Annotated in this window: 200 protein-coding genes, 2 tRNA genes, 1 pseudogene and 1 riboswitch (2 of these 204 running past the window's edge); of the genes and pseudogenes, 100 read left to right on the plus strand and 103 right to left on the minus strand. The window is 63.9% G+C overall.

The window, feature by feature from the left end:
* From rnr to PSAL_RS12465, 6 genes and pseudogenes are all read left to right on the plus strand, one after another.
* Window positions 1-522 carry the 3' portion of a ribonuclease R gene (gene rnr, locus PSAL_RS12440; RefSeq protein ID WP_119840956.1) on the plus strand. 1,809 nt of this gene lie to the left of the window's left edge, so only the last 522 of its 2,331 coding nucleotides appear in the window; its start codon lies beyond the left edge, outside the window; it ends in the stop codon at window positions 520-522.
* Between the two features lie 171 nt (window positions 523-693).
* Entirely contained in the window at window positions 694-2,097 is a 1,404-nt protein-coding gene (locus PSAL_RS12445) for a lytic murein transglycosylase (RefSeq protein WP_119840957.1), read from the plus strand.
* A gap of 294 nt (window positions 2,098-2,391) precedes the next feature.
* The gene (locus tag PSAL_RS12450) at window positions 2,392-3,180 is read left to right on the plus strand and encodes a paraquat-inducible protein A (RefSeq protein ID WP_231388510.1); all 789 of its coding nucleotides are present in this window, start codon (window positions 2,392-2,394) and stop codon (window positions 3,178-3,180) included.
* A gap of 14 nt (window positions 3,181-3,194) precedes the next feature.
* Window positions 3,195-3,770: pseudogene (locus tag PSAL_RS12455) on the plus strand (paraquat-inducible protein A); the annotation flags it as partial.
* Window positions 3,771-3,940: 170 nt separating this feature from the next.
* A complete protein-coding gene (locus tag PSAL_RS12460; RefSeq protein WP_119840958.1) occupies window positions 3,941-6,211 on the plus strand; it encodes an MlaD family protein in 2,271 nt (756 codons plus the stop codon).
* A 1-nt stretch (window position 6,212) separates the two neighbouring features.
* Window positions 6,213-6,800, plus strand: a complete 588-nt coding sequence (locus tag PSAL_RS12465) for a PqiC family protein (protein WP_231388511.1) — start codon at window positions 6,213-6,215, stop codon at window positions 6,798-6,800.
* A gap of 78 nt (window positions 6,801-6,878) precedes the next feature.
* Here PSAL_RS12465 and PSAL_RS12470 read toward each other — a convergent pair whose 3' ends face one another.
* The 4 genes from PSAL_RS12470 to PSAL_RS12485 all read right to left on the minus strand — a co-directional run bounded on the left by PSAL_RS12470 (window position 6,879) and on the right by PSAL_RS12485 (window position 13,436).
* A complete protein-coding gene (locus tag PSAL_RS12470) occupies window positions 6,879-7,607 on the minus strand; it encodes a bestrophin-like domain (protein ID WP_119840959.1) in 729 nt (242 codons plus the stop codon).
* Window positions 7,608-7,893: 286 nt separating this feature from the next.
* Window positions 7,894-10,794 (minus strand): error-prone DNA polymerase, encoded by a 2,901-nt coding sequence (locus PSAL_RS12475; protein ID WP_119840960.1) that lies wholly within the window; start codon window positions 10,792-10,794, stop codon window positions 7,894-7,896.
* 200 nt (window positions 10,795-10,994) lie between these two features.
* Window positions 10,995-11,750, minus strand: coding sequence for an HNH endonuclease (locus PSAL_RS12480; RefSeq protein ID WP_231388512.1), 756 nt, complete (start codon window positions 11,748-11,750; stop codon window positions 10,995-10,997).
* 279 nt (window positions 11,751-12,029) lie between these two features.
* Window positions 12,030-13,436 (minus strand): FAD-binding oxidoreductase, encoded by a 1,407-nt coding sequence (locus tag PSAL_RS12485; protein WP_119840961.1) that lies wholly within the window; start codon window positions 13,434-13,436, stop codon window positions 12,030-12,032.
* A gap of 169 nt (window positions 13,437-13,605) precedes the next feature.
* Between PSAL_RS12485 and PSAL_RS12490 the strand changes: the two genes are divergently transcribed.
* A tRNA-Met gene (locus PSAL_RS12490) sits at window positions 13,606-13,682 on the plus strand.
* Between the two features lie 161 nt (window positions 13,683-13,843).
* On the opposite strand, the gene PSAL_RS12495 is transcribed toward PSAL_RS12490, so the two are convergent.
* From PSAL_RS12495 to PSAL_RS12515, 5 genes are all read right to left on the minus strand, one after another.
* Window positions 13,844-14,890, minus strand: coding sequence for an ABC transporter ATP-binding protein (locus tag PSAL_RS12495; RefSeq protein WP_119840962.1), 1,047 nt, complete (start codon window positions 14,888-14,890; stop codon window positions 13,844-13,846).
* Between the two features lie 7 nt (window positions 14,891-14,897).
* Window positions 14,898-16,106 carry a carbohydrate ABC transporter permease gene (locus tag PSAL_RS12500; RefSeq protein WP_119840963.1) on the minus strand — a complete coding sequence of 403 codons (1,209 nt, stop codon included), beginning with the start codon at window positions 16,104-16,106 and terminating at the stop codon, window positions 14,898-14,900.
* 34 nt (window positions 16,107-16,140) lie between these two features.
* On the minus strand, window positions 16,141-17,421 hold the full coding sequence (locus PSAL_RS12505; protein ID WP_119840964.1) for a carbohydrate ABC transporter permease: 1,281 nt from the start codon (window positions 17,419-17,421) through the stop codon (window positions 16,141-16,143).
* A gap of 28 nt (window positions 17,422-17,449) precedes the next feature.
* Entirely contained in the window at window positions 17,450-18,811 is a 1,362-nt protein-coding gene (locus PSAL_RS12510) for an ABC transporter substrate-binding protein (RefSeq protein WP_119840965.1), read from the minus strand.
* A gap of 871 nt (window positions 18,812-19,682) precedes the next feature.
* A tRNA-Lys gene (locus PSAL_RS12515) sits at window positions 19,683-19,758 on the minus strand.
* Window positions 19,759-19,896: 138 nt separating this feature from the next.
* On the opposite strand from PSAL_RS12515, the gene dapF reads away from it, so the two are divergent.
* The 3 genes from dapF to PSAL_RS12530 all read left to right on the plus strand — a co-directional run bounded on the left by dapF (window position 19,897) and on the right by PSAL_RS12530 (window position 22,780).
* Window positions 19,897-20,730 carry a diaminopimelate epimerase gene (gene dapF, locus PSAL_RS12520; protein ID WP_119840966.1) on the plus strand — a complete coding sequence of 278 codons (834 nt, stop codon included), beginning with the start codon at window positions 19,897-19,899 and terminating at the stop codon, window positions 20,728-20,730.
* A gap of 1 nt (window position 20,731) precedes the next feature.
* The gene (gene mtaB / locus PSAL_RS12525; protein ID WP_119840967.1) at window positions 20,732-21,985 is read left to right on the plus strand and encodes a tRNA (N(6)-L-threonylcarbamoyladenosine(37)-C(2))-methylthiotransferase MtaB; all 1,254 of its coding nucleotides are present in this window, start codon (window positions 20,732-20,734) and stop codon (window positions 21,983-21,985) included.
* 171 nt (window positions 21,986-22,156) lie between these two features.
* A complete protein-coding gene (locus PSAL_RS12530) occupies window positions 22,157-22,780 on the plus strand; it encodes a glutathione S-transferase family protein (RefSeq protein WP_119840968.1) in 624 nt (207 codons plus the stop codon).
* Window positions 22,781-22,841: 61 nt separating this feature from the next.
* On the opposite strand, the gene PSAL_RS12535 is transcribed toward PSAL_RS12530, so the two are convergent.
* Window positions 22,842-23,516, minus strand: coding sequence for an outer membrane protein (locus PSAL_RS12535; RefSeq protein ID WP_119840969.1), 675 nt, complete (start codon window positions 23,514-23,516; stop codon window positions 22,842-22,844).
* A 228-nt stretch (window positions 23,517-23,744) separates the two neighbouring features.
* On the opposite strand from PSAL_RS12535, the gene petA reads away from it, so the two are divergent.
* The 3 genes from petA to PSAL_RS12550 are packed head-to-tail and all read left to right on the plus strand — an operon-like array spanning window position 23,745 to window position 26,460.
* A complete protein-coding gene (gene petA, locus PSAL_RS12540) occupies window positions 23,745-24,326 on the plus strand; it encodes a ubiquinol-cytochrome c reductase iron-sulfur subunit (RefSeq protein ID WP_119840970.1) in 582 nt (193 codons plus the stop codon).
* Window positions 24,327-24,337: 11 nt separating this feature from the next.
* The gene (gene petB / locus PSAL_RS12545) at window positions 24,338-25,657 is read left to right on the plus strand and encodes a cytochrome b (protein WP_119840971.1); all 1,320 of its coding nucleotides are present in this window, start codon (window positions 24,338-24,340) and stop codon (window positions 25,655-25,657) included.
* Window positions 25,658-25,674: 17 nt separating this feature from the next.
* Window positions 25,675-26,460, plus strand: a complete 786-nt coding sequence (locus tag PSAL_RS12550) for a cytochrome c1 (protein WP_119840972.1) — start codon at window positions 25,675-25,677, stop codon at window positions 26,458-26,460.
* Between the two features lie 99 nt (window positions 26,461-26,559).
* Here PSAL_RS12550 and pbpC read toward each other — a convergent pair whose 3' ends face one another.
* Together pbpC and PSAL_RS12560 are read right to left on the minus strand one after the other, a co-directional pair.
* Entirely contained in the window at window positions 26,560-28,599 is a 2,040-nt protein-coding gene (pbpC, locus tag PSAL_RS12555) for a penicillin-binding protein 1C (RefSeq protein ID WP_119840973.1), read from the minus strand.
* On the minus strand, window positions 28,596-34,052 hold the full coding sequence (locus tag PSAL_RS12560) for an alpha-2-macroglobulin family protein (protein ID WP_119840974.1): 5,457 nt from the start codon (window positions 34,050-34,052) through the stop codon (window positions 28,596-28,598). The genes pbpC and PSAL_RS12560 overlap by 4 nt, the downstream gene beginning before the upstream one ends.
* A 153-nt stretch (window positions 34,053-34,205) precedes the next feature.
* Here PSAL_RS12560 and PSAL_RS12565 point away from each other — a divergent pair, with 153 nt between their 5' ends.
* On the plus strand, window positions 34,206-36,695 hold the full coding sequence (locus tag PSAL_RS12565; protein ID WP_119840975.1) for a response regulator: 2,490 nt from the start codon (window positions 34,206-34,208) through the stop codon (window positions 36,693-36,695).
* Here the strand turns inward: PSAL_RS12565 and yaaA are convergent.
* The 3 genes from yaaA to PSAL_RS12580 form a co-directional block, all read right to left on the minus strand.
* Window positions 36,692-37,465 carry a peroxide stress protein YaaA gene (gene yaaA / locus PSAL_RS12570; RefSeq protein ID WP_119840976.1) on the minus strand — a complete coding sequence of 258 codons (774 nt, stop codon included), beginning with the start codon at window positions 37,463-37,465 and terminating at the stop codon, window positions 36,692-36,694. The genes PSAL_RS12565 and yaaA overlap by 4 nt on opposite strands.
* Window positions 37,466-37,546: 81 nt before the next feature.
* Window positions 37,547-39,589, minus strand: coding sequence for a DNA helicase RecQ (gene recQ, locus PSAL_RS12575; protein ID WP_119841194.1), 2,043 nt, complete (start codon window positions 39,587-39,589; stop codon window positions 37,547-37,549).
* A 121-nt stretch (window positions 39,590-39,710) separates the two neighbouring features.
* Entirely contained in the window at window positions 39,711-39,998 is a 288-nt protein-coding gene (locus PSAL_RS12580) for a YggT family protein (RefSeq protein WP_119840977.1), read from the minus strand.
* 125 nt (window positions 39,999-40,123) lie between these two features.
* Between PSAL_RS12580 and PSAL_RS12585 the strand changes: the two genes are divergently transcribed.
* The 6 genes from PSAL_RS12585 (at window position 40,124) to arfB (ending at window position 45,465) form a co-directional block, all read left to right on the plus strand.
* The gene (locus PSAL_RS12585; RefSeq protein ID WP_119840978.1) at window positions 40,124-40,672 is read left to right on the plus strand and encodes an acyl-CoA thioesterase; all 549 of its coding nucleotides are present in this window, start codon (window positions 40,124-40,126) and stop codon (window positions 40,670-40,672) included.
* A gap of 152 nt (window positions 40,673-40,824) precedes the next feature.
* Complete coding sequence (locus PSAL_RS12590) at window positions 40,825-42,153, plus strand: MFS transporter (protein ID WP_119840979.1); 1,329 nt, start codon at window positions 40,825-40,827, stop codon at window positions 42,151-42,153.
* Window positions 42,153-43,067: a penicillin-insensitive murein endopeptidase gene (gene mepA / locus PSAL_RS12595; protein ID WP_119840980.1), complete on the plus strand. Its 915-nt coding sequence runs from the start codon at window positions 42,153-42,155 to the stop codon at window positions 43,065-43,067. The genes PSAL_RS12590 and mepA overlap by 1 nt, the downstream gene beginning before the upstream one ends.
* A complete protein-coding gene (locus PSAL_RS12600) occupies window positions 43,040-43,945 on the plus strand; it encodes an esterase-like activity of phytase family protein (RefSeq protein ID WP_119840981.1) in 906 nt (301 codons plus the stop codon). Before mepA ends, PSAL_RS12600 begins: the two co-directional genes overlap by 28 nt.
* Before the next feature lie 108 nt (window positions 43,946-44,053).
* On the plus strand, window positions 44,054-44,698 hold the full coding sequence (locus PSAL_RS12605; RefSeq protein ID WP_119840982.1) for a queuosine precursor transporter: 645 nt from the start codon (window positions 44,054-44,056) through the stop codon (window positions 44,696-44,698).
* A gap of 353 nt (window positions 44,699-45,051) precedes the next feature.
* A complete protein-coding gene (gene arfB, locus PSAL_RS12610) occupies window positions 45,052-45,465 on the plus strand; it encodes an alternative ribosome rescue aminoacyl-tRNA hydrolase ArfB (RefSeq protein ID WP_119840983.1) in 414 nt (137 codons plus the stop codon).
* A 90-nt stretch (window positions 45,466-45,555) separates the two neighbouring features.
* Here arfB and pncB read toward each other — a convergent pair whose 3' ends face one another.
* Window positions 45,556-46,848: a nicotinate phosphoribosyltransferase gene (pncB, locus tag PSAL_RS12615; protein ID WP_119840984.1), complete on the minus strand. Its 1,293-nt coding sequence runs from the start codon at window positions 46,846-46,848 to the stop codon at window positions 45,556-45,558.
* A 351-nt stretch (window positions 46,849-47,199) separates the two neighbouring features.
* Window positions 47,200-47,799: a bifunctional nicotinamidase/pyrazinamidase gene (gene pncA, locus PSAL_RS12620; RefSeq protein WP_119840985.1), complete on the minus strand. Its 600-nt coding sequence runs from the start codon at window positions 47,797-47,799 to the stop codon at window positions 47,200-47,202.
* Between the two features lie 168 nt (window positions 47,800-47,967).
* Between pncA and PSAL_RS12625 the strand changes: the two genes are divergently transcribed.
* Together PSAL_RS12625 and trhO are read left to right on the plus strand one after the other, a co-directional pair.
* Window positions 47,968-48,522, plus strand: a complete 555-nt coding sequence (locus tag PSAL_RS12625) for an NADPH-dependent FMN reductase (protein WP_119840986.1) — start codon at window positions 47,968-47,970, stop codon at window positions 48,520-48,522.
* 44 nt (window positions 48,523-48,566) lie between these two features.
* Window positions 48,567-49,478 (plus strand): oxygen-dependent tRNA uridine(34) hydroxylase TrhO, encoded by a 912-nt coding sequence (trhO, locus tag PSAL_RS12630; protein WP_119840987.1) that lies wholly within the window; start codon window positions 48,567-48,569, stop codon window positions 49,476-49,478.
* A 57-nt stretch (window positions 49,479-49,535) separates the two neighbouring features.
* On the opposite strand, the gene fliP is transcribed toward trhO, so the two are convergent.
* From fliP to fliF, 4 genes are all read right to left on the minus strand, one after another.
* On the minus strand, window positions 49,536-50,216 hold the full coding sequence (gene fliP / locus PSAL_RS12635) for a flagellar type III secretion system pore protein FliP (protein WP_408004212.1): 681 nt from the start codon (window positions 50,214-50,216) through the stop codon (window positions 49,536-49,538).
* Window positions 50,217-50,305: 89 nt separating this feature from the next.
* Window positions 50,306-50,590, minus strand: a complete 285-nt coding sequence (locus tag PSAL_RS12640) for a FliM/FliN family flagellar motor switch protein (protein WP_119840989.1) — start codon at window positions 50,588-50,590, stop codon at window positions 50,306-50,308.
* Window positions 50,583-51,182 (minus strand): FliH/SctL family protein, encoded by a 600-nt coding sequence (locus tag PSAL_RS12645; protein WP_119840990.1) that lies wholly within the window; start codon window positions 51,180-51,182, stop codon window positions 50,583-50,585. The genes PSAL_RS12640 and PSAL_RS12645 overlap by 8 nt, the downstream gene beginning before the upstream one ends.
* Entirely contained in the window at window positions 51,179-52,768 is a 1,590-nt protein-coding gene (gene fliF, locus PSAL_RS12650) for a flagellar basal-body MS-ring/collar protein FliF (RefSeq protein WP_231388513.1), read from the minus strand. Before fliF ends, PSAL_RS12645 begins: the two co-directional genes overlap by 4 nt.
* A gap of 133 nt (window positions 52,769-52,901) precedes the next feature.
* Here fliF and PSAL_RS12655 point away from each other — a divergent pair, with 133 nt between their 5' ends.
* The 9 genes from PSAL_RS12655 to PSAL_RS12695 all read left to right on the plus strand — a co-directional run bounded on the left by PSAL_RS12655 (window position 52,902) and on the right by PSAL_RS12695 (window position 62,251).
* Window positions 52,902-53,399, plus strand: coding sequence for a flagellar basal body-associated FliL family protein (locus PSAL_RS12655; RefSeq protein ID WP_119840992.1), 498 nt, complete (start codon window positions 52,902-52,904; stop codon window positions 53,397-53,399).
* Window positions 53,400-53,411: 12 nt separating this feature from the next.
* A complete protein-coding gene (locus PSAL_RS12660; RefSeq protein WP_119840993.1) occupies window positions 53,412-53,762 on the plus strand; it encodes a hypothetical protein in 351 nt (116 codons plus the stop codon).
* A 9-nt stretch (window positions 53,763-53,771) separates the two neighbouring features.
* The gene (locus PSAL_RS12665; RefSeq protein WP_119840994.1) at window positions 53,772-54,431 is read left to right on the plus strand and encodes a MotE family protein; all 660 of its coding nucleotides are present in this window, start codon (window positions 53,772-53,774) and stop codon (window positions 54,429-54,431) included.
* Between the two features lie 48 nt (window positions 54,432-54,479).
* A complete protein-coding gene (motA, locus tag PSAL_RS12670) occupies window positions 54,480-55,349 on the plus strand; it encodes a flagellar motor stator protein MotA (protein WP_119840995.1) in 870 nt (289 codons plus the stop codon).
* Window positions 55,346-57,715 carry a hypothetical protein gene (locus PSAL_RS12675; protein WP_119840996.1) on the plus strand — a complete coding sequence of 790 codons (2,370 nt, stop codon included), beginning with the start codon at window positions 55,346-55,348 and terminating at the stop codon, window positions 57,713-57,715. The genes motA and PSAL_RS12675 overlap by 4 nt, the downstream gene beginning before the upstream one ends.
* A 119-nt stretch (window positions 57,716-57,834) precedes the next feature.
* On the plus strand, window positions 57,835-59,922 hold the full coding sequence (gene flhA / locus PSAL_RS12680) for a flagellar biosynthesis protein FlhA (protein ID WP_119840997.1): 2,088 nt from the start codon (window positions 57,835-57,837) through the stop codon (window positions 59,920-59,922).
* A complete protein-coding gene (locus PSAL_RS12685) occupies window positions 59,915-60,679 on the plus strand; it encodes a flagellar biosynthetic protein FliR (protein WP_119840998.1) in 765 nt (254 codons plus the stop codon). Before flhA ends, PSAL_RS12685 begins: the two co-directional genes overlap by 8 nt.
* A gap of 7 nt (window positions 60,680-60,686) precedes the next feature.
* Entirely contained in the window at window positions 60,687-61,772 is a 1,086-nt protein-coding gene (locus PSAL_RS12690; protein ID WP_119840999.1) for an EscU/YscU/HrcU family type III secretion system export apparatus switch protein, read from the plus strand.
* Entirely contained in the window at window positions 61,772-62,251 is a 480-nt protein-coding gene (locus tag PSAL_RS12695; protein WP_147407679.1) for a hypothetical protein, read from the plus strand. The genes PSAL_RS12690 and PSAL_RS12695 overlap by 1 nt, the downstream gene beginning before the upstream one ends.
* Window positions 62,252-62,327: 76 nt before the next feature.
* On the opposite strand, the gene PSAL_RS12700 is transcribed toward PSAL_RS12695, so the two are convergent.
* From PSAL_RS12700 to PSAL_RS12740, 9 genes are read right to left on the minus strand one after another with little or no spacing between them, the layout of a single operon-like run.
* Window positions 62,328-62,843 (minus strand): flagellar basal body-associated FliL family protein, encoded by a 516-nt coding sequence (locus PSAL_RS12700; protein ID WP_119841001.1) that lies wholly within the window; start codon window positions 62,841-62,843, stop codon window positions 62,328-62,330.
* Window positions 62,844-62,852: 9 nt separating this feature from the next.
* Complete coding sequence (gene flgH / locus PSAL_RS12705) at window positions 62,853-63,572, minus strand: flagellar basal body L-ring protein FlgH (protein WP_119841002.1); 720 nt, start codon at window positions 63,570-63,572, stop codon at window positions 62,853-62,855.
* Window positions 63,569-63,982: a flagellar basal body P-ring formation chaperone FlgA gene (gene flgA / locus PSAL_RS12710; protein WP_119841003.1), complete on the minus strand. Its 414-nt coding sequence runs from the start codon at window positions 63,980-63,982 to the stop codon at window positions 63,569-63,571. Before flgA ends, flgH begins: the two co-directional genes overlap by 4 nt.
* Window positions 63,982-64,767: a flagellar basal-body rod protein FlgG gene (gene flgG / locus PSAL_RS12715; RefSeq protein ID WP_119841004.1), complete on the minus strand. Its 786-nt coding sequence runs from the start codon at window positions 64,765-64,767 to the stop codon at window positions 63,982-63,984. Before flgG ends, flgA begins: the two co-directional genes overlap by 1 nt.
* Before the next feature lie 24 nt (window positions 64,768-64,791).
* Window positions 64,792-65,505 (minus strand): flagellar hook-basal body complex protein, encoded by a 714-nt coding sequence (locus tag PSAL_RS12720; RefSeq protein WP_119841005.1) that lies wholly within the window; start codon window positions 65,503-65,505, stop codon window positions 64,792-64,794.
* 2 nt (window positions 65,506-65,507) lie between these two features.
* On the minus strand, window positions 65,508-65,774 hold the full coding sequence (locus PSAL_RS12725; protein WP_119841006.1) for a flagellar biosynthetic protein FliQ: 267 nt from the start codon (window positions 65,772-65,774) through the stop codon (window positions 65,508-65,510).
* Window positions 65,775-65,789: 15 nt separating this feature from the next.
* On the minus strand, window positions 65,790-66,083 hold the full coding sequence (fliE, locus tag PSAL_RS12730; protein WP_119841007.1) for a flagellar hook-basal body complex protein FliE: 294 nt from the start codon (window positions 66,081-66,083) through the stop codon (window positions 65,790-65,792).
* Between the two features lie 11 nt (window positions 66,084-66,094).
* Window positions 66,095-66,487, minus strand: coding sequence for a flagellar basal body rod protein FlgC (flgC, locus tag PSAL_RS12735; RefSeq protein WP_119841008.1), 393 nt, complete (start codon window positions 66,485-66,487; stop codon window positions 66,095-66,097).
* A gap of 11 nt (window positions 66,488-66,498) precedes the next feature.
* The gene (locus PSAL_RS12740) at window positions 66,499-66,891 is read right to left on the minus strand and encodes a FlgB family protein (RefSeq protein ID WP_119841009.1); all 393 of its coding nucleotides are present in this window, start codon (window positions 66,889-66,891) and stop codon (window positions 66,499-66,501) included.
* Window positions 66,892-67,049: 158 nt separating this feature from the next.
* Between PSAL_RS12740 and PSAL_RS12745 the strand changes: the two genes are divergently transcribed.
* Window positions 67,050-68,396 carry a FliI/YscN family ATPase gene (locus PSAL_RS12745; RefSeq protein WP_231388693.1) on the plus strand — a complete coding sequence of 449 codons (1,347 nt, stop codon included), beginning with the start codon at window positions 67,050-67,052 and terminating at the stop codon, window positions 68,394-68,396.
* Window positions 68,397-68,459: 63 nt separating this feature from the next.
* On the opposite strand, the gene PSAL_RS12750 is transcribed toward PSAL_RS12745, so the two are convergent.
* The 6 genes from PSAL_RS12750 to PSAL_RS19270 all read right to left on the minus strand — a co-directional run bounded on the left by PSAL_RS12750 (window position 68,460) and on the right by PSAL_RS19270 (window position 72,317).
* Complete coding sequence (locus PSAL_RS12750) at window positions 68,460-69,278, minus strand: DUF1217 domain-containing protein (protein ID WP_119841011.1); 819 nt, start codon at window positions 69,276-69,278, stop codon at window positions 68,460-68,462.
* Entirely contained in the window at window positions 69,275-69,679 is a 405-nt protein-coding gene (flbT, locus tag PSAL_RS12755) for a flagellar biosynthesis repressor FlbT (protein WP_119841012.1), read from the minus strand. The genes PSAL_RS12750 and flbT overlap by 4 nt, the downstream gene beginning before the upstream one ends.
* Window positions 69,676-70,065 (minus strand): flagellar biosynthesis regulator FlaF, encoded by a 390-nt coding sequence (flaF, locus tag PSAL_RS12760; RefSeq protein WP_231388514.1) that lies wholly within the window; start codon window positions 70,063-70,065, stop codon window positions 69,676-69,678. The genes flbT and flaF overlap by 4 nt, the downstream gene beginning before the upstream one ends.
* A 101-nt stretch (window positions 70,066-70,166) precedes the next feature.
* Window positions 70,167-71,477, minus strand: a complete 1,311-nt coding sequence (locus tag PSAL_RS12765; protein WP_119841014.1) for a flagellin — start codon at window positions 71,475-71,477, stop codon at window positions 70,167-70,169.
* A 214-nt stretch (window positions 71,478-71,691) separates the two neighbouring features.
* A complete protein-coding gene (locus tag PSAL_RS12770; protein ID WP_119841015.1) occupies window positions 71,692-72,051 on the minus strand; it encodes a hypothetical protein in 360 nt (119 codons plus the stop codon).
* Window positions 72,048-72,317 carry a rod-binding protein gene (locus PSAL_RS19270; RefSeq protein WP_231388515.1) on the minus strand — a complete coding sequence of 90 codons (270 nt, stop codon included), beginning with the start codon at window positions 72,315-72,317 and terminating at the stop codon, window positions 72,048-72,050. Before PSAL_RS19270 ends, PSAL_RS12770 begins: the two co-directional genes overlap by 4 nt.
* Before the next feature lie 114 nt (window positions 72,318-72,431).
* On the opposite strand from PSAL_RS19270, the gene PSAL_RS12780 reads away from it, so the two are divergent.
* From PSAL_RS12780 to PSAL_RS12790, 3 genes are all read left to right on the plus strand, one after another.
* Window positions 72,432-74,507 carry a flagellar hook-length control protein FliK gene (locus tag PSAL_RS12780; RefSeq protein ID WP_196941856.1) on the plus strand — a complete coding sequence of 692 codons (2,076 nt, stop codon included), beginning with the start codon at window positions 72,432-72,434 and terminating at the stop codon, window positions 74,505-74,507.
* Window positions 74,508-74,552: 45 nt separating this feature from the next.
* Window positions 74,553-75,245: a flagellar hook capping FlgD N-terminal domain-containing protein gene (locus PSAL_RS12785; protein ID WP_119841017.1), complete on the plus strand. Its 693-nt coding sequence runs from the start codon at window positions 74,553-74,555 to the stop codon at window positions 75,243-75,245.
* 255 nt (window positions 75,246-75,500) lie between these two features.
* The gene (locus tag PSAL_RS12790; RefSeq protein ID WP_196222908.1) at window positions 75,501-76,328 is read left to right on the plus strand and encodes a phosphotransferase family protein; all 828 of its coding nucleotides are present in this window, start codon (window positions 75,501-75,503) and stop codon (window positions 76,326-76,328) included.
* Window positions 76,329-76,357: 29 nt separating this feature from the next.
* On the opposite strand, the gene ubiB is transcribed toward PSAL_RS12790, so the two are convergent.
* On the minus strand, window positions 76,358-77,887 hold the full coding sequence (gene ubiB, locus PSAL_RS12795; protein WP_119841019.1) for a 2-polyprenylphenol 6-hydroxylase: 1,530 nt from the start codon (window positions 77,885-77,887) through the stop codon (window positions 76,358-76,360).
* A gap of 3 nt (window positions 77,888-77,890) precedes the next feature.
* Entirely contained in the window at window positions 77,891-78,634 is a 744-nt protein-coding gene (gene ubiE / locus PSAL_RS12800; RefSeq protein WP_119841020.1) for a bifunctional demethylmenaquinone methyltransferase/2-methoxy-6-polyprenyl-1,4-benzoquinol methylase UbiE, read from the minus strand.
* Window positions 78,635-78,819: 185 nt separating this feature from the next.
* Here ubiE and mutM point away from each other — a divergent pair, with 185 nt between their 5' ends.
* Both mutM and PSAL_RS12810 read left to right on the plus strand, forming a co-directional pair.
* Window positions 78,820-79,671 (plus strand): bifunctional DNA-formamidopyrimidine glycosylase/DNA-(apurinic or apyrimidinic site) lyase, encoded by an 852-nt coding sequence (mutM, locus tag PSAL_RS12805; RefSeq protein WP_119841021.1) that lies wholly within the window; start codon window positions 78,820-78,822, stop codon window positions 79,669-79,671.
* A gap of 84 nt (window positions 79,672-79,755) precedes the next feature.
* On the plus strand, window positions 79,756-80,532 hold the full coding sequence (locus tag PSAL_RS12810) for an enoyl-CoA hydratase (protein WP_119841022.1): 777 nt from the start codon (window positions 79,756-79,758) through the stop codon (window positions 80,530-80,532).
* Window positions 80,533-80,568: 36 nt separating this feature from the next.
* Here PSAL_RS12810 and PSAL_RS12815 read toward each other — a convergent pair whose 3' ends face one another.
* Window positions 80,569-81,756: an NAD(P)/FAD-dependent oxidoreductase gene (locus PSAL_RS12815; protein ID WP_196222909.1), complete on the minus strand. Its 1,188-nt coding sequence runs from the start codon at window positions 81,754-81,756 to the stop codon at window positions 80,569-80,571.
* A 361-nt stretch (window positions 81,757-82,117) separates the two neighbouring features.
* Between PSAL_RS12815 and rpsT the strand changes: the two genes are divergently transcribed.
* The 7 genes from rpsT to gyrB all read left to right on the plus strand — a co-directional run bounded on the left by rpsT (window position 82,118) and on the right by gyrB (window position 90,564).
* The gene (gene rpsT / locus PSAL_RS12820; RefSeq protein WP_119841024.1) at window positions 82,118-82,381 is read left to right on the plus strand and encodes a 30S ribosomal protein S20; all 264 of its coding nucleotides are present in this window, start codon (window positions 82,118-82,120) and stop codon (window positions 82,379-82,381) included.
* A gap of 480 nt (window positions 82,382-82,861) precedes the next feature.
* A complete protein-coding gene (dnaA, locus tag PSAL_RS12825; RefSeq protein WP_119841196.1) occupies window positions 82,862-84,304 on the plus strand; it encodes a chromosomal replication initiator protein DnaA in 1,443 nt (480 codons plus the stop codon).
* Between the two features lie 331 nt (window positions 84,305-84,635).
* Window positions 84,636-85,754: a DNA polymerase III subunit beta gene (gene dnaN / locus PSAL_RS12830; RefSeq protein WP_119841025.1), complete on the plus strand. Its 1,119-nt coding sequence runs from the start codon at window positions 84,636-84,638 to the stop codon at window positions 85,752-85,754.
* A gap of 64 nt (window positions 85,755-85,818) precedes the next feature.
* The gene (gene recF, locus PSAL_RS12835) at window positions 85,819-86,925 is read left to right on the plus strand and encodes a DNA replication/repair protein RecF (protein WP_408004184.1); all 1,107 of its coding nucleotides are present in this window, start codon (window positions 85,819-85,821) and stop codon (window positions 86,923-86,925) included.
* Window positions 86,922-87,350 carry a VOC family protein gene (locus PSAL_RS12840; protein WP_119841027.1) on the plus strand — a complete coding sequence of 143 codons (429 nt, stop codon included), beginning with the start codon at window positions 86,922-86,924 and terminating at the stop codon, window positions 87,348-87,350. The genes recF and PSAL_RS12840 overlap by 4 nt, the downstream gene beginning before the upstream one ends.
* Before the next feature lie 27 nt (window positions 87,351-87,377).
* Window positions 87,378-87,998 (plus strand): LysE family translocator, encoded by a 621-nt coding sequence (locus PSAL_RS12845; RefSeq protein ID WP_119841028.1) that lies wholly within the window; start codon window positions 87,378-87,380, stop codon window positions 87,996-87,998.
* 148 nt (window positions 87,999-88,146) lie between these two features.
* A complete protein-coding gene (gene gyrB / locus PSAL_RS12850) occupies window positions 88,147-90,564 on the plus strand; it encodes a DNA topoisomerase (ATP-hydrolyzing) subunit B (RefSeq protein WP_119841029.1) in 2,418 nt (805 codons plus the stop codon).
* A gap of 30 nt (window positions 90,565-90,594) precedes the next feature.
* Here gyrB and PSAL_RS12855 read toward each other — a convergent pair whose 3' ends face one another.
* Together PSAL_RS12855 and PSAL_RS12860 are read right to left on the minus strand one after the other, a co-directional pair.
* On the minus strand, window positions 90,595-91,251 hold the full coding sequence (locus PSAL_RS12855; protein ID WP_231388516.1) for a flavin reductase family protein: 657 nt from the start codon (window positions 91,249-91,251) through the stop codon (window positions 90,595-90,597).
* Entirely contained in the window at window positions 91,248-91,937 is a 690-nt protein-coding gene (locus PSAL_RS12860) for a GntR family transcriptional regulator (protein ID WP_119841030.1), read from the minus strand. The genes PSAL_RS12855 and PSAL_RS12860 overlap by 4 nt, the downstream gene beginning before the upstream one ends.
* 165 nt (window positions 91,938-92,102) lie before the next feature.
* Between PSAL_RS12860 and PSAL_RS12865 the strand changes: the two genes are divergently transcribed.
* The 8 genes from PSAL_RS12865 (at window position 92,103) to PSAL_RS12900 (ending at window position 100,847) form a co-directional block, all read left to right on the plus strand.
* Window positions 92,103-93,680 carry an ABC transporter substrate-binding protein gene (locus PSAL_RS12865; RefSeq protein WP_119841031.1) on the plus strand — a complete coding sequence of 526 codons (1,578 nt, stop codon included), beginning with the start codon at window positions 92,103-92,105 and terminating at the stop codon, window positions 93,678-93,680.
* Window positions 93,681-93,823: 143 nt separating this feature from the next.
* On the plus strand, window positions 93,824-94,816 hold the full coding sequence (locus tag PSAL_RS12870; RefSeq protein ID WP_119841032.1) for an ABC transporter permease: 993 nt from the start codon (window positions 93,824-93,826) through the stop codon (window positions 94,814-94,816).
* Between the two features lie 13 nt (window positions 94,817-94,829).
* Window positions 94,830-95,798 (plus strand): ABC transporter permease, encoded by a 969-nt coding sequence (locus tag PSAL_RS12875; RefSeq protein ID WP_119841033.1) that lies wholly within the window; start codon window positions 94,830-94,832, stop codon window positions 95,796-95,798.
* Between the two features lie 5 nt (window positions 95,799-95,803).
* On the plus strand, window positions 95,804-96,985 hold the full coding sequence (locus PSAL_RS12880; protein ID WP_119841198.1) for an amidohydrolase family protein: 1,182 nt from the start codon (window positions 95,804-95,806) through the stop codon (window positions 96,983-96,985).
* Window positions 96,985-98,421 carry a chlorohydrolase family protein gene (locus tag PSAL_RS12885; protein ID WP_119841034.1) on the plus strand — a complete coding sequence of 479 codons (1,437 nt, stop codon included), beginning with the start codon at window positions 96,985-96,987 and terminating at the stop codon, window positions 98,419-98,421. Before PSAL_RS12880 ends, PSAL_RS12885 begins: the two co-directional genes overlap by 1 nt.
* Entirely contained in the window at window positions 98,418-99,395 is a 978-nt protein-coding gene (locus PSAL_RS12890; protein WP_119841035.1) for an ABC transporter ATP-binding protein, read from the plus strand. Before PSAL_RS12885 ends, PSAL_RS12890 begins: the two co-directional genes overlap by 4 nt.
* Entirely contained in the window at window positions 99,392-100,366 is a 975-nt protein-coding gene (locus PSAL_RS12895) for an ABC transporter ATP-binding protein (RefSeq protein ID WP_119841036.1), read from the plus strand. The genes PSAL_RS12890 and PSAL_RS12895 overlap by 4 nt, the downstream gene beginning before the upstream one ends.
* Complete coding sequence (locus PSAL_RS12900; RefSeq protein ID WP_119841037.1) at window positions 100,359-100,847, plus strand: nucleoside deaminase; 489 nt, start codon at window positions 100,359-100,361, stop codon at window positions 100,845-100,847. Before PSAL_RS12895 ends, PSAL_RS12900 begins: the two co-directional genes overlap by 8 nt.
* Window positions 100,848-100,868: 21 nt before the next feature.
* Here PSAL_RS12900 and PSAL_RS12905 read toward each other — a convergent pair whose 3' ends face one another.
* The 5 genes from PSAL_RS12905 to PSAL_RS12925 all read right to left on the minus strand — a co-directional run bounded on the left by PSAL_RS12905 (window position 100,869) and on the right by PSAL_RS12925 (window position 105,252).
* Entirely contained in the window at window positions 100,869-101,828 is a 960-nt protein-coding gene (locus tag PSAL_RS12905; RefSeq protein WP_119841038.1) for an ABC transporter substrate-binding protein, read from the minus strand.
* Between the two features lie 66 nt (window positions 101,829-101,894).
* Entirely contained in the window at window positions 101,895-102,860 is a 966-nt protein-coding gene (locus tag PSAL_RS12910) for a Bug family tripartite tricarboxylate transporter substrate binding protein (RefSeq protein ID WP_196222910.1), read from the minus strand.
* Window positions 102,861-102,880: 20 nt separating this feature from the next.
* Complete coding sequence (locus PSAL_RS12915; RefSeq protein WP_119841040.1) at window positions 102,881-104,407, minus strand: tripartite tricarboxylate transporter permease; 1,527 nt, start codon at window positions 104,405-104,407, stop codon at window positions 102,881-102,883.
* 3 nt (window positions 104,408-104,410) lie between these two features.
* Window positions 104,411-104,881 carry a tripartite tricarboxylate transporter TctB family protein gene (locus PSAL_RS12920; RefSeq protein ID WP_119841041.1) on the minus strand — a complete coding sequence of 157 codons (471 nt, stop codon included), beginning with the start codon at window positions 104,879-104,881 and terminating at the stop codon, window positions 104,411-104,413.
* Window positions 104,882-104,883: 2 nt separating this feature from the next.
* Window positions 104,884-105,252 carry a hydroxyisourate hydrolase gene (locus PSAL_RS12925; RefSeq protein WP_119841042.1) on the minus strand — a complete coding sequence of 123 codons (369 nt, stop codon included), beginning with the start codon at window positions 105,250-105,252 and terminating at the stop codon, window positions 104,884-104,886.
* Between the two features lie 189 nt (window positions 105,253-105,441).
* Here PSAL_RS12925 and PSAL_RS12930 point away from each other — a divergent pair, with 189 nt between their 5' ends.
* Window positions 105,442-106,395, plus strand: coding sequence for a LysR family transcriptional regulator (locus PSAL_RS12930; RefSeq protein ID WP_119841043.1), 954 nt, complete (start codon window positions 105,442-105,444; stop codon window positions 106,393-106,395).
* 134 nt (window positions 106,396-106,529) lie between these two features.
* Window positions 106,530-107,363 carry a M48 family metalloprotease gene (locus PSAL_RS12935; protein WP_196222911.1) on the plus strand — a complete coding sequence of 278 codons (834 nt, stop codon included), beginning with the start codon at window positions 106,530-106,532 and terminating at the stop codon, window positions 107,361-107,363.
* A gap of 7 nt (window positions 107,364-107,370) precedes the next feature.
* On the opposite strand, the gene PSAL_RS12940 is transcribed toward PSAL_RS12935, so the two are convergent.
* The gene (locus tag PSAL_RS12940) at window positions 107,371-108,465 is read right to left on the minus strand and encodes a bifunctional transcriptional activator/DNA repair enzyme AdaA (protein WP_119841045.1); all 1,095 of its coding nucleotides are present in this window, start codon (window positions 108,463-108,465) and stop codon (window positions 107,371-107,373) included.
* A gap of 82 nt (window positions 108,466-108,547) precedes the next feature.
* On the minus strand, window positions 108,548-109,528 hold the full coding sequence (locus PSAL_RS12945; RefSeq protein WP_119841046.1) for a pirin family protein: 981 nt from the start codon (window positions 109,526-109,528) through the stop codon (window positions 108,548-108,550).
* 299 nt (window positions 109,529-109,827) lie between these two features.
* On the opposite strand from PSAL_RS12945, the gene PSAL_RS12950 reads away from it, so the two are divergent.
* From PSAL_RS12950 to PSAL_RS12995, 10 genes are all read left to right on the plus strand, one after another.
* Window positions 109,828-110,412 (plus strand): ANTAR domain-containing response regulator, encoded by a 585-nt coding sequence (locus PSAL_RS12950; protein WP_119841199.1) that lies wholly within the window; start codon window positions 109,828-109,830, stop codon window positions 110,410-110,412.
* Window positions 110,409-111,590, plus strand: a complete 1,182-nt coding sequence (locus PSAL_RS12955) for an ABC transporter substrate-binding protein (RefSeq protein WP_119841047.1) — start codon at window positions 110,409-110,411, stop codon at window positions 111,588-111,590. The genes PSAL_RS12950 and PSAL_RS12955 overlap by 4 nt, the downstream gene beginning before the upstream one ends.
* A 275-nt stretch (window positions 111,591-111,865) precedes the next feature.
* A complete protein-coding gene (locus PSAL_RS12960; RefSeq protein WP_119841048.1) occupies window positions 111,866-113,233 on the plus strand; it encodes a CmpA/NrtA family ABC transporter substrate-binding protein in 1,368 nt (455 codons plus the stop codon).
* 123 nt (window positions 113,234-113,356) lie between these two features.
* Window positions 113,357-114,439, plus strand: a complete 1,083-nt coding sequence (locus PSAL_RS12965) for an ABC transporter permease (protein WP_119841200.1) — start codon at window positions 113,357-113,359, stop codon at window positions 114,437-114,439.
* A 5-nt stretch (window positions 114,440-114,444) separates the two neighbouring features.
* A complete protein-coding gene (locus PSAL_RS12970; RefSeq protein WP_196222912.1) occupies window positions 114,445-116,142 on the plus strand; it encodes an ABC transporter ATP-binding protein in 1,698 nt (565 codons plus the stop codon).
* Entirely contained in the window at window positions 116,139-117,083 is a 945-nt protein-coding gene (locus PSAL_RS12975; protein ID WP_231388517.1) for a GAF domain-containing protein, read from the plus strand. Before PSAL_RS12970 ends, PSAL_RS12975 begins: the two co-directional genes overlap by 4 nt.
* Window positions 117,084-117,098: 15 nt before the next feature.
* Window positions 117,099-119,531, plus strand: coding sequence for a nitrite reductase large subunit NirB (nirB, locus tag PSAL_RS12980; RefSeq protein ID WP_119841051.1), 2,433 nt, complete (start codon window positions 117,099-117,101; stop codon window positions 119,529-119,531).
* Window positions 119,528-119,860 carry a nitrite reductase small subunit NirD gene (gene nirD, locus PSAL_RS12985; protein ID WP_119841052.1) on the plus strand — a complete coding sequence of 111 codons (333 nt, stop codon included), beginning with the start codon at window positions 119,528-119,530 and terminating at the stop codon, window positions 119,858-119,860. The genes nirB and nirD overlap by 4 nt, the downstream gene beginning before the upstream one ends.
* Entirely contained in the window at window positions 119,860-122,508 is a 2,649-nt protein-coding gene (locus tag PSAL_RS12990) for a nitrate reductase (RefSeq protein WP_119841053.1), read from the plus strand. Before nirD ends, PSAL_RS12990 begins: the two co-directional genes overlap by 1 nt.
* Window positions 122,505-123,479, plus strand: coding sequence for a glycosyl transferase family protein (locus tag PSAL_RS12995; protein ID WP_119841054.1), 975 nt, complete (start codon window positions 122,505-122,507; stop codon window positions 123,477-123,479). Before PSAL_RS12990 ends, PSAL_RS12995 begins: the two co-directional genes overlap by 4 nt.
* Before the next feature lie 18 nt (window positions 123,480-123,497).
* Here the strand turns inward: PSAL_RS12995 and glmM are convergent, their stop codons facing one another.
* Window positions 123,498-124,838: a phosphoglucosamine mutase gene (gene glmM / locus PSAL_RS13000; protein WP_119841055.1), complete on the minus strand. Its 1,341-nt coding sequence runs from the start codon at window positions 124,836-124,838 to the stop codon at window positions 123,498-123,500.
* A 259-nt stretch (window positions 124,839-125,097) separates the two neighbouring features.
* Between glmM and PSAL_RS13005 the strand changes: the two genes are divergently transcribed.
* On the plus strand, window positions 125,098-126,594 hold the full coding sequence (locus tag PSAL_RS13005; RefSeq protein WP_119841056.1) for a phosphomannomutase/phosphoglucomutase: 1,497 nt from the start codon (window positions 125,098-125,100) through the stop codon (window positions 126,592-126,594).
* A gap of 98 nt (window positions 126,595-126,692) precedes the next feature.
* Here PSAL_RS13005 and PSAL_RS13010 read toward each other — a convergent pair whose 3' ends face one another.
* The 5 genes from PSAL_RS13010 to PSAL_RS13030 all read right to left on the minus strand — a co-directional run bounded on the left by PSAL_RS13010 (window position 126,693) and on the right by PSAL_RS13030 (window position 132,574).
* The gene (locus PSAL_RS13010; protein WP_119841057.1) at window positions 126,693-127,793 is read right to left on the minus strand and encodes a flagellar basal body P-ring protein FlgI; all 1,101 of its coding nucleotides are present in this window, start codon (window positions 127,791-127,793) and stop codon (window positions 126,693-126,695) included.
* Complete coding sequence (locus tag PSAL_RS13015) at window positions 127,793-128,800, minus strand: flagellin (RefSeq protein ID WP_119841058.1); 1,008 nt, start codon at window positions 128,798-128,800, stop codon at window positions 127,793-127,795. Before PSAL_RS13015 ends, PSAL_RS13010 begins: the two co-directional genes overlap by 1 nt.
* 3 nt (window positions 128,801-128,803) lie before the next feature.
* On the minus strand, window positions 128,804-130,258 hold the full coding sequence (gene flgK, locus PSAL_RS13020) for a flagellar hook-associated protein FlgK (protein WP_119841059.1): 1,455 nt from the start codon (window positions 130,256-130,258) through the stop codon (window positions 128,804-128,806).
* A 58-nt stretch (window positions 130,259-130,316) separates the two neighbouring features.
* Window positions 130,317-131,618, minus strand: coding sequence for a flagellar hook protein FlgE (locus PSAL_RS13025; protein WP_119841060.1), 1,302 nt, complete (start codon window positions 131,616-131,618; stop codon window positions 130,317-130,319).
* A gap of 125 nt (window positions 131,619-131,743) precedes the next feature.
* Entirely contained in the window at window positions 131,744-132,574 is an 831-nt protein-coding gene (locus tag PSAL_RS13030) for a flagellar motor protein MotB (RefSeq protein ID WP_119841061.1), read from the minus strand.
* Window positions 132,575-132,727: 153 nt separating this feature from the next.
* Here PSAL_RS13030 and PSAL_RS13035 point away from each other — a divergent pair, with 153 nt between their 5' ends.
* From PSAL_RS13035 to PSAL_RS13045, 3 genes are all read left to right on the plus strand, one after another.
* Window positions 132,728-133,597, plus strand: coding sequence for an NAD-dependent epimerase/dehydratase family protein (locus PSAL_RS13035; protein WP_119841062.1), 870 nt, complete (start codon window positions 132,728-132,730; stop codon window positions 133,595-133,597).
* Window positions 133,594-134,211, plus strand: coding sequence for a sugar transferase (locus PSAL_RS13040; protein ID WP_119841063.1), 618 nt, complete (start codon window positions 133,594-133,596; stop codon window positions 134,209-134,211). Before PSAL_RS13035 ends, PSAL_RS13040 begins: the two co-directional genes overlap by 4 nt.
* Before the next feature lie 108 nt (window positions 134,212-134,319).
* A complete protein-coding gene (locus tag PSAL_RS13045) occupies window positions 134,320-136,209 on the plus strand; it encodes a polysaccharide biosynthesis protein (protein ID WP_119841201.1) in 1,890 nt (629 codons plus the stop codon).
* Here the strand turns inward: PSAL_RS13045 and PSAL_RS19385 are convergent.
* Complete coding sequence (locus tag PSAL_RS19385; protein WP_408004213.1) at window positions 136,199-136,663, minus strand: SIP domain-containing protein; 465 nt, start codon at window positions 136,661-136,663, stop codon at window positions 136,199-136,201. The genes PSAL_RS13045 and PSAL_RS19385 overlap by 11 nt on opposite strands.
* 340 nt (window positions 136,664-137,003) lie before the next feature.
* Here PSAL_RS19385 and PSAL_RS13055 point away from each other — a divergent pair, with 340 nt between their 5' ends.
* Together PSAL_RS13055 and fghA are read left to right on the plus strand one after the other, a co-directional pair.
* Window positions 137,004-138,113, plus strand: a complete 1,110-nt coding sequence (locus tag PSAL_RS13055) for an S-(hydroxymethyl)glutathione dehydrogenase/class III alcohol dehydrogenase (RefSeq protein ID WP_119841065.1) — start codon at window positions 137,004-137,006, stop codon at window positions 138,111-138,113.
* A complete protein-coding gene (gene fghA / locus PSAL_RS13060) occupies window positions 138,113-138,952 on the plus strand; it encodes an S-formylglutathione hydrolase (protein ID WP_119841066.1) in 840 nt (279 codons plus the stop codon). The genes PSAL_RS13055 and fghA overlap by 1 nt, the downstream gene beginning before the upstream one ends.
* Before the next feature lie 131 nt (window positions 138,953-139,083).
* Here the strand turns inward: fghA and purU are convergent, their stop codons facing one another.
* From purU to PSAL_RS13080, 4 genes are all read right to left on the minus strand, one after another.
* A complete protein-coding gene (gene purU / locus PSAL_RS13065) occupies window positions 139,084-139,968 on the minus strand; it encodes a formyltetrahydrofolate deformylase (RefSeq protein WP_119841067.1) in 885 nt (294 codons plus the stop codon).
* 32 nt (window positions 139,969-140,000) lie between these two features.
* Window positions 140,001-140,903 carry a bifunctional methylenetetrahydrofolate dehydrogenase/methenyltetrahydrofolate cyclohydrolase FolD gene (gene folD / locus PSAL_RS13070; protein WP_119841202.1) on the minus strand — a complete coding sequence of 301 codons (903 nt, stop codon included), beginning with the start codon at window positions 140,901-140,903 and terminating at the stop codon, window positions 140,001-140,003.
* Between the two features lie 191 nt (window positions 140,904-141,094).
* The gene (locus PSAL_RS13075) at window positions 141,095-142,243 is read right to left on the minus strand and encodes a CaiB/BaiF CoA transferase family protein (RefSeq protein ID WP_119841068.1); all 1,149 of its coding nucleotides are present in this window, start codon (window positions 142,241-142,243) and stop codon (window positions 141,095-141,097) included.
* Window positions 142,244-142,452: 209 nt separating this feature from the next.
* The gene (locus PSAL_RS13080) at window positions 142,453-142,758 is read right to left on the minus strand and encodes an antibiotic biosynthesis monooxygenase family protein (protein ID WP_119841069.1); all 306 of its coding nucleotides are present in this window, start codon (window positions 142,756-142,758) and stop codon (window positions 142,453-142,455) included.
* Window positions 142,759-143,281: 523 nt separating this feature from the next.
* Between PSAL_RS13080 and lhgO the strand changes: the two genes are divergently transcribed.
* The 4 genes from lhgO to PSAL_RS13100 all read left to right on the plus strand — a co-directional run bounded on the left by lhgO (window position 143,282) and on the right by PSAL_RS13100 (window position 145,717).
* Window positions 143,282-144,484, plus strand: a complete 1,203-nt coding sequence (gene lhgO / locus PSAL_RS13085; protein WP_119841070.1) for an L-2-hydroxyglutarate oxidase — start codon at window positions 143,282-143,284, stop codon at window positions 144,482-144,484.
* Between the two features lie 75 nt (window positions 144,485-144,559).
* Window positions 144,560-144,892 (plus strand): ArsR/SmtB family transcription factor, encoded by a 333-nt coding sequence (locus tag PSAL_RS13090; protein WP_119841203.1) that lies wholly within the window; start codon window positions 144,560-144,562, stop codon window positions 144,890-144,892.
* Window positions 144,889-145,368: an SRPBCC family protein gene (locus tag PSAL_RS13095; protein ID WP_119841071.1), complete on the plus strand. Its 480-nt coding sequence runs from the start codon at window positions 144,889-144,891 to the stop codon at window positions 145,366-145,368. Before PSAL_RS13090 ends, PSAL_RS13095 begins: the two co-directional genes overlap by 4 nt.
* Before the next feature lie 22 nt (window positions 145,369-145,390).
* Window positions 145,391-145,717, plus strand: coding sequence for a hypothetical protein (locus PSAL_RS13100; RefSeq protein ID WP_119841072.1), 327 nt, complete (start codon window positions 145,391-145,393; stop codon window positions 145,715-145,717).
* A 109-nt stretch (window positions 145,718-145,826) separates the two neighbouring features.
* On the opposite strand, the gene PSAL_RS13105 is transcribed toward PSAL_RS13100, so the two are convergent.
* From PSAL_RS13105 to thiB, 6 genes are all read right to left on the minus strand, one after another.
* Window positions 145,827-148,163: an aldehyde dehydrogenase family protein gene (locus PSAL_RS13105; protein ID WP_119841073.1), complete on the minus strand. Its 2,337-nt coding sequence runs from the start codon at window positions 148,161-148,163 to the stop codon at window positions 145,827-145,829.
* An 83-nt stretch (window positions 148,164-148,246) separates the two neighbouring features.
* The gene (deoC, locus tag PSAL_RS13110) at window positions 148,247-149,245 is read right to left on the minus strand and encodes a deoxyribose-phosphate aldolase (RefSeq protein WP_119841074.1); all 999 of its coding nucleotides are present in this window, start codon (window positions 149,243-149,245) and stop codon (window positions 148,247-148,249) included.
* A gap of 159 nt (window positions 149,246-149,404) precedes the next feature.
* Window positions 149,405-150,115: a hypothetical protein gene (locus PSAL_RS13115; protein WP_119841075.1), complete on the minus strand. Its 711-nt coding sequence runs from the start codon at window positions 150,113-150,115 to the stop codon at window positions 149,405-149,407.
* A 25-nt stretch (window positions 150,116-150,140) separates the two neighbouring features.
* Window positions 150,141-150,833 (minus strand): thiamine ABC transporter ATP-binding protein, encoded by a 693-nt coding sequence (locus PSAL_RS13120; RefSeq protein ID WP_119841076.1) that lies wholly within the window; start codon window positions 150,831-150,833, stop codon window positions 150,141-150,143.
* The gene (locus PSAL_RS13125; RefSeq protein WP_119841077.1) at window positions 150,826-152,373 is read right to left on the minus strand and encodes an ABC transporter permease family protein; all 1,548 of its coding nucleotides are present in this window, start codon (window positions 152,371-152,373) and stop codon (window positions 150,826-150,828) included. The genes PSAL_RS13120 and PSAL_RS13125 overlap by 8 nt, the downstream gene beginning before the upstream one ends.
* Window positions 152,349-153,350, minus strand: a complete 1,002-nt coding sequence (gene thiB, locus PSAL_RS13130; protein WP_119841204.1) for a thiamine ABC transporter substrate binding subunit — start codon at window positions 153,348-153,350, stop codon at window positions 152,349-152,351. The genes PSAL_RS13125 and thiB overlap by 25 nt, the downstream gene beginning before the upstream one ends.
* Window positions 153,351-153,387: 37 nt before the next feature.
* Window positions 153,388-153,487: riboswitch (TPP riboswitch) on the minus strand.
* A gap of 177 nt (window positions 153,488-153,664) precedes the next feature.
* On the opposite strand from thiB, the gene aroC reads away from it, so the two are divergent.
* Both aroC and PSAL_RS13140 read left to right on the plus strand, forming a co-directional pair.
* The gene (gene aroC, locus PSAL_RS13135) at window positions 153,665-154,768 is read left to right on the plus strand and encodes a chorismate synthase (protein WP_119841078.1); all 1,104 of its coding nucleotides are present in this window, start codon (window positions 153,665-153,667) and stop codon (window positions 154,766-154,768) included.
* Window positions 154,769-155,713 carry an AEC family transporter gene (locus tag PSAL_RS13140; protein WP_119841079.1) on the plus strand — a complete coding sequence of 315 codons (945 nt, stop codon included), beginning with the start codon at window positions 154,769-154,771 and terminating at the stop codon, window positions 155,711-155,713. It begins immediately after the preceding gene.
* Between the two features lie 790 nt (window positions 155,714-156,503).
* On the opposite strand, the gene PSAL_RS13145 is transcribed toward PSAL_RS13140, so the two are convergent.
* The 3 genes from PSAL_RS13145 to PSAL_RS13155 all read right to left on the minus strand — a co-directional run bounded on the left by PSAL_RS13145 (window position 156,504) and on the right by PSAL_RS13155 (window position 159,613).
* Window positions 156,504-157,376 carry a DMT family transporter gene (locus PSAL_RS13145; RefSeq protein WP_119841080.1) on the minus strand — a complete coding sequence of 291 codons (873 nt, stop codon included), beginning with the start codon at window positions 157,374-157,376 and terminating at the stop codon, window positions 156,504-156,506.
* A 273-nt stretch (window positions 157,377-157,649) separates the two neighbouring features.
* Entirely contained in the window at window positions 157,650-157,940 is a 291-nt protein-coding gene (locus PSAL_RS13150; RefSeq protein WP_119841081.1) for an HU family DNA-binding protein, read from the minus strand.
* Between the two features lie 200 nt (window positions 157,941-158,140).
* Window positions 158,141-159,613 carry an AMP nucleosidase gene (locus tag PSAL_RS13155; protein WP_119841205.1) on the minus strand — a complete coding sequence of 491 codons (1,473 nt, stop codon included), beginning with the start codon at window positions 159,611-159,613 and terminating at the stop codon, window positions 158,141-158,143.
* A 133-nt stretch (window positions 159,614-159,746) separates the two neighbouring features.
* On the opposite strand from PSAL_RS13155, the gene PSAL_RS13160 reads away from it, so the two are divergent.
* Both PSAL_RS13160 and PSAL_RS13165 read left to right on the plus strand, forming a co-directional pair.
* A complete protein-coding gene (locus PSAL_RS13160; protein ID WP_119841082.1) occupies window positions 159,747-160,622 on the plus strand; it encodes an SDR family oxidoreductase in 876 nt (291 codons plus the stop codon).
* A 30-nt stretch (window positions 160,623-160,652) separates the two neighbouring features.
* Window positions 160,653-161,294 (plus strand): exopolysaccharide biosynthesis protein, encoded by a 642-nt coding sequence (locus PSAL_RS13165; protein ID WP_119841083.1) that lies wholly within the window; start codon window positions 160,653-160,655, stop codon window positions 161,292-161,294.
* Here the strand turns inward: PSAL_RS13165 and PSAL_RS13170 are convergent.
* The 4 genes from PSAL_RS13170 to PSAL_RS13185 all read right to left on the minus strand — a co-directional run bounded on the left by PSAL_RS13170 (window position 161,291) and on the right by PSAL_RS13185 (window position 165,343).
* Window positions 161,291-162,067 (minus strand): transglutaminase-like domain-containing protein, encoded by a 777-nt coding sequence (locus PSAL_RS13170; RefSeq protein ID WP_119841084.1) that lies wholly within the window; start codon window positions 162,065-162,067, stop codon window positions 161,291-161,293. The two genes, PSAL_RS13165 and PSAL_RS13170, sit on opposite strands and share 4 nt — an antisense overlap.
* Window positions 162,068-162,223: 156 nt before the next feature.
* The gene (gene dxs / locus PSAL_RS13175; protein ID WP_119841085.1) at window positions 162,224-164,149 is read right to left on the minus strand and encodes a 1-deoxy-D-xylulose-5-phosphate synthase; all 1,926 of its coding nucleotides are present in this window, start codon (window positions 164,147-164,149) and stop codon (window positions 162,224-162,226) included.
* Window positions 164,150-164,219: 70 nt separating this feature from the next.
* Entirely contained in the window at window positions 164,220-165,098 is an 879-nt protein-coding gene (locus PSAL_RS13180; protein ID WP_408004185.1) for a polyprenyl synthetase family protein, read from the minus strand.
* A gap of 2 nt (window positions 165,099-165,100) precedes the next feature.
* Window positions 165,101-165,343, minus strand: a complete 243-nt coding sequence (locus PSAL_RS13185; protein WP_119841086.1) for an exodeoxyribonuclease VII small subunit — start codon at window positions 165,341-165,343, stop codon at window positions 165,101-165,103.
* A 152-nt stretch (window positions 165,344-165,495) separates the two neighbouring features.
* On the opposite strand from PSAL_RS13185, the gene PSAL_RS13190 reads away from it, so the two are divergent.
* The gene (locus tag PSAL_RS13190) at window positions 165,496-166,458 is read left to right on the plus strand and encodes a phosphotransferase (protein WP_119841087.1); all 963 of its coding nucleotides are present in this window, start codon (window positions 165,496-165,498) and stop codon (window positions 166,456-166,458) included.
* Here PSAL_RS13190 and PSAL_RS13195 read toward each other — a convergent pair.
* On the minus strand, window positions 166,455-167,168 hold the full coding sequence (locus PSAL_RS13195) for a response regulator (RefSeq protein ID WP_119841088.1): 714 nt from the start codon (window positions 167,166-167,168) through the stop codon (window positions 166,455-166,457). The two genes, PSAL_RS13190 and PSAL_RS13195, sit on opposite strands and share 4 nt — an antisense overlap.
* Entirely contained in the window at window positions 167,165-167,662 is a 498-nt protein-coding gene (locus PSAL_RS13200) for a MarR family winged helix-turn-helix transcriptional regulator (RefSeq protein ID WP_119841089.1), read from the minus strand. Before PSAL_RS13200 ends, PSAL_RS13195 begins: the two co-directional genes overlap by 4 nt.
* Window positions 167,663-167,928: 266 nt before the next feature.
* Here PSAL_RS13200 and PSAL_RS13205 point away from each other — a divergent pair, with 266 nt between their 5' ends.
* Complete coding sequence (locus PSAL_RS13205; RefSeq protein WP_119841090.1) at window positions 167,929-168,795, plus strand: branched-chain amino acid aminotransferase; 867 nt, start codon at window positions 167,929-167,931, stop codon at window positions 168,793-168,795.
* Between the two features lie 62 nt (window positions 168,796-168,857).
* Here the strand turns inward: PSAL_RS13205 and PSAL_RS13210 are convergent, their stop codons facing one another.
* The 3 genes from PSAL_RS13210 to PSAL_RS13220 all read right to left on the minus strand — a co-directional run bounded on the left by PSAL_RS13210 (window position 168,858) and on the right by PSAL_RS13220 (window position 172,240).
* Complete coding sequence (locus PSAL_RS13210; protein ID WP_119841091.1) at window positions 168,858-169,772, minus strand: alpha/beta hydrolase; 915 nt, start codon at window positions 169,770-169,772, stop codon at window positions 168,858-168,860.
* A gap of 194 nt (window positions 169,773-169,966) precedes the next feature.
* Window positions 169,967-171,355 (minus strand): aspartate aminotransferase family protein, encoded by a 1,389-nt coding sequence (locus tag PSAL_RS13215; protein ID WP_119841092.1) that lies wholly within the window; start codon window positions 171,353-171,355, stop codon window positions 169,967-169,969.
* Window positions 171,356-171,559: 204 nt separating this feature from the next.
* Window positions 171,560-172,240 carry a GntR family transcriptional regulator gene (locus tag PSAL_RS13220; RefSeq protein ID WP_119841093.1) on the minus strand — a complete coding sequence of 227 codons (681 nt, stop codon included), beginning with the start codon at window positions 172,238-172,240 and terminating at the stop codon, window positions 171,560-171,562.
* Window positions 172,241-172,384: 144 nt separating this feature from the next.
* Here PSAL_RS13220 and PSAL_RS13225 point away from each other — a divergent pair, with 144 nt between their 5' ends.
* The 5 genes from PSAL_RS13225 to PSAL_RS13245 all read left to right on the plus strand — a co-directional run bounded on the left by PSAL_RS13225 (window position 172,385) and on the right by PSAL_RS13245 (window position 177,846).
* Entirely contained in the window at window positions 172,385-173,470 is a 1,086-nt protein-coding gene (locus tag PSAL_RS13225) for a polyamine ABC transporter substrate-binding protein (protein ID WP_119841094.1), read from the plus strand.
* Between the two features lie 63 nt (window positions 173,471-173,533).
* Window positions 173,534-174,655, plus strand: coding sequence for an ABC transporter ATP-binding protein (locus PSAL_RS13230; RefSeq protein WP_119841095.1), 1,122 nt, complete (start codon window positions 173,534-173,536; stop codon window positions 174,653-174,655).
* 103 nt (window positions 174,656-174,758) lie between these two features.
* Window positions 174,759-175,649 carry an ABC transporter permease subunit gene (locus tag PSAL_RS13235; RefSeq protein ID WP_119841096.1) on the plus strand — a complete coding sequence of 297 codons (891 nt, stop codon included), beginning with the start codon at window positions 174,759-174,761 and terminating at the stop codon, window positions 175,647-175,649.
* Window positions 175,649-176,464, plus strand: a complete 816-nt coding sequence (locus PSAL_RS13240; RefSeq protein WP_119841097.1) for an ABC transporter permease — start codon at window positions 175,649-175,651, stop codon at window positions 176,462-176,464. The genes PSAL_RS13235 and PSAL_RS13240 overlap by 1 nt, the downstream gene beginning before the upstream one ends.
* Window positions 176,465-176,490: 26 nt before the next feature.
* Window positions 176,491-177,846 carry an NAD(P)/FAD-dependent oxidoreductase gene (locus PSAL_RS13245; protein ID WP_119841098.1) on the plus strand — a complete coding sequence of 452 codons (1,356 nt, stop codon included), beginning with the start codon at window positions 176,491-176,493 and terminating at the stop codon, window positions 177,844-177,846.
* Here PSAL_RS13245 and PSAL_RS13250 read toward each other — a convergent pair whose 3' ends face one another.
* The gene (locus PSAL_RS13250) at window positions 177,847-178,764 is read right to left on the minus strand and encodes a DMT family transporter (protein ID WP_119841099.1); all 918 of its coding nucleotides are present in this window, start codon (window positions 178,762-178,764) and stop codon (window positions 177,847-177,849) included.
* Window positions 178,765-179,049: 285 nt separating this feature from the next.
* Here PSAL_RS13250 and PSAL_RS13255 point away from each other — a divergent pair, with 285 nt between their 5' ends.
* The 6 genes from PSAL_RS13255 to PSAL_RS13280 all read left to right on the plus strand — a co-directional run bounded on the left by PSAL_RS13255 (window position 179,050) and on the right by PSAL_RS13280 (window position 183,068).
* A complete protein-coding gene (locus tag PSAL_RS13255; RefSeq protein ID WP_119841100.1) occupies window positions 179,050-179,664 on the plus strand; it encodes a ribonuclease D in 615 nt (204 codons plus the stop codon).
* Window positions 179,665-179,672: 8 nt separating this feature from the next.
* Window positions 179,673-180,341 carry a hypothetical protein gene (locus PSAL_RS13260; RefSeq protein WP_119841101.1) on the plus strand — a complete coding sequence of 223 codons (669 nt, stop codon included), beginning with the start codon at window positions 179,673-179,675 and terminating at the stop codon, window positions 180,339-180,341.
* Window positions 180,338-180,862: an LptA/OstA family protein gene (locus PSAL_RS13265; RefSeq protein ID WP_231388518.1), complete on the plus strand. Its 525-nt coding sequence runs from the start codon at window positions 180,338-180,340 to the stop codon at window positions 180,860-180,862. Before PSAL_RS13260 ends, PSAL_RS13265 begins: the two co-directional genes overlap by 4 nt.
* Before the next feature lie 19 nt (window positions 180,863-180,881).
* Window positions 180,882-181,643 carry an LPS export ABC transporter ATP-binding protein gene (lptB, locus tag PSAL_RS13270; RefSeq protein WP_119841208.1) on the plus strand — a complete coding sequence of 254 codons (762 nt, stop codon included), beginning with the start codon at window positions 180,882-180,884 and terminating at the stop codon, window positions 181,641-181,643.
* A 358-nt stretch (window positions 181,644-182,001) separates the two neighbouring features.
* Entirely contained in the window at window positions 182,002-182,571 is a 570-nt protein-coding gene (gene hpf, locus PSAL_RS13275) for a ribosome hibernation-promoting factor, HPF/YfiA family (protein ID WP_119841102.1), read from the plus strand.
* A gap of 32 nt (window positions 182,572-182,603) precedes the next feature.
* On the plus strand, window positions 182,604-183,068 hold the full coding sequence (locus PSAL_RS13280; RefSeq protein WP_119841103.1) for a PTS sugar transporter subunit IIA: 465 nt from the start codon (window positions 182,604-182,606) through the stop codon (window positions 183,066-183,068).
* A 52-nt stretch (window positions 183,069-183,120) separates the two neighbouring features.
* On the opposite strand, the gene PSAL_RS13285 is transcribed toward PSAL_RS13280, so the two are convergent.
* From PSAL_RS13285 to PSAL_RS13315, 7 genes are all read right to left on the minus strand, one after another.
* Window positions 183,121-184,554: a nodulation protein NodH gene (locus PSAL_RS13285; protein WP_119841104.1), complete on the minus strand. Its 1,434-nt coding sequence runs from the start codon at window positions 184,552-184,554 to the stop codon at window positions 183,121-183,123.
* Window positions 184,555-184,560: 6 nt separating this feature from the next.
* A complete protein-coding gene (locus tag PSAL_RS13290; RefSeq protein ID WP_119841105.1) occupies window positions 184,561-186,261 on the minus strand; it encodes a DUF5927 domain-containing protein in 1,701 nt (566 codons plus the stop codon).
* A 19-nt stretch (window positions 186,262-186,280) separates the two neighbouring features.
* The gene (locus tag PSAL_RS13295) at window positions 186,281-187,291 is read right to left on the minus strand and encodes a glycosyltransferase family 2 protein (protein WP_119841106.1); all 1,011 of its coding nucleotides are present in this window, start codon (window positions 187,289-187,291) and stop codon (window positions 186,281-186,283) included.
* Between the two features lie 46 nt (window positions 187,292-187,337).
* Window positions 187,338-188,627 (minus strand): glycosyltransferase family 4 protein, encoded by a 1,290-nt coding sequence (locus PSAL_RS13300; RefSeq protein WP_119841107.1) that lies wholly within the window; start codon window positions 188,625-188,627, stop codon window positions 187,338-187,340.
* Window positions 188,587-189,570 carry a UDP-glucose 4-epimerase GalE gene (gene galE, locus PSAL_RS13305; RefSeq protein WP_119841108.1) on the minus strand — a complete coding sequence of 328 codons (984 nt, stop codon included), beginning with the start codon at window positions 189,568-189,570 and terminating at the stop codon, window positions 188,587-188,589. The genes PSAL_RS13300 and galE overlap by 41 nt, the downstream gene beginning before the upstream one ends.
* A 25-nt stretch (window positions 189,571-189,595) precedes the next feature.
* A complete protein-coding gene (galU, locus tag PSAL_RS13310; protein ID WP_119841109.1) occupies window positions 189,596-190,489 on the minus strand; it encodes a UTP--glucose-1-phosphate uridylyltransferase GalU in 894 nt (297 codons plus the stop codon).
* A 129-nt stretch (window positions 190,490-190,618) separates the two neighbouring features.
* The gene (locus tag PSAL_RS13315) at window positions 190,619-191,884 is read right to left on the minus strand and encodes a glycosyltransferase family 2 protein (protein WP_196941858.1); all 1,266 of its coding nucleotides are present in this window, start codon (window positions 191,882-191,884) and stop codon (window positions 190,619-190,621) included.
* 259 nt (window positions 191,885-192,143) lie between these two features.
* Here PSAL_RS13315 and PSAL_RS13320 point away from each other — a divergent pair, with 259 nt between their 5' ends.
* The gene (locus PSAL_RS13320; RefSeq protein WP_119841111.1) at window positions 192,144-192,965 is read left to right on the plus strand and encodes an ABC transporter permease; all 822 of its coding nucleotides are present in this window, start codon (window positions 192,144-192,146) and stop codon (window positions 192,963-192,965) included.
* Window positions 192,966-192,968: 3 nt separating this feature from the next.
* Here the strand turns inward: PSAL_RS13320 and PSAL_RS13325 are convergent, their stop codons facing one another.
* Complete coding sequence (locus PSAL_RS13325) at window positions 192,969-193,592, minus strand: alpha-ketoglutarate-dependent dioxygenase AlkB family protein (protein WP_408004186.1); 624 nt, start codon at window positions 193,590-193,592, stop codon at window positions 192,969-192,971.
* Window positions 193,593-194,042: 450 nt separating this feature from the next.
* Between PSAL_RS13325 and dnaK the strand changes: the two genes are divergently transcribed.
* The 3 genes from dnaK to radC all read left to right on the plus strand — a co-directional run bounded on the left by dnaK (window position 194,043) and on the right by radC (window position 198,076).
* Entirely contained in the window at window positions 194,043-195,962 is a 1,920-nt protein-coding gene (dnaK, locus tag PSAL_RS13330) for a molecular chaperone DnaK (RefSeq protein ID WP_119841112.1), read from the plus strand.
* A gap of 83 nt (window positions 195,963-196,045) precedes the next feature.
* Window positions 196,046-197,194 carry a molecular chaperone DnaJ gene (gene dnaJ / locus PSAL_RS13335; RefSeq protein WP_119841113.1) on the plus strand — a complete coding sequence of 383 codons (1,149 nt, stop codon included), beginning with the start codon at window positions 196,046-196,048 and terminating at the stop codon, window positions 197,192-197,194.
* Window positions 197,195-197,320: 126 nt separating this feature from the next.
* On the plus strand, window positions 197,321-198,076 hold the full coding sequence (gene radC / locus PSAL_RS13340; RefSeq protein ID WP_119841114.1) for a RadC family protein: 756 nt from the start codon (window positions 197,321-197,323) through the stop codon (window positions 198,074-198,076).
* Between the two features lie 57 nt (window positions 198,077-198,133).
* On the opposite strand, the gene PSAL_RS13345 is transcribed toward radC, so the two are convergent.
* Window positions 198,134-200,284: a malate synthase G gene (locus PSAL_RS13345; protein ID WP_119841115.1), complete on the minus strand. Its 2,151-nt coding sequence runs from the start codon at window positions 200,282-200,284 to the stop codon at window positions 198,134-198,136.
* Window positions 200,285-200,435: 151 nt separating this feature from the next.
* On the opposite strand from PSAL_RS13345, the gene PSAL_RS13350 reads away from it, so the two are divergent.
* The gene (locus tag PSAL_RS13350; protein WP_119841116.1) at window positions 200,436-201,218 is read left to right on the plus strand and encodes an IclR family transcriptional regulator; all 783 of its coding nucleotides are present in this window, start codon (window positions 200,436-200,438) and stop codon (window positions 201,216-201,218) included.
* On the opposite strand, the gene PSAL_RS13355 is transcribed toward PSAL_RS13350, so the two are convergent.
* The 13 genes from PSAL_RS13355 to secA form a co-directional block, all read right to left on the minus strand.
* The gene (locus PSAL_RS13355) at window positions 201,215-202,765 is read right to left on the minus strand and encodes a phosphate ABC transporter substrate-binding/OmpA family protein (RefSeq protein ID WP_119841117.1); all 1,551 of its coding nucleotides are present in this window, start codon (window positions 202,763-202,765) and stop codon (window positions 201,215-201,217) included. The two genes, PSAL_RS13350 and PSAL_RS13355, sit on opposite strands and share 4 nt — an antisense overlap.
* A 365-nt stretch (window positions 202,766-203,130) precedes the next feature.
* A complete protein-coding gene (locus PSAL_RS13360) occupies window positions 203,131-204,594 on the minus strand; it encodes a TniQ family protein (RefSeq protein WP_119841118.1) in 1,464 nt (487 codons plus the stop codon).
* On the minus strand, window positions 204,594-205,568 hold the full coding sequence (locus PSAL_RS13365) for a TniB family NTP-binding protein (RefSeq protein ID WP_196222914.1): 975 nt from the start codon (window positions 205,566-205,568) through the stop codon (window positions 204,594-204,596). The genes PSAL_RS13360 and PSAL_RS13365 overlap by 1 nt, the downstream gene beginning before the upstream one ends.
* 264 nt (window positions 205,569-205,832) lie before the next feature.
* Complete coding sequence (locus tag PSAL_RS13370; protein ID WP_119841120.1) at window positions 205,833-208,028, minus strand: DDE-type integrase/transposase/recombinase; 2,196 nt, start codon at window positions 208,026-208,028, stop codon at window positions 205,833-205,835.
* Window positions 208,028-208,696, minus strand: coding sequence for a hypothetical protein (locus PSAL_RS13375; RefSeq protein ID WP_119841121.1), 669 nt, complete (start codon window positions 208,694-208,696; stop codon window positions 208,028-208,030). Before PSAL_RS13375 ends, PSAL_RS13370 begins: the two co-directional genes overlap by 1 nt.
* Before the next feature lie 190 nt (window positions 208,697-208,886).
* Complete coding sequence (locus tag PSAL_RS13380) at window positions 208,887-209,399, minus strand: DUF6634 family protein (protein WP_331274426.1); 513 nt, start codon at window positions 209,397-209,399, stop codon at window positions 208,887-208,889.
* Between the two features lie 597 nt (window positions 209,400-209,996).
* Window positions 209,997-211,994 carry a 3'-5' exonuclease gene (locus PSAL_RS13385; RefSeq protein ID WP_119841123.1) on the minus strand — a complete coding sequence of 666 codons (1,998 nt, stop codon included), beginning with the start codon at window positions 211,992-211,994 and terminating at the stop codon, window positions 209,997-209,999.
* Window positions 211,991-212,206: an HTH-like domain-containing protein gene (locus tag PSAL_RS13390; RefSeq protein WP_119841124.1), complete on the minus strand. Its 216-nt coding sequence runs from the start codon at window positions 212,204-212,206 to the stop codon at window positions 211,991-211,993. Before PSAL_RS13390 ends, PSAL_RS13385 begins: the two co-directional genes overlap by 4 nt.
* A 2-nt stretch (window positions 212,207-212,208) precedes the next feature.
* Window positions 212,209-215,094, minus strand: coding sequence for a site-specific DNA-methyltransferase (locus PSAL_RS13395; protein ID WP_119841125.1), 2,886 nt, complete (start codon window positions 215,092-215,094; stop codon window positions 212,209-212,211).
* The gene (locus PSAL_RS13400; RefSeq protein WP_119841126.1) at window positions 215,091-216,020 is read right to left on the minus strand and encodes a hypothetical protein; all 930 of its coding nucleotides are present in this window, start codon (window positions 216,018-216,020) and stop codon (window positions 215,091-215,093) included. The genes PSAL_RS13395 and PSAL_RS13400 overlap by 4 nt, the downstream gene beginning before the upstream one ends.
* Window positions 216,017-216,445, minus strand: coding sequence for a hypothetical protein (locus tag PSAL_RS13405; RefSeq protein ID WP_119841127.1), 429 nt, complete (start codon window positions 216,443-216,445; stop codon window positions 216,017-216,019). The genes PSAL_RS13400 and PSAL_RS13405 overlap by 4 nt, the downstream gene beginning before the upstream one ends.
* Window positions 216,442-219,459, minus strand: a complete 3,018-nt coding sequence (locus tag PSAL_RS13410) for a BPTD_3080 family restriction endonuclease (RefSeq protein ID WP_408004214.1) — start codon at window positions 219,457-219,459, stop codon at window positions 216,442-216,444. Before PSAL_RS13410 ends, PSAL_RS13405 begins: the two co-directional genes overlap by 4 nt.
* A 542-nt stretch (window positions 219,460-220,001) precedes the next feature.
* Window positions 220,002-222,722: a preprotein translocase subunit SecA gene (gene secA, locus PSAL_RS13415; RefSeq protein ID WP_119841128.1), complete on the minus strand. Its 2,721-nt coding sequence runs from the start codon at window positions 222,720-222,722 to the stop codon at window positions 220,002-220,004.
* Between the two features lie 174 nt (window positions 222,723-222,896).
* Between secA and PSAL_RS13420 the strand changes: the two genes are divergently transcribed.
* The 4 genes from PSAL_RS13420 (at window position 222,897) to PSAL_RS13435 (ending at window position 225,872) form a co-directional block, all read left to right on the plus strand.
* Complete coding sequence (locus PSAL_RS13420; protein ID WP_119841129.1) at window positions 222,897-223,778, plus strand: peptidylprolyl isomerase; 882 nt, start codon at window positions 222,897-222,899, stop codon at window positions 223,776-223,778.
* Between the two features lie 6 nt (window positions 223,779-223,784).
* Window positions 223,785-225,014: a bifunctional glutamate N-acetyltransferase/amino-acid acetyltransferase ArgJ gene (gene argJ / locus PSAL_RS13425; protein WP_119841130.1), complete on the plus strand. Its 1,230-nt coding sequence runs from the start codon at window positions 223,785-223,787 to the stop codon at window positions 225,012-225,014.
* Window positions 225,011-225,412 carry a (deoxy)nucleoside triphosphate pyrophosphohydrolase gene (locus PSAL_RS13430; protein ID WP_119841131.1) on the plus strand — a complete coding sequence of 134 codons (402 nt, stop codon included), beginning with the start codon at window positions 225,011-225,013 and terminating at the stop codon, window positions 225,410-225,412. Before argJ ends, PSAL_RS13430 begins: the two co-directional genes overlap by 4 nt.
* A gap of 319 nt (window positions 225,413-225,731) precedes the next feature.
* Window positions 225,732-225,872, plus strand: a complete 141-nt coding sequence (locus tag PSAL_RS13435) for a hypothetical protein (protein WP_196222915.1) — start codon at window positions 225,732-225,734, stop codon at window positions 225,870-225,872.
* A gap of 167 nt (window positions 225,873-226,039) precedes the next feature.
* Here PSAL_RS13435 and infB read toward each other — a convergent pair whose 3' ends face one another.
* The 3 genes in view from infB to nusA are tightly spaced (at most 46 nt apart) and all read right to left on the minus strand, a layout consistent with a single transcriptional unit that may run on beyond the window.
* Entirely contained in the window at window positions 226,040-228,538 is a 2,499-nt protein-coding gene (gene infB, locus PSAL_RS13440) for a translation initiation factor IF-2 (protein WP_119841132.1), read from the minus strand.
* Between the two features lie 46 nt (window positions 228,539-228,584).
* On the minus strand, window positions 228,585-229,175 hold the full coding sequence (locus PSAL_RS13445; protein WP_119841133.1) for an RNA-binding protein: 591 nt from the start codon (window positions 229,173-229,175) through the stop codon (window positions 228,585-228,587).
* A gap of 25 nt (window positions 229,176-229,200) precedes the next feature.
* Window positions 229,201-230,686 carry the 3' portion of a transcription termination factor NusA gene (gene nusA / locus PSAL_RS13450; protein WP_119841134.1) on the minus strand. Its footprint extends 137 nt past the window's final position, so the window shows 1,486 of its 1,623 coding nt (coding positions 138-1,623); its start codon lies off the right edge, out of view; its stop codon occupies window positions 229,201-229,203.

A 230,686-nucleotide genomic window follows, 5' to 3' on the forward strand; every position in this document is an offset into this window, starting at 1 on the left:
CGGCGCTCGATGATGGCGGAACGCGACACGACGGATCGCTATCTGGCCGCCTATCTGAGCGAACGGGTGGGCAGCGAGATGACCGGGCGCATCAGCGGCGTGGCGCGGTTCGGTGCCTTCGTGCGGCTGGATGAAACCGGGGCCGACGGGCTGGTGCCGATCCGGTCGCTTGGGCGCGAATTCTTCCACCATGACCGCGAGGCCAATACCCTGATGGGGTCCGAAAGCGGCATGATGGTGCAACCGGGCCAGCGCGTGAAGGTCAAGCTGGCCGAAGCGATCCCGGTCACCGGCGGCATCGCGCTGGAACTGCTGGAACTGGAAGGCAAGGCCGTCGAACAGGGCGCGGCGGCCACAGGCGGGCGGCGCCCCGGACGCGGCGGCCCCGGCAAATCACGCAAGGGCGGCTTCAAGGGTGGACCCAAAGGCCCGGCGGCCAAGCCCGGCCCCAAACGCAAGCTGGTGCGCGCCAAGCGCAAGGATGCCAAGACCGCGACCAAGGTGCGCCGCACCCGCAGCTAGGCCTGCGGGGCGGGATGGTCACCGCCCCCCGCCACATCCCCCAAACCTTTCCGGATTTCCGCCCGGCAAGACCCGCCGGGTGGGGAAATGCGGCCCGAGGCTTTGGAAATCCGCGTTTTCGCGGTAAGGTGGGCGCAATCATAAAAAACGAGCAGCCCCGGAACCCATATCATGCGCCTTCTTTCCAAGGTCCTTCCCCCGACTCTGTCGCTGATGCTGATCGGCCTGTCGCCATCTGCACAGGCCGGGTCACCCGATGAATCGGTGCGGCCGATGGCCCGTCCGGGCGCCAGTCTGGCCTTTGCAGGGCCCACCGCAGATGCCGGGGCGACCCTGACGGCCGGCACGCAACGCAGCCTGACAGTCACCCGCAGCCTGCGTCCCCGGAACCGGCCCGAGGCGATGGTGCGCACATCGACCGCCAGCAGCGCGGAACCCGCCCGGCCACAGGCCAATGACCCCGGTTTTGATCGCTGGGTGCGCAGTTTCCGCGCCCGCGCCCTGGCCCGCGGGATCACCCCGACGACTTTCGACAAGGCATTTCGCAGCGCGACCTTCCTGCCTGACGTGATCCGGCGCGACCGCAATCAGGCGGAATTCACACTGGGCGTGGGCGATTACATGGACCGCGTGGTCTCCGACAGCCGCATCGCCAATGGCCGCACCCAATTCGCCGGTCAGGCCCGCACCCTGCAGGCGCTGCAATCGCATTACGGCGTGCAGGCGCAGTATGTCACCGCGATCTGGGGCCTGGAAAGCAACTATGGCACCAACCGGGGGGAAACCCCGCTGATCTCCGCCATGGCGACACTGGCCTACGAAGGGCGGCGGGCGAATTTCTATGAACAGCAGCTGATGGCGCTGCTGCGGGTCGTGCAGCACGGCGACACCACCCCCGACCGCATGGTCGGAAGCTGGGCCGGCGCCATGGGCCATACCCAGTTCATGCCGACCTCCTATGAAAGCTATGCGGTCGATTTCACCGGCGACGGGCGGCGCGACATCTGGGCCGAGGATCCGACCGATGCGCTTGCCTCGACGGCGGCCTATCTGGATAACTTCGGCTGGATCGAAGGCCAGCCCTGGGGGATGGAGGTCATCCTGCCGCGCGGCTTCGATTACAACCTTGCCGGCGGCAGCGTGAAGATGCCCTCGCAATGGGCCGAACTTGGCATGCGCGCCGCCCACGGCACGATGCGGGATTACGGATCGGCCCGGCTGCTGATCGTGGCGGGCGCCGGGGGGCCGGCCTTTCTGGTGTTCAAGAACTTCGACGTGATCAAGCGCTACAACAATTCCGACAGCTATGCGCTGGCGGTTGGGCTTCTGGGCGACCGAATCGCCGGCGCCGGGCCGCTGGCCACCAGTTGGCCGCTTGGCGAACGCGGTCTGAAACGCGATGAACGCAAGGAAATGCAGACCCTGCTGACCCGGCGCGGCTTTGACACCGGCGGCGTCGACGGCATCCTTGGTTCGCAAAGCATCAGCGCCATCCGGTCCTATCAGCGCGCCGTGGGCGTGGTGCCGGACGGATACCCCTCTGTCGACCTGCTCGCCCGGCTGCGTCAGGGCTGAACCGCCTCCGGGCCGGCCCGCGCTGCGCCCCCGTCGCCGCACCGGGCAGCGCACCAGGCGGCGTCAGCAGGCCCCGATGCCCACCCATTTGCGTCGCTTGCGCCCGAAAATCGCGCGCGACCTAGAAAAGTGGTGCGCTTGCCATTACCCATTCTACGTGCGCAGGTTAAGGTAACATGTCGCAGCAGCGGCACCCCGATGTCATTGCCCGGCCCTGCATTCATCTGCCGCACCCTGGCCCCGAAAAACCCGGTCCCGAAACCGGGATCAACCGCGCAGGAGATCGCAGACCCGATGACCATGGCACCCGCAGACGGCAGCAGCACCCGCCCGCCCCTGCGCGCGCCGGGTGGTCCTGCGGCCGGGGCAGAGGGCGAATGGGGCGACCTGGCCGATCTGGCCGCCTGCCCGCGCTGCGATGCGGTCTATCGCGTGGCCCTGCCCCGACCCGGCGAACGGGCCGTCTGCGGGCGCTGCCACCATGTTCTGATGACGCCGCGCAAAGGCGCGGGCAAGCAGATCATCGGCCTGTCGATTTCGGTGCTGATCCTGATCTCGGCGGCGGCCTGCTTCCCCTTTCTCAGCATTTCGGCGGCAGGGTTGAGCAGTTCGACCTCTGTCCTGGGCGCGGCACTGGCGTTCCGGGGCGACGGCATCCTGGCGCTGCTGTCGCTGGCGCTGGCGGCGCTGATCGTGTTCATCCCGGCACTGCGTGCGGCTTTGACGATCTACGTGCTGGCGCCGATCGTACGTGACCGCCCGGCCGCACCCCATGCCAATCTGGCGTTCCGGCTGTCGGAATCCCTGCGCCCCTGGTCGATGGCCGAGATTTTTGCCATCGGCTGCGCCGTGGCGCTGGTCAAGGTCGCCGGCCTGGCCCATGTCGGCTTTGGGCCCGCATTCTGGATCTTTGCCATCCTCGTGGTGCTGGTGATCCTGCAGGATACGCTGATGTGCCCCTATTCGGTCTGGCGCGCGCTGGATTCCGAGACCGCCGTAGATCGTCCGCCACGACCGAAAGAACGGCGCAAAGATCGCGCTGACCAACTGCGCCGCACACCGGAAACGGAGCAAGGGACATGAGGACCGCGCGTCAGATGGGCCTGGTAGCCTGCCAGCGCTGCACACGCGTCTGGCCCGGCGGCACGGCGCGTTGCGCCCGCTGTGGACATGGGATGCAATCCCGCGACCCCCTGTCCCTGCAAAAGGTCTGGGCGCTGTGGCTGGTCGGCATGATCTGCTACATCCCGGCCAATATCTACCCGATGCTGAGCACCCATACCCTTGTTTCGGACTATCAAAGCACGGTCGTCGGCGGCGCGCTGGAGCTGGGCCAGCATGGCGAGTGGCCCGTGGCGCTGGTGATCCTTGTCGCCTCGGTGGCGATACCGATCACCAAGTTCATCGTCATCGCCGCCCTGGCCTTCGGGGTGCGCAACAAGTCGCGCCTGTCGCCCGAGCGCCGCCAACTGCTGCATGAGCTGGTCGAATATATCGGCCGCTGGTCCATGATCGACGTCTTCGTGGTGGCGATCCTGTCGTCTCTGGTGCATCTGGGCTCGATCGCCTCGATCGCGCCGGGCATCGCCAGCCTGTTCTTTGCCCTTTCGGTGGTCTTCACCATGTTGTCGGCCCAGGCCTTCGACAGTCGGCTGATCTGGGATGCCCGCAGCGGCACCCTGCCGCCCGAAATGGCGCCCCATGTGCGCATCACCCCGAAGATCGCGCCGCGGATCCCACCGCAGCTGGCCCGCGCTGGCCGTGCCCTGCCGACATCGGCCAATATCGGCAGGCGGCCCAGCCGGCGCCGCAGGCCCCCAGACCTACCCGGAGACCCCAGTTCATGAGCGACCCTACCGGACCCGATACCCCTGGCCCCGATGACCAACGCCCGGGCGCGGACCACCCCGAACTGATGGTGAAGGAAAGCCGTCGCGCCACGGCCGAGCGGATCTCGATCATCTGGATCGTGCCGCTGCTGGCACTTGCCATCGCGATCGGCGTCGCCTGGCAGAACTTTTCCTCGCGCGGGCAGACCATCGACATCACCTTTGCCAATGCCGAAGGGATCTCGGTCAGTGAAACGGAGTTGCGGTACCGCGACGTGACCGTCGGGGCAGTGGAAAAGCTGGCCTTCACCGACGGGCTGGAAAAGGTTGTCGTCACGGTCCGCGTCGAACCCGAGGTCGAGGATTACGTGGACAGCAGCGCCTCTTTCTGGGTGGTCCGCCCCGAGGTCACCGCCCAGGGGGTCACCGGTCTGGGGACCGTGTTGTCGGGGGTCTATATCCAGGGCAGCTGGGACAATGATCCCGGCGGGCTGCAACGGGAATTCACCGGCGCATCCCAGGCACCGTTGAACGCCATCGGCAGGCCCGGTCTCAAGATCCGCCTGCGCGCCGCTGCCGAAAGCGGGCTGACCGGCAATACGCCGATCGAGTTTCGCGGCATCCAGGTCGGGGACCTCGGCGAGGCCCAGATCAGCGACGACGGCACCACGGTAGAAGCCAATGCGATCATCTACGAACCTCATGACAAGATGATTTCCAGCGCGACACGGTTCTGGGACAGCTCGGGCATCAGCTTTTCGATCGGGGCCAGCGGGGCCGAAGTCAACTTTACCTCGCTGTCCTCGCTGCTGCGGGGCGGCATCACCTTCAGCTCTGTCGTCTCGGGCGGGCAACCGGTCGAGCAGGGCAGTACCTTTACCGTCTACTCCGATGAATCGACCGCCCGCGCGACCGCTTTCCGCGAGGAAGAAGGCGACACGCTGAGCTTCTCGGCGATCTTCGACGACAACGTGCCCGGTCTCGCCCCCGGCAGCGCCGTGACCTATGGCGGGCTGCGCATCGGGTCCGTGAAGGCGGTGAACGGCACTGTCGAGCCGGCCCGCTTTGGCGATGACAAGGTGCGACTGCTTGCGACCTTCGAAGTCGATTCCGGCCTTCTCGGCCTGCCCGCGGGCGGTATCGGGAGTGATACGGGCAGTGATGCGACCAGCGATGCCGGAGTCAGCACCAGCGGGACCGGAACCAGCGGGACTGGCACCAGCGGGGCTGGCACTGCCGGGACCAGCGACAGCACCACGCCGCAACCAGCGAATTCGGGACAGCAGGCAATCGCGTTCTTCCAGGAGAAGGTCAAGACCGGCGGCATTCGCGCGCGTCTGGCCACGGCGTCGATCCTGACCGGCGGGCTGAAGATCGAGATGGTCCGGATGCCCGACGCCCCTGCGGCCGAAATCGACATGACCGGCAGTCCCAACCCGCTGTTCCCGACCACGGCCAGCGCGATCACGGATGTCTCGGCCACCGCTCAGGGGGTCTTTGAACGGATCAACGATCTGCCGGTCGAACAGGTCATGCAAAGCGCGATCAACATCATGAACAACGTCAGCCGCCTGGTCGGCGGCGACGACATGCAGGCAGTGCCGGGAGAGGTCCGCGGCCTGTTGGGCGACGCCCGCGGCTTTGTCGCCTCGCCGCAATTGCAGGCGCTGCCAGGACGGCTTGACGGGGTCACCGAACAGATCGAGACGCTGGTTCAGGCGCTCAACACCCGCGATCTGGCCGGGCGCCTTACCGAAGCGATGGCGGGCGTGACAGAGGTCGCCCGCAGTGCCGATACGGCGATCGCCGGGTTGCCGCAACTGCTCGACAGCCTGAACACCATCGCGGCAAAGGCCGAGACCGTCCCGCTCGCCGACCTGGCCCAGACGCTGGATCAGCTGATGACCAGCGCAGATACCCTGCTGGCCGAGCCCGGGACCCAGCAATTGCCGCAAAGCCTGTCCGAGGCGCTGGACGAATTGCGCGGGGTGCTGACCGATCTGCGCAACGGTGGCGCGGTGTCGAACCTGAACCAGACCCTCGCCTCGGCGCGCAGCGCGGCGGACAGTATCTCCGATGCCGCCCAGGATCTGCCGGCCCTGCTGAACCGCACCGAAACGGTGCTGACTCAGGCCGGGACCACCCTGCAAGGCTATGACGCCAACAGCGGCCTCGGCCGTCAGGCAGGCCAGACCATGCGCGAAATCGACCGTGCCGCCGCCGCCATCGCCGCCCTGGCCCGCGAGCTTGAGCGCAACCCCAATGCCCTGTTCTTCGGGAGATGACATGATGAGACCCCTGCCAAGATCCGCCACTATCCTGCTTTGCGGCCTCGTGCTGGCGGGCTGCGCCAGCGAAAAACTCTATACCGCGCCGGTCTTTCCCGGCACCGGCACCAGCGCCGCGCCGGCGCGCATCCCCAGCCGCTTTACCTCGGTCGAGGTGCAGGATGTCTCGCTGCCCGATTACGCGGCTTCCGGTCAGATCCCCGAACGTCAGGCGGATGGCAGCATCAGTTCCTCGCGCTCGGTCCTCTGGGCGGACGAACCGACCCGTGCCGTGACCATGGAACTGTCGCGCCTGCTGCGCCAGATCACCGGGGCCGAAATCGCGGCCGAACCCTGGCCCTTCTACGACAACGCCCAGGCGCAGCTTCTGGTGCGGGTCGAGTCCATGCTGGCCGAGGGCGACGGGTCCTTCCGCCTGACCGGCCAGTTCTTCGTGGCCCCCAGGGATGGCCGCAGCGGGCGGTCTTCGGACTTCATGATCTCGGTCCCGGTCGCGGCCCCCGGCGGCCCCGGCGCCATCGCCGATGCCCGCAGCGCCGCCGTTCTGGCGCTGGCGCAGCGTATCGCCCGCGACGGGCTGCGCTGAGGCATCCCGGACTGCGTGAAGGCATGAAAGGGGCGGCGCATCACGCGACCGCCCCGGTCCTGTGGCGCGCGGCAGTGACTAGTCTTCGATCACCACCGGGACGGGGATGCTAAGCGCGCGATCCATGTCCGCAACCGCCGTCCGCAGCGCATCCTGCGGCACGATGGTGAAGCCGTCGGTTGCCCGGTCCAGATCCTCGATCGTCACCAGCACGCTGGTCAGCACCACTGAAAAGACCAATGTCCGCCAACTGAGCGGCCGCCCCAACAGGGCCGAGCGGTTGCCGACGATGAACACTCCCGACGAGGCCGCGAAGATCAGCAAGGTCCAGATCCCGGTGGAAATCGATTTCGACGCGACCGCCACGCGCCGTGTATGGGCATCCAGCACATCGGTGACGCCCCCGGCCACGAAGCTCTGGATCGGGGGTGGGACCGAAGGGCCGAGCGTCCGGTGAAGCGCGGGCCAGAGCGCGGCCTGGGTGGCGAGGGTCTGGCGCACGAGGGCCTCGGCATTGGCCTCGGTGGCGCGGAACCCGGTCGGAACGACGCGGGTGCGCCCATAGGCCAGCAGGGCCTCCTGCAGGGCGCGCCCGCTGTCCTCGGGCAGCAGGTCGGCCCGCAGGAAGGCGGTGGACAGGGCGGCGGCTTCTTCGACCGCTGCGGCGGCACGGGCCTCGCGCCAGTTCAGCGCCGCGCTGAAGGTAAAGCCCAGCAGCAGCCCCAGCAGGGCCAACAGCGCCCCAAGGGACACTTCGCCCGGCATGCCGATGTCGCGATTGCCGCGCAGGAACCAGCCCCGTTCCACCCGACCAAAGTAGAAGCCGGCAAAGGCCGCACCCTGCAGGCAGAGGATGACGAGAAGGATGGCAAGCCAGAACGGTAGCGTCTGGGAAGCGATGGTTTCGGTAATCGGCTCAACTCCTTGAAATCCGCCTTGCCGCCGGGGCAGGCAGGGACCCTGTGGATCATCACGTCATAGTTGCGTCGATTGTCAATATTCCCGTCTTGGCGAAGCGCGCCTTGGCGGCCCCCTGTCGCAGGAAAGAAACGCTGCCGAATGGGTCGGTGCGCCCGGTTACGCGATGCCCCCCTTACACCTTCCACCCCGGCGTCAGCCTTGCACGCAACAGGCCCACGGGGTGGGCGCGCAGCGACAGGCGCAGGGCCAGGAAATCCTCGACCATCTCCTCGGTTTCCGAAGCTTGCGGCAGCAGCACCTGCGCCTCGGTCAGGCCTTCGCCCTCAAGGTCCCCGGCAAACAGCGGCAGCTCCCCACCCCGGCGCAGCGCCCGGGCCTCCCACAAGGCCGTGCGGCGGCTGAGGCCGAGCCCGGCAAAGGCATCGGCCTCGGCCAGCCGTGTGACCAGCGCCGGATCGGTGCCGGCGCGGCGCCAGACGTCTTCGACCGACCGGTAGCCATTGCCGCGCGCGCCGGTCAGCCAAAGCGCCTCTTCCTCGGCCAGGCCCTTGATCTGGCGGAACCCGAGGCGCAGGGCCAGCGCCCCGGTGGCGCGGCGTTCCATGGTGTTGTCCCAGTAGGAGGCATTGATGTCCACCGGCAACACCTCGACCCCGTGTTCGCGGGCATCCCGGACGATCTGGGCCGGGGCATAGAACCCCATGGGCTGGGAATTCAGCAGCGCACAGGCAAAAATCCCCGCGTGGTGGCGCTTGATCCAGGCGCTGGCATAGACCAGCAGGGCAAAGCTGGCCGCGTGGCTTTCGGGAAAACCGTAGGAGCCGAAGCCCTCGATCTGCGAAAAACAGCGTTCGGCGAAATCGGCGGCATAGCCGTTCCGCGCCATGCCACGCAGGAACCGCCCCCGGAAATCCGAGATATTGCCGTGCTTCTTGAAGGTCGCAAGGGACCGGCGCAGGCGGTCGGCCTCTTCGGGGGTGAAATCGGCGCCGATCATGGCAATCTGCATCGCCTGCTCCTGAAACAGCGGCACCCCGAGGGTCTTGCCCAGCACCCTGCCAAGCGCGTCCGAGGGGAATTGCACCGCCTCTTCGCCATTACGGCGGCGGATATAGGGATGGACCATGTCGCCCTGGATCGGGCCCGGACGGATGATGGCGACCTCGATCACCAGATCGTAGAAACAGCGCGGCTTCATCCGGGGAAGAAAATTCATCTGGGCGCGGGATTCGACCTGAAAGACGCCGATACTGTCGGCCCGGCACAGCATGTCGTAGGTCGCCGGATCCTCGGGCGGCAGGCTGGCGAGGTCGAAGGACTGCTTTTCATGCTCGGCCATCAGGGCGAAGGCCCGGCGCAGGCAGGACAGCATGCCAAGCGCCAGGATATCGACCTTGAGGATCCCCAGCGTGTCGATGTCGTCCTTGTCCCAACAGATGACGGTGCGGTCCTCCATCGTGGCGTTCTCGACCGGCACCAGTTCGTCCAGGCGGTCCTCGGTGATGATGAAACCGCCGACATGCTGGGACAGGTGGCGGGGAAAGCCTTCGATCTCGGCGACAAGGGATTCCAGCAGGCGCAGGCGGTGGTCGCTCGGATCCAGCCCGACCTCGCGCAGGCGGTCCGGGGCGAAACTGGCCGCGCCGCCATGGCCCCAAAGCTGGGATGCCAGGGCCGCCAGTGTGTCACGGGACAGGCCGAGGGCCGCGCCGACCTCGCGGATGGCCCGCTTGCCGCGGTAATGGATCACCGTGGCGCACAGGCCCGCGCGATGGCGGCCATAGCGCTGGTAGATCCACTGGATGATCTCTTCGCGGCGCTCATGTTCGAAATCGACATCGATATCGGGCGGCTCGTCGCGGGCCTCGGACACGAAGCGTTCAAAGACCATGGTGCCGATCTCGGGCGAGACCGAGGTAACCCCGAGGCAGTAGCAGACCACCGAATTCGCCGCCGATCCCCGTCCCTGACACAGGATCCCCTGCGAGCGGGCAAACTCCACGATGTCATTGACCGTCAGGAAGTAGGGCTCGTAGCCCAGCCGCCCGATCAGGTCGAGCTCATGGGTCAGCATGGCGCGCACCTTTTCGGGCGCGCCATGAGGATAGCGCCAGCGCAGCCCCTCGCCCGCCAACCGGGCCAGACGTCCGGCGGGGGTTTCCCCCGGCGCGACTTCCGATGGGTATTCGTAGCGCAACTCGTCGAGAGAAAAGCGCAGGTTGTCGGCCAGAGCAGCGGTGGCCTCGACCGCGCCGGGGTGATCGCGGAAGATCGCCCGCAACTCCGCACCCGAGCGCAGGCGGTTCTCGGCGTTCACCTGCGCCTCGGTGCCAAGCTCGGCCACGGTGGTGCCAAGACGGATGGCGGCCAGCACATCCGCCATGCGGCGCCGGCGACTGTCGTGCATCAGGGGGGCGGCGGTGGCGATGACCGGCAGACCAAGCTGGCGCGCCAGCCCGGCCTGGGCGGCCAGGCGCACCCGGTCGTCACCGTCATAGCCGGGGGTCAGCACCAGGTGCATCTGCCCGCCAAGGCGGCGCGTCAGGGCGCGCGCGCGTGGCAACCAGGCACCCGCGCCGCGCTGCCCCGCCCGAACCCGTGGCGGATGCAGCACCAGCCGCAGCCCGGCGACCGCATCCGGCGCGAGCAGATCCTCCAGCCCCAGGTGACATTCCCCCTTGGGCGCGCGCTGACGCCCAAGCGACAACAGCCGGCAAAGCCGCGCCCAGCCCGCCCGATGTTCCGGCAGGGCCGTGACCTCGGTCCCGCAGGTCAGCACCAGCCGTGCCGCCGGCAGCAACCGGGGCAGCGACAATCCCGGCGGATCCGGCAGTTCCGGCGGCTTTGGCGGGCCCGTAAACCCGTCCCGCGCCTCGTCCCGCGCCCGCTCGGCCGCCCGGCGCGCCATCTCGCGTGCGGCCGCATGGGCCCGCACGATCCCCGCCACCGAATTCACATCGCCAATCGCCACCGCCGTCATCTCTATCTCTGCGGCACGGGTAAGGTACTCCTCCGGGTGCGAGGCCCCGGTGAGAAAGGTGAAGTTGGAAGTGATGCAAAGCTCGGCAATCATGGTGAGTCCCGAGTATATTCACCTTTTGTTCCATTTGGGAGTCACCCATCACCTCCTCGCCCCGCCGGTGGATAGCTCAGGAGCCTCCGGCGGGAGTATTTCCGGCCAGATGACGCAGAGCAGGCTCCCCTGTCATCTGGCCAGAAATACTCCTGCCTCAACACAGACGAAGACATGCGCTGACCGGCAAAGATGCCAGGCTACCCCCAGGGCATCGGCTCGGCGGCAATGAACTGGCCGAAGACATTCTCGCGGTGCCAGCGCAAGTTTTCCGGATGCGGCCACTCGCGCTTGTCCTGCGGCAGGCACAGCTTCAGGTCCGGCATGATTAGGCGATCAACCACCTCTCCCGGAACCTTGTTGCGCGACACAAGGATCGTCTGGTCTTCAGCGACCGAGATCAGGCCCCGATCGAACATCCAGTGCAAGGTGCCCGAAAGCGCAAGACCATTGGAAACGGAATCACTTCCCTTGTGCGCCACCGGACGGATATGCGCCGCCTGGACTTCCGGCCGTCCCCCGCCATTCCGCAACTGCAACCCCGAAATGGCACATCGATAGCCATAGGCTTCGCGGACTTTCCGCCGAAAGGCGACATCCCGGTAAGGACGGTTGGTCAGCCGTTCGATGACCGGGCGTTCGAATATCGCCGCGTCTTCCGCCACTTCATAAGCGTCTGGATTGTATCGCGCGGCTTCGATCCTTTCCAGGTTCTGCGGCAGCCCAATATTGACGATCCGCGCAAAATCCTCGTCCGGCAGTCGCCGCATAGCCAATTGCTGCGCGCCACCCGATTTCGGTGTGCCATCAGCATGGCGCAAAGCCGCTTCAAGCGGCCGGCCCTGCAGAAGTCTCGGCACTTCGACATCAAAGCGCAGATAACTCCCCGGCTCGATCAGGGCGATAAAACGATCCTGAACGCCCGGCTTCGGAATGATCTCCTGAATGCGCGCCACGGCAAAGTAACCGCGCGGCCCGGCCTTGACCGGTTCATAATAGATCGCCCAATCACCGACTGCCTCGCGGGCGGCTTTCAGATAGGTCTTCGGAAAATCATATCGCACATCCGGCACATCTTCGTAGATGGAATCTGCGCGGTGCATCAGCACAAGCTTGGCCATGAAGCCAGGAAAGCGGTCGTGGCAGAATTGGCAAGCAGAATTTTCGGAATTGGCCGCCTGCAAACGGCATCACATCACCTTCACCCCAATGAAAATACTCCGGGGCGCTGCCCCCTATTGCGGCGGCAGCAGCTTGCCGGGGTTCATGATCCCCTTGGGATCGAGGGCCGCCTTGATCGCCCGCATCGCTGTCAGGGCGCCCGGATCCTTGCGCCGTGCCATGGTGTTCAACTTGTGCGTTCCGACGCCATGTTCCGCCGAAAAGGCGCCACGCAGATCGGCGACGACATCCTCGATCGCCTCCACAAGGCGGTCCTTTTCCATCGGATCCTTGCTGGAAGGGAAGATCGTGTAGTGCACGTTGCCATCGCCCAGATGCGCCACGACCGAGGTCCCGGCCCCGGGGTCCAGCGATGCCAGCACATCATCGGCGCGGGTCAGGAAATCCCCGACCCGATCCAGCGGAACGGCCACGTCCAGGATCGACATCGGGTGGCGCTGCGCCGCGATCTCGCTGGCCGCTTCCCGGATCGCCCAGAGCGCCGCGCGTTGTGCCCCGGTTCCGGCGATCACCGCATCGGTGATCTCGCCGGCTTCCAGCATCTCGCCCAGGACTTCCTCGAGGTAGCCGGCAATCGGAACCACGCCATCCGGGCCGGGCGTGCAATCGCGCGGCGCAAGGGCCCCGATCTCGATCAGTATGTTCACCGGGTGGCTTTGTTCGAAAGGCGCGCGCCCCTCGGGGTGCAGGGCCAGATAATCGGCGATGTAGCTGCCGGGCATGTACTCAAAGGCCTCGACCGCGCCCCCCGTGGCCTGTTGCACCCGGTTCAGCAGGCCGAGCGCCGGGGCCAGGCTGTCCATACCCAGCATCGCGGTGGCGTAGGCGCCGGGCTGCGGGCGCAGCCGCACCACCGCCGCGGTGATGATCCCCAGCGTCCCTTCGGATCCGATCAGCAGGTGGCGCAGGTCGTAGCCCGAGTTGTTCTTGTGCAGGTCCTGCAACAGGTCGACCACCTCGCCGTTCGGCAGCACCGCCTCGATCCCCAGCACCAGGTCGCGGGTATTGCCGTAGCGCAGCACGTTGGAGCCCCCGGCATTGGTCGCCAGGCACCCCCCGATCATAGCCGAGCCGCGCGCGCCGAACATCAGCGGGAAGATCAGGTCGTGTTCCCCGACCGCCTCGTGCAGCCGGGCAAGCACCACACCGGCCTCGACCACCGCCGAACGCGCACCGGGGCGGATTTCACGGATCCGGTTCATCCGCTCCAGAGAGATCACCAGAGCGCCTTCGCCCTGCCCGCCCCCGGCCAGACCCGTGCGCCCCGACAGGGGAATCACCGGGGTGCCGGTTTCATCGGCCAGCCGCACTACCGCCGACACCTCGGCCGTGGAGGCCGGGCGCACCACCGCGAGGGGTTGCGCGAAGTACCCGTGACCCCAGTCCCAGCCATAGGCTTCCGCATCTTTCCCGGTCAGCACATGGGCCGGACCAAGCAGGGCAGAAAGACGGTCGATCATGGTATTTCCCTTCCTATGCGGGCGCAGAGCGGCATGGCGCCGGAGCCTGTCTAGAGCCTGCCGCAAGCGGTGAAAAGGCAATCCCCGTTTCACCCCCGGAATTGCAGCCGATGGGGCGGTTTTTCTGCTTGACCTCACATTCCTGCTGCCCTACCTAGCGCCACGGTTTGGCGGAGTAGCTCAGTTGGTTAGAGCAGCGGAATCATAATCCGCGTGTCGGGGGTTCAAGTCCCTCCTCCGCTACCAAATTCCCCCTCGAGACTTTTGAATGCGGCCCGGCAAGCGACCGGGGCCTTGCGCGTGGCCGTCTGCGCCGAGGGCCCAGCACGGGGCCCAGCAAGGCCCCCGGAAACGAAAAAACGCGCGAGGCAAGGCCCCGCGCGCTGTTGTCCGTTGCTCGCCCCGGCTTAGCGCAGAGCCTGACCGTCGCTGTCAAAGAAGGACAGCCATTCGGTATCAAAGCCCAGCCCGCAGGTGTCGCCGGGGTTGATATCCGTATCCCCGATCACCCGCACGGTCAGCCGCCCGAGGGGGCCGCAATCGACCACCAGGAAGGTATCCGCGCCAAGGTATTCGGTGACATCCACCACGCCGTCACAGGCCCCCTGCCCGGCGGGCAGGATCGAGATATGCTCGGGCCGGATGCCAAGATGCACGGCCCCCGCCGGGGCGCCCGGCGCACCGCGCCCGCCTTCCACCTGCCAGGACCCGCCCGCCACGGAACATTCCATGACATTCATCTTGGGCGAGCCGATGAACTGCGCCACGAAGAGGTTCGCGGGCCGTTCGTACAATTCGCGCGGCGTGCCGACCTGGGCGATGCGGCCTGCGTCCAGCACGACGATGCGATCCGCCAGGGTCATGGCTTCGATCTGGTCATGGGTGACGTAGATCATCGCCTTTTGCAGCCGCTGGTGCAGCTTGGCGATCTCGTAGCGCATCTCGACCCGCAGGGCAGCGTCGAGATTCGACAGCGGTTCGTCGAACAGGAAGGCCGTGGGGTCCCGCACGATGGACCGGCCGATGGCCACCCGCTGACGCTGTCCGCCGGACAGGTCCTTGGGGCGGCGTTCCAGCAGCGGGTCGAGCTTCAGCACCTCGGCGGCGGCACCGACCTTGGCGTCGATCTCGGATTTCGGGGCACCGGCGGTCTTCAGGGAAAAGCCCATGTTCTCGGCCACCGACATATGCGGGTAAAGCGCATAGCTTTGGAACACCATCGACAAGCCACGCTGGCTGGGCGCTTCGGAGGTGGCGTTGCGGCCATCGATCAGCAACTCTCCGCGGCTGATTTCCTCAAGCCCGCCGATCATCCGAAGCAGGGTCGACTTGCCACAGCCCGAGGGGCCGACAAAGACCACGAATTCGCCCGGCGCGACCTCGAGGTCGATGCCCTTGATGACCTGCACCGGGCCATACCATTTTTCGACATTCTTCAGGGTAATCGCACTCATTGCGTCGTCATCCTTTAACAGAGCCCGCGGTAAGCCCGCGTGTCATGAATCTTTCCAGCCCAAGGAACAGCGCCATGATCGGCACGGTCGCGATCACGGCCCCGGCCATCAGGTGCTGGCGCGGGATTTCCGAGGAATTCAGGCTGGCGATCCCCCGTGTCAGGGTGAATTTCGACGGGTCGTCCAGCAGCATGAAGGCCAGCAGGAATTCGTTCCAGGCGATCATGAAGACATAGAGCGACACGCTGGCCAGTGCCGGAAGCGACAGCGGCAGGGTGATCTTCCAGATCACCGCAAGGCGCGACAGGCCATCCATCAGGCCGGCTTCCTCGACCTCGGCCGGCAGGCCGCGGAAATACCCCTGCAGCATGTAGAGCGCCACGGGGATCGTTGTCACCGGATAGATCAGCACGATGCCGAACAGGGTGTTGCGCAGGCCCAGCATCGAGAACCCGATGTAGATCGGCAGCGCCAGGACGATCATCGGCACCATGTAGATCAGCAGCACGGAGCGCGAGAACGTGGACCGCCCCCGGAAGCGCAGCCGTGCCACCGCGTAGGCGCCGGGGATCGAGAAGGCCAGGGTTATGAACACGGTCAGCACCGAGACATAGAAGCTGGTCCAGAGGTAGCTGCCGAAATTGTACTGGGTCATCAGCTCGTAATAGCTGCGGAACAGGTCCCAGCCCCGCGACAGGTCCAGACTGAAGTCCAGCGGGTTCTGCAACAGCGCCTGTTGGCTTTTCAGGCTGGTCATCACCATCACGTAGAAGGGGATGATGACAATCGCGGTAAAGAAGACATAGCCGAAGCCGGTGAGGAAACGGATGATCGCGGCCTCGAACTGATGCCGGGTCAGCGCACCGGAGGGCATGCCGCCCATGATCTTGGCCATCCCCAGCCCCAGCGACAGCCCGGCCAACAGGATCATCACGACCAGTGGCAGCATCGTCGTTTCACTGACGATGACGGGCAGGCCGATTGCTGTCAGCACCGCTACCAGCACGACGGCAAGCGCCACGGTCATCCAGCCGGACCCGAGCCGGGTCGCCGTGCCACCGCAGACAAGCCCGGCGATCAGCAAGCCGATCAGGCCGGGGCGAAAGCCATCGCCGGTGGCAAAGCTCATCGCGACGGCAACGGTGATGGCGACGATCAGCGACCAGAGCATGCCAAGCAGGGCACCGGTCACGTCGCCGGTTTTCACGCTTTGCATGAGCAGGCTCCTTTCGGGGTATTGGACAGGCAGTTCACAACCCCTCCTCGCGGCTCATGACGCGGAAGAAGAAGACGCTGAACATCACGAGGCAGGCAAAGATCACCACGGCCACGGCGGCACCGGCACCGATGTTGGACACCGCAAAGGCCTGTTCATAGACATTCACCGTCAGCACGCGGGTCCCGGCATTGCCACCGGTCAGCAGGAAGATGTCGTCGAACTTGTTGAAGGTCCAGATGAAGCGCAGCAGGAACAGGACCGACAGGATCCCCAGAAGCTGCGGCATCGACAGGTAGCGGAATTTCTGGAACGGCGAGGCGCCATCCATGTCCGCGGCTTCGTACATGTCGGTGTCGATGCTTTGCATTCGGGCCAGGATGAACAGGAAGGACAGCGGGAAATATCGCCAGACCTCGAACAGGGTGACCATGACGAGGGCCAGCGGCTTTTCCCCGAAGAAGTTGATCGCCTGATGGGTGACCCCCATGCGGAGCAGCAGCGCATTGGCCGAGCCCGAGAAGGGATCGAACAATGTCACCCAGGTGAAGGCCACCGCGATGACCGGCGCCACGTAGGGGAAAAGGTAAAGACCCCGCAGGATGCCCTGCCCCTTGAAGCTGCGATCCAGCAGCATGGCGGCGAACAGCCCGACGATCAGCGCGCCGGCGGTGCCGAAGAAGGTATAGAACAGCGTCACGCCCAGGACGCCCCAGAACTCAGAGCCATTGAAGATGCGAGCAAAGTTTTCCAGCGTGAAATCGAAGTTGGTCAGGATGTTGGGCGCCGATCCGGTGATGCCGGGTTCGGAGCCTTCGGCGTCCTCTTCCAGCACGTCCGGGTCGCCCGAGCCGGTCACGGGGATCGCGACCGTGCTGCGGAACCCGCCCTCGATATCCCCGAATTCGCAGGTAATGTCGCGGCCCTCGACAACGCAGGGGGCCTCGGGCTCACCGCGCAGGGACAGGGAGTCGGGCAGTGTATCCGTCAGGGTCACGCCGGTGATCAGCTGGTCACGAGAAGAATTGCGCAGCCGGTATTCGACCCGCATCTCGTCGCCTTCGCCACGCAGGCTTTCGCGCAGCACCGGTGCGGGCGGACGCAGGTCCGCAAGGGTCACCGGCTTGAAGGAGATCCAGAAGATCGCCAGCAGCGGCAGGATCACCACAAGCGACACCGCCATGAGCGTCGGCAGCAGCAATTGCCAGGCCAGACGTGCCTCGCGCCGGGCCAGCGGGCCACGGCCCCTTGGCGGGACCGCTTGTGCCTGGCCTGCGTCGGTCGGGCGAGAGGGGACAGAGGGGGCGGAGCTCATGCCCCGCCCCCGGAAGTGAAGTGCGTCATTATTGGACCTTGGACAATTCGTCGTTCATTTTGGCAACGGCGTCTTCTGCAGAGATCGCGCCATCGATATATTCACGCACGTAGCGGTTCACGACCTGGGTGTTGACCATCTTGGAGGCCAGACCCAGCTGGCCGTCCTCGACGCCCCATCGCTGTGCCACATCAAGACCACCGACGATCTCGTCGATCATGTCGGCAGAGTAGAGATCCCCCAGCGGCGCCTTGCGATCCACACCCACGTCAAGCTGTGCCCAGCCATCGGCGTATTTCGTCGGCTCTTCTTCGGTGCCCGCGCGGATCGGGAACTTGCCTTCGGGCGCGATGGCCAGGGTGTTCATGTAGCCCTCGCTCATCGAGAACTTCACGAAGTCGATGGCGTTGTCGATATCCGCGTCTGCGGTGATCCCGAACATGTTCATCTCGGCCCAGGCAGCACCATCAGGGTTCGACGGGCCGGCAAAGTTGGTCACGATACCGGTTTTCGACGCCAGATCCGAAGAGGTCGGATCGTCGTTGATGGTGGGCGGGGCGCTGTCACGCAGGCCGGCCAGCTCGTCCAGGATGAACGGCGACCAGATGATCATCGCCGCATCGCCGGCAAAGTAGACTTCGCGCGACTGCTTCCAGAACAGGTCTCCCGGTGGGGAGGCATCCGCGATGGTCTTGTAGAATTCCAGCACTTCGGTCGTCTTTTCGACGTCCAGTTCCTGGAACCCATCGGGGCCGACCGGGCTGACGCCGTTGGCCAGGAAGACATGTTCCAGAACCTGGCTCATGAAGTTGTCGTCGACCTTGGTGGCGGCGACGAAACCGTACATCTCGGGCGGATTGTTCAGCGCCTCGACGGCCGCGGTGACGGCAGCATAAGTCGTGGGCGGCTCAAGATCGTGTTCCTCGAACAGGTCCTTGCGGTACAGGATCATCTGCGTCCAGCCATCGACCGGGACCGAGGCGATACCGCCTTCGTAGGCCGCCATGTCGAGCGCGCCGGGCGCGAAGGTATCCATCCCCAGATCCTCGACCACCTCGGTGGCGGCATCGGAATCCAGCAGACCGGCTTCGGCCCAGGGCAGGGCATATTGCAGGGTGTGATAGATCACGTCGGGCAGGTCGCCGGCGGCATAGGCCGCAGTGGCGCGGGTACCCAGCTCGCTTTCGGTCACGGGAATGACCTCGACGGCGATGCCGGTGGCCTCTTCGAAATCGGCGGCAAGCTGCTCCTGGCGGGCCAGCCGCTCGGGCTGTTCCTCGGTGGTCCAGAAGCGCATGTCCTGCGCCATGGCCGCCGGTGCAAGGCACAGCGCCAGGGCCGTCCCGAGGAATGCGGACGCGCGAGCGCCGCGTGGTCTGAATGCAATCATGTGATCCTCCCGATCGTCTGAACTTTATTGGCAGCGTCCCGATAAAAATGGCACGGCCAGCCCCGCGAAACGGGCGGCTGGCCCCGGAATGCTATGCAAAACGTCTCTCGGGGCGGGCAGTTCCCTGCTTCTTATCCCGACCGCTGGCCTGATGGCCTTAACCGGATCTTGGCTGGCGGCTTCGGGAATGATGCCCCCGAAGACCGACAAGTCAACCCATTGATGAAAAAGGCCGCTCCGGGAATCGGGTCCCGGAATGCTCGCCCCACGGTGGATCCGGGGGCAACTTTTTAAGGGAAATGGCATGTATCCGCCGCGTTTCGGCCGGCCCGCCCCCGTCGCAGTGCGCGCGGTCGATGGTGCGCCATTCGCGACCAATGCCCGCATTTACGCCGTTTGCGTAGCGACCGTGCACGGATGCCGTTAGGGGAACTTTCGATCAGAGCATTGGAATCCCTGACAGAAGCGCCCGCAGCGATGCCGGGTAAGGGGTGGCCCTGACCGTGTGGGGATACAATGTCAGGGCCAATCGTCCGCAGACAAACCGATGGGACAGAAACCGGGACGAACAGGAGTAAACCTATGGTTGAATCGGCCCGCAGAACAAGAAGTTTTTGTGAAATGTCACAATACTGATGGGCCGCAATCGAAAGGCAGGCTGACTCGGCAGGCATCCCCCAGGGGCAGGCCCGATCTGCGGGACAAACCCGGTCCACACCGTAAAACGGATCGCGCAGCGGCCTCTTGCCACAAACGGACGGCCAGGGCGCCCGACGGGCGGCTTTACCGATAATCGTTCTGGGTGGGATTGCGGGATTACTTCACCACATCCAACGTCAAATCCTTGCCACCAAGGCGATTTGTCGTTGTGTGGTGAGCCGTGATGGGTTCGAACCATCGACCTACTGATTAAAAGTCAGTTGCTCTACCAGCTGAGCTAACGGCCCACTCGATGCGCCGTCTAAGGGGGGGCAGCGGCATGGTCAAGACGAAATCCGAAAAAGAATGACAGAAAAGTTGCATGACCCGGCGACGCAAGCCCGGCCCACCTTTTCAACGCAGTCGGGAATCGCTATATCCCCGCAATGCAGATCAAGGATATCCCCCAAGGCCTGCCGTTCATGAAGATGCACGGGTTGGGCAATGACTTCGTGGTGATCGACTCGCGCGCCCGGCGCGCGGCGGTGACCACGCCCGCGCTGGCGCGCACCCTGGGGGACCGCAATCGCGGTGTCGGCTTCGATCAGCTGGCCGAGATTCGCGCTGGCCGGGATACGGATATCGAGCTCGACTTCTGGAACAGCGACGGCAGCCGCGCCGGGGCCTGCGGCAATGCCACACGCTGTGTCGCGGCCTTCGTGATGGGCGAAACCGGGGCGAAGGCCCTGTCGATCCGAACCGCAAGGGGCCTGCTGCAGGCCCGCGTCGAGGCCGGCGAAGTCAGCGTGAACATGGGCCAGCCGCAACTCGACTGGGCCGAGATCCCACTGGCCGTCCCGACAGACACCCTGCACCTTCCGCTGGCGGGCGACCCGGTCGCCGTCGGCATGGGCAATCCCCATTGCGTCTTCTTCGCCGAAGATGCCGATGCCGCCCCGGTCACGACCAAAGGCCCGATGGTCGAAACCGACCCGCTGTTCCCGGAACAGGTCAATGTCGAGTTTGCCGAGGTCCGCGCCCGTGACGAGATCCGCATGCGGGTCTGGGAACGCGGCACCGGTGTGACGCTGGCCTGTGGCTCGGGCGCCTGCGCGACGCTGGTCGCCGCCGTGCGTCGCGATCTGACCGACCGCCGCGTGCGGATGGAACTGGATGGCGGCTGGCTGGTGCTCGACTGGCGCGATGACGGCGTCTGGATGACCGGCCCGACGGCCCATGTCTTCGACGCGATCCTGTCGCCCGCGCTGCTGGAGGCCTGAGATGGGCGAAGCCCCGCGTTTCACCACCCTCGGCTGCCGCCTGAACGCCTATGAGACCGAGGCGATGAAGGCCATGGCCGATGCCGCCGGCCTGTCGGACGCCCATATCGTCAACACCTGCGCGGTCACCTCCGAAGCGGTCCGCAAGGCGCGCCAGGAAATCCGCCGCCTGCGCCGCGACAACCCCGAGGCGCGCATCATCGTCACCGGCTGTGCCGCCCAGACCGAACCCGAGACCTTCGCCGCCATGGAAGAAGTCGACCTGATCCTCGGCAATTCCGAAAAGATGAAGCCGGAAACCTGGACGACCCTCGGGCCCGACTTCGTCGGCCAGACCGAACGCGTCATGGTCGACGACATCATGTCCGTCACGGAAACCGCCGGCCACCTGATCGACGGCTTCGGCACCCGGTCGCGCGCCTATGTCCAGGTTCAGAACGGCTGCGACCACCGCTGCACCTTCTGCATCATCCCCTATGGCCGCGGCAACTCCCGCTCGGTCCCCGCCGGAGTCGTCGTCGACCAGATCAAGCGCCTCGTGCAGCAGGGCTACAACGAAGTCGTGCTGACCGGCGTCGACCTCACCTCCTGGGGCGCCGACCTTCCGGCCACACCGCGCCTCGGCGACCTGGTGCTGCGAATCCTCAAGCTGACGGATGTGCCCCGCCTGAGGATCTCCTCGATCGATTCGATCGAAGCCGATGACGCGCTGATGCAGGCCATCGCGACCGAACCCCGCCTGATGCCGCACCTGCACCTCAGCCTGCAGGCGGGCGACGACATGATCCTGAAACGGATGAAACGCCGCCACCTGCGCGACGACGCCATCCGCTTCTGCGAAGAGGCCCGCCGCCTGCGCCCCGACATGACCTTCGGCGCCGACATCATCGCCGGCTTCCCCACGGAAACCGAAGCGATGTTCACCAACTCCCTGCGCCTCGTGGAAGACTGCGACCTCACCTGGCTGCACGTCTTCCCCTACTCGGCCCGCCCCGGCACCCCCGCCGCCCGGATGCCCGCGGTCAACGGCAAGGCCGTCAAGTCCCGCGCCGCCCGCCTGCGCGCCGCCGGAGACGCCCAGGTCGCCCGCCACCTCGCCGACCAGCAGGGCCGCGACCACGCGATCCTCATGGAAAGCCCCCGCATGGGCCGGACCGAGCAATTCACCGAGGTCCACTTCACCCGCGACCTCCCCGAAGGCCAGATCGTCCAGGCCCGGATCACCGGCCGGCAGGACACCCACCTCATCGCCTGACCCCGCCATGTTTCCCTGTCGGAAATATCCCGGGGGAGTCGCGCCAGCGACGGGGGCAGAGCCCCCCGACCCCATTGCCATTCCCGCACCTCGCCGGCATGCTCTGCCCCAACCGGTGCGGACGGTGCCATGCCCTTGCAATCACCCCGGAACGCAGAGTGAAGGACCCCCATGCCCGACAGCGCCAAGCCCCTTACCGCCATCGTCTCGCCCCCCTCGCCCTTCGCGCGCAAGGTGCGGGTGACGATCCTGGAATGCGGCCTCACGGATCAGGTCGGCCTGCAGCACGCCTCGAACACCGCGCTGAAACCCGACCCGATGCTGATCGCCGCCAACCCGCTTGGCAAGCTGCCCGCCCTGCTGCGGCCCGACGGTCCCGTGATCTGCGACAGCCGGGTCATAACCCGCTACCTCGCGGACCTGTCGGGGACAGACCTTTACCCGCAGGACCGGATCTGGGACGTGCTGACCCTGGAAGCCATGGCCGACGGCGTCATGGAGGCCGCGCTGACCATGGCCTACGAGCACCGCTTCCGCCCGCCCGAGATGATCTTCCACGATTGGGTCGAAGCCCAGTGGCGCAAGGTGATCCGCACGCTGGTGCGCATCGACCAGGACTGGCAGGCCGCACTGGCGGCACCGCTCGACGCCGCCCAGATCGCGCTTGGCTGCGGACTCGGGTACCTCGATATGCGCCATGGCGCGCGTGGCTGGCGGGACGAGGCTCCGACCCTTGCCCGCTGGTACGCCACCTTTGCCGAACGCGACGCGATGGTCGCCACCCGACCCGAGTAACCCCCGGAAACGCGAAAGGCCCGCCATTGGCGGGCCCTGTCCTTACCGGGATTGCTGCGCTTCAGAAGCGGAAGCCAAGCCCCACGTTCAGCGCGTTGGTGTAGATCGTGGTGTCGAGGCTGCCGCCGCCATCCAGTTCCGCCGAATTGTCGGACCAGGTGAACTGGTATTCCCCGAAAACCGACCAGCGCTCGTTCAGCGCATAAGAGGCGCCGGCCGTGAACCGCGCCGCGGGACCGGTCATCTGGTAGCCGAAGGTCGACGGCCCACCGACGGCCGTCACCTCGACATGGGGAATCGCCACGCCGACACCGCCGCCGACATAGGGGGTGAACCCGCCCCAGGCATCCTGCCAGCGCCGCGTCGCGTTCACGGTCAGGATGTTCAGCCCGTCGGTGAATTCCAGACGTTCGAACCCGGCCGCAGCCATGTCGTCTGCGTTGGCATAGATCTTGTTGTGGCTGAACTCGGCCCCGAATCCCCAATCCCCATCACGCCACCAGGTGGCACGCAGACCGTAATAGGGCGGCGCGGAAAAGCTTTTGCCTTCCCAGCCGATCAGCTCGGAGAACCCGCCCGTCGAAGGCGAGGTCCCGTTGATCCGGCTATGCGGGGCCGTTTGATAACCACTGTAAAAGTTCAGTTCCACCTCGGCCAGGGCCGGGGCGGCAGCAAGTCCCGCCGCAAGGGTGACGGCCGCTGCGGAAACACGGGAAAGGGTCTTGATGGTTGCCATTGGACAACTCCGGAAGGACTTGGAAACAGAAAGCGTTACCAGCAGGCATACACCTGTGTCGCCCGAGCCTCAAGCGCGACAGATTCGCACCCCTGTGCTCGTTCTGTGATTGTATGCTGGACCTGATTGATCCCGCCCGCTAAACACCGGTTCTGAAAGGCTGCTACCTCGACGCGGCCCCGAACCGTTACGCGGCCGCACCGGCGGCCTGAAAATGGAGCAAAGTTCGTGTCCCACGCAGACGATCACGAAGGCACCCGAAGAGACTTCCTCTTTTACGCGACCGCTGGCGCAGGTGCCGTGGCAACCGGGGCGGCCGTCTGGCCGCTGGTCAACCAGATGAACCCCTCGGCCGATGTCCAGGCGATGTCGTCGATCCGCGTCGATGTCGCGGGCGTCGAAGAAGGCACCCAGCTGACCGTCAAGTGGCGCGGCAAGCCGGTCTTCATCCGCTACCGCACCGCAGAAGAGATCGAAGAGGCCAAGGCCGTGCCGATCACCGATCTGCCCGATGTCGACGCCCGCAACGAGAACCTCTCGATCGGGGCCGAGGCCACGGACGAGAACCGCGGTCTCATCACCCCCGACATGGAAGAAGGCGCCGACAGCCCCTGGCTGGTGATGCTGGGCGTCTGTACGCACCTCGGCTGCGTGCCGCTTGGCGAAGCCGGCGACTTTGGCGGCTGGTTCTGCCCCTGCCACGGGTCGCATTACGATACGGCCGGACGGATCCGGAAGGGCCCGGCGCCCGAGAACCTGCACATTCCGCTGGCGGCCTTTGACGGCCCCACGGAAATCATCTTGGGCTGAGGGAGCAAGACATGGCCGGAATTCCGCACGACCATTACGAACCGAAGACCAAGGCCGAGACCTGGGTAGAAAGCCGTCTGCCCATCCTCGGTCTGCTCCACGGCACGATCATGATCCCCACACCCAAGAACCTGAACTGGATGTGGATCTGGGGCATCGTCCTGGCCTTCTGCCTGGTGTTGCAGATCGTCACCGGCATCGTGCTGGTGATGCATTACACCCCCCACGTGGACCTGGCCTTTGCCTCGGTCGAGCATATCATGCGCGACGTGAACGGCGGCCACTTCCTGCGTTACATGCACGCCAACGGCGCGTCGCTGTTCTTCTTCGCCGTGTACCTGCACATTTTCCGCGGTCTCTACTACGGGTCCTACAAGGCCCCGCGCGAGATCACCTGGATCATCGGGATGATCATCTACCTGCTGATGATGGCCACCGGCTTCATGGGTTACGTTCTGCCCTGGGGTCAGATGTCCTTCTGGGGTGCGACCGTGATCACCGGCCTGTTCGGCGCAATTCCCTTCGTGGGCGAGGCGCTGCAGACCTGGCTGCTTGGCGGACCGGCGGTCGATAACGCGACGCTCAACCGCTTCTTCTCGCTGCACTACCTGCTGCCCTTCGTCATTGCCGGGCTGGTGATCGTCCACATCTGGGCCTTCCACACCACCGGCAACAACAACCCCACGGGTGTCGAAGTGCGCCGCGGCTCGAAGGCCGAGGCCAAGAAGGACACGCTGCCCTTCTGGCCTTACTTCGTGATCAAGGACTTCTTCGCCCTTGTGGTCGTGCTGGCCATCTTCTTTGCCATCGTCGGCTTCATGCCGAACTACCTCGGCCACCCCGACAACTACATCGAAGCCAACCCGCTGGCGACGCCTGCGCATATTGTTCCGGAATGGTACTACCTGCCGTTCTACGCGATCCTGCGGGCCTTCACGGCGGATGTTTGGGTCGTGATGTTCTTCAACTGGATCACAGGCGGCATCGTGGACGCCAAGTTCTTCGGTGTCCTGGCGATGTTCGGCGCGATCCTGGCCATGGCCCTGGTGCCCTGGCTGGACACCAGCCGGGTCCGTTCGGGCCGCTACCGGCCGATGTTCAAGTGGTGGTTCGCCCTGTTGGCCATCGACTTCGTCGTGCTGATGTGGGCCGGCGCCATGCCTGCGGAACCGCCCTACTCGACGATCTCGCTGATCGGGGCCACCTATTGGTTCGCCTATTTCTTCGTGATCCTGCCGCTGCTCGGCGTGCTTGAAAAACCCGATACCCCCCCCGCGACAATCGAAGAAGACTTCGACTCGCACTACGGCCCCAAGACGCCGGCCGAATGAGGAAAGGACAGAGACCCATGTTCAAGAAACTCTCTCTCTCTGCCCTCCTGGCCCTGGGCCTGGGCGCCGGTGCGGCTCAGGCCGCCGGGGACGAGGTGCATATCCACGACACGGACTTCTCGTTCGAAGGGCCTTTCGGGTCCTACGATCAGAACCAGCTGCAACGTGGCCTGAAGGTCTATACCGAGGTCTGCGCGGCCTGCCATGGCCTGCGCTATGTGCCGATCCGGACGCTGGGGGACGAAGGCGGGCCGCATCTGCCCGAGGACCAGGTTCGCGCCTTCGCGAGCCAGTACGAGGTCTTCGATGCAGAGCTGGACGATTACCGTCCGGCAACGCCCAACGACCACTTCCCCGTCTCGGCGCTGGACAATGCACCGGACCTCAGCCTGATGGCCAAGGGGCGTGCTGCCTTCCACGGTCCTGCGGGCACCGGTATCAACCAGTTCCTGAAGGGCATCGGCGGTGCGGAATACATCGCCGCGCTGATGACCTCCTACACGGGCGAGACCCGTGAACAGGCCGGCGTCACCTATTACGAGAACACCGCCTTCTCGACCGGGTGGATCGCCATGCCGCCGCCCCTGGTCGGTGAGGATCTCGAATTCGACGACGGCCATTCCAACGAGCTTCATCACGAATCCGAAGACGTGGCCGCCTTCCTGATGTGGGCTGCCGAACCCAAGATGATGGCGCGTAAACATGCGGGCTTCGTCGCGGTATCCTTCCTGATCCTGCTGTCGGTTCTGCTGTACCTGACGAACAAGCGGATCTGGAAGCCGATCAAGCACAAGGAAGCCTGACCCGGTTCAGCCGTCAGGTCACACAAAATAGAATGCCCCCGTCAGAGCGATCTGGCGGGGGCTTTCGTTTGCGAGGGCGCATTCACTGCTGGGGGCTCCCTAATTCAGCCGGATCGAGGCGCGAGCAGAGCGCCCTTCGGCATCGATCACCGTCACATCGGCAAAGCCCGGCTCCATCCCCGGCAACAGCGCCTCGGGACGACGTTGCGCGGTGCTGACCGGGGCTCCGTTGACCAGCCATGTGAAGGGCGGCGTTCCGCGCCGCACCCGCACCGGCAGCGCGCCTTGCGTCAGTTCCACCAGCGCCCCATCGGGCGGAAAGGCCAGTTCGGGTGCCGAGGCATCGGCCACCAGCCCGCCCCCGCGCCGGTGAAAGACCCGCATCGGGGCCGGCAACAGGGTATTGGCCGCGATCAGCGTCTCGGGTGGCGGCGGTGGCAAGGGCGTGGGCCGCGCCCCCAGATGCTGGAAGGCATCGAACAGGATCGGTGCCGCCGTCTCGCCACCGAAGGCACCGGGCACGGCGGACCCATCGGGCCGCCCGACCCAGACCCCCACCACATGGGCCCCGTCGAAACCGATCGCCCAGGCGTCCAGGTGGCCATAGCTGGTGCCGGTCTTGTAGGCGATCCGGTCGCGTGGCGCGCCCGGCGGCGGGGCAAGTTGCGACAGGATCTGCCCCACCTGCCAGGCCGACGCGCGCGAGGTGATGCGCGGCAGGTCCCCGGCGCGCGCCTCAGGCAGGGCCGAGATCGGGCGCGCCTGCCCGCCCTCGGCAAGTCCGGCGTATAGTTGCACCAGATCCGTCAGGGTGACCCCCAGACCGCCAAGGGCGATGGCAAGCCCTGGCGCACCGCCGGGCAAGACGGGCTCGGTCCCGGCGCGGCGCAGGGCGGCCATCAGGCGGGCGGGGCCAAGCGCCTCTGTCAGCAGGACAGCGGGCAGGTTCAGCGACAGGCGCAGCGCCTCTGCTGCGCTGACCATGCCATGGAACTGACCGTCGAAATTGCCCGGCCGATAGCCGGCGAAATCCGTGGGCCGGTCGTCGATCAGCGTTTCGGGCTGGGCAAGCCCACGGTCAAAGGCCAGCGCAAAGATCAGCGGCTTCAACGTTGATCCGGGCGAACGCAGCGCATGGGTCATGTCGACAAAGCCCTGCCCTTGCGGCCCGAACCCGCGCGAGCCGACGGAGGCAAGTATCGCGCCGCTTCGGTGATCCGCCACGAGGATCGCCATGGAAAGCGCCCGGGTTTCTCCCCGCAGCGCCTCTGCCGCCAGGGTTTCAAGCCGGGCCTGCAATTCTGCATCCAGCGTCAGGTGATAGGGTCCCTGACCGGGGTTCTCGCGCCTTATCCGGTCGGTCAGATGCGGGGCGAGCGCCGGGAAAGGGCGGCGGAGTCGCGGAACCGGTTCGCTGCGGGCGGCGCGGGCAGCCTCCCCGGTCAGGACACCGGCATTGGCCATGCGCTGCAGGACCCGGTCACGGGCGGCTTTTGCGGCCTCTGGCGCGCGGTCGGGGCGGCGGGCCTCGGGTGATTGCGGCAGGGCGACCAGCAGCGCGGCCTCGGCCGGGGTCAGCCGGGCGGGTTCCTTGCCGAAATAGGCCAGCGTCGCGGCGCGCAGCCCCTCAAGATTGCCGCCCACTGGTGCAAGCGCCAGGTAAAGGTCAAGGATCTCGGCTTTGCTCAACCTTTGTTCCAAGGCCAGGGCCACCCGCAGCTGGCGCAGCTTGCCCGCCCATTGGCCAGTGCCGCTGTCTTCCAGAAGGCGGGCCACCTGCATCGTCAGGGTCGAGGCGCCCGAGACCACGCCCCCTGCCCGCGCTGCCTGCCAGAGCGCCCGGCCCGCGGCCCATGGATCGACCCCGTGGTGGTCGGCAAACCGGCGGTCCTCGTAAGCGGTCAGCATCCGCAGATACAGCGGATCGACGGCACCGGGGGCCAGCCGCCAGCGCCCGTCTTCGACCGGGTAGACGCGCAGCAGATCGCCCTCCGCGCCGCGCATTTCGACCGAAAGCGCCGGGGACAGGGGCGGCAGCTGCGTCTGTGCGACCCAATTCCGCCCCGCCTCCCCGGCGACAGCCGCGCCAAGCGCCAGCGCAAGGCCCAGCCCCAGGGCGCTGGCAGCGCGACGGGTCATTCGGTCACCGTGATCCGGCCGCTTTGCCCATGGGCGCGGAAGGCCGGGCGGTACATGTCCTCGACCGAGGCCGCCGGATGGGCATAGCTGCCCGGCGTCACCGCGCGGATCACATAGGCCAGGCGGAAGGGGTCCTCCGAGCGCCAGTCGACAGCGGCGCGGAAGCCCTCGCTCAGGAACTCCGAATGCTCGGGCCAGGTGGTTTCAAGCCAGTCCAAGGCTGCGACCTCTCCCGAGGCCAGAAGGCGGGGGTTGTCGATCTCGAACCCGGCGGGCAGGCGGTCCTGCACCATCAGGCGCCCCCCGCCCGGCCCCTGGGGGACCACCGTCAGCACCGTGACCAGCCGGTCGCCCGAGGCCAGCCCATCGGGATCGCTGCGCTGCCCGTCCGGGGTGTAGTAGTCACGCCGGATGGAATAGCCATTGCCCCCCGGCCCCTTGTCGGTCTGCGCTTTCCCAATGGCCGTGACGGTCAGCGCCACGGGCCCGGCGCCCGCATTGCTGAAGGCGACGGGCCGGGCGGCGGCATCCTGAAGGCTGCGCACGACCTGCCCTTGTTGCGCCACGCCATCAACGGTGATCTGGCCCATCTGCGCGTCCTGCGCCTCGGCTGCCATCAGGGTAAAGGCGCTTTCCTGCGTCGACAGGGGCCCCTTCGATTCCGCCAGCCGCGCCGATAGCGCCGCCCTGTCAACCACGGTGCTGCCCGCTTCGCCGGCAAGCGCCAGGACCCCCGCCGCATCACGCAGATCGGTGCCGAAATCGGCGCGGAACACCTGTGCCTCACCGCCCAGAAGGCCCGGAACTACCGCTTGTGACAATCGCGCATTGGCCGCCGCGAACAGGCGGTCCGCCCGGATCTGGTCGCCATACGACGCCAGCGCGGCGCCAATCTGAGCCTGGGCCAGCGGCGTGCCGAAATCGCCTGCCTTCACATCGGCATAGTAGCGCAGATCGCCGATCGCCGCCTCGCCTTCGCGGGCCAGCACCAGCAGCTGATAGGCCAGCGCCGCACCGCCGCCGTTTTCGGTCGGGGTAAAATCGGCGGCATAATTGACCTTGTTGCGCAGGTTGTTCAGCGCCCGCGCGAAGGCCAGGTCCGGCACCTCATATCCGGCGGTGCGGGCTCGCGACAGGAAATCGGTGACATAGGCATCCAGCCAGCCGCCACCTTCGGCCCCCGGCCACAGCGCGAAGCTGCCGTTGGCGGCCTGCCGGGCAAGGATCGCGGTGATCGAATCGCCAACCTGCGCCCGTAGTTCAGCTTCGCTGCCCTGCCCGATCTCGGTTGCGACCGAGGACAGGTACAGCAGCGGAAGGCTGCGCGATGTCAGCTGTTCGGTACAGCCGAAGGGATAGCTGCCAAGGTAGGACAGCAACCCCGGCACGTCATAGCGCGCCAATGTCCCGGTCGAGACGAGCCCCCGCGCGCTGTCGGGGTAAAGGCCGTCGAAGGCATCCGCATTCAGGGTGAAGGTTTCCCCCGGCGCCAGATCAAGGCGACTGGTGATCGCGATTTCCGGCGCAAGACGGCGCACCGGCAGGGTGACCTCACGGCTTAGCACCCGGCCATCCGGCGTGGTCAGGTCCAGATGCAGCCGGTAATCCCCCGCCGCGCTGGCGCTGACCGGCAGGCGGAAGCTGGCCTTGCCCTTTTCCGCCAGGTCGATGCTGACGGGCAGGCCCGTGGTGTCGATCTGCAAGCCACCCGCATCCAGCGCCAGCGATACCGCGCCCGCAGGGCCGGTCACATGCTGCAACTCGATCAACACGCGGGAGACATCCCCCGGCGACAGGAAGCGCGGCAACGAGGCCGTCAGAACCACCGGATCGCGCACCAGCACATCCGCCTCGGCCGAGGCAACGCCCGTCTCGCTCCAGACCAGGGCGGCAAGGCGGACCGTGCCGTTGAAATCGGGAATGTCGAAATCCAGCCGCGCCGTGCCATCCGGGCCGATGGTGACCGGGCCACTGAAATAGGCCAACAGGTCTTCGGTCGGGGGGGGAGCCTGCGTTGACATCGCCATGGCGTCTCCGCCCGATCTCAGGCGGCCCATCTCGCCCTCCAGCCCGTCGATCAGGCGACCGTAAAGGTCGCGCATCTCGACCCCGAGGCGACGTTGACCAAAGTAGTGATCCTGCGGATCCGGAGTTTGGAACCCGGTCAGGTTCAGGATGCCCAGATCAACCGCCGCGACGGTGGCATGGGCCGTGTCCCCCGCGCTCAGCCCGTCGACATGCAGCACCGCCGCCAGCGGGCCACGCGGATCAGAGGCCTCGGGCGTCTCGAACCTTGCTTCCAGGGCCTTTGCGCCGGGATCGACCGCTGCATAGGCCAGCCCGAGCGCACGGGCCGGGTTATGCCCCGCCGCGACATCCATCGGGCGCAGCAGGGTGGCGCTGACGTAGGCGCCGGCGCCCCAATCCTCGGTCACCTCCAGCGTGATCTCGTTGCTGCCTTCGGTCAGTTCGACGATCTTCATGTCGATCAGTCGGTTCGACAGCACCGACACCAGCGCCGTCCCGCCGTGGCGCGGCACGACGCGCAAGGTCGCGCTGTCCCCGACCCGGAAGCTTTCGGCATCCAGCGAGACATCCAGCATGTCGGGCGTGGTGGTCACATCCGCAGGTACGTACCATCCGGCGTTGAAATCCGTGCTCGACGACGTGCGATCATTGTCGAGCGCCTCGACCACGATTTCATAGCGCCCCCAGTCCACGGGCGCCGAGACCTGAACGGGCGTTTCGCCCAGCATCACGTCGCCTTCCATAACCGGGGTGCGGGTGGTGAAGGCCTCCCACTGCCATTCGCCCCATTGGCGATACCATTGGTAGCGGGTGGTGACGCGGTTGATCCGGTAGTGCGCTTCCATGGCCTGCGGGGTCAGGTCGGGACCAAGGGCGATCAGGTCAAAGACCGCCTCGCCGCCCTGCGGGATGTCGTCCTGCCGGGGGCGGATGCCAATCACCGGGGCATCCGGGGCCACGATGCGCCGGATCTGACGTTCCACCGCGCGCCCCGATCCTTCGCGGACCGCAATGGTGAAGGTCGCCTCGCTGACAGTGGCAAGGTCGGGTTCATACCCGGCAAGGCTGATCCCGGTTTCGGACCGCCCCCCGGCCCCGGTGGCGGGCATGTCGAAATACTGCCGGTCACCACGGGTTTCCGCGTCATGCAGACCAAAGCGGTAACCGGGGAAATCCGGCAGGGCCGACAGCGGGCGCAGGCGGTAGTCGCCCTCGACCACCAGATCCGCCGCCGGTGCACCGAAAAGGTAACGTGCCTCGATCGACAGGGGGTGCGTCTGCATCCCCGACAGCGGGCCATCGGGCAGGGCAACGTCGAATTCCAGCCGCTCTGGCAGGAAATCCTCGATCAGAACCGATTGCGTGGCCAGCGCCGGCGCGTCGAGGTCGGATTTCACCTCGATCCGCCAGGTGCCGCGCGTCACGCCGGGCCCGGTGGGGAAGTCGAAGGCATAGCCCCCCGCCAGCCCCGACGCACGGCTGAGCCGGGCATATTCCACCCCGTCGGGGCGCTTGAGGATCGCGGTAACGGGCAGGCCGTCGATGGCGCGGGCGGTGCCGTCGCGGGCCAGCGCGGTCAGGTGAATGACCTCTCCGGCGCGATAGGCGCCCCGGTCGGTCGCCAGGAACATGTCGATGGCAGCGGCAGGCGCGCGCCCCTCGACGCCCCGGTCGCTCAGATCGAAGGCCGGACCGGTCAGCGACAGGAAAGCGAGATCATCCCCGGACCGCGCGATCAGCGCCGCCGGAGCCGCCCCGCCGGTGCCGCGCGTCAGCCCGGCGGCAAAGCTGGCAAGGCCCTGCGGATCGGTTTGCGCCTCGGCCAACACGTCATTGGCGCGGGACAGCAGGGTCAGCATCACGTCTTCGCGCCCGCCGGCATCCGACAGGCCCCGCACCACGGCGTGCAAACCGTCGGTGCCGGTCATCACCGACAGGCCGAGATCGGTCAGCACGAACCATTGCAGCGGGTGCATGTAATCGTCGCCCCCCGGCACCTCGGCGCGCAGGGCATAGATGCCGGCGGGCTGCCCCGAAAGGGCCTCGGCCATCGGCAGGCGGGTGGTCACGCTTTGATTGCGCTCCTTGCGCAGCTCGGCCGTGCCGGTCCAGATCTGCGCGGCGATCTCTTCGGAAAAGGTATCAAGGCTGTAGTCCCCCAGATCCTCGCCGAAATAGCTGTCCTGGATGGACCGCAGCAGGTTGCGGTCCGTCACCCGGAACAGCGTCAGGTCAAGGGTATCAAGGTTGACGGTCTGCACCGGCAGCGCTGCGCCCGCGCCGCGCGGCAGGACGTAGCCGCGCCCCGGAAAGCGGGCCGTCGGCGTGCGGTCGGGAATATGGCTGCGCAGTTCGAAGTCCTTGTGCAACTGTTGGCCATCGGCCCCCGGCAAGCCGGCGCGGAAGGTCAGCGCATAGCTGTGGCCATGCCGGCCGCCGGTCACGCAGATCTCGTTGCCACTGGATTCCACCGCCATGCCGGCATCGGGCAGACGCAGGTAGGTCGCGTAATCGACCCCGCTGCGCGCCAGAGCGGCCGAGAAACTGACGCAGATGCGCGGGTCGGGGCGGTCGGCCTGCACCTCGTCATCCGTGACGCGGAACCCGTAAAGCGCCTGCGCCTCGATCAGCATCTCTGCGATATCGGCGCGGTTCGACAGGTCCTGAGCCAGGGTAAGCGCCGGGATCATCTGCGCCCCTTCGTCGAGGCTGCGCAGCGCCTGCGCCATGATCAACAGCGCCTGAGCCCGCGCGCCATCGCCGGGCGCGCGCAGATAGGCATTTACCGCCGCTGAAAGAGCGCGCGCGCGATGCGCGGAAAGGGTGGCGCGGTCGCCGACCTGCTGCGCCATCAGGAAGCTGGCGAGCTGTTCCCAATCGCCCGATGTATCGCTGACCGCGACCGCTGACGTGCCCCAACGCAGGGCTTCTTCCATACGCAGGGCACGGGCCGCATCGCTGGCGCGGGCACGCAGGTCCTCGGCATCGACTTCGGGTGTGTTTGCCAGCCATGGCAGGGTGCGAGCCAGGTCGCGGGCCGCATCCAGCCGTTCACCGCCAAGGAACCGCAGGTCCCGCGCACGGCTGCGCGCCAGGTCCATCGCCTGGGCCGCAGTGGGGCGCACTGCGGCCGACAGGGCACCGTCGTAGGGGCGCTCACCGATCACATCCGTCTTGGGAAAACAGGAATTGTTGCGCTGGTTGAAGGTCAGCGCGGTGCAATCCACATCCGCGATACAGGTCGCCAGGCAGGCCTGCGGCGTGGTGTCGAAAATCTGTTGCAGATCGCGCCCCACAAGATCCGTATCGCTTTGCACGATCGCCCGGTGGCCGGGCAGCGGCGAAAGGTCCTGCGCCTCCGCCATCATCGGGGCGAGGCCAAGCAGCAAAGCCGCGATACCGGCCGAAATGGATCTGGGGGTCATGATCTTCCTCCTGAAATCTGGCCCGAGCTTCACATGACCCTGCGCCATTCGGCAAGAATTCGCGCATCACAAAGTGTTTCCTAAACCGAATTTTCATCAAAATTCGGGAGTTTGTCCTTCGCCAAGACCCGAACGGGAACGGAGAAACCCCAGATGAGCCTTGCCAGCAAACTGGCGGAGGAGCGACGTGCGCGCCTGGCAGCGGAAAGGCTGCTTGAGCAGAAGCAGGCAGAGCTTCACGCCGCCAATCGCAAGCTGGGCCGGCATGCGAAACTGCTGTCGGAAAGGATCGACGAACAGCGGGCCGAGGTCGAGACCGTCCTGAGCGCCCATGAAAAGGTGAAATCCGACCTGAGCGTCGCGCATCAGCGGATCGAAGTGGCGGAAAAGCGGCTTTGGCTGTCGATCGAGACGATTCAGGACGGATTTGCCTTCTGGGATGTCGAGGGCAAGATGATCGCGGCCAATCGCGCCTGGCTGAAGGTCTTCGAGGATCTCGGCGAAATCGTCCCCGGCGTCAGCTATGTCCGCACCCTGCAACTGGCCACCGAAGAAGGCGTCATCGACATCGGCACCACCGCGCCGCAGGACTGGCGTCAGGACATGCTGCGCCGCTGGCAAAGCCCGAGCCCGGAACCGCGCGTCATACGCCTGTGGAACGGTCAATACGTCAAGCTTCTGGACCAGCGCGGCCATGAAGGCGACATTGTCAGCCTGGCGCACAACATTACCAGTTCGGTTCGCTACGAACGTCGGCTGCGTGATGCCCGCCACCGGGCCGAGGCCGCAAATCGCGCCAAATCGGCTTTCCTCGCCAACATGAGCCATGAAATCCGCACCCCGATGAACGGTGTTGTCGGCATGGCGGACCTGTTGGGGGAAACGTCCCTGACGCAGGACCAGCGGCTGTTCGTCGACACGATCCGGTCCTCGGGCGAGGCGCTTCTGGTGATCATCAACGACGTGCTCGATTATTCCAAGATCGAGGCCCAGAAACTGGAATTGCACCCCCGGCCCTTCGATCTGGAACGTTGCATCCACGAGGTCGTTCTGCTGCTGCAACCTTCGGCGCGCGACAAGGACCTGTCGCTGCTGGTGGATTACGACCTGTTCACACCGACCAGCTTTGTCGGTGATCCGGGACGGTTGCGCCAGGTGCTGACCAACCTGGTCGGCAACGCGGTGAAGTTCACGGCACGCGGTCACATTCTGATCCGCGTGATCGGCCTGCCCTGCGGGGAAAGCGATACGACCGACATCACCCTGACGGTCGAGGATACCGGCATCGGCATCGCCCCCGAAAAGGCGGAACTGGTCTTCGGCGAATTCAATCAGGTCGACAGTGACAGTTCCCGGCAATTCGAGGGCACCGGGCTGGGGCTGGCGATCTCGCAAAGGCTGATCCGGCTGATGGGCGGCCAGATCTGGGTGGACAGCGATCTTGGCCGCGGCTCTGCCTTCGGCTTCCGGCTCGGCCTGCCGCTGGCCGAGGCTGGCGACAGTGGTTCTGATGGCCGGGGGCCGGAACAAATGCCGCAGCTGGGGCGGGTGATGATCGTCGATGACAGTGATCTGCAGGTCTCGATCCTGGAAAAGCAGCTCGATCTGCTGGGCGCGCAGACCGTGACCTGCCGCAGCGGTGCAGAGGCGCTGGAAAAGCTGGATGACAGCATCGAACTGGTTTTGACGGATCACAACATGGACGGCATGGACGGTCTGGAACTGGCCGAGGCGATCCGCGCCAGTGGCAGCGCCGTGCCGATCATCCTGTTCAGCCCCGCCGTGCATTTCGCCGAGATGGATCCGGCGCGGCGCCACCTGCATGCGGTCCTGCAACGCCCGACCCTGCGCGACGATCTGTTCCGCGTGCTGCGCACCCTGAAGGGCGGCGCAGCCGAAGGCCAAAGCCCCGAAACCGGCGCCCCCACCGCCGCTCTGCCGCCCCCCGACGGCGACCGTCCGGCTCGGGTTCTGGCGGCCGAGGACAATCGCACAAACCGTCTGGTCTTCGAGAAATTTCTGGCTGGCGCTGACATCGATCTGCGCTTCGTCACCAATGGCGCCGAGGCGGTCGAGGCCCATGCAGACTTCGCCCCGGACGTTATCTTCATGGATATCTCGATGCCCGGCATGGACGGCAAGGAGGCCACGCGCCTGATCCGCGCCGCCGAAGCGGGCACCGGCGTCCATGTCCCGATCATCGCCATGACCGCCCACGCGCTGAATGGGGACGAGGAACGCTTTCTCGCGCTTGGGCTGGATGCCTATCTGGCAAAGCCCCTGCGCAAGGCCGACGTGCTGGACCGTCTGGCCCGCTATACGCCAAGCAGCCTGCGTCCGCCCTTCCACGGCCCGGAGAAGTCAGGGCGGGAAAAGTCAGGACCAGACAAATCGGGGCCGGACAAACAGGGGCCGGACGACACGCAGGGACCGGAGCAGACTACCGATGCCGCTGCCCCTGACCTGACACCCGACCCTGTACCTGCGCCGCGTGCGCGACGAAAGGCAGCTGCAAAGCCCCGCAAAGCTGCGACCAAGGCCAAGCCGAAAGCGGCCCCGACGACGCAAAGCGGATCAGCGGACCAGCACCCCGAGGCCGACAACGGCCCGGAGCCCGCGCGGCCCAAGCGGGCCAGGCCCTAGCTGCGATTGGCGTCGCGCAGAAAGATCATCTCGGTCGGGCTGGAGCGATCGGGCTGGAAGACATAGCCGCCGGTGTCGAAATCCTTCAGCCCTTCGGGATCGGTCAGCCGGTGGGTCACGACAAAGCGCGCCATTGCGCCACGGGCGCGTTTGGCATTGAAACTGATGACCTTTTCCTGACCCTTCACGGTATCAAGGAAGATCGGTGTGATCACAGTCAGGCCCAGTTTCGCCAGATCCACGGCGCCGAAATATTCCTGGCTGGCGCAGTTCACCAGATAGTCGCTGCCGATACTGTCGGCCTGCGCCTTCAATGCCTTGGCCGGGGCATCGCGCCAATATTGATACAGGTTGCTGCCGCGCCGCGTCTTCAGCCGGGTGCCCATTTCAAGCCGATAGGGCTGAATGGCATCCAGCGGGCGCAGCACGCCGTAAAGCCCCGAAAGGATGCGCAGATGATCCTGGGCGAACGACATCTCGGCCGCGTCCAGCGTGCCGGCTTCGAGCCCCTGGTAGGTGTCCCCGGCAAAGGCCAGCGCGGCGGGGCGCAGGGCCTCCGGAGTGGGATCGTCCTGAAAATCGCGGAACCGGTCGCGGTTCAACCGGGCGAGGTCCTCGGACAGGTCCATCAGGTCCCGCAGGCTCTTGATGCTGTGCTGGCGCATCGTCGCGGCCAGGCTCCGGCTTTCGGCCGCGAAGTCCGGCTCGGTCATCGCAATGGGGCGCTCTGCCCAGTCCAGCCGCTTTGCCGGAGAGATCACGATCAGCATTTCTGTCCTCACATCACAATTTGCGCCGCTCTGGATGCCGCATTTTAGAATGAATTTAAACAGGAAAATGCCGGGGCCTGATCACTCTTCCGCTTGCAGGATGGAAAGGAAACGATCACCGAAGCGGTCTACGCGCCGCTCGTCGAGGATCCGGGAAAGAGACGCCACATCCGTGGGGCGGGTTTCAGCGATCCGGACGATCACCGCGTTCGAGCAGGACAGCGGCTTGTCGATCCCATCCGGACCCCGCGCCAGATCGGCCTGCGCCTGCATCAGCCGATCATAAAGCGAGGCCGCATCGCGCCCGGCCAGCTTGCGCCGCATGGGGTGCAGGGGCGCGACATCGCCCGCGATCACCGACAGGAAGGTATCGCCATAAGCGTCCAGCTTCTTGGCCCCGACGCCGGAAATTCCAGCCATGTCGTCCAGCGTCTGCGGGCGGCTTTCCGCCATCTCTATCAGGGTCTTGTCGTTGAAGATGACATAGGCCGGCACCCGCTGTTCCTCGGCCAGGGCGCGGCGCTTGGCCTTCAGGGCGGAAAGCAGCGGTTCGTCTTCTTCGGACACCAGCGTCTTCGTGGCCGGGCGCCGATCCTTGGCAGCGACAAGGCTGTCGCGGCGCAGGCGGATCGTTTCCTCGCCGCGCAGGATCGGGCGGGCGGCTTCGGTCATGAACAGCGCGCCATGGCGTTCGCCGTTCGGGCGCACAAGGTCATGGCCCATCATCTGCCGGAAGATCGCCTGCCATTCGCCTTTCTTGAACTCGGTCCCGACACCGAAGGTGGGCAGCTTGTCATGGCCGCGCTCACGCACCTTGTCGGTTTCCGTGCCGGTCAGGATGTCCACCAGGTGCCCGGCCCCGAACCATTCGCCCGTGCGCAGCATGGCCGACAGGGCCTTGCGCACCGGCTCGGTCGCATCAAAGGTCTCGGGCGGGCGGTCGCACAAGTCGCAATTGCCGCAGGGCACGGCGGTTTCCCCGAAATATCCCAGCAGTTTCACGCGGCGGCATTCCAGTGCCTCGGCCAGCCCCAGTAGCGCGTTCAGCCGACCGTGATCGGCGGCGCGGCGTTCGGGCGGCGCGAGACCTTCGTCGATCTGACTGCGGCGCAGGCGGATGTCGTCGGGGCCGAACAGGGTCAGGGTTTCGGCTGGGGCTCCATCGCGCCCGGCGCGACCGATTTCCTGATAATAGGCTTCGATCGACTTGGGCAGGTCGGAATGGGCGACCCAGCGGATATCGGGCTTGTCGACCCCCATTCCGAAGGCCACCGTCGCCACCACGATCAACCCGTCTTCCTGCTGAAACTGAAGCTCGGCCTCGCGGCGGTCATCGGGCTGCATCCCGCCGTGGTAGTGGATCGCCGACATGCCCGCGTCGCGCAGCCCTGCCGCGATGCTTTCGGTGCGGGCCCGCGTGCCGCAATAGACGATGCCCGACTGGCCCTTGCGGGCGGTGGCAAAGCTGACGATCTGCTTGCGCGGGGAATTCTTGGCCGCGAAGGCCAGGTGGATATTGGGCCGGTCAAAGCCGCCAAGGAAGGTCTGCGGCGGGGTGTCCGCAAACAGCCGCCGGACGATTTCGGCCCGGGTTTCCTCATCCGCGGTGGCGGTAAAGGCCGCGACCGGCACGTCGAGCATTTCGCGCAGCTCGCCGATGCGCAGGTAATCGGGACGGAAATCATGGCCCCACTGACTGACGCAATGGGCTTCGTCGACGGCGATCAGCGACACGTTGATCCGCCGCAGCATCTGCATCGCCCCGCCCGACGCCAGCCGCTCAGGCGCGAGGTAAAGCAGCTTCAGACTGCCGGCTTCGAGCGCGGACCAGACCGCTTCGGTCTCTTCTTCGGTATTGCCCGAGGTCAGCGCGCCGGCCTCGACCCCGGCTTCGCGCAACGCGCGCACCTGGTCCCGCATCAGCGCGATAAGCGGAGAGATCACCACCGTGACCCCGTGACGCATCAGGGCAGGCAGTTGGAAACACAGGGACTTACCGCCGCCCGTCGGCATGATGGCCAGCGTGTTGCGGCCCTCCGCCACGGCTTCGACGATCTCCTGCTGGCCGGGGCGAAAAGCGTCAAAGCCGAAAATGTCGCGCAGAAGCCTGTCTGCCTCAGCCATGCCGATCCGATCCCGTTCCAAAATCCTGTCGCGGCTTGTCCCATACAAGGCCGGTGCGGACAAGGTCGGGAGGGGGGCCGCAAGGCGGGATGCGGGGCCGCTGACCCCGGCCCGCGCCGTGTTACATCACGTAGCCGATGTTGTTGGCCACCACGATGCGGATCGCCATGATCGCCAGCAGCGCGACCAGAGGTGCCAGATCCAGCCCGCCCATCGGCGGCAGGATGCGGCGGATCGGACCGTAGATCGGTTCAAGAACGCGGTTCAGCCCGTACCAGATCTGGGCGACGAATTGCTGGCGCACGTTCAGGACCTGGAAGGAAATCAGCCAGGACATGATCACATGGGCGATGATGAAGAACCAAACGACGTTCAGGACCAGTCCTAGGATCATGAGCAGGGATTGCATGGGCGATTTCTCCGTTAAAGGCCGACAACAGGTAAGCAACCGCATGGAAAAGCACAAGGCGGACGTGATGTTCTGGTTGACGACCCCAAGCGCCCCCCGCAGCTAGGGCGGGAAGGAGCTTTCCAATGTATCCCTACCTGCGTCTCGGCACCGAATTCCTGCGCTACCGCAAGGCCCCGCCGCTTGCCATCACCGACACCCATGCAACCACCCTGCGCATCCTGCCCGGCGACATTGATCCCTGGCGCGAGCTGAACAACGGCCGCACCCTGACCCTGTACGACCTTGGCCGGCTGCCCTTTGCGAAACGCACCGGCGTTCTGGACCTGTTGAAACGGCAAGGCTGGGGACTGACCGTGGCCGGGTCCGCGATGCGTTATCGCAAGCGGCTGACCCTGTTCACCCGGATCGAGCTGCGCACCCGGCTGATCGGCCTGGACGCACGGTTCCTTTACATCGAACAAAGCATGTGGCTGCCCGACGGCACCTGCGCCAACGCAGGTGTCATCCGGGGCGCGGTGATCGCCAATCGCAAGATGGTCCCGATGGCGGAACTGCGCGAGGCCGTCGGCCCCGTCGACATCCCCGCCCTGCCCGTCTGGGCCGAGGCGCTGTTCGCCGCCGAAAGCGACCGCCCCTGGCCACCAGAAACGGGCGCCCCCATCGCGTCCTGATCCCTGCACAGATCCGGCACCGGCCTGCCCCGGCACCGGAAAACCACGGTCAGCGGTAATTGCACGCCACACAGCCCGACCGGGGCAACAAGCCCTTGCCCCTAAGGCAACATGGCGGTCATATCGCGGCAAATGATCGGCAGGCAGGCGAGATGAACATGCGCAAACGGATCTGGGGATGGTTCTTCTTTGACTGGGCCAGCCAGCCTTACAATACCCTGCTGATCACCTTCATCTTCGCGCCCTACGTCAAGGAGCTGATCGGCGACGGGGCGCGGGCACAAACCGCCTGGGGCTTTGGCATCGGGGCGGCAGGACTGGTGATCGCGGTGCTTGCCCCACTTCTGGGCGCGGTCTCGGATGTCTCCGGACGGCGGATCCGCTGGATCTGGGGCTTTTCGGTGCTCTATATCGCCGGAGCCTGGATGCTCTGGTACGCGGCCCCGGGCGATTTCAACCTGCCATGGACGCTGTTCTTCTTTGCCATCGGCATGATCGGCATGGAATTCGCCACGATCTTTACCAATTCCATGTTGCCCGACTTGGGCACGAAAGAGGAAATCGGGCGGATTTCCGGCAATGGCTGGGCGTTTGGCTATCTGGGCGGGCTGGTGGCCCTGGTCATCATGCTGACCCTGCTGGCCGAAAATGGCGCGACCGGGAAGACGCTGATCGGGATCGATCCGATCCTCGGTCTGGATCCGGCAACCCGCGAAGGTACGCGGGCCGTGGGGCCGCTGACCGCGATCTGGTACGCGGTCTTCATGATCCCCTTCGTCCTCTTCGTGCGCGAGGCCAAACCGAAACGCGCGTCAAAGGGCGCCGCCAAGGCTGCGCTGCGCCACCTCGGCGGGACCATCCGCAACCTACCGAAAACGCCGTCGCTGTTTGCCTATCTCGGGGCCTCGATGCTCTACCGGGACGCGCTGAACGGGCTATATTTCTTTGGCGGGATATATGCCGCCGGGGTGCTGGGCTGGTCAGTGACCAATGTCGGGATCTTCGGCATCATCGCCATCATCTCGGGCGCGATCTTTGCCGTGATCGGCGGGCGGGCGGATGAATATTTCGGGCCCAAACCGGTGATCCGGGCCTGCATCCTGCTGCTGGCACTGGTCGCGCTGGTGACGGTCACCATTTCGCGCGACAGCGTGCTGGGCGTGCCGCTGGCCGAAGGATCCTGGGTGCCCGATGTCACCTTCTACGTCATCGGGGCGGTGATCGGGGCGGCGGGTGGCGTGATCCAATCCGCCAGCCGCACGATGATGGTGCGCCAGGCCGCACCGGGTCACATGGCCGAAGCCTTTGGCCTTTATGCGCTGGCCGGCAAGGCCACTTCCTTTATCGCGCCGATGCTGATCGGGATCACCACCGCGATCAGCCATTCTCAGCAGATCGGGATCATTCCGCTGGTTTTCCTTTTCCTGATCGGCTGGGTGCTGCTACGCTGGGTGCAACCTGACGGAGACACCCACCCCTGATGCGCCTCCCATTCATTCTTCCACTGATCCTTGCCATGACAGCCATGCTGGCGGGCTGCGGCGACGAAGACCCCATAGCAACCACCCGCGCGGCGATCCCGCCCGGGATGGAAAACCAGGAGGCCCGGCAGCTTTTCGGGGCGAAGTCCTTTGCCTCGGCGCAGACGGACCATTCCTTTGGCTCCTATGCCCGTGGCTGCGTCGCCGGGGCCGCGCAACTGCCCGAAACCGGCCCGACCTGGCAGGCCATGCGCCTGTCACGCAACCGCAACTGGGGAACGCCCGAGCTGGTCGATTACGTCGAGGACCTGTCGCGCGAGGTCGCCGGTATCCCGGGATGGAAGGGCATCTACGTCGGCGACATGTCGCAGCCGCGCGGCGGGCCGATGCTGACAGGCCATGCCTCGCATCAGATCGGGCTGGACGCAGATATCTGGCTGCGCCCTGCCACCGACCTGACATTGAGCCGGGCGCAGCGCGAAAACATCTCTTCCATCTCGCTGCGGCGCAACGGCGGGGCCTATGTCAACGACAACTGGACCCCCGAGCATATGGCGGTTCTGAAGGCCGCCGCCAGCGATCCGCGCGTCGCCCGGATTTTCCTGTTCCCCGGTGCCAAGGTGCAGATGTGCAACGACGCGACCGGAGACCGGTCCTGGCTGCGCAAGATCCGGCCATGGTACGGACATCATTATCATTTCCACGTTCGCCTGGCCTGCCCATCGGGCATGTCCGGCTGTGTCGATCAGGATCCGCCGCCCCCCGGTGACGGCTGTGACGAGGCGCGCAGCTGGGTCAGCAATATCATCAGCCCGCCGCCGCCCGATCCCAACGCCCCGGCCCCCCAGCCAAAGCGTCAACTGACCCTGGCCGATCTGCCTGCTCAATGCGTCGCCGTCCTGCAATCGCGCTGACCGCCGCCGCGGTCGTCGCGCTGTCCGGGGTGCTGACGCCCGGTCTGCTGCGCAGTACGGCACTTCCGACCACGCCGGGCGCCTCGCCATCCGAATTTCGCCTGACCTCGCCCGACAACGAGATTGGCGGGCTTTCGGGGATAGAGGTCCTGAACAATGGGAAACGGTTTCTGGCTGTCAGCGATCACGGGTTTCTCGTCTCCGGCGAGATGGCGCGCGATGCCCATGGCCGGCTGACCGACCTGCGCATCACGGCGAATGAGCCGGTGCTGAAAGGCAATGGCAAACCCATCCTCCTTGGCCGCCTTGACGGTGAAGGTCTTGCTGTCTCGGACACCGGCCGGGTCATCATTTCAGCGGAACATCGCAACCAGATCCTCTGGCTCCGGCCGGATCGCAGCCCGTATCACCGGGAATCTCCGCCTGATGCCGCGGAACTGGCTCCCAACCGATCCTACGAAGCTTTGGCCGTCCGACCGAATGGCGATGTCTATACCATCGGGGAAGGCAAGCTGGCAGACGGCAGCCTGCCGGTTCTCTGGCGCTTCAATGGCACGGAATGGAGCGCGGTGCGCCGCCTGCCCCGCGATGGCGGTTTTCTTCCCGTCGGGGCGGATTTCGGACCGGACGGTGCTTTTTACCTGTTGGAGAGGGGCGTCGGCATCGGCCTGCGCAACAGGGTCCGACGCTTTGATCCGGAGGTCGCCGACAGCCCACTGACCCTGATCTGGCAGGACAGCAGCCATCCCGCGACGAATTTCGAAGGGATCTCTGTTTGGGAAGACACCGCTGGACAAGTCCGGATCACGCTGATCTCGGACAATAATTTCTGGCCATTGTTCAAGACGGTGCTGTACGAATTTCCCTTGCCATCATAGGGGCGCGGCGACAATCCCCTTGCTCCACAGGGGCAGACTCGCTAAATGCCGCCAATTCCCCGAGTGGGGACAAGTCTCCGCTACCTTGTCTAAAAAACGGATGTACCGATGAAACATATCCATATCCCTGGCATTCTTGCCATGGCCGCCATCGTCGTGGCCTCCAACGTTCTGGTCCAGTTCCTGATCCTTGATGGCCTGCTGACCTGGGGCGCCTTTACCTATCCTTTCGCCTTCCTCGTCACCGACGTGATGAACCGTCTTTACGGCGCGCAGGCCGCGCGGCGGGTGATCCTTGCCGGTTTCGTGACCGGCATCATCTGTTCGCTGATCGGCACGCAGATCATGATCGACGGCGGTGGTTTCACCTACGCGGCGGTGGCACTGCGGGTGGCTGTCGCCTCTGCGATCGCGTTCCTGGTCGCCCAAATGGTCGATGTGGCGATCTTTGACCGGCTGCGGTCCGGAAACTGGTGGCGGGCGCCGCTGGTGTCCTCCGTCGTCGGCTCGCTTCTGGACACCACGATCTTCTTCACCATAGCCTTTGCCCAGTTCGTTGTTTTTTTTGGAGAAAGCGCAAATTCTCAGATTTCCTGGGCCTGGGAGGCCGTGCCATTCCTGAACATGGGACCGGAAATTCCGCTGTGGATTTCGCTCGCCGTGGCGGACTGGATGGTCAAGATGACTCTGGCCCTGGTGGCTTTGCTGCCTTTTCGGGCGATTATTGCGCGTCGGCTTGCACGGGCAATTTAAGTTCTTTGTTTCTTAGGGGTTCCGTGCGAGCCTGACCCTATCGGAAACAGTCAGAAAGGAGGTGCTCTAGTGTCTATTGAGGTATTGGAGAAAGGTTTCGGGACAATTCGAAGGGAGCTTGGCTGAGGCAGCCCTCGGCCGGCAAACTGACGAGTTGGTTTGCACCTAACCGAACCACCTCCTGATCTCGAGAAGGGCCGTCCTGCTTGCAGGGCGGCCCTTTCCACGTCTGCGGCGGCCTGACGGCATCTGACCTACGAAACAACGGGTTAAGATCGCCGCGCCGTCTGATATGGTCGCGCCGGAACAACAACTGAGGTCGCCGCCCGGCGGCTCTGGGAAGGAGCGGCGCAATGCTGCGGATCAATGACAAGATCACGATCGAGGACTGGGAGCTGGTAGAGCAGTTCGTCCGCGCCTCCGGACCCGGCGGCCAGAACGTGAACAAGGTGTCATCAGCGGTGGAATTGCGCTTCGAGGCGGAGCGTTCCCCCAACCTGCCCGACCCCGTCAAACGCCGGTTGCGCCGCATCGCCGGACGCCGCTGGACCAAGGACGGCGCGGTCGTGATTCAGGTTCAGGAAGAACGCAGCCAGGCTCGCAACCGTGATATTGCGCGGGAGCGGCTGGCCGAACTGATCGCCAAGGCGCTGGTGGTGCCGAAACGGCGCGTGCCGACGAAGGTGTCTGCCAACCAGAAGCGCAAGCGGGTGGAGGCGAAAAAGGCGCGGGCGGATGTAAAGGACAAGCGCGGGTGGGAGCGGTAGACCCTGCGTGTCTGGCACAGAAGACCTCCGCTCCAAGTGAACGAGCCGCCCGCGCGGCAGTCATCTCAACCTCGGCCCCGCCGGCCTTTGCTAGACCTCGACCGCCATCCGATCCTGTTCCCCCACCTCGAACACCCGCTTGTATCGCGCGATCTCGCTTGCCGGCCCCATCGCTTTCTCGGGGTTGTCGGAAAGCTTGACCGTGGGCCTGCCATTCGCGCTTTGCGCCTTGCAGACCAGCGAGAAGGGCGCAAGGGCGTCGCCGGGCACCAGCCCCCGGAAATCATTGGTCAGCAGGGTGCCCCACCCGAAGCTGACCTTGATGCGACCGGCGAACTGTTGGTGCAGCTCTTCTATCTTGGCGACGTCGAGCCCGTCCGAGAAGATCACCAGCTTGTCGCGCGGGTCCTCTCCGCGCGATTTCCACCAGTTGATCGCGGTTTCAGCGCCGGTGGCCGGGTCACCGGAATCGATCCGGATGCCGGTCCAGCCGGCCAGCCAGTCGGGCGCATTCCTGAGGAAGCCGGCCGTGCCGTAGGTGTCGGGCAGGATGATACGCAGGTTGCCGGAATGCTCTTCGTGCCAATCGGCAAGAACGTCGTAGGGCGCGCGGGCCAGGGCGGCGTCGTCTTCGGCCAGCGCGGAATAGACCATTGGCAGTTCGTGCGCATTGGTGCCCACAGCCTCGAGGTCGTCTCGCATGGCGATGAGGCAGTTCGAGGTGCCGACGAACTTGTCGCCCAGCCCCTCGATCATCGCCTGCACGCACCAGTCCTGCCAAAGAAAGGAATGCCGCCGCCGGGTCCCGAAGTCGGAAATCCGCAGGTCTTCCAGCCCCCGGAGGCGTTCGATCTTTTCCCAAAGCTTGGTCATGGCGCGGGCATAGAGAATCTGAAGCTCGAACTTGCCCATCGTATCGAGGACCGCGCGGCCGCGCAGCTCCATCAGGATGGAGAGTGCGGGAATTTCCCAAAGCATGACCTCGGGCCAGGAGCCTTCGAAGGTCAGCTCGTACTGATCGCCGCGGCGTTCCAGGTGATAGGGCGGCAGGCGCAGGGCCTCGAACCATTCCATGAAATCAGGGCGGAACATCTGACGCTTGCCGTAGAACATGTTGCCGCGCATCCAGGTAGATTCGCCACGCGACAGCGAAAGCGAGCGGACGTGATCCAGCTGTTCGCGCAGCTCGCCTTCGTCGATCATCTTGGCCAACGGGACATGGGTCGAGCGGTTGATCAGCGAAAAGGTGACCTGCGTATCGGCCCGATTTCGGAAAACCGACTGACACATCAGGAGCTTGTAGAAATCCGTGTCGATAAGAGAGCGGACGATCGGATCGATCTTCCACTTGTGATTATGGACACGGGTGGCGATGTCGACCATGGGCAGCTCCCTTGCTTCGCAGCGATAAAGACGGTCGGCGGGCAGGAATGCAAGGGCACAGCTGGAAGTCCGGGTCGGAATGGCGGGCGCGGAGGGGCTCTGCCCCGTCTCCGTCCCGGAGACTCCCCGGGATATTTGGAACAGGGAAACGAGGCGGGCGCAGCCTTCCGGTTGAGGTCAGGCCCGCATTTCTGGTCCCAGAGTTCCGACCCTTTGATGGCTGGAGCCTGGTCTTCCGAAAGTTTTGGACCGGCTGAAATCGTTTCGGCCAAAGCACGTTGGCGCGCGTTTCCCGGTGTGGATCTTTGGCCGGGTCCAGCACCGCATTTCGCAAAAGAGCCACAGATCGGCTCAGGCAGCGAAACTGACGCCCGCCTGGGCCATGCCTTCCATCGCGGTTGCCAACGAACCTTCGATATTGATCCCGCGGCATAAATCAGGTCGCAGGATCGCTTCGAATCCGAGGTGGGCGGCGTCTACGGCGCTGAAATTGACACAGAAATCCGTCGCGAGCCCGACGAAAGTCAGGCGCATGAACCCTCGGGTGCGCAGATAGCCTTCCAGCCCCGTCGGCGTGGTCCGATCATTTTCGAAGAAGGCCGAATAGCTGTCGATCGCCGGGTTATAGCCCTTGCGAATGATCAAATCCGCACGATCCACGGCGAGGTCGGGATGGAAATGCGCTCCGTCAGAGCCCTGGATGCAATGATCCGGCCACAGGACCTGCGGGCCATAGGGCATTTCCGTAAGGCTCATCACCTCGGCACCGGGGTGAGCCGAAGCGAAGGAGGAATGCCCCGCCGGGTGCCAATCCTGGGTCAGGATCACGGCGTCATATTCGGGCATCAGTTCGTTCACGCCGGCCACGATCAGATCGCCTTCGGGTACGGCCAGGGCCCCGCCCGGACAGAAATCTTTCTGGATGTCGATGATGATCAGAGCGTCGGACATGAGCCTCTCCTTCAGCCTGTTTGGGGCAGAGTGACGCGCCCCGGCGCGGGCGTCAATCGGCGACCGGCCCGTCGGCAAGTTCGGTCCGGAAGGCGACGATTGTCAGGCTGGTGATGCCGTGACAATGCGCTAAACTTGCCCAAAATTGGGAGTTTAACGGAGAGTCTCATGGCGAAAATGACACTTGCCGCGCTCAGCGGGTCCTTGCGCGCAGGCTCGATGTCCACGCAGATGCGCGACACGCTGCCGGAACTGGCGCCTGACGGCATGCAGGTCGACTGCGTCGATATCCACGATGTACCGCTGTTCAACGAAGATCTGCGGGTGGAGGGAGTTTCTCCACCTGCCGTTGCGCGGATCTGCAACGCCCTCGCCCAAGCGGATGGGATCGTGATCTGTTCACCGGAACACAACCGATCTGTTCCGGGCGTGCTCAAGATGGTAACTGACTGGGCCAGCACGGAAAAAGGCGCGCCGCTGAAGGGCAAGCCGATGGTTGTCCTGACGCAGAGTTCCGGCGCGCGGGGCGGCAACCTGGCGCATTATGCCTGGCGGCAGATCCTGTCGGTGATCGGGGCGGATGTCGTGGTGGGGCCGGATGTCTCGATCGGGCTCATGCAGGACAAACTGCAGGATGGACGCGTGGTGGATGATCGCGCGCGCGATCAAATCGCCCGGCAACTGGATCTTCTGGCAGCCCGGATCGAGTTGCGACGACGTTAAGCCGGGCCTTGCCTGCAAGGGGTTTTGGGCTTAAGTCGCGCGCCATGTTCACGGTTGCCGCGCTTTATCATTTCACCCGTTTCGACTATCCGGCCGCCCTGCGCGCGCCGCTGGTCGCGCTTTGCGCAGCGGAGGGGATCTCTGGAACGCTTCTGCTGGCGCGCGAAGGGATCAACGGCACGATTGCCGGGCCGGCGGCCGGAATCGATGCGGTGCTTGTCCATATTCGTGCCCTGCCCGGCTGCTCCGATCTGGAATGGAAGATTTCCTCTGCCGGCGAGCGCCCTTTTGCCCGGATGAAGGTCCGCCTGAAGAAAGAGATTGTCACCATGGGGCAACCGGATGTCGATCCGCTGGCCCGCGTAGGTCATTATGTCGCTCCGGAGCATTGGAACGACCTGATCCGCGCAGAGGACGTGGCGGTGATCGATACGCGCAACGATTATGAAGTCGCCATCGGAAGTTTCGAAGGCGCCGTCGATCCGCAGACCGAGAGCTTTCGTGATTTCCCGGCTTGGTGGGAAGAGAACAAGGATCGTTTCCACAACAAGCGGATCGCCATGTTCTGCACGGGCGGTATCCGCTGTGAAAAGTCGACAAATTTCCTTTTGGGTCAAGGAGTTTCCGAAGTCTTCCACCTGAAGGGTGGCATCCTGAAATATCTTGAGGAGGTCCCGGCACAGGACAGCACCTGGCAGGGGGAATGCTTTGTCTTCGACCGGAGGGTCTCGGTCGGGCATGGGCTGGTCGAAGGTCCGCATGAGCTCTGCCATGCTTGCCGGCGGCCGATTCTGCCCGCAGACCACGCCAGGCCAGAGTTCGAGGACGGTGTGTCCTGCCATTTCTGCATCGAAGAGACCTCGGAGACCGACAAGACGCGGTTCCGCGAAAGGCAGAAGCAGATCGGCCTGGCGCGGGCACGTGGCGAACGACACCTGGGCGATTTCGAAGTCTGAGAGAACTTGACGCCGCCGCGTTTGTCAGCCGCGGCGCCGGGCCTGCCAAGAATTGTGCTAAAAGTAACTTCGCACCAGGCTGCTACTGACCAGGCTCCAGCCATCGGCAACGACGAAGAAGGCTAGCTTGAACGGTAGCGAGACGATGGCGGGCGGGACCATCATCATGCCCATGGACATCAGGACGGCAGCCACGACCAGGTCGATGATCAGGAAGGGCAGGTAAAGCAGGAAGCCGATCTGGAAGGCGCGGGCGATTTCAGACAGCATGAAGCTGGGCACCAGAACCGAAAGCGGTGCACCGGGGCCGGTTTCGATCTGCGCGGCATCGGGACGCAAGGCCGCCATGGCCTCGAATGTTTCGAGATTCATGCGGTTGGCCATGAAGCCCCGGAAGGGGGCGATGGTCAGTGGAAAGGCCTCCTCCAACGCGATCTGTTCATCGACGAAAGGCTGGACGCCATCGGACCAGGCCTGCTGAAAGACCGGCTCCATGATGAAATAGGTCAAGAACATCGCCAGCGAGACGATCAGCATGTTGGGCGGCGACTGTTGCAGGCCGATCGCCTGCCGCAGGATTGACAGGGTAGTGACCAGAAAGGGAAAACAGGTGATCGTCACAAGGATTCCCGGCGCGACGCTGAGCACGGTGATCAACAGGATCAGCTGGATGCCCCGCGCGCTGAGCGAGCCGTCATCGGCGATATTCACCGAGACATCCTGTGTCCAGCCCGGCAGCGGCAACAGCACCAGGCAGAACAGAGGCAGGACACGCCAGAGGACGCGCAAGCGGCAACTGTACCCGAGGAGCCAGCGATGTGGCACGGTCAAAGCTCTCCGGAAAGGTCGCAGACTTCGGTCAGGCGAACCGCGAGTTGGCCCGCCTGGTCGCCTTCCATTTCTTCGAGTTCGCCGCGTGCGATGAGCCGATCACCGACATAAAGCTCGACTGGATCTTCGACCCGCCGATCCAGTGGCAACACCGAATCCCGCGTCATCTTCAGCAGGTCGCGGATCAGCGGCCGCGCCTTGCCGACTGAAATCGTGATCTCGATCGGGACGACGGTGAAGGGGTTGCTGCGTGCCGGTGCCTCGCTGGTCTGATCATCCATTCTGAACTTTCCTTTCTTGTTCGGTAAAGAACCCCTCGACCGCCTGACGGATGCCATCGGTCACGGCGCCAAGGTCTATTTCCGTCTCTTCCTCGCCAAAGCGCAGGAACACCTGGCCTTCGGAGAGCGTGTCATCGGGGGCAATGATCAGCGGGAAGCCGAAGTCCTCTTCCAGAAGCGCCTCGATCACCGGCAGGTGCAGCGCCGCCGAGGCAATTTCGACCTTCTGGACCGCCTTGCGTGTCGCAAGTTCCTCAAGCTGGTCGCGTACCCGCAAAGCCAAGGTTTCGCGGGCGAGTTCAGGGACGACCGTGTCGATGATATCGGTCAGCAACGGACGAATCGCGGCGAGGACGTGAGAATGCGCCTCGTGATATGTGAAGGACAGATCTTGCATGTTGCGGGCGAAATCGGCGGTGATATGGCCCTGCTCTTCGCGCTGCGCCTTCGAGGAATCGTCCCAGCCGGCCTTGTACCCGTTCTCGAAGGCTTCGAGGCGGATCGTCTCAAGCTCATCATCCGACATGGCCGGCGCGGGGGCGTTGGTCCGGGACGCCCCGAAGTCTTCGAGAATTCGGGTTATCTGCTTCACGCCCTCTCCTCCGGGCTGTCCTCAAGCCAACTGCGCAGGATTTCCAGCGTCTCGTCTTTGCGCTCTTCGATAATGCCCTGGAGTTTTGCCACCGGATCATCGCTAGCCATTCCGCCCCCGTCGAAATCGGTCATCATCGGGAAGCCCCCATCGGAATCCCCGACAAAGCCGGACCCCATGTCGAGGCCGGGCAAGGCATAATCATCATCCGCGATCTCGCCGTCGAGGGCTGGTTCGCCTTCTAGCAAGGGAAGATCACCCGCTTCGGCGCGTCCCGCCAGCACCGGACGAACCACGAACAAGCCAAGGACCAGCGCAACGACGGCAAGGACCGCCATCTGGATGATCGACATCACGTCGAGTCCAAGCCCAGCGATAAACCCGGTCTCGCTGCTGGTCCCCATAGCTTCCAGGGGGTCGAATTCCATAGATTTTATGGTGATTGCATCGCCGCGTTCCGCGTCGAATCCGACGGCTGATTCCACCAGTTCACGCAAAGCGGAAAGCTCTTCTTCGGTCCGGGTCTGTAGCAGGGTTTCGCCATCCACATCCGTTTGCAGACCATTCACGAGCACTGCGACCGTCAGCCGCCGGATCCCACCCGCTGCCCGCAGGACCTCCCGGTTGGTTTCGGAAACTTCATAATTCACCCGCTCGCGGGTTTCGCTGTTCTGCGAGGTGCTGGAGCCACTGCCGCCCGCCTCGCCATCCGGCAGGTTCGATGCCACCGTTACGTCGCCGGAATCCTGATTCTGCGAAGAATTGCTGGTCTCTTCCGTGTCGGTACTGATCGCCACGCGGCTTTCGGGGTCAAAGCGGCGCTCCCGGATCGATTCGCTTTCGTTCACCGTATCGACCGAGACTTCGACCACCGCGTTGCCGAATCCAACGCGTGCTTCCAAAAGGCGCTGCACCTTTTCCTTCAGTTCCTGCGCGCGATCCTGTCCTGTGCCTGGTCCGGCATCGTCGATCATGCCGACCAATTCGCCCGAATCATCGATCACGGCCACATCGTCCGGCGACAGACCCGCCACCGCCGAGGCGACCAGATAACGCAATGCCTTGGCCTGGCTGGGCGTGACATCGCCGCTTGTCGTCAGGGAGATCGACGCCGTCGGCCGGAGATCCCGCTGAAAGGGAGAAGCACCCTGATGGGCAATGTGAACCCGCGCTGCGGACACCTGCGGAGACGAGGCAATGGTTCGCGCCAATTCGCCTTCCTTTGCGCGCCAGTATGCGGCATCGAACATCTGCGATGTGGTTCCGAAACCAGACAACGAATCAAGCAGTTCATAGCCCTGACTGGTGTTGCGGGGCAGGCCTTCACTGGCCAGCGTCATACGCAATTCATCGCGCATACCGCCCTCGACATAGATAGAGCCGCCCCGGACTTCATAGGTTGCGCCGCGTTGATCCAGCGCCCGAACGATCTCGCCTGCCTGGCCATTTTCCAGCCCGGAATACAGCAGCGAAAGCGAAGGTTGAGACGCCATTCGCGCGAGGCCAAGCACCGCCGCAAACATGGCCACAGCAGCCAGAATCGCCGTCATCCGGCGCCGCGGTTCCAAGTTGGTCCACAGGTTCATGAGTTGTTGCAAACCGTATCTCCCGTCATGCCGGCTTCTGCCAGCGACTCTCCCTTAATTGTCCGAACGGGCTTAATAATCGGTTAGTCCATGACCGTTAAAAACGAGCCAGCTGAGAGAATTTGGTTGGGCCATGGCAGAAGAGAACGACGACACAGACGAGACTCCCAAGAAGAAGTCCAAGCTACCGCTGATCCTGGCATTGGTCGGGGCTCTGGTCGGGGGCGCGGGTAGCTTTTTCGCGATCTATTCCGGAATGATTCTTGGATCGGAGGAGGCTCACGAAGTCACGGAAGACGATAGCCACGTCGCAGAGGATTTCATCGCACCGGATGTCGCCTACGTGGCGCTCGACCCCGTGACCATATCTTTTGGCCCGGTGTCGCAGAACCGTCATTTGCGCTTCATGGCCAGCCTCGAGGTCCCGTCGGGCCAGGAAACCAATATCGAAAAGATCCGCCCGAGGGTCATGGATGTTCTGAACAACTACCTGCGCGCCCTGCGCATGGAGGATTTTGAGGATCCTGCCGCCTTGGTGCGCATGCGGGCGCAGATGTTGAGGCGCATCCAGGTCATCACAGGTCCGCAGGCGGTCAATGACCTGCTGATCGTCGAATTTGTCTTGAGTTGAAAGGAATCCAGAATGGAACTGATAGCAGATGGTTTGCTGGTCGCCGGGGCCCTTGGCGCGGTGTTCTACTGTTTCGTTCTGGCCCGCAGGCTGGCGCGATTCAACGATCTGGAAAACGGTGTTGGTGGCGCTGTCGCCGTGTTGTCAGCTCAGGTCGATGATCTGACCCGCACCCTGAAATTGGCCCAAAAGACGGCCAGCCAATCAAGCGATTCCCTAGATCAACTCACCGACCGGGCCGAGGGCGTGGCCAAGCGCCTGGAATTGCTGGTGGCCTCTATGCACGATCTCGATCCCGTGGAAAAACCGCAGGCCGATACCACGGCACAGCCGGTCTTCTCACGCCGGACCGGAACGAAATAGGGGGCTGAGATGGCAAGGAAATCAGACAAGACGGCGAAACGACCCGCACAGCCCGCGCCACCCAAAGCGCGAAAAGGCGCGCGCCGAAAGCGGCGTGGCAGCCTGCCGCTGATCGCTGGCCTGCTGCTTGCTTCGGCAGCTCTGAGGGTCGGCTTGCATTCGAGCGAGGTCCTGGCCCTTGATTCCGCTGAGGAACCTCATGAAGCCGCCATGGGTGTGGATATGCCCGAAGGCAATACCGCCCTGGCCTGTGAACCCGATCCGGATGTTGCAGCCATGCTCGAGGCCTTCAAGACCCGCGAGGCCCGGTTGGACCAACGCGAATCACAGATCAGAGATCGAATGAACGCGCTCTCCATCGCTGACGAAGAGATTGAAAAGAAACTCGCCCAGCTTGCCGAAGCCGAAGAGGCCCTGCGCGCAACGCTCGCTCTGGCCGACAATGCCGCCGAGAACGACATTTCCCGGCTGGTCGCCGTCTACGAAAACATGAAGCCGAAGGACGCAGCGACCCTGTTTGAACAGATGGATCCCGACTTTGCTGCCGGTTTCCTGGGTCGTATGCGCCCCGAGGCCGCCGCAGCAGTCATGTCGGGGCTCACGCCCGAGCGCGCCTATACAATCAGCGTGGTTCTCGCCGGGCGAAATTCATCTGTTCCAAAGGATTGAGCCCTAGCCTGATCCCATGGGAAACGCAGCGGATTCGAGGCACCTGACATGATCGGTTTCATCGGTATTGGCGTTATTTTCGTCATGGTTTTCGGCGGCTACCTCATGGCTGGCGGCAAGATTGGCATCATCCTGAAGGCCTTGCCTTTCGAGATGATGATGATCGGCGGTGCAGCTATCGGCGCCTTTCTTCTGTCCAACGACATGGCCGCAGTAAAGCACACAGCCAAGGACGTCGGAAAGGTCTTCAAGGGGCCGAAATGGAAGCATGGAGACTACCGCGATCTGCTCTGCCTCCTGTTCGAACTGATCCGCCTGGCACGTCAGAACCCGGTTGCTATCGAGGAACATATCGAAGCCCCCGGAGAATCCTCAATTTTCTCCAAGTATCCGAAGATCCTGACCGACAGCGAAGCGGTGGAACTGATCTGCGACACGATGCGCTCTGCCTCGATGAATTACGACGATCCCCACCAGGTCGAAGAAGTTCTGGAAAAGCGGATGGAGGCAAACCTGCACCATTCCATGCACTCCAGTCATGCCCTGCAAAGCATGGCCGATGGTCTGCCCGCCCTCGGGATCGTGGCCGCAGTCCTTGGGGTGATCAAGACCATGGCCTCGATCGACCAGCCGCCCGAAGTCCTCGGCAAGATGATCGGCGGGGCCTTGGTGGGGACATTCCTCGGGGTGTTCCTAGCCTATGGCCTGGTCGGCCCCTTTGCCAGTCGTCTGCAGACCGTGACCGAGGAAGACGGCCATTTCTATCAACTCATCCGGGAGGTGCTCGTGGCAAATCTCCACAATCATGCCACCAACATCTGTATCGAGGTCGGTCGCCAGAACACGCCCTCGCATTGCCGCCCCAGCTTTTCCGAGCTTGAAGACGCTCTCAAAGAGGTCAAGAGCGGGGCCGCATGATGCGCTGGTTGATCCTGACATTGGCGTTTCTGCCGGCTTCGCTTCTGGCTCAGACTGCAACCCTGCGCAGTGGGGACCATGCCGACTTTACCCGGCTGACCCTTCAATTGCCTCCAGGGAGCGACTGGCAGCTTGAAGAAGCGCCACGCCAACTGACCCTCCGGCTCGGCGGCGGGCTTGATCGCATCGACCTGTCGCGTGCCTTTTCGCGCATCACCCGTGAACGCGTTGCCAATATCCTTCCCCTCGCCGAACTCGGCCTCGACATCCAACTGAATTGCAATTGTGCCTCCGAAGCCAGAGTTTCGCCGGGTGATCTGTTGATTATCGACGTGCTCGATCGCCCCAGAACCTCCACGGTGGGACGCCTGACGGGCGGCAGCCTGCCACAACCCGGCCTCGGCGGACCGAGCGGCGCCGCGTTGAGCTTCGGCGCGTCGGACCCCATGTCGATGTCGAGAGCTCCAGCCTCCGCGCCGCGACGCGCGCCGATGGTCGAAATCGCAGAGGGTCCGCCCGCTCCGTCACCCGCGGCCGCGCCAAACCCCGAGCCTCTGACCCCTATATCCCCGTCGGACCGAAGCCTTGAAGACTTCACCAGTTTCGCAGCCGAGGCTATCGCGCGCCTGCCGGCCGCTCCCGATATACCTGACCCCGAAGACGCACGCCTGACCCGAGAGTTGGAGCAGCAATTGCTCGAGTCGATCAGCCTCGCGGCCACGCAAGGCCTCCTTCGCCCAAGCAACGATATCAAAGACGCCCTGCAGAATGCGCCGCCCGGTCAATATGACAACCATTTCGTCATGCATGGTCCCGATCCTGGGGTTTCTTCCACGCCAAGTTCCCTGAAGGCTGCGGAAGAAAATGATGTCTCCCGATATCGCCTGTCTGGCTCACCTTGCACATTGACGATGGAACCGTTGGCCACGGGCGAACTGTTGGGCGATTTCACGGATGAACTCGGACAGCTTCGTCGCGACCTGACCGGAGAGTTCGACCGCGACAATGGCGCCGCCTATGTCACTCTTGCCCGGTTCTACCTCAAAAACGGCTTTGGTGCCGAAGCGATCCGCAGCCTTGAGACGATTCCGGTCAATCCTGATCTCGGCGCGGAAATGTCGGCAGTTGGTCGAATGCTCGAATATGGGCACGACTCTGACGACGGGCCCTTCGCTGGAAAGATCTGGTGCGAAGGCGAAGCGGCCGTCTGGGCCGCGCTGACCGGAGAGCGGATCCCCCCGGGATCCGATTTCCAGCGCGCTTCGATCCTGAACACTGTGACCTTATTGCCCGTCCCGTTGAAATCCTATCTAGGCCCTCTTCTGGCCGAGCGCTTCGTCGCGGCTCAGGAAACCGATATCGCGCGGGATATTCTGCGGATCGTGGACCGCGACACCCCGGACACCACACCGCTCCGTGACTTTGCCACGGCGCAACTTCAGACCGAAGACAACGGCCATCCAGATTCAGCGGCCTACGATGCTATCATCGCGCGCAACGACGACTTGTCTCCGGAAGCATTGCTGCATTTTGCGAATGAAACGCTCGATCATGGCACTCCCGTTGACCCCGAAACCATCGGCCTGCTGGAAAGCTATCGCACCCAGTATCGAGGTGACCCGATCTCCGCCCGCCTGCTGACCACTGAGATTGCCGCCCAAGCTTCCACCGGGAATTTCCCCTCGGCCTTCGAGCTTTACAATCAACATGGCGACATACTCGAAGATGAAACCGCAGACCGCATCGCTGACAAGTTGACGCGAAATTTAACCGCGAATGGCAATGATCCGACATTTACTCGCCTCTACTTTGAAAACGCGCCCCTGATTCGCGAAAAATCCGAAGCGGAAACCGCCAATGCAGCGGCTGAACGCCTTCTTGCGCTTGGCTTCCCGGATCCTGCCGCCCAACTGGTCGCCCTCGGCGCCGAAGGGGATACCGGGCGTCGACGTCGACTGCTTCGGGCGGACATCGCCCTGGCCGAAAATGCACCGGACCGCGCCGAAGCGGAACTTTTCGGCATGAGCGGAGACGACGTAGACGCGTTGCGCGCGAAGTCTCGCCTTGCGGTTGGGGATTTCACCGGCGCCGAACGCTTTTTTCTTGCTGCCGGGGATCCTGAGGGGGCGGCGAACGCCGCCTGGCTCGCACGCAACTGGGCGCAAGTGGAAGGCACCGAACCTTCGGCCCGAAGCCGCTTGGCAGCCATCGTGGCTGGTCAGGAGGCGGCACCAATCGCATTGCCTGCCATTGGACCACCAACCCTTTCCGCAAGTCGCGACGTGCTTTCTCAAAGTGGCGACACTCGGTCGGCACTGCAGGACCTGCTTCTGAACAACCAGGTAAACAACGCGCTCGACGAATAGGCGGCATTTTCCAATCCTCAACCTTTGCCCGCGTAAATGGAAAGAAGAGGCCAGAGCCAAAAGGCTTTGCCCGAGGATCAGATCAACCAATCCTGACCGGAGAACCGCGTGGGACTTCCATGACCGAAACCGAATCCCGTCCGCTCTTCCAGCCGACGATCCTGCTGGCGCTTGCCCTGATGTCGATCATCATCATGATGATCCTGCCTGTTCCTGCCTTCGTTCTGGATATCGGGTTGGCGGCAAGCTTTGCCCTGGCGATCCTCATCTTTACGGTAACCTTGTTCATCGAGAAACCTTTGGACTTCTCGGCCTTCCCGACTGTTCTTCTGGCGTCGCTGATGTTGCGGCTCTCTCTCAATATCTCGTCCACGAAGCTGATCATCGGCGAAGGTCATACTGGCACAGCTGCGGCGGGTGACGTCATACAGGGCTTCGCCGACTTCGTGATGGGCGGCTCTGTCTTTCTCGGGCTGGTCGTTTTCGGTGTCCTGCTGATCGTCAATTTCATGGTCATCACCAAAGGCGCCGCCCGGATGGCAGAAGTAGGGGCGCGGTTCGCCCTGGACGGCATGCCCGGCAAGCAGCTTGCCATCGACAGTGACATGTCCGCCGGCGCAATCGACCATACTCAGGCACGGGAACGGCGTGAAAAGGAACAACTGGAGACCACCTTCTTCGGCTCGCTCGACGGCGCATCGAAATTCGTCAAGGGCGACGCGGTGGCCGGGTTGCTTATCACGATACTGAACCTCGTGGTCGGCCTGGCTATGGGGGTGATCGTGCATGACATGGCCCTGGGCGATGCCTTTGAAACCTATGCCATTCTCACCGTCGGTGACGGATTGGTCACGCAAATCCCGGCTGTTATCATCTCGATCGCTTCGGCGCTGCTTCTGGCGCGAGGCGGATCGACCGGGGCAACCGATCTGGCTCTGGTCGGGCAACTCGGCCGTCATCCGGCTGCCTTGACCACCGTTGCTGTTCTGATGTTCCTCTTCGGTTTCGTACCCGGCCTGCCGTTCCTGCCGTTCGTCATCGGGGGCGTCACCCTCGCCATTGCCGGTTACGCCGTCCGCAGACGCCTGATGGCCGAAGAAAATACCAGGGAAGACGCCGGTCCCACCCCGGAAGTCCGCAGCAAATCCTTGGGCGATACCTTGGACCTTGATGACATCCATGTCGAATTCGCCCCTGACCTCGTGAACATGGTGCTGGACCCCGGAACCGGCCTCGACGCGCGGATCGAGAACATGCGCCTGCATGTCGCTGAAAGTTTCGGCCTGATCCTGCCCGAAATCCGCCTGACCGATGATCCCTCCCTGCCCGACGGCAGCTATGTGATCCGGATCCAGGGGGTCGAACAGGCCCGCGCGACCTTGCGTCCCGACCGGGTCCTGGCCCTGACACAGGGCAGTGCTGATGGCCTGCCCCCCGGAGAAGAGGTCAAGGAACCCGTCTACGGCGCCCCCGCCCGCTGGATCGACGAGGTCGCGCAGGACGGGGCCGCGCTGTCAGGCCTGACGCTCGTTTCTCCGCCAGAGGTCCTGGCGACTCATCTGCTCGAGACGATCAAGCGCAATTTCCCGCGCCTGCTGACCATGAAAAGCCTGCGCCGCGTGCTGGAAGAGATGACCAACCTCACGGATGACCGCCGGGCCGAGGCAAACCGCAAGTTGCTGGACGAGTTGATCCCCGAAAAGGTGCCTCTGGACCTTTTACATCAGGTACTGCGCCTGCTGGTGGCCGAACAGGTCTCGATCCGGAACCTGCCGTTGATCCTGGAATCCGTGGCCGAGGTCCGCCCCCACATGCCCCAGCCCGAAGCCATTTGCGAACACGTGCGCCACCGGCTCGGATTTCAATTGATCGCCGAGTTGCGGCGCCCGGACGGAACCACGCCGCTGATCCAGCTCGACCCGGCGTGGGAGGAGATCTTTGCGGCCTATCAACTGGATCGCGACCGGGGCAGCGTCGATATCGCCCTGCCGCCCGATATTTTCAGTCGTCTGGTAACCAATGTTTCAAAGGCGATGTCGGACGCCGCAGACAAGGGGATCTATGCTGCCATCGTCACTTCGACCCAACGCCGCCGTTTCCTGCGCATGGCTCTCAGTGCGCGCGGCGTCACCAATCCGGTCCTGTCTTTCGAGGAAATCGGTATCGATGCCAACCCGTCCCTGATCGCCATGGTGTCCGATGAATGACTTGCTGGCCAACCTGCTGAACATGGTCCGCAGCCAGGGCTGGGTCGCGGCAGTGATCCTGTTGCGGGTCGGCGCATTTGCCTCTTTTCTGCCGGCTTTCGGCGAACAATCCGTCCCGACCCGCATCAAGCTTTGTGTCGCACTCAGCCTGACTGCCATCGTGATGACCGCCCAGCCCGACCTTCAGATCCCGGCTTCCGGATATCGCGGCTTTCTTTCATTGCTGGCCAGCGAAACCGCGATCGGTCTGGTGCTCGGCCTCGGGGTGCGTCTGTTCGTCATGGGGTTGCAAACCGCCGGGTCGATGATGGCCCAGGCGACGTCTCTTTCACAAATCCTTGGTGGCGCAGGGGTCGAGCCCCTGCCCGCCATAGGTCATGTGCTGGTCATCGGCGCGCTGGCCCTCGCGATGATCTTCGGGTTGCACGTCCATGCGGTACTCTACTTGCTGATGTCCTATGACGCGATGCCATTGGGGCAATGGCCCGATGCGGCCGATATCGCGCAATGGGGCAGCGGTCTTGTGGCGCAAAGTTTCCGCATGGCCTTCAGCCTGGCCGCCCCTTTCATCATCATCTCGCTGATTTACAACCTGACCCTCGGGGTCATCAATCGCGCCATGCCGCAGCTTATGGTCGCCTTCGTTGGCGCGCCGGTCATCACCTTCGGCGGGCTCGCCCTGTTGTTCCTGTTGTCCCAGCAGATCCTGACGGTCTGGGCCGACCGGTTCTTTGCCTTTCTGACCAACCCGTTCTGAGGACCCCATGGCCGAAGAAGAAACCGGAGGCGAAAAACCGCATGAACCAACCCCGCGCAAACTGCAGAAAGCGCGGCAAAAGGGCGAAGTCCCTCGATCCACGGACCTGTCGACTGCTGCCGCCTATGGCGGGCTCTGCATTGCCGGCCTTGCGGTTGGCGGCTCGGCGCTGATTAACCTTGGCTCGACCCTTATGAGCCTTGTCGACCGGCCCGAAGCCTACGCTCCGCTCTTCTTCGACGGACCTGGTCGGGCGCCGACCGGCGGCTTGATGGCCGCGGTCGGCCTGTCCGTCACACCCTTCTTCCTGGTGCCCGCGCTGGCGGCGCTTGGCGGCATCATCGCCCAGCAATCCTTCACCGTCTCGGGCGAAAAGCTTCAGATCAAGTTCAGCCGCCTGAACCCGATTTCCAATGCAAAACAGAAATTCGGGCGCAACGGGATCTTCGAATTCCTGAAGAGTTTTACCAAGTTGGTGATCTATTCCACCTGCTTGTTCCATTTCGTTTCCGCCAACCTGGCCGACATGGCTTCGACCCTCCATCTGGGGCCCGGGATCGCGACGACCGCCCTTTTGCGCCTTTGCATCGAATTTCTGTTCATCGTCTTCGTGATCGCACTGACCCTGGGCGGTATCGACTACCTCTGGCAGCGAGCCGAGCACATGCGCAAGAACCGCATGACCGACAAGGAAATCCGGGATGAGGTGAAAGAGGCCGAGGGTGATCCCCATATCCGTAGCCAGCGCCGCCAGAGAGCACAGCAGATTGCACGCAGCCAGATGATGGCGGATGTGCCGGAGGCCGACGTGGTGATCGTCAATCCGACCCATTTCGCGGTTGCCCTGAAATGGGATCGCACCCGCAGCAGTGCGCCGACCTGTGTGGCCAAGGGCGTCGACGAGGTCGCCCTCGTGATGCGACGGATCGCGGGGGAGAACGGCGTTCCCATCCAATCAGACCCGCCAACGGCTCGCAAATTGCACGCCGAGGTCGAGATCGGTCAGGAAATCGGGCCCGCCGATTACCGTGCTGTCGCGGCGGCCATCCGCTTTGCCGACGAAATGCGCCGCAAGGCCAGGAGTCGTATCTGATGACGCAGCCGGCTTCGTCCACACAGTTGGCACCCCTCGCCCGCGTGACAGAGATGCTCTACGAGGCCGATCTGGCCAGTTTGCAACAGGTCGCCTTGCGGGAATCATCGTTGCGCGCCAGCCTTTCCGCCTTGGAAGACAGGGCCGCCGAAGGCTTTTTTCGCACCCTCGATCAGGCTGGTGGATCGCTGAATTTCGCCAGCGGACAGGAGCGCGCCTGGCGGGATTGGCTGTCGGTCCGGCGCAGCAGCCTGCAACGCGACCTCGCGCTCTGCATGGTCGAGAAATCCGAAAGGATGACCGCGCTGAGCCTCAGCCTTGGCCGGCGCGACGTTGCCGCCCGGATGCTTATGGCCGCACAGAACGAAGCCAGAGCCGCCCGCCTTGCCAACCAGATGGTGGCTCTGCAGGACCTTTCGGTGCTTCAGGCCGGCAGCACCAAGAGACGTAAGCGCTCTCATGTTCTCCCGCGTCCTTGATCTGACGAAAGACCCGCGCCGGCAATTGCGACGCGGGCCTTTGGTGTGATCGGGTCGGATCGGCAGACAGTCCAGTTCAGGTGTCCTGCCGCGCGATATCCGTAATAAGCACGTCGCTGATCATCGACCCCATCGTCTGCCTTGCCACGTTCAGCAGCGCGCGGCGCAGCATATCGAGATTGTTGGAATTCGTGAAAGCTCCTTCGAAACCACCGATATTGGCGTGGTCGAACATCACCTGAAGGAAGACATCCCGCAGCTTGGGCTCGCGCAGATAGATCTGCTCACTGGTCCCCGGTTCGATCTCGAGGCTGATCGAAACCACGACCAGCGCCGAGACCTTGTCCTGCATGACCACCGGGATGATGAACTGGTTGTGCATCTTGATGTATTCATAATCCGAGGTGTCTTCGGGCTGTCCGGGAACGCCATTCGGATCGGCGGCCGGTTCGGCGTTGTCCGGGACGGGGGGAATGTCACCGCAGGGGTCGATTTCGACCATGGTCTGTGGGGCTGGTTTCAGCATCAGACCGGCGGCGGTACCGCCACCGATGCCGAGCAGAACCAAGATGATGGGCAGGAGCTTTTTCATGTCGCCTCCTCAGAAGGGCAGGATGCGGTCAACGATCTGCTGGCCAATGCGTGGCTGCTGAACATCGGTGATCTGGCCGCGCCCACCGTAGGACACGCGCGCCGAAGCGATCTTGTCATAGGTGATCTCGTTCTGGCGCGAGATGTCCTCGGGGCGCACGAAACCGGAGACCAGCAGTTCGCGCAGTTCGAAATTCACCCGCACCTCCTGATTGCCCTGAATCGACAGCACACCGTTGGGCAGCACGTCGACAACCGTTGCCGCGATCCGGAGGGTCAGTTGCTCGTTCCGGCTGACAGACCCATCGCCACTGGAACTTGAACTGGAATCGATCCCGACGGCATCATCAAGGTTGGCGTCACCGGAAAGGTCATTGTTGATCCGCTGCGGAATCCCGAAGAATTCCGTTATCCCGAGGCTTTCCGAACCACTTCGTGAACGGGAAGTGGAATTTGAGATCTCGGCGCTTTCGTCGATCTCGACCACCACTGTCAGGATGTCACCGCGCTGCATCGCGCGCCGGTCGCCCAGCAGAGAGGTCTGCGAGGCTGTCCAGAGAGAGGCCTGCTGCGTGACGCTGCGCGTGCGGGTGTTTTGCGGCAAACCGGGCGACATCATCGAATTGAATTCGCGCGAATCCACCTCGGGCGAAAAATCCGGTGGCTTGCCCAGATGGTCTCCGCAGCCGGCGAGCAACGAAAGAGCTATAATGTAGATTGCTGTTTTCATGGCACTTTCACCGTTCCGTCTGGCTGGATCACTCCGTTGACGACCTGCCGGGAAGATAGGTTCATGACCCGCAAGGTTTCGCCATCCCCGCCCCGACCAAGCGCGCGCGCTTCGGCGACGATCATCAGCCCGCCCTTGTCGTAGACCAGGCTGATGATCTGGTTGCGGTCGATGAGCGCCGGCGGACCGAGGTCTCCGGGGCGGATCGGGCGGCCGGCATAAAGCGATTGTCGCGTCTCCAGGCCGATCAACCCGTCGAGCGAAGAAAGCGCGCCCGGCACCTCCATGTCGCGCAGCGTCAGATCGTCGGGGCCGATCACCGTCTGGGCGCGCATGGTCCGCGTGGCAAAGACAGTCTCGGCGTGAAGCGTCGGGGCCAAAAGCAGCAGGGGCAGCAAAAATCGCAACATCAGCGCACCTGTGCCGTCGCGGCGAGCATCTGGTCGGAGGCCGTGATTACCTTGGCGTTCAGCTCGTAGCCACGCTGCGCCTCGATCAGTTCGGTCACTTCGCGAACCGGGTCGACCGAGCTGTCCTCAAGATAGCCCTGCCGCACCGTGCCCAGCCCATCGAGGCCCGGCGTAGTGACATTCGGCGGCCCAGAGGCTTCGGTTTCGGTAAATAGGTTGCTGCCGATCGCCTCCAACCCCTTGGGGTTGGCAAAGCCGGCCAGGGACAGCTGCCCCAGAAGCTGCGCGTCCGCAGAGGTGGCGAAATAGGCATAAACCTCGCCATCCGGGTTGATAGAGATCGACCGGGCATCGTCCGGAATGGTAATGTCGGGCGAAACAGGGAAGCCGTCCGAGGTGACGATCTGCCCTTCTCCGGTGCGTTTCAGCGCGCCGTCGCGGGTATAACCGGGCTGGCCGGAGGGCAAGGTCACCTCGAGGTAGCCGCGCCCTTCGATGGCGACGTCCAGATCGCCGCCCGTGGCCGACAGCGACCCTTGTGCCAGGTGCATGGTCACTGCCGAGGGGCGCACACCAAGACCAAGCTGAATGCCGGTCGGCAGGATCGTTCCGTCCGAGGCATTGATCGTCCCGGCGCGCACCATCTGCTGATAGTGCAGGTCCGCGAATTCCGCCCGCCGGGCGTTGTATCCGGTGGTGGACATGTTCGCGAGGTTGTTCGAGATGGTCTCGACCCGCATTTGCTGAGCAGCCATGCCTGTGGCCGCGATCTTGAGCGCTCGCATATCTCAATCCTAACTTTTGATGGCCTACTTGATCAGCGTTCTCGTGGTGGTCCGAATCCGGTCGTCCTCTCTTTCAAGAAAGGTCTGGCCAAGTTCGTAGGCGCGCTGCACCTGGATCATCCGGGCGATCTGCCCGATCGGATCCACGTTGGAGCTTTCGATGAACCCCTGCACGACGCGGGGATCCTCGACCGGAAGGGTGCCGGCATCGGCGACGAACATCGTGCCCCCCGCGCGGGTCAGACCCAGCGGATCGACCGGCTCGACGACACCAAGCTGCCCGATTGGCGCTCCATCAGCGCTGAGCGTGCCATCGGCTGCCAGGCCCAGGTTCGTTGCATCCGGCGGAATGAAGATCGGCGCCCCACCGGGGTCGAGCACCGGGTAGCCGTCATTCGTGACCAGATCCCCGGCAGCCGACGTGGCAAAACTGCCCGCACGGGTCAGGCGCTCTCCGTCCGGGGTCTGGATCAGGAAAAACCCGTCTCCTTCGATGGCAAAATCGAGGCTTCCGCCGGTCTGGGTCAGCGCGCCCTGCTGGAACGAGGTATTGTGCACCCGCGCCGCCGCCATGGACAGCGAAGGCCCGTCACCCGTCGACTGAATGAACTCGGAAAAGATCAACCCCTGCTGCCGGTAACCGGTGGTGGCCGCATTGGCGATATTGTTCGCGATGACGGTCATTTCCCGCATCAGGCCCGATTGCCGGGTCAGGGTGGTATATCCCGCGTTGTCCAATTCTAGCCTCCGATGATGTGAGGGATGATCTGGTTCTGGAAAAAGCCCACCAGGGTTTCGGTCATGAAACCCATGGACAGCCAGAAGACGATGACGATGGCCATGAGCTTTGGCACGAAGGTCAGTGTCATCTCCTGGATCGAGGTCAGGGCCTGAAACAGGCCCACGACAAGCCCGGCAACCAGGGCCACTGCCAAAATCGGGGTGGAGGTGATCACCGCGACCCAAAGGCCCTGGCGCAGGCTGTCGAAGAAAAGCGCTTCATCCACCGGCCAGGGCCCCCGTCAAACGGGCATACGCAGGATTTCCTGGTAGGCTTCGACGACCTTGTCCCGGACCGTTACCGCCGCTTCGACGGCAAGTTGGGTCTGGGCCAGGGCCTGGACCAGCGCATGGGGGTCGGCTTCGCCGATCATGGCCGCTTTTGCGGTTTCTTCCCCTTCACGAAAGGCCTGGGCAAAATTCTGGGCCGCTCCACCCAGAACGTCAGAGAGTCCCTCGCCGCTGCCCGGTACAGGTTCCGTGACCGGACGGGCTGCCGCATATTTCTGGGCGGCATTCAAAGCGCGAATATCCATTCTGGAGCTCCTTATCTACGCAACAGATCAAGCAGTCCCGAAGACATTTGCCGGGCCTGATCGAACATCTTGAGGTTCGCCTCGTAGCTGCGCTGTGCTTCGCGCGCGTCAGCGATTTCGACCACCAGATCGACGTTCGATCCATCATAATGGCCGTCTGCATCGGCAAGGGGGTTCGCGGGATCGTAGATCCGCTTTAGCGCGGTCTGATCGAGTTTCACCCGACCTGTCCGCACCTCACCCTCGCCTTTCCCGACGCCCGCTACGCTTTCAAACGGGACGGTCTTGCGCCGGTATCCGGGAGTATCGGTATTTGCTATATTTTCAGAGGTATGCCGCAGCCGCTGCGCCTGGGCGCGCAGCCCGCTCGCGGACAGGGACATGGCTTTCAGAAATTCGCTCATCCTGGCCTCCCTTACCGGCGACCAAGGGCGGTATGCATGACATTCAGCGCGCTCTTGTAGATCGCGACAGCGCGATCATGCTGCTGCTTGACCTCTACGGATTTCATCACCTGATCCTCGACCGAGACCGAATTTCCGTTCGGAGAGGTAAACGGGCGGTCTTCTTCGCGAACGGCAAATTTTGAAAGCGCGCTTTGAGCCTCGTTCAGATGCGCCTTGCGCGTCGAACGCAGACCGAAATCCGGAGCTGTGCTGTCGATGGTTTCGGAAAAGGAAGCAATGTCGCGCGCTTTGAAATCAGGCGTATCGGCATTCGCCATGTTCTCGGCAACGATTGTTTGCCGCGCGCTGGCGTGGCGGGCCATGGCATCGGCCATGCGAAAGACTTGGAGTTTATCGAACACCGGGGCTTCTCCCTCGATTTAGCTTCAACCAAGGCTTAACTCCGATTCCTTTAGAAATGGTTGGCACCCTATGAAGGAACCGACCGATGTCACAGAATGTGCTGCAAGGTGTCCGGGCAGAGCTGGAAGCGCTCTCTGCCGTGCGTCACGTGGGCCGGATTGAACAAGTCGATCCCGATGTAATGCGCGTCACCGGCCTGGGCCGCCATGCGCGGCTTGGCGATATCTTGAAGATCACGCGTCTGGATGGCGGCGAACTACACGGCGAGGTGGTCAAACTGGACCGCGATGCCGTGACGGTTCTGCCCGATGCGCCCGCCGAAGGGGTCTCTCTCGGGGATCGTGTGGTATTGCGGGGACCACTGCGGATCGCCCCGGATGATTCCTGGGTCGGGCGGGTCATCGACCCCCATGGGCAACCCCTGGACGGGCGGCCCATTCTGCCTGGAACGCATTGGAAAAGCTTGCGGAATGATCCGCCTGCCCCCGCGACCCGGCGCGTATTGGGCCCCCGTCTGGAAACCGGCATGGCAGTCCTGAATACGCTTCTTCCGATCGTGGAAGGCCAACGGATCGGGCTTTTTGCCGGCTCTGGCGTCGGAAAATCCAGCCTCATGGCCGGACTTGCCCGCGACATGGAGGCGGATGTTGCGGTTATCGCCCTGGTCGGTGAACGCGGACGTGAATTGCGCGAGTTCGTCGACAAGATCCTTGGACCTGAGGGCATGAAACGTGCCGTTGTGGTCGCGGCAACTTCGGATCGCTCTGCACTTGTGCGCCGGCGCTGCGCCTGGACCGCAATGTCCGTGGCCGAGCATTTCCGGGATCAGGGCAAGACCGTCTTGTTCCTGGCCGATTCGATCACTCGCTTTGCCGAAGCCCATCGCGAAGTCGCCGTCGCCGCAGGCGAGCTTCCTGCCCTGCGCGGTTATCCCCCTTCGACCGCCCACCAAATTATGCAGCTATGCGAAAGGGCCGGTCCGGGCGCAGAATCACAAGGAATGATAACGGCAATTTTCAGCGTTCTGGTTGCCGGGTCGGACATGGATGAGCCAATCGCCGATATTCTGCGCGGCGTGCTGGATGGTCATATCGTGCTGGACCGCCAGATTGCCGAACGTGGTCGCTATCCGGCCATCGACCTCTTGCGTTCAGTCTCGCGCAGCCTGCCGGATGCCGCCGACGAAGACGAAAACCAGCTGATTGCGGAATCCCGCCATTTGCTGAGCGCCTATTCCCGGTCCGAGATGATGATCCAAGCAGGCCTTTATGCTCACGGGAGCGATCCAGCATTGGATCATGCAATCCGTGCCTGGCCGGAGCTTGATTCTTTCTTGGCAGAAGTTGAACGGCAGGGGATCTCAGCCTCTTTCGACCGCTTGCGGCTGCTGCTGCGCCGCTCTGCCGCCGGTAGCGGCCCCCGCCCCTCTCCTCAGGGAAAACTGAAAGCGCCCGCTCCGCGCAGGATCGCGCCGAAAGCTGTTGCTGGCCCGCGGCCCGGATAGTTCGATGTGGGAAAGGTCACGAGCAAAAGTATTGGTTCCGCGTGAACAGGCAGGCAGACCAGATCAATAGGGCCGCAAACTACGTCCAAAGTCGATGGCGCTGGCCATGAGAGTCTGTGCGATGGTCCCGGCACCAGAGGCCTGAAACTCCTGAATCTGGCTTTGCAGCAGAAAGCGCTGGACCAGCTTTTCCCGCATCTCATCGCTGGTAAGGTCGCTCGGGTCTTCCGTTCCAAAAAAACTTTCAGAGCGCTCCTTAAATATCTCAAGCTGCTTGTCGATATCGAGGAGTGAAAAACTGGTCGGCAAACCCAAGGCCGTTTCAAACACCGTGCGCAGGGGAATATCCCCCATGATGCGATACCACTTGGTATCAACCGAGGAATCGCTTGTCGCAAAATCCTGCAAGGATCGATCCGCGTTCATTGCCAACCGCAGGGAATCGTCCTGATCGCCCACGGCAAGTTCAAATTCCTGACGGCGGTATTTTTCGGTAATCTCCGCCCCGAAAGTCGAAATCTTGGTGCTGGGCGTGCCTCGGTCAAAGCCGAAAGCCTCGGCAAGCTGGAAGTACCGCGTATCTGACAGCTTGTTCGCCAGAGAATCGGCGCTCAGCGTCCCTTCCTCCAGCACCTTTTTGACAAAATAAGTACTGTCGATCTCATCCTGCAACCCGAAGGCCCCCAGGGCGACACGCAAAAGACGCCGGTCCGCAACAAGGTCTTCGGCCGAGGAAATCTTGGAGATGTTCTCTTCAAAATAGGCGGTATCGCGAGTGATCAAAGGCGATTTGTCGAAAACCGCCTTTTGATTGTCGTAAGTGGTCTGAAGAAATATCCAGCCTACGAGTCCCGAGCTGGGAAGGACCGGAGCGAAGGTCATGACAGCCTCGTGTTCAGAAGCCGCTCTTCCCTTGGCAAGAGGCTTCGCAACGCCTTGAGGCATTGATAGAATTGATCATTTACAACCGCCTCGGTGGCGGTGGCGAGCAATGCGCGACTGTCCGGATCTTTCAGTATCTGACTCAGCTCTTCGATACGGCGCAGCAGCTGATGCCGCGATTCTGTCGGATCCGCGTCCCCGGTCAGCACGAGTTGGGTTGCATAGCAGACACGCCGCACCGGGGTATTGGCCTCTTCGGGGTGAATCGCATCACGCAAACGCAAAATGTTTACATTCGGCGTAACGATGGACAGGCGAGAGCGCCGGTCCCCATTCTCGATCACAGCTCCATTTATCAGAACCCGTTCCTTAGGCGACAGTTTCAGGACAAGACCGCTCATCTCGTAGTCCCTTCACTGCTGGCCACGCCGCTACGCGGCGCCTCGTTGCGCAAACCACGCATGATGGCGGTATTGATCTCGATCAGCGGCCGTAGCCCGGCCTTGCCGGTGAGGACCTTCTGACTGTGGGCCTGGGTGAATTCCGAAAGATAGAAGATCTGTGCCCGAAGCTGTTCCGGCAGGGTGTTGCCATTATCAGCAACATCCGCAGCCAGCAGGATCCAGAGGCGGCGATTTTCGTAGATGGCCCGGGCCAGTTCCGGAAATCCGGTGGTCTGATCCAATCGGGCGGCAGTGACGAGGCGGCGCGTGACGCGGGCGAATACTTCGTATTCGGTCCCGCGAGGTGTGCGCGTCGGGGTCGATGCCTGGCCGTAGGCACGCATGGCTTGGGAATGAGCGGTCACGTGGAATCCTTCCAGTCTGCCGTGAGATTTGGGGTAACCTCATCGGGGGCGCTATGCGCGCCCCCGAAGTCGCTATGTCCTTAGCGGAAAAGCGACAGCAGCGTTTGCGGTGCCTGGTTCGCGATCGACATGGCCTGAACAGCCAACTGTTGCTGAACCTGCAGCGACTGGAGACGGGCCGAAGCTTCTTCCATATTGGCATCGACCAGCGTGCCGATACCGGATTTCAGCGAGTCGGTCAGGGCGCCGATGAAGTCCGACTGAGTTTCGATACGCCCCTCGACCGAACCGAAGGACGCCGCAGCGTCGATGGCGGTCTGAGTCAGCCCCTCGATCAGGCTGAGAGCGGATGCCGCACCGTCTTCAGTGGAAACGTCGATCTCGTTCAGAAGCTCGAGACCACCACCGATGGTGTTGCCGGCATCGGCAGTGACCGAGGTCAGGTTGACCTGGATGGAGTCGGTCGCGTCGGTCACGGTCGAGGTGAAGGTCAGCGTGTCGCCGCTTACCGTGATGTCGAGAACGTCGGTATCCAGACCATTTGCCCCTGCGTAAGCGGCGTATGCAGCTTGCAGGCCCTTGGCCACATCGCTGGCGGTGTCGCCGTCACGGGTGACATAGCGGATATCATTCGCGGCAGCTTCGGTTTGGGTGGAAGCACCGGCAGTCGAGGTCCGGTAGTCGGCCTGTGTGAAAGTCGAGTCATCCGCATCGGTACCGAAGATATTCAGCGTGTAACCGGTCCCAGCCTCCAAGCCGGAGTTGTTGGTGCCGATATCGATCGACCCGGTCTGGGTGCCGTTCAGCGTGACGGCAGAGGTGCCGACATCCGCCGCGAAGGTACCGCCCGTGGCCGAGATGGCGCTGGCGTCGGTACCAAGGTCTTCCTTTCCGACAGAAATGTCGCTGGCCGTCACGCCGCTACCGGAACGATCCAGAGACGACAGGATGCTCACGGTGCCGGAATCGGCAGTGTCATCAACGTTGGACAGCAGATTGAGCCCGTTGAACTGAGCAGCGCCCACGACGGTCGAAATCTGGTCCTTCAGGGCGGCGATATCGGTCTGGATCTTGTCGCGGTCGACGTTTTCTTCCTGAGCCGCGACGATCTTGCCCTTCATGCTGGTCAGCAGATCGGTCACCGATTCCGCGGCCTTCCGGGCAACGGCGACGGTCGAACCGCCCAGGGCGAGGCTTTCGGAGATTCCCTTGAAACCCTGGACGTCGGATTCCATCACTTTCGAGATGGCCCAGACGGCAGAGTTGTCCTTGGAGCTTGCCACCTTTTTACCGGTGGAAATGTTGCCCTGAACGTCAACCATTTGCGCGTTGACTTGTTTCAGGGTTTGCAGCGCGACCATTGCGCTGTTGTTCGTCAGAATGCTGGACATGCAGTGTTCCTTTGGTCGATAGGCGCTTTACGCCCGTTGATGATCCCGCCCCCCAACGGGACGGACCGAAAGTCATTCTGACGGGTGCTCGGTCAGGGCTTTTGCCTACCCGGCGCCATCCGATTGGATGCAAGGGGAACATTGCAGTGCAGGGGCTAATGGAATCCTAAATGCCGGGCGTTGGTTGCCCGGCATTTTATGAAATTGCAGTGGGTCAGGCCCGTTTCTCCAGCTTGTTGTCATGTTTCGCAACAAGGGCGGACTTGCGGCCCTGATCGTCGTAGGTTTCCAGCGTGCGACGGATCTTTCGCAGGGTGGAGAACCGGTTGGCCACGGTCCGAATGCCGCGCAGCGCCCCGTCCAGCAGGGCCTGGTTGCGCAATACCTTGCCGCGCAGAGGCTGCAATTGCAGCGCCTCGAGACCATCGATCTCGTTCAGCGCATCAATCAGCCCTTCTTTCTGTTCAAGAAGGTCGGGCAGTATATCGAGCTTGCCGTGAACAAGCGCGTCGCGCTCCTTTTCGAGCAGCACGTCCAGCTCGTCGATCAGGGGTTGATGGGGGTCTGGGATCATTTCTCTCTCTCCAACAGTGATTGATAGAGTTGTTCCGCCAGGCCGAGACCCCCCGCCTCCACCATGGCACCGGCCTGTTCCCGAATCAGGAACGAGGAAAACTGGTCTTCACCGGGGCCACCACCGAATCCTTCCGGCGTCTCACCCAATCCTGCGGACTTCAGCATCTCCGTCAGGAAAACCGCCTCAAGCTCTTGTGCTACTTGCCATAATTTCTCCTGGCGTTGCGGAATTCGCGGCAGGGAATGCAGGATGGGTTCGACCAAGGTGACATCTCCAATTTGATCCAGTTTCCTGAAAATGCAGGAAGATCAGTAAAGATGCGGTAACCGCTGATCTGCATAGTCTGACCATCGCGGAAGAACTCCCGGAGAGCGGACATGAACATCTCGCACCTATCCCCTGGCGGGGTGACGCCCGGCGCACAGGACCGGTCCCAGGTTCAGGGCGGCGGAAGTACGACGGGCTCCCCCTTCGATGAAGTCTTCGCCGCTTCGGCCCCGGAAAAGCCCGCACAGGACCCTGCCGCAGACCCGCAGGCCAGGGCCGTGAAGGTAGCAGAGCGTGGCGCAGCATCCGATCCTTCGGACCCGGATCACGCGACCAACGGCGAAATGGCTGCGGAAGGCGCCGGGCCGGACCAAAACGACCAGGGCGATGCGGGTTCGGTTGAGCAAGATCCCGACACGATCAGTAGGTCCGAAAGGTTCAGCGAGGTCCCTTCCAACAAGCGAGACACAGTTGCCACAGGTTTTGTTTCCACAGGCGCGGCCGGCTTTCTTCAGGGCGACGAGATTTCCGTGAAGAGTTTGCATGCCGCTAAGGTACCTGCAGCCAATGCCGACGCGCTCGGGGGACCGTTCAGAACATCGCTCGTGTCGCAACCTGCCGCGCAAAAGGCCGTGGCCGGTTCGATACATGTTGAAATGTCTCCACTGGCCGGAACCGCGGTCACCCGGTCAAAGGCTGGGCTGCAGGTCTCAGTCGGTGCGGGAACTGATCTGGCAGGCCGGGCAGTGCCCCATCCGCCAAATGGTACGTCTCAGGATATTTCATCCGGTTTTGCGGCGTTTTCAGGGGCGCGCGCCCCCTCGTCTCTGACGAAGGAACTCTCAACTCCCGAAATCCAGCGAGCACCCGGTTCCGAACATCCGATAACCGTCCAGCCCCATGCGACCAGGGCGCGGAACGCCACCGACCTAGCCAGAACCCGCACTGCTACTAGCGGGGAAAGTGCGCAGATGGCCCCCCAAACCGGTCCTTCGAAGGGCGGAATGAAACCTGGAATGGTCAGCCATAATTTCGCGGCATTAAACGGCCGTCTCGCTGGTGCATCCGAACACGCGCCGATTCGAGGAGCGGGCGCGCTGCAAACCGTGGATCAGGTGGCGCGCGCCGAACGACACCTTCCTTTGGAGGACGAAAACACGTCCCCCAAATCCGCTTCTGTCGAGGGCTCCCGCGCCATTTCCCTTGAAGGGCAGGCACGGGAACGCAGCACTTCTGCAGGCGCAGTGATTGCGACCGGGGCCGATCGGTCGGTCTCGACCTTCTCACCCACGAACAATGGGCAGCCTTCGAAGGGTGGCGATCCCGCGGCACCGCTTCCGGCTGACCAGGGGCTGTCGGAAAGCCCGCGGGTCGCCGCTTTAGCAGGGGACAACGACAGGCGGCAGGTCAGGGACGCGGTCTCCGACATCTTGCAACCCGGTCGCAAACAGCCCGAAACGCAGCGCGGCGCGGCCTCGGCGCGGGTACCAACCGCAGAGCGAAACAGCGCCCAGAGCACGGTTCCGACAGCCTTCATCCAACCGGTCAGCCTCCAAACCACTCAGCCTGCCGTCGAGACCTTCGCATCCAGTCGGCTGCCGACCATCGATCAAGGCATTGGCGCCGGCGCGGGGGATCCCGCTGGCGAGCCCCTGACTTCGGCCGACACCCGCTTTGCCGAAGCGCTGGCCAGCGAAGCGGCCCGCAGCACGGCCCCCACACCCCGCGCAGAGGCCGCCCGCGCGGACCTCGCCCGCCATATCGCCGCCCAGCTCACCTCCGCCAGTCAGAGGCTGGCCGATGGGCAGTCCGAACTGCGCCTGAACCCAGAGGAACTGGGTCGGGTGACCCTGCGGCTGTCCACTGAAGACGGCCATGTGATGCTGCATGTGACGGCCGAACGGCCCGAGACATCGGACCTCATGCGGCGCCACATCGCGATGCTGGAGGAAAGCTACAAGGCGCTCGGCTATGACCGGGTCGAAATCTCGATCAGCAATGGCACGGCCGAAGGGTCCAGCCAAGGCACGGGCCATGGGGCGGATCAGGGTCCGGCCGGCGGTCAGGGTTCCCGCGATCAAAGCAACTCGGCGCAGATTTCCAGCGGCGGTGAACGGCCCGCACCGGGTGCCGGTCGCGCACCCGATGCGACGGCCCCGTCAGAACGGGTCGATATTCGTCTCTGACCCCCCTTTCGCGGCGCAACTGCGCCCTTATCAACAGGACTTCCCATGGATGCAGTACCCAGCAGCACCGCGACGCAAAGCGTTCCGCTGACAAGTCAGACGGCCTCGGTCGATGAAACCGCCAGCCCGGTCATCAGTTCGGATTTCGAAACCTTCCTGAAGATGCTGTCGACTCAGTTGCAGAATCAGGACCCGCTCAACCCGGTGGATTCCGCCGATTACGCGGTCCAACTGGCCACGTTCTCTTCAGTGGAGCAGCAGGTGATGACGAACAACCTGCTCGAGGGGCTGATCGGCAAGATGGTTTCCTCGGGCATGTCCGACCTTGCCTCCTGGGTCGGGATGGAGGCGCGCTCTACCGCGCCGGCCTATTTCGACGGCGACCCCATCGCGGTCTCACCCAACCCCCTGACCTCGGCCGACAGCGCGGCCCTTGTGGTGCGCAATGCCTCCGGTTCCGAAGTCTTCCGCAGCGAGGTGCCGGTTTCCGATGAAACCATCCTGTGGGACGGGCGTACGGCCGGCGGTGCGACCCTGCCCCATGGGCGCTACACCTTCGAACTGGAAAATTACCAGCAAGGGGAACTGGTCGCTCTGGATGCGGTCGAAAGCTATTCCCGGATCACCGAGGCGCGGCTGGTCAGCGGCACGACCATGCTGGTGACCGAGGCCGGGGACCTTGTGCCGACGGATATGGTTTCGGGCCTTCGCGAACCGGGCAGCTATGCCTTGCCCTGACATGGGGCCACCACTGGACGCCGATCGACTGGCATCCTAGGAAGATAGGGCGCTCAGGAAACGGAAGCAGGAATGCAGACCCGGCCCCCAAGCCGGGCGATGCCCCCGGCCATGATACAGCCCGATCTCCCGACTGGCCCGCAGGGTTCCGACCCGGTCCCGGCCCGGGATGTCGGCGCAACCGACCTGCCCGGAGTCCTTGCGCCGTTGCTGTGCCGGTGGGGACCAGGTGACGATCCTGCGCTCTGGCAGCAAATGACCGGAGGGCGCAGCAATCTCAGCTGGCGCGTTCCCGGTCCGGGAGGCGCACATGTGGTCAAGCTGTTCCGCCCCGAGAACGCCAGTCCGGTCTTTCCCAACGATCCCCGATCCGAAGCACTTGTGCTGGAGGCGCTGCGCGGGAGTGGCCTTGTACCGGAGCTTGTCGGCATCACGGAAACACCCTTCGGCGCCTGCGTGATCTATCGTCATATTGACGGGGAAAGCGGCAATCCCGATCCCTGCGAAGCGGGCCGTCTGCTGCGCCACCTGCACGATGTGCCCGCGCCTGCAGGGCTGCGCACCGGACCAGACGGCAGCCACGCCCTGCGGGCAGAAATCCGCGCGCAAGCGCAGGGGCTGGTCACCCCGGACGGCCAGGATCTGGCACAGGCCTTGCTGAAAAGGATTTGCGGCACCGACCTGCCGCGATCCGGGGTCCCGGCCCTTGTCCATGGCGACCCGGTGCCGGGCAACATGATCACCGGTCCCGGGGGCCTGCGCCTGATCGACTGGCAGTGCCCCGCTGTTGCGGATCCGACGCTGGATCTTGCCATCTTCCTGTCGCCCGGGATGAACCTGATCTATCGTGGACGACCGCTTGATGACACGGAACGGCAGGACTTTCTCTCCGCATACGCAGATGACGAGACCAATGCACGAATGACCGGGCTAGAGGCGCTCTATCACGCCCGCATGGCCGTCTATTGCCTCAGTCGCGCCTATGCCGACCCGCAACCGGAAACGTCCCGCGATCTGGCTGCCGCCAGGTTGGAGCTTCTGGCCCTGGCAGAGTGCACCGGGACCCCGCTGCTGGCCGTGTGAAACCATTCCGAAACAGGTCCCCCTCTGTGTCAGAGGGTCATCGCTCCGCAGGCCGCAAGCGCCCCGAGCGCGATTCCGCACAGCCCCCAGATCCAGCCCGGAATGCCCCGGCGCGGCGTGCTATCAGGCTTCGCTTCCATCTGGTCGGTCAGCGCGCGTTCCACAAGCTGCGGCAGGCGCGGGCCGAACCGGGCCATGACCTGCGCGGTCTGACCCAGATCCCGGACCAGCGCCAGCGGGCCGACATTCTTGCCGATATAGCCCTGCACGACGGGCTGGGCGACTTCCCAGATGTTGATACTGGGGTTCAGCGACCGCGCCACCCCTTCCACAACCACCATGGTACGCTGTAACAGGATCAGTTCGGTGCGGGTTTCCATGCCGAAACGCTCTGTCACCTCGAAGAGGTAGTTCAGAAGGCGACTCATAGAGATCCGCGTTGCATCCATGCCGAAGATCGGCTCGCCCACGGCGCGCAGGGCACGGGCGAATTCGGCCACGTCGCGGTCCGCAGGGACATAGCCTGCCTCGAAATGGACCTCGGCGACGCGCTGATAATCGCGGCGGATGAAGCCGAACAGGATCTCCGCATAGACGCGGCGGGTATAGGCATCGATATCGCCCATGATGCCGAAATCATAGGCAACGATGGCGCCGTCGGGGCCGACCTTCAGGTTACCCTGATGCATGTCCGCATGGAAGAATCCGTCGCGCAGCGCGTGGTTCAGAAACAGGGTCAGCACGCGTTGCCCCAGCACCACCCGGTCGTGCCCTGCCGCGTCCAGCGCATCGTTGTCGCCAAGCGGGGCGCCTTCGACCCAATCCATCGTCATCACGCGGCGACCGGTCTGCATCCAGAGGATCGACGGCAGGCGAAAGCCCTCGTCCGTCGCGGTATTGGAGGCAAATTGCGAGGCAGAGGCGGCCTCCAGTCGCAGGTCAAGCTCGGCCCGCACAACGCCGTCGAAATGTTCGACGACATCGCTGGGACGTAAGCGTCGCGACGCCGGAGAGAGCAGTTCGATCAGGCTGGCGGCGAAGTAGAAGGCATCGACATCCTTGCGAAAGGCGCGTTCGATTCCGGGTCGCAGGATCTTGACCGCGACGTCCTGACCGGTCTCCCGCAGCCGGGCATGGTGGACCTGCGCGATCGAGGCCGCCGCCACCGGATCGGAGAAATCGCTGTAGATATCCTCCAGCGGATGGCCGAGCTCGGTTTCGATGGCATGGCGGGCCTCGGCCTGGGAAAACGGCGGCAGCTTGTCCTGCAGGACCCGCAGTTCGCGTGCCAGATCCGGGCCTACGACATCGGGACGGGTCGAAAGCACCTGCCCGAACTTGATATAGGCCGGGCCGAGAGCGGTCAGCGCGCGGGTCACGGGCGGTACGTTCGGATCGCCCTTCAGCCCCAGCCACTGGAACGGCCAGCCCAGAACACGGGCGGCGACCCGCAGCACCGGCGGAGCGTCATAGGCATCCAGGATGACCTTCATGGCGCCGGTGCGTTCAAAGGTGGCGCCGGTGGCGATCAAACGCCAGAGGTTATGGGGTCCGCGCATGGATCAGATCTTCCACCCGGAATGCAGCGCGGCGATGCCGAGGCTGAGGTTGCGGTATTTCGCGTTTTCGAACCCGGCGTCGCGGATCATCCCGAGGAAGGTCTCCTGATCGGGGAAGCGGCGTATGGATTCGACGAGGTACTGGTAGCTGTCGCGATCCCCGGCAATCAGCTGACCCATCGGCGGGATGCAGTTGAAGCTGTAGCGATCATAGGCCCATTGCAGGGCCGGCGTCGGGATCTGGCTGAATTCCAGCACCATGAGGCGGCCGCCGGGTTTCAGCACCCGGTAGGCTTCGGTAAGGGCTTCTTGCGGCCGGGTGACGTTCCGGATCCCGAAGGAGATCGTGTAGGTGTCAAAGGTATTGTCGGCAAAGGGCAGCGCCATTGCATCGCCAACGACCCAGTCGAGACTGTCGGCCATGGAAGTCGCCTCGGCCCGTTGCCGCCCCGCCACCAGCATCGGTTCGGTCAGGTCGAGAACCGTGGCATGGCCATGTCCGGCGCGTTTCAGGAAACGGAAGGAGATATCCCCGGTGCCACCCGCAACGTCGAGCAGTCTTTGCCCGGCGCGCGGTGCGAGCCAGTCCATCATCGCGTCTTTCCAGATGCGGTGGATGCCGAGGCTCATCGCGTCGTTCATCACGTCGTATTTCGAGGCGACCGAACCGAAGATGCCCTGCACGCGGCCGGCCTTTTCCGCTTCGGGAATCTCGGTGAAACCGAAATGGGTGGTTTTCTCGTTCATGGGATGCCTCCGGCGCTGCGGCTTTTGTCCTGCTCTTCCTTATAGGGCGCACGGGCGGGGCTGCAATGCGACGCTTGGGGATCTGGACCCGCGCGCAGGGGGGCGCTGCCCCCCGCCGAGCTGGAAGCTCGACTCCCCCCGGGATATTTGAAACAGGGAAACATGCAGATGAGAGGGGCCCCTGTATGCCTGAATTACCGGAAGTGGAGACCGTTCGGACCGGGTTGGCGCCGGCGATGGAAGGATCGGTGATCCTGAAGGCGGACATCAACCGGCCGGATCTGCGCTGGCCTTTCCCCGAGCGGATGGCCGCGCGCCTGGAAGGGCAGCGGGTGTTGCGGCTGCGACGGCGGTCGAAATATATCCTTGCGGATCTGGAGAGCGGCGAGAGCCTTCTGGTGCATTTGGGCATGTCCGGGCGAATGGTCGTGTCGGGAGATCCGTTGGGACGATTTCACCATGAGCATCCTGCAGCCCTGAAACATGATCACGTGGTGCTGCATCTGTCGAACGGAGCCCGCGTGACTTTCAACGATCCGCGGCGTTTTGGAGCCATGGATCTATTGGAGACGGCGCAGGCCGAGGCGCATCCGCTGCTGGCCTCGATCGGGCCGGAGCCATTGGGCAACGGGTTTTCAGGCGACTACCTGGCCGGCATTCTGAAGGCCAAACGATCGCCGATCAAGTCTGCGCTGCTGGATCAGCGCGTCGTGGCAGGGCTTGGCAATATCTATGTCTGCGAAACGCTTTACCGGGCACGGATTTCGCCAGCGCGGCGCTGTGACCGGATTGCGACGACCCGGCTGGCGGCGCTGGTGCCGGTGATACGGGATGTGCTGACCGAGGCAATTGCCGCCGGCGGCTCGACCCTGAAGGATTTTCGGCGGGCGGATGGGGAGCTTGGATATTTCCAGCATGTCTTTGACGTCTACGACCGCGAAGGCCAGCCCTGCCGGACCGAAGGGTGCCATGCGCATGTGCAGAGGATCGTGCAATCGGGCCGGTCGAGCTTTTACTGCCCGACTTGTCAGCGTTGACCGGATCCGGGCCAAAGATGACTTGAACCGAAGGGGCAAGATGGTAGGGAATCGACTCTGAAGCAACCGGAGGGATCCGTCGCCATGGCCTTTGAGACGATCATCGTCGAGACAGATGACCACATCGCACTGGTAAAGCTGAACCGGCCCGATGCGATGAATGCGCTGAACGATCAGCTGCTGAGCGAGTTGGCCGAGGCGCTGAGCGGGGCGCAGAAGGACCCGAAGGTCCGGTGCATCGTCCTGACCGGCAGCGAGAAGTTCTTTGCCGCCGGGGCCGATGTGCGGCAGATGGCCGACAAGAGCTTTACCGATGTCTTTGCCGGCGAGATGTTCGGCGAAGAAGTCGCCGCCATCGCGCGGGTGCGCAAGCCGGTGATCGCCGCCGTATCGGGCTACGCGCTTGGCGGGGGATGCGAGCTGGCGATGATGTGCGATTTCATCATTGCCGCTGACACTGCCAAATTCGGGCAGCCCGAAATCAACCTGGGCGTCATGGCCGGGCTTGGTGGCACACAGCGCCTGACCCGCGCCGTGGGCAAGGCCAAGGCCATGGACATGAACCTGACCGGGCGCTTCATGGATGCCGAAGAGGCCGAGCGCGCCGGGTTGGTCAGCCGTGTCGTCCCCACCAAGAAGCTGATGGACGAGGCCATGGCCGCCGCCGGCAAGATCGCCGAGAAAAGCATGATCTCGGTCATGGCGGTGAAGGAAGCTGTCAATCGCGCCGGGGAAACGACCCTGGCCGAGGGCATGTTGTTCGAACGCCGCATGTTCTTTTCGCTGTTCGCCACCGAGGATCAGAAGGAAGGCATGACCGCCTTTCTTGAAAAGCGGGAACCCCAGTTCCGCGACCGTTGAGGCAGGCGCCAGCGCGGCACCTGAACCGCCTGCGATCTAATCTGCCGGTCTTTGTGGCGACGCCCGTGCCTTGGGCGTTTTCTGCATATCGGTCATCGTGGTGACGATATCGGGCTCGCGCAGCGCGGGATCGGTAACGCCCGGCCGACTGGGCGAGAACCAGGCCGGGTCGATGCCGGGCATTTCCGGGGCCTCGCCACGGATCATCGACGCCGCAAGTCCGGCCAGCGCGGGCGAGCATTGGATGCCGACGCCCCCCTGCCCGACCAGCCAGAAGAACCCTTCGACTTGCGGGTCGAAACCGCAGACCGGCACGCCGTCGGCAACGAAGCTGCGCAAGCCCGCCCAGGATCGGACGGGTGTGATTCCCGGCAGGTCAAAGGCGGCGCGGACACGGTCGGTGCCAAGCGCCACATCCATCGGTTCGGGTCTGGCGTCGCAGGGTGGGCTGGGGGTCAGATCCGCCGGCGTGGCCATCATGCCGCCATTCTCGGGCTTCACGTAGAATTCGCCTTCGGCATCCACCATCATAGGCAGGGTTGCGGGATCGACCCCGGGCGGCAGATTGAAGAACAGGCCGGTCCGTCGACAGGGTTGCAGGCCCAGATCGCGCGCGCCAGCCAGGGAACCGACCTGTTCGGCCCAGGCGCCCGAGGCGTTGATCACCACCGGGGCGGCGTACCACCCCGTCGATGTCTCGACCTGCCAGGTGCCGCCGAGGCGGCGCATCGACAGGACCTCGGTATCGCAGAGCAGCGAGGCACCGTCCCCTGCAAGCTTCCGCCGGTGCAGATTTTGCAACGCCATGATGTCGATATCGCGCGCATCTGCCTCGTACATCCCCAGGGCCGCATAGCCCGACCGTACCAGCGGCATGCGCAAGGCGATTTCCTCGGCGTTGATCGGCACGACGATCCCGGCCGCCGCAATATCGCGGGTGCGGGCCAGCAGCGTTTCGCACTGATCATCCCGCGCCATCAGGATCATGCCCCGCGGGCTGAGGAGCGGTGCCTCATCTATCAGCGCATGAGGGGCCGCAAGGAAATCCTGCGAGGCCAGGGTAAGTGCCCGGATCCGCGCCGGTCCGATGCACATCAGGGAAATCGCCGCCGACCGACCGGTGGCGTGGTAGCCGGGCAGGGTTTCACGTTCCAGCACGGCCACATTTGCGTCTGCGGACAGGGCGCTGGCCACGGAAAGTCCCGAGATCCCTGCTCCGACCACGATAATGTCGAAACTACGCGACGTCCTTCCTCCTGCCGAATTACCCGCTGCCGCTTTCCTGCCCTGTTCGGTTGTCGTCGGCGGGAATCGCTTTTGACAAGACTAGCATCGCAGAATGATGCGTAAACATATGTGAACGTGCAATCTGTGTCATGGCGAAAATCAGCCACTGGCCGAATGGCGCCTTTTCGGCTCGCAGGTTCGGGGGGTCCGCCGGATCATCGCTGTTGATTCAGAAAAATCACCTTTGCATCCCGCGACGGAGCAAAGAATCCTCCGGGGCTGTTGACTTGGTCGCGAGTCGGGCCTAAAGACGCGTCTTCAAGAATGCACCGAACCCAAAACATGGGACGAAACGAATATGGCTAACTCGCCTCAGTCGAAAAAACGCGCCCGTCAGGCAGATGTCCGTCTGACCGTCAACAAGGCGCGCCGTTCGCGTATCCGCACCTTCATCCGCAAGGTGGAAGAGGCGATCGCAACGGGTGATAAAACAGCCGCTCAGTCGGCGCTGCATACAGCTCAACCCGAGCTGATGCGCGGCGTCACCAAGGGCGTCTATCACAAGAACACCGCTGCCCGGAAAATGTCCCGCCTCTCGGCGCGGGTCAACGCCATCGGCTAATTCCGGACAAGCTGTTGATGCTAAAGGCGCTGCATTCGCGGCGCCTTTTTTCATGCGCGGGCAACCGCACAACCGGAATGCGATTCCTTTGCGGGACCATCTGAGTCAAGCGCTTTGAGTTGTTGTATCGACTGCGAGAAGATTGCTAGCTTCGGACCTGCGAGTCACTTCGCCTTGGGGGGGACATCGCGGCACCATCCGGTACCGCAAGCCACTACCAGCGATGGCCTTCAGGCCAGCGCCCGGTATTGATGTTCATGATGTCCAGGCACATAGGTTGATAGCAACAGATATAACTGGCGTCGCACACGTCGGTCCGCTGCTGTCTTTCCGTTCACGACGCCCGGTTTTCCGGTAATGTCGACGCCCGGTCATCTGGCCGGGTGACGGTTCCTTTGTCTTCCAAGGTCTGGTGGCGTGCACCCTTGCTGGGGGGCTAGGGCATGGCTGTAGATGTATTCGAGGGGCAGTGAGAATCTGATGGACACGGACTTTTGGGGCGAGCTGAAAAACAACCTGCGCAAAGCAGTCGGAGAGCACAATTTCACGGCCTGGATTGCGCCGCTTGAGCTTGACCGGGTCAAGGACGGGGTTGCCACGCTGACCGTTCCGACCAACTACGCCGGCATCTATGTCGAGCGGAACTTCGGCGACCAGATCCTGAACGAATTCGGCGCCCTGCGCGGCAATGTCCGCCGCCTCGTCTTTTCGGTATCGAAACCGAAAGCGGCCCCGGTGCAGATCTCCCGGTCCGAAGCCGGTGACAACGCTCAGGCTGGAGTCGCATCGCCGGTCGCCCCGCGCCAGAGCCTGCCGCAATCCGCCCCGCGCCATGGCGCTTCCGGAGGCGATCAGGACATGCGCGCCAAGCTGGAACGGATGCTCCAGCCCGCCCCGCTGGATCCCAATTCGACCTTCGACAGCTTCGTGGTCGGCAAGCCCAACGAACTGGCCCATGCGGCCGCCCGCCGTGTCGCCCGTGGCGGCAAGCCCGAATTCAATCCGCTGTTCTTCTATGGCGGCGTCGGCCTCGGCAAGACCCACCTGATGCACGCCATCGCCTGGGAACTGCAATCGGCGAACCCTGACCTGAATATCGTCTACCTGTCGGCGGAACAGTTCATGTACCGTTTCGTGCAGGCCCTGCGCGACAAGAAGATGATGGATTTCAAATCCCTCTTCCGCAATGTCGACGTGCTGATGGTCGATGACGTGCAGTTCATTGCCGGCAAGGATTCCACCCAAGAGGAATTCTTCCACACGTTCAACGCCCTGATCGAACACAACAAGCAGATCATCCTGTCGGGCGAATGCGCCCCGAACGAGATCAAGAACCTGCCGGTGCGGATCTCGTCCCGGCTGTCCTCGGGCCTCGTCGTCGACCTCCACCCCACAGACTACGAACTGCGCCTCGGCATCCTGCAATCCAAGGTCGACACCTTCCGTGCCAAGCACCCGGATCTCGAAGTCGCCGATGGGGTGCTGGAATTCCTCGCCCACCGGATCTCGACCAACGTGCGTGTTCTCGAAGGGGCGCTGACGCGTCTGTTCGCCTTTGCCTCGCTGGTCGGGCGTCAGATCACCATGGAGCTGACCCAGGATTGCCTGGCCGATGTGCTGCGGGCCTCGGATCGCAAGATCTCGATCGAGGAAATCCAGCGTTGCGTGGCTGAGCACTACAACATCCGGCTCAGCGACATGATCGGCCCGAAGCGCGTGCGCAGCTTTGCCCGCCCGCGCCAGATCGCGATGTACCTGTGCAAGAAGATGACCTCGCGCTCCCTGCCGGAGATCGGCAAACGCTTCGGCGGGCGCGACCACACCACGGTCATGCATGCGGTGAAACGCGTCGATGAACTGATGGTGCAGGACGCCCAGATCGCGGATGATCTGGAATTGCTGCGCCGCGCGCTGGAAGCCTAGGCTTTCGGCCCTGCCCGAAACGCCCGGCCGCCCCTTTTCGGGCGCCGGGCGCCCTGCTCCCCCTTTCATTCTGTCAGATATACTCCCAGCCGGAGGCATCCGTTCCGCCAGCCCGTGATTCGCTTTGTCGCTCTGCGCGCGCCGTGAGTGCAGCGCGAAACCCGGCAGCCGCCCGCCGATTGTTGTATCCACGCAGCGGTCCCGCCAAGGCTCCGCCAAACTGCAAAAACCCATTGTATCGCGGTCAGAAACCGGTAGCTTTCCGGTCCCGGAGGTTGCCTTTTCGGGACCCGGCGAAATTCGGAACCGTATCGAAACAGGGAAGAGTGTCATGAAAATCAGCATCGAACGCGCGGCCCTTCTGAAGGCGGTTTCACAAGCCCAATCCGTGGTCGAGCGCCGCAACACGATCCCGATTCTGGCCAATGTCCTGATCGAGGCTGAAGGCAGCGACGTGATGTTCCGCGCCACCGACCTGGATATCGAGGTGGTCGACAAGGCCCCCGCCATGGTGGAGCGCGCCGGATCAACCACGGTCTCGGCCGTGGTCCTGCATGAAATCGTGCGCAAGCTGCCCGATGGCGCCATGGTCACACTGTCCGAAGACGGCGCCGCGGGGCGTCTGACGGTGCAGGCAGGCCGGTCGAACTTCAACCTGGCGACGCTGCCGAAAGAAGACTTCCCGGTCATGGCCAGCTCGGAATACGCATCGAATTTTTCGGCCCCCGCGCCGGTGCTGCGGCGGCTGTTCGACAAGTCGAAATTCGCGATCTCGACCGAAGAGACCCGCTATTATCTGAACGGCGTCTACATGCATGTCGCCGAAGGTGAAGGCGGCCGGGTGCTGCGCTGCGTGGCGACCGATGGCCACCGGCTGGCGCGAATCGACGCGGATCTGCCCGAAGGCGCCGAGGCGATGCCCGGCGTGATCGTGCCCCGCAAGACCGTGGGTGAGCTGCGCAAGTTGCTGGATGACGATGACCTGGTGGTCGCGGTATCGGTGTCCGAAACCAAGGTGCGCTTCGCGACGCCGCAGATCACCCTGACCTCCAAGGTCATCGACGGGACCTTCCCGGATTATTCGCGCGTCATTCCGACCAACAACACCCGCCGCATGGAAGTCGACGCGGCCGAGTTCGCCAAGGCCGTCGACCGTGTGGCCACCGTATCGTCCGAGCGGTCGCGCGCCGTGAAGCTGAGCCTGGATGAGGATCGTCTGATCCTGTCGGTCAACGCCCCCGACAGCGGTGCGGCCGAAGAAGAACTGGCAGTGGCCTATGGCGACGAGCGGCTGGAGATTGGCTTCAACGCCAAGTACCTGCTGGAGATCGCCAGCCAGGTCGATCGCGAGAATGCGGTCTTCCTGTTCAATTCCTCCGGCGACCCGACCCTGATGCGTGAAGGCAATGACCTGAGCGCGGTTTACGTGGTCATGCCGATGCGCGTCTGAGATCTTCGGATCGGCCTCCGGCGGGGATATTTACAACAGGGAAACATGGGGGACGGTCTTGGGGATGCTATGTCTGACCCGGCTGGACCTGAGCCATTTCCGGTCCTGGCGGCGTGGCACGATCCATGCCGACGGGCGACCCGTGGCGATTCATGGGCCGAACGGGGCCGGCAAGACCAATATTCTGGAAGCCGTGTCGCTGTTTTCGCCCGGTCGCGGTTTGCGCCGGGCGGCTGCCGAGGATATGGCGCGGCGGCCAGAGGTGCTGGGCTGGAAATTGTCCGGGGTTCTGCGCAGCCTGCATCAAGTCCATGAAATCGAGATGCAGGCGGAGCCGGGCCAGGCCCGCAGCCTGCGGATCGATGACAAGGCTGCGGCTCAGGTCGCATTGGGCCGCGTCGCACGGGTTCTGTGGCTGGTGCCCTCGATGGACCGGCTCTGGATCGAGGCGGCCGAGGGGCGACGAAGATTTCTGGACCGCATGGTGCTGAGCTTTTTCCCCGCCCATGCCGAGGCGACGCTGGCCTATGACAAGGCGATGCGCGAACGCAACCGGCTGCTGAAGGACCAGGTGCAGGACCGCCATTGGTACGTCGCGCTGGAACGTCAGATGGCCGAGGCCGGGGCGCAGATCGGGGCCAATCGTGCCGCAGCCCTGGCGCTGATCGGTGCGGCGACCGAGGCGGCAGAAACCGCCTTTCCCGCGCCGGAGTTGTCGCTGATCCATTCCGAAGGCCCCTTGCCCGAAGACAGTGCGGGCCTGCTGGATGCCTTGCAGGAAGGTCGGCGGCGCGACATGGTCGCCGGGCGCACCCTGATCGGACCGCATCGCATCGACATGGAAGCCTTCTGGAGCGCCAAGGGGATTGCGGCGCGCGCAGCCTCGACCGGGGAACAGAAGGCGCTGCTGATTTCGCTGATATTGGCCAATGCACGCGGGTTGGCGCGGGATTTCGGGGCGCCGCCGATCCTGTTGCTGGACGAGGTTTCCGCCCATCTTGACACCACACGGCGCGGCGCCCTTTATGACGAGGTTTGCGCCCTTGGGGCACAGGCCTGGATGACCGGCACAGGCCCCGAGATGTTCGCCGAACTGGGCCAGCGGGCACAGATCCTGGAAGTTACCGAGCAATCCGGCGAAAGCATCGTCGAGGAAAGGACCCTGCCATGACCCCGCAACGGGTAACGCTTGTCACGCTAGGGGTCGAGGATCTGGACCGGTCCCGGACTTTCTACACCGACCTCGGCTGGACGCCGGTCGAGGAACAGGCCGGCGTGGTCTTTTACCAGATGGACGGCATGGCGCTTGGCCTTTTCGGGCTGGACAACCTGGCCGAGGATCAGGGCCGCCCCGGTGCAGATCTCGGCACGGGGGCGATGACCCTGGCACAGAACTTTGCGGATCGGGCTTCGGTCGATGCCGCCTTTCAGATGGCGCTGGTTGCCGGGGCCGAACCGCTGAAAGTCCCCGAGGAAGTCTTTTGGGGCGGTTATTCGGGGTATTTCGCCGATCCCGATGGCCATGTCTGGGAGCTGGCCCATAACCCCTTCTGGGAACTGGACGCTTCGGGGCGCCTGACCATCCCCGAAACCTGACCCCCGCTGTCGCCCGGAAAGGCCAAGATGACCATTACCCCCGCAGAGCTGGCGCTATACGCTGGCGCCCTGTTCGTGCTGTTCCTCACGCCCGGCCCCGTTTGGCTGGCGCTGGTGGCGCGCACCCTGTCGGGCGGGTTCCAGGCGGCCTGGCCGCTGGCGCTTGGCGTGACTTTGGGAGACGCGCTCTGGCCCTTGCTGGCCATCGTCGGGATGAGTTGGGTGGTCGATCAGGTCGATGGCTTCCTGACCGTGCTGCGGTACATTGGTGCCCTGATGTTCCTGACCATGGGCGCGCTGATCATCCGCAATGCCGACAAGGGGATCGCCAGCGACAGCCGGCTGACGCGACCGGGCAGGCTGGCCGGGTTCCTGGCCGGGATGGCGGTGATCCTTGGCAATCCCAAGGCGATCCTGTTCTACATGGGCCTGATGCCGGGCTTCTTCGACATCACCCATGTCACCGGCGCCGACATGGCCGCCATCGTAGCGGTCTCCATGGCCGTGCCGCTGATCGGGAACCTGATCTTTGCCAGCTTCGTGGACCGGGCGCGGCGGCTTCTGACCTCTGGCAAGGCGTTGCGGCGGACCAATATCATCGCCGGGTGCCTGATGATCTGTGTCGGGCTTCTGATCCCCTTCCTGTGAGGGACCGCGCCCCGGATCCCCGCCCTTTACGGGAGGCTTTGCGGGGCGTGGACGGACCCCTGCGGAAACGGTGAAAAATCATGTCATCCGCGTGACATTCCCGGTGCAAAAGCCTAAGTTGGCAGCAGAATTTCCAAAGGGGAAACGCATGGCTGAGGCTCAACCGAGCGTGCCGGAATACGATGCCGGTTCTATCAAGGTTCTCAAAGGTTTGGACGCCGTTCGCAAGCGTCCCGGCATGTATATCGGCGACACCGACGACGGGTCCGGTCTGCATCACATGATCTACGAGGCCGTGGACAACGGGATCGACGAAGCGCTGGCGGGTCATGCGGACTACGTCAAGGTGATCATCCACGCCGACAACTCGGTTTCCGTGCGCGACAACGGGCGCGGGATTCCGGTCAGCATCCATGAGGAAGAGGGCGTTTCCGCGGCCGAGGTCATCATGACCCAGCTGCACGCGGGCGGGAAGTTCGACCAGAACTCCTACAAGGTGTCGGGCGGTCTGCACGGCGTCGGGATCTCGGTCGTGAACGCCCTGTCGGACTGGCTGGAACTGCGGATCTGGCGCAACGACAAGGAACACTACGTCCGTTTCGAGGACAGCGTGACCGTCGCCCCGCTGAGCGTGGTCGGCCCGACCACCGGCGAAAAGGGGACCGAGGTCCGCTTCCTTGCTTCGACCCAGACATTTTCGAACCTGGAATACGATTTCGGAACCCTGGAAAAGCGTCTGCGGGAACTGGCCTTCCTGAATTCCGGCGTCCGCATCACGCTTGAGGATCACCGCCCGGCCGAGGCCCTGAAGACCGAGCTGTTCTACGAGGGCGGCGTGAAGGAATTCGTGCGCTACCTCGATCGGTCCAAGTCGTCGATCATGTCCGATCCGGTCTACATTATCGGCGAGAAGGACGACATCGGGGTCGAGGTCGCGATGTGGTGGAACGACAGCTACAACGAGATGGTGCTGCCCTTCACCAACAACATCCCGCAGCGCGACGGCGGCACCCACATGGCCGGTTTCCGCGCCGCGCTGACCCGGACGCTGACGAAATACGCCCAGGAAAGCGGCATTGCCAAGCGCGAGAAGGTCTCCTTCACCGGGGACGATGCCCGCGAGGGCCTGACCTGCGTGCTGTCGGTCAAGGTTCCGGATCCCAAGTTCTCGTCCCAGACCAAGGACAAGCTGGTGTCCTCCGAGGTCCGGCCTGTGGTCGAGAGCCTGGTGAACGAAAAGCTGTCCGAGTGGTTCGAGGAAAATCCCAACGAAGCCAAGGTGATCGTCGGCAAGATCGTCGAAGCCGCCCTGGCCCGCGAGGCTGCCCGCAAGGCGCGTGAGCTGACCCGGCGCAAGACGGCACTGGATGTGAACTACCTGGCCGGCAAGCTGAAGGACTGTTCCGAGAAGGACGCCTCCAAGACCGAACTGTTCCTGGTCGAGGGTGACTCGGCCGGTGGTTCGGCCCAGACGGGCCGTGATCGGCGGACCCAGGCCGTGCTGCCGCTGAAGGGCAAGATCCTGAACGTGGAACGGGCGCGGTTCGACCGGATGCTGTCCAGCCAGGAGATCGGCAACCTTGTGATGGCGATCGGCACCGGCATCGGTCGGGACGAATTCGACATCAAGAAGCTGCGCTACCACAAGATCGTCATCATGACCGACGCGGACGTCGACGGCGCGCACATCCGCACCCTGCTGCTGACCTTCTTCTACCGTCAGATGCCGGAGCTGATCGAAGGCGGCTACCTCTATATCGCGCAACCGCCGCTCTACAAGGTGGCGCGCGGCAAGTCCGAGGTCTACCTGAAGGACCAGGCGGCGATGGACGATTACCTGATTCAGCAGGGCACCGACAGCACGGTGCTGAAGCTGGGCGACGGCTCGGAACTGGGCGGGTCGGACCTGAAGCGCGTCGTGGACGAGGCGCGGCAGCTGAAGCGCGTCATCGACGCCTTCCCGACGCATTATCCGCGCCACATCCTGGAGCAGGCCGCGATTGCAGGGGCCTTTGTGCCCGGCGCCGTGGACCGCGACCTTCAGGGTGTCGCCGATACCGTCGCCAAGCGTCTGGACCTGATCGCGCTGGAATACGAACGCGGCTGGCAGGGTCGGATCACGCAGGATCACGGCATCCGCCTGGCCCGCATCCTGCGCGGCGTGGAAGAGGTCCGCACCCTCGACGGGCCGCTGCTGCGCTCGGGCGAGGCGCGCAAGACCGGGTCCTTCACCCAGTCGCTGCAAGAGATCTACAACACTCCCGCCACGCTGGTGCGGCGCGACCGCAGCCAGCAGATCTATGGCCCGCTGGAACTGCTGCGCGCCATCCTGGCCGAAGGTGAAAAGGGTCTGTCGATCCAGCGCTACAAGGGTCTGGGCGAAATGAACCCCGAACAGCTGTGGGAAACCACGCTGGACCCCGATGCGCGGATCTTCCTGCAGGTGCGGGTCGAGGATATTGCCGAAGCCGACGACCTGTTCACCAAGCTGATGGGCGATGTCGTCGAGCCGCGGCGCGAGTTCATCCAGACCAACGCGCTGAGCGTCGAGAACCTGGACTTCTGACAAGGGCCGGGGGGCCATCCCCCCGGCACATTATCCGTTGCTTGCCGCGTTCTTGTGCGGGGCCAGCACGTCTTCGGCAGAGGGTGTCGGCCAGTCGAAGTAATCCATGGTGCCGGCATAGCCATTGCCGCCCATGCGCCCGATGGCATCCAGCTTTTCATGGTCGGAATAGCAGGTCTTCGGGTCGATGATGTCTTGGCGGATATGGGCCATGACGATCCGGCCGAGGATGATTTCACGGGCCGAGCTGACCTCTATCCCCAGATATCGTTCACATTCGAACGACACCGGCGCCTCGGCAATGCGCGGGCAAGCCACCTTGACGCCCGGCGCCGTGGTCAGCCCGGCCAGCGCGACCTCGTCCACTTCGGGGCCGACGCCGGCGGCAGTGACCGACATGGCCTCGACATTGGCGCGGTCGACGATGTTCACGGTGAAACATTCCGTCATCCGGATGTTATAGGCCGTGTCCTTGAAGCTGCGATCCGCCTTGTTTTCCACACCAAGCGCCAGGATGGGCGGATCGGCCGAAAGGCAGTTGAAAAAGGAATAGGGCGCGGCGTTCACCACCCCGTCGGGTGACACAGTGGTGACCCAGGCGATGGGACGCGGCACAATGGTGCCGATCATGACCTTGTAGGCTTCGCGCGGGGTGAGATCGGAAAAGTTCATCGCATGATGGGTCACTGGGCCAACTCCTTGCCGTAGTGGGACAGGATGGATTGGATGCTTTCGGGTTTCGGCGCCAGTTCGGCCCGCCCCGCAACCGCACCAAGGTGATGCCCCATGATGTCGATGGCGCGGTCCTCGTCCCCGTTGCGGATCGCGTCGATGATCTGGGAATGCTCGTCGACCGCGCAATCCGACGAATGATTCCGCGCATAAAGCGACATGATCAACGAACAGCGCAGAACCACCTCGCAAACATAGCGGGCCAATACGTCGTTGCCGGTCAGTTCGGCCAGCAGGACGTGAAACTCGCCCGCCAGGCGAATCGATACGGGTCCGTCCTTGCCGCGCACGCTTTGCTCGCTATGCACATGCGCCTCCAGCCGATCGTATCCACTTCCGGGCATTCGGTCACAGAGGATTCGGATTACCTCGTTCTCGAGACAGCGACGCACCTCGAAGACATGCTGCGCCTCTTCGCGTGTGGGTTCCGCGACAAAGGCACCGCGATTGCGCCGCGTGACCACCAGCCCTTCGTTTTCCAGTCGCACAAGGGCATGGCGTACAATGGTCCGGCTGACGCCAAACTGTTCCCCCACTGTATCTTCGGGAAGACGCATGCCCGGTTTCAGGGCCTGTTCGATGATCGCCCTGCGCAACAGGTCATGCACCGCATTGGTCAGGGTATTCTTGCTGTCACTCATTTTGGTCCATGCCCATCAATTCTGCACCCGTCATATCGCATACGATTTTTCCAGTCAATTGGATACAATTTACTTGCCATGACGTATCCGCTCGGGCATCAATGAGAAATCGTATCCAATCTTGACGATTCTTAAATACAATCTTCTCGAACAGGGACCAAAATCATGCAACTTAAACATCTTCTGCTTGCGACCGCCGCAATGGCCGGTCTTGCAGGCGCCGCCCATGCGGAGAATGTGCTGAAATGGGGCGCGAACCGGGACATCGGGTCTCTCGATCCCTATTCCTACGGCGACAGCTTCACCATCAACGTGCTGAACCACGTCTACGAGGGGCTGGTGCGCTACAACAAGGACCTCAAGATCGAACCGGCGCTGGCCGAAAGCTGGGAGATCCTCGACGATCAGATCACCTGGCGGTTCAAGCTGCGTCAGGGCGTGACCTTCCACAACGGCAACCCCTTTACCGCTGATGATGTCGTGGCCTCGCTGACCCGCGTCAGCGACGAGACATCGCCGCTGAAGGGCAACCTGCCGGCCTATGTCAGCTCGGCCGTGGTCGATGACTACACAGTCGACATCACGCTGAACGGCACCTACCCGCTACTGCTGAACGACCTGACCAACATCCATATGTTCGACAAGGAATGGATGACCGAACATGATTCCCTGCTGCCGACCGACATCGGCGCGGGCACCGAAGGCTATGCCACCTACAACGCCAACGGCACCGGCCCCTTCGTCGTGGAAAGCCGCCAGCCCGACGCCAAGACCGTCTTCGTGGTGAACCCCGACTGGTGGGATGAACCGCAACACAACATCGACCGGATCGAGCTGACGCCGGTCAACTCCGCCGCCACCCGTGTGGCCGCCCTGCTCTCGGGCGAAATCAACTTTACCAATGACGCGCCGGTGCAGGATCTGCCGCGCCTTGAGGCCGCGCCCGCTGTCGACGTGCTGGAAGGCGTCGACCTGCGCACCGTCATGATCGGCTTCCCGTTCCGCGAGACGCTGACCACGGGCGAGGCCAATCCCTTTACCGACATCAAGGTCCGCGAAGCGCTCTACAAGGCCATCGATCTTGACCTGATCCACCAGAAGGTCATGCGCGGCAAGTCCCGCGTCGCCGGGGCCACGGTCGCCCCGCCGATCCCCGGTTATACCGAGGCGCTGGACGATCTGCCCGGCTACGACCCCGCTGCCTCGCGTGCCCTGCTGGCCGAGGCCGGCGTACCCGAAGGTCTGGAGTTCGAATTCAACTGCCTGTCCGACGGGTTGGTGAACGAGGAACAATTCTGTCAGGCCATCGCATCGATGTGGAGCCGGATCGGCCTGTCGCCGAAGCTGGATGTCGCGCCCCGCGCGGTGCAATCGCCCAAGCGGACCAATGGCACGACCGACATCTACACCCTTGGCTGGGCGACGCTGCCCCTGCTGGACAGCTATTCGCCGCTGCTGCAGATCTTCCATTCCAAGGTCGGCAATGCGGGCGTGTTCAACTGGGGCGGCTGGTCCTACCCCGAACTTGACGGTCTGATCGACGCGGCCGGCAGCGAACTGGACCTCGACAAGCGTCTGGCGCTGCAGACCGAGGCGCTGGAACTGGTCAAGGACGAGATGATCATGATCCCGCTGCACCAGCAGCCGATGGCCTGGGCCGTGACCGACGACGTGGTCGACATGCCCTTGTTCCCGGACAACAAGCCCCGGCTCTGGTTCGCCCGGATCGCCCCGGCGTCCTGAGGGCGGAACCGGGATCGCCCTCGGCGGTCCCACCGGTCGGGGGGCCATGTCCCCCGGCCCCTTCGACGGATCTTCCCACCGGAATATCGCTCGTTTGACAGGGGGTGCCCGCCCCCTTTGCACAGGCAGGATCGGACCCCGCGATGATCGCATTTCTACTCAAACGAATGGCCAATGCGGCCTTTGTCATGCTGGCGGTTGCCCTGCTTGCCTTTGTCATCTTCCGGTTCTTTGGTGATCCGGTCGAGATGATGGTGAACGAACAGGCGACCCAGGCCGACCGTATCGAACTGCGCGAACGGCTGGGGCTGAATGACAGTTTCGTCACACAGTACACCCGCTTCGTGACCAATGCCGTTCAGGGCGATTTCGGGATTTCCTACCGAAATCAACAGGATGTCATGGTGCTGATCAAGGACCGATTCCCGGCGACCTTCGAACTGGTGCTGGTGGCGACACTGATTTCGCTGGTCGTCGGCATCCCCATGGGGGTGATCACGGCGGTCTACCGCAATTCGAGGCTGGCCAATGCGCTGCAGCTTGGCTCGATCATCGGGGTGTCGCTGCCCAGCTTCGTGGTCGGCATCCTGCTGATCCTGGCCTTCTCGGTCTCGCTCGGCTGGCTGCCCGCCTTCGGGCGTGGCGAGACGGTGGATATCGGCTGGTGGTCGACGGGCCTGCTGACCCCATCGGGGCGCGCGGCACTGGTGCTGCCCTCGATCTCTCTTTCCACGTTTCAGGTGACGCTGGTCATGCGCCTTGTGCGGGCCGAGATGCTGGAAACCCTGCGCGCCGATTACATCAAGTTCGCCCGCGCCCGAGGCGTACCGACCGCCCGCGTCCAATGGCGCCACGCGCTGCGCAATTGCCTGATGCCGGTCATCACCCTGACGGGGATGCAGATCGGCAATCTGATCGCCTTCGCCCTTGTGACGGAAACGGTGTTCCAGTGGCCCGGCATGGGGATGCTGTTCATCCAGGCCGTGACCTTCGTCGATATCCCGGTGATGGCGGCCTATCTGATCATCGTCTCCTTCATTTTCGTCGCCCTGAACACGCTCGTCGACATCACCTACGCCTGGGTCGACCCGCGCCTGCGCGATGACACCGCCCGCGCCGGTGGCGCAAATGGCTGAACCGGAGGACCCCATGGACACCAATGTGAACGCCCCCGCCGCCGTCGCGGCTTCGCAGCCCCCGGCCAGGCCATCGCGGCTGACCCGCCTGAAGGAAAGCGACCTGTGGTATTCCTTTCGCGCGCATCCTTCGGCGATCTTTGCCGCCGGGTTGCTGGCGCTGGTCGCGCTGACCGCCTTCCTGGCGCCGCTGATCACGCCGCAGAACCCCTATGACCTTGCCGCGCTTGAGCTTTGGAATTCCGAGATCCCGCCGATCTGGAACGCCAATGGCCAGATGCCCTATCTGTTGGGCACCGACACGCAGGGGCGCGATATCCTGTCGGCGATCCTCTACGGCTCGCGGATCTCGCTGATCATCGGCTTTGCCTCGGTCCTGCTGGCACTGAGCGTCGGCCTGACCCTTGGGCTGATCGCGGGCTATTTCGGCGGCTGGATCGACAATGTGATCATGCGGGTGGGCGATGTGCTGCTGTCCATGCCCTTCATCCTGATCGCCATCCTGATCACCGCCATCGCCAGCGCATCCCTGCCCACGGGGCTGAAGGACGTGCTGGCCGCGCCGATCCTGATCTTTGCCATCGCCGTGCCGTCCTGGGTGCAATATGCCCGCACGGTTCGCGCCTCGGCCATGGTCGAAGCGCGCAAGGAATACGTTCAGGCGGCCCGGCTGATCCGGGTCAAGGCCTGGCGCATCATGCTGAACCATATCCTGCCCAACTGCCTGACCCCGATCATGGTCGCCGCAACGCTGAACTTCGGCCTTGCGATCCTGTCCGAGGCCACGCTGTCCTTCCTTGGCGTCGGCATGCCGCCCGATCAGCCCAGCCTCGGCACGCTGATCCGGATCGGCAATCAATACCTGTTCTCGGGCCTCTGGTGGATCGTGGTCTTCCCGTCGATCCAGCTGTGCCTGATCGTCCTGTCGGTCAACATGATCGGCGACTGGCTGCGCGACGCGCTCAATCCCAAGCTTCGGTGACCGAAATGACTGCAACCACCCTGAAGAACGTCCGCCCCATGGCCGGACCCGCCACCGATCTGCATATCGTGGACGGCAAATTCGCCGCCGCCGCGCCTGCGGGCGCCGAGGTCATCGACGGCGGCGGCCGCATCCTGATCCCCGGCCTGGTCGAGGCGCATACCCATCTGGACAAGTCCCTGCTGGGTCTGCCCTGGTACCGGAACGAGGTCGGCCCCCGCCTGATCGACAAGATCACCAATGAACGCGAGGTGAAAGTGTCGCTTGGCCTCGACCCGCAGGTGCAAAGCGAACGTCACGCCATCCTCGCCATGTCGCATGGCTGCACCCACATCCGGTCGCATGTCGATGTGGACACCCATCACGGGCTGGCCGGGGTCGAAGGCGTCATGGCCACCCGCGAAAAGCTGGCCGGGATGATCGACATCGAGATCGTCGCCTTCCCCCAGTCGGGCATGATGACCCGCCCCGGCACCGCCGACATGATGGACGAAGCCCTGTCGCTGGGGGCCGATCTTGTCGGCGGCATCGACCCCTGCGGGATGGAACATGACCCGAAGGGCCACCTCGATACGGTCTTTGCCCTGGCGGAAAAGCACGGCAAGCCGATCGACATCCACCTGCATGAACGCGATGCGCTCGGCTGGTTCTCGATGGAAGAGATCATCGACCGGACCGTCGCGCATGGCATGCAGGGCAAGGTCTCGATCAGCCATGCCTTCTGCCTGGGGGCGGTGGACCGTGCCTATGTCGCCGGGTTGCATGAAAAGCTGGCTGAAAACCGCATTCACATCCTGACCACCGCGCCCGCATCGGCCCCGGTGCCCGTGGTCAAGGAACTGGCCGCCTATGGCATCCTGACCGGCGCGGGCTGTGATGGCATCCGCGACACCTGGGGCCCCTACGGCAATTCCGACATGCTGGAACGCGCCATGTTCATCGGCATGCGCAACAACCTGCGCCGCGATGACGAGGTCGCCCTGGCGCTGGAGATCTGCACCAGCGGCGGCGCGGCGATCCTTGGGCTGGACGCCTATGGGCTGACGCCCGGCTGCGACGCGGATTGCCTGCTGGTCGAAGGCGAAACCCTGGCCGAAGCAGTCGCCACCCATGCCCCCCGCAAGCTGGTGCTGAAGCGCGGCCAGGTCACCGCCCGCGACGGCGCCTGCGTGATCGAGGCGCCGTGATGCCGCCCCGCACCCTTCTGACCGCCCGCTGGGTGATCGGCCACCGCGAGGGCCGCCATGTAGTTCACGAGAACGGCGTGGTGGTGATCCAGGGCGATGCGATCCTGCATGTCGGCGGGGATTTCGAAGGGGATGTGGACCGGCGGATCGACTACGGACAGGCGGTGATTTCGCCGGGGTTCATCGACCTCGATGCCCTGTCCGATCTCGACACCACCATCCTTGGCTACGACAATGGCCCAGCCTGGAAAAAGGGCCGCGTCTGGCCCGAAAGCTATATCGCCCGCGGCCCCTACGAGATGTATGCCCCCGACGAGCTCGCCTTTCAGAAGCGCCACGCCTTCGCGCAGCTGATCCGCAACGGGATCACCACGGCGCTGCCGATTGCCTCGCTTTTCTACCGGGAATGGGGCGAAACGATTGCCGAATTCGACGCCGCCGCGGCCGCGGCAGAGGATCTGGGCCTGCGCGTCTACCTCGGCCCGGCCTATCGCAGTGGCGGGCAGGTGACCGATGAAGCAGGCACTATCCGCGCCATCTTCGATGAGGCGCGCGGATTGGCCGGGCTGGAACAGGCCGCCACTTTTGCCGCCCGGATCGACGGGATCGCGGGCGGACGCATCCGCGCCATGTTCGCTCCCGACCGGATAGAGACTTCGACCGAGGCGCTGTTGCAACGCACCGCCGCCCTGGCGGCAGAAATGAACGCCCCCGTGCGCCAGCATTGCTGCCAGTCACCGGTTGAACTGCGGCTGGTGCGGGATCAGCATGGCTGTGCCCCGATCCAATGGCTGGACCGGATCGGGGTTCTGGGCCGCAACTGGCTGCTGCCCCACGGCACCCAGGCGACCCCGGCGGAATTCGCCTTGATGGCCGAGGCCGGCGCGACGCTGGTGCATTGCCCGCTGGTTTCGGCCCGCCACGGCAGCCTGCTGGACAGTTTCGCCAAATGTCACGCCATGGGGATCAACATCGGGCTCGGCACGGATACCTTCCCCGCCGACATGATCCTGAACATGCAGATCGGCATGATGACCGCGCGGCTTTGCGATGGCATGGGGGCTGTCCGCGCCGAAGCCATGTTCGATGCCGCGACCTTGGGCGGCGCGCAGGCGCTGAACCGGCCCGATCTGGGGCGACTTGCGCCGGGGGCGAAGGCCGATATCACGGTCATCGACCTGTCCCGCGGCCTGCAGGGCACCGATCCGGTGCAAAGCCTGATGACCTCGGCCTCGGGGCGGGAGGTCAGCGATGTCTGGATCGACGGGCGGTGCGTCATGCAGGCGGGCGTCATCCCCGGTGTCGATGAACAGGCCGATGCCGCCCGCGCGCAAGCACAATTCGACCGCCTGATCGCCCGGTATCCCGACCGCACGGCGGGCCATCCGCCCGTGCAGCAGATCTTCACCCCCAGCTATGAAAGAATCGCGCCATGAGTGACATCGTTCTGGACGTGCAGGGCCTGCGCGTCGAATTCCCCACGCGAAAGGGCGTCCTGACGGCGGTGGATGACATCTCGCTTCAGATCCGACGCGGAGAGATCCTTGGCGTGGTCGGTGAATCCGGCGCCGGGAAATCCATGACCGGCATGGCCATCCTCGGGCTGCTGGAGCCCCCCGGGCGCATCGCTGCCGGGCAGATCCGCCTGTCGGGAGACCGCATCGACAACCTCGACGACCGCGCCATGCAGGGCGTCCGGGGCCGCCGGATCGGGGCGATCTTTCAGGATCCGCTGACCTCGCTCAACCCGTTGTTCAAGGTTGGCGATCAGCTTGTCGAAACCATCCGCCTGCATACCGATCTGACCAAGTCTCAGTCCCGCGACAGGGCGCGGGAACTGATGCGCGAAGTCGGCATTCCGGCCGTCGAGGAACGGATCGACAATTATCCGCACCAGTTTTCCGGCGGGATGCGACAGCGGATCGTCATCGCCCTTGCGCTTTGCGCCGAACCCGAACTGATCGTGGCGGATGAACCGACCACCGCGCTCGACGTGTCTATCCAGGCGCAGATCACCGCCCTGTTGAAACGGCTGTGCCGGGAACGGGGCACGGCGGTGATGCTGGTCACCCACGACATGGGGGTTATCGCCGAAACCGCTGATCGGGTCGCAGTCATGTATGCCGGTCGCCTCGCCGAAATCGGCGCGGTCGAGGACGTCGTGCGACGCCCCAGCCATCCCTATACGACCGGACTGATGGGCTCGATCCCGTCGCTGCGCAAGGATGTCGAGGAATTGCAGATGATACCCGGCTCCATGCCGCGTCTCGACGCGATCCCGCAGGGCTGCGCCTTCAACCCGCGCTGCGCCCATGCCGGACCGAAATGCCGGGCCGAAGTGCCCCGCATCCCCGGCAGCACCACGACCGGCGCCGCCTGCTGGCTTGCCATGGAAGGAGCCACCGCATGAATATCCGTCCCAATGCCATCCTCGAGGTCGACGCGCTGGAACGCCGCTTCGACGTCTCTGCCCCCTGGCTGAACCGTGTGATCGAACGCAAGCCGCGCCGCACCCTGCGCGCCGTGGACGGCGTCGATTTCGTCATCCAGCGCGGTCAGACCCTGGCGTTGGTCGGGGAATCCGGCTGCGGCAAGAGCACGATCGCCAAGCTGGTGACGGGCCTGCATCCGCCCTCGGGCGGCAAGATCAACTTTCACGGCGACCGCGACCGGTTGCAGATGATCTTTCAGGACCCCTACGCCAGCCTGAACCCCCGCTGGAGGGTCGGTCGGATCATCGCCGAACCGCTGCGCACCCTGCACCCCGAAACACCCGAAGCCCAGGTGCTGGCGCGCGTCGACGAATTGCTGCGCATCGTCGGCCTGGCCCCGGCGGACGGTATCAAGTTCCCGCATGAATTTTCCGGCGGCCAGCGTCAGCGGATCTCGATCGCCCGCGCCCTGGCCGGAGAGCCGGAATTCCTGGTCTGCGATGAACCGACTTCGGCGCTTGATGTCTCGGTCCAGGCGCAGGTGCTGAACCTGATGAAGCGGCTTCAGAAGGACATGGGACTGACCTATCTCTTCATCTCCCACGACCTCAGCGTGGTGCGTCACATGGCCGATGTGATCGCGGTGATGTACCTGGGCCGCATCGTCGAGATCCAGCCGACCGCCGATCTGTTCGCCAATCCGCTGCACCCCTACACGCGGCTGCTGCTGGAAACGATCCCCGACCTCGAGGCCCCGCAGCGCGACCGCATTCCGATGGGCGGAGAGGTCCCCTCTCCGGTTTCGCCCCCTTCGGGGTGCAGCTTTCATCCGCGCTGCCCGCTGGTGCATGATCGCTGTCGGCAGGAACGTCCGCAGCGTCGGCCCGATGTGCACGACCGCCGCGTCGCCTGCTTTGCCGCCGAAACAAAAGGATCGGCCCATGTATGAAGAAACCTACTTGCGCCGCGCCATCGAAATCTCGGCCGAGGCGCTGACCACACCGGGCACCGAGCCCTTTGGCGCAGTCATCGTCCGCGATGGCAAGATCATCGGTGAAGGCATCAACCGGTCGGTGATGAACCACGACCCCACCTCGCATGGCGAAACCGAGGCGATCCGGGACGCCTGTCGCAACCTCGGCACCGTCGATCTGCGCGGGGCGGTCCTGTATTCCAGCTGCGAACCCTGCGCGCTATGCGTGGCGGCGATGAATATCGCCGGGATCACCGCGCTCTATTACGCCGCCGACATGGGTCAGGCCGGGGCGGTGCTGGGCAACCTTCCCGAGACCGCGCGCTTTCCGGTCGACGTCGACCGGCTGACCAGTGAATGCGGCCATGCGGTTGGCGACAGGTTGATGCCGGCGCAGCAGCATCTGGACGCCGAGGCGACGGCGATCCTGAAGGATTGGGCAGGCGCGCGATCCTGAACATGCCGCGCGCCCGGCCCCTCAACCGGCGGGTACGGGCGCCGGTTTCAGACGCTGATCCAGCGGCGGCAGGAACCCGCGATCAAAGATCCGCCCGACCGGGGCCGCCGGCAGGGATTTGCACGCGGTGATCAGCGCGATGGCCGCAGAGATCCGGTCGTCATCCACATCGCCGAGGCCAAGGCGGTCGGTCTCTGCATGACCCATTTCAAGGGCGATGGTGCCCAACAGACGGGCTTCGTTGGCGGCGCGGTCGATCTGCGGATTGCGGCGGACGACGGCCTCGACCCCGGCCTGCGGATCCGACAACACATCCCGCACGCCGCGATTGACCGCGCGGACCAGCCCCGCCACCGCGTCGGGATGATCCCGGCGGAACCGATCCGACACCATCAGGGCGCCGCCATAAAGCGGCGGCACATGGTCCAGCCATTCGAAATGGCGCAGCACCGCTGCCGGATCCAGCCCGGCTTCGATGCTTTGGGCGGCGATCGTATTGACGAAGCCGAACATCCCGTCCCACTCCCCGGCCAGCAGGCGCGGCACCAGATCCCTGTGCGGCAGCTCGGAGACCTCGATCGTGACGCTGTCGGCCTCCAGTCCGGTGGCGCGACAGAATTCCGGGAACAGACGCCAGGCCGCATCATTGGGGTGGGTGACAAGACGCCGTCCGGTCAGATCCGTCGGACCCTTCATGGCCCCGTCCCGCGCCACGGCAATCGTGTAGGGAGGCCGGTTGTGCACCGCATAGACCGCCACAGGCGCACCGGGGGCGCCAGCGGTCTCGATCAGCGCATTCATGTCCCCGTAGCCGGCATCGAATGCGTCCCGCGCCAGCCTGGGCACGGCGTTGGCCAGGGTATCGCCTTCATGAAAGGTGATCGTCAGTCCCTCGTCGGCGAAATAGCCCCGGTCATCGGCCAGAAAGAACCAGGCTTGCGGGCCGGAGATGAAGGTATTGAGGATAAAGTCGATCTGCATGGAAGTCCCCTGGACATGGTGCGGCGGAAAGATGCGGGCAGACGCGCAGCGCCTGCCCGTCGGGCGTCACTTGCCCTTCAGGCCCGCGGCTTCGATCAGCGGTGCCCAGGTGGCGATGGAGCCTTCGACGAAGTCGGTATATTCGGCGCTGCTCATGTCGGTGCCGCTGATGCCGAAATCCCCAAGGGCTGCAGTGACCTCTGGCAGGGCAAGCACGGCGGTCACGGTTTCGCGGATCTGTTCCGTCAGCGCCGGGTCGAGGCCTGCCGGGCCGGTCAGCCCGACCCAGTTTTCGATCACGATGTCATGGCCCTGCTCGCGAAACGTGGGCACATCCGGCATGCCGGGGAACCGCTCGGGCGATGCGATGGCGATGGCGACCGCTTCACCGTCCTCGATCATCTCGGAATTCTGGGCGACCATGTCGTAGAAGGTGTCCAGAACTCCGGCGCGGAAATCCTGAATGGCCGGGGCGCTGCCCTGATAGGGCACGTGGATCGTCTCGATCCCGAGGCTGGCATCGACCGCTTCGCCAAGGATATGGCTGATCGACCCGACACCGGAGGAACCGTAGGTCACCGGAATCTCGGTCGAGGCGGCGATGAAGCCGTCGACATCCGTGATGCCGCTGTCGGGCTTCACGAAGAGGCCCGGAGACGAGGCCCCGATATAGGCAACATGGGTGAAATCGCCCATCGGATCATAGGGCAGGGTTTCAAACTGCGTCGGCGCGATGGTGAAGGGGGCATTGTTCGCGATCAGCAGGGTGGTCCCATCCGGGTCCTGCTGGGCAACATAATCCGCCGCCACGGTCCCGGCGGCACCGGGGCGGTTGTCGACCACGGCCTTCTGACCGAAATCGGCATCCAGATGCTTGGCAAGCAGCCGCGCCACCAGATCCGAGGTCCCGCCCGGCGGGAAGGTGACGACGATCCGCACCGGCGCGTCGGACCAGGCGCCGGGTTCGGCATTGGCAAGGCCTGCGCTCAGGGCGACGGCGCTGGTGGCAAGGGCAAAGAAGGCATGTTTCACGGGACAGGGTTCCTTTCGGTTCATTCGGACATCGAGGCGTTGGAAAGTTCGGCAAGCCGACGGCGGCGGCGGGTATGGAACGTCGACCAGAGGCCATAGGCCAGGATGCCGGCGGTGACCGCCAGCAGCGTGGCGCTGATCGGACGGGTGACGAAGACCATCGGGTCCCCGCGGGACAGAAGCAGGGCGCGGCGCAGTTGTTCTTCCATCATCGGGCCAAGCACGAAGCCGATCAGCAGCGGGGCGGGTTCGAAGCGGAACAGCCGCATCAGGTAGCCCGCGATGCCGAAGGCCAGCGTCAGCCAGATGTCGAAGACATTGTTGTTCAGGGAATAGACGCCGATGCAGATCAGGATGATGATCGTCGGGTACATGTACTTGTAGGGGATGTTCAGCAGCCGCACCCAAAGCCCGATCAGCGGGATGTTCAGGACCAGCAGCATGACGTTGCCGACCAGGAAACTGGCCACCAGTCCCCAGAACAGATCCGCATGTTCGACCAGCAGGCGCGGACCCGGCGTGATGCCGTGGATCATCAGCGCCCCGATCACCATCGCCATGGAGGCCGATCCCGGCACCCCCAGCGTCAGCGTCGGGATGAACGCGGTCTGGGTGGCCGAGTTGTTGGCGGATTCCGGCACCGCCACCCCTTCGACCGCGCCCTTGCCGAACATGGCCCGGTTGCGCGACACCTTCTTTTCGACCGCATAGCCAACGGCCGAGGCAACGGTCTGCCCGGTCCCCGGCAGCGCCCCGAAGAACGAACCGATCGCTCCGCCGCGCCAGATCGGTCCCACCAGGGCCTTCCATTCGGCGCGGGTGGGGTAGAATTGCTTCCAGTCGATGTTCTGACGGCCTTCGCCCCGGCTGTTGGCCTTGATCGAGGCAATCAGTTCTCCGACCCCGAAAAGCCCCATGGCGACGATTACCAGGTTCACCCCGTCGCGCAGTTCGGGAATGCCCATGGTAAAGCGCAGGTCGCCGGTGGTCAGGTCGATGCCCACGGTGGCCAGCATCAGCCCTGCGATCACCATGGCGATCCCCTTCAGCGCGCCGCCGTTGGACACCGCCGAGGCCGCGATCAGCCCCAGCAGGATGACCGAGAAATACTCGGCCGGGCCAAAGCGCAGCGCCAGGGTGGCCAGCATCGGGGCCAGGACGGCCATGACCACCATGCCGATGATCCCCCCTCCGAAGGAGGCGATGGCCGACACGAACAGCGCGATGCCGGCCCGGCCGTTGCGGGCCATGGGATAGCCGTCGATACAGGTGATCGAAGAGGATGGCGTGCCGGGGATGTTCATCAGGATCGAGGCAATCGAGCCGCCGTATTCGGCCCCGTAATAGACCCCCGCGATCATGATGATCGCAGCCGATGGTTCAAGGTAGAAGGACAGCGGCAGGATCATCGCGATGGCGGCCATCGACCCGATGCCCGGCAGCACCCCGATGAAGGTGCCGAGGAAGACACCGATGAAACAGTACAGCAGGTTCTCGGGCTGCATGACCACGCCGAGACCGGCGGCGAAACTGGACAGGATTTCCATGGCTCAAAGCCCCCTGACGGCGTGGAAGGGCAGCCCGAGGGCCGCGATGAAAAGACCCCAGGCAGCCACTGCCAGGATCGCCCCCAGCAACGCCTTGCCGGGCAGCGACAGGGACCGGTCCGGGATCGACGCCGTGATCGTGGCAACAAAGACCGCAGGCATCAGCCCGGCCCGGTCGGCCAGCAGCGCAAAGACCGCCAGCGCCGCCGAGATCGCGGCGAAGGACACCCAATCGGGCCGCTCGGCCAGGCCATCGCGACCCAGATCCTGCAAGACGATCCCGACGCCGAGCACGATCAGCAGCAGCCCGGTGAAGAACGGAAAGGCTCCGGTGCCGGGCCGGAACACAGACCCAAGGCCCAGGGCAAGCCCGCCCCACATGAAATAGACGCTGAGGCCGATCAGCGCCGCGCCGCCGGCCGCCCCCCACCAGGCCCTGGGGCGCTCATTCTGGTCTCGTTCCCCTGTGGTCATGCTCACAGCCCCCCTCGGAACAGGGAATATCCCCAGGCGGTGAACTTCAGCGGCAGGTGGTAATGCTGCGCCGGATCCGACAGGATGAAGGGAAAGACCGCGACATCCAGAAATCCTACTGCAGCTTCAGTTGTTGCGTTCGAACTCGTGGCAATGAAATCCCCGATGAAGAACTCTGCCACGTAGCGCCCGGCGATGATCCCCGCGCCCTCGACGCTCGGGTCCTCGAACAGGCCGCTCTTGCCGCAATGCCCCTCGGCGATCAGCACCCGGTCCGCTGCCGTTTCACGCGACAGACGGACCCGCAGCCCTTCGGCCGGGCGCCCGGTCGCGACGTTGACGGCATGGATCGAAATGCCACCCGCGCTCATGGGTGCGCCCGCCGGTCCGGGGTGGTCGCGGCGACCGGCAGATGCACCGGCGCCGGAATTCGAAGATCAGGGAGGGAAGCCATTGCGCGGTCCTTTCCGGTCGGGTCACAGAAAGGGTAACAGCAAGACTGTGTTGCCATCTATGTCAGAATAGGTAATGTTGCATTCTCAAAACGAGAACGATTAGAAATGTCGCTTCACCTGCTGCCCCGCGCCCTGCGCTATGTCCTTGCCGTTGCGGAACACGGATCGGTCCAGGCCGCTTCGCGGGCCATCGGCATCGCTGCCTCGGCCATCGACCGGCAGATCCATGCGCTGGAAGAGGCCGGGCAATCGCCCCTTTTCGAACGCCAGCCGCGCGGGATGCGCCTGACCCCTGCCGGAGAGGCCCTTGTGGTGCTGGCCCGTCGCTGGCAGGCGGATGCGGACCGGATGGACACCCACCTGACCGAAATGCGGGGCCAGGAACATGGTGTGGTGCGGGTCGCCGCCATGGACAGTCTGGCGAACAGCCTGCTGCCGGACCTTGTCACCTGGGTCCACCAGACCCATCCGCGCATCCATCTCGCGGCCGAGATCATGACACCAGCCGAGGCCTCCGAGGCGCTGGAACAGGGCACAACCGACGTCACAATCGCCTTCAACCTGCCCCAGCACCGCTACCAGCACCGCCTGTGGAGCGCGCCGCTGCCCTTGGGCTGCGCCATGTCCCCGACCCATCCTCTTGCCCGCGAGGCAGAGCTCGATTTCGCCGCATTGGATGGCTATCCCAGCGTTTCGCAGAACGAAAGCCTGCCGGTTCGGCAGCGGCTGGAGCATCAGTATTCCTGGTTCTTCAAGGACAACGCCCCGGTTCTGACCACCAATTCCCTGCAATTGCTGAAGCGCAGCATCGCGCAGTCCGACATGATCCTGATCACCTCGGAACTGGATGTGCTGGCCGAAGTCGAGGCCGGAGATCTGGTCTTTGTGCCGCTGCGCGGACGTGGGCTGCGCCCCCAGACGATCGCGATCGCCATCGACACCCGGCGCACCCTGTTGCGCGCCACGCGGGTGGTGACCGAACATCTTGCGGCCAGCGCCGCGGCCCGCCTGGACGGTATCCGCCAGGTACGCGGCGCGGCCGATTCATCCCCGGATTGATGAACGCCCGGTTGCGGCCTGCGGCGGAAATTCGCGCGTGGGCTGGTGCAAGCACTGGACAGCGCCCGCCGGTTTCGCCTTTGATCGTCCCCGCCCCTTTTGATTGCGACCCAACCAGAAAGCCGGAAAGACCCATGTCAGACGCCTCTTCCACCCGCCGTTTCGGTCCTTGCACCCGGTTCATCGCCGGGGGACTTGCCCTGCTGGTGGCGGCCTGCGGTACGACCTATGCGGTGCCCCGCGTCTCGAGCCAGAGCACCGAAGTTGCCAATGCGATCTTTGCCGAGGAACAGCGCACCGGGTCGACCAGCAGCACTTCGCAGCAACCCGATGCTGCGGATATGGCGCGCTTTACCCGTGTCGTCGCCAGGGTCGAGCCCGTGGCCGAGTCCGTCTGCCGCCGCGAAACCGCCGGCAGCGGGCGGACCTGCGACATCCGGGTCATCATTGATCAGGACATGTCCCAGCCCAACGCCTACCAGACCTACGACAGCTCCGGCCGCCCGATCGTCGCCTTCTCGCGCCCGATGCTGGCCGAGGTGCGCAACGACGACGAACTGGCCTTCATCCTGGGTCACGAGATGGGCCACCATATCGGCGCCCATACGGACAAGCTGCAATCCCAGGCCATCACCGGTGCCCTGGTCGGTGGTATCCTTGTGGCGACCCTTGGCGGCGATGCGAATGACGCGGTGCTGGGCGCCTATGCCGGCACAGCCGTCGGGTCGATGGCCTATTCGCAAACCTACGAGCTGGAAAGCGACGTGGTCGCGACCTACATCACCGAACAGGCCGGATATAACCCGGTCACAGGCGCACGTTTCTTCGCCCGGCCGAAGCCGCAGCAGACCAGCGGCGGCCTCAGCTTCTGGGGCAGTCACCCGCCGGATCGCAAGCGTCTTGCTACGGTTCTGGAAACCGTCGATCAGCTTTCAGCCAACAGCGGCGAATTGATCCTGGCGCGATAGGCCTCGCTCAGGCTGGGGCCACCCCCGGCACGGTCAAAGGATGAGGACCCGCACGCTGATAGGCCTGTTCGATCTCCAGCAGCCGCTGTTTGCGCCACAGCCCGCCACCATAACCGGTCAGCGCCCCGTCGGCGCCGATCACCCGGTGGCAGGGAATGACCAGGGCAATCTGGTTGGCGCCGTTGGCCCGCGCCACGGCCCGCACGGCATCCGGGCGGCCGATTTGCGCGGCAAGGCCGGAATAGCTGCGGGTTTCACCCGGCGGGATCGCGGCCAGTGCCTGCCAGACCAGCCGGGCAAAGGCGCTGCCATGCAGGGCCAGCGGCGTTTCGAACCCCGCCCCCTGCCCGGCAAAGTACCGCTGCAGTTCGGCGCGGATCTGGGCGCCGGGCGGGTGGCTGCCGATGCCGAGGGACCCCTTGGCATGACGGCTCAGCCTCTGGACCTCGGTCTTCAGCGCCTTGCGGTCGGCAAATTCCAGCAAGTGCAAGTGGCTGGCGCTGCTGATGGCGATCATGTCCCCCAGCGGCGTCGTGATCCATTCCGCCCGCAGCAGCGCATCGCGCGGCAGGCGGCCCGGCGCGCACCCCATCAGCCGGGCGAAAGCCGCCCGAAAGGCGCTGGAAGACGCAAATCCCGCGTCCAACTGCGCCTCGATCACCTTGCCGCCATCGCCAAGTGTGGTGAAGCCTTCGCGCAGCCGCCGCTGGCGCGCCATTTCAAGGAACGTCATGCCGTAGTGCCGTTTGAAGACCCGCCGCAGAGTCGAAAGATCATGCCCCCGCGCCACCAGATCACCTTCGGTCCACCGGTAGCCGGGATCAGCATCAAGCGCCGTCAGCAGGTTGGCAATTGCAGGATCTGCCCCGGCTTCTGGGGCCAGCGGATGGCATCGCTTGCAAGGCCGATAACCGGCCTCGATACAGTGTCCGGCGGTGGCGTGGAACGCGCAGTTCTTTGCCAGCGGCTTGCGCGCCGGGCAGGTCAGGCGACAGAAGATACCGGTGGTCCGCACGCAAACATAGGCCCGACCGTCCCAACCGGGATCACGGGCCAGCAGCGCGGCGTAAAGAATGTCGGGGGGAGGCAGATCGAACATCATGGGACCGGTTTACCCGATCCCGCACCTGCCGCCGCCGAAAATCAGGCATGGATGTCGGAAAGCTACGCCCGTTTGCCCCGGTTCAGCGCCGCCCCCTTGGCCCGGCCCGCATCGGGGTCATCCGCCCGCCCCGGTCTTCGGGCAGCGGGATGAACTCACCCCTGTCATCGGGCGGCAGGTCGAACTGCCCCCGCCCCCAGTCCGCCGTCTTCCAGGCGATCTTGGCCGCCGCGATCCGTTCGGGTGTCGAGGCCACGAAATTCCACCAGATATAACGCGGCCCGTTCAGCGTCGCCCCGCCAAGTGCCAGCAACCGGGCCCCCTGCGGCCCGGCCCGAAGGCTGATCCGGTCACCGGGGCGGAAGACCAGCACCTGCCCGGCAGGGTAACTTTGCCCGGCGACCGTAACCTCTCCGCAAGAGACATGGACCGCGCGGTCCTCGTGATCGTCCGGCAGCGGCAGCGCGGCACCGGGGACAAGGGTCACATCCAGGTAAAAGGCTTCCGAGAACAGCCGGGCGGGGGCGGTTTCCCCAAAGGCGGTGCCAAGGATGAGGCGGGCAGTGATTCCCTCTGCCTCCAGCAGCGGCAGGGCGGGCTGGGCGAAATGCTGAAAGAAGGGCGCCGTTTCCTCTTCGTCCTCGGGCAGGGCGACCCAGGTCTGGATACCGTATAGCCGCCCGGCCCCGCCGCCTTCGGGGCTGCGTTCGGAATGGCTGACCCCACGCCCGGCGACCATCCAGTTGACCTCTCCCGGACGGATCACCTGATCGCTGCCGACCGAATCGCGGTGCTGCACCGCGCCGTCATACAGATAGGTCACCGTGCCGAGGCCGATATGGGGATGCGGACGCACGTCGAGGCGGTCTCCGGTGACCAGGTCCGCCGGGCCCATCTGATCAAAGAAGATGAAGGGGCCGACCATCTGGCGACGCGGTGACGGCAGGGCGCGGCGCACCTCGAATCCGCCGATATCGCGACTGCGCGGCACGATCACCGTTTCAATGGCGTCGCGGGCAATGGCATCGGGATCTGTCAGATCGACCAGGGGATTCCAGCTCATGATTCGCCTCCTCGGCTCGGGGAAATGTAGGCTGACCGGTTCCGCCTGACCTCCGGCATTTGCGCACAAGGGCTGTGAGGCAAGGGATGGCCCGACAGCCAGACCCACGGCGGCCGGTTCATCCCGCTTGACTGAATGATACCGACGCATGTCGAGCACGCCCCCAACCACGCCGCCCGCAAGGATGGCACGCCGGCCCGGCAGGGCGCGCGCCGGTTTATTGTGCGACCGCCGGGATTTTCGGCACCGGCAAGCGCATGAACGTTTACAAGCGCCCGGCTTCCGGCTCACGTCAGGCCATGACGGACAAGCTTTCCATTATCGTTGTCGAACCCGACCGGGACCGCGCGCTGCTGATCGTCGACAGCCTGCGCGAGGCCGGGGAATACGATATTCACGTCATTTCGGAACCCACGGGCATTGCCCGATCGATCCAGTCCCATAACCCCGACATGGTGCTGATCGACATCGCCGACCCGACCCGCGACATGCTGGAGGAACTGACCCTGGCGACCGGCCCGCTGGACCGCCCCGTGGCGATGTTCGTGGACCAGTCGGACGACGGCATGACCCGCGCGGCGATCGAAGCCGGTGTGTCCGCCTATGTCGTCGCCGGGCTGAAGGCCGAGCGGGTGAAACCCATCCTCGATGCCGCCGTCGCCCGGTTCAACATGTTCCAGCGGATGCGCACCGAATTGGCCGCCACCAAGAAGGCGCTGGAGGAACGCAAGGTCATCGACCGCGCCAAGGGTCTGTTGATGAAGGCCCGTGGCATCGATGAAGACCAGGCCTATGCGATGCTGCGCAAGGCGGCGATGGACCAGAACCGGCGCATGGCCGATGTGGCCCAGGCCCTCGTCACCGCGGCAGGGCTGCTGGGATGAAGGCCGCAACCCTGTCCGTGGGCTTCATTGCCCTGACCGATGCCGCGCCGCTGATCGCCGCCCAGGAAATGGGATTTGCCGCCGAGGAAGGGATCGAGCTTGACCTGATCCGCGCGCCCTCCTGGTCCAGCCTGCGCGACATGCTGGTCTTTGGCCGGATCGAGGCGGCGCATATGCTGTCGCCGGTTCCGGTTGCCTCGGCCATGGGTCTGGGTGGCACCGGCGCGCCGATCTCCGCCGTGGCGGTCCTGTCGGTCAATGGCACCGTCATCGGGGTCAGTAACGAGATGGCCGCGCGGCTGGCCGGTGTCGGCCATGATTTCGCCTTCAACGATGCCCGCGCCGCCGGCGCCGCGCTGATCGCGGCCAAGGACCCGGCCCGCCCGCTGCGTATCGGCGTGCCGTTCCCATTTTCGATGCATGCGGAACTGCTGTATTACTGGCTGTCCGCCCTTGGCCTGCCCGCTCCACAAAGCGTGTCGATCCATACAGTCCCCCCGCCCCTGATGGCCCAGGCCATCGCGGCGGGGGAAATCGATGCCTTCTGCGTCGGCGAACCCTGGGGGTCGATCACCGTGGAAAACGGCGCCGGAGCCTTGCTGCTGCCGGGCAAGGCGATCTGGCAATTCGCGCCGGAAAAGGTGCTGGCCGTGCGCACCGACTGGGCCGAAAACGAAGACGCCCTGCTGGGCCGCCTGATCCGCGCGCTCTGGCGGGCCGGACGCTGGCTGGCGCAGCCCGCCTCGCGCAGCCTCGCCGCCGAGATCCTGTCGGCGCCCGATTACCTGAACCTGCCCGCCGAAGTGCTGGACCGCGCGCTGACGGGGCGGCTGACGATTTCGTCCCGTGGCGAAATGCGTGACGTGCCCGGCTTCATCGGCTTTCACAGGGGCACCGCGAATTTCCCCTGGCGCAGTCAGGCCGAATGGATCGCCCTGCAACTGGCCGCCCGCACCGGGCTGGATCGCGACCGGGCCATTCGCGCCGGACGGACGGCATTCCGCAGCGATCTTTACCGCACTGCGCTGGCCGGAACCGAAGCCGACATGCCCGGTGCCTCGTTGAAGGTAGAAGGCGGAGTGCAGACCGAAACCTCCATCGCCTCCGAAGCGGGGCGGCTGTCACTGCTGCCCGATCAGTTCTTTGATGGCCGTATTTTTGAGCCGTACACTCCCTGAAGCCCATTTTGGGGGCGATTTGGGGGCTCATCTCCCCAATTTTCGGCTTTTTCCCCGCCAGGCCTGACAGAACATTTGCAACGAATGCGCGAATCCGGCTTTTAGTCTGGTCAAGGCAGGCAATGGCGCCCACCTGAAGAATTCTCCCACCGATTGGGTTCGACTGAGCAAAGCCGCTCGACTCTCCGTTCATCTTGAACGGGGTCAGTCAGAGCGGCTTTTCACGTTTGGCCCGGTAGGACACGAAATCCCCGGGCGCAACTACGGGGTAAATCATGAAACGACTACTCGCTTCTTTCGCCATCACGACCGCCATCGTCGCACCGGCCTCTGCCGAAATGCTTGACCTGGAAAAGGACGTGCTGACCTTCGGGTTCATCAAGCTGACCGACATGGCGCCGCTGGCCGTCGCCTATGAGCAGGGGTTCTTCGACGACGAAGGCCTGTTCGTGACGCTGGAAGCCCAGGCCAACTGGAAGGTCCTGCTGGATGGCGTGATCTCCGGAACGCTGGACGGCGCGCATATGCTGGCCGGGCAACCGCTGGCCGCCACCATCGGTTACGGCACCGAGGCGCATATCATCACCCCCTTCTCGATGGACCTGAACGGCAACGGCATCACCGTCAGCAACGAGGTCTGGGAGATGATGAAACCGACCCTGCCGGTCGGTGACGACGGCCTGGTAGAGCACCCGATTTCCGCCTCGGCGCTGAAACCGGTGATCGAGGACTTCAACGGTCGCGGCAAACCCTTCAACATGGGCATGGTCTTTCCGGTTTCGACCCACAACTACGAACTGCGCTACTGGCTGGCCGCCGGCGGGATCGAGCCGGGCTATTATTCCCCCGAAAACGTCACCGGCCAGATCGCGGCCGAGGCATTCCTCTCCGTGACCCCGCCGCCGCAGATGCCCGCGACCCTCGAGGCGGGCACGATCTCGGGCTATAGCGTCGGCGAGCCGTGGAACCAGCAGGCGGTCTTCAAGGGCATCGGCGTGCCGGTGATCACCGATTACGAGCTGTGGAAGAACAACCCCGAAAAGGTCTTCGGCATCTCGGCCTCCTTCGCCGAGGAAAACCCCAATACCACCCTCGCCGTGGTCAAGGCGCTGATCCGCGCCGCGCAATGGCTGGACGAGAACGACAATGCCAACCGCGAAGAGGCAGTCGATATCCTGTCGCGCCCGGAATATGTGGGCGCGGACCGCGAAGTCATCGCCAACTCGATGACCGGCACCTTCGAATATGAGAAGGGCGACACCCGCGACGTTCCCGATTTCAACGTCTTCTTCCGCTACTACGCCACCCAGCCGTTCTATTCCGACGCGGTCTGGTACCTGACCCAGATGCGCCGCTGGGGCCAGATTGCCGAAGCCAAGCCCGACAGCTGGTACGACGAGGTCGCGAAATCCGTCTACAAGCCCGCGATCTACCTCGAAGCCGCGCGGATGCTGGTCGACGAAGGTCTGGTCGACGAGGCCGATTTCGCCTGGGACAGCGATGGCTACAAGGAACCGACCCCGGCGGGCGATATCATCGACGGCATCGGCTACGACGGCCGCGCCCCGAACGCCTACCTGGAAAGCCTGCCGATCGGGCTGAAGGGCGACCAGATCGTCGTCGGCAACGAGATCCAGGGCTGAGCTTGCGGTGCGTGCAGGCACGCATCCTGCGGATCCGCTTCGCAGGGTGTGCGTCCTGCACGCACCACGTCCGACACATGAGATTTTGCAACGGGTTCTGCCCGTCAGATCAAGGACATGACCATGACAACCGTCGATCCCGAATTTGCACGCGCAGAGGCCCGCGAAGCCCGTCGTGCGCGGCTGTTCAGCCGCATCACCACCGCCGACAAGTGGTTCCAGGTGCTGGGCCTCGCCTGGATCACACCGATCCTGCGCGCCGGCGCCGGGGACAATCCCAAGGCCCAGGTCAAGGAGATCTGGCGCCTGCTGATCGTCCCGATCCTGGCCATCGCCGTCTTCATCGGCCTTTGGGCCACGCTGGCCCCCACGGTCCAGACATCGCTTGGCGCCATCCCCGGCCCGGCCCAGGTCTGGGACGAAGCGGTCGCCCTGAACCAGGCCGCGATCGAGACCGCGTCGGAAAAGCGCGACTTTCAGGACCGGGTCGATGCCCGCAACCAGCGATTCATCGACAATGGCCAGCCCGAGAAGGTCAAGCAGATCCCCTATACCGGCGCGCCCAGCTACTACGCGCAGATCTGGACCTCGATCAAGACGGTGTTCTTCGGTTTCCTCGTCGCCTCGGCAGTGGCCATTCCGGTCGGCATCGCTGCTGGGCTTTCGGCCACGGCCAATGCCGCCGTCAACCCGATCATCCAGATCTTCAAACCGGTTTCGCCGCTGGCCTGGCTGCCCATCGTGACGATGATCGTCTCGGCCGTCTACACCACCAATGACGGCATGTTTTCCAAGTCATTTCTCGTCTCGGCCATCACCGTGACGCTCTGTTCGCTCTGGCCGACGCTGATCAATACCTCGCTCGGGGTCGCCTCGATCGACAAGGACCTGATCTCGGTCTCCAAGGTGCTGAAAATGGGCACATGGCAGAAAATCACCCAGCTGGTGCTGCCCTCGGCGCTGCCGCTGATCTTCACCGGCCTGCGGCTTAGCCTGGGCGTCGGATGGATGGTCCTGATCGCGGCGGAAATGCTGGCGCAGAACCCCGGCCTCGGGAAATTCGTCTGGGATGAATTCCAGAATGGCAGCTCCTCCAGCCTCGCCAAGATCATGGTCGCGGTCTTCACCATCGGGATCATCGGCTTCCTGCTGGATCGGGTGATGTTCGCGCTGCAGTCCCTCTTCACCTTCTCGAACAATCGGTGATCGGCATGAGCATTCTCAAATTCGCCAACGTCTCGAAAAGCTTCGGGGAAGGCATCTCGAAAGCCGAGGTTCTGAAGAACATCAACCTCGAGGTGAAGGAAGGTGAATTCCTGGTTCTGCTCGGCTTTTCGGGCACCGGCAAGACGACGCTGATCAACCTGATGGCGGGGCTGGAAAGCCCGACCAGGGGGGCGGTGACCTTCAAGGGCCAGCCGATCACCGGCCCCGGCCCGGAACGCGGCGTGATCTTCCAGAACTATTCGCTGATGCCCTGGCTGACGGTCGCCGGGAACGTGCAACTGGCGCTGGATTCCGTCTTCCCGAAGATGTCGAAGGCCGAAAAGGCCGAACGCGTCGCCCATTACGTCGACATGGTCGGCCTGCCCCATGCCGCCAGCCGCCGCCCGGCGGAACTGTCCGGGGGGATGCGCCAGCGGGTCAACGTGGCCCGCGCCCTGGCCATGTCGCCCGAGGTGCTGCTGCTGGACGAACCGCTTTCGGCGCTCGACGCGCTGACCCGCGCCAACCTGGCGGACGAGATCGAACATATCTGGGACGCCGACAAGAAGACCTGCGTGCTGATCACCAACGACGTGGACGAAGCGATCATCCTTGCCGACCGCATCATCGCGCTGAATCCCGATGGCACCCTGGGCGAGGAATTCTCCGTCTCCATCCCGCGCCCGCGTGACCGGTCCGCGATGAACCACGACGCCGGTTTCAAGGCCCTGCGCGCCCGCGTCACCAACTACCTGATGGATGTCGGCATCCAGGCCAAGGCCGAGGAAACCCGCCACCTGCCCGACATCAAGCCCAACCATTCGGTCCCCACTGCCGTGGTCGACGCCCAGAAGAACCTTCTGGAACAGCGCTACCTGTCGTTCGAAGGGCTGCACAAGATCTATCCCACGCCCAAGGGCCCGCTGACCGTGGTCGAGGATTTCAACCTCAAGCTCAACCGCGGGGAATTCATTTCGCTGATCGGGCATTCGGGCTGCGGCAAGTCCACGGTGCTGACCATGACCGCCGGGCTGAACGCGATCTCGAAGGGGGTCATCAAGCTGGATGGTTACGACGTGAAAGGCGCGGACCCGGAACGCGCCGTGGTCTTCCAGTCGCCGAACCTGTTCCCCTGGCTCTCGGCCAAGGAAAACGTCGCCATCGGGGTCGAACGTGTCTACCCCAAGGCCAGCATGGCCGAACGCCGCGACGTGATCGAATATTACCTTGAACGCGTCGGCCTTGGCGATGCGATGGACCGCCCGGCGCATTCCATGTCCAACGGCATGAAACAGCGCGTCGGCATCGCCCGCGCCTTCGCCCTGTCACCCAAGCTGCTGCTGCTGGACGAGCCCTTCGGGATGCTCGACAGCCTGACCCGCTGGGAGTTGCAGGAAGTCCTGATGGAGGTCTGGTCGCGCACCAAGGTCACCGCGATCTGCGTCACCCATGACGTCGACGAAGCCATCCTTCTGGCCGACCGCGTGGTCATGATGACCAACGGCCCGCAGGCCACCATCGGCAAGATTACCGACGTGAAACTGCCCCGCCCCCGCACCCGCAAGGCGCTGCTGGAGCACCCGGATTACTATCTTTACCGCGAGCAGGTGCTGAGCTTCCTCGAGGAATATGAACATGGCGCCAAGGGCAAGACCGCCCAGAAGGCCGACGCCGCCAAACCGGACAGCCAGGAGGCCGCATGATGGACACCGCAATCGACACGACCGCAAGGACCTTCATCGAGGTCGCAGAAATCTGGGTGCCGGAAGGCGACCGGCTGGTGCTGGGCGAAGGCCACTACGGCGCGCTCGACACCTTCGCCGAAGCCTCGCGGCGCGAAAGCTTTGCGAAGGGCGAAGGCCTGCCGGGCAAGGCCTGGGCCGAAGGCCGCCCGGTGGTGCTGAAGGCATTCGACGGCTCTTATTTCAAGCGCACCGAGGCCGCGAAAGAGGCCGGTCTGACCGCCGCCGTCGCCGTGCCGGTGTTCTCCGGCAAGACGCTCAAGGCCGTTCTGGTGGTCTTCTGCGCCGATGACGAGGTCCGCACCGGCGCCATCGAGGTCTGGAAGGACGACGACGGCGTGCTGGTGCTGGACGATGGCTACTACGGCGCCGCAAAGCATTTTGAATGGGTGTCCCAGCACACGCAATTCCCGCGCGGTCAGGGCTTGCCAGGGGGTGTCTGGGCGTCGAAAACCCCGATCCTGATGCGCGATCTCGGTTCCGGCTACCGCTTTATCCGCGCCGAAAGCGCGGGCAAGGCCGGGCTGACCACGGGCATCGGCATGCCGATCCCGGTGCCGGGCGGAGAAACCTATGTGCTGGCGCTGCTGTCGGCCCTGGGCACCCCCATCGCCCGCCGGTTCGAGCTGTGGGATGCCCGCTCGGCCCGCGTCGGCAAGGGCGAACCCGCTGCCGTGCTGGTCGACGGGATCTGCGCCCGCGAAGGCAAGCTCTGGGTCGGGGAAACCGAAGACCCGCGCCGTGTCACCGCCTGGCAGGGGGTCATCGGCCGCGTGCTGGGCACCGGCCTGCCGGTTGTCGAGGCGGGCACGCCCGGCCTGACCGCCGGCTACGACACCCTGATCGCCCTGCCCATCCACATGGACGGTGAGCTTGCGCACATCGTCGCCTGGTATTGCTGAGAGGAGCCTGAAATCATGCAGAAACTGGTCGTCATCGGTGCCGGCATGGCCTCTGGCCGTGTCCTCGAGCACCTGAGGGACAACGCGCCCGAAGCTTTCGACATCACCCTTTTCAACGCCGAACCGCGCGGCAACTACAACCGCATCATGCTGTCGCCGGTCCTGTCGGGTGAAAAGACCTACGCCGAAATCGTCACCCATGATGACGATTGGTACGGGCAGAACGCCGTCACCTGCCGCTTCGGCGAAAAGGTGATCTCGGTCGACCGCGCCCGCAAGGTCGTCATCGGCGAGAAGGGCGAAGTGCCCTATGACAAGCTGATCTTCGGCACCGGGTCGTCGCCCTTCATCATCCCGCTGCCGGGGCACGACAAGAAAGGCGTCGTCGCCTACCGCGATCTCGAAGATACCAATGCCATGATCGAGGCCGGCGCCCGGCCCGGCGCCAGCGCCGTGGTCATCGGCGGTGGCCTTCTGGGGCTGGAAGCCGCCGCGGGCCTGCGCCTGCGCGGGATGGAGGTGACGGTGCTGCACATCGCCACCCACCTGATGGAGCGCCAGCTGGACGAAGCCGCCGGCTACCTGCTGCGCAAGGATCTGGAAAAGCGCGGGATCAACGTGATCCTGCAGGCCTCGACCCAGGAAATCACCGGCGGCGACCGTGCCGAGGCCGTACATCTGGCCGATGGCACCGTGTTGCCCTGCGATATCGTCGTCATGGCCGTGGGCATCCGCCCCGCCGTGCAACTGGCCAAGGATTGCGGGCTGACCGTCAACCGCGCCATCGAGGTCGACGCGCAGATGCAGACCTCGGATCCGGATGTCTTCGCGGTTGGCGAATGCGTCGAATACATGGGCAATGTCTTCGGCCTTGTCGCGCCGCTATACGATCAGGCCAAGGTGCTGGCGAAGACCCTGCTCGGCGAAGCCGATGTCTTCAGGATGAAGGAACTGTCCACCAAGCTGAAGGTCACCGGCTGCGACCTGTTCAGCGCCGGTGATTTTGCCGAAGGCGAGGGGCGCGAGGACATCGTGTTCCGGGATCCGGGTCGCGGCGTCTACAAGCGCCTGGTGATCGAGGACGACCAGCTGATCGGCGCCGTCATGTATGGTGACACGGCGGACGGCAACTGGTTCTTCGGGCTGATCAAGGACGGCACCGACGTGTCGGAGATGCGCGACAACCTTATCTTCGGACCGGCCTTCCAGGGGGGTGCCCAGGCGGACCCTATGGCGGCCGTTGCAGCCTTACCGCCTGAGGCGGAAATCTGTGGCTGCAACGGCGTATGCAAGGGCGATATCGTGGCGGCCATCGAGGCGGGCGCAGGCGATCTGGGCGCAATCCGCGCCACCACCAAGGCCAGTGCGTCCTGCGGGACCTGCACCGGGCTGGTGGAACAGGTGCTTTCGGTCACGCTTGGCGACGACTTCGTCCTGCCGACCGCACAGCCCGTCTGCGGCTGCACCGACCTGACCCACGAAGACGTCCGCCGCCTGATCAAGGCGCAGGAGCTGAAATCCCAGCCCGCCGTCTGGCAGGAGCTGGGCTGGAAAACCCCCAACGGCTGTCACACCTGCCGCCCGGCGGTGAACTACTACCTGCTGGCCGACTGGCCGTTGGAGTACCAGGACGACCTGCAATCGCGCTTCGTGAACGAACGCAACCACGCCAACATCCAGAAGGACGGGACCTTTTCCGTCATGCCGCGCATGTGGGGCGGGATCACCACCCCGGACGAGCTGCGCGCCATCGCCGATGCCGCCGACAAGTTCAAGGTGCCCACCGTCAAGGTCACCGGCGGCCAGCGGATCGATCTTCTGGGCGTGAAGAAGCAGGACCTGACCGCGATCTGGTACGATCTGAACCAGGCCGGGATGGTGTCGGGCCACGCCTATTCCAAGGGGTTGCGCACGGTGAAGACCTGCGTCGGCACGGATCACTGCCGCTTCGGCACGCAGGACAGTACCGGCCTTGGCATCAAGCTTGAGAAAAAGCTCTGGGGGTCCTGGACGCCGCACAAGGTCAAGCTGGCCGTGTCGGGTTGCCCGCGGAACTGCGCCGAGGCGACCTGCAAGGATGTCGGCATCATCTGCGTCGACAGCGGCTATCAGGTCGGCGTCGGCGGCGCGGCGGGCATGGATCTGAAGGAAACCGAACCGCTGGTCGCCGTGCCGACCGAAGACGAGGCGATCGAATGGACCACCGCCTTCATCCAGCTTTACCGCGAACACGGCAAGTACCTCGACCGGCCCTATAAGTGGGTTGCCAGGGTCGGGCTGGACTGGGTCAAGGAAACGCTTGCCGATCCGGCGATGCGCAAGGCCCTGAACGAACGCTTCGAAATCTCGCAATCCGTTTATCGCAAGGACCCCTGGGCCGATCACGCCGAAAAGCGCGCGGATTACTACCAGCCCCTTGCAGACCTGACCCAGGAGGCCGCGGAATGAACTGGATCGACATCGGACATATCGAAGACATCCCCTTGCGTGGCGCGCGGGTGGTAAAGACCCCGGCAGGCTGCGTGGCGGTCTTCCGCACCGGCCCGGATCAGGTCTATGCGGTCTCGGACACCTGCCCACACAAGGGCGGGCCGCTGTCGGACGGGATCGTGCATGACCGCAAGATCACCTGCCCGCTGCACAACATGGTCTTCGATCTGGAAACCGGCCTGTCTCAGGGCATCGAAAAGGAACAGATCGCAACCTACCCGATCCGGGTCGAGGACGGCCGCCTGATGCTGAACGGTGAAAGCGTCGGCAAGCGGAGCGCGGCCTGATGGACGGCACCGGTCTGCCCGACCCCGCCGGGGATGAAATCCGCTCGACCTGCGCCTATTGCGGCGTGGGCTGCGGCGTGCTTCTGCGCCCTGACGGCACGGGCGGGCTGGCGGTCCGGGGCGACCCGGACCACCCGGCGAACTTCGGGCGGCTCTGTTCCAAGGGCACCAACCTTGGCGAGACCGTGGATCTGGACGACCGCCTGCTGCACCCGGTGCTGAACGGCGAACAGGTCGGCTGGGACACCGCGATGGAGACCCTGGCGACGAAGTTTCGCGATGCCATCGCGGCACACGGGCCGGATTCCGTGGCCTTTTACGTCTCGGGCCAATTGCTGACCGAGGATTACTACCTGGCCAACAAGCTGATGAAAGGCTTCATCGGGTCCGCGAATATCGACACGAATTCAAGGCTTTGCATGGCATCCACCGTGGCGGGGCACAAACGCGCCTTCGGCACCGATACCGTGCCCGGCACCTACGAGGACCTGGAAGAGGCCGATCTGGTGGTCCTGACCGGCTCCAACCTGGCCTGGTGTCACCCGGTGCTTTACCAACGCATCGCCGCGGCCAAGCAGGCCCGGCCCAAGATGCGCATCATCGTCATCGACCCGCGCCGCACCGCCACCTGCGACCTTGCGGACATGCACCTGCCGCTGAAGCCGGGATCGGATGTCGCGCTGTTCAACGGGTTGCTGGCCGCGATCGGCGAAACCGGCACCTGCGATGGCGCCTTCCTCGACAATGTCGATGGCTACGACGAGGCCCTGGCACAGGCGCAGGCCAGCGACCTCGGCCTGACCGGTCTCGACCCGGCGCTGCTGCACGAATTCTTCCACGCCTGGATCAGCACCGAAAAGGTCGTCACCGTCTTCAGCCAGGGGGTGAACCAGTCCAGTTCCGGGTCCGACAAGGTCAATGCGATCATCAACTGCCACCTTGCCACGGGCCGCATCGGGAAACCCGGCATGGGGCCCTTCAGCGTCACCGGGCAGCCCAATGCCATGGGCGGACGCGAGGTCGGCGGGCTGGCCAATACCCTTGCCTGCCACATGGATATCACCAACCCCGATCACCGCCAGGCCGTGCGCCAGTTCTGGGATGCCGAGGCGATGCCGCAGGACCACGGGCTGAAAGCGGTCGAAATGTTCCAGGCCGTCGGTCGCGGAGAGATCAAGGCGATCTGGATCATCCACACCAACCCGGCCGTATCGATGCCCGACGCCGATGCGGTCAAGGCCGCACTGGCGGGCTGCGAATTCGTCGCCGTGTCGGATGTGACCGCGCAGACCGATACCGCGCGGCTGGCGCATCTGCTGCTGCCCGCCACTGCATGGGCCGAAAAATCCGGCACCGTCACCAATTCCGATCGCACCATCAGCCGCCAGCGCGCCGTGCTGCCCGAACCCGGCGAGGCCCGCCCCGATTGGTGGGCACTGGCCGAGTTCGGCCGCCGCATGGGCTGGGCGCAGGCCTTCGATTTCACCGGTCCGGCGGAGATCTTTCGCGAACATGCGGCCCTGTCGGGAATCGCGGGGGGCTTCGGGCTCGATTTCGACATCTCGGGGATGCAGGATCTGTCCGATGCTGCCTACGACCAGATGACCCCGGTGCGCTGGCCGATGACAGGCGCGCGTCAGGGGGGGCGGTTCTTTGGCGATGGCCGGTTCTTCACGGCCTCGGGCAAGGCCAACATGCTGGCGCTGACCCCGCGCACGCCAGTGGCCCGGACCGAGCCGCGCTACCCCTTCCGGTTGAACACCGGGCGTATTCGCGACCAATGGCACACGATGACCCGCACCGGAAAATCGCCCCGGCTGTCGTCGCATCTGGCGGAACCTTTCCTTGAAATCCACCCCGAGGACGCCGCCCGGCTGGGCATTTCCGCCGCCGGTCTGGTGCAGGTCACCTCGCCGCACGGGCGCGGCATCCTGCGGGCGCTGATCACCGACCGGGTACGGCCGGGCGACATCTTTGCCCCGATGCACTGGACCGGGGAAACCGCGCCCTCGGCCCGGATCGACAGCCTTGTGGCCCCGGTCACCGACCCGGTGTCGGGGCAGCCCGAAAGCAAGGCCTCGGTCGCGGCCATCGCGCCCTATGACGCGGCCTTCCATGCCTTTGCGGTGGCGGCAGACCGCTTTACCCCCGCCACGGAATACTGGGCGCGGGCGCGCACCGCGACCGGCTGGCGCGCGGAAATCGCCGGAAGCACTTTACCCGCCGACTGGACGGCCTATGCTCTGGATCTGTTCCAGACGGAGCCCGGTAGCATGCAGATTGTCAGCGACCCCAAACGCGGCACCTTTCGCGCGGCCTTCCACGATGGCGGGCGGCTGACGGCGGCCCTGTTCGTCGCCCCCACCCCGGTGGCGGTGATGCGCGACTACCTGTCGGGCCTTGCGGGAACCGCGGCCCCCATGGCCCTGGCCGGGCGCCTTGGCGCCGATCAGCCGGACCCCGGCCCGACGATCTGTTCCTGTTTCGGCGTCGGCGTGAACACCATCCTGTCCGCGATCGAGGCCCAGGCGCTGATCAGCGTCGAGGCCATCGGCGCCGCCCTTCAGGCCGGGACGAACTGCGGCTCCTGCCGCCCGGAACTGGCGCAATTGCTGACCCGCACCCCAACCAGAGAAGCCGCCGAATGACCATCGCGCCCTATGTCCGTCACCTGGGGCGCGGGCCGGGGCGATCCCGGTCTCTGACCCAGGACGAAGCCTTCGACGCCATGCGCCTGATGCTGGCCGGCGAGGCCGCACCGGAATCCATCGGGGCGCTGTTGATGCTGATGCGGATGAAGGGCGAAATCCCCGAGGAAATCGCCGGTTTCGCCGCCTCCGCCCGTGCCACCCTGCCCCAGATCCCGGCCCCCGCGCTCGACTGGCCGTCCTATGCCGCCGGGCGCACGCGCGGGTTGCCCTTCTTCCTGCTGTCGGCGCGACTGGTCGCCCAAGGCGGCTATCCGGTGCTGCTGCATGGCTGGAATTCGGCCGCCCATATGAACGAGATCGCCTCGATCCGGGGCTGCCTGCCCCATGCGGGGATCACCGCCGCGACCTCTGTCGAACATGCCGGAGAGCTTCTGGACCGGCACCGCATCGCCTATCTGCCGCTGGAATCTTTCCAGCCGGGATTGCTGCATCTGCTGCGCCTGCGGGAAAAGTTCAACCTGCGGTCCTGCGTGAACACCGTGTTGCGGGTGCTGAACCCGGCGCGGGCCCCGGCCTCGGTCCAGGGGGTGTTTCATCCGCCGTACCTGGAATTACAGGCCGATGCGGGGCTGCTTCTGGGGCAGGAAAACCTGACCGTGATCAAGGGTGGCGGCGGTGAATTCGAACGCAACCCGGCCAAGGGCGTGTCGCTGTTCGGCCTGCGCGCGGGCGCGCCCTTCACCGGCACCCTGCCCGCGATCCTTGATGAACACGGCAAGCTTAATCAGGGCTGGGAGGATCAGACCCTGCTGGCGCAACTGTGGCGGGGCGACTGGCAGGATCCCTTTGCCGAAGCCGTGGTGACCGGCACGGCGGAACTGGCGCTGGCGACCCTTGGGGATGCGACCCCGGGCGATACCGCCCGCCGCCTCTGGACGGAACGCGATACCTCGATGGCGCTCGACTGACAGGCGTCAGAGGCCCGGTCAGGCGGCGACTTCGACCGCCTCAACGATGCGTTGCAGGACACCGTCCAGCAGGTCCATATCTTCTGCCTCGCCCATGACGCGAATCAGCGGCTCTGTCCCGGATTTGCGGATCAGCAGCCGCCCCGCACCGCCAAGCCGCCCTTCGCCATCCGCGATCGCGGCCTGAACCGCGTCGCTTTCCAGCGGTGTGCGCCCTTCTGCATAGCGGACATTCACAAGCTTTTGCGGAACCGGTTCGAAGACCGTGCTGAGGCGGCTGGCGGGCTCGCCCGTCTCGACCATCGCGGCCAGGAACTGCAGCGCCGCCAACAGGCCATCGCCGGTGGTGGCATGGTCGGTCATCACGATATGGCCGGATTGTTCACCGCCAAGGTTGAACCCCCCCGCCAGCATCCGTTCCACAACGTAGCGATCCCCGACCGAGGTCCGCTCCAGCGCGACGCCCATATCGTTCAGATAGCGTTCCAGCCCGAGGTTGGACATCACCGTTGCCACAAGCGTGTCATTGGCCAGCCGCCCTTCGGCCTTCCAGCGCCCGGCGATCAGCCCCATGATCTGATCGCCATCCGCCACGCGGCCGTTTTCGTCGATCAGGATCAGCCGGTCGGCATCCCCGTCCAGACAGATCCCGACATCGGCGCGGACCTGGCGGACCATCTCGGCAGCGGCTTCCGGATGGGTCGAGCCGCAATCCTGGTTGATGTTGTAGCCGTTCGGCTCCACGCCCATGGTTACGACCTCGGCGCCCAACTCCCACAGCACGGCGGGGGCGGTGCGGTAGGCGGCCCCATTGGCGCAATCCAGCACGATGCGCAGCCCATCCAGCCGGGTGCTGCGCGGGACCGAGCCCTTGGCGTATTCGACATAGCGGCCCTTGGCATCGTCATAGCGCCGCGCGCGGCCGATGTTCTGCGGCTGCGCGGGCGGGACACCTTCGTTCAGCAGGCGTTCGATTTCCGCTTCGGCGTCATCGGACAGCTTGAACCCATCGGGGCCGAAGAACTTGATCCCATTGTCTTCCGCCGGGTTGTGGCTGGCCGAGATCATCACCCCGACATCCGCCCGCAGGCTATGGGTCAGGTAGCCGATCGCCGGGGTCGGCACCGGGCCGAGCAGAAAGACATTCATCCCGGTCGAGGTGAAGCCGGCGGTCAGCGCGTTTTCCAGCATGTAGCCCGACAGACGGGTATCCTTGCCGATGACCACCCGGTGTTCCTGGCTGTCGCTGCGGAAATAGCGCCCTGCCGCAGCGGCCAGCCGCATCGCCACATCGGCAGTCATCGGCCATTTGTTGGCCTGGCCGCGCACCCCGTCGGTGCCGAACAATTTCTCTGCCATAAGCTGAGCCCCGATCCTGTGACGACCAGCGCAGAAGGCGCTGTATCTGGTCGTATAGGGCCTGTGCCGGCTGCTGTCCAACGCGGCCTGACAGGGCTGAAACTTTGCCCGTTTGTCCGGCGCGCACCCTCCCGTGGCGCCAAGCCGATGGCAATTTCGTGCAGACCCTCCGGGCGGCGAATTGATCCGGCCACGCAAGGCCGCTACCACTTGCCCGGCACGAACACTCGTTTTAGCAATTTTGACTGGACGCCTTGGCATGACAAAACCCATTTCCGACGTCACCCCGAATACCTGGGAATTTCTCCGCGACCCGATGATCAAACCCACGGGTTTCCGCGAATATGACGCGCGCTGGAAATACCCCGATGAAATCAACCTGCCGGGCATGACCGCCCTTGGCCTCGGCATCGGGACCCAGATGCACAAGCGCGGGATCGAGCCCGTGATGGCCGTCGGCAACGATTATCGCGACTATTCGCTGGCAATCAAGAATGCCCTGGTGCTGGGCCTGATCCAGGCCGGCGTGACGGTCAAGGACATCGGCCCCTGCATCACCCCGATGGCCTATTTCAGCAGCTTCCACCTGGGCGTGCCCGGCGTGGCCATGGTCACCGCCTCGCATAACCCGAACGGCTGGACCGGGGTGAAGATGGGCTTTGCCATGCCGCTGACCCATGGTCCGGACGAGATGTCCGAGCTGAAGGAGATCGTTCTGGAAGGCAAGGGCGAGGCCCGCGCCGGTGGCAGCTACGAATTCGTCGAGGGCGTCTTCGAGGCGTACATGGACGATCTGGTTGGCGATTTCAAAATGTCGCGCAAGCTGAAGGTTGTCTGCGCGTCGGGCAACGGCACCGCGGGCGCCTATGGCCCCGAGGTGCTGAGACGCATCGGCATCGAGGTGGTCGAAAGCCACAGCACGCTCGACTACACCTTCCCGCATTACAACCCGAACCCCGAAGCCATGGAAATGCTCCATGACATGTCCGACACGCTGAAGGCAGCCGGTGCGGATCTGGCGCTTGGCTTTGACGGCGACGGCGACCGTTGCGGCGTTGTGGATGACGAAGGCGAAGAGATCTTTGCCGACAAGGTCGGTGTCATCATGGCCCGTGACCTGATCAAGCTCTACCCCGGTTCGACCTTCGTGGCGGATGTGAAATCCACCGGCCTGTTCGCCAGCGATCCCGCGCTGATCGAAGGCGGCGCCAAGGCCGATTACTGGAAAACCGGTCACAGCCACATGAAGCGTCGTGTCCATGAACTGGGCGCTCTGGCAGGTTTCGAGAAATCCGGCCACTACTTCCTGGCCGAGCCGATCGGCAAGGGCTACGACGACGGCATGCGCGTTGCGGTCGAGATCTGCAAGCTGATGGATCGCAACCCGGACATGCAGATGTCGGACCTGCGCAAGGCCCTGCCCAAGACTTATTCGACGCCGACCATGTCGCCCTATGCTTCCGACGAAGAGAAGTACGGCATCCTGGATCGCATCGTCGCCCGCCTGGTCGCCGATACCCAGGCCAGCGGCAGCTTTGCCGGCAAACCCGTCAAGGAAGTCGTCACCGTGAACGGCGCACGCGTCATTCTGGAAAACGGCTCCTGGGGGCTGGTGCGGGCCTCTTCGAACACGCCGAACCTGGTGGTGGTCTGCGAAAGCTCGGAAAGCGAAGAGGAACTGCGGGCGATCTTCAAGGCGCTGGATGAAACGATCCGCACCGAGCCCGGTGTCGGGGACTACGACCAGACCTTCTGAAGCGGCCCTGCCCCGTTCCCTTCGGGGCGCATGACCGGATCAATTTCGAAAGCCGACGGATCGACAGGATCCGCCGGCTTTTTTATGGGCGCGCCGCGTCAGCGGACGATGAAATCGGCATGCAGCGCGCCGGCCGCCTTGATGCTTTTCAGGATGTCGATCATGTCACGCGGCGCCACGCCAAGGGCGTTGAGGCCGGCCACCACTTCGGACAGGGTGGTGCCACCGTCAACCTCAGCCAGGCCGATACCGGGTTCCTCGATGATGTCGGCCTGGGTGCGTGGGACCACGACGGTCTGACCTTCGGCAAAGGGATTTGGCTGCACGACCAGCGGTTCTTCCTGGATGCGCAGCGTCAGGTTGCCTTGCGACACCGCCACCCGGCTGATCCGCACGTCCTGACCCATGACGATGGTGCCGGAGCGTTGGTCGACCACGACCGTCGCCCGCGTTTCCGGTTCGACCCGGATGTTCTCGATCCGGCCAAGCGCATGGGCAGGAGACGGCATCCTGGTCTGCGCGATATCCAGTTGCACGGTGCCTGAATCCAGCATCACGGCGACTCCACGGCCGAAATCGCGGTTGATCGCCTGTTCGATCCGCCCGGCCGTGGTGAAATCGGGATTGCGCAGCGCCAGCCGCAGGCTGGTTAACGATGACAGCTGAAAGGCGACCTCGCGTTCGACCCGGGCGCCCGAGGGGATCACCCCGGCAGTCGGCACGCCCTGGATAACCTGCGCGCCATCCCCTTCGGCAGAGGCGCCTCCGGCGATGATCGTGCCCTGGGACACCGCGTAGATCTCTCCGTCTGCCGCGTTCAGCGGCGTCATGATCAACGTCCCGCCCAGCAGGCTGCTGGCGTCCCCGATGGCCGAGACCGTCACGTCGATCGTGCCCCCGGCGCGGGCAAAGGGCGGCAGGGTCGCCGTGACGAAAACAGCGGCCACATTCTTGGGGCGGAATTGTTCGCCGGTCACGTTGACGCCGAGCCGCTCCAGCACATTGCTCATGATCTCTTCGGTGAAGGGCGCATTGCGCAGCCCGTCGCCCGTGCCATTCAGCCCGACGACCAGACCGTAGCCGACAAGGTCATTGCCGCGCACCCCGTCGAATTCGACCAGATCCTTGATCCGGATCGGCGCGGCATGGCCCAGCTGAGGCAAGACCAGGAGAAGACACAGAAGCAGGCGATGCAACATCAGAGATAATCCGTCAGGGACAGGCGAGACAGCTTGACCGTCACCGCGTAGAGGCTTTCCAGCTGGAACTGGACGTCTTCCAGCCGGGTCGCGGTTTCGTAGGGATCGACCTCGAGCAGGTTGGTCCGGGCCATCAGGAAACTGGTCCGTTCCGCGGAAATCCTGACCATCCCCTCTTCGGCGCGCGACTGGGTGTAGCCGAGATCGGCGCGGATCCGCACCAGGGATTGCTGTTCAAAGGACATGCCCTCGCCCGCGGCGCCCAGCATTTCCTTCTGCAGCGCATCCGGGAATCCAAGCGCGCCGTCCCCGGCGAGTGCCGCCATGGCCGCATGTTTCAGCAGCACCCGGATCGCCGGATCATCGGCGCGCAAGTCCAGGTCCACGGTTTCCCCGGCCCCCAGTTGGAAGGGCGACAGCGACGTGGTTGCGCCCAGATAGGCGGTGGTTTCGTATCCGCCGCCCGTATCTTCGAACCAGGCATCAAGCTGGGCCTGAATGCCGGTCAGGGTGGTTTCCCCGGCGACGAGGACGCGCAATTCATCTAGTATCTCATCTGCGCTGATCAGGGCCGCCGTATCGGTATCGACACCCGAGAACATCGACCGCCCCGCGATATCGGTGTTGAGCGCGCTGACCATGACCCGCATGTCCTGCACAGCCCGGTCCGACACATTGCCGACCACGGACGAGAGGCCGGCATTTGAGGCGCTCATCGCGGCAAGCCCCAGATCCGACACCAGGTCCTGGAACTTGCCCAGCACGTTCTGCATGCCGTCGGTGAACAGGATCGCTTCGCCCGTCGCGTCTTCATAGGCGTCCAGCAGGGTCAGGTTGCGGTCGACATCGGCCAGGTAGGAATAGCTGCCCGACAGATGCCGGCCTATATCCGAGGTCTTGCCGCTGGACAGTTCCTCGACAAGCGAGCCCATCCGCGTCTTGAGATCGACATTCTGCTGACGCAGCATGAAGCTCTGTGCCAGGTCGCCTATGGAATTTATGGACATGACTTAGATCCCCATCAGAATATCGAGCATTTCCTCGATCGTTTGAACAAGCCGCGCATTGGCGGAATAAGTCTGTTCGACAAGCAGCATTCTCTGCATTTCGGCATCGGTATCGACCCCGTCCGTCAGCAGCCGCTCCTTAAGCTCTGCCGTCCGGGTATTGGCAAAGGCCAGGTCCTGATCTGCTGTATTTCGATCGCTAGAGACAATGGACATGAAACTGGAGCCGAGCGAGGTGGCCGACAGCGCCTCGGTCCCGAAAACGGCCGAGGTGGGCGTGCGCCGGGTGTTCAGCGCATCCTTCATGTCATAGATCAGGCTTGCGTCGCTGGCGCTGCCGGCGACAGTCGCGCCCAGCCCGTCGCGCAGGTGCCAGGTCGCCCCGCCCTGGTCGGGATCGACGATGGCATTGACCGCGATCCGCGCCGATACCCCGATCTCATCCGCTGAATCAAAGACCAAACCGCCATCGGTGAACAGACCCGCATCGCCCGCCGCGCGGGTCGTATCCACCCCGGCATCCTGGAACCGTTCGATCATGTCACGGGCTGCCGTGTCGAGATTGGCCTGCGCTTCGACCGCAAAGACATCGCGGATCTCGAACAGGGCCGACAGTCGGGCGCCGCCGATGGGATCGTTGATCGTATCGGTTTCCACTGCAATCCCGTTGATCGTAAGCCCCGACAGGAACCCGCTGTCCCGCGTCAGATGCGGGGTGATCGTATTGGTGCGGGTGAAATCCAGCGTCGCGGGCGAGCCGTCGATCAGGATTGCCCCGCCCGGCGTGTAAAGCGCGACAGATCCGTCGCCGCGATCCGCTTCGAGCACCGGGATGATTTCGGACAACTCATCGATCACCGACTGGCGATGGTCCCGCAGGGAATTGGCATCGTCCCCAAGGTTGATCGCCTTGCGGATCGAGACGTTCTGCGTATGGACCTGCTCCAGCAGCACATTTGTCCGATCCACGGTCGCATCGATTTCGGCATCGGCCTCTTCGCGGATCGTCTGGATACCGTCGGAAATGTCCTGGAACGTGTCTGCCAGGTCCGTGGCCGCATTCAGCACCCCCGTCAGACGTTCGGGCAGATCGGGCCGTGCGGCGGCCGAGATCAGGCTGGTTTCAAAGCCGGCCAGCCGGGAGACCAGCGAATCGGCGTCCTCCGGCGTACCAGTCAGCCCCTCCATCCTGGTCTGGTAGGTCGCGCTGGTCTCGGCATAGGCATTGCCGGACCCGGCCATCCGCCATTCGCTGACCAGCTTGTTGTCCATATGCCGGACAACGCCGTCGATCCTGACGCCGCCATAGCTGCCGACGCCACGGCTGGAAACTTCCAGTTCGCGGCGGCCATAGCCATCGTTCAGCGCGTTGGCGACATTCGACGATACGACAGAGGCCGCGCGTTGCGACATCGTCAGCCCGGAAAGGGCATTTGACAGGGCTCCGGACAAGCTCATCACTCAGGCCTTTCTGCTAGAGAGGAAAGGGCTGGCGCCGGTCAGGCGCCAACCGGACTTATCGTTTGATATTCGTGGTTTCCTGCAGCATCTCGTCCACGGTCTGGAAGACCTTGGCGTTGGAGGAATAGGCGCGCTGCGTACGGATCATGTCGGTCAGTTCGCCCGCCACATCGGTGCCCGATTCCTCGCGCGCATAAGACACGATATCCCCGGTCGGGCCGTCACCGGCATCCCAGAGGTAATAGGGTCCGCTGTCGGTCGTGGCGATATAGGTCTGGTAATCCATCGATTGCATGCCGTTCGGGTTCGAGACATCCGCCAGCGGCACCTGATAGAGGATCTGGACGTCACCGTTGTCGAAATTGGCCCGGACATAGCCGGTTGCATCCACCTCGACCCCGGTCAGCGTGCCGACCTCGGCCCCATCCTTGGAGATGCCTGTCGGGGCGAAGGTATCGGACAATTGGGTCAGACCATCGGTTGTGCCGAGCAGGCCCAGGTCGATCTCGATCGGGCCCCCGGCGACGGTGACCACGACCGTTCCGGTGGTCGTGTCATAGGCGGCACCGGCGGAGCCGAGCGTGACGCTTGCCAACGTGCCGCCGCCTGTCCGGGTATCGTTGAAGGTCAGGTCGTAGTCACCGACCAGCGTGCCATCGACCTCGTCCGTAATCTCCATCGTCCAGGCGTTGGAGGCGGTCGTTCCGGACACATCCGGCGTGAAGACGATGGTCAACGACTGCGCCTTGCCGAGATTGTCGAAATATTCGATCGACAATTGCGCGGGGTCGCCCGATGCGGTCGGCTCCGTCTCGGTCGCGGGCAGGTTCACGCCCAGCCCGATTTCGGTTGTGGGGTTGCCGGAGAAGGAGCTGGCGTCGATCTGGATCGGCTCCAGCCCCGTGTCCGTTTCACGCGACACGGCAGGGAAGCTGCCATCCGCCGAGGCCGGCCAGCCGAGCAGCATCAGCCCGCTGGCCGTGCGCAGATAGCCTTCTTCGTCCATTCGGAAAGATCCGGTCGTGGTCAGCATCATCTGGCTGAAGGTGCCGGTTGCCTCGACCTCGGTCGCGCTGGCGACGGGCAGCATGCCCCGTTCCCGCACCGCGAGGTCGGTCGCATTGTCAGTAGGCACGATGGATCGCCGTTGGTCGATAATGCGCATCGTTGACGCCCGGACGCCCCCGGCGGTATAGCCCGCGCCGCTTTCCCCCAGCACGAGCGAGTGGAAGTCGGTCTGCACCTTCTTGTAGCCATAGGTAGAGGAGTTCGCGATATTGTCTGCGATCGCGGCAAGGCGGGTCGCATTGCTTTGAAGGCCTGCGACACCCGCATTGAGGGATGAGGAAATAGTCATGGATACGCCTTTCTGCTGCGTCGACCTTTTCGTCTCGCAACAGAGCTAAGCGCGCTGCATTAAGATGCAGCTAACAACTAAAATCCTCGCTACTTCAGCCCAGCCAGGCCTGGGGCCAACCACAGTCAGCCGTTGTCGCGCAGGAGGATGATTTCCAGCCGATTATTCCTGGGGGACATGGGGTTACGAACCGCGATCTCGCGGTCCGCATGGCCGGTAACGCGCACGATGCGATCGTAATCAAGACCGCTGCCGGTCATCAACTGGCGCATCGCCTCGGCCCGGTCAGAGGACAGGGTCCATACCGGATTATCGTTCAGGACCAGCGGGCGCGCATGGACGTGGCCTTCGACGGCGATCTTGTTGTCCACCAGCGCCGAGACCCGCACCAGCATGCCAGCCAGTTGCACCAGAAGGTTGCGCGGTACGGTGGTTTCCTCGACGAAAAGGGTCGCATCCTCGTTGTCGAACAATTCGATCACCAGGCCTTCGTCCGTGACCCGCGTCACGATATGCTTGAGGATTTCGGGGTGCACATCGCTTTCCCCGGCCTTGCCGACCAACATTTCCTCGACCTGGCGCAATTCGGCGGTTTCCTCATCGAATTCCCGGTCATTCCGGCCGCTTGCCTGGGCTTCCTGCGTCGGATTGGCCGACGTCGCGCCAGTGCCGACCTGAGGAGTCGCGATCTCTGAAAAGACGCTTTCGCCGCCGAAGGCACCATCGCCACCCCCGGACACCGGACTGATTGCAATCGTCGGAGCGAAGTAATCCGCGAGTCCCTTGCGTTGTTGTTCCGTCGTCGCGTTCAACAGCCACATCAGAAGGAAGAAAGCCATCATAGCCGTCACGAAGTCGGCATAGGCCACCTTCCAGGCGCCGCCGTGGTGACCACCGCCGCTGACCTTTTTTACCTTCTTGATGATAACTGGCGCGACATTACCTTGCCCAGCCATATCCACCACCTGTAGTTCACCCACCTCCAGACCTAGCCGAGGCGCATTGCAGAGAGCTTAACAGCCGCAATTTTCCCTATTTGGCAGGACCCCGGCTTCGCGAAGATCCGAAGGAACCGTTCCTTAACCAAGCCTGCCCTAGCTGGGCGGATCATGATTGAAACCACTCTGGACGACTCATGCGATATCCTTGTCCTCGGCAGTCGGGGACGGGCGGGGCGTTTGCTACGGTGCCTTTGCCCCCACCCGACACCGGGCGATCCCCTCCGCCTGCGTTGGCAAAGCCGCCGGGGCGGGGACGGATACCTTGCCTGGCAGCCAGGTCTGCCCCCGCCGCAGGGGCTGCGGGCGAAAACGATCCTGGCGCTCTGGGGTGTGACGTCGGGCTGCGATGCGGCGCTGCGGGTCAATAGTGAACTGGCTTGCGCAGCTCTGGAACTGGCGGGGCAGATCGGGGCCGAGCGTGTCCTGCACCTGTCCAGCGCCGCGGTCTATGGCGCTGGACAGGTGCATCCTGCTCGGGAAGACGGTGAAACCCGCCCCCTGTCGCCTTATGGCGCCGCGAAGCTGGGGATGGAGGCTGCAATCGCGGCCTGGCACAGGAATACCCCTCGGGCGCCGGTTGCCAGTGTCATCCTGCGGCTCGCCAATCTGGCGGGGGCGGACATGCTGTTCGGCAACCTCGGAAAGGGCGGCGGCATGGTTCTGGATCGCTTTGCCGATGGGCAGGGGCCAAGTCGCAGCTATCTTGCCCCGCGCGACATGCTTGCCGTGGTTGCCGCCTTGCACCGCCACAAGGGCGCCCTGCCGCCGGTGCTGAACGTCGCCGGACACCACGCCGTACCGATGGCGGATATCCTGAGCGCGGCCGGCTGCGCCTTCGGCTGGCGTGCCGCACCAGAAGGGGCGCTGCAATGCCTCGAGATGGAGAGCGCCTTGCTGGACGGATTGACAGGGCCGCTGTCTGACAGCAGCGATGCCCGATGCCTGGTCGCACAATGGCGCGAAGGGCAACAGCCGTGACCCCGTGGAAACGTCTTCTGGACCTGACGGGGGCACTGCTGGTGCTGGCGCTGCTCTGGCCCGTGATACTGACCGTGGCGGCCGTGATCCTGTGGCGCGATGGCAGGCCGGTCCTGCATATCTCGGAACGGATGCGCGCGCCCGGCCGGGCCTTCAGGCTGATCAAGTTCCGCACCATGCAGCCCAGCGCCGGGGATCGCGGTGTGTCGGGCGGTGACAAGGCCGGGCGCATAACCCGCACCGGAGCCTTGCTGCGCCGCTACCGGCTCGATGAATTGCCTCAGGTCTGGAATGTGCTGCGCGGCGACATGAGCCTGGTCGGCCCCCGCCCGCCCCTGCGCCAATATGTCGAGGCCTTCCCGGATATCTACGGAGCTGTCCTGGCCTGCCGCCCCGGCCTGACCGGCCTTGCCAGCCTTGAATTCCACGCCCGCGAAGAAGCGCTTTTGTACCCCTGCCGCAGCCCCGAGGAAACCGAGCATGTCTATGTGCACCGCTGCATCCCCGCCAAGGCGCGGCTGGACATGATCTATTGCCGACGCCGGTCTCTGGCGCTCGATCTGACCCTGTTGGGGAGGACCTTTTTGCGGCTGCTACCCCGACGTGGGCCGTAAAACGGCGCGCGTTATCGGAATGGTTACCGCTTTGGACCACATCCTGGGGGACCGGATCGAAGACGGATGGCCGGCACCGGGAAGGCCGAAAGGGAACAGACTGCAGCAATGAACATGCGTTTCGTCACAAGGCTCGGACGCTCTGAAAAGGCGGTGATCCTGCTGCTGCTGGACGGCCTGACGGCGCTCGCCGCGCTTGCCTTGTCCGCAGGTGTGCTCGCCCCCGGCGCCCCCGGCCCGCTGGCCGCGCCCCGCTTTGCGGTTGCGGTGCTGCTGGCCGCGGTTCTGGTCAGCCGCTACCTCGGGCTGCACCGGATGCAGCTTCTGGCCTATGAAAAGCACGGGATGGTCGAAACCTGTATCGTGGCGGCCGGGCTTTCGGCTGCCTGCGCCCTGGCCAATTCATTGCCCGGCCCACGGTTGGACCCCGTGCAGATCCTGCTGGTCGGTCTGCTGTTCCTTGCGCTGTCCTTTGCCGCACGGCTGGGGCTGCTGCGCGTGACGGCGCTGCTCTACCGCCTTGCGCGGACCCGAAAGCGGCTGCTGATCTATGGCGCGGGGCGCACCGGTCGGCAACTGGCCGCGGCGCTGGACGCCGATGACAGTTTCCGCCCCGTCGCCTTCATCGACGACAACCCCCGCCTACAAAGCCTGACGATCGCCGGATTGCAGGTGTTTTCGCCGCTGCGTCTCGCCAACCTGGTGCAGCGGCTCGATATCGACGCCATCGTTCTGGCACTTCCCCCCGATGCCCGCCGTCACAAGACGCAGGCCCTTGCGGCCTCGGAATGTGACGTGCTGTCCCTGCCGTCCGTCTCGGACCTGCTGAACGGACGGGCCGAGGTCCGGCACAATTGCAACCTGCCCCTGCAGGATCTTCTGGGGCGCAAGAACCTCGATGACGAGATCCCCGAGGCTGGCGACATCTATCGTGGCAAGGTGGTGCTGGTCACCGGCGCGGGGGGCTCCATCGGGTCGGAACTATGCCGCCAGATCGCCGCGCTCGGCCCGGCGCGGCTGATCCTGCTCGATCATTCGGAACTGGCGCTCTACACGATTGCGCGCGAGTTGACCGAAACCTGGCCTGCGCTGCCGCTGACCCAGACGCTCGGCTCCATCTGCGAAGCCAGGCTGGTGCAAGACCTGCTGCCGGGGGTCGAGGTGGTGCTGCATGCAGCCGCCTATAAACACGTCCCACTGGTGCAGCAGAACATGCTGGAAGGGCTGCGCAACAACGTGCTGGGCACCCGCGTTCTGGCCAGGGCCGCCGCCGACGCCGGTGTCGACCGGTTCCTCCTTGTATCCTCGGACAAGGCCGTGCGCCCTACGGGCGTCATGGGCGCGACCAAGCGCCTTTGCGAGGAAATCGTTCAGGACCTGGCCGCACGGCGCAGGGGCACGCAATTCGCCATGGTGCGTTTCGGCAATGTCATGGGTTCCTCCGGGTCTGTCATTCCCCTGTTCGAGAACCAGATCGCCCGTGGCGGCCCCGTCACGGTCACCCATCCCGAGGTGACCCGCTATTTCATGACCGTGACCGAGGCCGTCCGGCTGGTCCTGATCGCCGGTTCCTTCAGCCGGGGCGGCGATGTTTTCGCGCTGGACATGGGTGCGCCGGTCCGCATCCTTCAGGTCGCGCGGCAGATGATCCTCGGCACAGGCCTGACGATCCGCGACCCCGCCACCCAGCGCGGCGATATCGAGATCCGCATCACCGGGTTGCGCGACGGCGAGAAATTACACGAGGAACTCTTTATCGGCTCGGATATGCTGCCGACCCCCCATGTCCGGATCCTGCGCGCGCAGGAAGACCACCTGTCCCAGACCGAGGTCGCCGCTGCCCTCGCTGATCTGTCCCGCGCCATCGAGACCCGCGATGAAGATCTGGCAAATGCCACCCTTCACAAATGGGTCTACGCGCCCCCCGGTCCGTCACCCCGGACCGAGCTTTCACATCGCGCCGGACGCAGAACCCCGGGGCGCAAACTCAGGCTCTGAAAGGCAGCAAACGCTCGGGCTCAGGCCTCGAAGCTGAAAGCCCGCGCCGGTGGCGGCGGGCTGCGTCAGTCGAAATGCACGGTCTTGTCCGCCATGCCCCGCACCCAATAGCCCGCGCTTTTTCTCCAGCCAGCGGATGATCCCTGGCGGTGAACCGGGCACGGACAGCCTTGGCAACAGAGGCTTCGGCGGCGATCCAGAGGAACCTGGGCGCGGCAAGATCGAGCGCCCGCACGGCGGCCGGCAACACCTCGGGGTCGGCGCTTTGCTGATCCGGCTGTTTGGACGGGTCGCGCACGGCGGCAATCCTCTGCGCGCTATCGCCCCCCCGGGCTTTCTCTGTGAAACGGCCCATGGCGGGCAGCGCAGTTTCACCCCCGATCAACAGCCAGTTGTGGACCCCCGAGACCTCGCGGGACCCGCGCGAACCACCGGCGGTCAAGCTGTCCCCCACAGCGACATTCTGCGCCCCTTCGGTCGCCCGCCCCGCAGCATGGACAGCGAAATCCAAAACCAGTTCGCAGGCTTCACTGTCCTACCGGCGCCCTGAGCATTTTTGGGAATTCGAAGTGGGAACACCCATGGCCGGACCTACCCCTTCTGATCCTTTTGATCAAAGAGACGCCCACCCAGCCGTGTCGCCTTTCGGATGCGCTTTCCGAAATTTCGCAATGGCGCGTGTGGCCCCCGGCGACGGCCTGCGTCGGGCCCACCCGCGAAAGCGTCGGCCCCGAGCCTTTCCAAGACCCGCCGCCTGTGTTTGAAAGAACCAAATTCCAACAGAGGTCTCCCACATGAAAACCCGCGCAGCCGTTGCCTTCGAGGCGAAGAAACCCCTTGAGATCGTCGAGCTTGACCTGGAAGGTCCCAAAGCGGGCGAAGTTCTGGTCGAGATCATGGCAACCGGCATCTGCCACACCGACGCCTACACCCTTGACGGCCTCGACAGCGAAGGCCTGTTCCCTTCGGTCCTCGGCCACGAAGGCGCCGGCATCATCCGTGCCGTCGGCCCCGGCGTGACCAGCGTCAAGCAGGACGATCACGTCATCCCGCTTTACACACCCGAATGCCGCCAGTGCAAAAGCTGCCTGTCGGGCAAGACCAACCTCTGCACCGCCATCCGCGCCACCCAGGGCAAGGGCCTGATGCCCGACGGCACCTCGCGCTTCAGCTACAAGGGCGAGACGATCTATCATTACATGGGTTGCTCGACCTTCTCGAACTTCACCGTGCTGCCTGAAATCGCCGTGGCGAAGATCCGCGAAGACGCGCCCTTCAACACGTCCTGCTACATCGGCTGCGGCGTCACCACCGGCGTCGGCGCGGTGACCAACACGGCCAAGGTCACGCCCGGCTCCAACGTGGTGGTCTTCGGTCTGGGCGGCATCGGGCTGAACGTCCTGCAGGCCGCCCGCATGGTCGGCGCCGACAAGATCATCGGCGTGGACATCAACGACAGCAAGGAAGACTGGGGTCGCAAGTTCGGCATGACCCACTTCGTGAACCCCACCAGGATCGACGACGATATCGTATCCGAACTGGTCAAGCTGACCGATGGCGGCGCCGATTACACCTTTGACTGCACCGGCAACACCACCGTGATGCGCCAGGCGCTCGAGGCCTGCCACCGCGGTTGGGGCGTCTCCACCGTGATCGGCGTGGCCGAAGCGGGCAAGGAAATCTCCACCCGTCCCTTCCAGCTTGTCACGGGCCGCGTCTGGCAGGGTTCGGCCTTCGGCGGCGCCAAGGGGCGCACCGACGTGCCGAAGATCGTCGACTGGTACATGAACGGCAAGATCGAGATCGACTCGATGATCACCCACCAGCTGACCCTGGAAGAGATCAACAAGGGCTTCGACCTGATGCACGCCGGGGAATCGATCCGTTCCGTGGTGGTCTACTGATGAAGACCGTCAGCACCAACAAGACCTTCGGCGGCAGCCAGGGGGTCTATACCCATGCATCGACGGAAACGGGGACAGAGATGACATTCTCCGTTTTCGTCCCCGACCATGCACCGGGAGAGAACCTGCCGGTGGTCTGGTATCTGTCCGGACTGACCTGCACCCACGCCAATGTCACCGAAAAGGGCGATTTTCGCGCCCATTGCGCCCGCCATCGGCTGATCTTCGTCGCGCCGGATACCTCTCCGCGCGGCGAAGGCGTGCCGGACGACGGCGACGCGGCCTATGACTTCGGTCTCGGAGCCGGGTTCTACGTCAATGCGACGCAGGGCCCCTTTGCCGCCAACTACCGCATGCGGGCCTATGTCGAAGACGAGCTTCCGGCCCTGATCGCCGCCGAATTCCCATCTGACATGACGCGCCAGGGGATCATGGGCCACTCCATGGGCGGTCACGGCGCTCTGACCATCGCCTTGCGCAACCCGGACCGCTACAAGGCGGTTTCCGCCTTCGCGCCCATCGTCTCGCCGCTGAACTGCCCCTGGGGCGAAAAGGCCCTGACCGGCTATATCGGCGCAGACCGGGACCAATGGCGCGCCTATGACGCCTGCGCGCTGATCAAGGACGGCGCCCGCCTGCCCGACTTGCTTGTCGACCAGGGCACCGCGGATGGCTTCCTTGAGGACCAGCTGAAACCGGAACTACTGGTCGCGACCTGCACCGCTGCGGATCAGCCCCTGACCCTGCGGATGCAGGAAGGCTACGATCACAGCTACTACTTCATCTCGACCTTCATGGGCGACCACCTCGACTGGCACGCTGCCCGGCTCAAGGCCTGACGACCTGCGCCCGGACCCTTCAGTCCGGGCCGGGCCCCCGACGACCGCTCTTCATCATCTGGCCGAAAATACTCCCGGGGTGAATTGAGCCCCAGGGGCTCAAGAGGGGGCAGCGCCCCCTCCCTCCAGCCTCAGCCCATCCGTTCGGAAGCATAGGACCCCGGGCTCGCCGGGAAGACCACGGTCTTGTTGCCGTTCAGGAACACCCGGTGGTGGATATGCGCGTGGATCGCGCGCGCCAGCACCTGGCTTTCGACGTCCCGTCCCAGCGACACGTAATCGGGCGCAGATTGCGCATGGGTCACCCGCACCGTGTCCTGTTCGATGATCGGACCCTCGTCGAGGTCGGCGGTCACGTAATGCGAGGTCGCCCCGATCAGCTTCACACCGCGCTCATAGGCCTGCTTGTAGGGGTTGGCGCCCTTGAAGCTGGGCAGGAACGAGTGGTGGATATTGATGATCCGGCCTGACATCTTCTGGCACATCTCGTCCGAAAGGATCTGCATGTAGCGCGCCAGCACGATCAGCTCGGCCCCGGTGTCGCGCACCACGTCCATGATCGCGGCCTCGGCCTGGGGCTTGTTCTCCTTTGTCACGCGGATCTGGTGGAACGGCAGGTCATGGTTCACCACGACCTTCTGGTAATCGAAATGGTTGCTGATGACGCCGACGATCTCGATCGGCAGCGCACCGATCCGCCAGCGGTACAGCAGGTCGTTCAGGCAATGCCCGAAGCGCGACACCATCAGGATGACCTTCATCTTGTGATCCGGGTCGTGGATCGCCCAGTCCATGCCGAAATCCTCGGCAATCGCGGCGTACCCTTCGCGCAGCCCCTCCAGCGTCGCGCCGGTCTCGCTGACGAAGGTGACACGGGCAAAGAACATGCCCGTCTCGGTATCGTCGAACTGCGCGAGGTCCCGGATATTGCAACCCGTCTCGGCAAGGAAACCCGAGATCCGGGCAACGATGCCCCGCCGCGTCGGGCAGGTGACGGTCAGGATGAATTCGCTCATTGAAGGTCGTCCTTGTCAGGAGGGGAAAGGGGTCAGGCGGTCAGGCCTTCGGGTTCGGGCAACCCATTGGCACGGCAACAGGCGGTAAGGGTATTGGCCAGCAGGCAGGCGATGGTCATCGGACCGACGCCGCCGGGCACGGGTGTGATCGCGCCGGCAACCTCGACAGCGCTGTCGAAGTCCACGTCGCCGACAAGCCGCGTCTTGCCTTCGCCCTTCTCGGGCGCCGGAATGCGGTTGATGCCCACGTCGATGACGGTGGCGCCGGGCTTGATCCAGTCGCCGGGCACCATCTGCGCGCGCCCCACGGCGGCCACCAGGATATCGGCACGCCGGCAGACCTCGGCCAGGTCCTTCGTGCGGCTGTGCGCGATGGTCACGGTGCAGCTGTCGCCCAGCAGAAGCTGCGCCATCGGCTTGCCGACGATGTTGGACCGGCCCACGACGACGGCGGTCTTGCCGCTCAGATCGCCAAGGTGATCGCGCAGCATCATCAGGCAGCCAAGCGGCGTGCAGGGCACCATGGCCTTCTGCCCGGTCCCCAGCAGCCCAACGTTCAGCACGTGGAACCCGTCCACGTCCTTCGCCGGATCGATGGCCGCCAGCACCTTGGCCTCGTCGACATGCTTGGGCAGCGGCAATTGCACGAGGATCCCATGCACCGCCGGATCGGCGTTCAGCTTTTCGACCAGCGCCAGCAAGTCGGCCTCGGGCGTGGTGTCGTCCAGCTTGTGCTCGTAAGAGTTCATCCCCGCCTCGACGGTCTGCTTGCCCTTCGAGCGGACATAGACCTGGCTCGCCGGGTCTTCCCCGACCAGCACGACCGCCAGACCCGGCGTGATGCCATGGGCGTCCTTCAGGGCAGCCACCCCGGTGGCGACATCGGCACGGACGCGGGCGGCGAAAGCTTTGCCATCAATCAGTGTAGCAGTCATCTTGTCCTCGGCATTTCGTTGCAACAGGCCGCCTCGCCGTACCGGAAATTCCTCCGAAGCAACAGGGCAGGCTAAGTCAGGCCCGACCTGTTTGAGGTCAAGACCGTCGCCTGGCGACCTCCTGCGTCCTCTACGGGGAAAAAGTTTCCGAAATGCGTCCGCGAAAGCCGAGGGTGCGCCGAAGTCAGGGTCTACTGCCCGTCAAAGCGCCACTTGCCGGCACCCAGGACGGGCCCGGCCCGGTCCAGCTTCAGATCACTACGGGAAAAAACGATCGGGCTGCGGATCCCGGCGATGCCTTCCGGGGCGATCTGCATGCCCCGCGCGGCCACCTGGGGATCGGACAGGGCCTCGGAAACCGAATTGATCGGCCCACCGGGCACGCCCGCCCCTTCCAGTCCCGCGATCAGCTCTGCCTTGCTGCGGGCAGCGGTGCGCTCTGCCAGCAAGGGCGTCAGCACATCGCGATGCGCCACCCGTGCGGGGTTTGTCGCGAACCGCGGATCCCCGGCCAATTCCTCCAGCCCCAGCAGACCGCAAAGCGCGCCGAACTGCCGGTCGTTGCCACAGGCGATGATCAGGTGCCCGTCCGAGGTCGGAAAGACCTGGTAGGGCACGATATTGGGATGCGCATTGCCCAGCCGCGTCGGATCCTGCCCGCCTAGCAGGAAATTCATTGCCTGGTTGGCCAGCACCCCGACGCCGCTGTCCAGCAGCGACAGGTCGACCTGCTGGCCCTTGCCCGACCGCGCCCGCTCGGCCAGGGCCGCCTGCACGCCGATCACCCCGTAAAGCCCGGTGAAAATGTCGATCCAGGCCACGCCGATCTTCTGCGGATCGCCCTGCGGATCGCCAGTCAGGTCCATGATCCCGCACATGCCCTGGATCAGGAAATCATAGCCCGGTTGCGCCGCGCGCGGCCCCTCCTGCCCGAAGCCCGTGATGCTGGCATAGACCAGACCGGGGTTGCGCGCCGCCACGCTGACGTAATCCAGCCCGAACTTCTTCAACCCGTCCAGCTTGAAGTTCTCGATCACCACGTCGGCCTCGTCGATCAGCGCCTTCACCCGTTCCAGGTCCTCCGCATCGCCGAAATCGCAGATGACCGAGGTCTTGCCACGGTTCGCCGCGTGGAAATAGGCCGCCACCGTCTCGACCCCGCCCTGCCCGTCGTCGCGCTCGACGAACGGCGGACCCCAGCGCCTGGTGTCGTCCCCGGCGGGGCTCTCGACCTTGATGACCTCGGCCCCGAGATCCGCCAGCACCTGCCCCAGCCAGGGCCCGGCCAGGATCCGCGCCAGTTCAACCACCTTCACCCCTGCAAGCGGTGCCTCTGCCATGCCGTTCCCCTTTGTCATCCCTTACACGGGCCGCGACCTTGATCCGCCCTGCGCATACCTACAGGGCCAAAGCCGCGACTTGTAACAAGAAATGATCATCCCTTCATGCGCGCCACGCATGACCTGCCCCGATCACACCCTGCGCGGACCATAAACGGGAACGCCGCCCCGATCCCGGAGCGGCGCCTTCACCAGACCCTTCAAGAACCTCAGGCCTCGAACCCGACCAGCACCGGATCGGAATGATCAACGCTCGGCGGTTCGGTAAAGAACGGCCCGGCCAGCGCACGCCATTGCTGGAACCCCTCCGAATTCCGGAACCCCACGGTATGGGCCTCCAGCGTATCCCAAAGGATGATCAGCCGGAACATCCCCGGCGTCTCGATCACCTTCTCGACACGCATCGCCCGGCAGCCCTCGGCCGCCTTGAAGAACGGCACCGCCTTGCCGACCGCTTCCAGGAATTCCGCCTCTTTCACGGGGTCGATCATCAATTGCGCAACTTCACGGATCATATTTCTCGCCTTCACATAGCTCATCAAAGCGTTTCGCAACCCGGACCCGTTGTCCCGATAGCCCGCTCAGCTCCTTGTCTCACATGTCTCTTCCGCCCGGTCCAGTTCCACGACGGAAAACCCGATCCCTCCCCTCTGCATCGTGAACATGGCGAAGCCGCATTCCCCATCTACACTTCCGCAAAAACGCCCTATATCACTCCCTGACCTGTGGTTCGCGAAGCACCCCGGGTTTCTCAGTCGGGCGTCGTCTCCCTTTCCCTGGAGGCGACGCCTTTCTCTTTGCCACGGCCACCGCCCGCCCCGTTTCCCTGTTCCAAATATCCCGGGGGAGCGCGCAGCGCGGGGGCAGCGCCCCCCGCCACGGGACCGCAGCGCCCAGGATCCGCCGCCATGAAAATTCGACAAAATACTTGCGGTTCGACCGGCGGTCGCAAAGGAATGGGGACCTGACACGCAGGCGACGCCAAATCCCCCGACCCTGCTTGCCGACCGTCATGAAACTACGAAAGGCAGCCTCGTCATGACCTACGATTTCTGCATCATCGGCGGCGGCATCGTCGGCCTTGCCACGGCGCGTGCGCTTCTGCAGCGCAACCCCGGCGCCAGCCTGATCCTGCTGGAAAAGGAAACCGGCCTCGGGCGGCACCAGACGGGGCATAACTCCGGCGTGATCCACTCCGGGATCTACTACGCCCCCGGTTCCTTCAAGGCGCGGCTGTGTCGCGAAGGCTGCGCGCGCACCAAGGAATTCTGCCGCGAACATGGCATCGCTTTCGAAGAACGCGGCAAGATGATCGTGGCCACCCGGGCCGATGAAATCCCCCGGCTCGACGCGCTGCATGGCCGTGCCGGTGAAAACGGTATCAAGGCCGAGCTGATCTCCGGCGCCGAGGTAATGGAACGCGAACCCGAGATCACGGCCCTGAAGGGCATCTTCGTCCCCGAAGCCGCCATCGTCAGCTATACCGAGATCCTGATCGCCCTCGCGAAGGAAATCGAGGATCAGGGCGCTGTGATCCGCTACGGTCTGCAACCGGAGGCAATCTTGGAACAGGGTGACAAGGTCACCATCACCTGCCCCGGCGAGGTCATCGAGGCGAGGAAACTGGTCGCCTGCGCCGGCATCCAATCGGACCGTGTGGCGAAGATGGCCGGGATCGACCTCGATCTGAAGATCGTGCCCTTCCGTGGCGAATACTACCGCCTGGCACCACGGCGCAATGCGGTTGTCCACGCGATGATCTACCCGGTGCCGGAACCCGGTCTGCCCTTCCTCGGCACCCATCTGACCCCGATGATCGACGGGTCGGTCAGCGTCGGCCCGAACGCCATGCTGGGCCTTGCCCGCGAAGGCTATCCCAAGTTTTCGGTCAACCTGCGCGACACGATGGACATCGTCGGCTTTCCCGGTTTCTGGAAATCCATCCTGCAATTCATCAGGCCCGGCATGAACGAACTGGGCAATTCGCTGTTCAAGTCCCGCTACCTCGAGGAATGCCGCCGCTATTGTCCGGGTCTCGAGATCGGGGATCTGACCCCGATGACCTGCGGTATCCGCGCCCAGGCGATCATGAAGGACGGCACCATGCAGCATGATTTCGTCTTCAGGACCACGGATCGCATGGTCCATGTCTGCAATGCCCCCTCTCCGGCCGCGACCTCGGCGCTGCCCATCGGGGATCTCGTCGCAGAGACCGTGCTGGGAGGTCCGGCCGCCGCCTGATCCAGGCGACCCAATATTTATCACTTCAGTTAATTAACACTTGCACGAAATATGGAATCACCGCAGCCTGCCAGCATGACCCAATTGACCCGCGCCTTCGCCGCGCTCTCCGATCCGACCCGCCTGTCGCTGATGCAGACGCTTATCCAGCGCGGCGAACTGCCTGCCGGGGCTCTGGCCGGCGAGGCCGAGATTTCCGCTCCGGCGATTTCGCGTCACCTCAAGGTGCTGCGCGAAGCGGGGCTGATCGAACAGCGGGTCGCGGGCACCCATCGCTATTACACCGCCCTGCCGCAGGCCATGGTCGCCATCCATGGCTGGTGCATGGACCACCGTGCCTTCTGGGATCGCAGCCTTGACCGGCTGGACGATCTGCTGGCGCTCGACCCCGAAGGAGACGACGCATGAAGGATACCGAGGCCGAGGCGCTGGAGCTGGTCCGCGATTACCCCGTCACCCCCGACCGTCTTTGGCGCGCGGTAACCGAGCCGGAACAGCTGTTGCAATGGTTCGGGCCCGAAGGGGTCTATATCGCCGAATGCCAGATGGATTTCCGCACCACCGGCCCCTGGACCTGTTCGATGATCGGCCGGGAAAGCGGCACGCGCTTCAAGGTATCCGGGCAGGTCACCAAGGTCGCCGCGCCCGAAGACGGCCAAGCCGAGGTCGGATTGACCTGGGCCTGGCATGACGACAGCGACCGGCGCGGCCCCGAAAGCCACGTGATCTTCCGTGTTCAGGCGACCGAAACCGGCGCCCGGCTGATCCTGCGCCACAGCGGCCTTGCCAGCGCAGAACAGGCGGACAGCCACAGCAAGGGCTGGCTCTCGGCCCTGAGGAAAATGGATATTCACCTTTCTTCCCCCGGCGTTCAGGACGCCTGACCCAAACCAGCAGGAGATTCCGATGACCCAGTTTCTGGTGATCTACAAGGCCGCAGCCTCTGCGGCGCCCGAAGCCCCCGAGGACCAGCAGGCCGCCATGGCCGCCTGGGGCGCCTGGATGGAAAAGGTCGGCACGCACCTGGCCGATCCCGGCAATCCCATCGGCAAAAGCTGGACGGTCACCGCCTCGGGTGCCGCGCCGGGGGGCAATGCCCTGCCGATCATGGGCTACACGATCCTGGAGGCCGACAGTATCGAAGCGGCCTGCCAGTTGGTCGAAGGCAACCCCATGCTCTCCGACCCCCTGGCTGAGATCGAGGTGGCGCCCATCGTGCCTATCGAGATGTAGGCGCCCAAATTAAATGGCGCGCCCATGGGCGCGCCTTGCCTCCGGCGGGAGTATTTTCGGCCAGATGAAGAGAGCCGTCGCGTTTTAACTCCGTTTTAACCCCGGACGCTCAGGCGCCGTAGGGCACCCAGATCGTCTTGACCTCGGTCGCGGCATCAAGGAAGGCGCGGCCTTCGCCGTCGTTTCCGGACCAGTCGCGGGCCTGGCCGTTATTGACCCAGGTCCGTTTGAGGTTGCCGGCGCTTTCCGCTTCGATCACGGCGCTGAGGTCACTGGAGGAGAAGCTCCAGACCGCATCGATATCGGCGTGAGAGGCCAGCGTCGGGGCCAGTTCCGCGTGATCGCCTGTCAGGATGTTCACAACCCCCGGCGGCACGTCGGAGGTATCCAGGATCTGGTAGAAATCCGTCGCGCTGAGCGGACCCTGCTGGGAGGCCACCAACACCACGCGATTGCCCATTGCGATGGCCGGCGCGAGGGACGAGATCAGGCCCAGCAGCGGCGCTTCGTCCGGGCAAAGGATGCCGATGACGCCCACGGGCGCGCGGGTGGCCAGTGCCATGCCGCGGATCGGAACGGCCCGCAGGTCTCCGGCGTATTTATCCGCCCAGGCTGCGTAGGTGAACAGACGCGATACCGCGTCAGAGACTTCGTCCGCACCCTTCTTGCCGCCGTGCAGCGCGTCGATCCGGGCGGCGAATTCGGGCGCCCGCGCTTCGAGGTTTTCGGCGATGTAATAGAGGATCTGCGCCCGCAAATGGCCGGTGGTCGCCGACCATGCGGCCGCGCCGCGCGCCGCTTCGACGGCGTTGCGGATGTCCTTGCGGCTGGCCCGCGCGATCTGGCCCAGAACGGCACCTGTCTTGCCATGGATGGTTTGGGTATAGCCGCTGTCTGGGCGCGCCTGCTTGCCCCCGACATACAGCTTCGCGGTCCGGTCCAGCCCTTCGGGCGCGCCGGGTTTGCCGCTGTAGACCTCATGGGATTTCAGCGATTTTGTCCGCGTCGTGGGGCGGGTGTAGGCGGACAGCCCTTCCCAGCCGCCCTCCCGGCCAAAGCCGCTTTCGCGCAGCCCGCCGAAGCCGGCGGCGGCGTCGAACATGTTGGACCCGTTGATCCAGATCACCCCGGCCTCGAGCTTGGGCGCGATGTCGAGGGCGGTGTTGATATTCTCGCTCCAGAGGCTGGCGGCGAGGCCGAAGCGGGTGTCGTTGGCCATGGCGACGACCTCGGGCGGGGTGCGGAAGGTGGTGGCGACCAGGACAGGGCCGAAGATTTCCTCCTGCATCAGCGGATCGGCCGGGGACAGGCCGGTGATCAGCGTGGGCGGGTAGAAGCAGCCCTCCGGCGCGGCGCAGGGTTGGTGGATTTCGCCCGCCGACGCATCCACAAGCCCACGGATCCGGTCCAGCTGGACGGGGTCGACGATGGCGCCGATGTCGATGCACTTGTCCAGCGGATCGCCCTGCCGCAGGTGGGTCATGCGGGTCTTCAGCCGCGCGATGAAGGTTTCGGCCACGCCTTCCTGCACCAGCAGCCGCGCGCCGGCACAGCAGACCTGGCCACCGTTCAGCCAGATCGCATCGACCAGCCCTTCGATGGCACTGTCGATATCCGCGTCCTCGAAGACAATGAAGGGCGACTTGCCACCCAGTTCCAGCGTCAACGCCTTGCCCTGCCCGGCTGTGGCGGTGCGGATCTTGCGCCCCACCTCGGTCGAACCGGTGAAGGCCACCTTGTCGACGCCATCATGGGCAACCAGGGCCGCGCCGACGGCGCCATCGCCGGTCAGGATGTTCACGACCCCCGCCGGAACCCCGGCCTGCTGGCAGATCTCGGCGAACAGCAAGGCGGTCAGCGGCGTGTACTCGGCCGGTTTCAGAACCACCGTGTTGCCCATGGCCAGCGCCGGAGCGACCTTCCAGGCCAACATCAGCAGCGGGAAGTTCCAGGGGATCACCTGCGCACAGACGCCAAGGGCCTCGCGCCCCGGCAACTCTGCCTCCATCAGCTGAGCCATCCCGGCGTGGTAATAGAAATGCCGCGCCACCAGCGGGATATCCAGATCGCGCGCCTCGCGGATCGGCTTGCCGCAATCGAGCGTTTCCAGCACCGAAAACAGCCGCGCATGTTTTTGCACCAGCCGCGCCAGCGCATAAAGCACCCGCGCGCGCGCCTTGCCGCCCAGCTTTTCCCAGCCCGGCTGCGCCTTGCGCGCGGCCTTGATGGCCGCCTCGATATCCTCGGGCCCAGCCTGGGTGACCTCGGCCAGCACATCGCCACTGGCCGGGTTGCGGGTTTCAAACACCGTCCCCGGCGCGGTGAAGGCCCCGCCGATGAAGACACCAAAACGCCCCTCGTGCTGCGCGATCCAGGCCGTCGCCTCGCCCGCTGCTTCGCGCGCAGGACCGTAGTCCATGGTCTCGAAGATCTCTTTCACGCTCATCTCCGCATCCTTCCGGCTTTCGGCTTCGGGCTTTCAGGCGCATCGCCCGATCTTCACCCTGTCTCAAATACTCAGATCACGGCCTAACCGGCCGCGTGCCGCCAGCTGGCCGAATAGGCGCCGGTGACGTGGTGCTCCAACTGGCGCTCGATATCGCCAAGCAGGCTGGAGGCGCCGAAACGGAACAGATCGGGCCGCAGCCAGCGGTCGCCAAGCTCTTCCTTGATCAGCGACAGGTAGACCAGCGCGTCCTTGGCCTTGGAAATTCCGCCTGCCGGCTTGTACCCGACGCGATAGCCGGTGCGGTCGTGATAGTCCCGGATCGCCCGGATCATCACCAGGCTGACGGGCAGGGTCGCATTGATGCTTTCCTTGCCGGTCGAGGTCTTGATGAAATCCGCCCCCGCCATCATGCAGACCAGGCTGGCCTTGGCGACGTTTTGCAACGTCCCCAGCTCGCCCGTCGCCAGGATCGCCTTCACATGAGCCTCGCCGCAGGCCGCCCGGAACGCCTGCATCTCGTCATAGAGCGCCTGCCAATTGCCGGTCAGCACATGGCGGCGCGAGATCACGATGTCGATTTCCGCGGCCCCGGCTTCGACGCTTTCACCGATCTCGGCCAGCCGCAGGTGGAAGGGCGACAGCCCGGCGGGAAAACCCGTCGACACGGCGGCAACGGGGATACCGCTGCCCTCCAGCGCCTCGACCGCCGCCGGGACCATGTCGTGATAGACGCAGATCGCCCCGGTGGTCAGCCCCTGCATGCCCAGTGCCTGCAAAAGGTCGGCCCGCACCGGCTGACGCGCCTTGGCGCATAGCCGACGCACCCGGCCTTCTGTGTCGTCCCCGCCCAGGGTGGTCAGGTCGATGCAGGAAATCGCGCGGCAGAGCCAGGCCGCCTGGTGGTCCTTCTTGACCGACCGCCGCCCCGGCAGGCTGGCCGTGCGTCGTTCGATAGCCGACCGGTTGGCCCGCGCAGAAGACACCCAGCCAAGATCGAGCTCGGTGCCGGGGTTGCGCGGCTCGGTCACGGGCAGGGTTGCCAGTTCGGTCGCGGCTCCTGTGTCCTTCGTGGGCAGCATGGCGGGCTCCTGTCGGTCTTGCGCTTGGCCGGCGTGGCTGTCGCCTTGGCCGGGTCCGGGGGCTATCGGGTCGCGCGGACATTCCCACGGGATCGGCCATCACGCAAGCCGGGCCGGGCGTCGCACCCGGCCATGACCCAGCGGCACGTCCCGGCGACATCAACCCGCAACGAGAAATTTCTTTGCCAGCGCCCGGAAACCCGCGCGCGCCAGCGCCTCGTCCCGCGTTTCCGTCACCGGGACATAAAGCCCCTGCAAGGCACCAAGATAGGCCTTGGCCAGCGGCCCATAGCCCAGAAGCACGGCCTGCTGGCCCAGCCAGAGGCTTTTCGCGGCGGCCATTTCTGCGCCCAGAAGCGCGGCCAGCCCTTTGCCCGGCCCCGTGGCCTCGGCCAGCAGGAAGGGCAGCCGTTCGGCCCGCGACATGGCGTCATCCAGCCCCTCGGGGGCGACATCCGCACAGCCAAGCAGCCCGGCCAGACGCCCGGTCACGCTGGCCTGCATGTAAATGGCCTCGCCCGCGCTCAGCGTCACCCAAAGCGTCCGTTCCGCACCGACCACCAGCGCCAGACCGTCCCAAGTGGGGTTCAGTGCCTGAAAGCCGATCAGCCGCAGCCGGCATTCCGCTGGAATCCCGCCCAGCGGCGGCAGATGGAACCCTTCGGCGCTGCGGGGCAATTGATCGGGCAACAGTTCGGAGGGCAGCGGATCGGCCGGCACGGCGGCATGTCCGACAACGAAACGCTGTTCGGGGGGCAGATCACGCGGCCCACAGGGGCCCCGGTCATCCCAGAGCCTCTCTCCGTCGATCTCTATCCCCAACCAATCCATGCCCTTTGAGTAATCCGGCAGGGCACGGGGGTCAATCATTGCGCGCACGGCCGCCCTGAGCGCCTCAGCCGAGGTACCGCTTCAGCGCCTCGGGCGGATTGTCGAGCATCTCCAGCGCGGGACGTGGCGGCCAGGCGGTCCCGTCATCGACAAGGATCAGGTCATCGGCAATACGGCGGGCATCCTGGGGGTCATGGCTGACCATCAGCAGGGTCGCCCCGGTTTCCTCGGCCAGGGCCGCCACGAGGTCCAGCATCTCGGCCCGCAGCGCCGGTCCAAGCGCGGCAAAGGGTTCATCCAGCAGCAGCAAGGGCCGGTCCTGCACAAGAATGCGGGCCAGCGCAGCGCGGCTTTGCTGACCTCCCGAAAGCGCACCGGGGCGGCGGTCCCCCAGCCCTGCCAGACCGACACGATCCAGCGCGGCGGACACCCGGTCGCGATCCTCGGCGCTCAGCCGCAGACCGGGGGCCTTTCCCAGCGCGACATTGCGGAAAATATCCAGATGCGGCAGCAGGTTGCCATCCTGAAACAGCATGGCAACCGGGCGCTTTCCGGGGCCGGTATCATCCAGACTTTGCCCGTCCCAAAGCACCTGCCCCGCGCTTTGCGGAAAGAAGCCCGCGATGGTCGACAGCAACGTCGACTTGCCGGCGCCCGAGGGGCCGATCACTGCCGCCCGCCGCCCCCGGGGCAGGGTGAAATCCGCCGTCAGGGAGAAACTGCCCTGGGTGATCCGCAGATCGCGTAGTTCAAGCATGCCGCCCCCGGCCTCCCCTATCAAAAACCCAGAAGATACCAAAGCTGAGCAGCAACAGGATCAGCCCCGCCGCCGAGGCCGCGTCGCTGCGATAGCTGCCCATCAGGCGGAACATCAGCAGCGGCAGGGTTTCCTGCCCCGGCGAGCCGAACAGCGTGATCACCCCGAGGTCGCCCATCGAAAGCGCCCCCGCCAGCCCGGCGGTGAACCCCAGCGGTCCGGCCAGCCGCGGCAGGGTCAGCCAGCGCAGCCGCGCGATGCCGCGCAGACCCAGCTGGTCGGACAGGCGTCCGTAGTCGGATTCGACCCGCTCGTAGGCCGGCGCCAGCATTCGCAGGCAGAATGGCAGCGCCATCAGCGTGTTGACCAGCACCGTGACCGGCAGGGCGAGGCGTCCGGGGATCATCACCGGGTTCACGATCAGGAAATACCCGGTGCCCAGCACCAGCGGCGACAGGGCCAGTGGCAACAGGCCGATGCCCTGGATCAGGCGGCTTTGCCCCGCCGCCAGCGCCAGCGCCAGCAGCGTCGTGGTCAGCGCCGAAGCCAGTGCGACGACGACCGAATTGCCCATGGCGGGCCAGATCGTCGCCGGCAGATCCCGCATCCCCGTCACCCCCGCCGCCGCGACCGCCAGCACCGGCGCCAGAAGAAAGACCGTGGCAAGGCAGAGGCAAAGCGCATCATAGCTGCGTCGCCAGCCACCCGGCGCGTCCCAGCGGGGCAGAAGCCGGTCAAGGCCCGCGCCGCTGCCCTCCATCCGGGTGACCATTAGCGCCACCATGGCCGCGCCCGCGACCAGCAGGGTCTGCATCAGGGCGAGCATCGCGGCGCGCCCGAGGTCGAAGTCGAACAGGAAAGCCTGATAAATCGCCAGTTCCACAGTGGTGGCCCGGGGACCGCCGCCAAGGATCAGGGCGACGGCAAAGCTGGCAAGGCAGATGGCAAAGATCGCCGCCAGCGCGCCGGGGATCACCTGGCGCAGCATCGGTGCTTCGAGCAGGCGGAAGATCATGCGCGGCGGCAGGTCCAGTTGCGCCGCGAGGCGAAAGCGCTCGGCGGGGATGGCCTGCCAGCCCTGAAGGATCATCCGGGTGGCCAGCGGCATGTTGAAGAAGACATGCGCGATCACGACCCCATGCAGCCCGTAAATGCGATAGGGGCCAAGCCCCAGCGGGCCGAGCAGGCGATTGACGAGGCCCTGGGTCCCGAAAACCGCCAACAGCCCCATGACCGCGACAATCACCGGCAGGATGAAGGGCGCGCCGGTCAGCGACACCAGCAGACGCCGCCCGGCAAAGCGGCGGCGTGCCAGCGCGCGGGCCACGGGAATGGCCAGCAGCACCGACACCAGCGCCGACAGCGCGGCCTGCGTCAGGGTAAAGCGCAGCGCGGCCCAATCGGCGGCACCGGGCAGGCTGGCGCCGCCCGCGCGCAGAAAGATCGCCGCAAGCGGCGCGCCCAGCAGGACCAGCAGCCCCAGGGCTGCCCCCCGGCCAAGCGCGCGCCCCATGGTCAGCGCGCCAGGGCGTTGCGCCATTCGTCCAGCGCCGTGGCGCGGATTGCCTCGGCGTCGTCGGGGCTCATCAGCAGGGCCTTCGAGGGATCAACGATCTGGTCAAAGGCCGGCGGCAGGCCTTCATCCGGCATGACGGCGGGATACATCCAGTTGGTGGTCGGCAGGATCGCCTGCGCCTCTGATCCCGTCAGGAATTGCAGGAAGGCATCGGCCAGCGCGGGCTGGTCGGTGGCCGCCAGCTTGGCGGCGACCTCGATCTGCAGGTAGTTCCCTTCCTCGAAGGGAACGGCGACCTTCGAGGCATCGTCTTCGGCGATGACATGGTAGGCGGGCGATGTCGTGTAGCTGAGCACCATGTCCGCTTCGCCTTCAAGGAACATGCCGTAGGCTTCTGACCAGCCGGGGGTCACGGTGACGATATTGTCCGACAGGGCGTCCCAGATCGCGGGCGCCTCGTCGCCGTAGGCCGCCTTGACCCAGAGCAGCAGCCCAAGACCGGGGGTCGAGCTGCGCGGGTCCTGGATGACGATGCTCGTATCGCTGTCCGCAAGGGCGCGGAACGAGGTCGGCAGGTCCGCGCCTTCGTTGCCGACAAAGGCGAAATAGCCCCAGTCGAAGGGCACGAAGGTCGTGTCCGTCCAGGTCTGCGGCAGGTCGTAATCCGCCGTGACATCGGTTTCGGCAAACAGCCCCGTGGCCTTGGCCGCACCCATCAGCGAGGTGTCCAGACCGACAACGACGTCCGCCTGGGACCGCGCGCCTTCCAGCCGGAGGCGCGACAGAAGCGCCGCGCCGTCCCCCGCCGGGGTGAAGACCACATCGCAGTCACAGGTTTCCTCGAAAGCCGCGGCGATGGCCGGGCCCGGCCCCCAGTCGGGCGTGAAGCTGTCGTAGGTATAGACGTTGAGGACGGGCAATTCTTCGGGTGGTGTCTGGGAAGTCTGGGCGGCCGCATGGCCTGCGATCAGACAACCCGCGGCGAGTGCAAGATGCTTCACGGCATCCTCCTTGAGCTGCGGGCGGAGAAAGAGGGGGCCATGGGCGCCGGACCTTCCCTCCGCCGGTTTTAACCGGATCAGGTTCAACGGGTTCGCATCTGCATCTCAGCCCTTTTGGGGCACCCCGAGGTAAGGCAAAGCATAGGCGGGCGGTTGGGGAGCCGCAAGGGGTGGCGGGGGCTCTGCCCCGTCTCCGTACCGGAGACTCCCCGGGATATTTGGAACAGGGAAACGGGGTGGCGCGCGCCACGGGTGGAATTGCACATGGCAGGGCTTTGGGGTAACTGCGAGACGATCACCTTCCGGAGCCGGACATGTCATTAAATTCCTTCGGACATCTCTTTCGTGTGACGACCTGGGGCGAAAGCCATGGCCCGGCGCTTGGCGCGACGGTGGATGGCTGTCCGCCGGGGGTCGACGTCGATGTCGCGCAGTTGCAGGGCTGGCTGGATCGCCGCAAACCCGGACAGAACAAGTATACCACCCAGCGGCGCGAGGCCGACGAGGTGGAGATCCTTTCAGGCGTCTTCGAGGGCAAGACCACCGGCACGCCTGTGCAGATGATGATCCGCAATACCGACCAGAGGTCCAAGGATTACGGCGATATTGCCGAGAAATTCCGCCCCGGCCATGCGGATATCACCTATTGGCAGAAGTACGGCATTCGCGATTATCGCGGCGGAGGGCGGTCTTCGGCCCGCGAGACGGCCGCGCGGGTGGCCGCCGGTGGGCTGGCGCGGGCCGCGCTGGACAAGCTGGCGCCGGGGATCGAGATCCGGGGCTACATGACCCAGGTCGGGCCGCATGGCATCGACCGGGCCAGCTTTGACGAGGCGCAGATCGATCAGAACCCCTTCTGGTGTCCCGATGCCGGCGCAGCGGCGCAGTGGGCAGACTACCTCGACGGGCTGCGCAAGAGCGGCAATTCGGTCGGCGCGATATGCGAAGTGGTGGCGCGCGGGGTGCCTGCGGGGCTGGGCGCGCCGATCTACGGCAAACTCGACACCGACCTCGCCGCTGCGATGATGTCGATCAATGCCGTCAAGGGCGTGGAGATCGGCGAGGGCATGAACGCTGCCTGCCTGACAGGCGAGGACAATGCCGACGAGATCTTTTTGGGGAACGACGGCGCGCCCGTCTACAGCTCCAACCACGCAGGCGGGATCCTTGGCGGGATTTCCACCGGGCAGGATCTGGTGGTGCGCTTTGCGGTGAAGCCGACGAGTTCGATCCTGAAGACAAGACAGACGATTACCCGGCGCGGGGAGGCGACCGAGATCGTGACCAAGGGGCGGCACGACCCCTGCGTGGGTATCCGCGCCGTGCCGGTGGGGGAGGCGATGATGGCGCTGGTGGTTCTGGATCACCTGCTTTTGCATCGCGGACAGATAGGGGACGGTGGCGGCAGGATCGGCTAGATGCTGTCCGTCCTGTCGATCACCTTTCCGATCTTTGCCATTGTGGGTCTGGGGTATGTGCTGACCCGCAAGGGCGTTTTCGCCCCCCGCGACATGGCTGTCCTTGGCAATTTCGTCATGATGCTGGCCATGCCCGCACTGCTTTTCCATGCCACGGCCACCCGCAGTTTCGGCGAATTGATCGACCCCGGCTTTCTTGTCCTTCTCGCTCTGGCCGGGCTGACCACGCAGGGCATCGCCTGGACCGCGCTGAAGCTGTGGGGCACCGGACCGGCGCGGCGGGCCATCGGGGTGCTTGGCGCGGCCACACCCAATTCCGCCTTTCTGGCCTATCCGATCATGCAGATCCTGTTCCCCGAGATCGCGCCCCGCGTGCTGGCCATGTGCCTGCTGGTCGAGAATTTCGTGCTGAGCCCCATCGGTCTGGTCATGATCGAAGCCACCAACCCTTCCGAGCAACGCCATCCGCTGCGCGTCATCGGGACGCTGGCCCTGTCGGTGCTGCGCCGGCCCTTCATCATCGGGCTGATTTTGGGGGCGGGGGTTTCGGTATCGGGGCTGCATATGCCTGTTGCTCTGGACCGGACCCTGGACTTGTTGTCCCAGGCGGCTTCCCCGCTGGCGCTGTTCGTGATCGGGGGATCTCTGGTCGGGCTGCCCTTGCGCGGGAATTTTCGCCTGGCCGGGGCGCTTGCCGCCTTCAAGTTGTTCCTGCACCCGCTGATCGCGCTGACCTGGGTGCTGATGCTGGTCCTGATCGGCCTTCCTGCGCCGAGCGGCGATTGGGAAGTCGCCTTGATCCTGTCCACCGCCATGCCGATTTTCGGCATCTTCCCCCTGCTGGCCAGAAATTCCCCGCATTCCGGCGCGGCCTCCCTGGCGGTGATGGTCTCGACCGTGGGGGCGTTCTTTTCGCTGCCTGTATTGATCGCGCTGCTGGCCTGAGGGGCCGGTGGCCATGCAGGCCGGGCCCCTTTGCGAATTGTTAATCATTTAAGCCGAGCCTTTGTCCCCAGAAACAGGGTCTTTGTGACAGACCGGATCCGCCGACAGGCTGGCGGGGCGTTGGTTTCAGGAGGCAGGCTTGGCAATGCGTCAGGACATTCTATTCGGCAATCGGGGCTTTGCGGCTGAGGACCTGTCGCCGCAGCGGGGTCGCCGCGAAAGCAGATTGATGGGGATCAGCCTGGTTGCGGTGGCCGCGATAGCCGGGGCGGTTGCCCTGCTGTCGGGGTGGTTCGGCGGGTTACCGGCAAATGCACAGGCGGGCGGGACGGTGTTGCCAGCGCGCGGATGGAAACCGGAAGAGGCCGAAACGACAGCTTCGGGGACAGCAGGCAGCGCGATAGTCGCCAATTGGATCGACCGTGATCCGGCGGCGGGGAATCCCGCAACAGGCAATCGGCAAGGGGAGCTTCCGCCACGGGATCAGGGGGCCATCTTACAGGCACAGGCCTTTTCCGACCCCCTGGCCCGATCGGAACAGGCAAGCCGATCAGGCGCAGCGGGAGTTTGGCAGGTATCCGGGACTGGGAGCAATCTTGACCCGCACTGATCAGCCCGGCTGGTCCGGCACCTGCCGAAAGACCACCACTCACGAGCAGTACAGGGGCATCGCGGCGGGACAATCCTGCGGTGCCCCTTTTCTCGTTTCCGGGGCAAGCACCGCAATGCGCCCCAGCCGATATGGCATTTGGCGATCGAAGTCGGGGCTGCTTCGGAAGCGCAGGCCGGTTCAGCCGACAGTTTTCTGGCGCGACAACTGCACCGCCAGGATGCCCGCCGCAACGATGGCCACCCCAACCAGATCCAGCGGGCCGATGGCCTCGCCCAGGATCAGGGCCGCGACCAGAACCCCGAAGAAGGGGTTCAGGAAATGGAAGGTCGCAGCCTTCACCGCCCCGATCCGGTTGACCAGCAGGAACCACAACCAGGTGGCCGCCACGCCCGGCACCAGGACAGTATAGGAGAAGGCGGCAATCAAGCTCGGGCTCCAGGTCACATGCCAGGTTTCAAAGACCGAGGCGGCGATGGCCAGCGCCGCCGCACCGATCAACATCTGGTAGCCGACGACGCTCATCACGTTGCCCCCGCCCGAGGCGCCGCGCGCCGACAGGGTGGCCACGGCCAGCGCCGCCGTACCGATGATGCAGATCAGGATGCCGGTCAGGTCCGCCCCGCCGGAAATCCGCGTTCCCATGATCAAAGCTGCGCCGAGCACCCCCAGAACAAGGCCCGAAACCGCCAGGGGGCGCAGCCTTTCGCCCAGCACGATCCAGCCGAACAGCCCGACCATCAGCGGCATGGTCGAGGCGATGATCGAGGCAAGCCCCGCTTCTATCCATTGCATCGCGATGAAGAACAGCCCCAGGTACAGCGCGTTCTGACAGATTCCGAAGATCACCGTGGCCTTCCATTGCGCCCGGTTCAGCCGCCAGCTTTGGCCCATGGCGCGGGCCAGGGCCAGGGCGATGAGCCCCGACAGCAGGAAGCGCAGCGACAGCGAATACATCGGCGGCGCATGGGCCACGATGATCCGGGCCGAGGTAAAGGCCGAGGACCACATGAAGGCAAAGGCCAGCCCCATGGCGATGGCACGAATATCCATTTTGTCCCTCTCCGACATACTGGGGCCGGAAGGGCGCCCCTCTGGCTGGGCGGAGATAACCAGAGCCCTTGTCGACAGGAAACCCCCCGCAGTCGCAGATGCGCCAGTGCGCGCCGTCGCGACCACGCGCCTCCCGAAGGCAGCACGGAAAATTACTTAGTAAAAACATGCTGTTGAAACGCCAAAGGCCACCCGGGAGGGCGGCCTTTCAACATATCATACCATGGCAGCCATGCAGGAGCATCAAGGCCAGGGAAGCGTCCCGCAGGTCGCTTATTCGCCGTTGACGCTGTCTTTCAGGGCCTTGGCGATGGTCATCTTGACGACCTTGTCGGCTTCTTTCTTGATCTGCGCACCGGTGGCCGGGTTGCGGACCATGCGCTCGGGGCGCTCGCGGCAGTAGATCTTGCCGACGCCGGGCAGGGTCACTGCGCCGCCTTCGGAGACTTCCTTGGTAATGATTGCCACCACGGCATCAAGCGCGGTGGAAGCGGTTTTCTTGTCTTCGCCCATTTCCTCGGCCAGTGCGGCTACGAGTTGGGTCTTGGTCATCGGCTTTGCCATTCGATGGTCTCCTTTCACTGCCCGATCTGTTGGGCCTCGTGCGGGGCATATAACCGGATGTAGGGGAGCGACACAACAAATTGAGTATGTTTTCCTGCCTTTTTTGCCTTGCGATGCAGGGGAAGGCAGGGTCTCGCCGATCTGCACGGTTCACGGGAGCGCCAAAATCGGCATCGGTCGACAGCGCCCCCGCAAAGGTGTCACAGAAAGGCGGTTTCCTCGAAGCTGCGCAACTTGCGGCTGTGCAATCGCTCCAACGGCATGTCGCGGAGGCTTTCCATTGCGCGAATCCCGATCATCAGGTGGCGCGAGACCTGCGTGGTGTAGAAATCGGACGCCATGCCGGGCAATTTCAGCTCTCCGTGCAGGGGCTTGTCACTGACGCACAGCAGCGTGCCATAGGGCACCCGGAACCGGAACCCATTGGCCGCGATGGTGGCACTTTCCATGTCCAGCGCAACGGCGCGGGATTGCGACAGGCGCTGCACCGGACCGGTCTGATCGCGCAGTTCCCAGTTGCGATTGTCGAGGCTGGCGACGGTGCCGGTGCGCATGATCCGCTTCAGATCATAGCCTTCCAGCTGGGTCTCGGCCTCGACCGCCTCTTCCAGCGCAACCTGGATCTCGGCCAGGGCGGGGATCGGGACCCAGACCGGCAGATCGTCGTCCAGCACCTTGTCTTCGCGCAGATAGGCATGGGCGAGGACGAAATCGCCCAGGGTCTGCGAGTTGCGCAGCCCGGCACAATGGCCGACCATGATCCAGGCATGGGGGCGCAACACGGCGATATGGTCGGTCGCGGTCTTGGCGTTGGACGGACCGACGCCGATATTGACCAGGGTGATCCCCATCGCCCCTTCGCGTTTCAGGTGGTAGGCGGGCATCTGCGGCGCCTTGGCAACCGGCGGGACCAGGTCGTTGGGGCCCGTGATCTCGACATTTCCGGTGGTGACGAAACTGGTGTAGCCGCTGTCGGGATCGGCCAGCATGGCACGGGCGAAAGCTTCGAATTCCGAGACGTAGAACTGGTAGTTGGTGAACAGCACGTGGTTCTGGAAATGTTCGGGGTCTGTGGCCGTGTAGTGGCTGAGCCGGGCCAGTGAATAATCCACCCGCTGCGCGGTGAAGGGGGCCAGCGGTTCGACCCCGTCGGGGCCCGGCACGGCGATCCCGTTGACGATGTCGTCATTGGTATTGGTCAGGTCCGGCACGTCGAAGACATCGCGCAGGGTAAAGGCCGCAGCGCCTTCGTGGGGCACGGTCACCGACGGGTCGCGGGCCACGGCGAAATGCACCGGCATCGGCGTATCCGACGGGCCAACCTGCACCGTGGTGCCGTAATTGCGGATCAGCTGGCCGATCTGCTGGATCAGGTAATTGCGGAACAGGTCCGGGCGCGTGATCGTCGCTGCATGGGTCCCCGGTGCCGCCACGTGACCAAAGCTGAGCCGGCTGTCGATCTTGGCAAAGCTCGTCGTGGTGATGCGAACCTCGGGATAAAAGGCACGGATACGCGCCTCTGGGCGGGTCGCGGTCAGCATCGCCTCCATGAAGCGGTCCTGAAGAAACCCCGCTGCCGTGTCGTAAAGCAAGATCAGGCGGTCGACCGCAGCCTCCGCATCGGTAAAGCTTTCCGTTTGCGGGACATCCGGGGTCAGAACACGCTCGGTCATCGGAATCTCCTTTTCGCCCTTTTTGTCCCGCCCGGCGCGAAGGTGCAAGCACAGGCGCAGCACTTGGCCCCTTAGGTTCCCCCGCCGTGCCACACCCCTTGCCTCTGCTGACGGGCGCGGCGAAACTGCTGGCATGAACGCCCTGATGATTTCCTTCGGCCATGGCTATTCGGCCCGTGCCCTGACCCCGATCCTTCTGGAGCAGGGCATGGCATTGCATGGCACCACCCGCAGCGATGAAAAACGCGCGGCCATCACCGCCAGCGGCGTGACGGCCCATGTCTTTCCCGGCGCGCCGCTGGAACCCCTGCTGGACCGCGCGACCCATCTGCTGATTTCCGCCGGCCCGGATGCGGAGGGCGACCCGGTGCTGCGCCACCTTGGCGCGGCGATTGCGGCGCGGGCGGGTCAGTTCGACTGGGTCGGCTACCTGTCCACCACCGGTGTCTACGGCGATCACGACGGCGATTGGGTGGACGAAACCACGCCCCTGACCCCATCGACGCGACGCGGAACCTGGCGGATGCAGGCCGAGGCCGCCTGGTCCGCGATCCCCGGCCTGCCGTTGCATATATTCCGTCTTGCCGGGATCTATGGTCCGGGGCGCGGTCCCTTTGCCAAGGTGCGCGCCGGCACCGCGCGGCGCATCCTGAAGCCCGGTCAGGTCTTCAGCCGCATCCATGTCGAGGACATCGCCCAGACCCTTGCCGCCTCCATCGCGCATCCCGACCCCGGCGCGATCTACAATGTCTGCGACGACGACCCGGCCCCGCCGCAGGATGTGATCGGCCATGCCGCCACCCTGCTGGGCCTGCCCCTGCCCGAAGCCGAGGATTTCGCATCCGCCGACATGACCCCCATGGCCCGCAGCTTCTACGCCGAAAGCAAGCGGGTGCGGAACAACCGCATCAAGGACGCACTTGGCGTCAAGCTGCGTTATCCGTCCTATCGGGACGGGCTCGCCGCGCTACTGGCGCTGGAACCGGCTGATGAAGCGGATAATAAATGAACCGGCAGCGTGCTGCCGCGTTGATCCGGCATGACAGTGATTGAACCCGACACGACCGGTGGCGACAAACCGGGCAGCGATCCGCAATTGCGGTCCCTGGAAGAGATCCTCGACGCGGTCGCCGGCGCCGGAGAAGGCAAGTCCGTGTCGATCGGCGACGTGCTGTCCGAGATCGGCACGCGGAGTTTCTCACCCATCATCCTGGTGCCCTCGCTGATCCTGGTGTCGCCGCTGTCGGGGATCTTCGGCCTGCCGACCATCGGCGCGACGATCATCTTCCTGATCACCGTGCAAAAGCTACTGGGGCGGCCGCATATCTGGGTCCCCTCCTGGCTGAAGCGGCGCGAGGTGGCCGCCGAACGGCTGGAGAAGACGCTCGACTGGCTGCGCAAGCCCTGCGCCTGGGTCGACAGGCACACCCGACGGCGCCTGTCGAACCTGCAAAGCAAACCCGCGCGGCTTGTCACGCTATGCCTGATCTGCCTGATCTGTCTGATCATCCCGGCGCTCGAGATCCTGCCGATGGTGACGTCGCTGTTTGCGACCGCGATCACCTTTCTTGCGATCGGGCTGCTGGCGCGGGACGGGTTGTTCACGCTGTTCGGCTACATCTGGACCGGCGCCAGCCTGGCTGCGATCTGGTGGCTGGTCAGCACCGGGGTCGGCGGCTAGATGCGCTGAACATTGACCGACAGCGACACCATTTCGGCCGGCCCCTGAGATTCCATGAAGGCAATGTCATAGGCGTCGCGCCCCACGGCGATCACCGCCAGTCCGTCCGCGCCGCACATGCCGGTCGAGTCGACCAGATGCCAGGCATTGTCCAGCCAGACCTGAGCCACGGCGTGGAAATCCTGCGGTGTCACATCTGGTCCATAGGCCGCCACCGCCCGCGCGGGAATACGCGCCGCCCGCGCCATTGTGCAGAACAGATGCGCGTAATCGCGACAGACCCCCTGCCGCCCGGCGAATGTTTCCAGCACGTTGGTATCCGCATCCGAACTGCCCGGCACGTAGGACAGCTCTGATTCGATCCAGTTGCGGATCGCGGCAATCTTCTGCCCGCCGGGCAAATGGCCAAAGCGCTTGTCCACGAAGGCCACGAATTTGTCCGACTGGCAGTACCGAGAGGGGCGCAGATAAGGGGCGACATGGGCCGGAAGCTGGTGCAGCGGCATTGCCGACAGGCTTTCCAGATGCGCGGCGGGGCGCGTCACCTCGACCTCGGCCTGATAACGCAACTGCATCTCGTTGCCCGGAACGCGGGCCCAGATCCGTTCGCCGATCCCGGCATCGCCGGCGATCCGGTCAAGGATCGCATCGCCGAGGTCAAGGTGATGGGACAGGATCTGCTGGCCATCGGTCCCGGCCGCTTCCAGCGCAAGGAAAACCGTATCCGGCCCGTTCAGCCGGTAGTGCATCGAAACATCTATCGAAAGGCGCATTGGGAAGGGTATCCTTTCTGGATACGGTCGCATGTGCTGGCGCGCGACCATCGGGCCATCGCCCTGAGACGCCCCTACCTGTCCTGCTGCCACTGTGCAATCAACCTTCGCGGGTCGGGTTTGTTCCGATGCCGCCTTTCCGCCGACGGGACTGGATCAGGCGCGCTTTTCCAGCCGCTCCACCCCGAGCACGTCCAGCACCCTGGCCTCGATATCCGCCGCACCGAGCTTTGCCACCGCGTACATATCCGCCGGGCTGGCCTGGTCGATGAAGATATCGGGCAGCACCATCGAGCGGTATTTCAGCCCCTGATCAAAGACGCCTTCGTCCGACAGAAGCTGCGCGACATGGCTGCCGAAACCGCCGACAGCGCCTTCTTCGATGGTGATGAGCGCCTCGTGATCGCGGGCAAGGCGCAGGATCAGGTCGCGGTCCAGTGGCTTGGCAAAGCGGGCATCTGCAATGGTGGGGGAAATTCCGCGGGCCGATAGCGCTTCGGCGGCTTTCAGGACCTCCCCCAGGCGGGTGCCGAAGGACAGGATCGCCACGCGCCCGCCCTCGCGGATCATGCGGCCCTTGCCGATTTCCAGCACCTCGCCCTTTTCGGGCATCTCGACACCCATGCCTTCGCCGCGCGGATAGCGGAAGGCGATGGGCCCGTCGTCATGAGCGGCTGCGGTGGCCACCATGTGCTTCAGCTCGGCCTCGTCGGCGGCGGCCATCACGACCATGCCCGGCAGGTTCGCCATGTAGGCCACGTCGTAGCTGCCCGCATGGGTGGCGCCGTCAGCCCCGACCAGACCGGCGCGGTCGATGGCGAAACGCACCGGCAGGCGCTGGATCGCGACATCATGCACAACCTGGTCGTAGCCGCGTTGCAAAAAGGTCGAATACATCGCGCAGAAGGGCCGCATCCCCGCCGCCGCAAGACCGGCGGCAAAGGTCACGCCATGCTGTTCGGCAATGCCCACGTCAAAGCAGCGCGACGGGAACCGTTCCGCCATCAGGCCCAGACCGGTGCCATCGGGCATCGCCGCCGTGACGGCGCAGACGCGCGTATCCTCGGCCGCAAGGCGCACGAGTTCCTGGGCGAAGACGTTGGTATAGCTCGGCGCGTTGGAGGGCGCCTTGACCTGCTTGCCCGAGGGCACGTGGAATTTCGCCGTGGCATGCCCCTTGTCCGACGCACTTTCGGCGGGGGCATAGCCCTTGCCCTTCCTGGTCACCACGTGGATCAGCACCGGGCCGGTCGCCCGCGCCTTGACCGTGCGCAGCACCGGCAACAGCTGCGTCATGTCATGGCCATCCAGCGGGCCGATGTAGGAAAAACCGAGTTCCTCGAACAGGGTGCCGCCCACGGCGATGCCCTTGAGGATCTCCTTGGCGCGCTTGGCGCCTTCCTTGAAGGGCGGCGGCAGGAAGCTGGCCGCGCCCTTGGCAGCGGCCTTGAACTGATGGAAAGGCGCGCCGGAATAAAGCCGGGTCAGATAGCTCGACAATGCGCCGACCGGCGGGGCAATCGACATTTCATTGTCGTTCAGGATGACGATCATCCGCTTTTTCAGATGCCCGGCGTTGTTCATCGCCTCGAAGGCCATGCCGGCGCTCATCGCGCCATCACCGATCACGGCAATCGCATCCCCCAGCCCTTCGGGCACCTGGCCACCCAGATCGCGGGCCACGGCAAAGCCGAGCGCGGCGGAAATCGAGGTCGAGCTATGGGCAGCCCCGAAGGGGTCAAAGGGGCTTTCCGAACGTTTGGTAAACCCCGACAGCCCGTCCTTCTGGCGCAGGGTCCGGATCCGGTCGCGCCGCCCGGTCAGGATCTTGTGCGGATAGGACTGGTGGCTGACATCCCAGATGATCTTGTCACGCGGCGCCTCGAAGACCGCATGCAGCGCCACGGTCAGTTCGACGACGCCCAGCCCCGCGCCAAGGTGACCGCCGGTTTCGCTGACGGCCGAAATCGTCTCGGCCCGCAATTCATCGGCGAGGCGGCGCAGCTCGGCATCCGACAGGGGTTTCATGTCGGCCGGGGAGACGACCCTGTCGAGCAGCGGTGTTTCGGGTCTGTCGGTCATAATGGCTCCGCTTCGGTCTTCTGACTGGCCGTCTGGCTTGCGTGTCACCGGCCGCAGCCTTGCCGTCGTCCTAGCTTTTGCGCGAGATAACGAAGCGCGCCGCCTGCCGCAAGTTCTGCGCATCATCCCCGTATAGGGTTAAGGCTTCGCAAGCCTCGTCGATCAACGCCTGCGCCCGGGCCCGCGCGGGTTCCAGGCCCATCAGGGACACGAAGGTGGCCTTGCCCGCATCGCTGTCCTTGCCCAGCCGCTTGCCGGCCGCCGCCTCGTCGCCTTCCACGTCAAGGATGTCGTCGGCAATCTGGAAGGCAAGGCCAAGTGCCGCCGCGTAACGGGCCATCGGCGCGGGATCGGCCCCGGCCATGATCGGCCCGGCGGTGGCGGACCATTCGAAAAGCGCCCCGGTCTTCAGCGCCTGAAGCTGCATGATCTGATCGAGGTCGAGCGGGGTCGCCGCGCTTTCCGCCGCAATGTCGAGCGCCTGTCCCAGCACCATACCCTGCCCGCCCGCCGCACGGGCAAGGCCCGCGATCAGGGTCAGGCGCCGGGTTTCGGGCAGATCGGCGCGGGCCAGCAGTTCGAACGCCAGGCTTTGCAGCGCATCGCCGGTCAGGATGCCCGTGGCTTCGTCCCATTTGACATGCACCGTGGGCTGGCCCCGGCGCAGGTCGTCGTCATCCATCGCCGGCAGGTCGTCATGAACAAGGCTGTAGCCATGGATCGCCTCGATCGCCGCCGCCGCGTCCAGCGCAGGCGCGCGCGCCACCCCATGCAGCTGAGCGCCCTCCAGCACCAGGAAGGCCCGCAACCGCTTGCCCCCGCCGACGCCATAGCGCATGGCCGCACCGGTGGTGCCGGTGAAATCGCCCAGCGCTTCGGTCAGCCGGTCCGACACGGCCTGCCCTGCCGCGCCCAGCGCCGCCTGGAAATCGGGACCCGGTCCGCCCAAGATCAGAGCCCTTCGACCGGGGTCAGACCCGCCGGGTTGCCGTCGCTGTCCAGCGTGATCGCCGCGACCTTTTCCTGCGCCTCGCCCAGCTTCTTTTCGCAATGCTTCTTCAGCTCGGCACCGCGTTCGTAAAGCGCGATGGAGGCTTCGAGTTCCACGTCGCCACGTTCCAGCTGACCGACGACGGATTCGAGCGCCTTCATGGCGGCTTCGAAGGACATCTCGGCAATGGGGGTATCGGTCATGGTCGGGCTCCGCGTTCAGGTTCGGGACAAGCATATCCGGGGCGCAGTCCGGGTTCAATTGTCCAAGGCAGCCGGCGTTTGGCGCGCGCCCCGCGACGGCCCCACAACCGGAGCGATTGACGCGGCGGGGCCGCCATGGCCATTCTGGCGGTATGACCAGCCCTGCCCTTCATCCAGCCAAGGTCGCCCCGGAGGCGGCCATCGCCGCCGCCGAACTGGCCGAGACGCTGCTGGGGGATGCGAACGCCGAGCTGTCGCAGATCCTGCGCCTGCGCCCACAGCGTGGGGCGATCTTTTCCGGGCATTACCGGGGCCGGTCCGCAATTTTTCACCTTGCGCTGTCGCCACATGTCGCCCGCGCCCAGTTGCGCGGCGTGGAAGAGGCAACGCGACTGCGCGGCTACATGGCCGAGGGGCTCTACCGCGTGCCCGAACCCCTGGGGCTGCTGGACGACGGCACCCTGCGCATCACGGCCCGCGCCGGCGGGCGCCCGGTGCTGGAATTCCTGATGAATGCCAAGCCCCGCCATCACGCCGACGTCGCCCCGCGGATGGCCGGCTGGCTGCTGCACCATGCTACGCCGACCCTGCGCTGGCGCGCCGTGAACCGGGGGCCCTGGCGCAAATGGGCGGCCGAAAGCGCCACGAAACAGCGCCACCCCGATCTGATCGAGCCCGAAGCGCGCCTGCTGGACCTGATGCAGAGGCTGTCCCACCGGCTGGAGGGCGACTGGCGGGTCAGCCTGGCCCATGGGGATTTCCACCCCAACAATCTGATCTGGAACAGGGGCCGTGATATCCTGTGGGGCATCGACATCAGCGCCTCGAGCACCGCGCCGATCTATCGCGATATGGCCCGCAACCTGGTTCATGCGGCCCGGCGCGGCGTGCTGCCCTCTGGCCAGCGCCTGTTCGGCGTGGACCGCGCCACTGTCGAGGCCTTTTGCGACGCCTTTGACATGTCCCCGGCCGAACGCGACGGGTTCCTGCCCTATTTCCTGTGTTACGAGACCCTGATCCGGGTCGAGGATGAAACGATCGGCCCCCGCCGCATCGCCACCACCCGCGAGATGACGCTGGCGATGATCGAAGACATCGAATCCCTGCTGACCTAGTCCGGCGCCAGAAGATAGCCCGCGCCGCGCACGGTCTGAAGGTAGCGCGGCTGTTTCGGGTCGTCTTCGATCTTGCGCCGCAGCCGGGTGATCTGAACGTCCACGGCCCGTTCCTGCGCCCCATGCTGATCGCCGGACCCGCCACGACCCAGTTCCTCGACCAGTTGCAGACGGGACAGGGGTTCGCCGGGCTGGGCGGAAAACGCCCGCATCAACTGAACTTCGGTCGCGGTCAGGCGGACCGAGGCATCGCCGCGCCAAAGCTCTCCGCGTTCCATGTCATAGCGCACATCCCCCATGTGCAGCACCTTGGGCACGCTGGCCTGGGACGGCAATTCCGGCATCCGGCGCAGGATCGCGTTGATCCGCAGCAGCAATTCGCGCGGCTCGAAAGGCTTGGTCAGGTAGTCGTCGGCCCCGGCTTCCAGACCGCGAATGCGATCCTCGGCCTCGCCCCGCGCGGTCAGCAGCAGGATCGGCGTCGACATCCGGGACCGCAGGCGTTCGGTCAGGGAGATGCCGTCTTCGCCCGGCATCATCACGTCCAGCACGAGAAGATCGAATTCCAGCCCGGACAACAGCCGGCGGGCATGGGCGGCATCGCGCGCGGTCGAGACAAGGAAACCGTTCCGCTTCAGGAACTTCGCCAGAAGATCCCGGATACGTTCGTCATCGTCGACGATCAGCAGATGCGGATTTGGTTCGTTCATGAGCCTCCGTCCCGAAGCGTACCATAGACGCGGCGCATCTCGCTATCCATCATCGATTCCAGCACCTGGCGAAAGCCCACGACCGCATCCGGCCCGGCCTTGCGATAGGCGTTGCGGACCCATTTGCGCTGCGCCTCCGACAATTCGGTTTCAAGCGCGGCACCGCGTTCGGTCAGGTACAGATGGCGTTCACGCTTGTCGGCGCGGCCAACCCGGCTTTCGACAAGCTCATCGGCGATCAGGCTGCGCAGGACCCGGTTCAGGCTTTGCTTGGTCACCCCGAGGATGGCCAGCAGGCGGCTGACCTTCATGCCGGGCACCCGGGCTATGAAATGCAGGGCGCGGTGATGGGCGCGGCCATAGGCCATACCTTCCAGGATCTGATCCGGCGCGCCGGTGAAGCCCCGGTAGGCGAAGAACATCGCCTCTATCCCCTGACGCAATTGTTCGTCCGTCAGGAAAAGCAGGTTGTCCCCAAGATGCGTGTCCGACATGCGCTTACGTCCCGTCCCTGTCCCGGCGGGGCAAATTGCCCGCCCCCTTGCTGTCCCATGCGCCCGCAACATCCTGTCGCGGGACGGCTTCAGAGATTGTCCCGGGAACGCCCCGGTTTTCAACCCTGCGACGAAAATAAGTCAGACTTGTTGACTTTCTAAAAATCAATAGCTACCTAACCCATGCGTTTGCGAAATATTCTGTCTGTATGAGGCGATGTGAACGCAACTTATGTAAATTAGATACGAAAGTCAGGAGGTTCGCGATGGCCGCATATGATGACCGCGATGGCAAGATCTGGATGGATGGCACGCTGGTAGACTGGCGCGATGCGAACGTACACATTCTGACCCATGCGCTGCACTATGCCTCGTCCGTCTTCGAAGGCGAACGTTGCTACAACGGCAAGATCTTCAAGGGTGTGCAGCATTCCGAACGCCTGCGCGCCTCGGCACAGATGCTGGACTTCGAGATCCCCTATTCCGTGGAAGAGATCGAGAAGGCCAAGTACGACATGCTGGCCGCCAATGGCTGGACCGATGCCTATGTCCGGGCCGTGGCCTGGCGTGGCGCGGGCGAAGACATGGGTGTCTCGTCGATGAAGAACCCCGTCCGCATGGCAATTGCCGGCTGGGAATGGGGTAATTACTACGGCGACGCAAAGATGAAGGGCGCAAAGCTCGACATCGCCAAGTGGAAACGCCCCAGCCCTGAAACCATCCCGGTGCATGCCAAGGCCGCCGGTCTTTACATGATCTGCACCATGTCCAAGCACGCGGCCGAGGCCAAGGGCTGTTCCGACGCGCTGTTCATGGATTATCGCGGCTACGTGGCCGAAGCGACCGGCGCCAATATCTTCTTCGTCAAGAACGGAGAGGTCCACACCCCGCTGGCGGATTGCTTCCTGAACGGGATCACCCGCCAGACCGTGATCGGCATGCTGAAGGACAAGGGCCTGACCGTGCATGAACGCCATATCATGCCCGAAGAACTGGAAGGCTTCGAACAATGCTGGCTGACCGGCACCGCCGCCGAAGTCACCCCTGTCGGGCAGATCGGCGACTACAACTTCGAAGTCGGCGAGATCACCAAGGATATCTCGCTGAGCTACGAAAAGCTGGTCCGCGCCTGAAATAGCGCACAAGTCGACAGACAGGGGGCCTGCCGTTCTGCGGCGGGCCCTTTTTTCATGATTCAGCCGGTGATCTGCAATTGGAGGGCCAGGGCCTCGGCCACCGAGGGGGCGATCAGCCCGCCATGGCTAAGGTCGGGGAAGGGGCGATAGGTCACGTTCAGCCCCGCGATGCCCTGAAGCGTTTCGACCACACCGGGGGTAAAGCTGCGCCTGTCGGCAGAACCGATGCGCGGGCTGGATCCGCCGCTCATCACCAGCAGGTCGGTGGGCTGCGCCATGGCCCCGCCCCCGGCCCGCACTCCGCCGGCAAAGATCCCGGCCTCGCGCAGGGCTTCGCCACTGTTCCACCAGGTCGACGGGTCCGCCACCACCAAGGCGCGGAACAGCCCCGGCCGGGTAAACAGCATATGCAGACCGAACAGCCCGCCCAGCGAATGGCCGTAAAGCATCCGCTTGCCGGGATCGAGCGGCAGCTCCGCGTCCAGCCGCCCCAGCAGGTCGGTTTCGATCATGTCGCGGAAGGCATCGCGCCCGCCGGTCTGATGGTCCCCCGACATCTGGTCCTGCACCCCCGGCGGCACCAGCGCGGGCGAGGTCAGCTCGTCCCAGCGCCGCGCCAGGTCAAAGCGCCCCTCGACCGGGTGGCCAAGTCCCGCCAGCACCACCGGCGCCTCTGGTGCGATCTGCTGCAGGTGGTGCCAGAACAGCGGAAAGGTCGCATTGCCGTCCAGCGCGACGATCATCGGATAGCCCCCCGGTGGCGGCGGCACCGCAGGCCGGGCCAGTTGCACGCGCCACCCAGCGCCTTGCGGACCAATGTCGAAACGGCTGATGCGGGGATCGTCGATGACCTCGGCCGGGCCACCGTCGCGGGGACGCGCGCGGGCCTCGGTCCTGTCCTGCGCTTGGGCCAGGGCCGGGGTCGCGAGGGTGGCGGCACATCCGGCCAGGACGGCGCGACGCGTGAGAAACATGGTATTCTCCTTGCGGGGCGGTCTGGCTGGAACTGGCTGACGTTGCTGCAGGCCTAGCAAAGGCCCGCAGATGGGGCAAGCGCCGCGCGGTCAGAGGCCATTGCACCGCTGCGCCGAAATGCAAAACGGATGCGACCCACTGGCCACATCCGCTTGCTTCTGCCCGCAAGGGGCATGTCGGAAGCCTTCGGCGCCTAGACGAACAGTCCCGCATCCTTCACGTTGGCCATGCCTTCGTCCAGCGACTGCCAGGCGCGCGCGATCAGGGTGTCGATCTCACCCTTGGTGATCGTCAGCGGCGGAGAGATGATCATCCGGTCGCCGACATGGCGCATCACCAGGTTGTTGGCAAAGCAGCGTTCCCGGACCATGTAGCCCACGGTTCCGGCATCCGCGGCGAATTTCGCCCGCGCGCCCTTGTCCGGGGTCAGGGCAAGAGATCCCATTGCGCCGATGATCTTGGCCTCGCCGACCATCGGATGCTCGGCCATTTCCTCGAACTTGGCCTTCAGGTAGGGGCCGGTGTCGTCGCGCAGGGTGTCCACGATCTTTTCCTCTTCGAGGATGCGCAGGTTTTCCAGCGCCACGGCCGAGGCGACCGGGTGGCCCGAATAGGTGTAGCCATGGTTGAATTCCGTCGCGCCGATCACTGCCGCGACCTCATCCGACAGGATCGACCCGCCGATCGGCTGGTAGCCCGACGACAGGCCCTTGGCGATGGTCATGATGTCGGGCCGGATGCCGACGGTCTGGCTGCCGAACCAGCTGCCGGTGCGCCCGAAGCCGCAGATCACCTCATCCGCGATCAGCAGGATCTCGTACTTGTCGCAGATGCGCTGGATCTCGGGCCAATAGGTTTCCGGCGGAATGATGACCCCGCCCGCGCCCTGGATCGGTTCGGCGATGAAGGCCGCGACGTTGTCTTCGCCCAGATCGATGATCGCCTGCTCCAGCTCCTGCGCACGGGCAAGGCCGAAATCTTCGGGGGACATATCGCCGCCTTCGGACCACCAGTCGGGCTGGTTGATGTAATGAATGCCCGGAATCGGCAGACCGCCCTGCGCATGCATCCCCTTCATGCCGCCAAGGCTGGCCGACCCGACGGAAGACCCGTGGTAGGCATTCCAGCGCGAGATGATGACCTGTTTTGACGGCTTGCCCTTTTCCCCCCAATAGGTCCGCACGAGGCGCAGGTTGGTATCGTTGGCCTCGGACCCGGAGCTGGCAAAGAAGGTGTGGTTCAGATCCCCCGGCGCCAGTTCCGCCAGCTTGGCCGACAAGGCGATGACCGGCACATGCGAGGTCATGAAGAAGGTGTTGTAATAAGGCAGTTCCCGCATTTGCCGCGCCGCGACATCGGCCAGTTCGTCCCGTCCGTAGCCGATGTTGACGCACCAGAGGCCGGCCATGGCATCGAGGATCTCGGACCCTTCGCTGTCGGTCAGCCAGACACCCTTGGCGCCGGTGATCACCCGAACGCCGCTCTTTTCAAGGTCGGCCTGGGTCGAGAAGGGGTGCACATGGTGCGCCGCGTCCAACGCCTGAAGCTCGGCTGTCGGCATGTGGTTGGTGATCGTGGCCATGGCCAAAGTCCTTTCCTGATCGGCCCGCCCGGGGCCTTCTGCATCCCGGCTTTCGCGCGTCTGCGCAACGGCGCGCGCGGCAGCGGGGAGGCCAAAAACTGTCGCGCCCAGAATATGATCAAATTGCCTGCTGTCAATCGAATCGCGCGCCTTCGAATCCGCTCCTTCACGGGTGATTCTGCCCCCGGCGGGGCCGGGCCGCGATCAGATCGACTGGGCGATCATGTCCATCCCCTGTGTCACGTCGCCGGTGATCGCCTCGGCAGCGGCGGCGCAATCCCCGGCCTTCAGCGCGACAATCAGATCCTTGTGCATGTCCGGCAGGTTACGGGTGCCGAACTGGCCGCAGACCACGCGTAGCGACGGGCCGAATCGCAGCCAGAGCCCATCGACCAGCCCGGACAGGACCGGCGCGTCGGCGATATGGTTCAGACGCGCGTGAAAGTGGTGATTCTGCACCAGATAATCATGCACATTGCCGCGCCGGATCGCTTCGTCCAGCTGCGCATCCGCTTCTTCCAGCGCAAGGATATCGGCATTTGTGGTGTTTCGGCAGGCACGCCGCGCCAGTTCCGGTTCCAGCGCCAACCGGGCAAAGCGCAATTCCCCGATGTGATCGCTGCTGAGCACCGGGACCGAAATCCGACGGTTTCCACGGAATTCCAGCGCACCTTCGGCCATCATCCGGCGCAGGGCCTCGCGCACCGGGGTCATGCCCGCACCCAGTTCGGCCACCAGCCCCTGAATTGTCACGGCCTGCCCCGGCTCGAACTGCCCGAACAGCACCCTTTCGCGCAGGGCCCGATAGGCGACCTCGTGCGCGGGCAACCGCTCGGCACCGCCGGTGCCCGCGTCCTTCTCCTGAACTGCCTGCAAATTCATCATCTCGCCCTCTGCCTTGGGGACAGGAGTACATCTTGCACGGTTGAATGGCCCGTGAAAACATCTGGACATTGCCAATGCGAACCGCGTTTGATCAAATTCAGATCAACAGAGGCTCTCAGAGCCCGAAATCCACGGGAGCGAACCATGAAGAAACCCATCCTTTCCCTCACGGCCCTGCTGGCCCTGACCGCCGCAGCGGTTCAGGCGGACGAGGTCCATGTCTACAACTGGTCCGACTACATCGACGAGGACCTGCTGACCCAGTTCGAAGAAGAGACCGGCATCGATCTGGTCTACGACGTCTTCGATTCCAACGAGATCCTGGAAACCAAGATGCTGGCGGGCGGCTCGGGCTATGACGTGGTCGTGCCCACCGGCACCTTCCTGCAACGCCAGATCATGGCCGGGTCGTTCCAGCCGCTGGACAAGTCCAAGCTGCCGAACATCGACAACCTCTGGGATGCAATCCAGGCGCGCACCGATGTCTATGACCCCGAAGGCGAATATTCGATCAACTACATGTGGGGCACCACGGGCCTTGGCGTGAACACCGGCAAGGTGACCGAAGTGCTGGGCGAAGACGCCCCGATGTCCTCGCTGGCGCTGATCTTCGATCCGGCCAACATGGAAAAGCTTGCCTCCTGCGGCGTCCACTTCCTTGATGCGCCGACCGAAATGGTCCCCGCCGCGCTGTCCTACCTCGGCATGGACCCGGACGCCAAGGACGAGGAAAGCCTCGCCAAGGCCGAAGAAGTCCTGATGGCCGTGCGGCCCTACGTGCAGAAATTCGACAGCTCGGACTACATCAACGGCCTGGCAAACGGCGATGTCTGCGTGGCCTTCGGCTGGTCCGGTGACGTGCTGCAATCGCGGGATCGCGCGGCCGAGGCCGACAACGGCGTCGAGATCGCCTACAACATCCCCGAAGAAGGCGCCCTGATGTGGTTCGACCAGATGGCCATCCCGGTCGATGCGCCGAACCCCGAGGCGGCCCATACCTTCCTGAACTTCATCATGGATGCGCAGAACATGGCGGCGGCGTCGAACTATGTCTATTACGCCAACGGCAACCTGGCGAGCCAGGAGTTTCTGGTCGAGGACGTGATTGACGACACCGCGATCTACCCTGACGAGGCGACGCTGGAAAACCTCTACACGGTGACCCCCTTCGGCGCCAAGGAACAGCGCACGCTGACCCGCCTCTGGACCAAGATCAAGTCCGGGATCTGATCCCCGCCTTCGCCCGCGCCACACCTCGGCGCGGGCTCAACCTGTTGAAAGCCGGACCTTTTCATGCAGCAGACCGTCTTCGCCCCCTGGGAAGATCCCGGCGAAAAGCCCCTGATCCAGTTCAGGAACGTCACCAAGAAGTTCGGTGATTTCACGGCGATCGCCAATCTCGATCTCGACATCTTCGCGCGCGAATTCTTTGCCCTCCTCGGCCCCTCGGGCTGTGGCAAGACCACGTTGATGCGTATGCTCGCCGGGTTCGAAGCCCCGACCTCCGGCCAGATACTGCTGGGCGGTGAAGACATCGTCGCGACTCCGCCCAACAAGCGCCCGGTCAACATGATGTTCCAAAGCTACGCGCTGTTCCCCCATCTCTCGGTCTGGGAAAACATCGCCTTCGGGCTGAAGCGCGAAGGCGCCGACAAGGCGACCATCGAAACCCGCGTCGCCGACATGATCCGCCTGACCCGTCTCGACAAGTTCGCCCGCCGCAAGCCGCACCAGCTTTCCGGCGGCCAGCGCCAGCGCGTCGCGCTTGCCCGCAGCCTCGCCAAGGCGCCGAAACTGCTGCTGCTCGACGAACCGCTCGGCGCGCTCGACAAGAAGCTGCGCGAGGAAACCCAGTTCGAACTGATGGACATCCAGGAAAAGACCGGCACCACCTTCGTCATCGTCACCCACGATCAGGAAGAGGCGATGACCGTCGCCTCCCGCGTTGCCGTGATGGACGAAGGCAAGCTGGTGCAGGTCGCCACCCCGGACCGGATCTACGAAACCCCCAGTTCGGTCTACGTGGCCGATTTCATCGGCGATGTGAACATCATCGAAGGCCGCGCCTCCCAGACCGGCGACAAGGTGCTGCTCGACTGGGCCGAAGGCGCCTCGCCCCTCGTCGCCTCGACCACCGCGCTGCTGCAAAAGGACCAGACCTGCTTCCTCGCCATCCGCCCGGAAAAGATCACCATCTCGGCCGAGGAACCCGATACCGCCAACCGCCTGCAGGGCGAGATCCTCGATATCGGCTACCTCGGCAATATCTCGACCTACCATGTGAAGTTGCCGACCGGCCATGTGATCAAGGCCTCGGCCACCAATACCCGCCGCATCGGTCGGCGCGCCTTCACCTGGGAAGACAAGGTCTGGCTGTCCTGGACCGATACCGCCGCCATCGTGCTCGAACGCTGATGATCCCGCACCAACCCAGATCCGTTTCCCTGTCCGAAATATCCCGGGGGAGTCCCGCCCCGCGGGACGGGGGCAGCGCCCCCACCGACCACAGGAGGATTCCATGCGCCGCCTGACCCTGATCGCCCTGCCCTATCTCTGGCTGCTGGCGCTGTTCCTCGTGCCCTTCCTGATCGTCGTCAAGATCTCGCTCTCGGATGTCGCCCTGGCCCGGCCGCCCTATTTCCCGCAGTTCGATCTGTCGGCGGGCTGGAGCGGGATCAGGGACTTCTTCAGCGAACTCGACTTCGAGAACTTCGTCTTCCTGACCACGGATGACCTCTACTGGCGCGCCTACCTGTCCTCGTTGCGCATCGCCTTCCTGTCGACGGTCTTCACCCTGGCGATCGGGTTCCCCATGGCCTACGCCATGGCCTCGGCCAGCCGGGAATGGCGCCCGACGCTGATGATGCTGGTGATCCTGCCATTCTGGACCTCTTTCCTGATCCGCGTCTATTCCTGGATGGGCATCCTGTCGAACAACGGGCTGCTCAATTCCTTCCTGCTCTGGCTCGGGGTGATCGACCAGCCTCTGCAGATCATGAATACGGAAATCGCCGTCTATATCGGCATCGTCTATACCTACCTGCCCTTCATGATCCTGCCGGTCTATTCGACCCTGGAAAAGCTGGACGGCTCGCTTCTGGAAGCCGCCGAAGACCTCGGCTGCACCCGCACCTCGGCCTTCTGGCGCGTGACCGTGCCGCTGTCCAAACCCGGTATCATCGCCGGCTGCTTCCTGGTCTTCATCCCGGCGCTCGGCGAATTCGTCATCCCCTCGCTGCTCGGGGGGTCGCAGACCCTGATGATCGGCAAGGTCCTGTGGGAGGAATTCTTCAACAACCGCGACTGGCCCGTCGCCTCGGCGGTGGCCGTGGTCCTGCTGGCGATCCTGATCATCCCGATCATCCTGTTCCAGCGCAATGAACAGAAACAGCGGGAGGCCGACCAATAATGCGACGCATGTCCGGCTTCAACCTGGTCTCCCTGACCCTGGGCCTCGCCTTCCTCTACCTGCCGATGCTGATCCTCGTCATCTACAGCTTCAACGCCTCCAAACTGGTGACCGTCTGGGCCGGCTTCTCGACCAAATGGTACGGAGAGCTGCTGCGCAACGAAGCCTTTCTGGATGCCGCGCTGGTCACCCTGCGCGTGGCGGTGATTTCCTCGACCATCGCCACGGTGCTGGGCACCATGGCGGCCTTCATGCTGGTGCGGCTGGGGCGCTTTGCCGGGCGCACGCTGTTTTCCGGCATGATCTATGCGCCGCTTGTCATGCCCGACGTGATCACCGGCCTGTCGCTGCTGCTGTTGTTCATCGGCCTCAGCGTCGATCGCGGGATCTTCACCATCGTGCTGGCCCATACGACCTTCTGCATGTGCTATGTCTCGGTGGTGGTGTCCTCGCGCCTGGGCTCCTTCGACATCTCGCTGGAAGAGGCCGCGCGCGATCTCGGCTGCTCGTCCTGGCAGGCGTTCCGGCTGGTGACCCTGCCGATCATCGCGCCCGCCGTCATTTCGGGCTGGCTGCTGGCCTTCACCCTGTCGCTGGACGACCTGGTGATCTCTTCCTTCGCTGCGGGGCCGTCTTCGACCACCCTGCCGATGAAGATCTTCTCGGCGGTGCGGCTTGGCGTCTCGCCCGAGATCAACGCCCTGTCGACGATCATGATCGGCATCGTGGCCTTCGGCGTGGTAATCTTTTCGATCATGTCCAAACGCGCTACGGTCCGCCAGCAGCAGGAAGAACGCGACGCCTTCCACAGCTGAGACCCCGGTACTGAAAGCCCCCTCCCGTGACCCCTTCTTCCCAGAACCCGCGCCGGATCTACGGCGATTACACCTATTCCCGCGCGCCCATCGACAGTTGCTACTGGGCCGAGGCCATCCCCGAGGCGGCGCTGGCCCATCCCCCGGCACGCGGCCGGATCACGACCCGCATCGCGGTGGTGGGCGGCGGCTATACCGGGCTGAACGCCGCGCTGGCACTGGCGGAATCCAGGGCCGAGGTCACGCTGCTGGATGCGGAATTTCCCGGCTTCGGGGCCTCGGGGCGCAATGGCGGTTTCTGTTGCCTCGGCTCGCACCGGGCCAGTGACGCCCAACTGCGCAAGTTCGGCAAGGACGGCCCCGGAGAGGTCCACCGTGCCGAAGCCGCCGCCATCGCCCATGTCGAGGCCCTGATCGGGCGGTTCGGCATCGACGTCGACCGCCATTCCCAGGGCGAAACCGTCATGGCCCATTCCCCCCGCGCGATGGAGGCCCTGCGCCGCAAGGCCCCCGCCCTGTCGCGGGATTTCAACGCCGAGGTCCGCCTGATCGAACGCGCCGACCTCGCCGCCGAAGGGCTGTATTCGCCGCTCTGGCACGGGGCGATGCATATGCCGCTCGGTTTTGCGCTGCATCCGCGCAAATACCTGGCCGGGCTGGTACAGGCAGCGGAACATGCCGGGGCCGTGATCCATGGCGGCAGCCCCGTGCTGTCCGTCAGCCATACCGGCAAGCGTCACCTGCTGCGCACCCCGGATGCGGAAATCGAGGCGGAGCGCGTCATCTTCGCCACCAACGGCTATACCGCCGAGACCCTGCTGCCCTGGCTGCGCGGGCGCTTCCTGCCCGCCCAAAGCTCGGTCCTGACGACCCGGCGGATGACGCAGACCGAGCTTGAGGCGCAAAGTTACACCTCGCGGCAGATGAGCTATGAAGACCGGCGGATGCTGCATTATTTCCATCTGACCCCGGATGGGCGGATGGTTTTCGGCCAACGCGGCGCGCTGCTGTCCTCGCCCCGGAACGAAGCCAGGGTCGCCGCAAGGGTGCGCGCGGATTTCGACGCCGCCTTCCCGGCCTGGAGCCATGTGGAAACGCCGCATCACTGGTCGGGCATGGTCTGCCTGACCGCGTCCCTTACGCCCTATTGCGGGCCGGTGCCGGGGATGGACGGGGTTTTTGCCGGCTTCGGCTATCATGGCAACGGCGTCGCGATGGCCAGCTATTGCGGCGCGATGCTGGCGGATCTGGCGCTTGGCCAGCCGACCCGCGCCCTGCTGCCCAAGGCCTTTGCCGCGCCGCCGCCGCGGTTCCCCCTCGGGCGGTTCCGGCGCGCCTTCCTGATGGCGGAATATGCCTCGGCGCGGCTGCTGGATCGCTGATCAGGGGGTCTTGGATTGCTGCGCCTTGGCGCGTTGCAGGCCAAGCTGACGTTCCCGGATCAGGATGATGACCCCGGCGGCAATGATGATCGCCGCCCCGATCAGCATCTGCGCGGTCGGCACCTCGCCAAAGGCGAAATAGCCGATCAGCAGCGCGAACAGCATCGAGGCATAGTCGAAGGGCGCCACAAGGCTGGCATCGGCAAAGCGATAGGACGAGGTCAGGAAAATCTGACCGACCCCACCGACAAGACCTGCACAGATCAGCGCAGTGGCCTCGAAGGGGGTCGGCATCACCCAGCCGAAGGGGATGGTCAGCAGGGACATCGCCGTGGCGGTGATCGAGAACCAGAAGACGATGGCCGAGGTCTGTTCGGTCTTCACCATGTTGCGGATATGGACCTGCGCCAGCGCCCCGCAGGTTGCCCCGAACAGCACCAGAAGGGCGCCGGCGGCCTGGGTGATCTCCACCATGTCGCCGCCAAGGGTGGTGACGCGGGGTTCCAGCACGACCATCACGCCGCACAGCCCCAGAACCACGGCACCGATGCGGAAGATGCCGACCTTTTCGCCAAGGAACATCGCCGCGAAGACCACCACCAGCAGCGGCATCGTATAGCCAAGCGCCGTGACCTCGGGTAGCGGCAGAAAGGCCAGCGCCGCGAAGCCGCAGCCCATCGAAGTGGTCCCGATGAAGCCACGCCAGACATGGGCCATCGGGTTGGCCACCCGCATCCCCGTGGACAGGTCCCCCCGCGCCGCCAGCCAGCCGACGATGATCGGCAGCGAACAGAAAGAGCGGAAGAACACGGCCTCGCCCGCCGGCACATGCGGGGTCGAGGCCTTGATGAGCGAGGACATGACGATGAAGCAGCTCACCGCGACGAGTTTAAGCAGGATGCCCTTGAGCGGGTGCATATGGTCCTCGCATGTGCGGAAGGCGGATCGGTGGCGACAGGATCCCGGGGAATGTGCGCAGATTTCACGAAGCCTTGTGCCGGGTCAATCGCACAGGCGTCCTTGCGGGGGTATGTTCGGGCGAGAGGACGCCGAAGGGGGGCGCTGCCCCCAAGCGGCAAGTCGCCTTCCCAAGGCGTATTTTCGACAGGTTGAAGCGGGACGCGCGGGCCTGAACCATCGTGGTGTTTGCATCCCGAGCAGGGAGGCTCTAATCCAGAGACAGGATTTCAGGGAAACGCCGACGTGACCAACCATCTTTATCAGAACGACCTGCCCAACGGGCTCGACCTTGGCCCGGTTGTCGCCATCGATTGCGAGACCATGGGGCTGAACCCGATGCGCGACCGGCTTTGCGTGGTGCAGATGTCGGGCGGTGACGGGCATTCCCATATCGTGCAGGTTGCCAAGGGACAGACCGAGGCGCCGAACCTGTGCCGGATGCTGGGCGATCCCGAGGTGCTGAAGCTGTTCCATTTCGGGCGTTTCGACATCGCCGCGATGTACCATGCCTTCGGCACCCTGGCCGCGCCGGTCTATTGCACCAAGATCGCCAGCCGTCTGGTGCGCACCTATACGGATCGCCACGGGTTGAAGAACCTGACCCAGGAGTTGATCGGCGTCGACCTGTCCAAGCAGCAGCAGATGAGCGATTGGGGCGCCGAAACCCTGAGCGAGGCGCAGTTGGAATATGCCGCCAGCGACGTGCTGTACCTGCATCGGCTGCGCGATGCGCTGGATGCGCGCCTGGCCCGCGAAGGCCGGACCGAGATCGCCAGCGCCTGTTTCGATTTCCTGCCCATGCGCGCCAGGCTCGACCTGGCCGGATGGCCGGAGATCGACATATTCGCCCATAGCTGAGACGGGTCATGGCGCTGAGCGAACGATCCCTGTCCCGCCTTGTCTCGGCTCTCAAGGTGGTGCTGCCGCTTTCGGCGGTGGGGGTTCTCTCGACGCTCTTCCTGCTGTCGGGCAACAGCGACCCGGTTTCGACCATTCCCTTTACCACCATCGACCTGAAGGACGCCGCGCGCAGCGAACGTATCATGTCGCCCAGCTTTGCCGGGGCCACGGAACAGGGCGACCTGATCGCCTTTGTCGCCGAAAGCGCCACGCCGAAGGGCGAACAGCAGGCCGGCGCCGAGAGCCTGACCGCGACCATCGACCTGGTCTCGGGCCAGCAAATCAGCTTTCGTGCCGACGAGGGCGAGATCGACCGCAATGCCGATACCGCGCTTCTGACCGGCGGCGTCACGATCCGGACCTCGACCGGCTACCTGATCGAAACCGAGGCACTGACATCGGGACTGACGCAGATCCGCGCAGAATCCGAAGGCCACATTTCCGGCGAAGGGCCGCTTGGGCGGTTTACCGCGGGCCGCATGAACCTGACCTCGGGCGCGGCGGAAAACAGTGCCTATATTGTTTTCAGCGAGGGTATCGACCTGATATACGATCCTGACCCTGCGGTGGCGGAGGGTTCCGAAAACGGGACCGCCCCCGCAACGTCAGACGACCAAGGCAAGGAGAGACCGTGACAGAGATTTCCGCAAGCGCGCGACCTTTCGCATCCCGGATCCCTGGCCTGCTGGTCGCCGGGGCGTTGATGCTGGCCGGCACGTTGCCCGCCACGGCGCAGACCGAAATGGGCTTTGGCGCCAGCGGCGACCCCTCGGCCCCGATCGAGGTCAATTCCGACAACCTGTCGGTCGATCAGCAGGATGGCTCTGCGGTCTTCGAGGGCAACGTGCGCATCGCCCAGAACGAGATGCGCCTTTCTGCCGATCAGGTGCAGGTCTTCTACGATGCCGATGGCGAGGCGATCGACACCCTGCGCGCCTCCGGTCAGGTCCTGCTGGTCAGCGGCGAGGACAGCGCCGAAGCCGAGACCGCCGATTACAACGTGCATGGCGGCATCATCCTGATGCAGGGCAATGTCATGTTGCTGCGCGGCGCCTCGGTCGTCACATCACAGAAGATGAATGTCGATCTGGCTTCCGGGACCGCGCGACTGGAAGGCAATGTGCGCACCGTCCTGCAACAGCAGGGCAAGAACTAGGGTCATGGCAAAGGAGACCATGGCAAAGGCTGGGAAACTTGCGGTAACCGAAACCACGCACGGGTTGCAGATCGAAGGCCTGCGCAAGGCCTACAAGAAGCGCGTGGTGATCCGCGACGTGTCGATGACCCTTGATCGGGGCGAAGTCGTGGCGCTGCTGGGGCCGAACGGGTCCGGCAAGACGACGACTTTCTATGCCATCGCCGGGCTGATCCTGCCCGAAGGCGGGCGCGTCAGGCTGGACGGCAATGATGTGACCGGCCTGCCGATGTATCGTCGCGCCAAGCTGGGCATCGGCTATTTGCCGCAGGAAATGTCGATTTTCCGTGGTCTCAACGTCGAAGACAATATTGCCGCGATCCTCGACATCACCCATTCGGACCGCCACAAGCGTCGTGAACGGCTGGAAGAGCTGCTGTCGGAATTTTCCATCGAACACCTGCGCCGCGCCCCTGCCATGGCGCTGTCCGGAGGCGAACGCCGCCGGGTCGAGATCGCCCGTTGCCTGGCCGCCGACCCCAAGTACCTGCTGCTGGACGAACCCTTTGCCGGGGTCGATCCGATCTCGGTCGCCGATATCCGGCACCTGGTCGCGGACCTGAAGAAGCGCGGGATCGGAGTGCTGATCACCGACCACAACGTGCGCGAGACGCTGGCCATCGTCGACCGCGCCTATATCCTGCATGACGGAACGGTGCTGATGTCGGGCACCCCCGAAGAAGTCGTGGAAAACGACAACGTCCGCCGCGTCTACCTGGGTGATAGTTTCAGGATCAGCTGATCGCCCTTGGCCATATCGCTTGGATTGCGCTCATTTAACGCAGCAACCGGTCTTGAAACCGGCGTTTCCGCCGGGTCCATCCCTTTGAGATCGCAGGCGAAAGCATCAATTCGCCGACCGTAGGCCGGGTTCAGCCCCCCGAGGTCGTGAATGCGTAATCCGTTGACAGAACGGGTCGATTCCCGATCAAATGAAGCCATGACAGTTTCGCGCCACCTTGTTGAAGCTCTCTCTCACCGCTGCGGCGGTTTTGAGGTCAGAGATGGCGCGTTCCTGTCGTACTTCCGCAGCATTCGGACCTGACGTACCGGTGGTCACACCGCCGGAAGACGCCCGAATTGTCATGAAAGGAGACGGAATGCTCTACCAGATTGCCGGAAAACAGATCGACATCGGAGATGCCCTGCAGGAGCACGTGAAGGATTCGCTCGATACGGCGGTGGGCAAATATGCCAATCGTCCGACAGATGCGAACGTGACCTTTTCGAAGGCCGCGCATGAATTCATCTGCGAAGCGACGGTGCATCTGTCGACCGGGCTGACCGCCCAGGCCAAGGCCCGCGCCCCTGAAATCTACGCCGCCTTCGACAGTTGCTGCGCCAAGATGGAAAAGCAGCTGCGCCGATACAAGCGCCGGTTGAAGGATCACCATAAAACACGGGTGGAGCAGGTTGAACTTCTGGGGGCTTCCTCCTATATCCTCGCCTCGGATCAGGAAGGCGAAGAATCGGAACCCGAGACGCTGCAGCCCGTTATCGTTGCAGAGATGGAAACTCAGATCCCGTCGCTTTCGGTCGGAGAGGCCGTCATGCATATGGAACTGGCCGGTGCGCCGGTGCTTGTCTTCCGCAACGAAGGCAAGGATGGGGTCAACGTCGTCTATCGTCGGGATGACGGAAACATCGGCTGGATAGATCCAAGGAACTGAATAGACCCAATCGAAGAGCAGTCGAGAACGGTATGAAACTGTCACAGATTCTAAAGCCCGATGCGATCAAGGTGATCTCGTCGGCCTCCAGCAAGAAACGTCTCTTGCAGGATGTCGGCGACCTTGCGCATTCGGCCTATCACCTGGACCAGGAGCACGTCGTCGAGGCCCTTCTGGAGCGGGAGAGCCTTGGACCGACAGGTGTCGGCCATGGCGTCGCCCTGCCCCATGCCCGGCTTGCCGGGATCGACGAGGTGTCCGGCATCTTCCTGCGGCTTGAAAAACCGGTCGATTTCGACTCGGTCGACCGGCAGCCGGTGGATATCGTCTTCGCGCTTTTCGCCCCCGAGGAGGCTGGCGTCGAACATCTGAAGGCACTGGCCCTGGTCTCGCGCACCCTGCGCGACAGCCTGCTGTGCAAGAAGCTGCGCGCCAATGCGGATGCGGCCACGCTGCATGCGATCCTGATCTCGGAGCAGGACATGAAAGCCGCCTGAGACGCGGCGATCTCGCAAGGGATGGATCAGGGGGCCTTTCGGGGCCCCTTTTTCAATGGGCGGCACCCTTGCGCGGCTTCCACTTCGGGAACCCGAACAACATGTAGTCGCGCTGATAGACATCCCCCGCCCTGGCCTCCAGCGCCGGTTCATGGACCTCGGCCAGGGAAAACGGCTGATCTGGCCGCGCCTGGGTGGGGGCATGGTCAGAACCGCCCAGTGATCGCGCCAGGGCTGGCAAGGCGGTTGTCATTTCGTCTTCGCGGATCAGGTGATCCGGCAGGGTGAACTTCGCCATTCCTTCCAGAACCGCGCTTTGCGTGGCCCAGCAGGCATCGACGCGGACTTCGGTCTGACCGGCCAGATTGGCCGACAGGAAATCAAGGAAACCGGCGAACAGCGCGCGATGTTCGGTCAGGCTGGGCGCGGGGTCGTTCGGTTGTGGCAAGGGCAGCTTGTAACGCTGGCGCAGGATCTTGCGGATCTCGGAATAGCTGCCTGGCCCGGTGCCGAGGATCTTGTCGCAAAAGACTGCATGGGCCCGCGCGTAAGGATGGCGCAGGACAGTAAAGCTGCGGTGCCCCGGTCGCTGACGCTTCCACTTGCGCAGGTCCTTCTGGGTAAAGTCGCGCAGCAGGCTGCCCGCACCGCCGCTGCGTTGGGCCAGCCAATCCGTGACTTCGGCCTCGGGGCCACCGCGCATCGGCATGTAAAGCAGGGGCAGATCCGGCGCGGCGACGAAAGACGGCACCTGCGGGCCGCGTCGGGGTTCGAAATTCGGCGTGCGGGTCAGGTTGAACGGATCGAGATCCGCGATGGCCTTCTGCATCTCGTCGAAATTGGCGACCTTCTGGTTCAGCGGGCCCGGGTTCTGGATCTTGAGGCTTTGATCAAGCGCCGACAGACGCGATCCGGTCCCCAGAAACGCCGCGAGGCCGTTCATCACCTCAAGGTCCTGAAGATCCTCGTATGCAAGGTAAAAAGCAGTCTGCCCGCTGCGTTGCAAGGCCCCGGTCAGGCGCAGCTGGAAGGCCTGCAACCTGGACAGGAAGACCGAGAATTCCGCGGCATCGAAGACCGCCGGTTCGGACCGGCGACGGCGCACATCGGTCAACTTCCATTGATCCGTGGCGCGGGCGATCTTCCAGCTGATGTAGCTGTCCAGCGGGTTGCGCGTCAGCACCACCTTTGCACAGCGCCGGTCCGGCACCACCATGTCGAAGACCCGCGCGTCATGATCGTGGAAATAGCGGAACCCGTTCACCCCCGGAGCCGCCCGCAGCGCCCCCAGCAGCAGTGCCGGGTCGCCGTCCCGCGTTACCTTGTCCACCCCAAGGCAATCGTCGCGGTTGGGATAGCCGATGAAATGCGGATTGAAGGCCTCCCCCCGGCAGAAGACATCCTTCAGCGCGTTCAGGTTGGCTTCGAGAAAATTCGATCCGGTTCGCATCTCGGCGAAGACGGTAAAGTAGTCAAAATCTTGCATCGGATCTTACTTCTGAATGAGATAGGGCTTGCGGATCTTTTCGATGACGGGCGGCACGATCGGCTGGGTTGGGAAATCACCCATCAGATAGGGGTGCATTCCCTGGTTCTTGAGGTTCTGCAGGAACTGCCCGAACCCCTTCAGGTCCACCATCCGGGGCATTTCGGACAGGCGGCGCCCCGAGCGGTTGCCGATCTCGTCGATGGCCATCTGCAGGGGTTCGGCAGGGGCTTCGACAAACTCCGCCATGGTCCAGATCTTGGTTCGCGCCTTGGCATGAGAGGATCGCAAGACCGCGAGAAAGGTGTTTTCGATCTTCTGAAGGCGCGCGGCTTCGCGGCGGATCTTGGCAAAATCGCCTCCCGCCTGAAACAGCGGCACCGCCCAGGCGCCCGAGATCACGGTGATCTGAGCGTTGGTGTCCCGCGCCATGTCCCAGGTCACGTCCTGGTTTGCACGTGGCGAGAACTGGAAACATTGGCGTTCGCCGCGCGTGTTCCAGTTGAGGTTGGTCAGGAAGTCACGCGGGGCGTAGTCCCGAAGACCGGCCGCGGCGGTCAGCGCCCCGCTGATCGTGTATTGGTCATCGGCAAACCGGGCATCGCCGGGCCCGAAAAGATGCCCGTGCACCCGGCAGCCGGCGATCCGCGTCAGCCAGGGCTCGAAATCCTCGAAAAGTTCGGAAAAGCCCTGAAAGACGGAATATTTTGCGCCGGTCAGCCCGTTTTCCCAGCCCGCATTGGGGAACCGGCTTTGCATGTAAAGGCCAGTACGGCCTCGGGTTCGACGCTCGACCGCCTTGGAAAAGATACGGTCGATCTTGCCCGGATTGGGCTCGGTCCGGTTCATGGCGCCTTCGGCGTCATTCAGGAAGGTGTCGTAGACCCGGTCGGCCTTGCACCAGATCTTGCGCGCGACAAAGCAGTCGGAACGCCGCAGAAGCTGCAGGTGGTCGTCGTAGAAAATATAGGGCTTTCCCTGAAAGTCGAACTTCGACAGGGTCAGGGACCGGCTTTCGACATGGATCGAATGGATGCGGGCCAGGGATTGGAAATAGCTTTCGTCCGGGATCCAGACCTTGCGGAAATAGCGGTCATAGACCGGACGCTTCGGGTCATGCAGGATTGCCTCCAGGGTGCGGCGCGACAGGCACCACCACTGGCTGCCCATATGCGGCACCAGGCCAAAGGGGATGTTGCGGCGGAATTTCACCAGGCGCTGCAGCTTGACGTAGGCATCAAAGGCGCCACGGCTGGATTTCCAGGAGAACGGGAAGCGAAGAGTGAACCGTTCGACATCCAGCCCGCCGACCGTCCAGGGAACATCCGCGGTGGTGGCGCTTTCGATGAAATCGGTGCGCGGCCGTTCGGCAAGGTAGTCGACAAGCTCCTGCACGGGACGCAGCGGCAGACAGGCGCCCGAGGCCAGGTAGACATGGCGGATGTCGGGATTTTCCCGCAACAGGATCTCGCAGGCGGTCTGGGTCGCCGCCACGATGCCCCAGCCGCCCCAGTCGCAGCGATGCCGCGTGGCAAAGCGGATCCCGGGCAGGTCGGACAGGGATTGGCAAAGGGCCTCATAAGCGGGCCGGGGCACCTTTCGGTCGCAATGGATCACCACCGGACAGCCGGCCGCGCTCCAGTGCCGCGCCACCTGTTCGGCGCGGTCCAGGGCGGTATGCACCAGCATGACGATCCCGATGGTCACCTGCCCTTTACCCCGTCTCTCATGCCCAGTTGCCCTTCGACATCAGGCCGAGGATCTCCAACTGTCGCCAGTTGATGTATTTCTCGGACCATTTGCTCCATAGCTCGGGCTCCCCTTCCATATGTTCATGATAGGCGATGTATTCCCGGCTGGCACCATAATGCTGACGCCGATGCAGTTCCTCTTTTGCCTTGGCGGAAAACGTGTCGAGAAACTTGGTATGCAGAAGAACGCCGCTGGCCTTTTCTCCCCCCCATTCGTCAAAGACAAGGTTCAGGCCCCTGGGCAACAGCATATGGGTGGAACTGACATAGGCAAAGGCGCGGTCCCATTTCACCAGTGGAATCTTGTTCAGCGCCGGCGCGACCTCTGGCCGGTCAGCGAAGAACACCCGCGCCCGGGGCCCCCCCTGGATCCAGAGGTTGTTGTAGACCCTGTTGCGCCGGATCGTGTAATTGCCGCTGTCGAACCACGACGCGATCTCAATCGGGTTCTGACCCGACCGATAAGGCTGCGCATCCAGCGGACCCTTGGGATACATGTCCAGCAACATGGCGGAAAAGCTGCGGATGGAACTGTCGTCCAGCCAGTCCGTCAGCGCCGACAGGGGCCGCGTGTCACAGAACGGGAAGACAAAGAATTCATCCGGATCGACGACCAGGGACCAATGCCCATGGGCGTGGGCCAGTTGCAACCGGGTGATCCAGTCCATGCCGAAGCGCGATCTGCGATAGCTCGCATCGGTGTGCCAGACGCTGCAATCTGGCTGCGCTGACAGGTATTCCCGTGACCCGTCGGTGCTGTCGTTGTCGACGAAAAAGAAATGATCGACGCCCATCTGCCGGTAATATTCCAGAAAGTATGGCAGGCGGACATTTTCGTTGCGAAGGGTGCAGAACAACAGGATGTCGGTGGGGCGGATCTTGCGCGTGCGGTTCGCAATGTTTCGCAGAACGCGTCCCTTTCGGAGAGCCCGCAGCAGATACCTCCGCCTCTCAACTCTCAAACGATAGCGTTCTGTTATGCGCACAGAGTACCTCTTCCGATCAACCTGCGGAATTCTCAAGAAATTCTCATCAAGTCAACTTCAAGGCAACAAAGAAATGATCGCGCCACCCATGCGGGCGATAGTGATGGCCGGAGATTGAGGAATTCACAATACCCGTGCCCTGTTTCACTTGTTCTTCAATGGTTTCCGTCCAGCCGCGAAGATCGCTGGCCGGCAGGTAGACGGGGTAGTCTTTCAGGATCTCACGCAGGACGGCGAGATCTGAACAAATCAGGGGGCGCCCGGCGGCGGCGGCTTCGGCGGCGGGCAGGCCATAGCCTTCGGCGAGGCTGGGAAACAGGCAGGCCCGCGCGCCTGCGGTCAGCGCTGCCAGCGCGCTGTCGTCAAGCCCGGGCAGTTCAAAGACATGCCGCCCCATCAGGGGCGATGTATCCAGCCGGTGAAACAACGCCTCGTTGGCCCAGCCACGGCTGCCGCAGATCAGCAGCGCGGGCATGTGATCCTCGGGCAGTTTGTCGGCCAGGGCCTGCCAGACATCCAGAAGCAGCGCATGGTTCTTGCGTGGCTCGATCGTGCCGGTCACCAAGAAATACGGTGCCTTGGGCGGCATCTGAGGGCACTGGGTGGTCAGGGCGGCCGGATCCGGCGCTGGCATCGTGACCCCCAGAGGCACCGCATGGATCGCCGGTGGCGCGGGCATGTGGCGGCGCAGGTCGGCTTCGGTGGCGCGGGAATTGCACAGGATCAGGTCGGCCTGCGTGGCGCTGTCCAAAAGGGCGCGGAACCGCGCGACCGATCCGGGCCGCTGGAATTGTGGAAAATCGAGCGGGATCGTGTCGTGCAGAAAGACCGTCACGCGGGCCTGCGGCACCCCGCGAACCGCCTGCATCACCCGCGGCGTCAGGTTGCTGTGGCCGATGTTCAGATAGATGAGGCCTGCCGGCAGATGCCGCCGCAGCATCGCCCCCAGACCGGCCCGCAGGCAGGTGACCCGTGCCGCGCGCCAAAGATCCGACTGGGCACCCTGTTGTTGCAATGTCAGCCGCCGCGCCAGCCGGAACAGCGGATGCGGCCGCCCCCAGGGCGCCGCCCCGATCAGCCGGTCGCGCAGGGCCTGCAACCCGGCGCGATCCAGCAGCACATAGCCCGCCGCGATCCGCGCCAGACCCCAAAGCGGGGCCTCGTTTGCCAGAAGCGCGTCCAGCCAGGCCGCCTCGACCCGGTCTATCCCGGTCTGCACACGGCCCGCGCGGCTTGCCAGACGCGTGACGTCCAGCAGTCGCGCGGGCCCCACACCCGCAGCGCGGGGGGGGTGGTCAGCCGTCGTAATGGCCTGTCCTGTGCCAGTTCCAGGCATCTTCGATCATCTGGTTCATGTTGGAACGATCCGGCGTCCAGCCCAACTCCACCTCAGCGCGAGTCGAGCCGGAAACGAGCTTGGTACAATCGCCGGCGCGGCGCGGGCCCTCTTCGTAGGGCACCGCCTTGTTGGTCACCGCGCGGCTTTGTTCGATCACCTCGCGGACCGAGAAACCGTCGCCGGTGCCAAGGTTGAACACCCGGCTGCCCTTGCCGTCCATCAGCCATTTCAGGCCAAGCACATGGGCGTCGACCAGATCGCAAACATGAACGTAGTCGCGGATGCAGGTGCCATCAGGCGTTTCGTAATCCGTGCCGAAGATGGTCAGCGCCGGGCGCGTGCCGTCGATGGCTTCCAGCATGATCGGGATCAGGTGGGTTTCCGGGCGGTGATGTTCGCCAATTTCGCCTTCGGGATCCGCCCCCGCCACGTTGAAATAACGGAAAATCACGTGCTGCAGCCCATAGGCCTCGCCGAAGTTGGCCAGGATATCCTCGACCGCGCGCTTTGAGGCCCCATAGGAATTGATCGGCTTCTGGACCGAGCTTTCGTCCAGCACCACGTTGTCCTGTTCCCCGTAGGTCGCGCAGGTGGAGGAGAAGACGAAATTCTTCACTCCCGACGCCGCCGCCGCTTCGATCAGGGACAGCGATCCCATCACGTTGTTGCGCCAGTACAGACCCGGCTCCTTCATGCTTTCACCGACCTGGGACAGGGCGGCGAAATGCATCACGGCGACCGGCTTGTACGTCGCAAAGACCTCGTCCAGACGGGCGCGGTCCAGAAGGTCACCCTGCTCGAAGGGGCCGAATTTCACCGAATCCTTCCAGCCGGTGACGAGGCTGTCATAGGTGACCGGAGTAAACCCGTCCTTTTTCAATGCTTTACAGGCGTGCGAGCCGATATAGCCCGCACCCCCGGTTACAAGCACATGTTCCAAACTGTTCCGCCCTTCGGATCGCGACTTATTGCGCGGCGTGTTCAACATGCATGACGTCTTCGAGATAGCCCAGAAGCTCCTCGCGCAGGTCGTCACGCCCCAAACCGAAGGCGACGGTGGCCTGCAGGAAGCCTGCCTTGGAGCCGCAGTCGAAACGCTGGCCCTTGAAACGGAAACCGTGCACCGGGCGACCCGCGGTGATCTCGTCCGCGATGGCGTCGGTCAGCTGGATCTCTCCGCCGGCACCGGTCTTGCCCTGGTTGAGGTTCTGCATCACCGAATTCTGCAGCACGTAACGCCCGATTACCGCCAGGTTCGACGGCGCTTCGCCTTCCTTGGGCTTCTCGACCATGCCCTTGACCGAAACGACATTGCCCATGTCCTTTTCGACGTCGAGGATCCCGTAGGATTTCGTCTTGGCCGGGGCGACTTCCATGGCGGCGACCATGGACGCGGGCTGTTCCTCGAAGGCTTCGATCATCTGCTGCAGGCAGGGCTTCTCGGCTGCGATCACGTCATCGGGCAGGATCACCGCAAAGGGTTCGTCCCCGATCAGGCGCCGCGCGCACCAGACGGCGTGCCCCAGACCAAGCGCCTTGTGCTGGCGGATATAGGCGATGGCGCCGCTGTCCATGTAGGTGGATTTCAGCACGTCGAGCAATTCGGTCTTGCCCTTGGCCGTCAGGTCCGCCTCGAGCACGGGCGAGTGGTCGAAGTAGTCCTCAAGCGCGGATTTCCCGCGCGAGGTCACGAAGATGAATTCCTTGATTCCGGCGGCGCGGGCTTCGTCGATCGCGTATTGGATCAGCGGCCGGTCGACCAGCGTCATGATTTCCTTCGGCACCGATTTGGTCGCCGGAAGGAAACGCGTGCCCAGGCCCGCAACCGGGAAAATGGCTTTGGTAACTTTGTTTTTCACAATAACGCCCTCAATCAGGTTAGTCGCATTTACAGTTTAACGGCCAGTTAGGCCGCGCCTCATGACAGGCGAGGGATTGGCATCAAAACACAGGAAAAATGTCCCGCTTCGTATATTTTGAACCATGGCCTAACCGACGCGATCGTTCCACCGCTGTTCAGAGATTCGCCTCATTTCGCGCAGAAATCTGCTGCGATAGCGCCAAATTTTCGAGCCATGGCCAGATCTGAGGCTCCTGCCGAAAACGCCTCCCTCCTGAACCCAGGCGCCGGCCGAAGTCATCCTGACCTTATGGCAGAAGAACGACGGCGAAAAGATAAACAGTGATACCGGGCGGCCCTCTGCCGCCATCTGGTCGGCGCGGGCAAGGTTGCGGCGGCGGGCGATCCGGGACGAAAGAAGGCACAGCGGCGCACCCTGACGCCGGGACCGATAAGGTCGGAATTCACGCACGACGCAGGGCTCGGCGTTCCGGTTCGGTTGATACATCTGCGCGACAGGTGTTTCGGTCTGTTCCAGACCCGCCCTGGCTCCGCCGTCGAACTGCCGCAGCAGGCGGCGCAGGGCCGGCGGTTCGATCCGACCGGCGATCATATGGGCCACAAGCCCGCGTCGGCGGTCTTCCCTATGGGCGGCGAGGGCCTTGGGAATTTTCGCCGCGGGGCAATGTTTCGCAAGGAAATACCCGGTGCTGCGCCCTACCTGAGACAAGTCTCTGGGGCCGCGATCCGCCGCCCGTTGCGGGCCGGCTGCGCGGGCGTGATGCACCTCGGCCAGGGGCACGATCGCAGTGACCGCGCCGCGCTGTGCCAACCGCAAGGCAAGGTCGGTGTCGTCCATGTAGAAGGGGAAACCGGGATCAAATCCGCCGATATCCTCCAGAACCTCGCGACGGAAGGCCATGTTGGTGCCTTCCATCTTCACCCCGCGCCCCGGCGTGGCGGTCAGCAGGGTGATGCGCGCCGGATCGACCTGAAGCGGTTCATCCAGGCCGTGTGCCCCCACAGCCGCCGCGCGGGATTGAAAACGCACCCCGTCGCGGCCCCGCACGAACCCGGTTGCCGCGACCACCTGCGGCGCATCGAAGGCGCGCACCAGATGAGCCAACCAACCCGGTTCGGGCACCGAATCATCGTCGAGGAAAGCCAGGATTTCGCCGCGGGCATGGGCCAGGCCAAGATTGCGCGCCTCGGAGATATTGGGCCGCTCGAAGGGCAGGCAAAGCACGTCGACCGCTTCGCTGCGCGCCTGAAGCGCGACAATCCCGCCGGGATCCGCCACCACGATGATCTCGTAGGCAGGATAGGCCAGCCGAGCCAGCCCGGTCAGGCAATGCGCCAGCGCCTGCGGTCTGTTGCGGCTGACCACGATCACGCTGACCTCAGGCATCTTCATCGCATTGCCCCCGCGTTGTGCCCTGCCGGCAAGCGGGCCGCCTCTTGCGGCCCGACAAACGGTGACATCAGACATAGGACAAGCCCTTGCCGCGCCGCAACTCTTTCAGGTGGCTGGCGGGCTCCTTCCTTCGGCGCACGGGCATCGCCGCCGATTGATCCCAGCGGGGTGGCGACCTATGCTGGCCGAAGCCCTTGACGACAACGGGACGGCAAGGTTTCGGTGTCAATCGTGGTCCCGCGCATGAGGGCAGAGGCAGATGTTCCAGAAACGAACCCAGCAGACTCGGCTTCAGACCGCCTTGGCGATGGCTGGTCTGGTCTTCCATTCCGCGGCCCATTCCGTACGGGCGAACCACCGTCTCGCCATCATGTCGATCATCGCAAACATCTTCCGCATCGTTGTAATCATGGGCATCTTCCTGATGATGTACCAGATCCTGGGCATGCGGCGCAGCGCTGTGCGGGGGGATTTCGTGCTGTTCCTGCTGACCGGGGTTTTCCTGTACGTGACCCATGTGCGTACCGTCGGGGCGGTGGCCGGTGCGGCCGGACCTACCGCGCCGATGATGCAGCATGCGCCGATGAATCCCTTCATCGAAATCGCCTCGACCGCGCTGGCAAGCTTCTACACCCAGTTCCTGTCGCTTCTGGTGATCCTTTTCTTCTACTATGTGGCAGTCAATCATTTCGTCATCGACCAGCCCGTCGGCGCCTTTTTCTGCTTCCTCGCCACCTGGTTCACCGGCGTGGCAGTCGGCCTTGTCTTCATGGCGATGAAACCCTGGTCTCCGGGCGTGACCGACATTTGCCTGACGCTATATAGGCGCATCAACATGATCGCTTCAGGCAAGCTTTTCCTTGCCAACAACCTGCAACCTTCGATGCGCAACCTGTTCGACTGGAACCCGTTGTTCCATGCCATCGATCAGGCGCGTGGCTTCACGTTCATCAATTACTACCCGCATTTCACGTCGCTGGCCTATGCCTGGTACGTGGGGCTGGCGATCTTCTGCATCGGGCTGATCGCGGAATATTACACCACGCGAAAGGCCTCCCTGTCCTGGGATGCGCGCCGATAGGGCCTAGTCAACGACCCGGCAAGTCAGGTTGATCCGCCCGCCGTTCGCCAGCAACGAAGACGACCCGAACCGGATGCGATCAACCCCATGGTGCAGCATCCGCGACGGCCCGGTCAGCAACAGCACATCGCCCGATTGCAGCCAGATCGATTCGGTCTTGCCGCCGCGTGCTTCGTTGCCGATGCGGAACAACCCGTCATCTCCCAGGGACACGGACATCACCGGCCAGGAAAAGTCGGCCTCGTCCCGGTCCTGGTGCAGTCCCATCCGCGCAGCTTCGCCGTAGAAATTGATCAGGCAGCAATCGGGCTGCCGCTCCAGCCCCGTCAGCACGCGCCAGAGGTCCAGCACCGCCCCGGGGATCGGCGGCCAGGGCTGCCCCCCGGGGTGCCGGGGTTCGTAGCGATAGCCGCGCCGGTCGGAATACCAGCCGTATTTCCCTGCCGAGGTCATCTGCACCGACATCTTCCGCCCCCAGCGGGTTTCCGGCGAAAACAGCGGTGCCTGCTGCTGAACCCCGCGCAGATCCGTCAGAAGCGCCTGCTGCGCCGCCGGATCCAGCGCACCGCGAAAGATCCGGGCCCCGCGCAGCGTCTGGGGCTGCATGGACGAAAGGTCGGGCGACATGGGCTGTCAGGTCTCCGTTCCGAAAAAAGCGCCCCCGATCAACGAAGGCCACGGCCCCCGGTCGAAGACCCCCTGAATGGTAAACCGGGTGCGGCCCTGAACAAGCCCGGGGGTTGCCGGACCCGAGCGTTTTTCGCCGGTCCGCCCACCGTCCGGGCCGCGCGCACCGCCGTTTGCCGGCTGGCAGCCCCGGCAGGCCGATCCCTGCCGCCACGGCAGAATCCCGCCCGCACCACCGTTTGACGACGCTGAGAAGGGCGGTTGAGACAAAACTAGGAGTTTTTTGCCGCTCTCGGGGTTGTGAGCGGCTTGCAGGGCCCAAACCCCCTCCTTATATACGCCCAGAAGCTCGGCAGTGGCCTCATCGCTGCCGCTTTACCGGAACGGAGCGCCGATGCCGGAACGGGTCAGCGCCCTGTAACATCGCCTTAAGTGGAAGGGATAATAGATATGTCCAAAGTGATCGGGATCGACCTCGGCACCACCAACAGCTGCGTCGCCATCATGGATGGTTCGCAACCCAAAGTCATCGAAAACTCCGAAGGGGCCCGGACCACGCCGTCCATCGTCGCCTTCACCGATGACGAACGTCTCGTCGGCCAGGCCGCCAAGCGCCAGGCCGTGACCAATGCCTCCAACACCATCTTCGGCGTCAAGCGCCTGATCGGTCGTCGTTTCGACGATGCGCATCTGGCCAAGGACAAGAAGAACCTGCCGTTCAACCTTATCAACGGCGGCAACGGCGATGCATGGGTCGAATCCAAGGGCGAGAAATATTCGCCCTCGCAAATCTCTGCCTTCATCCTCGGCAAGATGAAGGAAACCGCCGAAAGCTATCTTGGCGAAGAAGTGACGCAAGCCGTCATCACCGTGCCCGCCTATTTCAACGACGCTCAGCGTCAGGCCACCAAGGACGCCGGCAAGATCGCCGGTCTGGAAGTGCTGCGGATCATCAACGAACCGACAGCCGCCGCCCTGGCCTATGGTCTGGACAAGCAGGAAAGCCACACGATCGCGGTCTATGACCTTGGCGGTGGTACCTTCGACGTCACGATCCTGGAAATCGACGACGGGTTGTTCGAAGTGAAATCCACCAATGGGGATACCTTCCTTGGTGGTGAAGACTTCGACATGCGGATCGTCAACTACCTTGCCGCCGAGTTCAAGAAAGAGCACGGCGTCGATCTGACCGCCGACAAGATGGCCCTTCAGCGTCTGAAGGAAGCCGCCGAGAAGGCCAAGATCGAACTGTCCAGCTCCAGCCAGACCGAGATCAACCAGCCGTTCATCTCGATGGACGCCAAGACCGGCCAACCGCTGCACATGGTCATGAAACTGACCCGTGCCAAGCTGGAAAGTCTGGTCGCCGACCTGATCAAGGCCTCGATGAAGCCCTGCCAGGCCGCCCTGAAGGATGCCGGGCTGTCGACCTCGGAAATCGACGAAGTCGTCCTGGTCGGTGGTATGACCCGGATGCCCCGCGTCGTTGAAGAAGTGACCAAGTTCTTCGGCAAGGAACCCCACAAGGGTGTGAACCCTGACGAAGTCGTCGCCCTTGGTGCCGCCATTCAGGCCGGTGTTCTGCAAGGCGACGTCAAGGACGTTGTCCTGCTCGACGTCACGCCGCTGAGCCTTGGCATCGAAACCCTGGGCGGTGTCTTCACCCGCCTGATCGACCGCAACACGACGATCCCGACCAAGAAAAGCCAGGTCTTCTCGACCGCCGAGGATCATCAGAGCGCCGTGACCATCCGGGTCTTCCAGGGTGAGCGCGAGATGGCGACCGACAACAAGATGCTCGGTCAGTTCAACCTCGAGGACATCCCGCCCGCGCCGCGCGGCATGCCGCAGATCGAAGTGACCTTCGACATCGACGCCAACGGCATCGTGTCCGTCGGTGCCAAGGACAAGGGCACCAACAAGGAACAGAAGATCACGATCCAGGCCTCTGGCGGTCTGTCGGATGCCGACATCGAGAAGATGGTCAAGGATGCGGAAGAGAACGCCGACGCCGACAAGGCCCGCAAGGAACTGGTCGAGGCCCGCAACCAGGCCGAAAGCCTGATCCATTCCACCGAGAAATCGATGGAAGAGCATGCCGACAAGGTCGACCCGACCACGATCGAGGCGATCGAGCTGGCCATTGCCGCGCTCAAGGACGAGCTGGAAGCGGACAACGCCGAAAAGATCCGCTCGGGCATCCAGAACGTGACCGAAGCCGCGATGAAGCTGGGCGAGGCGATCTACAAGTCGCAGGCTGAAGAGCCGGACGACGAACCGACCGCCGCCGATTCTTCGTCGAGCAATTCGGCAGATGACGATATCGTCGACGCCGATTTCGAGGATCTGGACGACAACAAGCGTGGGTAAACGAAACCGACGCTAGGAACCTCTGGGGCCGGTCCTCCCATCGGGCGGGCCGGCCTTCACGTTCCCAGGAAGGGTGACCAGACGTGGCAAAACGCGATTATTACGACGTTCTCGGCCTTCAAAAAGGGGCCAGTGCGGAGGAGATCAAGAAGGGCTATCGCAAGAAGGCGAAAGAACTTCATCCCGACCGGAATACCGACAATCCAGGTGCCGAGGATCAGTTCAAGGAGGCCAACGAGGCCTACGAGATCCTCAAGGATGCGGAAAAGAAGGCAGCCTATGACCGCTATGGTCATGCGGCCTTCGAAGGCGGCATGGGCGGCGGCGGCGGTCAGCGCCCCGGTGCCGGTGGCCATGGCGATTTCGGATCGGCTTTCTCGGATGTCTTCGACGACCTGTTCGGCGACTTCATGGGCGGCCGGCAACCCGGTGGCCGCCAGCGTGCGACCCGTGGCGCGGATCTGCGCTACAACATGCGGGTTTCGCTGGAAGAAGCCTACGCCGGCCTGAAGAAGACCATCAGCGTCCCGACCTCCGTGACCTGTACCAAGTGCAGCGGCTCGGGGGCCGAAGGCGGTGGTGAACCGACGACCTGTCCGACCTGTTCAGGCATGGGCAAGGTCCGCGCGCAGCAGGGTTTCTTCACGGTTGAACGGACCTGCCCCACATGTTCCGGCCTCGGCCAGATCATCAAGAACCCCTGTTCGGAATGTCATGGCCAGGGCCGTGTCGAACGCGAACGCAGCCTGGCTGTCAATATTCCCCCCGGTGTCGAAACCGGCACCCGCATCCGTCACAGCGGCGCGGGCGAAGCGGGGATGCGCGGCGGGCCTTCGGGTGATCTCTACATCTTCATCGATGTGGCGGCGCATCCGATCTTCGAACGCGAAGGCGTGAACCTGTTCTGCCGGGTGCCGGTGTCCATGGCGACCGCAGCCCTTGGCGGTGACATCGAGGTGCCGACCATCGACGGGGGTCGGTCGCGGGTCAAGATCCCCGAAGGCAGCCAATCGGGCCGTCAGATGCGCCTGCGCAGCAAGGGCATGCCCGCGCTGCGCGGCGGTGGAGCGGGGGACATGTTCATCGAACTGGCCGTCGAGACCCCAGTGAACCTGACCCATCGCCAGAAGGAACTTCTTAAGGAATTCGAAGACCTGTCGGAAGAGAACAATCCCGAAAGCGAGGGATTTTTCAAATCCGTCAAGAATTTCTGGGATTCGATGAAGGGCTGACCGAGCCGTTTCAAGGGTCGGAAATAACGGAGAGGGGCGGCCACCAGGCCGCCCCTTGGCGTTTCGTCCCGCCCCCTCCCGCACGCGTTAACCAGCCGCTAACCCAAGCCGCAGCATCCTGAGCCCATGACGAGGTCGTTTCAGGAATCCCCGATGCCGCTGTTCGGCACCGATGAAGCCCCGCCCGAGGCGCTGCCGCCCGGCCGTTTGCCGTCCTATATCCGCGACCACCGCAAACGCCTGCGCGCCCGGTTCATGCAAGGCGGTGCGGCCGCCCTGCCCGACTACGAAATGCTGGAGCTGGTCCTGTTCCGCGCCAACGCCCGGCGCGACATGAAACCCCTGGCCCATGCCCTGCTGGAGGCCTTCGGGGATTTCAACGGCGTCATCAGCGCCCCGCCCGACCGCCTGGCCGAGATCCCCGACGCGGGCGATGCGGTGATCTGCGAATTGAAGCTGATCGAGGCCGCCGCCCAGCGCCTCGCCCGGTCGCGCATCCTGCAACGCCATGTCCTGACCTCCTGGGAGGCGCTGCTGGATTACTGCCACACTGCCATGTCCCACCGCGAGACCGAGCAATTTCGCGTGCTCTACCTCGATCGCAAGAATACGCTGATCGCGGACGAGGAACAGGGCAAGGGTACCGTCGATCACGTCCCCGTCTACCCCCGAGAGGTCGTGAAACGCGGCCTGCAGATCAACGCCAGCGCCTTGATCCTGGTGCATAATCATCCCTCGGGCGATCCGACGCCAAGTCAGGCGGATATCGACATGACCCATCAGATCGAAGCCGCCGCCAATGCGCTTGGCATCACCCTGCACGACCATATCATCATCGGGAAATCGCGCGAGCTTAGCTTTCGCTCCGATGGCTATCTATAGAAAACGCCCGCCGAAACCGGCGGGCGTCTGGTCAGTAATCCAAGTTCAGGCCATCTGTCAGGCCAGTGCCTTGGCCTCGCGGCGGCGGGCATGCAGCACCGGCTCGGTATACCCCGAAGGCTGGGCGATCCCCTTGAAGATCAAGTCCCGCGCGGCGCCAAAGGCGACACCGTCGAAATCGGGCGCCATGGGCTGATAGGCAGGATCACCGGCGTTCTGGCCATCGACCTTCACCGCCATGCGCTTTAGCGCCTCCATTACCTGATCCTCGGTAACGAGGCCATGCAGCAGCCAGTTGGCCAGGTATTGCGACGAAATCCGCAGGGTGGCGCGGTCTTCCATCAGGCCGACATCATTGATGTCCGGCACCTTGGAACAGCCGACGCCCTGATCGATCCAGCGCACCACGTAGCCCAGGATCCCCTGGCAATTGTTGTCCAGATCGCGCGAGACCTCTTCTCCAGTCAGGTTGCGACCGGCCAGCAGGGGCGGGGTCAGCAGGTCATCGAGGCTGGCTTGTGCCCGTGTTTTCAACTCGTCCTGACGCTTGACCACGTTGATCTCGTGATAATGGGTCGCATGCAGCACCGCGGCCGTGGGCGAAGGCACCCAGGCGGTGTTCGCCCCGGCCATCGGATGCCCGGATTTGGCGACCAGCATTTCGGACATGACATCGGGCTTGGCCCACATGCCCTTGCCGATCTGCGCCTTGCCCTGCAGGCCCAGCTTCAGCCCCCAGTCGACATTGCCGTCCTCGTAGGCGTGAAGCCAGGCGGCGTCCTTCATCTCGGCCTTGGGCACGAAGGCTCCGGCCTGCATCGAGGTGTGGATCTCGTCCCCCGTCCGGTCAAGGAAACCGGTGTTGATGAAGACCAGACGATCCTTCACCGCGCGGATGCATTCCTTGAGGTTGACCGACGTGCGGCGTTCCTCGTCCATGACGCCCAGCTTGACGGTATTGACCGGCAGGCCCAGCACCTTTTCGACACCGGCATAAAGACGGTCGGCAAAGGCGACCTCTTCGGGGCCGTGCATCTTGGGTTTGACGACGTAGACCGAGCCGCAGCGGGAATTGCGCAAGCCTTCGGTCTTTTTCAGGTCATGCATGGCGCAGGCGACGGTGATCATCGCGTCCAGCATGCCCTCGGGGACCTCTTCACCATCGAAAAGCACCGCATCGGTGGTCATCAGGTGGCCGACGTTGCGCACCAGCAGCAGGGCGCGGCCCGGCAGGGTAAACGGCGTGCCCTGAGGGTCGAGGTATTCGGGATCGTCCTGCAGGCGGCGGGTCATCTCCTGACCGCCCTTCTGGAAGGTCTCGGTCAGATCGCCCTTCATCAGGCCCAGCCAATTGGCATAGACGGCGGTCTTGTCGGCGGCATCGACGGCGGCCACGCTGTCTTCGCAATCCTGGATCGCGGTCAGGGCCGCTTCCATCAATACATCGCGCAGACCTGCGGGGCTGTCCTGGCCGACGGGATGCGAAGGGTCGATCTGCAGCGCGACATGCAGGCCATTGTGCTGCAACAGGTAGGAGGCCTTGGCGCCGTCTTCGGTGTAGCCGACGAAGGCATCGGGGGTCTTGAACCCGTGCAGCGTGCCGTTCGCCTCTGCCATCAGTTCCGCACCTTCGCGGCGATAGACTGTGACCTCGGCATGGCTGACACCTTTCAGCGGGACGGCCAGGTCAAGGAATTCAGCCGCCCAGGCCATCACCTGGTTGCCGCGGTTCCGGTCATATCCCTTGCCCTCGGGGGCGCCGGGGATGGCGTCGGTGCCGTAGAGCGCATCGTACAGCGATCCCCAGCGGGCATTGGCCGCGTTCAGCGCGAAACGCGCATTCATCACCGGCACGACCAGTTGCGGACCGGCCAGCGTAGCGACCTCCGGATCTACATTTTGTGTCCCGATCTCGAAATCGGGACCTTCTTCTACGATATACCCGATTTCTTCGAGGAAGGCGCGATAGGCTGCCGAATCCCAGGGCTGGCCCTTGCGGGCCACCAGCCAGGCGTCGATCTGCACTTGCAGTTCTTCGCGGACGTCAAGCAGGCGCAGGTTTTCCGGTGCCAGCGTCGTCACCAGGCGGGCAAAACCGGACCAGAAGGCCTCGGCGGTGACATCGAGGCCCGGCAGGACCTGATCTTCGACAAGCGCAGCCAGTTCGCCGGCCACGGACAGACCGGAACGGGACACATATTGGGTCATGGGGTTTTCTCCTGAATCTCTTGCAGACAACATAGCCGCTACGGCAGCTCAGGCGATGGGAATTGCAAATGTTTCCACGATGCGGAAAACCTTTGTCTGGAAATGGAAAAGCCTGGCATGATGGGCTTGGCTGGACCAAGGGGAGGACCGGATGAGCGACAACCAGAATGTGCAATCGGTGGACCGCGCCCTGACCTTGCTGGAGCTGATCGCGGCCGAACCCGAGGGCCTGCGCCTGTCCGATGTTGCCCGGCGCGCCGCCCTTGCGCCATCGACCACCCACCGGCTGCTGACCACGCTTGAACAGCGCGGCTTTCTGCAAAGTGACGCGGCCTCGGGGCATTGGCATGTCGGGCGCAGCGCCCATCGGGTCGGCGCGGCCTATATGCTGTCGCGCAACCTTGTCGCCCCGGCGCTGCCCTTCCTGCGGCGGCTGCGCGACGCGACACGGGAAACCGCCAACCTCGGCGTGATCGAGGACGGAGAGGTCGTGACCCTGAGCCAGGTCGAAAGCCGCGAGATCATGCGCGCCATATCGCCCCCCGGCGGGCGGGTCCCGGTGCTGTGTTCCGGCATGGGCAAGGCGATTCTGGCGACCCGCCCCGATGACGAGGTCGATCACATGATCCGTCGTCACGGGTTTCGCGCCGCCACCGCGCATAGCCTGACCCGCCCCGAGGCCGTGCAGACCGAAATCGGCCGCATAAGGGCACAGGGCTGGGCGCTGGATGACGAGGAATTCGTGATCGGCCTGCGCTGTGTCGCCGTCGTGGTCTGGGGGCCGGAGGGCGAGCCGGCCTGCGCAATCTCGGTCTCGGGACTGGCGGCGCGGATGACCCCGGAAAAGGTCGCCAGTTGCGCCGGAACCCTGCGCCGCATCGCGGCCGAGCTGAGCCTGGCCATGGGGGGACGCGCCCCCGGCATATGGGGCTAGCGCACCCAGACCTCGACCCGGCGGTTCACGGTGCGGCCCCAATCGCTGTCGTCGCAGGCCATCGGCATGGCTTCTCCGAAGGCGGCAGTGCCAAGGGTAATGCGGGCGGAATCAAAGGTTTGCATCGCCGCCAGCAGGGCTCGCTCCACGGCCTGCGCGCGGCGGCCAGCGATCTCGCGGTTCACGCCGGCATCGCCTTCACCGTCTGAAAAGCCCGCCAGAAGGACCTCTCTGCCATCGTAAAGCCCGCTTTGCAGGGCCTCGGCCAGCAGCCTCAGGTTGGAGCGCGATTGCGCATCCAGCTGCACCGCACCGGGGGCAAAGCGGAACGACAGGGACAGCCGCTTCATCGGGCGCAGTATGGCCAGCATCTCCTGAAGGTCAGTCAGGCTGACCTCGGTGCCCGCGCGGGCGATGGCATTGGCGAAACGGTCGCCCTGATCGGCAATCGGGACCTCTTCGGGCAACTGGTCGGTGAAACCGGCCCGGCGGATCACGTGCTGGGCCTGCGGGCTGCCGGTATAGGCCAGGAAGTCGCGGGCCAGTTTCGGCAGGCGGCGGGCCGGCTGATAAAGAAAGACGGGCGTCGTCAGGGGGTAATCCTCGGTCTTGGCATCGCGGCGACTGGCCTGAAGCGCGACGCCGCAGGGACCGCCCACGCCCAGCCCCACAGCCCCGCCAACCGCGCTGGACCGGGTGATCCCGATGGCAAAGGGGTCGTCCAGCACCGCCTGCAACAAGGCGCTGTCGCTGTCATGTTCGACCACGTCCCCCCCGATCACCGCGCCGCCAGTCAGGAACTTGTCCTCTACCGCCTGCCCCGGACCCGACCCGAGGTGGCGCAGATGCACGGCGACCGGCGCATCCGGCCCGCCAAGCGCCTGCCAGTTGCGGATGTCACCGCTGAGGACATCGGCCAGTTGCGGCATCGAGATCCGCGTGACCGGATTGCCCGGCCAGACGATCGGCACCAGCGCATCCAGCGCCAGAACCCTCAGCCGGCCCGGCCGATCAAGGTCGCCCAGCCCTTCCTCACGCGCCGCCACAAGCTCGGCCGGACGGATTTCGCGCAGGGCCATGACAAGGTCGGTGCCCTCGCTCAGCAGGTCGCGAAACCCGTCATCGGTGTTGGAACTGCGGATGGTGAATTCGCCCGCCAGCCGGTCGCCTTCGAACAGTTGATACAGCACCACGCCGCCGGAACGATCCTCGCGGCGCAGGGACAGTCCCTGGCGCAGACCGAACCCTTCGATCAGGGCGGGCATCAGGACGGTGCCGATACTGGCCGCACCGGAAATCGTCAGCCGGGCGACGAAATCCTGCAGATCGGGGCATCCCGGCCCGTCACAGAGCACACCCGAGCCATCCAGCGTCAGCACGCCGAATTCCGAATCGACGCGATAGAATTCGCCGTCAAAGCCCAGCAGATCGCCCGCAACGGCGACCGTCCCGTCACGCGAGGTCAGCGTGACATCCTGTGCGCGAAGGGGTGACAGGCCAAGAACAAGGAAAAGAACGGCAAGGCCCGCCGAACGGAAAAATCGCATCTATGCCCCCCGGCCCGGATCAGTCACCGGCGAAGTCTCGGGGGTATGAAGAGGATTTTCAACCGGGCGCGACGCCCATGCGCCCTTGCCCGGTCAGACGTTGCCCCCGCGCCATGGACCACGGCACGGGGGCAATCTTGCCGGGATACGTCTGTAGAACTACTTCGAGATTTTCCCAAGCATCGAAAACTCTCAGAAAAAATGCTTGAAATCAAATAGTTGGATTTGCCCCCAGAGGCGAAACCCTAAGATCTTCCCATGTGACGGCTAAGTTCATGCCAAGGATAGGATTTTCCGGAAACCACACATGAAAAAGGGCCCGCAACGCGGACCCCGAGGCGATTCCAGATCTGTAGGTGCGGAGCTTACCCTGCGCGGATCGCCGTCACCTCCTTCAACGGCAACAAGACAGACGCCAAGCCGTCTCCGTCAGGACAGCGGAAGGCCGGTAGCTCGTTGGCAAGAAGAGCCCTCACGACATCGGACGTCGTGCCAATCTTCCGCTGACAGATTGCCCCGACTGGGTGCAGGTCAATTTGCCCGGCACTTTCTGAATCCGGCAAGGCGGCAAGCTGAGCGAGAAAGGCGTCGAGACTTCGACGCGAGAAGACGACATGGCGAATGGCACCGGGAGACCCCGCCGGCACCACGGGCTTCAAGACGCCATCCCGATACAGGGCTCTCGCCTGCGAAAAGCTGGCGCCGATGTACTCGTCCAGATCGGCCAGGGGGATACCCGTCTTGAAATCCTGCACCAGTTGCGCAATCTCCCTGGCATCGAACCGGATAAGGCCACAGTCGTCCATGCTCGCATCGTGGGGAATATGCCCGATCTTCTTGAGCATACGCGCCATGCTGGAGGTCTTGTGACCGAGGGCCTCACCAAGGCTCTGAACGCTGTGGAATCGCCGATATTTGAGCTCCTCACCCAGGACCTTTGTTCCGGCCTCCAGTACATCGTGTTCGATGATATGGTCCCGCAAGATGCCGAGGAGAGGTCCGGGGTCGCGGGTTTGCCACTGACGGTTCATCCATTCGTATAGCTTCCCATATTTTGCGAGCGGTCCGGCTTGTGCCGCTTGTGCAGGCGAGGCCTCACGGATCCGATCCAGCGCAGCGACCAGCGCCTCAGGGCCTTGGGAATAGACCCGGAAGCCCTCCTCCAATGCGGCTTCATGGCGCAGGACCGACAGCCTGTTGGGAGCGATCTTGTGGCCTTCGCGCATGACCACCCCAAGGAGCAGCGACGCATCGAGAACCTGCTCCAGCCCCTGTTCATCCAGCCAAGAGTCCCTTTCCGGCACGTTTTGCAGTCGTGCTTCCAGCCACTGCAGATAGCAGGGCACGGGGTCAGACACAGTATGAGAGACTGACGCCGGAATGATGCCCGTCGCCTCCTGAAGCGTCCTTGCAGGCTTTTCCGACCGCTGCAGCCAGATGCCATGGCGTGGGCACCTGTGAGCCGCAGCAACGCACCAGATCAGGCGCTGACGCCAGTTGCGGTGTTCGCCGTCCTCGGCGAGGCAGGCAGGACAGTACTTGTCCGCCGCGCGCGAAAGGGAGCCTGAATGGAACTGCTCTCCGCGGAACTCCATGCCTTTCCGGATTCCACGCATAGTAACCCTCAGAAGGTCGGCCTCATCGATCCCGGCAATGGCGGCGAACCGGGAAATGGCCTCGGGACGGCCAAGGGTGAAAGCCTCGCCATTGATCCGCATGTCAGCCAGCATCCAGTGAAGCGGCTGGCCCGTATGGATCGCGGCGAGGCGCCCGGCGAAGGACATCGCCGTTTCCTGCGTGTCGAGCGTGACATAGGGACGGAGGCGCATCACCGGCTCCAGCCCGCCTCTGTAAGAGACACCCGCACGGTGTCCCACGGCGCCTCCGCGAAGGGCGTTGTCTGCATCGCGCCATATTCCCTCGAGAAGACATGCCCCGCATCCCGCAGGGTCACCTTGCTGCGCCCCTCCTCCAGAGCGGCCACGAGAATGGTCTTAGCCAGATGGATCGCACGTCCGGGCTCGCCATTCTCGGCGAAGAGCACGCGGTCGGGCATCGCCTCTCCATCAAGGGAAAGACCCACTTTCTCTGCGCAAAGCTGCATGCTTCGCGCAAAGGTACGTGCCTCCTTGCTGCCTTCGGCGATGCGGGTAAGCTGGAACCTGGGGAAGCGTCGGTCGGTTTCGGGGTCCGTCATCACCCCCTGCCGGAGCTTGTCGACGCCGGCTGCGATGACCGCAACAGGCCAGTCACCCTGCAGCAGGCTCTTGAGCCTCTGGATCGCCCCTTCGACATCGCGGCCCGATCCCTTGCGGAGCAGATGATGTGCTTCGTCGATGACCAACAGGCGAACCCCGCGTTCACGCATCCGGTGGCGCGCCACGTCCCACGCCTGATCGGCGTTCGCGCGCGAGTTCATATCGAGGTATCCCAGTTTCTTGGCAATGCGGGACGCGAAGCTCTTGATCGTCGCTTCTGGAGGGACGGTGACGTAGAATGTGTTCCCGTCGTTTTCCCTGTCGGCCAGATGGATCATCGGTACTGTGCGCAAGGTTCTCCGGAGCAACGACGATTTGCCGGCACCGGACTCTCCGATAAGCATCAGGCCGCGGGTTTCACCGTTGAGCCGGTCGATCTTCGGCTTGGGTGTCAGCTGCCCTTCTTTGTCGGTCTTGAACAGACGCCCGAGGCGGGCGATCAGGGCATCATCGCGGTCGAGGCGGACATACCTGTCCTCCAGCCATTCGATCTTCTCTGGCAGGGATGCATCGGCAGGCAGGGCGGTCATCGTCTTGGTGATCATCTTGGTTCCTTGGATTGAGCATGACTTCTCCGGTCTCCGGGGCATGGCCACGAAGCTGGGAGGGCACGGTGTTAGGTTCACAGGCTGGGTGACGGGGTCAGGTGGAGCTGTTTGTTCAGGTGAAGTTGGTCCTTTGCGTTGGCCCTGAGGGGCGTGGATATCGGTGCGGTCGAGTTATGCGTGGGGTGCGAAAGTTGGCAGGCCTGAAGGCGAACTGTTTGCCGTCGGGAGAAGAAACGACGGAATTCTTCGGTCGCCCCGGCACTATTCCAGCAGGTCTTCATCGTCGGGTCCTTCGGCCGCTTCCAGCGTGGCCATCGTTTCCGGTTCAGCCGCGGGCTGACTTTCATCCAGAACCTCGTCAGCAAGGAGGTCACGGTACGGTTCGGCAGTGTAGCGGCGCTCCGAAGTATCTATGTGCCGCGCGAAATGTGCCTCCGTCAGCTCGACTCCATTTGCCGTCCTCGGGCGCGCGAACAGCCCCTTCGCCAGTTTCAGCGCCTTGGTATGTGCGTCGATGTCGTGGATCAGCGCGAGGCGGGCCGCCTCTGCTTCAGGGTCCTTGGTTTGACGTTGCTCCAGCCAGACATGAAGGTCGCTTTCATCCTTGCCGATCCAGCGCTCATCAGTGGCTGGTACGGTGACCCACTCCCCGTTTCCGGCACGCACTTCGATCGCGCCGATGTCCCCGCCCCAATGGCAGATCTCGAGGCGCTCACCTCCATGGGCGAACCACCTCTGCGTCAGCGCATCGCTTTGGTAGGTGACGTGCATCACCTTCAGCCCGTGCCGCCCGAGGGTCCTGTGAACTCGGGTGCCAAAGGCGAGGCGCATCTCCCGGTTGGTAATCTGACGAACCGGCATGTGGCTGGTCGCCTCTTCCCAGGCCTGCAACGGGGTCATGCCCAGCCCCTCGTGACGGCGGTTGTGGTATCCGTCGACGGTCCAGCGGACGAGCCAGCCGAGAAACTCCTCGATGGTCAGCGTGGCACGGGCCGCCGGGTCGTTGTCTCCGCGCTTCACCGGATTCTCGAAATTCCTGCCCGAGAACCTTTGCAGGAAGGTGCTGTGCAACGTCCTGAAGGTTCTTTCAATGAACGGCTTGAGCCAGGGTTTGCCGGCCGGGCTGCCGATGTTCGTGATCCCGAGAGAAGCAAGGATGTGGTACGCCTCGTCAGAGACGTAGGGACTGCCTCGATCGAGAACGGCCTCCTCCGGTGCGCCATGCTGAACCCAGTCAAAGCGGCAGCCGACAGCATCGGAGAGCGGCGTCTTGTCGGTATAGATCATCTCCAGCGTCTGGCGCAGCGTATCCGGGGTTCCCTCCGGCACGATCTGGAGCGCGAGAAGGCAACGCGTGTGAACATCGATCGCGGCCGAGATGACCACGCGCCTGGCAGCGCCATCAAATCCCAGGGCCACGATCTCGTGCGGGGCCAGAAGCTTGAAAATCCCGGTCAGCCTCAGAAGAAGCGTCAGGTCGATGGTGTATTCGTCGATCTCCACGCGCTCGAGCGCCCGGTACGTCGTGATGCCGACCCCCAAGGCATGCATGTCGCGATAGGCTCTGTCGAAGCCGGTCGACCTGATGGCATAGGCCGCGCACCCCAGTCGATCGGCCTGCCGTTTCACGAATGCCTTGCTGACCCTGTTCGACAGGCTCGGCAGAGGGAAATCGGCGCTGAACCGGCGGGCATTCTCCGCCTGGATCGCAGCAAGGACACTGTCGTGCAAGGAGCTGATGGATGGACGTTCCATATCGGCCAGATCATCGACCACACCGGCCACGAAATCCGCGAGTTCCGCCGTGTGCCCTGCCTTCCCACCACATCGGCGATAGGCATCGAACAGGCTATCCTCCCCCTTTGTCCGCAGCTTGCGCAGCCAGTTGTAGATCGAGGCGCCCTTGGAGGCAGGGTTGTCGTTCTTCACCTCGAGCTCGAAGAGGAACGGAGGCCGATTGGCATTCGAGCCGTAGACAGCCCGTTTTCGCCTTCCACGGGTCGAGCGGCCCATTGCCGCAACGAGGCGAGCATGGGCGGTTCTGGCGCGGGCGACGATAAGTTCCGCATGCTCCTCGAAGTCACGCCTCCGGTGCCCCATCCGGTCCTCCGCGATCAGCTCTTCGGCCGCGAGGGCACAGGCCTTGCGGACGAGCATGCGAGAGGTTTCCTCATGCGTCCGCAAGTGACGAAGGATGTCGTCGGGATCGGTCTCCATTGCGCGCGGCCGCGACAGGATAACCAGCTGGCCGTGGCGGTTGTCCGCCTCCACATGTTCGTGCGTCAGCAGCCGGTGCGCACGCTCGGTGATCACGCCGGTTTCGGGATCGCTCCATTCCTCCCAGACGACCAAGAAGCCTTCCGGTCTGGCTTCGACGACCGAGCCATGGCGTGGTCCGACGCGGAAATTGCAGCCAACCTCCAGCAGGTGGTGGCGCTGTACCAAGGAAACTGCCATCACGCGGTTCCTGGGCTGCTGATGATGGAATGCTCGGTGATTGGCTCCTCGTCCGCGACCACGATGATGCCTGAACGGATCGCGCGGATGACGCTCCACCAGCCGTCACGACCGACAGGCGTCTGGTCAAGGAAATCACGGATGGTCCGAGGTCGTTCCATTCCCGCCAGTTCGGATCGCACGAGCAGATCCAGTTTGGGGTTCGGGTGCCGCGCCGCATGAAACAGCTTGACCCGAGAAAGGCGGATCGGATCGATGTTCCGTTCCGTGACCACGTGGACATGATCTGCCATCGCTGGAACCGCGACATGGCGGATTACCTGCATCGCGTGCTGAAACTTGTAGGTTCTGGCAACCTGCTCGGGCTTCACCGAGATCGCGATCCGCTGGCCCGACGCCAATGTCAGCCGCAGATCGAACCAGTACGCGGTTGCCGCAACGCCTTGCGTCCGTGCCATGATCGGGGCGAGCTGCTCTTCCAGGTCGTGGAAGTCGGTGCGGTAGATGCAGCAGAGCGCGGCCTTGTATTCAAGCAGGCTGCCAAAGCCCAGGGCACGGGACTTGCCCGCAGCATTCAGGAAGGTCAGCTGGCCGACGAAGTGGTATTTGGACGCCCTTGGAATAGCGCGCCTGGCGCGGGATGGAAGATAGGTATCGTCGAAGCTCATGTTATCTCTTTCTGCTGGCCACAACTCTCCCGGCGGCTGAAACGGACATTTCAGCCGGGGGATGCGACGTGGTTCTGGGTGAGGCAGCGCGTTTGCCCGCGTCTGCCGTCTACTGCATTTTACGTAGGCGCAAAATTTTCAGCCCATCAGGGGCTGGCGGGAAAAAAATTCATTTTTTTCAGGGCCTAAGCTACTTGAAACACGATTTTTCTTGGCATACGGGCCAGGCTCTTGCCAACCGGCTCAGCTCAGGGATCAGGTCATCGTAGCCGGCCTTGAAAGCCAGATCGAAGACTTGCTGAGTACGTCGGGCGATACATTTCAGGGCAACGTGAATCGGTAAGCTGATGACACCTTTGTCGACGGCGACAAGGTATCCGGGAAGGACATCGTCCAGATATTCCCCCGGGAGCTTGGGCACGAAGGCGGGCCCGAGCTTGTACCACCGTGACAACGTCCGGGCCCACTCTCGGTCCGGCGACAAGTGTATCAGAGTGGATGTCTGGATCCGCCGGTCACCCAACACGGGATGACCGGTGACGCTGCCGACAAGGAACACTTCCCGACCCCGCATTGCAGCAGTCCAATTGTCGAGGAAAGGCGCTTCCAGTTCGGAACGATCTGGATCCACACCAAGGCAAACAGCGCGGAAAGCAGTCAGGTACATTTCGACAAGTTTTCGAGGAGACGGTGAAGAGTGCATGTTCAGGTCCAAGCATGGAACAACGCCCCCGGCGCCATTGGAAATACACCGGGTGGGTTAGATCAGTTTCAGGATGAACGCGCGTGTTCTGAGAAGCCGCATAGGTCGGTCCGCAGTTGCAAGGAAGTCGAAAGTATTGCGAAAACAGGGACTTTCGACACTTTCCATGGGCGAATTACCCAAGACTGTCTCGTCAGCATGCCGATCCAGATGGTCTTTTCGCACGGAGTTTCGGCGTAACTTTTTCTCGGCCGTGCAGAAGCCAAACTCGCATGGCCGCTTCGGCAACTACCCGCGGTTGTCGAAAGAGTCAGATAGAGCTCCTTATAGGTGCCCTTGAGAATCATGCGCCGGAGGCGCGCTCACCTCCCGCTGGTCTCGTCATCACACCGTGTTCTCAGTCTTGACAGACTGCATCTATGCCACCGGCGATAAGGAACCTCTTCTACCGCAATCGGATCGCGTTGTGACGAACTCGGAAATGACCGTCAGAAGAAGCATCACCGGAAGACTCTGTGGCTCTGGATGCCGAGAAAATGAGGGACCGATAGGTAAGCCCTAGCGTGCCCTGCTCCGAATGCCGTCATGGACAACCCATCATCGCACAAGCAAATCGGCGAAATACTCGGACGTCGGCGCCACGCCAGACATCCATAGATGATCCCTTGCCCGAGTGGCCGCAACGTAAAGCAGATGCCGCTCGGTATTCATGACTTCATCTAATTGCGCTTCGTCCTTCGCTGCCAAAAGGCGGCTCTCGTCAGGCAGAACGCCATCATTCAACATGGCGATGGCGACAGCCCGGTATTCCGCGCCTTTTGCATCATGCATCGGCAATACCTGCACCTTGGGCAGATCAAGCGCACTCTCCACGCCAGGGACATCGCTTGCGTGACGCACGAGAACCGCGAGTTCCGTTGCAGGTACATTGTCGTATGCTAACCGGTCTTGGATCCACGATCTTAGGCCAGAAATCTCATCCTGAATGGTGCGAAATTCCCTGAAGGTAGGTGCCGGGCCATCAAATATCGACGTGATTCCAGTCCTGCTTTCCTCGTTTCCATCCGCCTCGATCAATGTCTCTGGCAGCAGTCGATCGCTCTGAGAACGTATCTGGTGGGAGGTTCGGTAATTGACCTTCAGGCTCCGAGAGCGACCGCGCAGTTCTATGCCGGCGGCTGACCAAGGGAACGGAGCCCGGAAAATGCGCTGCCCAATGTCGCCGGCGAAAAAAAGGCCATTCGGCCTGCCTCCGAGAGAAGCCCCTAAAAGCTTCAGTTCCGCAACCGAAACGTCCTGTGCTTCATCGATCAAGACGTTGTCGAAAGGAAAATCGCCGGCTTTGGAGAGATCATGGGCGAGCTGCGCTTCGGTCTTGAGTCCTGCGTGGTTCAGTCTGTCGCTTACAGCCCTGAAAACCTCCCAAAGTGCATCCCGGCGTGAAGCTGCCATGCGGACTTTGCGACCTAGCCTAGGGAGCTCCCGGTAGGCGCCCTTGGTCGCAACATCCCAAGCGTCCACTACGAGAGTCCATTCGTCGAACAGGAAGTCCGGATCCACCGCAATTCCCTGCGCGCTCGCCGCCTCCTCAAGGAAATGGCGCAGCGATGTCTCGTCGACGATCTCGACGTCACCGAACCTCTCTTGATGCAAGCGTGAGATCAACACGGGTAGAGCTTCAACAGTGATACGGCCAAGCGTACCCGCAGACGCAACCTGAGGCAGCTTTTGGGCGAGGCTATCCGCGAGCTTGCGGTTGAATGTCGTCAGCAACACCCGACCATTGGTGTTTTCCGCAAGGCGAGCCGCCCTGTGCAGTGCCACCACTGTCTTGCCAGTTCCCGCCGAACCGATCACCCGTGCCGGGCCGTTGAAATTCCGGTCGACATATTCCTGCTGGGCAGGATGCAGGAATACCGCCCATTTCTCCCAAGGAGCATCCAGTGCCGCCTGGAGTTCCTCCAGGTTATCCAGCACACGGAATCTGCGCTTGGTGTCCGGATGCTCCCAGGGATCCGCACCATTCTCCGAAATCGTTGCTGGAATGGGTGTTTCCCCGACGGCTGCAGAAAGGACAGCATTGGCGGCTTCCGTTGGAAGGTGGCCCGCGATATCAAGAACAGTCTCATCGGTCACATCACGCACCGTATCGATCCAGTCGGTCGGGATGCCCCAAGACAACAACGTATCGTCATCCAGGTGGGACAAGGGGCGCGGCAGCTCGACAGCCTTTTCGACGTAGCGCTGAACGATCACCTCTTCGATTGTCTCGCGGGCCTCGACGATCTGAATGGCCCCCGTGCGCGGATGACTTTCGATCCGGCGCGTTTCGGCCCAGCGGTAGGCCGCATCGTGATGGCCGACCCAGGCGAGGAGGCTTTGCCCGGCCTTCTTGTGAATAACCATACGGATGTCACGGTTCACCCGAGCAGTCCAGAAATCCGGATCACGGGCGCGGTCGACGCGGTGCATCCCAAGGCCAGGCAAGCTTGGATCCATCTGAAAATCGAAGGCCGAGGTCTTGACCTGCTTCTGCTCCTGGGGCGTCAGTTTGGCCAACGCGTCGTAAAAGGTGTCGGCGATACGGTGGGTCATTTTTCGACGACGTGTCGCGCCAGGTTGATACCTTTTCGAACTTCAGTCTGATAGCTCTTCGGAAGCCCGGCCCGGATAACGATTTCCTCCAGTGGCATGCCCTTCAGGCTATCCGCATAGCGGATGCCGAACAGATGAATGGATACGGCCTTCCCTGTAGCCGGATCATCATACATGGCGCGAAGCGCCTTGGCTGCGTCTTCCAGTCTCATACCTAAACCCCCAACACCTTCATCACCTCATCGCCAAGGTGGTTAATCACCTTCACCGCCACTCGCCCAGACTTCGGACGGGCGAACGGACGCGAGACCGTCCGCTTCAAAGACTCCCACGCCTCCTCGTCCACTTCCCCCTTCAGCGTGGTCTTCAACTGCTTGTAGGGGATCTCGGCGCCCGGGAAATAGGCATGGCGGACGAAGAACGATTCCTCGTTGTAATCCGTGTCGATGAACCAGCAAGCGATGTCGTCGGGTTCAGAGGACACAACCTTACCGCTCGCAGGCTTGAAGATGTCGACGCCCAGCAATTCGATCCGCAGTTTGTCACCGTCTTGCCGAACCTCGATGTCCGGCTCGCCGAAGACGACGAACAGGTTCCCGCCACCCGCCTTCAGCTCGTCCGCCATGTGCAGGTCGGGGTTCATCCGGGCCTGAAGAATCGGCAGACGGCCAAGCTTGCGAAACTCGGCGGTGTGGGCGTCGTAGTTGAAGGCGCAGGTGATGAGGATGTCGAACCCAGCATCCACCGCCTCGCGCGCTGCGGCGGTCAGGTCGGCGCGTTGCAGGGTGCCGTACTCCGGGCCGATCAGGATACCGGCGCGGCGTTCGATGTCGCCCTCCATGTACCGCCCCTCGGCCGCCAGCCATTCACCCGGCCAGGGCTGAAGCTGGGTGAACTCTACCTTGTCGGCCTTGTCGGCCTGCTGGACACCGGCCTTGCGCAGATTGTCGAGGATGGCAGCGCGGTAGTTGTCGGCTTCGGTGGCGGCCTTGCTGCGCTTGCCCTGGGCGGCGTCGACCTCCTCGATCAGCTCGCCATGTTCGTTTACCGCCTGGGTGCGGTGGGGCGAGAGGCTTTCGACGGTGAAGGGGCCGGCGACGCGGACGCGTTTCCTGTCCTCGTAGGGCTTGTCGTAGAGGTATTCGTGATCGGCCTTGGCGGCGATGCTGGCGTCGATCTCTTTCTGGCGGGCGATGCGGGCCTCCCAGAACGCGCGCAGCGCCGTCTTGGCCACGTCGGGCCAGTGGTCGGGGGCCTCGCGCGGGATTTCCCATTCCATGAAGCCGTTTGCCGGGGCCATCTCTTCGCTGGGCAATTCGACCACACCGCTGGCGGTGAAGTCGATCTTCTTGCTCTTGCGGCCGCCGGTTTGGACCTCAAACGGCGTGGAGTGGCCTTGCAGTGCGGTGTTGAGCGCTGCGCGGGCGTCTTCGACGGAGGGCTGCATCGCCTCCCAGATCTTGTCGATCTCGGTGTTGTTGGCGATACTTTTCAGCGTGATGTGGGGCACGCGCTGGTAGACGAAGCCGTGGCGGATGTCGTTGTAGGTGTCGGCGGTCGAGGGGCTTCGCCGCGTGACCTCGGCCTCCTTCTTCTGCCCGGCCTCAGAGTCCTTGAGCAGATACCAGGGGTACTTCGCGCCCATGATCCGCGCGCGGGCAAGCGCGAGGGCCACCCGGGAGGTGTCGATGGTGATCCAGCGCCGCCCCCATTGCTCGGCGACGTAAGCCGTTGTGCCGGAGCCGCAAGTGGGATCGAGTACGAGGTCGCCAGGATCGGTGCTCATGAGGAGGCAGCGTTCAATGACCTTGGTGGAGGTTTCAACGACGTATCTTTTTTCGCTTATATAACCTGCGCGATTTGTGTCCGCCCAAACATTGGAAATTGGTTCGATTTGAAAGTCTGAGAGGTAACGAACGTACCGAATACTATTCGTCGAAGGATCAATGCGCTCAGATTGATCAAGTCTCCGCATTCCTTGGAGGTGTGTTTTCCAGTGAGAGTTTTTCGCCGGATCATAGAATCGTCCAAAAGCTTGGAAAGACTTTGAGCCTTCTGGTGTTGCTCCTTGTGAAGATAGGTTATCTTGGTAGTAGGGATCAATATTCTCGCCAGCGTTGACCCTTCGAGCGACTTCATCCTTTCCCAAGTTCGCTTTAGCGCCATCCTCCAATCGCGCGCGGGAATGGCTCCAGCCGCCACCGCCTCGCAATTCACGTATTTGATAAGGCTGTCGATACTTAATTTTCGTCTTGTCCTTTGAACACCAGAGGACAAGGTCGAAGATATTTCCGAGCCCAAGCGTTGACTGCCCCCCAGTAGTAACAAAGGGGATCATATTGACGAAATTCTCCTCCCCAAAAACCTCATCCATCAGAGCCCGCACCCGGTGGACGTTCTCGTCTCCGATCTGGACGAAGCACGACCCGCTCTCGGTCAGCAGCTCCCGCGCCACTACCAGCCGGTCGCGCAGGTATTGCAGGTAGGAATGGATGCCGTCGCGCCAGGTGTCGCGAAAGGCCTTCACCTGCTCGGGCTCGCGGGTCAGATGCTCCAGCTTGCCGTCCTTCACATCGCGCGAGGTGGTGGACCACTGGAAGTTGGAGTTGAACTTGATGCCATAGGGCGGGTCGATATAGATCGCCTGTACCTGGCCCTTGAGCCCCTCGCGCTCGGCCAGCGACGCCATGACCTGCAGCCCGTCGCCCAGGATCATCCGGTTCGACCACTTGCGCTGGTGGCGGTAGAACTCGATCTCCGCCTCGCGGTCGTCGTCCGTGATGCCGAAATGGTCAAACAGGTCCGCGCCGCTGCCTTCGCCGTTGCGCTTGTTGCCGGCGCGCAAGTCCTCGATGATCGCCTTGGGGTGGACCTGTTCCTGCAGGTAGATCGGCGGTGCGTCGACGGTCACCGCCTCCTGGTCGATGTCCTTGCCGCGCCAGATCAGCTGCGGGTCAAGGTCCGGGTTGCGCTGCTGGTAGGTGACCTTGATCGGGCGGGCATCTTCGGGATCCATCATCGGCGCAAGTTCCGGCGTGGGAATGTTCACCCGGCTGTCGTCATGGGTGATGGGCTCGATCGGGGTTTTCTTGTTGGTCATTGGTCTACATCCAGTGCTGCGGACAGCGCCGCGAGGTATATTTGCCGCCGTTCTTCTAGCCAGCGGAGCATGGCAGGCCAGTTGGCCCTGTCCTTGTAGGAAAGGTCATGGCGGTCGCCGAAGACATGGCCGAAGCGGGTGGGGTCGAAAAGCTCTGCTTCAAGCTCCGCGGCCAGCGGTTCCGCCATGGGGCCTAGCCGCGTGGCAGCGGATTGCTTGTCGGCACCTCGGGCCCCCCCCACATAGATGCCGCACTGGCGCTCTCCTATCCAGACGGAGACCCAGATCTTTTCGCCGGGCAGTTGGGAGTAGCTGTTCCAGGCGCGAGTGGGCTTGAAGCCCTCTTCGAGGACCTCGGGGAAGGTATCAATGTAGGTGTCCCAGAAGGCTTGTCGCAGGTCGGAAAGTTCGTCCGTTGCCGTGCTTGTCTCCTTCTTCCTCGACATCACGCGCCGCTCCCAGCCGTTCGGCTTTTCCACGACTTCGAAGATGGGCGCGAAGGGGCTGTCGCCGATGCGGACGACGCGCGCCTTGACGGCGAAGAAGGAAAATCCGTCCGAAGTGTGTTCGTTCAGCCAGCGGATGGCCGAAAGGTGCGGTTCGCGGAAGGCAGGGGCGATCCAGACGACGGTCTGCGCCTCGAGCCCCGCGAGGTAGGTCATGATCTGCCCAAGGTGGGTGTGATCGGTGGTTTCAAGCTGGTTCTCGATCAGGACGGTGGTGTCGTCCATCGGGTTCCGGGCGAGGATATCGGCAGAAAAGCTTTCCACCGCGACCTCTGTGCCGGTCAATTCCAGCGGGATTCCGATGACCTCTGACAGGTGGTCGATGTTCTGAGAAAGCCAGGGAGTAAACTGGTGCGCCTCATGTGGCCAGGCATCGCGAAGGGGAAGGTCCACGAGGCGGCCGAATTGGATATCTGTCATGATGGTTTCAGAACCTCGGAGAGTACCTTGCGGTAAAGGAGCACCGATTTGTCGAACCAGTCGATGACGATAGGCCATCGGCTTGGAAGCGAAAAGTCGGCCTTGGGATTGGCTTTGCGGAAGTAGTAAGGGTGCTTGGCATCCCCTTCATGTTTGTATGCCGTCGACAGTTTCTTTCTTAGCGCGGCTTCATGTGGCGCAAGCCGAGGGCCAGCCGTATCCACCGGATCATTGATGCGCCCGCGCAAAAAGACTGTCGCACCACCTGTCTGCCGGATTCCCAAAGACAGGATAACAGCATTGTCTTCCGTCATCGGGACCCAGAGGTTGCTGTCGAACTTCGGCTTCTCGTCGACGACCTTTGTATTTTGCAGGTACTGGGTCCAGAACTTCCGGCGAAGGTCCTCTATCGTCCTGTCGCTCATGCGGGCACCTTTCCAAGCATGTCGTTGATCGCCTGGTCCAGCCCCGGCCCAAAGTCGTTCACGTCGCGCAGTTCGGCAAAGCCCCAGTGACCATAGGTGCCAAGGCGGTTGACGGCCGGAATCCACTTCGCGCGTGTCGTTTCTGCCTTAAGCATGGCGTCGTGGCCACGGTATCCCTTGACCTCGACGATGAGGGTCGTCGGCTGGGGCGCGTCCAGACGAATGAGAAAGTCCGGTCGATAGGCCCGGGGCTCCCCTTCCTTGAGGTAGGGGACGTCGAAGCCGAGGTTGTGGTTCTTGGCATAGGAGAGAACCGCGGGATGGTCTTCGATACAGGCGGCCAGCTTGTCCTCCCAATCGCTGTCGGTGATGATCCAGTTGAGGTGACTGCGGTCGGGCCGTGGCCAGTAGCGCGTGGCGACAGAAGTGTTGAACTGGACGCCCAGGGTCGAACCTTCCGGATTGTATGGATCCAGCACGGCGCGCAGCACGCTAACCCCTCGGACCGGGTCCGTCAGGGCATTGAAGATGACATCACAGACCTCGTCGGCAAGTTCCCGGTAGAGCAGTTGGGCAGGTACGGTGTCGCCTTTGCATTCGAAATGCCCTTCCTTGAGCCATTGCAGGACGATCCGCTTGGCCGGTATGAGCAGGTGCATCTTCGGCGCGCCATTCTCGTCGCGTAACTTCTCGAAGATCATGTGCTTGGCGACATTGTATGCGATGGTCGAGAGACGCGCGGTTCTCAGATAATCCAGAGAGAGCCTTTCGCTCTCTCCCACGATGCCTTGCATTGTGACCAGGGTCGCGGAGACCTTCTCGGGGGTCAGGACGTATTTTTCGGTGTTGGAGAAGTCTACTTCGAGCTTATCGGAAGGAAGATCGACGACGTAGCCCTGGACGCGGGGAAAGTTTATTTCGAGGTGATCGCGCTCGGGTGACACGGCGCGGACCTGGATGACTTGACGCGGCTGCTGCGGCGGCGCGACGCGAGCCTTGTCGGAGAAGTTCAGTCCGTCGATCCCCATGATGTCGGCGTATTCCGTACGGAACAGTTTCGTGTCGGGGTCAATGTCATAGGACAGCCGGCGCAGCGCTCGGCCGATGACCTGCTCGCATATGAGCTGGGTCCCGAATGCACGCAGTCCGAGGATGTGGGTTACGTTGTTCGCGTCCCATCCTTCGGTCAACATGGAGACAGATACAACGCAGCGCACCTGCTCACCCAAACGGTCCTTCTTGCCGACGGTATTCATGACTTCTCGCAGGATGTCGGCATCGGTCAGGTCTTCGTGCGCGCCTCGTTCGGCCTGTTCTCGTCGGAAGGCCTCGATCTCCTCTGCATGTGTATCGCGGAAAGATTTATCGATATCTCCTCCGGCTTCGAGCGTCGCGCTGTCGATCAGGACAGTCCGAGGCCGGGTGAGCCTTTCGCCATCGGTGGCGAAGTTCGAGAACAGCTCGCACTTCCCGGGGACTGTTTCGAGCGTACCATCCGGGTTCTCGCGCTCGTACCCGGACATGTAGTCCCTGAGCAGTTCCGAGTTCGTCGTGTTGTTGCACACCACGATGAACACCGGGGGGATACCGACGCCTTCCTTCTTCCACAGATTGAAGGTTTTCTCGTAGTGACCGTAAAGAGCATCGATCGCAGTCTTGAGCGGTATCGGCAGGCTCTGCGGATCGGGCTTCACCTTCCCGCGCGCCTTCTTCGGCATCTTCTTACCGATCTCTTTCCAGAGATCGCGGTACAGGGGCACCTCCCCGCTTGGAAGATTGTCCGCAACGGGCACTCGTGGCAGCTTCACGATCCCGCACTCGATGGCATCCATCAGAGAAAAGTCAGAGACGACCCATGGGAAAAGCGTCCCCTCCACCCAACCCGAGCCCGCCAAGAAGAACGGCGTCGCGGAAAGATCATAGACGATCTGCACGCCGATCTGACGTTTTGCGGCTTCCAGACCAGAGATCCACAAGCGGGCTGCCTCAGCGTTTTCCTCGGCTTCCTTCTTTTCCTCACCAGTCAGACGCTCGGTTTCTGTGGCAGCCCGCTCCCTGTAGCAGTGATGCGCCTCGTCGTTGACGACGTTGATCTTCCCCAAGCCCATCAACTCGGGCATGACGCGCTTGACCATCTGCCCTTCGGTCTCGAGCGTCTTCATCTTATGCCCATGTCCTTCGAGGGCGGACCGAGTGCCTTTGGCGAGCTGCAAAGTCTCGCGCTGTTTGAAGGCGTGATAGTTCGTCAGGACGATCTTCGCCCGTTGCATATCCTGCATCAGGTCAGTTGGTACCAAATTGATGCGAGTGTAATAATTGTTGGCATCGTTTGGCAAAAGCACCCGCAGACGATCCTTAATCGTGATCCCCGGCGTGACGATTAGGAAGCCACGAGAGTAAGATCTGGAGTTCGGGCTGCGAACTGCATTGAGCGTTTGCCAGGCAATCAACATGGCCATGACAGTGGTCTTGCCGGCACCCGTCGCCAGCTTCATCGCCATGCGGAAGAGGTCAGGGTTGGCCTCGGCATTCGCGGCCTCAAGCCTTGTTCGGAAACGCTTGCCCCGCGGCCCAAGTTTCGGCGCGACCTCTGCTAGGAAAATCGCGGTTTCGACTGCCTCTAGCTGGCAGAAGAACGGTCGGATAACTTGGGTTTCATCCTTCTGCAGGGCACGCCAGTGTTGAAGCAGTCGCTGGGTCGTTGGCGTTACCTGCCAGTCGTTCGGATTCGGAAGGGCACGCCAGCTATCGACCTGGCTGCGCAATTCGTTGACGAACTCTGTCACATTATAGGCCATTTCCTGGGTTTCGAGCCCAGCCTCATTCAGACCCAGTTCCGGCTGTTGGCCGGATCTCTTCTTCACGCTCTTGGCTTTTGGCATGGCAGAAACGAGATCCGATCTGCGTCGGCTTCTCACGATTTGATCGGTGGGCCGACCATCCGCGTCCAATTCCCAATGTTGATCTGGATTGAAATAAGGGGAATTAAGAATCGGCTTTTCAAAAAAGGACACGGGCTGCCTCACAATGCTTTTCTTCAATCAACCAGCGGAGTGCCCCGTTTGCAATAGGTTGCGAAATGGCGTGCCACGGAAGGATCCGGCTGTTGCCTCACTTTTTTCTCGCCGGAGGTTGCCTGCTGTTCAGGCGCAATGTTGGGGTGGGCCTTCCCGACAAGCGTTTATGCGCTCAGCTGTCACCAGGTCGACGCTACGCAATGTATATCTCGCCCGGATGATAGAGGCTGCATTCTCGATGATGAACCGGGGAAATATGCTTGGTCTGTAGGGCAACCCTTCTAAAGCCGCTTAGCGACAGGAAGGTCTGATTCAGGGAACTGCTTTGTTGCCGTTCCGACGAACCGCCCGAAGGCTGCCAGTTTGCGACGAAGTTGCTGCAAGTACTGGGCTTATTGCCTTGACGACCATGCATCTCAAGACAGACGATGTTCCCAGATATAGGTAGGGCGCCCATTGGGCGCCCTACATGTAGATCTTGGGAAAATCTTAGCCTTCCACGGGAAAAACTCAGGTGTCCCTTACAACGTCACGGCCTGTCAGGTGATAGCGCCGTGGCAGTGCTTGAACTTCTTGCCCGACCCACAGGGACAAAGCGAATTGCGGCCCGGATTGCCCCAGGTTTCGGGGTTGTTCTCGTCAAAGCCCGGCAGGGCATCCTCGGCAGCGGCAGCGGGGACGCTGTCGCCCTCGGCCCGGTGATAGGCTTCGTCAACGGCGGCCTGCTGACGGGTCATGCGGTCCTGCAGGGCCTGAACCTGAGCCTGGCGTTCTTCTTCGGTCAGGGGACGCACGCGGGACAGGGTGGTGGTCACCTCTTCGCGCAGGGAATTGAGCATGGATTCGAACAGGGTGAAGGCTTCGTTCTTGTATTCGTTCAGCGGATCGCGCTGCGCATAACCCCGGAAACCCACGACCGAGCGCAGATGTTCAAGCGTCAGCAAGTGTTCGCGCCACTTGGCGTCGATACTTTGCAGGAGGATCTGCTTTTCGATCACCCGCATCGTATCAACCCCAAAGGCCGCAGCCTTGCGCGCCATGGCCTCGTCGCTGGCGGTTTCGAGCCGTTCGGTCACGGCTTCGTCGTCAACGCCTTCTTCCGCCGCCCAGTCGGTGACCGGCACGTCGATCCCCAGTTTTTCGCGGCAGGCCTCTTGCAGACCTTCGGTATCCCACTGATCCGCGTAGGTCTTCGGCGGCATATGTTCGGTGACAAGATCCTGGATCACCTCGTAGCGCATGTCCTGCGCGATCTCGGCAATCTCTTCGGCTTCCATGATCTCGCGGCGTTGCGAGAAGACAAGTTTCCGCTGATCGTTCATCACGTCGTCGAACTTCAGCACGTTCTTGCGCATGTCGAAGTTGCGACCTTCGACCTTGGCCTGCGCGCGTTCGAGCGACTTGTTGACCCAAGGGTGAACGATCGCCTCGCCTTCCTTCATGCCCAGACCCGACAGGACCTTGTCCAGCCGTTCAGAGCCGAAGATGCGCATCAGGTCGTCTTCGAGGCTAAGGAAGAAGCTCGACCGTCCCGGATCGCCCTGACGGCCCGACCGGCCGCGCAGCTGGTTGTCAATGCGGCGGCTTTCGTGGCGTTCCGTCGCCAGGACAAACAGCCCGCCGGCGTCGAGAACCTTTTGTTTCTCTTCGGCATGCTCGGCCTCGATCTGCTTGCGCAGTTCGTCGGGGTTGGCATCGGGGCTGGCGGCCAGGGCCTCCATCACCTTCATGTCGACGTTGCCGCCCAGCTGAATGTCGGTCCCGCGCCCGGCCATGTTGGTGGCGATGGTGATCGCCCCCAGTTTGCCCGCGTCAGCAACGATTTGCGCCTCTTGTTCGTGGTGGCGCGCGTTCAGAACGTTGTGCGGCAGTTCGGCGGCGCTAAGCATCTGGCTGAGCAGTTCGGATTTCTCGATGGAGGTCGTGCCGACCAGCGCCGGCTGGCCCTTGGCATGGGCGACCTTCAGTTCCTCGACGATGGCTTCGTATTTCTCGCGCGCGGTGCGGTAGATCGCGTCATCATCATCGATCCGGGCAATCGGCCGGTTGGTGGGCACTTCGACCACGCCGAGGCTGTAGATCTCTTCGAATTCATCGGCCTCGGTCATAGCCGTGCCGGTCATACCGCCCAGCTTGTTGTAAAGCCGGAAGTAGTTCTGGAAAGTGACCTGCGCCAGGGTGACGTTCTCGGGCTGGATGGTCGCGCCTTCTTTCGCCTCGATGGCCTGGTGCAGACCTTCGGACAGCCGCCGCCCGGACATCATCCGCCCGGTGAATTCATCGACCAGCACGACCTCGCCGTTGCGCACGATGTAATGCTGGTCCCGGATGAACAGCTTGTGCGCCCGCAGGCCTTGGTTGACGTGATGGACGATGGTCGTGCTTTCGGGATCGTAAAGCGTCTGACCCTCTTCCAGCAGCCCGGCGTTGTGCAGCAGTTCTTCCAGCTTTTCGTTGCCCTCTTCGGTGAAGGTGACAGAGCGCTGCTTTTCATCGACCGTGTAGCCGTCTTCGTCCAGCGCCGGGATCAGCGCATCGATGGCGGTGTAAAGCTCACTGCGGTCCTGGCTGGGCCCCGAGATGATCAGCGGGGTCCGCGCTTCGTCGATCAGGATCGAGTCGACCTCGTCCACAATCGCGAAGTTGTGTTCGCGCTGGTAGAGATCGCTCAGTTCGGACTTCATGTTATCGCGCAGATAATCAAAGCCGAGTTCGTTGTTCGTGGCGTAGGTGATGTCGCAACGATAGGCCGCCCGCTTGTCCGCATCACCCTGACCGGGATGCACGACACCGGTGGTCAGACCGAGGAAACCGTAGACCTTGGACATCCATTCGGCGTCCCGCTTGGCGAGGTAATCGTTCACAGTGACGACATGGACACCCTTGCCCGACAGCGCGTTCAGATAGGCCGGGAAGGTGGCGACAAGGGTCTTGCCCTCACCGGTCTTCATCTCGGCGATATTGCCCTCGTGCAGGAAGATGCCGCCCAGAAGCTGCATGTCGAAAGCCCGCAAACCAAGCGCCCGGCGTGCGCCTTCGCGGCAATTGGCAAAGGCTTCCGGCAGGATATCGTCCAGGCTTTCACCCTCGGCCACGCGCTTTTTGAAGGCTTCGGTCTTGTCGCGCAGACCCTCGTCCGTCAGCGCCTGGAACTCGGGTTCGAGCGCGTTGATCTTGTCGACCAGCGGGCGGGACGCCTTTACCTTGCGGTCGTTCGGGGTCCCGAAGACCTTCTTGGCGATTGTTCCGATACCCAGCATGCTCTACTTTCCGCTCTATGACGCCATCGTGCTCGGGCCGTGCTTGTGCGGAGGGTTCAAGCCCCTTAGACAGGGCCGGAACGGGCCGCTCGGCCCTTTGCCATAAGGCGATGTAGTGGGCGGACCCTAAAGTGTCAACGCCGCGCCCCAGCGCGGTCAAGGGAAGGAAAAACCATGTTGCATCGTCTCGCCACTGCCGCCTTCGTCGCGGCGGCCCTGCCCGTGCTCGCCATCGCCCAGGACCAGACCGAGGCCCCCGCCGCCTCGACCGAGACCGCCGCGCCCGTCGACCCGGCCACCGTTCTGGCAAAAGTCGGCGACACAGAGATCACCCTTGGCCACCTTGTCGCGGCCCGCAGCGGCCTGCCCGAACAGTTCGCGCAGATGCCCGCGTCGGTGCTGTTCGACGGCTTGCTGGACCAGATTGTGAACCAGGAATTGCTGAAGCAGGCCTATACGGGCGAAGAGCCGGATTCGGTCAAGGTGACCATCGACAATTCGCGCCGCTCGCTGATGGCCGCCGCCTCGCTGGCTGAATACCTTGAAGCCAATGTGACCGAGGAGGCCGTGCAAAAGGCCTATAACGACGCCTATGGCGACGGCTACGAGCCCGAGATGGAATACCACGCCTCGCATGTACTGGTGGAAACCGAAGAAGAAGCCAGCGACATCATCGCGCAATACGAGGACGGCGCCGAATTCGCCAAGCTGGCGCGGGACAATTCCACCGGCCCGAGCGCACCGAACGGTGGCGACCTGGGCTGGATGACCGCCGGCATGACCGTCGAACCCTTCGACATGGCCATGCAGGCGCTGGAACCGGGCGAAATCTCGGGTCCCGTGCAGTCGAACTTCGGCTGGCATGTCATCAAGATGAACGAAACGCGTGAACAGGCCCCTGCCTTCGAAGACGTTCAGGCCGAGCTGCGCGCCAAGGTTCAGGAAGATGTCACGATGGCCTATATTGACGTGCTCAACGAGTCCGGCAATGTCGACAAGAGCGGCGCCGAGGGCATCGACCCGGCCGTTCTCGACTCGATGACCCCTCAGGAGTGACCCCCCATGGCCGGTAAGATCCCGACCTCGCCGCTGGCGCCTGCCGCCTTTCCCGACCTTCCGGTGATCGAGGGCGTGCGTTTCGCCACGATCGAGGCCGGCGTGCGCTACAAGGGCCGCCGCGACGTGATGCTGGCCGAGCTTGCGCCCGGCAGCACGGTGGCCGGGGTCTTTACCCGGTCGAAAACCCGTGCCGCGCCGGTGCTGGATTGCCAGGAAAAGATCGGGCTGGACAGCGCGGGCGGTGCGGCCATCGTGGTCAATTCCGGCAATGCCAACGCCTTTACGGGTCGTAACGGAACCGAGGCCACCCGCGCGGTGACCTCGGCCACCGCTGCCGCCCTGGGGCTGGACGAAACGCGGGTCTTCTCGTCCTCCACCGGGGTGATCGGGGAACCGCTGCCACATGACCGGGTGACGGCGAAACTGGGCGACCTGAAGGCCGCCCTGGACCCCGCCAAGATCGAAGAAGCCGCCCGCGCCATCATGACCACCGACACCTTCCCCAAGGGGGCCAAGGCCGAGGTGGTGATGGAAGGCGGTCGGGTGAAGATCGCCGGGATCGCCAAGGGCTCCGGCATGATCGCGCCCGACATGGCGACGATGCTGGTCTATATCTTTACCGATGCGCAGATCGAACGTTCCGTCCTGCAGGACATGCTGGGCGCGCTGACCGACGTGACCTTCAACTGCATCACCGTGGACAGCGACACATCGACCTCGGACACGCTGCTGATGGCTGCCACGGGCGCCTCCGGCGTCGTGGTGACCGAGGAAAGCACGGGCTTCATCGAGGCGCTGCGAGGCGTGATGCTGGACCTGGCGCATCAGGTGGTGAAGGACGGCGAGGGGGCGACGAAATTCGTCGAGATCCATGTGACCGGCGCGGCCTCGGATGCCGATGCCCGCACACATGCCATGGCCATCGCCAATTCCCCCCTGATCAAGACCGCCATCGCCGGTGAGGACCCCAACTGGGGCCGCGTCGTCATGGCGATCGGCAAGAGCGGCGCCGATGCGGACCGGGACCTTCTGACCATCCGCTTTGGCGATGTGCTGGTCGCGGAAAACGGCTGGGTGTCCCCCGACTACCGGGAAGAGCAGGGTGCTGCGGTGATGAAACGGCAGGAGATCCCGATCTCCGTCGATCTTGGCCTTGGCGGCGGAACGGCGACGGTCTGGACCTGCGATCTGACCCATGGGTACATTTCGATCAACGCGGATTACCGGTCTTGACCAAGGTCCTGCTGGTATCTGCCGTTGCGCTGATCGACGTGGATGGCCGGGTGCTGCTGGCGCAGCGCCCGGAAGGCAAGTCGCTGGCCGGGCTGTGGGAATTTCCCGGCGGCAAGGTCGAAGCCGGGGAAAGCCCCGAAGCGGCCCTGGTGCGCGAATTGCACGAAGAGCTGGGGATCGAGACGTGGAATTCCTGCCTGGCACCCCTGACCTTCGCCAGCCACGCCTACGACGATTTCCACCTGCTGATGCCGCTGTTCGCCTGCCGTCGCTGGGACGGCATTCCCAGGGGCCGCGAGGGCCAGGTGCTGAAGTGGGTGCGCGCGGCGGACCTGAAGAATTATCCGATGCCGCCTGCCGATGTGCCGCTGATTCCGATCCTGCGCGACTGGCTTTGACCGCAACTTTGGCGGCCGGAAGCGAATCACCTGCCGGGACCGCCGGGTGAAGCGCCTGCTACACAGGGCCGCGCGCCGTACGATCCATGACAAATCCAAGATATTGGGCGATTGCTCAAGTATGCGGCACAATTCCGCTTGCACACATCTGAAAGGTCAACCGATTTTCGCGGCGGTGCAGCGAGGTTTCTGCGGTGCGGCGGATTTTTATGCAGTTAATATGTCCTGAATGTGAATTTTGCGTAATTATTAGATGCCACGTTAACAATTCCTCGCTTATAAAGGTCTCAGGAATACAGATCATATGGGAGAGGACACCATGCTTAAGACCATCACCTTCGGTACTTGCGTCTCTGTTCAGGGCACTTTCGTGCGCGCCCTCCCGAACGGAAAAGTTGAAGTCCGTGTCGGGCAGAAACTGTTTGCCGGTTCGCCGGTTGGACAGACCGCTGCAGCCTGAACAAAGCCAAGACATAACTTTCGAAAAGGGGCAGCCGGCGCTGCCCCTTTTCTTTTGTGCCATGTCCCTGCGAAATCCCAGCCACGGCAAACCCTGACAGGAAAGCCCCGAAAGAAACGAAAAAGGCCCGGCGAAACCGCCGGGCCTTTTCTTCAAGTTCTGTCGGATCAAAGCGTCCGGGTGACCTCTTCGCGGGTGAAGATCTCGATCACATCGCCGGGACGGATGTCTTCGTAGTTCTCGAAGGCCATACCGCATTCCTGACCGGATTGAACCTCGGACACTTCGTCCTTGAAGCGCTTCAGGGTCTTCAGCGTGCCTTCGTGGATCACCACGTCGTCGCGCAGCAGACGCACACCGGCGGACCGACGCGCCACACCTTCGGTGACCAGGCAACCGGCGACCTTGCCGACGTTGGAGACCTTGAAGACCTCCTTGATGCTGGCATAACCGATGAAGTTCTCGCGGATCTCGTTGGACAGCAGGCCCGAGGCCGCCGCCTTCACGTCGTCCACGAGGTCATAGATCACGCTGTAATAGCGGATCTCGACACCCTTCTGGTTGGCCGCCTGACGCGCAGGCGCATTGGCCCGGACGTTGAAGCCGAAGACTGGCGCACCGGAGGCTTCCGCCAGGCCGATATCGCTTTCCGTGATGGCGCCGACACCCGAATGCAGAACCCGCACGCGGACCTCGTCGTTGCCGATCTTTTCCATCGCCTGAACGATCGCCTCGGCAGAGCCCTGCACGTCGGCTTTCATGATGATCGGCAGTTCGGTGACGTTCTTGTCGTCCTTCGCCTTGGCCATCAATTGTTCCAGCGTCGTGGCTGCGCCCGCCGCCGCACGTTTTTCACGTGCGAGGTTGGAACGGTATTCCGCGATCTCGCGGGCCTGCGCTTCGGTCGCGACGACGTTCAAGACGTCACCGGCTTCGGGTGTGCCGTTGAGGCCGAGGACCTCGACCGGAACCGAGGGGCCGGCTTCGGGGACACGTTCGCCCTTGTCGTTCACCAGGGCGCGGACCTTGCCGTATTGCTCACCGACGACAAAGATGTCGCCCTGACGCAGCGTGCCGCGCTGAACGAGAACCGTCGCGACGGGGCCACGGCCTACGTCAAGCTGGGCTTCGATCACGGCACCTTCGGCGGCCCGGTTCGGGTTCGCCTTCAGTTCCAGGATCTCGGATTGCAGCGCGATGGCTTCCAGCAGCGTGTCCAGACCGGTGCCGTTGATGGCCGAAACTTCGACATCCTGCACTTCGCCGGACATCTTTTCGACCACAACTTCGTGTTGCAGCAGTTCTGCACGCACCTTGTCGGCGTTGGCAGCCGGGCGGTCGATCTTGTTGATCGCCACGATCATCGGAACACCGGCGGCCTTGGCGTGATTGATCGCCTCGACCGTCTGCGGCATGACCGAATCATCCGCGGCAACAACCAGAACCACGATATCCGTCACCTGCGCGCCACGGGAGCGCATGGAGGTGAAGGCCGCGTGGCCGGGCGTGTCGAGGAAGCTCAGCACGGTGCCGGAGTCGGTCGTGACCTGGTAGGCGCCGATGTGCTGGGTGATCCCGCCGGCTTCGCCCGACACGACCTTGGTCTTGCGGATCGCATCCAGAAGCGAGGTCTTGCCGTGGTCGACGTGGCCCATGATCGTGATGACCGGGGGACGCGATTGCAGATCTTCGGCGGCGTCGTCTTCGGTCTTGGTGATGACGTCTTCGACATCGGCATCCGACACACGCTGCATGCGGTGGCCGAATTCCTCGACGATCAGATCAGCGGTATCCTGGTCGATGGTCTGGTTCTGCGTGACCATCATGCCCATGTTCATGAGCGACTTGATCACGTCGCCGACCCGTTCGGCCATCCGGTTGGCAAGTTCTGCCACGGTGATCGCGTCAGGGACCTGGACGTCGCGCACGACTTTCTCGCGATGGACGGGGCCGCCCATGGCCTTCTGACGGGCGCGTTCCTGCTTGCGTTTCATCGCAGCCATGGATTTCTGACGCCCGCCTTCGCCGCCCGAAAGCGCCTGGTTCAGGGTCAGTTTACCGGAACGGCGGCCATCGTCGCCACGATTCTTGCGGCTGTTGCGATCGTCGCGGTCATTGGCGCGCTCGGGGCCGGGCTTCGCCTTGTTGCCGGGCACGGCCTTGCCGGGGCCGCCACGTGCGGCTGCCGGGGCGGCTTCTTCGGCGGGGGCGGCAGCGGCCTGGGCAGCGCGCTTGGCGGCCTCTTCGGTCTCGCGGCGCTTGCGATCTTCTTCTTCCGCCTTGGCGCGTGCCTTTTCCTCGGCCTCGCGCTGTTCGCGTTCCTTCAGCTCCGCCTCTTCACGGCGGCGCATACGTTCTTCTTCGCGGGCCTTTTCGTGGGCCTCACGTTGCGCGGCCTCGACGACCTCACGTGCCTTGGCGGCCTGGACTGCCTTCAGACGGCGTTCCATCTCGGAATCGGTAATGCCGGCGGGCCGGCGCGACGGATCACCGCCCACCATCCCGACGCCCTTGCCCGAGCTCGGCTTGGGTGCGACGACGCGTTTGCGCTTGGTCTCGACCACGACATTCTTGGTGCGGCCATGGCTGAAGCTCTGCTTCACGTTCCCCGGACGGGACCCGCCACCACGTACACCCAATGTCTTTTTGCCGTCGTTATCGCTCATGTGGCTCATTCTTCCTTTCAGGCGGGACCCTCCCGCCTCTGCGTCGTCAGACCCGCAGACCCTTGAGTCTTGCGGCCTCCTCTACAACACGTTTGCTCAAACCGCCAGTTCCTAAGGCGGCGTGTATGACAGTTTCCCGGCCAAAGGCCAAGCCCAGCTCGTTTGCGGTCAACCAGCCTATGAAATCGCCACCGTAAGGGGTCGACAATTTCGATTTGCCGCGACCGGATCCGTCCGAGGCCTGGATCAGCACCGAGGCCTCTTCCTTGTACAGCCAATCCTTGACCTTCTCGTATCCTCCGACCGCGTGGCCCGACTTGCGGGCCAGGGCCAGCAGGTCAGTCACACGGCGCAGAAGCTGGGCCTCGATCACCCCGATGACGTCATCGGGCAGCGTGACCTTGGTCCGGGCCGCCTTGGCGAAGAGCTTTTTCTTCACCGCAGTTTCGAGAACCTCGCGCTGCGAGGAAACCCAGATGCCCCGGCCGGGCAGTTTTTCCATGATGTCGGGCACGATCAGATCGTCGGGCCCGACAACGAACCGGATGAGGCCGCCTTTCGGCTGAACCTCTCCGGTCACGATGCATTTGCGTTCCGGACCGTCTTCGCGGTCCTTATCCGTTCCACCGCGCGACATATCAGGCGCCTCCGGTTCCAGGGCCCTAGACCCCGGTCTCCTCGGAATCGCTGTCCTCCGCGTCGTCGTCTTCGACGTCCGGGTCCAGTTCTTCCGGGGCCACCCAGCCAAGCAGGACACGGGCGGTCATGATCAGGGTCTGTGCCTCTTCGAGGGACATCTCGAATTTCTCGAGCAAACCGTCGTCCTTGACGCGTTCCCCGTCGACCGTCGTCCAGCCACCGGCCAGTTCCCAGTCCGCACAGGTCGCGAAATCTTCGAGGGTCTTCACGCCGTCCTCGGCAAGTGCCTCTACCATCTGGGGTGTCAGGCCTTCGAATTCAACAAGGCTGTCCTCGACACCCAGTTCGCGGGCGTGATCGAGCGCTGCCTTGGCCTGAGCTTCCAAGTGATCGCGGGCACGGGCCTGCAGTTCGCCGGCGGTGTCTTCGTCGACGCCGTCGATGACCAGAAGCTCACCCGCTTCGACATAGGCGACTTCTTCGAGGTTGGTGAAGCCTTCGGAGACCAGGAGCTGGGCAAAGAATTCGTCGACGTCCAGGGTATCCATGAACAGCTGCGTGCGCAGTTCGAATTCCTTCTGGCGACGCGCGGATTCTTCTTCCTCGGTCATGATGTCGATGTCGAGCGCGGTGAGCTGCGAGGCAAGACGCACGTTCTGACCGCGACGACCGATGGCCAGCGACAGCTGTTCCTCGGGCACCACGACTTCGATCCGCTCGGCGTCTTCATCGAAGACAACCTTGGAGACCTCGGCCGGTTGCAGCGCGTTGACCAGGAAGGTCGGCAGATCTTCGGACCAGGGGATGATATCGATCTTTTCGCCCTGCAGTTCGTTCACCACGGCCTGCACGCGGGAACCCCGCATGCCGACGCAGGCGCCGACAGGGTCGATCGAACTGTCATAGGAGATCACGGCGATCTTGGCGCGCGAACCGGGGTCACGGGCCACGGCCTTGATCTCGATGATGCCGTCGTAGATCTCGGGCACTTCCATCTTGAACAATTCGGCCATGAATTCCGGCGCGGTGCGCGACAGGAAGATCTGCGGACCACGGGCCTCGCGGCGCACGTCCTTGATGAAACAGCGGATCCGGTCGTTGGGACGATAGGCTTCGCGGCCGATCTTTTCGTTGCGGCGCAGGATGGCTTCGCCACGGCCCACGTCGACGATGACGTTGCCGTATTCCTCGCGCTTGACGACGCCGTTGATGATCGTGCCGGCGCGGTCCTTGAATTCTTCGAACTGGCGATCACGCTCGGCTTCGCGGACCTTCTGCAGGATGACCTGCTTGGCCGATTGTGCGGCGATCCGACCCATTTCGACGGGCGGGACCTCTTCCACGAAGGTCTGACCGATCTGGGGGTCGGCCATGTATTGCTTGGCTTGCTTGACGGTCATCTCGGACTGGTAGTTTTCCAGATCCTCGTCTTCGACCACGGTGCGCACGCGGGTAAAGGTCGCCCGGCCCGTCTTGCGGTCGATGGCCACGCGGATGTCCATTTCCGAG

It is taken from the genome of Pseudooceanicola algae (genome assembly GCF_003590145.2).
GTDB lineage: Bacteria > Pseudomonadota > Alphaproteobacteria > Rhodobacterales > Rhodobacteraceae > Pseudooceanicola > Pseudooceanicola algae.

Coding starts and splice junctions, on each gene's coding strand:
- PSAL_RS12445 (WP_119840957.1), top strand. CDS start 694: ATGCGCCTTCTTTCCAAGGTCCTTCCCCCGACTCTGTCGCTGATGCTG.
- PSAL_RS12450 (WP_231388510.1), top strand. CDS start 2,392: ATGACCATGGCACCCGCAGACGGCAGCAGCACCCGCCCGCCCCTGCGC.
- PSAL_RS12460 (WP_119840958.1), top strand. CDS start 3,941: ATGAGCGACCCTACCGGACCCGATACCCCTGGCCCCGATGACCAACGC.
- PSAL_RS12465 (WP_231388511.1), top strand. CDS start 6,213: ATGATGAGACCCCTGCCAAGATCCGCCACTATCCTGCTTTGCGGCCTC.
- PSAL_RS12475 (WP_119840960.1), bottom strand. CDS start 10,794: ATGATTGCCGAGCTTTGCATCACTTCCAACTTCACCTTTCTCACCGGG.
- PSAL_RS12485 (WP_119840961.1), bottom strand. CDS start 13,436: ATGATCGACCGTCTTTCTGCCCTGCTTGGTCCGGCCCATGTGCTGACC.
- PSAL_RS12495 (WP_119840962.1), bottom strand. CDS start 14,890: ATGAGTGCGATTACCCTGAAGAATGTCGAAAAATGGTATGGCCCGGTG.
- PSAL_RS12500 (WP_119840963.1), bottom strand. CDS start 16,106: ATGCAAAGCGTGAAAACCGGCGACGTGACCGGTGCCCTGCTTGGCATG.
- PSAL_RS12505 (WP_119840964.1), bottom strand. CDS start 17,421: ATGAGCTCCGCCCCCTCTGTCCCCTCTCGCCCGACCGACGCAGGCCAG.
- PSAL_RS12510 (WP_119840965.1), bottom strand. CDS start 18,811: ATGATTGCATTCAGACCACGCGGCGCTCGCGCGTCCGCATTCCTCGGG.
- dapF (WP_119840966.1), top strand. CDS start 19,897: ATGCAGATCAAGGATATCCCCCAAGGCCTGCCGTTCATGAAGATGCAC.
- mtaB (WP_119840967.1), top strand. CDS start 20,732: ATGGGCGAAGCCCCGCGTTTCACCACCCTCGGCTGCCGCCTGAACGCC.
- PSAL_RS12530 (WP_119840968.1), top strand. CDS start 22,157: ATGCCCGACAGCGCCAAGCCCCTTACCGCCATCGTCTCGCCCCCCTCG.
- PSAL_RS12535 (WP_119840969.1), bottom strand. CDS start 23,516: ATGGCAACCATCAAGACCCTTTCCCGTGTTTCCGCAGCGGCCGTCACC.
- petB (WP_119840971.1), top strand. CDS start 24,338: ATGGCCGGAATTCCGCACGACCATTACGAACCGAAGACCAAGGCCGAG.
- PSAL_RS12550 (WP_119840972.1), top strand. CDS start 25,675: ATGTTCAAGAAACTCTCTCTCTCTGCCCTCCTGGCCCTGGGCCTGGGC.
- pbpC (WP_119840973.1), bottom strand. CDS start 28,599: ATGACCCGTCGCGCTGCCAGCGCCCTGGGGCTGGGCCTTGCGCTGGCG.
- PSAL_RS12560 (WP_119840974.1), bottom strand. CDS start 34,052: ATGACCCCCAGATCCATTTCGGCCGGTATCGCGGCTTTGCTGCTTGGC.
- PSAL_RS12565 (WP_119840975.1), top strand. CDS start 34,206: ATGAGCCTTGCCAGCAAACTGGCGGAGGAGCGACGTGCGCGCCTGGCA.
- yaaA (WP_119840976.1), bottom strand. CDS start 37,465: ATGCTGATCGTGATCTCTCCGGCAAAGCGGCTGGACTGGGCAGAGCGC.
- recQ (WP_119841194.1), bottom strand. CDS start 39,589: ATGGCTGAGGCAGACAGGCTTCTGCGCGACATTTTCGGCTTTGACGCT.
- PSAL_RS12580 (WP_119840977.1), bottom strand. CDS start 39,998: ATGCAATCCCTGCTCATGATCCTAGGACTGGTCCTGAACGTCGTTTGG.
- PSAL_RS12585 (WP_119840978.1), top strand. CDS start 40,124: ATGTATCCCTACCTGCGTCTCGGCACCGAATTCCTGCGCTACCGCAAG.
- PSAL_RS12590 (WP_119840979.1), top strand. CDS start 40,825: ATGAACATGCGCAAACGGATCTGGGGATGGTTCTTCTTTGACTGGGCC.
- mepA (WP_119840980.1), top strand. CDS start 42,153: ATGCGCCTCCCATTCATTCTTCCACTGATCCTTGCCATGACAGCCATG.
- PSAL_RS12600 (WP_119840981.1), top strand. CDS start 43,040: ATGCGTCGCCGTCCTGCAATCGCGCTGACCGCCGCCGCGGTCGTCGCG.
- PSAL_RS12605 (WP_119840982.1), top strand. CDS start 44,054: ATGAAACATATCCATATCCCTGGCATTCTTGCCATGGCCGCCATCGTC.
- arfB (WP_119840983.1), top strand. CDS start 45,052: ATGCTGCGGATCAATGACAAGATCACGATCGAGGACTGGGAGCTGGTA.
- pncB (WP_119840984.1), bottom strand. CDS start 46,848: ATGGTCGACATCGCCACCCGTGTCCATAATCACAAGTGGAAGATCGAT.
- pncA (WP_119840985.1), bottom strand. CDS start 47,799: ATGTCCGACGCTCTGATCATCATCGACATCCAGAAAGATTTCTGTCCG.
- PSAL_RS12625 (WP_119840986.1), top strand. CDS start 47,968: ATGGCGAAAATGACACTTGCCGCGCTCAGCGGGTCCTTGCGCGCAGGC.
- trhO (WP_119840987.1), top strand. CDS start 48,567: ATGTTCACGGTTGCCGCGCTTTATCATTTCACCCGTTTCGACTATCCG.
- PSAL_RS12640 (WP_119840989.1), bottom strand. CDS start 50,590: ATGGATGATCAGACCAGCGAGGCACCGGCACGCAGCAACCCCTTCACC.
- fliF (WP_231388513.1), bottom strand. CDS start 52,768: ATGAACCTGTGGACCAACTTGGAACCGCGGCGCCGGATGACGGCGATT.
- PSAL_RS12655 (WP_119840992.1), top strand. CDS start 52,902: ATGGCAGAAGAGAACGACGACACAGACGAGACTCCCAAGAAGAAGTCC.
- PSAL_RS12660 (WP_119840993.1), top strand. CDS start 53,412: ATGGAACTGATAGCAGATGGTTTGCTGGTCGCCGGGGCCCTTGGCGCG.
- PSAL_RS12665 (WP_119840994.1), top strand. CDS start 53,772: ATGGCAAGGAAATCAGACAAGACGGCGAAACGACCCGCACAGCCCGCG.
- motA (WP_119840995.1), top strand. CDS start 54,480: ATGATCGGTTTCATCGGTATTGGCGTTATTTTCGTCATGGTTTTCGGC.
- PSAL_RS12675 (WP_119840996.1), top strand. CDS start 55,346: ATGATGCGCTGGTTGATCCTGACATTGGCGTTTCTGCCGGCTTCGCTT.
- flhA (WP_119840997.1), top strand. CDS start 57,835: ATGACCGAAACCGAATCCCGTCCGCTCTTCCAGCCGACGATCCTGCTG.
- PSAL_RS12685 (WP_119840998.1), top strand. CDS start 59,915: ATGAATGACTTGCTGGCCAACCTGCTGAACATGGTCCGCAGCCAGGGC.
- PSAL_RS12690 (WP_119840999.1), top strand. CDS start 60,687: ATGGCCGAAGAAGAAACCGGAGGCGAAAAACCGCATGAACCAACCCCG.
- PSAL_RS12695 (WP_147407679.1), top strand. CDS start 61,772: ATGACGCAGCCGGCTTCGTCCACACAGTTGGCACCCCTCGCCCGCGTG.
- PSAL_RS12700 (WP_119841001.1), bottom strand. CDS start 62,843: ATGAAAAAGCTCCTGCCCATCATCTTGGTTCTGCTCGGCATCGGTGGC.
- flgH (WP_119841002.1), bottom strand. CDS start 63,572: ATGAAAACAGCAATCTACATTATAGCTCTTTCGTTGCTCGCCGGCTGC.
- flgA (WP_119841003.1), bottom strand. CDS start 63,982: ATGTTGCGATTTTTGCTGCCCCTGCTGCTTTTGGCCCCGACGCTTCAC.
- flgG (WP_119841004.1), bottom strand. CDS start 64,767: ATGCGAGCGCTCAAGATCGCGGCCACAGGCATGGCTGCTCAGCAAATG.
- fliE (WP_119841007.1), bottom strand. CDS start 66,083: ATGGATATTCGCGCTTTGAATGCCGCCCAGAAATATGCGGCAGCCCGT.
- flgC (WP_119841008.1), bottom strand. CDS start 66,487: ATGAGCGAATTTCTGAAAGCCATGTCCCTGTCCGCGAGCGGGCTGCGC.
- PSAL_RS12750 (WP_119841011.1), bottom strand. CDS start 69,278: ATGACCTTCGCTCCGGTCCTTCCCAGCTCGGGACTCGTAGGCTGGATA.
- flbT (WP_119841012.1), bottom strand. CDS start 69,679: ATGAGCGGTCTTGTCCTGAAACTGTCGCCTAAGGAACGGGTTCTGATA.
- flaF (WP_231388514.1), bottom strand. CDS start 70,065: ATGCGTGCCTACGGCCAGGCATCGACCCCGACGCGCACACCTCGCGGG.
- PSAL_RS12765 (WP_119841014.1), bottom strand. CDS start 71,477: ATGTCCAGCATTCTGACGAACAACAGCGCAATGGTCGCGCTGCAAACC.
- PSAL_RS12770 (WP_119841015.1), bottom strand. CDS start 72,051: ATGATCCCAGACCCCCATCAACCCCTGATCGACGAGCTGGACGTGCTG.
- PSAL_RS12780 (WP_196941856.1), top strand. CDS start 72,432: ATGAACATCTCGCACCTATCCCCTGGCGGGGTGACGCCCGGCGCACAG.
- PSAL_RS12785 (WP_119841017.1), top strand. CDS start 74,553: ATGGATGCAGTACCCAGCAGCACCGCGACGCAAAGCGTTCCGCTGACA.
- PSAL_RS12790 (WP_196222908.1), top strand. CDS start 75,501: ATGACCGGAGGGCGCAGCAATCTCAGCTGGCGCGTTCCCGGTCCGGGA.
- ubiB (WP_119841019.1), bottom strand. CDS start 77,887: ATGCGCGGACCCCATAACCTCTGGCGTTTGATCGCCACCGGCGCCACC.
- ubiE (WP_119841020.1), bottom strand. CDS start 78,634: ATGAACGAGAAAACCACCCATTTCGGTTTCACCGAGATTCCCGAAGCG.
- mutM (WP_119841021.1), top strand. CDS start 78,820: ATGCCTGAATTACCGGAAGTGGAGACCGTTCGGACCGGGTTGGCGCCG.
- PSAL_RS12810 (WP_119841022.1), top strand. CDS start 79,756: ATGGCCTTTGAGACGATCATCGTCGAGACAGATGACCACATCGCACTG.
- rpsT (WP_119841024.1), top strand. CDS start 82,118: ATGGCTAACTCGCCTCAGTCGAAAAAACGCGCCCGTCAGGCAGATGTC.
- dnaA (WP_119841196.1), top strand. CDS start 82,862: ATGGACACGGACTTTTGGGGCGAGCTGAAAAACAACCTGCGCAAAGCA.
- dnaN (WP_119841025.1), top strand. CDS start 84,636: ATGAAAATCAGCATCGAACGCGCGGCCCTTCTGAAGGCGGTTTCACAA.
- recF (WP_408004184.1), top strand. CDS start 85,819: ATGCTATGTCTGACCCGGCTGGACCTGAGCCATTTCCGGTCCTGGCGG.
- PSAL_RS12840 (WP_119841027.1), top strand. CDS start 86,922: ATGACCCCGCAACGGGTAACGCTTGTCACGCTAGGGGTCGAGGATCTG.
- PSAL_RS12845 (WP_119841028.1), top strand. CDS start 87,378: ATGACCATTACCCCCGCAGAGCTGGCGCTATACGCTGGCGCCCTGTTC.
- gyrB (WP_119841029.1), top strand. CDS start 88,147: ATGGCTGAGGCTCAACCGAGCGTGCCGGAATACGATGCCGGTTCTATC.
- PSAL_RS12860 (WP_119841030.1), bottom strand. CDS start 91,937: ATGAGTGACAGCAAGAATACCCTGACCAATGCGGTGCATGACCTGTTG.
- PSAL_RS12865 (WP_119841031.1), top strand. CDS start 92,103: ATGCAACTTAAACATCTTCTGCTTGCGACCGCCGCAATGGCCGGTCTT.
- PSAL_RS12870 (WP_119841032.1), top strand. CDS start 93,824: ATGATCGCATTTCTACTCAAACGAATGGCCAATGCGGCCTTTGTCATG.
- PSAL_RS12875 (WP_119841033.1), top strand. CDS start 94,830: ATGGACACCAATGTGAACGCCCCCGCCGCCGTCGCGGCTTCGCAGCCC.
- PSAL_RS12880 (WP_119841198.1), top strand. CDS start 95,804: ATGACTGCAACCACCCTGAAGAACGTCCGCCCCATGGCCGGACCCGCC.
- PSAL_RS12885 (WP_119841034.1), top strand. CDS start 96,985: ATGCCGCCCCGCACCCTTCTGACCGCCCGCTGGGTGATCGGCCACCGC.
- PSAL_RS12890 (WP_119841035.1), top strand. CDS start 98,418: ATGAGTGACATCGTTCTGGACGTGCAGGGCCTGCGCGTCGAATTCCCC.
- PSAL_RS12895 (WP_119841036.1), top strand. CDS start 99,392: ATGAATATCCGTCCCAATGCCATCCTCGAGGTCGACGCGCTGGAACGC.
- PSAL_RS12900 (WP_119841037.1), top strand. CDS start 100,359: ATGTATGAAGAAACCTACTTGCGCCGCGCCATCGAAATCTCGGCCGAG.
- PSAL_RS12905 (WP_119841038.1), bottom strand. CDS start 101,828: ATGCAGATCGACTTTATCCTCAATACCTTCATCTCCGGCCCGCAAGCC.
- PSAL_RS12915 (WP_119841040.1), bottom strand. CDS start 104,407: ATGGAAATCCTGTCCAGTTTCGCCGCCGGTCTCGGCGTGGTCATGCAG.
- PSAL_RS12920 (WP_119841041.1), bottom strand. CDS start 104,881: ATGACCACAGGGGAACGAGACCAGAATGAGCGCCCCAGGGCCTGGTGG.
- PSAL_RS12925 (WP_119841042.1), bottom strand. CDS start 105,252: ATGAGCGCGGGTGGCATTTCGATCCATGCCGTCAACGTCGCGACCGGG.
- PSAL_RS12930 (WP_119841043.1), top strand. CDS start 105,442: ATGTCGCTTCACCTGCTGCCCCGCGCCCTGCGCTATGTCCTTGCCGTT.
- PSAL_RS12935 (WP_196222911.1), top strand. CDS start 106,530: ATGTCAGACGCCTCTTCCACCCGCCGTTTCGGTCCTTGCACCCGGTTC.
- PSAL_RS12940 (WP_119841045.1), bottom strand. CDS start 108,465: ATGATGTTCGATCTGCCTCCCCCCGACATTCTTTACGCCGCGCTGCTG.
- PSAL_RS12945 (WP_119841046.1), bottom strand. CDS start 109,528: ATGAGCTGGAATCCCCTGGTCGATCTGACAGATCCCGATGCCATTGCC.
- PSAL_RS12950 (WP_119841199.1), top strand. CDS start 109,828: ATGACGGACAAGCTTTCCATTATCGTTGTCGAACCCGACCGGGACCGC.
- PSAL_RS12955 (WP_119841047.1), top strand. CDS start 110,409: ATGAAGGCCGCAACCCTGTCCGTGGGCTTCATTGCCCTGACCGATGCC.
- PSAL_RS12960 (WP_119841048.1), top strand. CDS start 111,866: ATGAAACGACTACTCGCTTCTTTCGCCATCACGACCGCCATCGTCGCA.
- PSAL_RS12965 (WP_119841200.1), top strand. CDS start 113,357: ATGACAACCGTCGATCCCGAATTTGCACGCGCAGAGGCCCGCGAAGCC.
- PSAL_RS12970 (WP_196222912.1), top strand. CDS start 114,445: ATGAGCATTCTCAAATTCGCCAACGTCTCGAAAAGCTTCGGGGAAGGC.
- PSAL_RS12975 (WP_231388517.1), top strand. CDS start 116,139: ATGATGGACACCGCAATCGACACGACCGCAAGGACCTTCATCGAGGTC.
- nirB (WP_119841051.1), top strand. CDS start 117,099: ATGCAGAAACTGGTCGTCATCGGTGCCGGCATGGCCTCTGGCCGTGTC.
- nirD (WP_119841052.1), top strand. CDS start 119,528: ATGAACTGGATCGACATCGGACATATCGAAGACATCCCCTTGCGTGGC.
- PSAL_RS12990 (WP_119841053.1), top strand. CDS start 119,860: ATGGACGGCACCGGTCTGCCCGACCCCGCCGGGGATGAAATCCGCTCG.
- PSAL_RS12995 (WP_119841054.1), top strand. CDS start 122,505: ATGACCATCGCGCCCTATGTCCGTCACCTGGGGCGCGGGCCGGGGCGA.
- glmM (WP_119841055.1), bottom strand. CDS start 124,838: ATGGCAGAGAAATTGTTCGGCACCGACGGGGTGCGCGGCCAGGCCAAC.
- PSAL_RS13005 (WP_119841056.1), top strand. CDS start 125,098: ATGACAAAACCCATTTCCGACGTCACCCCGAATACCTGGGAATTTCTC.
- PSAL_RS13010 (WP_119841057.1), bottom strand. CDS start 127,793: ATGTTGCATCGCCTGCTTCTGTGTCTTCTCCTGGTCTTGCCTCAGCTG.
- PSAL_RS13015 (WP_119841058.1), bottom strand. CDS start 128,800: ATGTCCATAAATTCCATAGGCGACCTGGCACAGAGCTTCATGCTGCGT.
- flgK (WP_119841059.1), bottom strand. CDS start 130,258: ATGAGCTTGTCCGGAGCCCTGTCAAATGCCCTTTCCGGGCTGACGATG.
- PSAL_RS13025 (WP_119841060.1), bottom strand. CDS start 131,618: ATGACTATTTCCTCATCCCTCAATGCGGGTGTCGCAGGCCTTCAAAGC.
- PSAL_RS13030 (WP_119841061.1), bottom strand. CDS start 132,574: ATGGCTGGGCAAGGTAATGTCGCGCCAGTTATCATCAAGAAGGTAAAA.
- PSAL_RS13035 (WP_119841062.1), top strand. CDS start 132,728: ATGATTGAAACCACTCTGGACGACTCATGCGATATCCTTGTCCTCGGC.
- PSAL_RS13045 (WP_119841201.1), top strand. CDS start 134,320: ATGAACATGCGTTTCGTCACAAGGCTCGGACGCTCTGAAAAGGCGGTG.
- PSAL_RS13055 (WP_119841065.1), top strand. CDS start 137,004: ATGAAAACCCGCGCAGCCGTTGCCTTCGAGGCGAAGAAACCCCTTGAG.
- fghA (WP_119841066.1), top strand. CDS start 138,113: ATGAAGACCGTCAGCACCAACAAGACCTTCGGCGGCAGCCAGGGGGTC.
- purU (WP_119841067.1), bottom strand. CDS start 139,968: ATGAGCGAATTCATCCTGACCGTCACCTGCCCGACGCGGCGGGGCATC.
- folD (WP_119841202.1), bottom strand. CDS start 140,903: ATGACTGCTACACTGATTGATGGCAAAGCTTTCGCCGCCCGCGTCCGT.
- PSAL_RS13075 (WP_119841068.1), bottom strand. CDS start 142,243: ATGGCAGAGGCACCGCTTGCAGGGGTGAAGGTGGTTGAACTGGCGCGG.
- PSAL_RS13080 (WP_119841069.1), bottom strand. CDS start 142,758: ATGATCCGTGAAGTTGCGCAATTGATGATCGACCCCGTGAAAGAGGCG.
- lhgO (WP_119841070.1), top strand. CDS start 143,282: ATGACCTACGATTTCTGCATCATCGGCGGCGGCATCGTCGGCCTTGCC.
- PSAL_RS13090 (WP_119841203.1), top strand. CDS start 144,560: ATGACCCAATTGACCCGCGCCTTCGCCGCGCTCTCCGATCCGACCCGC.
- PSAL_RS13095 (WP_119841071.1), top strand. CDS start 144,889: ATGAAGGATACCGAGGCCGAGGCGCTGGAGCTGGTCCGCGATTACCCC.
- PSAL_RS13100 (WP_119841072.1), top strand. CDS start 145,391: ATGACCCAGTTTCTGGTGATCTACAAGGCCGCAGCCTCTGCGGCGCCC.
- PSAL_RS13105 (WP_119841073.1), bottom strand. CDS start 148,163: ATGAGCGTGAAAGAGATCTTCGAGACCATGGACTACGGTCCTGCGCGC.
- deoC (WP_119841074.1), bottom strand. CDS start 149,245: ATGCTGCCCACGAAGGACACAGGAGCCGCGACCGAACTGGCAACCCTG.
- PSAL_RS13115 (WP_119841075.1), bottom strand. CDS start 150,115: ATGATTGACCCCCGTGCCCTGCCGGATTACTCAAAGGGCATGGATTGG.
- PSAL_RS13120 (WP_119841076.1), bottom strand. CDS start 150,833: ATGCTTGAACTACGCGATCTGCGGATCACCCAGGGCAGTTTCTCCCTG.
- PSAL_RS13125 (WP_119841077.1), bottom strand. CDS start 152,373: ATGGCGCAACGCCCTGGCGCGCTGACCATGGGGCGCGCGCTTGGCCGG.
- aroC (WP_119841078.1), top strand. CDS start 153,665: ATGTCATTAAATTCCTTCGGACATCTCTTTCGTGTGACGACCTGGGGC.
- PSAL_RS13140 (WP_119841079.1), top strand. CDS start 154,769: ATGCTGTCCGTCCTGTCGATCACCTTTCCGATCTTTGCCATTGTGGGT.
- PSAL_RS13145 (WP_119841080.1), bottom strand. CDS start 157,376: ATGGATATTCGTGCCATCGCCATGGGGCTGGCCTTTGCCTTCATGTGG.
- PSAL_RS13150 (WP_119841081.1), bottom strand. CDS start 157,940: ATGGCAAAGCCGATGACCAAGACCCAACTCGTAGCCGCACTGGCCGAG.
- PSAL_RS13155 (WP_119841205.1), bottom strand. CDS start 159,613: ATGACCGAGCGTGTTCTGACCCCGGATGTCCCGCAAACGGAAAGCTTT.
- PSAL_RS13160 (WP_119841082.1), top strand. CDS start 159,747: ATGAACGCCCTGATGATTTCCTTCGGCCATGGCTATTCGGCCCGTGCC.
- PSAL_RS13165 (WP_119841083.1), top strand. CDS start 160,653: ATGACAGTGATTGAACCCGACACGACCGGTGGCGACAAACCGGGCAGC.
- PSAL_RS13170 (WP_119841084.1), bottom strand. CDS start 162,067: ATGCGCCTTTCGATAGATGTTTCGATGCACTACCGGCTGAACGGGCCG.
- dxs (WP_119841085.1), bottom strand. CDS start 164,149: ATGACCGACAGACCCGAAACACCGCTGCTCGACAGGGTCGTCTCCCCG.
- PSAL_RS13185 (WP_119841086.1), bottom strand. CDS start 165,343: ATGACCGATACCCCCATTGCCGAGATGTCCTTCGAAGCCGCCATGAAG.
- PSAL_RS13190 (WP_119841087.1), top strand. CDS start 165,496: ATGACCAGCCCTGCCCTTCATCCAGCCAAGGTCGCCCCGGAGGCGGCC.
- PSAL_RS13195 (WP_119841088.1), bottom strand. CDS start 167,168: ATGAACGAACCAAATCCGCATCTGCTGATCGTCGACGATGACGAACGT.
- PSAL_RS13200 (WP_119841089.1), bottom strand. CDS start 167,662: ATGTCGGACACGCATCTTGGGGACAACCTGCTTTTCCTGACGGACGAA.
- PSAL_RS13205 (WP_119841090.1), top strand. CDS start 167,929: ATGGCCGCATATGATGACCGCGATGGCAAGATCTGGATGGATGGCACG.
- PSAL_RS13210 (WP_119841091.1), bottom strand. CDS start 169,772: ATGTTTCTCACGCGTCGCGCCGTCCTGGCCGGATGTGCCGCCACCCTC.
- PSAL_RS13215 (WP_119841092.1), bottom strand. CDS start 171,355: ATGGCCACGATCACCAACCACATGCCGACAGCCGAGCTTCAGGCGTTG.
- PSAL_RS13220 (WP_119841093.1), bottom strand. CDS start 172,240: ATGATGAATTTGCAGGCAGTTCAGGAGAAGGACGCGGGCACCGGCGGT.
- PSAL_RS13225 (WP_119841094.1), top strand. CDS start 172,385: ATGAAGAAACCCATCCTTTCCCTCACGGCCCTGCTGGCCCTGACCGCC.
- PSAL_RS13230 (WP_119841095.1), top strand. CDS start 173,534: ATGCAGCAGACCGTCTTCGCCCCCTGGGAAGATCCCGGCGAAAAGCCC.
- PSAL_RS13235 (WP_119841096.1), top strand. CDS start 174,759: ATGCGCCGCCTGACCCTGATCGCCCTGCCCTATCTCTGGCTGCTGGCG.
- PSAL_RS13240 (WP_119841097.1), top strand. CDS start 175,649: ATGCGACGCATGTCCGGCTTCAACCTGGTCTCCCTGACCCTGGGCCTC.
- PSAL_RS13250 (WP_119841099.1), bottom strand. CDS start 178,764: ATGCACCCGCTCAAGGGCATCCTGCTTAAACTCGTCGCGGTGAGCTGC.
- PSAL_RS13260 (WP_119841101.1), top strand. CDS start 179,673: ATGGCGCTGAGCGAACGATCCCTGTCCCGCCTTGTCTCGGCTCTCAAG.
- lptB (WP_119841208.1), top strand. CDS start 180,882: ATGGCAAAGGCTGGGAAACTTGCGGTAACCGAAACCACGCACGGGTTG.
- hpf (WP_119841102.1), top strand. CDS start 182,002: ATGCTCTACCAGATTGCCGGAAAACAGATCGACATCGGAGATGCCCTG.
- PSAL_RS13280 (WP_119841103.1), top strand. CDS start 182,604: ATGAAACTGTCACAGATTCTAAAGCCCGATGCGATCAAGGTGATCTCG.
- PSAL_RS13285 (WP_119841104.1), bottom strand. CDS start 184,554: ATGCAAGATTTTGACTACTTTACCGTCTTCGCCGAGATGCGAACCGGA.
- PSAL_RS13300 (WP_119841107.1), bottom strand. CDS start 188,627: ATGCCTGGAACTGGCACAGGACAGGCCATTACGACGGCTGACCACCCC.
- PSAL_RS13315 (WP_196941858.1), bottom strand. CDS start 191,884: ATGAAGATGCCTGAGGTCAGCGTGATCGTGGTCAGCCGCAACAGACCG.
- PSAL_RS13320 (WP_119841111.1), top strand. CDS start 192,144: ATGTTCCAGAAACGAACCCAGCAGACTCGGCTTCAGACCGCCTTGGCG.
- PSAL_RS13325 (WP_408004186.1), bottom strand. CDS start 193,592: ATGTCGCCCGACCTTTCGTCCATGCAGCCCCAGACGCTGCGCGGGGCC.
- dnaK (WP_119841112.1), top strand. CDS start 194,043: ATGTCCAAAGTGATCGGGATCGACCTCGGCACCACCAACAGCTGCGTC.
- radC (WP_119841114.1), top strand. CDS start 197,321: ATGACGAGGTCGTTTCAGGAATCCCCGATGCCGCTGTTCGGCACCGAT.
- PSAL_RS13345 (WP_119841115.1), bottom strand. CDS start 200,284: ATGACCCAATATGTGTCCCGTTCCGGTCTGTCCGTGGCCGGCGAACTG.
- PSAL_RS13350 (WP_119841116.1), top strand. CDS start 200,436: ATGAGCGACAACCAGAATGTGCAATCGGTGGACCGCGCCCTGACCTTG.
- PSAL_RS13355 (WP_119841117.1), bottom strand. CDS start 202,765: ATGCGATTTTTCCGTTCGGCGGGCCTTGCCGTTCTTTTCCTTGTTCTT.
- PSAL_RS13360 (WP_119841118.1), bottom strand. CDS start 204,594: ATGCGCCTCCGTCCCTATGTCACGCTCGACACGCAGGAAACGGCGATG.
- PSAL_RS13365 (WP_196222914.1), bottom strand. CDS start 205,568: ATGATCACCAAGACGATGACCGCCCTGCCTGCCGATGCATCCCTGCCA.
- PSAL_RS13370 (WP_119841120.1), bottom strand. CDS start 208,028: ATGGCAGTTTCCTTGGTACAGCGCCACCACCTGCTGGAGGTTGGCTGC.
- PSAL_RS13375 (WP_119841121.1), bottom strand. CDS start 208,696: ATGAGCTTCGACGATACCTATCTTCCATCCCGCGCCAGGCGCGCTATT.
- PSAL_RS13380 (WP_331274426.1), bottom strand. CDS start 209,399: ATGCACTCTTCACCGTCTCCTCGAAAACTTGTCGAAATGTACCTGACT.
- PSAL_RS13385 (WP_119841123.1), bottom strand. CDS start 211,994: ATGACCCACCGTATCGCCGACACCTTTTACGACGCGTTGGCCAAACTG.
- PSAL_RS13390 (WP_119841124.1), bottom strand. CDS start 212,206: ATGAGACTGGAAGACGCAGCCAAGGCGCTTCGCGCCATGTATGATGAT.
- PSAL_RS13395 (WP_119841125.1), bottom strand. CDS start 215,094: ATGACCAACAAGAAAACCCCGATCGAGCCCATCACCCATGACGACAGC.
- PSAL_RS13400 (WP_119841126.1), bottom strand. CDS start 216,020: ATGACAGATATCCAATTCGGCCGCCTCGTGGACCTTCCCCTTCGCGAT.
- PSAL_RS13405 (WP_119841127.1), bottom strand. CDS start 216,445: ATGAGCGACAGGACGATAGAGGACCTTCGCCGGAAGTTCTGGACCCAG.
- secA (WP_119841128.1), bottom strand. CDS start 222,722: ATGCTGGGTATCGGAACAATCGCCAAGAAGGTCTTCGGGACCCCGAAC.
- PSAL_RS13420 (WP_119841129.1), top strand. CDS start 222,897: ATGTTGCATCGTCTCGCCACTGCCGCCTTCGTCGCGGCGGCCCTGCCC.
- argJ (WP_119841130.1), top strand. CDS start 223,785: ATGGCCGGTAAGATCCCGACCTCGCCGCTGGCGCCTGCCGCCTTTCCC.
- PSAL_RS13435 (WP_196222915.1), top strand. CDS start 225,732: ATGCTTAAGACCATCACCTTCGGTACTTGCGTCTCTGTTCAGGGCACT.
- infB (WP_119841132.1), bottom strand. CDS start 228,538: ATGAGCGATAACGACGGCAAAAAGACATTGGGTGTACGTGGTGGCGGG.
- PSAL_RS13445 (WP_119841133.1), bottom strand. CDS start 229,175: ATGTCGCGCGGTGGAACGGATAAGGACCGCGAAGACGGTCCGGAACGC.